The following is a 223,245-nucleotide window of genomic DNA, read 5'->3' on the forward strand; positions in this document are numbered from 1 at the left end:
TCGACGTCCCGCTCGTCGAGGCCGCCTCCCGGTATTTCCAGGAAGAACCTGCCCGCCGCATGCCGATATTGGCGAACGAGCAGAAGGCGATCGTCCGGGGTGATCGCAACGATATTGACCCAATCGGGATAGGACATCACGTAATAGGGCGAAATCGTCACTCCGTCCGGCGTCAGGCAGTCGTCGGCACGTAAATTCAGCCACCGATCCTGAAGGATCGTCCTGGTTTCGAGCACCTTCCAGCCGTCGTCCATGCAAGATTCCCCTGTTTTCGATCTCTTGGATCCCGGACAATAGCGTATGTCCGTTTTTTTTGAGTAGCGGAAATGCTGCAGCCGTGTGAGACGTCGATTTCATGAACCGTCTCTGCTATCGATCGGCTTTTGCCGAGCCCCCCGCATCGATGGTCCGTCTTCTCGTCACCTATATGGAACAGCTTGTGCCCCCGTCCGGCGTTGCGTTGTCATCTCCCGTCGCGGCCGCCGGCATCGCCAGGGAGCGTCCCGATGCGGAGGGCTATCTTCAGCTTTATCGATCCGTCGGGATGCCGCTGCAATGGAACGAGCGTCTGCGGATGACAAGGGAAGGCCTGTTGGCGTTCCTGCGCAGCAGTTCCACCGCTCTCTACATTCTGCGGCATGACGGACGATCCGTCGGGCTGTGCGAGTTTACGGGCGTCGGCGAAAGGGAGGTGGAGCTGAAGCACTTTGGCCTCATTCCCGAGGTCCAGGGCCGTCGTCTCGGGCCTTATCTTCTGGATTGGTCGCTGCGGGCTATATGGGCTTATCTGCCTGACCGCGTGTGGCTCCGCACCGACACCTGGGATCACCCGAAAGCCAAAGCCACCTACGAGCGCATCGGCTTCAGGGCCTATGCCGAAGTCTGGGAAGAGTTTGCGGACTGATCCTGCGTCGCAAGCCATCGCCTGCCACGGCAAGCCGGGGCAGGGTGCGTGCCCCCTGAAAGAGCACGCACACCATCAATTGACGATCAGCGAAAGCCGCCGGCGGCGGTCAGTCGCTCGCCGGTCAGCCAGCCGGCGTCGTCGGAGGCGAGGAAGACCGCGATCCTGGCGATATCGTCGGGCTGGCCGATGCGCCCGAGCGGGGTCTGGGCCACGGTGGTGTGCTCCAAATCGGAGCCGATGACGCCTATGCTATGCGTGCCTTCGGTCTCGATAATGCCGGGCAGGATGGCGTTGACGCGGATCTTGCGCGGGCCGAGTTCATTGGCAAGCACGCTGTTGATGGCGTCCACCGCTCCCTTGGTCCCGGCATAGACGGCGGTGGCTGGCGGAGCCATGCTGGTCACCACGGAGGAAATGTTGATGATGCTGCCGCCCTCGCCAATGTGTTTGACGGCGGCCTGGGTGGTCAGCAGGAGGCCGAGTACGTTCACGTTGAACTGGCGGTGATAGTGTTCCTCGGTAATCTCGTCGATCGCCCCGAATTCGTAAACGCCGGAATTGTTGACCAGCACGTCGAGACGGCCGAATTCCTTGATCGCAGCGTCGATCAATCCCTGTGCCTGCTCGGCCTTCGAAACATCGCCCTGTACCGCGATGGCCTTGCCGCCGGCGGCCGTGATCGTCTCGACGACGGCGTCTGCACCCGCCTTGCTCGAGGCGTAGTTCACCACCACTTTTGCACCCTCTGCGGCGAGCGCCCTGGCAATCGCAGCGCCGATCCCCTTGGAGGCTCCTGTCACGACGGCGACTTTTCCAGCAAGCTTAGACATATCAGTTCCTTTCGACCCGGAGTGCCGCCGGGAGTGACGGCTTTCGTTCCGTAGTTCAGAAATTCGGAACTGTTGATCATGATATCAAGTGGCCCTATATAAAAAATCATGAGACCGCTCTTTCACCCAGCCATCGAGGACTTGAAGCCGGAAGCGATCCTCTATGCGCTCTCCGATCCCGAGCGCGTGGCGATCTTCGCACAGATCGCGGGCGTCGGCTCCAGCGGCACGTGCACTGCGCTTGCCAATCTGGGCGGGCGTGTCATCCCCAAATCATCGCTGTCGCAGCATATGAAAGTGCTGCGTGAGGCCGGCCTCATCCGGGGCGAGCGTCATGGCGTGGAGATGCGCAACCATTCGCGCTGCCAGGAAGTGGATCAGCGCTTCCCCGGTCTTATCGCGGCCATCCTCAGCGCTTACGGGCGGCGGCCGGAGGAGACGAACGCAGGGTGAGCCAGACGGTCAAGGTATGACGTGCGCGCCTGAGAAAGTCTCAGGCACCAGACCGCCCGCCATGTCTAAAGGTGTGCGAATGAGGCGAGCAGGTCGGCCGCGACGACAAGATCGTGCGTTTCGAACCCTTCCGTGAAGTCATCATAGACGGGCTGCAGCATCTTGCGTGCATCATGCGCCCGCGACGAGACATGCCGGAGCCTTGCGAGATCGCAGGCCGATCGCAATCGCCACGACAAGGCGCCGATTTCCTGGGCCAGCGCGATCGACTCGATGAGAAGCGTCTCCGCCTCATCAGGCCGGACCTCGGCCATTAGAATCGAGGCCCGGATGCGCAGAAGCTCGGGAACGCACCACTGCTCGTTCTGCGCATGGGCGCAATCGAGCGCTTCCTGGATGGTGGCGGCGGCCTCCACCAGGCGGCCGCACTTGGCCAATGCGTCCGCAAAGCCGCCGAGATAAAAAGGGAACCGTGCCAGATGCCGGATGGCGCGGAACTCCCCGACAGCTTGCTCGAGCAGACCCAGTCCTTCGGCCGACGTGTCGCCCTGAGCGCATACCACGACACCGCGACAGAAGATGGCGACCGGTCGCCAGATGACGATGCCATGCCGTACGATCTGCTCGTCGAGCATCGCGGCAATACGGCCGCAGTCCTGGAAACGTCTGCTCATGAGGAAGGTAAGGCTCGCCCATGCGAGCGCATTGCTCAGAGAAAGCTCATGCCCGGTCTTTCGCGCGAGCGCGATCGTCACTTCCGTCGTCTGCACGGCCGTGTCGGCGAAACCCGTAAGCCACTGTATGTGCGACAGGATGTTCCCGACGTCGACATTTCTGTCATACAGGAAACGCGCGAACCGCGGGTCGTTGGAGTCCTTCAAATAGTTTCCGTAAAAGCGTTCGATGCGTTGCCGGGCGCCTTCAAACCTGCCTATGAACAGGTCGGCTACGGCCAGATGCGTCTCGCCGGCCGGCAATGCGGAAGGGTCCGCCGCGGCGGCGACTGAAACGAAGGTTTCAAGCGTTGCGATGCCGGCATCGTGTTCGCCGCCGAACAGTTGATATGTTCCGATCATCCGCAGGCAACGGAGTTGATGGTCGACATCGCCGATCCGAACGGCAATTTCCAGCGCCCGTCGCATGGCGTCCATTGCCTCGGGTATGGCGCCGCGCATGAACATCGTGGCGCCTGCGAACGACACCTGAAGCTGCATCTCGGCCGCCGTTCCGACAAGTCCGGCTGCATCCAGTTCCTCAAGCGCCCGCGCTACGCGAATGCGGCATTCTTCGGTAAGAGAGAAGTGGTTCCAGAGCAGGCATCCCGCGACAGAGAGCCGGATGTGCAGCGATCTATCCGCGGCAGCCCCTCCGGTCCAGTCCAGCGCCGAGCGCAGGTCGTCGAGCGTGCCTCCATAGGCGCGTGCCCAATCCGGGGCAGGGCGGATGGCCCACTCGCTCGCTGCGCGCTCCAGAACCGCACAAATATGCTCCGCATGCCGGCGGCGGACGATCTCCTCCTCGCCGCTCGATTGCAGTCGTTCGAGACAGTAGGCGCGCGTCGTATCCAGCAGGCGATAGACAAGCTTGTCGGCAACGACATCCACGGAAAGCAGAGACTTTGCGACGAGGTTGGCCACGTCATCGATCACCCGCACCCGTTCGACATCCTCACCGGCAACGGCGCAGGCCGAATCGAGATCGAACGAACCGGCAAGGACCGACAGTCGGCGCATGACCGCGCATTCGCCCTGCGAGAGAAGATCATAGCTCCAGTCGATCACTGCCGCCAGTGTGCGATGGCGCTCGGGTCCGGCGCGATGCCCGCTCAGCAGCCGAAATCGATCGTCCAGATGCGCGAGCAGTCCGTCCGTGCCGAAGGAATCCACGCGCGTCGCCGCAAGTTCGATCGCCAATGCAAGACCATCGAGCCGCCGGCAAATCTCCGCGACCGTCACTGCATTGGCGTCGCTCAGTTCGAACGACTCGAGCCTGTCGGTCGCGCGATCCACGAAGAGCTGAATGGCGGGATACGTGAGCGCTTCGGCTGCTTTCAAGTCGGACGACGCGGGCGGCGCGTCCAGCCCCGACAGCCTGCGGACGCGTTCGCCTCTCACGCGGAGCGGCTCCCGGCTGGTGGCGAGAATCCTGATGCGTGGCGCTTCGGCCAGTATCCGATCCGCACAGAAGGCCGCCGCTTCGATGATATGTTCGCAACTATCGAACAGGAGGAGCATCTCGCAATCGCGGAGATAGCTGCCTAAGGCAGCCAGCATATCCGCTGAGTGCGTTGCCAGACCGATTGCACTCGCAATGGCAAAGGGCACAAGCGAGGGATCCTTCAACGGCGCCAGATCGATCAGCCAAACGCCGTCTCCGAACGACCCGATCTTCTGCTCGGCGACGGCCAGCGCAACCGTCGTTTTTCCAATGCCGCCGGCACCGACGACCGAAACCAGCCGGGATGCGTGCAAATCGCGCCTGACGCCTTCGATCGCATCAGCCCGCCCGAAGACTCTCGTGGTGGCGATCGGCAAATTGTGTCTCCGTATTGCCGCGGCCGTCGAGGATGGCGCGAAGCCAGACAATCCATTGACTGCGACTGGCGCGATGAACCGGTAGCCCCGGCCCGTAACGGTGGCTATGTATTGCGCGGCCCCAATGCCATCGCCGAGGGCTCGTCTCAAGGCAGCCATGTTGACCTTGAGGTTGCCATCATCGACGACAACGTTCGGCCAGACGCGCGCCATCAACTCGCTCTTGTTCACGAGTTCGCCCGGGCGCTCAACCATGACCGTCAGGATGTCAAGCGCGCGGCCTCCTATCCGAACCGGGGCATCGCCTTGCAAGAGCAGCTGGCGGTCTGGAATGAGCACGAAAGGCCCAAAGGAGAAGGATCGGGAAGGCCGCTCGTCAAGGTCGCTCGTCACAATCTTTTTCCTTCGATGAAGGCCACGAGATCAGAGAAAAGTCTCGCCGTCCGCATCGTCGAAGCTGGCGTGGGTCGGAGCGGCGGAGCTCATAACCAAATTTTACCAAAATTAACGAGCGGCAGATGGCATACACATGTAGATTGGCTGCGTAAGCATAAATCCGGTGCCCCCGAGCATTGATAGTCTTGCGTAAAGGGCGTGGCCCTGATTGCACGGTAGAACACTGCGGTCGCCCAGGCGGCCAACTATTCAGCATGTCAGTGATACAATCCGACGGCACAGATGTCTTTGGCGCAGTCTAAGATGCCAAGCTCCCGCCGGCTGTCAATATAGTATTAAAACGCGATCAGGGGGCACGGACCAAGTGTCCTGCATTGCCAGGCGGTGACGAGTTGGCGGATCGAGACCGGATGCCCCCGGCCATGTCACTCGTCGCTGCCCAAAGACCGCACGTAAGCGAGTGACCTCGAACGCGCGAGGTCGCCTTTATGGGAACTGCGATGGGGATTGCGGGCACCCTTGGCCGGAATCCGCCCTTAGCCGGAATCTCCGGCAGCATCGTCATTCAATCGGGGAAAGCCATGACAAAACACGTCTTGTTCATCGTCACCAACGCATCCGTGATCGGCCCGCACAGTCGCAAGACCGGCTTCTTTTTCGCCGAGGTCGCTCATCCCTACGATGTGCTCGACAAGGCCGGGATCGCAATCGAGTTTGCCTCACCCGCCGGGGGATGGACGCCGTATGACGCGTATGACGAGAAGGACCCTGCTCAGAAGGGATTTCTCGAGAGCAAGGCCTTTCGTCGCCTCAATCACAGCCGCAAGTTAGCCGAGGTGGACGCCGCGGATTACGACGCCATCCTGATCCCCGGCGGCCTCGGGCCGATGGTGGATATCCAGCGCAACGCGGACGTCCAGAGGGCTGTCGTGCGCGCCTGGACAACGGGCAAGCTCGTGAGTGCTGTTTGTCACGGTCCGTGCTCATTGCTCGGCGTGGACCTCGGTGACGGCACGCCGTTCGTGCGCGGCAAGAAGCTCACATCCTTCTCGAAAAAGGAGGAATATGACTATGCACGAGATGACGTGCCCTATGAACTCGAGGACGCATTGAGGGCGGAAGGCGCCGAGTACTCGTCTGCGTCCAACTGGGAACCTCACGTTGTCGTCGATGGCCGCCTCATCACCGGCCAGAATCCCGCTTCGGCGGGACCGCTCGCACAACGGCTGCTCGCCGCTCTGAAGGAGCGGGCGTAAGTCTCTCGGCACCGCGGGGCATGTCGCCGCGACCGGCCCTCTTGCCGGCAGGAGCCGACATTGCGCGGCTCGCGTCTCAGATAGGAATGAACCATGTCCACTCGCATGAAGATCGTGGGTATCCTGACCGCGCGCCCTGGCAAGGCATCCGAACTCGGAGCGTTTCTTTCGGCAATGCGAATCCGAAGCCGGGCCGAGCCCGGAAATCTGCGGTGGGATATCTGGCGAGACAAGGCCAATCCTGACCGCTTCGTGCTCGATGAGCTTTATGCCGACAAAGCGGCCGTCGCTGCGCATCGCGATGCTGCGCACTTCAAGGACTATGCCGCCAAGATCGGCGATCTCGCCGACCGGACACCGATCACTCTCGACCCGGTCGAGGTCGATTAACCCAGGGGAGAAAATGCGATGAAAAACGCGATAACAGGATTGCTCACCGTCATGATCACAACCGCTTCCGCCGTCGTCGGCCACGCAGCCGACAAGCCTGTGTCCATCGTGCTGGTGCACGGCGCGTTCGTCGATGCCTCGGGCTGGCAGCAGGTCCACGACATCCTTTCCGCCGAGGGCTACGAGGTACTGGCCGTCCAGAATCCCACGATTACCCTGCAGGGTGACGTCGATGCCACCAGGCAGGTCATCGCCCGGGCCAGCAAGCCGGTGGTCCTTGTCGGCCATTCCTATGGCGGGGCCGTCATTACCGAGGCCGGCAGCCTGCCAAAGGTCAAGAGCCTGGTTTATCTCGCTGCATACGCGCTTCAAGCCGGCGAGTCGGTCTACGACATCGGCACGGCGCCGACGCCGGGCGAAGACAAGGCGCCGCTGCTTCCGCCAAGCGACGGATTTCTGTTGGTAGACTTTGCGAAGTTCCCGACATCCTTTGCAGCCGACGTCGATCCCGCCAAGACGAAGTTCATGGCCGAGTCTCAGGTTCCCTGGGGGCTCGGCGCTGTGCAGACAAAAATCACCACGCCGGCGTGGAAGGAAAAGCCCACCTACTTCATGGTGACAAAGAACGACCACATGATCCCGCCCAGCCAGCAGCGTTCCATGGCAGCGCGTGCCGGCGCCAAGGTCGTTGAAATCGCCTCCAGCCACGCCGTGATGCTTTCGCATCCGCAGGAGGTGGCGGACTTTATCACCAGCGCGGCCGCGCCGACGAACTAAGGCACGCCCATACCGTCTTAACGCCCTTGCGAAGAGTGCCGGAGGATTGAGCAGGCAGCCGTCGACGAAGCCAAGGTTATCGAGGAGAGGAGAAACGCATGAGAGCCGCGCGCATACTCCAATATCACAAGCCGCTCGTCCTGGAAGACATAGCGGTTCCCGATATCAACGCGGACGAAGTTCTGGTCAAGGTTGCGGCATGCGGGATGTGCCGCTCCGACGTTCTTTTGGTCGACGGATTTTTCCAGAACTACGGCGATATTCCCCCGCCGGTTATCCCGGGCCATGAAATCACCGGCACGATCGAGAAGATTGGCGACGTCGTATCGAAGGCCGCGGGGCTGGAAGAGGGTGATCACGTCGTGGTCGCGCCCGGATGGGGCGATGGCGTATGTCGCCATTGCCAGGTCGGCAACACGCATATCTGCGCCAATGTGCGTTGGCCCGGCTTCGGCACCTATGGTGGCTTTGCGGAATATATTCCCGTTCCGGCACGCTACGTTATCAAGGTCGCGAAGCATTTGAAATTTGAAGAGCTTGCTCCGCTGACCGATGCCGGATTGACGCCCTATCGCGGCATCAAGAAGATCCGCGATGCCGGTGGCCTCGGACCTGATCGGGTGATCGGCGTGTTAGGCATCGGCGGGCTCGGTGCCTATGCGGTCCAATATGCCAAGCTGCTTGGCGCTGGTGCGGCCGTCGTTGCATTCGCCCGCAATCCGGACAAGCTGGCCATCGCAAAGAGCTATGGCGCCGACCACATCATCGATATCAAGGGCAAGTCCGCTGGCGATATCGGCAAGGAGCTCAAGAAGGCCACCGGGCAGGACAAGCTCGATGCGATCATCGATTGCGCCGGCGCGCGGGAGATGATGCAACTGGGGTTCGCCTTGTTGGCGATCAGTGGCCACTATGCGGATGTCGGCTTCATCGCCGATCGCATCGACATTCCGTTGTTCCCGCGAGTCTCCGGCGAGCAGACATTTCATGGGTCTTTCTGGGGTAATAACGCCGACCTCAGCGAGGTGATGGCGCTCGCCGCCGCAGGCAAAATCCAACACACTATCAAGACAATCAGTTTCGATGAGATCAACGAATATCTCGATCTCCAGCGGGACAATAAAGTCGTCGGGCGGGCGGTCGTGAAGTTCTGATGCCGTCAAGGCCCAATGCAGCCGCCGAGCAATGCACAGGAGTTTGAACATGTTCCAAAAGGCCTTCGAACCGCAATGCAAGGCAGTGGCAACCCATTGCACAGATGCGGCGCAACACCGGCGTCGCGGTTTGACGCTGTTTGCACTGGCGCTTGGAAGCTTCTGCATCGGGACGTCCGAATTCGCCAGCATGGGCGTTCTGCAGCTCTTTGCCGAAAGCCTCGATATCAGCATACCGGTGGCAACAAATGCGATCACGGCCTATGCGTTCGGGGTCGTGATCGGTGCCCCTCTCGTCACGCTCGCTGCCGCGCGATTTAACCGGAAGAGCCTGCTTCTGGTTTTGCTCGGCCTTTTCATCGTCGGCAATATGCTCTCCGCGCTTGCCGCCAATCTCGGCATGTTCGCGCTCGCCCGCTTCATCAGCGGTATGCCCCAAGGCGCTTATTTCGGTGCCGGCGCCGTCGTCGCCTCCTATATCGTGGGGCCTGGACATGGCGGCAAGGCCTTTGCCCTCGTCATGACGGGATTGACGGTTGCGACCATCATAGGCTCGCCGCTCGCTACCTTTCTCGGCCAGAACCTCGGCTGGCGGAACACCTATTTCGCCGTTGCCGGCGCGGGTGTGCTGGCGCTTCTGGCCCTTTGGGCATGGGTGCCGCGAACCGAGGCGCTGGACGGCGGGCCGATCGCACAGGAACTGAGTTCGCTCCGCCGAGGCTCCGTCTGGATCATGATGCTGGTCGCCGCCTTGGGCGTGGCGAGTATCTTCGCCGTCTACACGTTCATCGGACCGTTCGTGACCGATGTCGCTGTCATCGACAGGGCATGGATCCCGGTGGCGCTGGCCCTCTTCGGTATCGGCATGACGGCAGGGAACCTTATCGGCGGACGGATCGCCGACAGCCACCCTTCGTGGGGGCTCGTCGTTGGCTTCGGCAGTGCGCTCATCGTACTGGCGGTCCTCGCATCATCAGGGGGAAATGTCGCGCTGCTGATGATCGGCCTCTTCGGTGTCGGCACGACGATGATGATTGCTATCCCTACGATCCAAGTAAGATTGACGAGCTTTGCGCCGGAAGCACCAACTTTGATGGGCGCCATGAATCTGGCGGCCCTCAACGTTGCCAACGCCATCGGCGCCTGGGCCGGCGGAGCGGCGATCGCGGCCGGATTCGGCCTTCTCTCGGCGGTCTGGGCCGGGTTCCTCTTGACGCTTCTTGGCCTGGTCGTCTTTGCAATCACGCTGCCGCGCGCGCCTCAACTCGCTGCTGCCTGAGGCGATAGCGTACCGTTTAGGGTGTCGATGGAGATCGAAGCGTGGCGATGATATCAAGTATGATCTCCCGCCGATGAAGAAAGAAAGCCGGTCCTTTAGCGATATCTGCGCCGGAATTGACAAATAATATTTCCGGCCGTGTCTCTATCAAAGATAAAGGCGCATTCGATACTGTTTATTTACCATGCAATATTAAGTTCCGAGAACGTGCTCGCTCAGGAGGTGGATCGAGCGCGTAAACGGCGGTTTGCCGCATCTTGGGGATCGATCATGAAGCTCACCATTGCCAGAAATCTCGCCATCGTGGGCATTGCCGTTTCCGTCGGCATGTTCGCTTCCTTCGGGCTGCAGCAGGCCGCACTCGAACGGCTCAAGGTCAACGGGCCGATCTACGAGCAGATCGTCTATGGCAAGGACCTGATCGCCGATATCCTGCCGCCGCCGCTCTTCGTGGTCGAATCCTACATGCTGTCGCATGAGGCCAACGATTTTCCCGACCTTGTTGATGCCAACCTCGCCAAGATCGCGACGCTGAAGGCAGCCTATGAGGATCGACGCGCCTATTGGCAGACGACCCGCCTGCCGCAGCCGCTCAAGGACGAGCTCAACAGGCAAGTGCTGGCCAAGGGCGACAACTTCTGGAAGGTGATGGAAGAGGATGTCATCCCGGCACTCAAGACCGGGAAAGGCGGTGCTGCGGCCGAACCGATGGTCAAGCTGAGAACCGCCTTCCACGAACATCAGGATGCGGTCGAAAAGCTGGTGGTCAATTCCGATACCTATCTCAAGGGGCAGGAGAAGAATGCTGCCGATGAGATCATGACCTGGACCTCGGCCGCCGCAGCGGCTTCGCTCGCATCCTTCCTGCTGCTGCTTGCCGGCCTCTATTTCTTCCGCCGCCGCGCCATCCTGCCGATCGATGGCATGAAGCGTTATATGAGCGGCCTTGCCAATGGCGATTTCTCGCAGGACGTGCCCTTTGCCGAGCGCAGCGACGAGATCGGCCAGATGGCGCAGGCCGTCGTCGTCTTCCGCAACAATTCGCTCGAGCGCCGCGAAGCGCACCTGCGCGAGGCGGGGGCCAAGGAAGCCGAAGTGACCCGCGAACGCCAGCTGGCCCTGGAGCGCGCTTCCGAGGAAGCCGCGCGTGACGAGGTGATCCAGTCGCTCACCCGGGCGCTCGAGGAACTGTCGCGCGGCAATCTCGGCTTCCGCATCGATACCAGGTTCTCATCCGCCTACGAAGAGCTCCGCGCCGCCTTCAATTCCAGTGTCGATACGCTGTCCAGCTCGATCGACGCCGTCTCCGGCGCGACCAGCACGCTGCGCCATTCGTCGCATGATATCGCCGGCGCCATGGAGGCGCTGTCGAAGCGGACCGAGCAGCAGGCCGCGACCATCGAAGAGACATCGGCCGCACTCACCGAAATCACCTCTGCCGTCGGCAGTTCCTCGTCGCAATCGGCCGAGGCAAGCCGGATGACTGATGAGACCAGCAAGGCCGCGCTGCAATGCGCCGAGTTGATGCGCGAGGCAATCGCGGCAATGCAGCGGATCGAGAGTTCGTCCGACCAGATCGGCTCGATCATCAACGTCATCGACGACATCGCCTTCCAGACCAACCTTCTGGCGCTGAATGCCGGCGTCGAGGCGGCCCGCGCGGGCGAAGCCGGCAAGGGTTTTGCCGTCGTGGCACAGGAAGTGCGCGAACTTGCCTCCCGCTCCGCCAATGCCGCCAAGGAGATCAAGGTTCTGGTCTCGACATCTTCGGACCAGGTCGGCTCGGGCGTGGCGCTCGTCAACCGCACGGGCGAAGCGCTCTCCCACATCGAGACCAGGGTCCAGCATGTTGGCCGACTGATCGATGCCGTGGTCACGTCCTTGAACGTGCAGTCCTCGGCGATCGGCGACATCAACAGCTCGGTTCATGCGATGGACGAAGTGACCCAGCGCAACTCCGCCATGGCGGCGCAAACCAATTCGGCCTGCAAGGGGCTCAACGAGCAGGTCCTGGCGCTGGAAGAGATCGTTTCGCGCTTCCGGATCGCCGCTGCACGGCCCGTTGTTGCGGCAACTCGCGCCGCCTGAGCCGAATTGCTCCAGCTACTTTTTGGGCGGCTCGAACAATTCGATGGCGTTGCCGGCGGGGTCTTCGACGAGGACCTGCTTGCCGCCCATTCCGGCGACGATCTCGTTGCGAAACCGTGTGCCTGATCTGCGCAGGCGTGCGACCTCGTCTTCGATATTGTCGACCTCCAGCTGGATGCGGTTCCATCCGCCGGGTTCGGGCCGGCGTCCATCCGGCATGGGCTGGGACGCGCCGCCTGGTCCCGTCGTTGCGTTTACGAGCAGGCGAAGATCGCCTCGGGTGAGCATGGCGAAGCTCGGCGCCGGATGCATGGTGAGCGTAAAGCCGAGCGATTGCGTATAGAAGGCAATCGCCGCATCGACATCGTCGACGATATAACGAACGCTGACAGTGGCCATATCAATTCCTCCTTCGGATAAGGTAGGGGCGTGCAGCATCGGATATATGGCGTTCGGGTCGAGATCTTGTAGCCGTGTGGGAAAGATCGGGAACCGCGACCGGAGGGCAAGAGTTTGGCCCGCAGCCGCCAGACGGATCGGCGGTTCCTCGAAACGCGAACCAAGGGAGAATACCGATGGTCAATGCAGCCGATCGAGATCCGCGTCACCATACGCAGAAAATGCAGGTGCGCCTTCAGGAGATGATGGACCATCTGCGGGAAGATATCGTTGATGTCGACGAGCCACAGCTGAAGGCCATGTTCGAGACCGCAGCCGAAGTGCTGGGCGGGCTGAAGAAGGCATTCGGCGATTACGAGAAGAAAAACGAGCCTGCGTGGAAATAGGGTGGGCGAGCAGATATCATCGCCGGCAACAAGGTTAATTTCGACGTTGGCGGGACGCGCGCTGAATACGATGCGATCGACGTGAAAGAACTCTGAGGTGAGGGGAGATCGATATGTTGGATTTGAAAGCTCTTCGAACGCTTCAGGGTGAGGACGAATACAATGCGGCGTTGAAGGAAGTCCGGCCGTATTTCGAGAACGAACCCGGCGAAGGGTCCGATGACGCTGCGCATTTCGACGCGCTCGTCCTTCTGATCTTACAGTATGAGACCAGGCACTATCGGATCCCGGCTGCGAGCCCCCGGTTGAGGTGATCAAGTCGGCGATGGCGGCGAGGTTTCGTCCAGCTAACGCAGAAATAATTCTCGTTCAGGTTTTCAAGTTTTATGGAAAAGTGAGATGTGGAGGAGACGGGATGCATTTCCTTGGAGTTTTCGCGATCGGAAGTCTCATAGGGGCGGGGATTTTCCACGTCGGCATGCTCATCGCTTTCGAACGCTTGGCAAATGAGGTGAATAAATACGGACCCAATTTGGTGACCAAAATCGGGAAGGGCCTCCCGGAAATTGATCTGCGTAGTCAAGCCATCCCATCAGAATTAAAGAGCAAATTCGTCCTTTACAGGCGGGCGTGGGCGGTTGTCATTTCGATTTTTATGATGCCGGTCGCAGTCTACTTGTTCACCAAGGCATTTGTTGCGGCAGTTTAAGCCCCTCCCACCTGTGGGGAGGGGTTGGGGAGGGGCCTTTTCTTACGGTCGGAGATCAAGCCCCTCGCGCCAACCCATGCTCCACCAGCCGGTCGATGACCTCGGCATAGGCCACACCGCTGGCGGCCATCGCCTTGGAATACATGCTGATATCGGTGAAGCCAGGAATGGTGTTCACCTCGTTGACGACGAAGCGCATGTCCTCCATCAGGAAGAAATCGACGCGGGCCATGCCGTCGCAGCCGAGTGCGCGGAAGGCGCGGGCGGCCATGTCGCGGATTTTGGTTTCGACATCGGCGGGAAGCTCGGCCGGCACCTTCAGGGCGGCGCCGTTCTCGTCGAGATATTTGGCGGTGTAGCTGTAGAAGCCGTGGCTTTCGGCGGGCGCGATCTCGCCGGGGCGGGAGACGAAGAGGCCGCCCTTCGTGTCTTCGAGCACGCTGCATTCGATCTCGCGCCCGGCAATGAATTCCTCGGCGATGAGCTTGCGATCATGGCTGAAGGCTTCTGTCAGGGCGGGGGCGAATTCCTGGCTGCCGGAGACTTTTCGCACGCCAACGGAAGAGCCCTGGCGGGCCGGCTTGATGAAGAGCGGCAGGCCGAGCGCGCCTTCCAGCGTTTCCAATGCCGGGGGCGTGGCCTGATCGAGCGTCACCGAACGGGCCACCGGCAGGCCGGCGGCTTTCAGGAGCTGCTTGGCGATATCCTTGTCGAGCGCCGTTGCCGAGCCGAGGATGCCGCAGCCGGCAAGCGGCACGCGCGCCACCTGGCAGAGCCCCTGAACGGCACCGTCCTCCCCATGCAGGCCATGCAGGACCGGGAAGAGGATGTCGATCCTGCCGGCCTCAGTGGCCTTGCCATCGGGGCCGATCGCCAGCATTCGGCCATGGCCGCCGGGCACGAGGCAGAGTTCGGTGCCGGAGGAGGGCTTGTCGAGTTCGCCATCGATGAAGCGGCTCTGCAGCCAGTGGCCGTCCTTGCTCACGAAGACGGGCAGGGCGTCATATCGTTCGGGATCGAGCGCACGCATGACATTGGTGGCCGACATCACGGAGACGTCGTGTTCGCTGGAACGGCCGCCGAAAAGCACGGCGATGCGCAGCCTGGATTGGGAAGGGCTCATGAAAATCTCCTTGAAAAGAATTGCGCGGAAACAAAGCCTCTAAAGGCCGACCGCAATGCCTCTGTTGGCGAAGAAGCGGTCGAAGGTGGCGAGCGGCAGGGTGACATCGGCCTGGGTGGCGCGCTCGTGGCCGGACGGGTTGTGGAAGCGCACGCTGCCTTCATCGGCCGCCGTCACCAGCACCAGATGGCCGCCTTTGCCTGGCGGTTCGCGCTCCGGCCAGCGGATCGCGCTGCTGACCGAGGCGATGAAGAAGCGATGGGAGGAGAGGATTTCAGGAATTGTTTCCACCGGCATCTGTGTCCTCACATCCGCCGAAAGCCCGAAGCGCTCGCGCACGAAGGTGACGAAGGGCGCATAGATCAGCCCCTTGATCGAGGCATCGGCCTCATTGACGACATAGCCGCCATAGGTGGTGCAGGCTCTTGCGAGCGACAGGATCGGATGCGCCTCGCCGCGGGCGGCCAGGATCATCTTCAGACAGGCCATGCCGCAGACATTGACCGCCCAGCGCGCATATTCCTCGATCGTCTCGGCGCCGGAATTTTTCCAGTTGACATCGCGGTGCAGGGCGCTCGCACCTTCGGCCAGCACGGGCAGGGTCATTTCAGGTGACTCCCACTGGCTGAAATAGGGCACGTCGAGCTTTGCTTGATTCATGTCGTCTCCTGGGCATTGCGATGCGAATCCCGCTTGAAAGTGGCTCAATCTAAATGCATTCTGACAAGACTTTGAAGGTCCACTTTGCTCATCGTGCGTGAGCCACTTGTACCGGCTATTGGGGGTGGGGAGCTTTCATGACGCTGACGAGAAGACGCGAAGCGCCATCGGCTTCTTTCCGGCCTGATCTCGATCCGTCGTCATCGGCACCTTTGCCGCGGCAGCTTTACCTCTCGTTACGGAATGCCGTAGCGGAAGGGCGGCTAGCCGCCGGACAGCGACTGCTCTCGACGCGGCTTGCCTCAGCGGAATGGGGCATTTCGCGCGGCGTCATTGCGGAAGCCTATGAAATCCTGATTTCGGAGGGTTTTGCGGTCGCCCGTCACGGCTCAGGCACCTATATCGCCTCTTCTGTTCCCGAAGGTGCGACGCGGATCGATCCCTCGGATGCCGCCAGCGCGCAAACCATCCGCCGCAGCGTGTCGGCCGCCGCCATCAATATCCTGACGCGCGGGCCGAGCCTGGAGCCGCAGAAGGCCCTGCCATTCGTCACCGGCCGCATCGCCCATGACGAGCGCACGGCGCGGCTTTTGAACCGCATCGCCGCAGGGCATATGAACTATGCTTTCGAAGGCTATGGCGACATCCAGGGCGACTTGCGGCTGAGAGCAGCGATCAGCGCCCATCTTGCTGTCTCGCGCGGGGTGCGCTGCAGCCCCGACCAGATCTTCATCACGGCGGGTACGCAGCAGGCGCTCGACCTTGCCTTCCGCGTGCTGATGACGCCAGGCGATACGGCCGTCGTCGAAGATCCCTGTTATCCGCCGGCGCGGCAATGCCTCGTCCTGAACGGCATCGATGTCGTCGGCCTGCCGGTCGACGCTGACGGCATCGATATCTCCCGTCTGCTGGGCGGAACGCTGCCGCCGCCAGCCGCCTTCTACGTCACGCCCTCCAACCAGTATCCGGTCGGCTCGGTGCTGTCGCTCTCGCGCCGTCTCGGGCTGCTTTCCTATGCCGAGGAGAACGATTGCTGGATCATCGAGGACGATTACGACAGCGAATTCCGCTATCAAGGCCACCCGATCGCCTCGCTGCACGGCCTCGACAAGGCAAACCGCGTTCTCTACACCGGCACCTTCAGCAAGGCGCTGCTGCCGAGCCTGCGCATCGGCTATCTCGTGGTCCCCGCCGATCTCGTGCCTGCCTTCCGCGCCGTGCGCCCCGCCGTCGACCGTTGCCCGCCGAGCTTCCAGCAGCGGGTGATCGCCGATTTTCTGGAGGAGGGCTATTTTCCGGCGCATCTGCGGCGGCTCAGGGAGCGGCTTCGGGCCTCGCGCGACATGCTGGCGGGGTTTCTGGGGGAACGGTTGGCGGAGCATCTGGCGGTGCTGCTGCCGGATCAGGGCATCAATCTCACTGTCAGGAGCACCGGCGGCTGGGACGACGACACGGTGGTTTCCGCTGCGGCGCTGAGGAAGGGCGTGGTGGTGATGCCGCTGTCGCGCATGAATGTGGTCTCGATGGATCGGTCGCGGTTGCTGCTCGGGTTTTCCGGGCTTTCGGAGGAGGAGGCGGATATGGGGACGCGGGTGCTTGCAGAGGTGTTTGCGGGTGGGACGTTTTTGACGGTAAGGTGAGGGGGCTGCAGAACCGAGCATTTATTAAGGCGGCGGGCTCCAACCTTCCTCCAAAGCGAACCTTCGGAACTTTTCTGATTCGGGAGTATCGGCATCGCTACCCCCGCAGGATCTTCTCCATCGCTTTTCCCTTGGCCAGTTCGTCGATCAGCTTGTCGAGGGTGCGGATCTCCCTCATGGTCGGCTCCTCGATGTCTTCGACGCGCACGCCGCAGACGATACCGGTAATCAGCGATCGGGAAGGGTTCATCGCAGGCGCCTGCGCAAAGAAATCCTCAAAGCTGGTCTTCTGCGTCAGCTGATCGTCCAGGCTTTCCGGGCTGTGCCCCGTCAGCCAGCAAATGATCTCATCGACCTCCGCCTTGGTGCGTCCCTTCTTTTCGGCCTTGGCGACATAGTGGGGGTAAACGCTCGCAACGCTGACGGAATAGATACGATGCTTCGTCATGCCTCCTCCCAAGGGTTTCAGATCTTCCTTGGTGGAAGATAGCCGAGAGCCGCGTCGTGTCACCCTTTGCGGCGCGATTCCGCCGGATCTTTGTGTGGGACACGTGCTGATGCCGCCTTGGACAGGCCGAGTACGCACGTCTTCGGGGCGGCCCGAAGCGGTCGTCAGGACTGGCCGCAGCATTTCGCAGCGGTCGCCGATCCGCAGCAGGCGGCGGCCTGCGCCTGCTCGGCGAGCCACCGGTCACGCGGTTTGCAGCTTGCGGGTCGCGGGGAGAGCTCGACATGCACTGCGCCGGCGTGCAGCGTTGGCATCGCCGCGCAATAGAGCTGCATCGGCTGCACACCGTCGCTGACTTCGAAGGTCAGCCTGGCGGTGTCGTCGAGCCTGACGTGCTCGGTAACCTTGCGGATGATGGCGTGGAACTTGCCGGCGGGCATGTGGGTGCGGTCATCCTCGTCGATGTCCCAGAGCTGAATGAAAATCTCCGTCCAGGCCTCCGGGTTGGCGCCGCAGTCGAGCGCCGAGAACTGGCCTGCCTTGACCTCGGTGACGTGATAGCCCGGCTTCACCGGCCGTCCGTCGTAATAGAAAACCAGCTGACAATCCCTGGCTGCCGAAAGCACTCCCATGAGATCGCCGAGGCAGATATCGTCCTTGCGCATTTTGCTGTTGTCGATGGCGTTCATTTGCGCTAATCCTCGTTTCAATGATTCAAGGATTATTGAAATATGGATCAGCGTCAAGCTCTCATTTCCTTCGGCGCCCTGTCGCAGGAGACCCGACTCCAGATCGTGCGAATGCTGGTGATTGCAGGCCCTGGCGGCCTGTCGGCAGGCGCGATCGCCGAAAAGGCTGACGTGTCGCCCTCGAATGTTTCTTTCCATCTGAAAGAGCTGGAACGTGCCGGCCTCATCAACCAACAGCGTGAGTCCCGATCGATCATCTATTCGGCCAACTATGATGCGCTCGGCGGTCTCGTGCGCTTCCTGATGGAAGACTGCTGTGCCGGGCATCCGGAAATCTGCGCACCGGCAGCGGAGGTTGCTGCCTGCTGCACACCAAAAATGGAGGAGAAGCTGCAATGACCGCTGACCGTATCTATAACGTGCTGTTCTTGTGCACGGGCAATTCCGCCCGCTCGATCCTGGCGGAGTCCATCCTCAATATCGAGGGGAGGGGCCGTTTCAAGGCCTATTCGGCCGGCAGCCAGCCGAAGGGTGAGGTCAATCCGCTGGCGCTGAAGGAACTTGCCGCCCTCGGTTATCCGACGGAGGGCTTCCGCTCGAAAAGCTGGGACGAGTTTGCCGAACCCGGCGCACCGGAAATGGATTTCATCTTCACGGTTTGCGACAGCGCTGCCGGCGAGGCCTGCCCCGTCTGGATCGGTCATCCGATGACGGCCCATTGGGGCGTGGAAGACCCTGCTTCCGTCGATGGCAGCGATGTGGAGAAAGGCCGCGCTTTCGCGCAGGCGGCACGCTTCCTCAAGAACCGCATCATGGCCTTCGTCAGCCTGCCGCTCGCCTCGATCGACAAGCTCGCACTGGAAGCCCACCTGCGCCAGATCGGCGCGATGGACGGCTCAACCTCGCGGAAGCCGGGCGTCGCATGACCATCGAGCTGAACCAACAAGCCGTCGAAGGGCAAGACGATGACCTGCGCGCGGCGCTCGCAGGTGCCGGGCTTCCGGTCGATGACCTCACAGATGCCGGCCGACGCTTCTACCGGTTTTCGCATGATCGCGAGACTGTCGGCTTCGGCGGACTGGAGCTCTACGGAGAGTGCGCGCTTCTGCGTTCCATCGTCGTGATATCCGATCGTCGAGGCCTCGGCTTCGGCCAGGCGATCACCTTGAGCCTACTCGATGAGGCGCATATGAAAGGCGCCGACGCCGCCTATCTGTTGACCGATACCGTCGCTCCCTTCTTTCAGGCGCTCGGGTTTCGTTCCATTGCCCGCGATGAAGCGCCGGCGGCCATCCTGACGACGCGGCAGGCGGCAAGCCTGTGCCCGGCATCCGCCGCCCTGATGGTCCGGAGCCTGCCGGCATGAGCGCGCAGATATTTCCGCTGTCACGGCGGCTGGCCGCCGAAGCTCTGGGCACGCTGTTGCTGGTGGCAACCGTCGTCGGCTCGGGCATCATGGCCGACGGTCTGACGGATGATACGGCGCTGGCGCTGCTTGCCAATACGCTGGCGACCGGTGCGATCCTCGTCGTGCTGATTACTGTTCTCGGTCCGATATCGGGCGCGCATTTCAATCCGGTCGTCTCGCTGGTCTTTGCGCTGCGCCGCGAATTGCCGGCCGCTTCGGTTCCGGCCTACATCGCCGCGCAGATCCTTGGCGGCATTGCCGGCACGATGCTGGCGCATGGCATGTTCGCCCTGCCTTTGCTGCAGGCTTCGGACACGATACGGTCAGGCGGCGCGCAATGGCTGGCGGAGGTGACGGCGACCTTTGGCCTCGTCTTCGTGATCCTCTCGGGCATCCGCTTCCGCGCCGATGCCGTGGCATGGCTGGTCGGCCTCTATATCACCGCCGCCTACTGGTTCACGGCATCCACGTCCTTTGCCAATCCGGCCGTCGCGATTGCCCGATCGCTGACGCACACATTCTCCGGCATCCGCCCGATCGATCTGCCGGGCTTCATCGTCGCGGAAGTCGTCGGCGCCTTGCTGGCGATGATGCTCGTCGGCTGGCTGCTGATGGACGCCCGCAATCCCCAAACCCTCACAGAGACGGAACCCACCCCATGACAACAGACGTTACGATCTACCACAACCCCGACTGCGGCACGTCGCGCAACACGCTGGCGATGATCCGGAACGCCGGCATCGAACCCACCGTGATCGAATACCTGAAAAATCCGCCGTCGCGCGAAGAACTGGTGAAGATGATTGCCGATGCCGGCCTGACGGTGCGGCAGGCGATCCGCGAAAAGGGCACGCCCTACATGGAACTCGGCCTCGACAATCCATCCCTGACGGACGAGCAATTGCTCGACGCCATGCTCAAAGATCCTATCCTGATCAACCGGCCCTTCGTCATCACGCCTTCCGGCACGCGCCTCTCGCGTCCTTCGGAGGTGGTTCTGGATATCCTGCCGGATACACATAAGGGCGCTTTCACCAAGGAAGACGGCGAGAAGGTGCTCGACGCCGAGGGCAAGCGCATTGTCTGATCTGCCTGCTGCTTCGCCGGCACATCTGCGCCAGGTCGATTTCGGGGCGCTGCGGCCTCCATTCTCGACGCACAAGCCGCGCATCCTGATCCTCTATGGCTCGCTTCGCGCCGTTTCCTATAGCCGCCTGCTTGCGCAGGAGGCGGGGCGGCTGCTCGAACATTTCGGCTGCGAAGTGCGCATATACGATCCGCAAGGCCTGCCGCTGCCGGACGATGCTCCCGTGTCGCATCCCAAGGTGCAGGAGTTGCGCGAACTGTCGCAATGGTCCGAAGGTCAGGTCTGGGTGAGCCCCGAGCGCCACGGCGCAATGACCGGCATCATGAAGGCGCAGATCGACTGGATTCCGCTATCGGTCGGTTCCATCAGGCCGACGCAGGGCAAGACGCTTGCCGTCATGCAGGTCTCCGGGGGTTCGCAGTCTTTCAATGCGGTTGGGCAGTTGCGCATCCTCGGCCGCTGGATGCGGATGATCACCATCCCGAACCAGTCGTCGGTGGCGAAGGCATTCCAGGAATTCGACGCCGACGGCCGCATGAAACCTTCGTCCTATTACGATCGCGTCGTCGATGTCTGCGAAGAACTGGTGAAGTTCACCTGGCTGACGCGCGACGCGTCCGGCTACCTCACAGATCGCTACAGCGAGCGGAAGGAGGAAGCTCAGAAACTGGAGCAACGCGTGAGCCTGAAATCCATATGAGTGAACGCGTTCCGCTTGCTGCCGTCGCCGCGCTCGGCGTCACGCAGATCATCGGCTACGGCACGCTTTATTACAGCTTCAGCATCCTCGCACCCGACATGGCCGCGCAGTTTTTGTGGTCGAGCGAATGGGTGTTCGGCGCGCTGTCTGCCGCTCTTCTGGTCGGCGGCCTCACGGCGCCGTGGCTGGGCGTGCTGTTCGACAGGATCGGCGCGGGCAGGGTGATGACAGCAGGCTCTCTTGCGGCGGCCGTTGCGCTGACCGCCTGCGCTTTCGCCCCCAACAAGGCCGCCTATGTTGCCGCGCTGATCGCCATCGAGGTCTCCGCCAATCTCGTTCAATACGGCGCCGCCTTTGCGCTGCTCGTGCAGATCCGCCCGCAGGTCGCTTCCCGCAGCATCACCTATCTGACGCTGATTGCCGGCTTCGCCTCGACAATCTTCTGGCCGATCACCACGGCGCTGCATGCACATCTCAGCTGGCAGAACGTCTATCTTGTCTTCGCCTTCCTCAACCTTGCCATCTGCCTGCCTGTTCACGCGTGGCTGTCGCGCAGCGGAACCGCGCGCCGGGCCGTCGCATCGGCCGCTGCCCCGCCGGTGGTGGGACGTTTGCCGCCGCAACGCCGCCGGCTCGGCTTTGCGATCATGGTTGCGGGTTTCTCGCTGATGTCGCTGTCGAGCTCTGCCATGCTGGTGCACCTGGTGCCGCTGCTCTCGGGACTTGGGCTTGGCGCCACAGCCGCGCTTGTCGGCACGCTGTTCGGGCCGTCGCAGGTCGGTAGCCGGCTGATCAACATGATCTTCGGCAAGAACCTGCCGCCGCTCCATCTGGCCGTCATCGCGGCGATGCTCATTCCAGGCGGCGTGCTGGTTCTGCTGTTCTCGGCCCCATCCGTACCGGGCGCCATGGTTTTCGCCATCATTTTCGGCATGGGCAACGGCCTGCTCAGCATCGTCACCGGCACCTTGCCGCTCCATCTTTTCGGCAGCGAGGGCTACGGCAAGCTGCAGGGCAAGATGATGGCGGCGCGGCTGATCCTGTCAGCGCTCGCGCCCTTCGTGCTGGCCTTCGCGATGGAGAATCTGGGCATCGCAACGTCGCTCGGCATCGTGGCCGCGCTCGGCGGGCTTTCCATCATCGCTTTATCTTCTCTCGCGCTGTTGCAATGACCGCAGCCCCGCCGGAAGTGCTTCCGGCAAAGGGAAGGTCCCTCCGCCGGATTTCTGTCGGCCGGGTGCATTCCATTGCAGGTGGCCGATTGATGACCTGAACTTGAAACCGGAGGCAAAAAGTAATACCTGATTGTGGAGCGGTATTACAGGATTGCGATCATGAGCACGACGGTAACGGCGAAAGGGCAGGTGACGATCCCGAAAGCGGTTCGCGAATTCCTGGGGATCACGCCTGGAAGCAAGGTCGACTTTCACAGGGCTGCAGATGGCAGCGTGGTGCTGACGCGGGCTGACAGGAAAAAGCCGGCGAGCCGCTTCGAGCAGCTTCGCGGACATGCCGGGAAGGGCCTCACCACGGATGCGATCATGGCGCTCACCCGCGGTGATGCGTGACGCTTGTCGATACCAATGTGCTGCTCGACCTCGTAACGAACGACCCGGTCTGGGCCGACTGGTCGATAGACCAGCTCGAAGCGGCCAGTCTCGTGGGTCCATTGCTCATCAACGATATCATCTATGCGGAGCTCGCCGTCCGCTACGAGCGCATCGAGGAGCTGGATGCCTTTATCGACGAAGCGGGACTGATCCTGGCGCCTTTTCCGCGTGCCGCGTTGTTTCTGGCAGGAAAGGCGTTCACGCAGTATCGCCGCGCTGGCGGGTCCCGTACCGGTGTCCTGCCGGATTTTCTCATCGGCGCGCATGCTGCGGTTCAGAGATTGCCGGTCCTGACGCGCGATGTCGGCCGGTACCGCTCCTATTTCCCGACCGTCGAGTTGATATCACCAGCGTGATGATTGAAGGGCGTGCGGTTTACCGAACGAGAGCGAAATGGGCATCAGGAATTATTTGATCGAAGGCGTTTCCGGGACCGGCAAGACCTCGGTCGCGACCGAACTGCAGCTGCGCGGTTACCACGTCATCCATGGCGACCGTGAACTGGCTTATCAAGGCGATCCCCGGACGGGCGAGGCGCTTGTCAGCTCTGAGCATGCGCAGAATAGTCTGGATATAAATTTTCGGCATAGGCACCACATTTGGCATCTCGACAAAGTCAAATCGCTCGTGGCGGATAAAAGCCACCCGATTTCCTTCTTCTGCGGCGGCTCGCGGAATTTCCATCGCTTCATCGATCTCTTCGATGGGGTTTTCGTTCTCGACGTCGATCCGGAGACGCTGAAGAGGCGGCTTGCCGGCAGGGCTGACGACGAGTTCGGCGGAAAACCGGACGAACGAGACCTGGTCTTACGGGTGCATGCAACGAAAGAAGACACTCCCAAGGACGCGACGACCATCGACGCTACGCGGCCGCTCGCCTCCGTCGTCGACGATATCCTGTCGAAATGCGGAGCGGCCGGCTGAGGGGAGGCGGGCTGTCGTCCGGTTCGATCGCGGCGGCGGAGCTTTGCTGCTTTCGGCCCGAAGCAATGATTCGACGGTCCGATCGTAAAAGGCGGCTTCGCGCCCCCGTGGTTGCGCATTCCGGACATCAATCAGGCTTCTTCGAAGCGGACCTTCGCGCAGGCGACGTCGACGCCGATGCGGCCAGCCGCGCTGATAGCTTAGCTCTCGATCCTGTAGCAACGATCCAACGAAGCTGCAGCCTACACCGCGCCAATCACGGACTCTTGGGCCAGTTCCGCTTGCGCCATGCGCTCGGCGGCGCGCCTGACCACCTCGTGAAGGCCCGTGTAAAGGAGCTTTGGTCGGGGTAGCCCAAGGCAAACGCAATGTCGGCGATGGGCGCATCCCCCGCTTCGAGAAGATGGCGGGCGCGGGAGAATTTCACATCGTCGATGACCTCTTGACAGGTCGTGCCCTCCACCGCCAGGCGCCGGAATAGATGGCGACGGGACATGCCGAGCTCCTTCGCAATGATCTGGGCATCCATTGGGCCGAACCCCAAACCGATCGCAACCTGCCGTCTGACGAATTCGGAGAAAGGCGCGGCCGCGATTTCGGGAGAATTCGATTTCCGGCGGTGTTCTTCGCGAACAACCGGGCTGGCAAGCCAGTCGGCGGAGAAGAGCACGGCATCCTCAGTGGCGGAGAATCGGATGGGTGCGCCGAAAAAGTCCTGAAACGGTCGCGGGTTCGTTGGCGTGCGCCGGCTGAGATGGACTTCTTCGGGCGACCAGAACGGACCACAGAGCCATTGCATCAAATGGAAGATGATGCCAATCGCGCCGTCAAGGATGAAGTTCGCTCCGGCAAAATCGGAATGCCTCAGATCGAATCCGCAGGCGGCCGTCCTTCCGCTCACCGAAACCGTCGGATACCCGGCCAAGGTGTTGTGCTGGAGCAGGCGAACGAGGTTATTGAGAGCCGTCCTGACATCCGGCCCCTCCGAGGCAAGAACGCCAACCAATCCAAGACCGAGCGGGCGAAAGTCTTCCGCAATCAGCAGTCCGATGTCGGGACGCCCGGTAGCTTGCGACGAGCACGCAAAGAGCTTGCCAAGATCTTCGACGGCAATCCGGTTCTCAGGGTGGTCGTAGAGCGCGAGATCAACACCAGCGGCTTCGAAGACAGCCTCAGGGGAATGTCCCAGCGATCGGATGAGCTGGGGCAGCAAAAAAGACGAGCCGACCCTGAAGCTCGCCGAATGGTCAGTAATTCCCCCGTCCATAGTGCCCCCGTCCGGAAGCATGTGACCGAATTAAAGCTGTCGATGGCACGAATTGTCAAGACGGAAGTAAAGGTTGCATTCTATACGATATCGTCCAAGTAAATCTGACCCTGACGCCCGATGATATTGGCAGAGCCAGCGGGCACGGGGCATTGCTGCCATGCAGTCTCACCCCACGCACTCGGGTGCAAGGGTGCGGCTAATCCAAATCCTATGCGCTGCTGCGACTCGAAGAGGAGAGGTCGGATGTCGAGGTCGAAACCCAAGCACTACTTGCTGGCGACAGCACTCGGTGCTGCCTTCGCGCTCAGCGCGGCGGCGGCATTGGCCCAGGAGGCACCCGGAACGGCGGGCTCGCCGCATGCGACGACGACCGTCGACGGCCGATATCTGCCGAATCCGCCGCAGGCGTTCAAAGGCGACATTCAAACCAACGCCGCGCAGTCGACGCCGTCCTGGCCGGCTCTGATCGTCCCGCCCAAGGGCGCCCCTAACATTCTCCTGATCATGACCGACGACGTCGGGTTCTCGGCCCCGTCCACCTTCGGCGGCGTGATCCCGACGCCCGCCCTCGACCGCATCGCCAACGAAGGCCTTCGCTACACCAGGATGCACACCACGGCGCTGTGCTCGCCGACGCGGGCCGCGCTGCTCACCGGCCGCAACCACCACTCGGTGGCCACCGGCGTCGTCGTCGACCAGGCGACGGGCTATCCCGGCTATGACAGCGTCATACCGCGCGACGCCGTTGCCATCGGCGAGATCCTGAGGCAGAACGGCTATGATACCTCCTGGTACGGCAAGGACCACAACGTACCGCAATGGGAGGGCACCCAGGCCGGCCCGTTCCATAACTGGCCGACCGGACCGGTCAAGGGGTTTGACAACTACTACGGCTTCATCGGCGACGACACGAGCCAATGGCAGCCGAACAACCTGTTCCGCAACACCACGCCGATCGAACCTTATGTCGGCAACCCCGGCTGGAACCTGATTACTGCCATGGCAGACGAGGCGATCGGGCACGTCAACATGCTGCACGACGTTCAGCCCGACCGTCCGTTCATGATCTATTACGCGCCCGGCGGCACGCACGCGCCGCACCATCCGACCAAGGAATGGGTGGACAAGATCAGCGCAATGCACCTCTTCGATGAGGGCTGGAACAAGCTTAGGGACACGATCTTCGCCAATCAGAAGAAGCTTGGCGTGATCCCCGAGAGCGCCGAGCTCACGGCCTGGCCGGACACCATCCCGCAGTGGGATTCGCAGTCGGCCGATGCAAAGAAGCTCTTCATCCGCCAGGCCGAGATATACGCGGCGTATCTGGCCTACACCGACCACGAGATCGGCCGCGTGATCCAGGCAATCGACGACGTCGGCAAGCTCGACAATACGCTTGTCATCTACATCAGCGGCGACAACGGCGCGAGCCCCGAGGGCACGCTCAACGGCCTGTTCAACGAATACGCCGTCGCCAATGCCGTGAACCCGACCGTCGAACAGAACATGAAGTTCTACGACGCCTGGGGCACCGACCAGACGTACCCGCACTACGCTGTGGGCTGGGCCTGGGCCTGGGACACTCCCTATCAGTGGACCAAGGAGGTTGCCTCTCACTTTGGCGGAACACGTAACGGCATGGCCATATCCTGGCCTGCGCGCATCAAGGACGCCGGCGGCATACGCAACCAGTTCCATCACGTGATCGATGTCGTGCCGACGATCCTTGAGGCAGCGGGCCTACCTGAGCCGGTTTCGGTGAACGGTGTTGCGCAGCGGCCGATCGAAGGGGTGAGCATGGCCTATACATGGGATGACGCGAACGCTCCCGATCGCCGGACGACCCAGTATTTCGAGATGTTTGGCTCCCGCGCCATCTATCACGACGGCTGGATGGCTTCGGCGCCGCCGACAGGGGCACCCTGGATTCTCACCCTGGAGCAGCTTTCGCCGGATGTAATGAACAGCTTCAAGTGGGAGCTGTATGACACCAACAACGACTGGACGCAGAACCACGACCTGGCCGCCGCAGAGCCCGACAAGCTGCGCGACATGCAGCAGCTGTTCATGATGGAAGCGGCGAAGTACCATGTCTTCCCGCTCGACGATACGCGCCTTCAAAGGTTCATCTCGGAGAAGCCCAGCTACGCTCCTGGTCGCACCGAGTTCACCTATACGGGCCGGGTGATGAACGTGCCTTTCCCCGATACAGGCTCGGCGCCGAGCCTGCTCAACAAGTCCTACACGGTCACCGCCGAGATCGACGTGCCGGAGGGCGGGGAAGGCGTGCTGATGACCGATGGCGGCCGGTTCGCCGGCTACGGCTTCTACCTGCTGAAGGGCAGGCCGGTGTTCACATGGAACCTGGTGGACCTGGAGCGGGTCAAGTGGCAGGGCAAGGAGCCGCTCGCAGCCGGCAAGCACATGCTTGAGTTCGACTGGAAGTACGACGGTCCGGGCCTCGGCAAAGGCGGCACCGGCACTTTGAAGGTGGACGGCGTGGTCATCGACAGCCATCCCATGCCGAAGAGCCTGCCGATTACGACGGCCTGGGACGAGACGTTCAACGTGGGCATCGACACCGGAACGTCGGTCGACGACGAGGACTATCAGGTGCCGTTCCCATTCACCGGCAAGATCGACAAGCTGACGGTCAATCTTGGATCGTCCGGGAAGTAGGAAGCCGACGGTGCCGGCAAGGAGTTTTGACGGCTGTCGAAAACCAACAGACGCTGTTGTTCCTTGTTTAAAGGTCAAGACGGCATCAGGAGCTGAATGTCAGCTCCCGATGGCAAATCGGGCTCGAACGTCGGCATTGTGTCAGGTGGCGACGATGCCCACGCCACCTTGATGTCTGCTCTCGAAGTTTCGCAGCCCGAAGCCGCCCACTTGGCCGTGGCGGCTTCAATCGAAGCTTCGCAGCGGCACCAGCGACAGCAGCGCGAAAGTCGAGATCACGGCGCCGGTGATCGCCAGCGGCCAGAGACCGACGGAGATATAGGGAGCGACGGCGGTCGTTCCGAGCGCCGCTATGCCGAGGATCGCTGCGATGACGATGGCCGCGGCACGCGAATGATCGCCGCGGGCAGCCGATATGGCCCGATGGAAACCGATCGGTCCGCGGATGCCGAAGCCGAAATTCAAGACCGCCCAGAGCGGGACGAGAGCGTAAAGGCTGCTTGCGCCCGTGAGTGCATAGGCGAGGATTGCCAGAAAGGCGCAGGGCATGATCGCCGTACCCGCGCGGATCGTCCTCAGCGTGCCGAATTTGGCCGCGAGCCACGCGGAAGAATTCGCTGATAGAATGAAGATGGCGATGCCGCAGACCTGCAGGATGACGAAATCCTCGATCCCCTTGTCGAGCGGGCCGGTCAGGACGGCAGGCAGGCCGAAGACGAAAACGAGGAGCGCACCGAGCGACAGGGCCTGGCTCGACGCATAGCTCAGAAATTCCAGATTCTTCAGGATGGCTAGATAGCTGTGATGATCTTCCATCTGCTGCGGGCGCGGGAAATGGGCGCGCTGAAAGAAAACGGCTGCCGATATCAGCGCCGCAGCGGCCGCCAGCAGCACGAAGGAAATCTCCCAGCCTCCGAATTCCAGCAGCCAGGCTCCGGCAATCGGGGCCAGCGCCGGCGCCAGGGACTCGACGGAACCGAGCCGTCCCATGGCGGCTGCCGCCTTGTCGTGCGGATAGAGGCCGTGGATGAAACCGGGCGCAAAGACGGCTGGGCCGGAGCCGAATGCACCCTGGGCGAAGCGCAGGGCAATCAGCCATTCGATCGAAGGAGATTCCGCTGATGCGAGCGAGGCAATCCCGAACAGGGCAAGCGACCAGATCAGCAGCTTGCGCGGATCGAACCGCGCGCCCAGTTCGCCGAAGGTGAGCAGCCCGACCAGCGTGCCGAAGGCGTAAGCCGCCAGTACGAGCTGGGCGAGCTCGATGCTTCCTCCAAGCTGCCCCGGCAGGCTCGGGACGGCCGGGAGCACCAGATCGGTCCCGGCAATACCGAGAACGGTTCCGCTGGCGATCAGGATGAACAGGAGCGAGGTTTTCGGGCGTGCGGTCATCGGCTCCTTGGTATCAGAGCCAGACCGTGCGACCAATTGCGTCCCGTTGATTTCTGCTATTCAAATGTTTGATCTTTTTGAGGTGTTTTATCAGCGACGTTGGCAAATCTGTCATATACGCTGGCTAGAAGCTGCTGATGGCGCGCACATTGTCGGGTGACTCGACTGCCGCGCCTTCTTTTTTCCTGGAATGAGACCCATGCAGAACAATCCGGCAGTGATCATCGAGGGCGCCACCGTTGTATTCGGCGACCGTCTGGAGACGGCCTCTGTGCGTATCGAAGACGGCCGGATCACCAGTATCGACGGTCGGCGCGACGGAGCCGACATTGTCGACGGGCGCGGCCATCTGCTCGGCCCCGCTTTCGTGGATATTCATGGCGATGCCTTCGAGCGGCAGGTCATGCCGCGGCCGGGCACGATGCTGCCGGTCGCTGCCGCGCTGCTCGAAACCGACCGCCAGCTTGCCGCCAACGGTATTGCGACCGCCTATCATGCGCTGACGCTGAGCTGGGAGCCGGGGCTGCGCTCGGTCGAGACCGGCTATGCCATCGTGCGGGCGCTCGACGCGCTCACGCCCCGGCTGACGGTGGACAATCGCGTGCAGCTGCGCTGGGAGACCTTCTGCTTCGAGGCGATCGACCTCATCCGCGAGGCGCTTGCCGGCCCGCGCCTGCCGTCGATTGCCTTCAACGACCACACGTCGATGGCGATGCTGCATCCGTCGACGCCGCTGCAGGAGCGGCCCTTCGATCTGGATCCGGCTTTCCCCGTCGTCGATCCCGAAACGCCTGCCTTCGCCGAGAAGATGACGGAACGCGCCAAGCGGGCAAAAATTCCGGTGGCGGACATGGTGGCGCTGGTGCGCAGCATGTGGGCGCGCCGTCCGCAGGTGCCCGATGCGATCGAGCAGGTGGCAACCCTCGGAAAGGCCTCGGGTGCACCGATGCTCTCGCATGACGACAGCCAGATCGAGACGCGCGATTTCTTCCGCGCCCGCGGCGCGCGGATCTGCGAATTCCCGATGAACAGAAGGGTGGCGCGGGCTGCCCGCGATGCCGGCGACTTCATCGTCTTCGGCGCACCGAACGCCACGCGCGGCGGCAGCCATCTCGCCTCGATCGGCGCAGCCGACATGATCCGCGAAGGGCTCTGCGACATCCTCGCCTCCGACTATTATTACCCGGCGATGCTGCTCGGTCTCGCAAGGCTGAAGGCCGATGACGTGGCGCCGCTGCATGCGCTCTGGCCGCTCGTCTCAGGCAATCCGGCGCGCGCCTCCGGTCTTACCGATCGCGGCGTCATCGAAACCGGCAAGCGGGCGGACCTCGTGCTGGTCGACTGGCCTGAATGTGCTGCACCCGCCGTGCGGAGCACCTGGGTCGGCGGTCGCGAAGCCTATCGCGCCGCACCCGCCGGCGAGCTGGCAATGGCCTGACAGCGGCCTAATCGCCGGACGCTGTCCAAATCATCCGTGCGCGCTACATCGCAGATATGGAAACGCTCTATGTCCTGCTCATCTTCGCGGCGGCCATAACGATCATCTATCTGGCCGGCAAATGGAACACGTCGGACGCCGACCATTATATGGGCTTCGACAATCTTCGTTCGCCCAGTAAGCCGAAAGCGGCTGATGGTGAGAAGGACGCGAAGAAGGAATGAGGCCGCAAGCGGCGAGGTGGCTCCGCAGGATCAACTGCGATGCCGCAGCGCTTCGACGACAACCGCCATTGCAGGAGACATCTGACGCCGGCTGGGGTAATAGAGGTGGTAACCGGCGAAGGGTTCGCTCCAGTCGTCGAGGGCCGCCTGCAGCCGCCCCTTGGCGATGTGCTCTTCGACCAGATCCTCCGGGAGATACGCTATCCCGTATCCCTGGACAGCCGCGTCGATCTGGGAAATCGAGGAGTTGAAGCTGAGCTGTCCGTCCACCCTGACCCGCAGCTCCCGCCCGTCCTTTTCGAATTCCCAGGCATAGAACCCGCCCCATGTCACCTGGCGCATGTTGATGCAGACATGCCCAACCAGATCCTGTGGCGTTTGGGGAATGCCGTGCCGGGAGAAGTAGCCCGGCGAGGCGACGGCACGCAGACGCCAATCCGGGCCGATCCGCACGGCGATCATATCCTTGTCGACGCTCTCGCCCAGCCTTACGCCGGCATCGAAGCGCTCCTCGACGATGTTGCGCATGCCGTTGTCGCTGTAGAGTTCCACGCGGATGTCCGGATAGTCGGACAGCACACGGCTCAGTTTCGGCCATACCGTCATCTGCAGGGCATGGTCGGATAGTGTCAGGCGCACGGTGCCGGAGGGTTTGTCGCGGAATGCGACCAGACTTGCCAGATCCGCCTCGATCTCCTGAAAGCGCGGTGCAAGGGATTGAAACAGGCGTTCGCCCGCCTCCGTCGTCGAGACACTGCGCGTGGTCCTCGTCAGAAGCCGCACACCGAGCCGGGCTTCCAACTGCTTGATCGTGTAGCTCAGGGTCGACTGGGAGGTGCCGAGCGTCGCGGCCGCCTTGGTGAAGCTCTGCTCCTTCGCCACCTCCAGGAACCAGAGCAGATCCTTCATGTCCTCGCGCAGCATTGTCGGCGCCTCGATTGATATTGGATTTAGATAAGTCCATGCGGATTAGCATGGATTGTCCGAAAAGTCCCCCGGCAATATCTTCCGCCCCAACAAGCAGAAACCGAAGTTCTGATCGGGATTGACGCAGATGACCCTGACCTACGACGATGATATTGACGGCAGCCGCGCGGCGTGGGGCGCCGTCTTTTCGATGACCTTGTGCGTCTTCGTGCTGATCGCCTCGGAATTCATGCCCGTGAGCCTGCTGACGCCGATCGCTGCCGATCTCGGCGTTTCCGAAGGACATACGGGGCAGGCGATTTCGATCTCGGGCATATCAGCTGTCTTGACCAGCCTGTTCATCGCCACGCTCACACGCCGGTTGGATCGGCGCGTGGTCGTGCTCGGCCTGACGATGCTTCTGGTGGTTTCAGGCCTCGCGGTCACATTCGCGCCGTCCTATCCCATCCTGATGCTCGGGCGCGCGCTGCTCGGCATCTCCATCGGCGGCTTCTGGTCGATGTCGACGGCGATCGTGATGCGTCTGGTCTCTCTCGACCAGGTGCCGAAGGCGCTCGCCCTGCTGAACGCGGGGAACGCGATCGCTGCCACCGTCTCGGCTCCGCTCGGAAGCCTGCTCGGCGCCTATATCGGCTGGCGCGGCGCCTTCTTCCTCGTCGTTCCCGTGGGACTGCTCGCATTCCTCTGGCAGTGGATCAGCCTGCCTGCGCTTCCATCCCGGAGCCGCCTGAAATCCCAGAACGTTTTCCGGCTGCTGGGGCGTCCGCCGGTCGCCGCGGGCATGGCTGCGATCCTGTTGCTCTTCATGGGGCAGTTCGCGCTGTTCACCTATGTCAGGCCGTTCCTGGAGCAGGTCACCCATGTCGGCATCGGCACTCTTTCCTTCGTCCTTCTCGTCATGGGACTGGCCGGGGCAGTGGGGACCTGGTTCATCGGCCGGCTGCTGGAACATCGCCTGTTCAGCATTCTGATCGCGATCCCCTTCCTCATGGCCTGCCTCGCTCTCTCCATGGTCGCGCTGGGAGACATGCAAGCGCCGGTCTTTGCGGCTCTCGTCGGCTGGGGCTTTCTCGGCACTGCCGCACCCGTCGGCTGGGGCACCTGGCTCAGCCGTGTTCTTGCCGACGAGGCCGAAGCCGGCGGCGGACTTCAGGTCGCCGTGATCCAGCTCGCCATCACGGCGGGAGCCTCGGTCGGCGGGTTGCTTTTCGACGCTCTCGGCTGGTGGTCCACTTTCACGCTCAGCGCCGTGCTTCTCTGCGGCTCCTCGCTGGCAGCCTTTGCGGCTTGGCGTGTGACGCGGAGACCCTCATGAGCTCGCGATATCAGCTTCCGGGTCGGCGTCGGCTGCTGGCGGCGGCACTGGCCGCCTTCATCCTCCCCGGTCGCGGCTTCGGCCAGGGCGGTCCCAACGATCAGGAGAAGACCGACATGCGGATCAGGCTGACATTTGCAGAACACAGGATGACGGCGACACTCTACGACAATCCATCGGCCCGCGACTTTGCGTCGATGCTGCCGCTCGATCTCGAGATCGACGACTACGGGTCCAACGAGAAGATTGCCTATCTCCCTCGCAAACTCACCGTCGAAGGCCACGGCCCATTCGGCAACGAGCGGGCTTACGACCTCTGTTACTACATGCCCTGGGGCAACCTCGCGATGTTTTATGCCGACTACAAGCACCCGGGGCTCGTGCGCCTGGGACGCGTCGACGACGGCTACGAGGCGCTTCGTGTTCCCGGGCAATTTCCACTGCGCATCGAACGCATCCAATGAACCACGACGTCAATGACACAGGAGATCCTGCCATGAGCAAGCAAATCGATACTGCCGAGACCTTCAACCCGACCAGGCGGAGCCTGATGAAGGCGACCGGCGCCGCCGTCGCGGCGATGAGCATGCTGCCGGCTGCGGCGGCGACCCCGGTGCTGGCGCAGGCCGCCGCCTGGGACAAGACCTTCCCGGAAAGCGACAAGGTCGATCACCAGACGGTATCGTTCAGGAACCGCTATGGCATCACCTTGGCTGGCGACCTGTACCTGCCGAAGGACCGCGGCAGCGAACCGCTGGCGGCTCTCGTCGTCAGCGGCCCCTTCGGCGCCGTGAAGGAGCAGTCTTCGGGCCTATATGCGCAGACGATGGCTGAGCGCGGCTTCGCGACACTGGCCTTCGATCCGTCCTACACCGGCGAAAGCGGCGGCGAGCCGCGCAATATCGCTTCGCCCGACATCAACACCGAAGACTTCAGTGCGGCGGTGGATTTCATCGGTCTGCGGCCCGAAATCGACCGCGAGCGGATCGGCGTCATCGGCATCTGCGGCTTTGGCGGCATGGCGCTGAATGCGGTTGCCGGGGACAAGCGCGTCAAGGCGGTCGTCGCCAGCACCATGTACGATATGACCCGCGTCATGTCCAAAGGCTATAACGACAGCGTGACACCCGAGCAGCGCGCGCAGACGCTCGAAAAACTGAGCCGCCAGCGCTGGGCGGATGCGGAAAACGGCAGTCCCGCCTACCAGCCGCCCTACAACGAACTCAAGGGTGGCGAAGCGCAGTTCCTGGTCGATTACCACGACTATTACATGACGCCGCGTGGCTACCATAAGCGCGCGGTCAACTCGGGCAATGCCTGGTCGCAGACGACACCGCTGTCCTTCATGAACATGCCGATCCTGACCTACATCGCCGAGATCTCGCCGCGCCCGGTCCTGTTCATCCACGGCGAAAAGGCCCATTCGCGCTACTTCAGCGAAACCGCCTTCGCCGCCGCGGCGGAGCCAAAGGAACTGATGATCATTCCGGGCGCCAGCCATGTCGATCTCTACGACCGCATGGACATCATTCCGTTCGACCGGATCGCGGCGTTCTTCGGTCAGCATCTGGCTTAGGCGATCATTGGGTAGGACCGCGCTTGACGTGGCCCTGCCATCTCCGATGCATGCTGCGACGAAGAACATCGCTCAAGCCTATCGCGCAGCAGACCGGTTGCTCCTAACCTGTGCCCGATCTCTTCGAAAGCGGGTGCACCAAAACCTTGCTGCCGCTCGGGAGCAGCGCAGTCGGGCACGTGCGGCTCGCATTCCCCGGCCTTTTCCACCATCGACCTTTTTGGCAGCGATAATCGGCGCTGCGGCCCTGTCGGATATATCTGATGCAAGCTATACCTTGCATAACAAGGTAGCTTGCTATATCTTCGACCCAAATCAGGGGCTGATATGACCGATTCAATCCAGATCCAATTGCGGAAGGGCGTGCTCGATCTCTGCGTCCTTGCCGTGCTTTCGCGAGGCGAGAGCTATGGCTACGAGATCGCGAGCACCCTCGTTACCGCCGTGGGCATGGGTGAGGGCACGATCTATCCCCTGATGCGCCGAATGCAGACGGAGGGGCTGGTTGCCACGCGCATCGTCGAGTCCAGCAGCGGGCCGCCCCGCAAATATTACCGGCTGACGCCGCTCGGCCAGACGGTTTTCGAGGCGCATCGCAGCGACTGGCGCTCCTTTGCTGCCGGCGTGGATAAACTTCTTGAGGATTTATCATGAGCAAGGACAAGTTTCTGCAGGAGCTGAGACGCGGGCTCGCCGGTCTTCCGCCGCAGGAGGTCGAGGAGATCGTCGGCGACTATGCGGCCCATTTCGCCGAATCCGCCGCCCGCAACCGCAATGAAGCGGAGGTCATCGCCGCGCTCGGCGATCCCGCCAGGATTGCCCGGGAGCTCAGGGCCGATATCGGGCTGCGGCGTTTCGAGGACAATTGGACCCTGTCCAATCTCCTTGCGGCAACGATGTCGCTCGCGGGTCTCGCCGTGGTCGATCTTCTTCTGCTGCTGCCATTGCTCATTCTGACGGTCCTGCTGGCGGCCGGGCTTGCCATCGGCCTCGTTGGCGTCGGTGCCGTCGGTTTGAAAATCATCGTCACCGCCTTGCTGTTCCAGCCGATGGTAGCCGTGACGGATTTCCTGGGGCGCCTGTTCATCGGCGCCGGGCTCGTCTGCGTGCTCATTGGCGGGGGCGCTTTGCTTCTGATGGGATTGGGGGCGGGCATCCGTGCGCTCGGCCACTATGCCCGCCTGCATTTCCGCCTGTCCCAGCTGGGCCGGCAGGAAGTCTGAAACGTTCGAAACACCTCATGGAGGGTACTGGGCGATGGCTCGAAAACTGGCATTCTTTGCAACGACCGGATTGATCGGCGCTGCCGCTTTTCTGGCGCTGGGCGTGGCTCTCTCGGGGCCGGGCTGGACAGACGCCTTGCATGCGTGGAGCGGAAAAGCCTCCTGCGTGGCGAGCGCCTCCGACCGCCAGCAGGTCACGCTGCCCTTCACGGCAAGCGACAGCCTGGTCATCAACCTGCCGGCCGCCTCGGTCCATTACCAGCCGGGCGATAAGGCGCAGGCCGTCATCAGCGGTAACCCCGCCTTGCTCGAGCATGTGCGCATCGAAGGTGACGAGCTGAGCCTGGATTGCGAGCCCGGCTGGTTCGCATCTCCGCTCGATGTCAAACTGTCGGGACCGGCGATCACCAAGTGGGAATTGCTCGGCAACGGCGATCTGACCCTGTCGCAGATCGACCAACCGAGGCTGCAGTTGAGCATCGAAGGCAGCGGCAACTCTTCCGCATCGGGAACCGCCGACGCGGTCGATCTGACCATTTCGGGCTCCGGCTCGGCACGGATGCAGGATCTGACTGCAAAATCCGTGCAGGTGAATATTTACGGCAGCGGCGATGCCAGGATGACGGCACAGGCCGACGCGGATGTTTCTATTTCCGGCAGCGGCAATGTCGAGCTGTTCGGGAACCCGGTTCTGCGCCGCTCGGAGATCAGGGGCAGCGGCCGCATCCAGCAAATGCCGTAGGTCTGCGGCGGCTCGTCACCTCTCCGCTGCGGTGAGCGGGCGGGTATGAACCGTTTCAGCCGAAACCTCTCGCCTTCAAGCCCGCGATGACTTCGTCCGAGACCTGGCGCAATTCCTGTCGGGAGGCGCCGTCGCGTGCCTGGATGGACAGGCCTTGCAGGACCGCGACAAGATAGCGGGCGAGGGAGAGGGCGCGTTCAGGATCGAGCCAGTGCCCGAGCGTTTCTGCGATCATCTCCCGCATTGTGTTTCGCCGCTCGGCCAGTTCGCGCGCCAGTTCCGTATGGTCAGGCCCGCACTGGATCATGCCGCTCGAGATCATGCAGCCCCGCTCTCCGGCGGGGTCGATGACGGCATCGATTGCCTTGTGAAGCAGCGTTTCGATTGTCTCGTGAAGGGTCGTGGTGGGTTTGATATCCCACACCGGCCCCCGCAGGCCGAAATAGCGTTCGAGCGCCTCGCGGTAGAGCCCCGCCTTGCTGCCGAAAGCCGAATAGAGACTTGGGGGTGCGATGCCGATTGCGGCCGTTAGGTCGTTCAGCGAGACACCTTCGTATCCATGCCTCCAGAAGAGCCGCATGGCGATGTCGATCGCCTGATCCCGGTCGAATGTTCGCGGGCCGCCGCGGCGTGTTTTCACAACCTTATCCATAGCGATCACTAAAGACTGCTTGACAGCAAAAGGCAAGCCGTTAGTTTGTAGTGATCACTAAACATAAGGATTTTGGCATGGTAAGAATGTTGCGCGGAATTTGGGTGGTGGTCCTGCTGATGGGCCTGTCTTCCATGGCGATGGCCGCGGAGAAAAATTACACGGTGAGGGCGCCTGATGGCCTCGAGATCGCGGTTCAGGAATCTGGTGATCCCACCGGTCCGGCGATCGTTTTCATCCACGGCCTGCTCGGCAGCCATCTGAACTGGGACATGCAGGTCGGCAGCGACAAGCTGCAGAGATATCGGCTGATCACCTACGATCTGCGCGGCCACGGTCTGTCCGGCAAGCCTGATGATGTGGAGGCATATCGCGACGGGCGCCGCTGGGCCGACGATCTCTCGGCGGTCCTCAAGGCGACAGGCGCGAAAAATCCTGTTCTGGTCGGCTGGTCGCTCGGCGGCGTGGTTATCTCCAACTATCTCGCCGCCTATGGGGACGGCGACCTTGGCGGCGTCGTCTATGTCGACGGCGTCATCGAGCTCAACGCTGCGCTGATCACCTCGCATCCCGAGGTCTATGCGGGCATGGCGTCGGATGACTTGCGGGTGCATCTCGATGCGGTGAAAACCTTCCTGGGCCTGTGTTTCGAAATCAAGCCCGACACGGCGACCTTCGAGCGCTTGCTGTCAAACGCCGCGATGGCTTCGTGGACCATGACTCGGACCGTCCCTTCGATGACCGTTTCCGCCGGTTTGCCTAGGGCGAGCGTGCCGGTTCTGCTGCTCTATGGCGGCAAGGACGTTCTGGTCAATGTCGAGCCGAGTATTGCGCGAGCTCGGACGCTCAATCCGGCAATTCAGACGAAGATCTATGCGAAGTCGGGGCATGCGCCATTCCTGGAAGAAGCGCCGCGCTTCAACCGTGATCTGGCAGAGTTCAGGGACGCGGTTGCCGGCAACTGAATTTGGAGAGAGGGGGCGGGCAGGGTGCTCGCTCCCTTTGCGCCTTGTCCGCCTACGGCGCAAAGCAACCGTCAGGTTGCAGCCCCGCGCCCGAGTGCTGCCGATTGCTGCAGGGTGATGGCATGGCGGAGGGGGTCGGCGTGGCGGTGCGCAAGCCGCCACTCGCCGCTCTCGCGCTGGTAGACGAGCGTTACCCGCAAGGCCCAATCCTGTGCGGGCAGGCCGCCGACTTCGACATTCGCGCGCTCGACGACGACAAGCACGATCATGTCGGTGCCGGCATAGGTCTGGATAACCTCCTGTTTCAGCGTGCCGTTCTTGAAGAAGCGGCTCATGCCGTCCCAGGTCTTTTCGGTAATGTCGGCCTCGCGCGAAGGCGGGCCACCGAAGGGTGACATCAGGGTGAAATCCTGCGTGCGCGGCACAAGCGCCCGGTAGGCGGCGACATCGCCCCGCATCAGTGCAGCATTGGCTTCCTCCGATATCAGGGCAAGATCAGCCGCCTGCAGAGATGCCCGGCTGCTGACTGGACCGGCGACCAGGGAAGCGAGACCGGCCGGGCCGGCGACGAGGAGGGATCGACGAGACGGTGACATGGCATGTCCTTTCCAGGTCTGGAGTTCAAAATCGCGGCTGCGAAGCCCGCGCTTCAGACATGCCCGTTTCCCGATGCTGAAGCCAATGATATGATTTCAGCGATATGCTGAATGAAACTGATCTCTCGCGCGCCGATCTCAATCTCCTCGTGCTTTTCGAAGCCGTCATCGAGGAGCGCCATGTCGGGCGTGCCGCCGACCGGCTGAACATCTCACCGTCAGCTGTCAGCCACGGGCTTGCACGCCTGCGGCGCATGCTCAACGATCCGCTGTTCGTGAAGACGCCCAGAGGCGTGGTGGCGACGGCCCGGGCGATGGAGCTTGCCACACCTGTTGCCGAGATTCTTGCCAGGGTGCGAAGCGTGATTGCGACGGCCGAGCCCTTCGATCCGGCAAGGTCGCGCCGCCGGTTCACGCTCGGGGCGCCGGATGGCGTTTCTGCGGTCTTCCTGTCCTCGCTGCTCTCGGGATTGGAAAAAGCGGCGCCTGAGGTCGATATCAGCATACGCCAGCTGCTGCCGGAGCAGGGCGAAAGCGCGCCTGCGCGGGCCTGGCGTGGTGCGTTTGCCGATCTGGAGGCCCGCGCCATGGATATCGCTGTTGTGCCTGCCGATGATATCCCGGCGCGCTTTCATAGTCTCACGCTCTATGAAGAGGATTTCGTCATCGCCATGCGCGCCGGCCATCCCTTCGCGCAGGAACCGACGCTCGATCGGTATGTCGGGATGCGGCACCTGGTCGTGTCGCTTGGTGGCGATCCGCACGGTTTCGTCGACACGGCGCTCGAACAGCGGGGCTTGAACAGGCGGATGGCGCTGACGGTGCCGAACTTCATGTTCGCGCTCGCCATCGCCGGCGAGAGCGACATGCTCGTCGCCGTTCCCCGGCGCTTCGCCGCAATTTACGCCTCGCGCTTCGGCCTGACGACGGTCGACGCGCCTTTGCCGCTGCCGCGTTTCCGACTGAGCGCGATCGCCCCGCGCGCCGCGATGATGGATGCCGGGCTGAGCTGGCTGTTCGGGATGCTGCTGTCGGCGTGTGGGGAGGGGGCGGACTTGGGTTCTGTCTGATCCGGCATTTCGGTGTCTTCTTGCGAGTTATTTTGTTGCGAGGTTTCTGGGTGGTGCGGCCCACCCCAACCTCCCTCATTCCTGTGCTTGTCACAGGAATCCAGCAGCCGCGTGTCCACGCGGCGGAAGACTCGTATGCGACAACGAAAAAGCCTCTCCTGCCCAAGAACTTGGGCAGACTGGATTCCTGTGACATCCCTCGTGCCAGCACGAGGAGGGAATGAGGGGAGGTGGTGGCGCCGACCGCTGGAACAGGGACGTTGTAGTCTCCGCTGCTGCCTCAAGAGAGATCGTCGTCAGCCGCAAAAACTTGGCCGATCCCCGGCATTTGTTGGCAGCTTCGCGAAATCCGGCCCCCGCCCGGAATGCTAGTCTCTCCCCACTTGCTTCCATTTCGAAAGGCCGCTGCCATGCTTCTGGATCGTTCCCGTCTGCCCGTCGTCTTCATCCGCACCGATGCCGATGAAGAAACCTCCATCAACGATCAGATCGAGGCGCTGCTGGAGGAGCGGCGGCCGTTCGTGCTGGTCACGGATCACGCGCCTGACGATCACGAGAACGAGACGCAGGAGGAGCGCAAGGAGCGGGCGCTGTTTTTCAAGAAGATCAAGGACCGGATGAGGGCCTATTGCCGCGGCATGATCGTCATCGACGGCGGCAGGCCGATGTCGCCCGCGGTCAAGATCGCGGCTGTCACGGCAGGAAAGGCGTTTGGCTTCGCGATCGTCTTTGCGGCAGATGAGGAGGAGGCGGAGCGGAAGGGGCGGAGCCTCATCGGCAGCCGGGACGATGCGTGGTTACTCTGACCTCCGGCTTCTGTGATAGAGCAATACGCCATCGGTTGAGTTTGCCTGCGAGGATCGGCAATGAATATTCAGGATAGATTTGACCCCTCCGTGATCGACGAGGTGTCGCGCCCGGCCTTCAGTTTCATCACCGAGACGAGTTTCGTCGGCGAGTCCGAACCGCATCGCCATGGCAAGGCGCAGCTGCTTTACGTGATGAGCGGCGTGCTGACGATGAGGGCGGCCGGCGGTGTCTGGACGGTGCCGCCGAATTGCGCGCTGTGGATTCCGGGCGGCGTCCCCCATAGCGGTCGCATGGCCGGCCATATCAAGATCGGCAATCTCTATATCGACGCAAAACTGACCGGTGGCCTGAAGGACGAATGCGGCATTCTCTTCGTCCAGCCCTTCCTGCGCGAGCTGATCTTCCGTCTGGAGCCGCGTCACGACAGTCCTGACATGGCGCCCGAACGGCTTCACCGTCTGGTCGGCGTTCTCCTGGATGAGCTCAGCGCAGCACCGCTCGAGCCGATCCACCTGCCGATGCCCACTGATCGCAGGCTGCAGCGGCTCACCGAGGCGATGGTCGCCGAACCGGGCCTGCGCTTCACCATAGACGAATGGGGTGCGCGGGTCGGCGCGAGCAACCGGACGCTCAGCCGGCTGTTCCAGCGGGAGACGGGCATGTCCTTCGTGCGCTGGCGACAGCAGCTGCATATCGGCGTCGCGCTGCAGCGCCTTGCGGCGGGGCAGCTCGTGACCGTCATTGCCGGCGATCTCGGCTATGAGAGCGTCAGCGCCTTCATCGCCATGTTCCGCCGCATGCTTGGAACGACGCCCACGCGTTATTTCAGCGATCAGATTCTGGCAAGCTCCCACAGGCTGGAAATCACGGCGGATTGGCGTGAGGAACCGGGCGATGATGGCCCTGATCATTCGAAGTGTCCGGCGTCCAATCTGGTGCCGTTCAGACGAGAGCCGAATTGATCCTGCTCGCGCCGCCCTTGTCGCTCTGGCCAATTCTAGAAAAGCATGGCCGCATTGTCATGAGACCGCTTGAGGGGCCTGCCTTCCTGAAAACGGCACGGACCCGGGCGGACTTGCGTTGCCTGCAGCACCGCGACATCGCCTGAAGGGCTGATGTGAAGCGCCGACAGGATATTTGTCGCGAAGGCGCCGGTATCGATGGCAATCCGGTTCGGGAAGATCTCGACGCGTTCGCTTGCGGTGATCGTGTGCCCATGAACGACGATCTTGCCGAAGGAGACGCTGGCGTTCAGGAACTCGTCGCGAATCCACATCAGCGTATGCGCGTCCTGCTTGGCCAGGGGAATGCCGGGTTTCAGGCCGGCATGGACGAGGATGTGGTGGTCGAGTTCGACATAGCGCTCGGCAGCGCGCAGGCATTGCAGGCGCTCGTCTCCAAACCTGCGGCGGATCTCGTCTGCGGTGATGGCTGCCTCAAGCGGCAGGCCATAGGACAGCATCGTCTCGCTGCCTCCGAGGTCCCGCCAGTGGTTCACGAGATCTGCCTGGACGGCCGGGTCCGTCTCGCCGAGAATACGAAGAGGCAGGGCGTCGTGGTTGCCGCGTATCAACTTCGAGCCCGGTCTGTCGCGCAGCGTCCGGATGACGAGATCCATCGCTTTGCGGCTCTCCGGCCCACGGTCCATGATATCGCCGAGGAAGACGATCCGGTAGTCGATCGTCTCGTCACGCGCCTTGCCGTCAATGCCGGACAGCAGCGCCTCCAGCAGGTCGGCACGCCCGTGGACATCGCCGATGGCGAATGTGTGCAGAGAAGCGTTCCCGGTCATCGATGGCTCCGTTGTGGCCTTCGGTATGACATTGTTTATGCGCTGCGCCAAGCGGGAGAAGACGGAGACCGTGACGAAGATGGATGTGATGCGGGCGTAGCGGCCCAAATGGCTTCGCGTCGTTTCTTAAGGGCGATTGTGCCGGGGGAAAACCCCTCCCCAACCCCTCCCCACAAGGGGGAGGGACTAACTCGAGGCGCCCGCATCGCTCCTTCCTAAACGTCGAAGAAGTGGAAAGCGAGTGCGGCAGTTTAAGCCCCTCCCCCTTGTGGGGAGGGGTTTTTCTGATGGGCAGAAAGCTCCGCCTGCCGGCCGCGCCCGCACGCTGACTCCAGGTTCAAAACCCAGACGGGACAGGTGAGCAGGCTCATGCGCGCTGCCTTCACCGACAGCCGATGCGTCGTTTCAAAAGCTCAGAGCGTATTCCTGATAACGCCGACCCAGGCGTGACGGGGATCGGCGATCTTGCCGTTGTTCGTGACATAGGTCGTCTTGGTCACGGAGTCCGACACATTGCCGCCGATGACGTCGACTTCGCCGGGCCGGATCGCGACGACGATATCGGCATGGCTGCAGAAGAAGCCGTCCCTCTTTCGAAGCGCCGTCAGCGCCCCGTCGAAGGTTTGCGGTGGCGTGCCGCATCCCGTGCCCGATCGGCCGGCCCAGATCAGGTCTCCGAGCTTCAGATCGGTCCCGGCCGGTTTCTCGATCGTGATCTTGGGATTTCCGGCTCTCATTCCCTTCAGGATCTTCTGGCAATAGCCGTAGTGACCTTCGCTGTAGGGAAAGTCGTCTCCGGCATTGGCCGCCTTGAAGCAGAATGAGATGAAAGCGGCAGACCATGGCTTGTTCGTCAGGCCGTTGCGCTCGGGCCGGTCCACCACCACCCAGTAGTCGTGCACAAATCCCACAAAGGGCTGGTTTCTCTCCAGCCCCGCTATTGCCTTCGGCCTGTGAAGGGGCGCTGCGGAAAATCCCCATCTTTCCCATTCGTCAGACGCGACTTTGACAAGTTCCTCGTTAAACGACATGGCGCTCTCCCTCACACAAAATCCTGTTTCGATGCGCTCCAATGCTTGCCGGTCAGGACCGCTCCCGCTTTATCCAGAGCGGCCTTCAAGGTCTTGATGCGGTCGGGATAGGCAATCGAGCCGAGTGCCAGCAGGGCATCCCGCGTCCCCGTCCCAAGCGCCTGGCGGATCGCCGGATATTTTGCCCGTCCCTGGTGCAGAATGTCACAGACGATGGCGCATCGATCCGCGGCTCGCCCGTCAAGCCCGAGGTTTCGGTCGGCTGCTGCCATCTTGTCCTTGAAGGTCCCGATCATATGAAAGGCCTGCAGTGCCTGGGCGGCCTGATGGTTGGCGGTCCAGTGTATGAACTTGGCGGCTGCGATGACTTCGTCATCCTCGATATGCGTGGTCGTGGGATTGAGATAATTCATCAGGGGCTTCGTCGAGCTCGCGTTTTCGAGCTGAACTTCCCCTGTCGTCGAGAGCCTGACGATCCGGCCGCCTTTGACCATCAGGTCCGGAAAATAATCCCTGGCCTCGGGTCGCCCCAGCATGTCGCGGAAGTAGACGACAAAATCGCCATCCGGCACATGCGCTGCGAATTGGCCGAAGCCGAAGGTGAATTTGGCGCGATCGTAGGTATTGAGCGTCAGGTAATTGCCGCCCTCGCATTTCGACGTCGGCTCGATGAAATCGGCCCAAAATCCGAATGCGGGTCTCTGATCTGCGGCGGAATAGAGCAGCTTCGGAAGACCGTTCGTCGGAACGTTGAAAAGCCCTTGGAAATCCTCGCCCGAGCTCCTGTCCCGGAAATGGGTCGACAGCCCGATGAAAAACGCTGCCGCGCCGTCGGCTTTTGCCTTGTAGGTCCTGCCATTGCGTTCGATTACGAATTCGATTGCCATCGACGCCCCCTCTGATCGAGACACGTGGAAGATTGGATGTTTCGTCGTCCTAGAGCATTTCCATTCTTCTTCGAATCACGGAAGCGCTCTATCTCTTTGTTTTTTTGCGCAATTCCTGACGCGAAACCGCTGTGCACTTTTGCTGGAGTTGCTCTAAGTCTGCAATTTCGGAATTTCGCAGGTTGCGGCAGGTCCGCTGCTGCTCACCCGCTTCTCCCGGCTTTCTTGACGATCCGCCACCTGCCTTGCCCGATCGCCTGGCGATTGGCGATCTTTTCGGGCGCAGTACCGGTGAGAACAGCCTTTATGTCGTCGCGCATCTGCGGGAAGACGCGGTAATATTGGTGGTTTTCCGGCTCCGACGGCGCGAGGATGGCGCTGACGTCGACGGCCGACACCTTGTCGCTGATGGTGCCCATATTGTCGGGGCCGTCTGCGCCGAGGCGCGGCCCGTTGAATTTCGTGCCGTTGCTGAGCGTGTTGAGGATCCAGTCCTTCTCGGAATAATAGACGGTGATCGACCGGCAGATCCGCGGCAGGAACTTGAGCTTTTGGGGATCGTCGAAGGCGTCGGCATCCTCGTCGGCTGCGGCCAGGATCACCTTGTCGAAATAGCGGCGCAGGGGAGATGACGAGGTGCCGTCGAGCGAGGTCATGGCATTGACGGCCGACAGCGTCGGGGAGATGGGGTCAGGCAGTTTCATCAGCGCCTGCAGCGCGTTTCGCATCACGTAATTGCCCATGCTGTGACAGATCAGGTGAATGGCCTGGTCGCAGCGATCTTCCTCTTTGAGCTTGTCGACGAAATCGCTCAGACGCCGCAGGGTTCTGGCGATCGCGATGCCCGATGCCGCCGCGATCCTGCGGTCATGGGCGTAATCGCCGAACGGCGTGGGTATGGGCAGGAGCGAGGCGAGCGACGGCCAGGAGAAAACGAATATGTTGACGTCGAGCCCGTAAAAGGCGCTCAGCCAGCCGGCGCGCTCGATGGAATCGACGAAACTGTTGCTGAATCCATGGATGAAGGCGATCGTCGGCTTGTTGTCGGTCTTCATCGAAGCGCGGATGGCGTCGAAGATCGTGTCGCTGCCGAGCGTGGGCGCCTCTCCCTCAGCGAAGAGGAGCTGCTGGTTGGCGACGGCGAGCGAGCCCGGCACGAGCACGTTGGTCTTCTTCGACAGATTGACGTCGACCTTGGCGCTGCCGTAGCGCACATCGATGCCGCTGGTCGGCCCGAGTTCCGTGCCGAAACCGATGATGCGCTGATGCTGCGGATCGGCTGGATCGAGCAGCGGCTGGCGATTGGTTGCAAAGTAGACCGTCTTAATCATGATCCTCTCCGCCCCTGATGGCGCGGCCGCCGACAGCATAATGATCCAGCCACGCTCCCGTTGCACGATGAGCGCGATAGCAAGCAGGTAGTAAATTGCGTCAGGCCGGGCGTATTAATCGCGCCAGATCCGGTGGATTTTACAGTCTGCAAGTTTTATTTGAATATTTCCTCAAGAATTAGCTAATGCAATTTTGTGGCGATTGCAACAGGAATCGGGTTCTCTCAGGGGCGCCCACGAAAGACGTGCCCCACTACCGGCCGCCCTGGTTATCGCGAAGGCTTTCAACGGCCGACCTCATGCCGTTCCGGCGCCTGACCGCGTGTACTCAGCGAGATTTATGTCGGATATTTTTCGATGCAGGCAACGACAATAACCTCGCCGGGCCATTCTATGTCAATTACTTCACGCTGAAGAAAAGCGCGTGAGGATCGGGAGTCTTAGAAAGTTGCGTTAAGTCCATTCTCGCCCTATAAAATAAATCGGCGGTGCAAATTGAATTGATCGGAGTGGGGGCAGAATTGATGCGCACCGACCTTGCCTATGAAGTGGCGGTGGAGTGCGTGGAACCTGGTAACCCTAAATACTTCACTGGTAGATGCGTGTCCCTGTTGATTCAGGAATTCGCCTTTATCGGCGGGGTACGTTGGGCACCAAAGCAGCTCGTGGGCGAAACACCGCCAGTTGATAATCCGATACCAATTGGTTTGCAATTCGGAGAGCTCCCCCCCGCCGAACTGTTGCCTGGAAGCGAGCTCGTCCTGCAGCAATGAAAGCGGTGACCGGTCTTCAGAAGCTCATTGAAGAGATTGTCGAAGGACTAATCGTCTTCATCTACAATACTCTCAAGACGTTTGTTTGGTTGTGGTTCAGGCCTCTGAAAAACGCAGCCCGCCTCAATGCCCTTTCTTCCATACGAAAAGGCCAGCAAATTTCTTCGTCGACTGCTTTATTTGTTTCAAGCGCGCTTGCCGTCTCCGGCCCCATCTTTACGTTGGAAACCGCGTATCAACGCATTCTGCAGATATATAGTGCGACTTGGTACGAGTGGTCTCTCGCTGTTTTAGCAGTCTACGTGTTTCTCGATATAACTGCGATGCTTATCGGAATTCTCGTTTCCTCTAAGCGCCGGCAAGCGCGATCGATCCACCTGGTTCGTTACGGAATCGCTGCCTCAACATGCTTGTTCTGGCTGATGAGCGGTCTAGTCTTGATCAAATGGGGCAATGCATACGCATCGTCATCGTCGATCTTTCCCGATGCGATATTTTACATCTTGCTCCTAATGGTCCCAACTGCATATCCGTTATTCATCATCTCAGGCCACTTGTTAAGGCAACGGGTCAACGGATCCGCAATCGTATTAGGCGCGTTCGCCCTATTGTCGGTGCCGATTGTATTTGGTGTTCAAATTGCGGCGATAGCCATTGGATTCATAATAGTGGGGCAAATTCAGGCACTAACGGCCAAGCCGCGACCGGCCACCATTGAGGTTAAGGATGCGGCATGCGTTGTCGCGAGTGACGGGAGTGTCGCGGTCACGGCCTTCATTGATAACAATCTGGCTTCCCCCGTATTCCTAGCACATGACCAATTTGATGCCATTATCGGGTCCTTCACAAAAGATTTAACCGAGTATTTCACACCTCTGACGGTTATTGCAGACCAATCCGGCACCCCCCTATTGCCTGTTGCAATTGGCGCCAGCAGCTCCGCGACTGTAAAGTACTCTGGTAGGATCAACGTGGCGACGCTTGAGTGGCCACTTGCCAAAATCGACTACTGCCGATTGCGCGATGTGGAAGCTAGACGAGTTGAACACTACGGCGGTGGCTTCGGCCTGGGTGAGAAAGACATCATCAGCTTCACAGAATTCCGGTTCCTAGGGTCGCGCTGAGGACGATCTTGGCATGCCCCAAGGGAGTGATCCGCGTTTCATGTGAATGAATTGTGGGCTTCCCCGGTACAGTTGACGTTGAAGTCTGGCCGTTTCTGCGAACCGTCGCGTCTGGTGCCGAAGTTGCATTGCGCAGGGCGGGCAGTGCTGGCATCCATCTTGTGGAGTTCGCCCGGGAATTCACGAGTTTCGGCTGAGCGATGCGAGTTCAACGATTCACCGAGAGAGTATTCTCCAGCTCTCCTGGCTGTCACGAAGGCTTTCAACGGCCGATCTCATGCCGTTCCAGCCCGTCAATTCAGGCCGGCACGGGCAAGTCCCTCGATCAGGCGCGCCCGATCCTCGGCGCGGACGAAAGACGATGTTGCTTCGACCGCGTCCCGTGAGATGTCAGGAACGAGTGACTTGAGCCGTCCGAGCAAGTCCGTGGCAGCCTCCCGGTTGTCCAGAAGTCCGGCACAGGCGGTGCCGATGATCAGCGGAACCGCATGGCCGGACCGCAAGCGATGCGCTTCCTGTGCATAACTCAATCCAAGCTCATAATTCGCGCCCTGGAAGTAAGCCATGGCGTAGTAGAACTGAAAGTCGCCGAGAAAAGCCTCGCGCGGGCTCAGTCTGAGGGCGTAGTCGATGCAAGGAATGGCGTCCGCCGCGCGGCCGGCGTTGGCATGCGCAAGTCCCAACTGGCCGTGAGCGAACGCGGAGTTGGGGTTGATCGCGACAGCCTGGCTGATCGCTGCCATCGCCAGGACATTGTCACGCGTCGCAAAGGCTATCATCGCCTGCGCAAGGTAAGCCCACGGTTCCTTATCGTCCGCGGCAATGGCTTGTTGGACGATATCCCTGGCAAGGGCCAGGGCGTATCCCATGTCTTCCCACCCCTGGAACGCGCGCCACATCATAATCCAACCTTTCATGGCGAGCGCCTGGGCATAACCGGGAGCCAGTTCGATTGCCCGATCAAGCAGGGGGAGCATCTTCCGACTGCTCTCCTCAGACAGTTGGGAACACAGGAACACCGCCCGCACGACACATTCCCAGGCATCAAGGCCATGATGCGGCTTGGGGCTTTCGCGGGCATGCTCTGCCGCCAGGAGTTCCGGCCCGATGCGGCCGACGACGCTTGCGGTGATCTCGTCCTGAATGCCGAAGATGTCGCCGAGGTCGCCGTCGTACCTCTCGGCCCAGAGATGGACTTCGGAGGCCGCATCGATGAGCTGCGCGGTCACCCTAATCCGGTTGCCGGACTTGCGGACACTGCCCTCGAGAATATAGCGGACCCCGAGTTCGCGCCCGATCGCGCGCACATCCACGGGCTTTCCATTGTAGGTGAACATCGTGTTGCGGGCGATCACGAAGAAGCCTTTGAGCTTGGATAGCGCGGTGGTGATGTCCTCGGTGAGCCCGTCGCTGAAGAAGTCCTGCTCCGGGTCGGCGCTCATGGCGTTGAACGGCAGCACGGCAATGGATGGTCGGTCCGGAAGTGCGGGCCTGGGCGATGCCGTTCGTGCGGTCGTCCCTTCCGGAAGGGGGCGGTACAGTCGCACCGGCCGCTCCATGTTCTTGAGCGCGCGTTCGCCGAGGTACTCGTAGTCGCAGTCAAGCTTGCCCTGGAGGTGATCGTACGCCGTGCCGGAAATGCAAATGCCGCCTGGATCCGCCAAGGTCTGGAGGCGGGCCGCGATATTGACGCCATCGCCGTAGAGATCCCCATCAACCTCGTGGATCACATCACCGAGATTGACGCCGATCCGGAAGATGATGCGTCGCTCCGTTGGGATATCGGCCTGGTTCTCGGCAACGCCCTTCTGGACGGCGACCGCGCACGCGACGGCATCGACGACCGAGCCGAACTCCACGAGCGCACCGTCGCCCATTAGCTTGACTATACGGCCCTGATACTCGGCCAGCAGCGGATCAATCACCTCCCGGCGCAGAACCTTCAGGGCCGACAAAGTCCCAGCCTCGTCATGTTCGACGAGGCGGGAATAGCCGACGACGTCAGCGGCCAGGATCGCGGCCAGCCGCCGCTCCGCTCTTGCAGTTGCCATGGCTGTCTCTCCCTCAGGAGATCCGCCGGATGAAGCCCAGGCGATTGACGCGACATGCACGATCCGGCTGCCCGACACCGCGAACGTGCTGGTTCATGATACCACTGAGACGGTCATGTGGCGACGCTTCACGAGAGTGCCGCCTTCAACAGGAACGGGATCCGCGAAGCGGTCACTGCAAAGGTCTGTTGCGGTCCAATGGAAGGGCGGCGTCATCAGAAGGAGGTCCGTTTTCGGGACCTCGAACCCACGTCACCCTCACACCAGCGACCGCCTCGCCACCTCGATCACCTTCTGCGTCAGCCCCGTCAGCCGGTCGGCGGCAAGGCGGCTGATCTGCCAGTAGAGTACGACATCGAGAGGCGTGCCCGATATCAGCTCGACGAGGCGGCCGGCCTTGATGTGGGGTTCGGTCAGGTGGATCGGGTTCATGCCCCAGCCCATGCCGAGCAAGGCGGCATCGAGAAAGCCCTGTGTGGCCGGCAGCCAGTGCGTCGGTGCGTTGACATCTGTCGCGAACGTGCGGCGGATCCAGTCTGCCTGCAGGCGGTCCTTCTGGTTGAAGGTGAGGGATGGGGCGCGGGCAAGCGCCTGCGGGGTGACGCCGTCGGGGAAATAGCGGCGGACGAATTCGGGGCTTGCGGTCGCGTGGTAGCGCAGCGCGCCGAGCGAGTAGCGGCGGCAGCCGGCGACCGGCTTTTCCATGCTCGTGACGGCGGCGATGACGCGGCCGCGTTCCAGCCATTCGGCCGTATGGTCCTGATCGTCGACGGAAATGTTCAGGAGGTAGCTGGAGCTTTTCGAGAAATCCGCCATCGCCTCCAGAAACCAGGTGCCGAGGCTGTCGGCGCTGGTGGCGATCCGCAGCGTGACGTGCTGTTCGGGACTGTCGCGGTCGCTGAGATCAGGCAGGTGCTCCAGCAATTCGCTTTCCAGCATGCCGACATTTTCCATGTGCCGGCAGAGCCAGTCGCCCTTTTCCGTTGCCGTGCACGGCGTGCCGCGCACGACGAGGGCGGTGCCCAGGCGCTCTTCCAGCTGCTTGATGCGCTGCGAGACGGCCGATGGCGTGACGTTCAGGATGGCGGCAGCCTTTTCGAAGCTGCCGGTCTGGACCACGGCAAGCAGCACGCGAAGGGCGGGATAATCGATCATGGGTAAGCTGTGCTTAATTGACGTTAGGAGGATTAACTAGCCTAATCCGATCGATCCGTCTACGGAACGTCTCAACAACGCGACGGAAACCTCTGATATCATGAATTTTACCACCTATTTCACCGGTTTGGCCGCCGGGCTCAGCCTGATCGTCGCGATCGGTGCGCAGAACGCTTTCATCCTGCGGCAGGGGCTGCGCAACGAACATGTGTTTGCCGTCTGCCTGGCCTGCGCTCTCTCGGATGCGATCCTGATTATCGTCGGCGTCACCAGCCTGCAGCAGGTGGTAAACCTCATGCCCTGGCTCGATCCGGTCATGCGCTATGGCGGGGCGGCATTCCTCGTCTGGTATGGGGCGAAAAGCCTCTATTCGGCGGTGCGGTCGTCGGGCGCGCTGCAGGTCGCAAATGGGGCGGGGGCGAGTTTCGGCAAGACCATGGCCATGTGCCTGGCGCTCACCTGGCTCAACCCGCATGTCTATCTCGATACGGTCATACTGCTCGGCACGATCTCGACGCGTTTTGCCGGTCATCAGGCAGCGTTTGCCGCAGGCGCTGTGACCGGCTCCTTCGTGTTCTTTTTTTCATTGGGATATGGTGCGGCCTGGCTTCGCCCCATCTTTTCACGACCGGTGTCCTGGCGCATTCTCGAAACCATCATCGCCTGCGTGATGTGGCTGATCTCGTTCAGGCTCCTGAACGGCATGTAACGGCAGCATGCGCCTCAAGCCCATTCGACCCCAGGGAATTCAGAATGTCATTCGATCCGCATCACCTTGCCCTCGTCTTCACCGCCTATATCATCGCCGCAGCCAGCCCCGGTCCCAGCAATATGCGCATCATGGGTGTGGCCATGCATCAGGGTCGCCAGTCGGCGCTGATGATTGCCGCCGGTGTCGTCAGCGGCTCGCTCTTCTGGGGCTCGATGGCGGCGACCGGGGTTTCGGCCATTCTGGCGCAATATGCGCAGGCGCTGATCATCCTGAAAATCTTCGGGGGTCTCTACCTGCTGTTCCTCGCCTACAAGGCCGGCAAATCGGCGATGACCTCCGATGAGAAGCAGGGCAGGGCGATCGATGCCATCAGGCCGGCCTCCGGCTTCAGCCTCTATCGTCGCGGGTTGCTGATGCATCTGACGAACCCGAAGGCGCTGCTCGGCTGGATCGCGACCATGACGCTCGGTCTCGGCCCGGGCGCGACGCCGGCGACCGTTGCCGTCATCCTGGCGGGCTGCGCTATTCTGAGCGTCACCATTTTCGGCGGTTATGCCTTGGTCTTCTCCACTGCGCCGATGATCCGTATGTATCGCCATGCGCGGCGCTGGATCGAGGGCACGCTGGCGCTCGTTTTCGGGGCGGCGGGCATGAAGCTCCTGCTGTCACGCGCATAAGAAGGACGTTCCCGATGCCGCTTTTCCATGGCCTTTCCGCCTTTCCGATCACGCCGGCCGATGCCTCCGGCATCGTTGATACCGGCGCGCTCGCCACAGTGCTTGGCCGTATCCAGGTCGCGGGCGCCGATTCCATCGGCCTGCTCGGCAGCACCGGCGCTTACGCTTTCCTGTCGCGCGGAGAGCGGCGCCGGGCGGTGGATACGGCGATGTCTGCTGTCGGCGGCAAGATCCCCGTCATCGTCGGCGTCGGGGCGCTCAGGACGGACGAGGCGCAGGCGCTCGCCAGAGATGCGCGGGAGCTCGGGGCGGACGGTCTTCTTCTGGCGCCGGTCTCCTACACGCCACTCACCGATGACGAGGTCTACGAGCATTTCGCCGCCGTGGCCGATGCCGGTCAGTTGCCGCTCTGCATCTACAACAATCCGGGCACGACGAAATTCACCTTCAGCGCCGACCTGATCGCCCGGCTTTCCAAGCTCGGCACTGTCAAGGCGGTGAAAATGCCGCTGCCTGCCAATGGCGATTTCGCCGAGGAGATCGCAAGTCTCCGGGCAGTGACGCCGGCGGATTTTGCGGGCGGCTACAGCGGCGACTGGGGTGCTGCAGATGCGCTGCTGGCGGGTGCCGACGGCTGGTACAGCGTGGTTGCGGGCTTGCTGCCCGCCGAAGCGTTAAAGTTGACGCGGGCCGCGCAGGCGGGTGACACCAAGGAGGCGGGACGCATCAACGACGCCTTCGCGCCGCTCTGGGCGCTGTTCAGGGAATTCGGCAGTTTCCGCGTCATGTACACCATTGCCGATCTCCTCGGCCTTGGCCGGTTTGCGCCGCCGCGCCCGGTGCTCGGCCTTCCGGAACAGGCGCGCGGGCGGGTGCGCGAGGCGCTGGAGAGCCTGGGGGCGGCGGTCGGCCAGTAGAGCATTTCCGCTGCCGGAATTGCTCCGGTCAGCGCAGGGCTCGACTAAAGCCGCCGGCTAAGCCCGCAGGATCTTCTCCATCGCCTTTCCCCTGGCCAGTTCGTCGATCAGCTTGTCGAGGGTGCGGATCTCCCGCATGGTCGGCTCCTCGATCTCTTCGACGCGCACGCCACAGACGACACCAGATATCAGCGACCGGGAAGGGTTCATCGCCGGCGCCTGCGCGAAGAAATCCTCGAAACTGGTTTCCTGCGTCAGCTCATCGTCCAGACTCTCCGGGCTGTGCCCCGTCAGCCAGCAGATGATCTCGTGGAACTCCGCTTTGGTGCGGCCCTTCTTCTCGGCCTTGGCGATATAATGGGGGTAAACGCTTGCGACGCTGATCGAATAGATACGATGCTTCGTCATGCCTCCTCCTGACGTCGCGCATCTCGCGACGGCGCGGACAGCTTTCCCGTTGCGCGATCTTTTCAGACGCCATGATAGACGAGGCGCGTGAACAATTCAGGGGTGACGAGGAACTGCCCCCATTTCGCATCGAACTCGGCTGTCGGCTTTGCGGCAATGATCTCGTCGATCGGCTTTCCGGCTGCTTTCAGTTTGGCGACGTTCCCGCGGATATCGACCAGCATCGTCCTGTATTCGGAGAGTTCCGATTTGTTGCTGACGGGATGGCCGTGACCGGGGATGACGATCGTGTCGTTGGCGACATTGGCCAGGATGTCCTCGACCGCCTTGATCAGTCCGTCGATCCCGCCGCCGGTCGAATAGTCGATGAACGGATAGATGCCGTACCAATAGAGGTCTCCGGCGTGGACGATGTTCGCTTCACCGAAGGTGACGGAGATGTCGCCATCGGTGTGAGCATTCGGATGATGCTTCAGCATCAGGGTGGATTTGTCGAGCTTTAGGGACATCTCGTCACCGACGGTTTCCGACGGCACGGCGGCGAGCGGCGGTCGCGGGAATTCGTAATCCCAGTCTTCGACCCTCACGACCGACATCAGGTGTTTGCTGGTGTTTTCATGCGCCAGAATGGCCGCGCCCTCGGCGTTCAGCCATGCGTTTCCATCCGTATGATCGAAATGCCAGTGGGTGTTGATGAGATGACTGATCGGCTGTTTGCCAAGTCGGGCCAGGGCTTCGAGTATCCGCGGCCGGGACGCGGTGATGCCGCCATCGATGAGAACCTTTCCGTCCGCCCCCGTCAGGACGGCGATGTTTCCGCCCGATCCTTCAAGGACCGATACGCCGGCCCTTGCCTTATGGACCTTGATCGGGTCCTTGGCGGCAGCGTCGCGGATCAGGTCGACGATGCCCTGCGCCTTCGCGAATACCTGTCTCGGGGTAAGCCAGCCTCCCGATACGGCGAATGTCGAGGCGGCCATGCAGCAGAGACAAAACCCGCGACGGGAAAGTCTGAAATCCTGGGTCATTTGGCAGGTCCTTTCCGGAATGGCGGCGGGGCTGCAGGGGTCAGGATGAAGACGCTTCCCCGCCTGGGGTGATGATTTCGGGATGCGTGGAGCACATGCCGTAGAGCAGGCGATTGCACGGTTTGAGCGTGCTGTTTTTCTTGATCAGCTTGATAGACGAAAAAGCGGAGCCGGCGATGGGAACGATCTGGCCGTCATCGTCGCGCCTGGGGGCCGCAGATGCCCCATCAGATCGTTGTTCCCCTCGCATGATAAACCCCGGACGGAAGCTCTCAATGCAGTTGCGCGAATGTACAATATCAGAAAATTGCGCGCAATCATCCGCGCCTTCGCGGATGCCGTTGTTTCGGGAGAGCGCAGAAGCCGGATTTGGCGACACGGCGGTCGTGGCGAGGCCAAGCAAGAAAACAAGCTTCGATGCGTAGGTCATTCTTCGTGGCCTCCCTTACGGGTCTACGACCTAATACGAAATTTTCCCATCGACGATCGGCTGCAGCCCCGAGGAAAGTTGCTGTTTCAACACCTGTTTCGCATCATTGCTGATGATCGACATCGGAGCGACGACGGCGATCCTTGCTGCCGATCCCGCGAGGTCGGCCGTTCGAACGGCTGCCATGCCCACCTGATCTGCAAGCGAGGCCTTTCCGGTGTCCATGGATTGTCCCGCCAGCCGCCGCCCGAGCAACTGAACCATGTCCCTGTTATCGGCAAAGGTATTGTGGCCCAGCGCGTCGTCCGCTTTGACGGCGCTCGTATCGATGACCGTCACTCCGAGCTTATCCAGGTCCGCGGCGTAAGGTGTCGAATCGAAGCCGCCGACGCGCGTGACGCCGCCGGAGAGCCATTGCGAAACCTGCAGCGCCTTATCCCTTGTCGACGAGAAGATCGTGAAATGCGGGCGTTGCGGCCCCATCTCGATCATCTGCCGGCGAAAGACATCGATATCGATGTCGGGCGAGGCCAGGATAACGTTCTTTACTTTGGCCGGGATCGTCTTGTTGCGCATGGCAACACCACGCAATGCCTCGGCGGTCAGCCAGGATCCCATGGAATGAGCGAGAATCGTCACTTCGCCGACGTCAGGGCTCTTGGCAGCCTGCAGGATCAGATCCTCCAGCGCCCGCCGTGAGAAATTCGTACTCTCCTTGTCGTAGAGATAGTCGAAGACATTGGCGCGCGAGGGCCAGGTGAAGAGGATCGGCGTAGCATCCGTTCCGGAATCATGGGTGATCTGCGCGAAGCGAAAGACCGCATCGGCGTAGGTGTTGTTGAAGCCGTGCACGAAAATGACGACCTGCCGCCTGGCGTTGCGGTTCTTGTTGAACCATTCAAAGATTCTGCGTTCCGATGCCATCTCGCCGACGTCAAGGACGGCGAACTCCTTTTCGGGATCGGCCGGCACATGCGAAGGCCATTGCACCTCGCCGACTTTGCGGTTTCGATCCGGAGGAATGGAAACGACGATATCGTTGAGGGAAATCGCCGTGCCCCGCTCGCCGGAGTAAAGTTCGCCCGGCTTGTCGGTCGGCTGGCGCGTCGTTGCCACCAGCATGTCCACCGTGCTCGTGCCTGGACCGGCGGTCGCGAGTGGCTGGAGAACATTCTCCAGCCGTCCCGCACATCCTCCCAATACCGAGAGAGCCATCAGGACTGAAAGGCACGATCGCTTGACAGCGAAGGAGGTCGATTCGCGCGGCAAGCTGGCAATCAGACAGCGACTGTCGGCAAAGGCTGTTCGTCGAACCTGTGGCATTCGTTCATCTCGTCAGTGGGACATGGCCCGCCCGGAATGATCCGGGCGGGCCTGATGTTGTCAGGCCTCGCGGGGTATTCGAAACCAGGCAACATAGAGAGCCGGCAGGAAGAGCAGCGTCAGGACCGTACCGACGACAATGCCGCCCATCATCGCGTAGGCCATCGGCCCCCAGAAGATTTCCCTGGAGATCGGGATCAGCGCGAGGGTCGCTGCAGCCGCCGTCAGCATGATCGGGCGCATTCGGTGCTCCGTCGCTTCGATGACGGCCTGCCAGGGTGGCACGCCCTCGCTTCGAAGGTGCTCGATCTGGACGATGAGGATCACCGAGTTGCGGATCAGGATGCCGATCAGCGCCAGGACGCCGAGGATTGCGACGAAGCCCATGGGCGAATTGCTGAAGAGCAGCGCCGCGACAACGCCGATCAGCGCGGTGGGGGCAACGGCGAAGACCAGGAAGAGCCTGCTGAAACTCTGCAGCTGGATCATCAGGATCGTCGCCATGGTAAACAGCATCAGCGGTGCGACTGCCACGATCGGCCCCTGCGCCTTGGCGCTTTCCTCGACCGAACCGCCATCGACGATCTTGTAGCCGGTCGGAAGGCCCTTGCGGAACTCGTCGACTTTCGGCTTCAACTCGGTGACGATCGTCGCCGGCTGGGTCGGTCCCACCACCGCAGCCTTGATGGTGACGGTCGGTATGCGTGTGCGCCGCCAGATCGTCGGCTGCTCCAGTTCGTAGTGGAAATTCGCAACCGCCGACAGAGGAACCGAGTTGCCGTTGGAGCCGGCAAGCAGAAGGTTCTGCAGCGTCTCGATCGAGCCTCGCTCCGAGGTCTCAGCCCGGCCGATCACGTCGACGAGATAGATGTCGTCGCGGATCTGCGTGGCCGCCGATCCCTCGACGATGCTGTTGAGCGCCGTGGCAATATCCTGCGACGAGACGCCCAGCTGCCGTGCTTTGTCCTGAAGCACATCCACCTTGACCACGCGCGAAGGCTCGTTCCAGTCGTAGGTCATGTTTGACAGCAGCGGATGCTCTCCGACGATGCCGGCAAGCTGGTGGGAGAGATCACGGACCTTCTTGATGTCAGGCCCGCTGACGCGATATTGCACGGGCTTGCCGACCGGCGGGCCGATGTCGAGCAGCTTCACGAAGGCGTCGGTGCCGGGGAAAGTCTTCGTCAGATAGGCCTGCAGTTCTTCCTTGACCTTGTCGCGGACGTCGAGCCCCTTGGTGACGATCACGGTCTGGCCGAAGGAGACGTCGGGCGTCTGCACGTCGAAGGACAGGATGAAGCGGGGAGCGCCCTGGCCGACATAGGTCGTCCAGTGGTCGATATCCTTGTTGCCGGCCAGCATCTCGCTTTCGAACTTCGCCATCTGCTTGTTCGTCTCGGAAATCGAGCTGTTCTGCGGCAGGTTCCAGTCCACGATCAGTTCGGGCCGGTCGGAGGAGGGGAAGAACTGCTGCTGCACCAGGCTCATGCCGCCGATGGAGACGGCAAACACCGCCACCGTCGCGCCGATGGTAATCCAGCGCCAGCGCAAGGCCAGGCCGAGGAGCCAGGCGAAGATCCGCGCGAAGCGACCCTTCTGCTCGTGATGCGATTTCATGGTCTTCGGCAGGATGGACACGCCGAGCAGCGGTGTGAACAGGACCGCAACGACCCATGACACCAGGAGCGAGACGGCAATGACCACGAAAAGGGTGAAGGTGAACTCGCCGGCGGCGCTGGAGTTGAGGCCGACTGGGATGAAGCCCGCGACCGTCACCAGCGTACCCGTCAGCATCGGGAAGGCGGTCGAGGTATAGACGTATGTCGCAGCCTTCCGGAGATCGTCGCCGACCTCCAGGCGGGCCACCATCATTTCCACGGCAATCATCGCGTCATCGACCAGAAGGCCAAGGGCTATGATCAGTGCGCCCAACGAGATACGCTGCATCGAAATGCCGGTATAGGCCATGACGAGGAAGGTGATCGCCAGCACCAGCGGAATGGAGATGGCAACCACGAGCCCTGCGCGGACGCCGAGACTGATGAAGCTGATCGCAAGCACGATGACGATCGCCTCGAACAGTGCTCGCGTGAAGCCCGACACGGCCTCATCCACGACGGCGGGCTGATCGGAAACACGCTCGACGTCGACGCCAACAGGAAGGTCTGCCGTGACCTGCTCGATCTCCTTGTCGAGCGCTTCGCCGAATTCCAGCAGATTTGCGCCGGTCTTCATGCCGATCGCAAGCCCGATCGCCGGCTGGCCGTTATAGCGGAACAGCGCCGAGGGCGGATCGACATAGCCGCGCTTGATCGTGGCGATATCGGTCAGCGGAAAGAAGCGGTCGTTGACGCGAAGATTGATCGATTTCAGGCTCTCCTCCGACGTGAACTGGCCGCTCACCCGCAAGGCGATGCGCTCGGGACCGGCATCGACGAAGCCCGATTGCGTGACGGCATTCTGCGCCTGCAGCGTTTCGATCACGGATTGCTGGTTGAGCCCTAGGGCGGCGATCTTGCGCGTCGAGAATTCGAGATAGATGGCCTCGTCCTGCGCGCCGATAATGTCCACCTTGCCGACATTTGGAACCGTCAGCACTTTGGCGCGCGCGTCCTCGACGAGATCGCGAAGCTGGCGCTGCGTGAGCCCGTCGCTCGTAAAGGCGTAGATATTGCCGAAGACGTCGCCGAAACGATCGTTGAAGAACGGCCCGATGACGCCGCTCGGGAAATCGCCCTTGATGTCGCCGATCATGTTGCGCACGCGCATCCAGATGGCGTTGACATCCCTAGCCTTGGTCGTCGGCAGGAGTTCGACGAAGATCGTCGTCTGGCCGGCAACCGTCTCGCTCTTGGTGTAATCGAGCGATTCAAGCTCTTCGAGTTTCTTTTCGACGCGGTCGGTGACCTGCTTCGTCACTTCCTCGGCGGATGCTCCAGGCCACTGCACCTGGATGATCATGGTCTTGATGGTGAAGTTCGGGTCTTCCTCGCGGCCGAGGCTGATATAGGAAAAGGCGCCGGCCAGAATGAAGACGATCATGAAGTACCAGACGAGCGAACGGTGTTCGAGCGCCCAGTCGGACAAGTTGAATTTTTTCACGGAGACTATTCCTCAGTCTATTCTGACGGCCTGGCCATCGACGAGTTTGTGAACGCCGGCAACGACGATCCGATCGCCCGGGCTGACGCCCTCGGCGATGCGAACGGAGCCTCCCTCGACGATCTCTCCGTCGATCCTGATCGGGCGGATGGAAACCTTGGCGGCGGCGGTATCGACCACCCAGACATTGGGCTTTCCGTCCTTCGTCAGGATGGAGGAGGAGGGCAGCAGGATCGTCGGCTGCGCGTTAACGGTTGCGGTTGCCGTTACGACCGAGCCCAGGCGAAAGGCTGGCGGGGGATCGATGAGCGTAATCTTTGTGCGTCGCGTGCGCGTCGTGGCTTCTGCTTCCGGCGCAATTTCCCTGACCGTACCGCTGGTGCGGATGGTCGGGTCGAGTTGGAGGGCGACGTCGAAGGGCGAGCCCACCTTGAGGCCGTCGAAGCTTGCGACGGGGATGTCGATCACCGCATCGCTCTGTTCGGGGCGGGCGATGGTGACGATGCTCTGGCCGGCGGCCACGACCTGGCCCACTTCGGCCGAAGTCGCCGTCACGACGCCGTCGAATTCCGCCCGGAGCTGGGCATATCCGAGCTGCTCTTCGGCCTTGTCGAGATTGGCCTGCGCCTTGGCGACCGCGGCGATGGCGCTCTTGCGCCCGAGCTCGGCCTCTTCGTAGGCCGCTTCGGTTCCCGACCGGCTCTGGAGCAGGGATCGCTGACGTTCTTCGGTGGAGGCGGCATTCGTCAACTGCGCCTGGGCGTTCGAAAGTTCGGACTGCGAACTCTTGACTGCAAGCTCCAGCGCCAGCGGATCGATGGCGGCAACGACATCGCCCTTCTTGACGACATCGCCGACGCTGACCTTGCGCGCGATGATCCGTCCGAGGACGCGGAACGCAAGCTGCGTCTCGATCCTGGCCTCGACCGTGCCCGGCAGGGTCAGCGCGGAGGCTGCGGTCGATTTGACGACGACGGAAAGGACGGGACGCGGCGGCTCGTTATGGGCTTCCGCCTGCTTCTGGCAGGAGGTCAGCAGCAATGATCCGAGGATCGCAAGGCCGGCTGTGATACGGATATTCATTCTGCGGCTTCCTTGTCATAGGTGACGACCTCGCCCGGTCGCAGGAACTTCGTGCCGTCGACGACGACGATATCTCCGGGAGAGACGCCCGCGCGCACCGCAAAACGGCCGGTTTCATAATCGGAGACATCGACCGGGTGGAGCGACACGCTCGACGAGGCGGGGTCGACGATCCAGACGGCCGGCTGGCCGCTCTTGGAGGCCATGGCCGACCACGGCAATTCGATGGCGTCCTGCGCCGTGGAGCGGAAAGAGCCGACGACGGGAGCGCCGAGCTGCATGTCCGGCGTTGCTTCGAGACCCACCTTGACCCTGATCGTTCCGGTCGACGGATCGATCGTCGGCGAGATCTCGCGCACGGAAGCTTCTATCTTGCGGGACGGCGCCGAAAGGGGGCTGACGGCGACCGTGTTTTCGAGGTTGCGGCCGAGGTAAAGCGACTCGAAGACATTGAAGACGGCGTCACGCGGCCCGTCATGCGCAAGCGTGAAGATGAGCTGCGCCGCCTGGGCGACCTGGCCGACTTCGGCGTTTCTGGCGGTGATGACGCCATCGGCATCGGCGCGCAGTTCCGTGTAGGAGAGGGCGTCCTGCGCCGTATCCAATTGCGCCTGCGCCAGTTTCACGCTGCCCTGAGCCGTCTGCAGCGTTTCCTGGGCCTGATCGAGTGCGGCGCGGGTCGCAACCTGCGTCCTGAAGAGGTTCTGCTGCCGGTCGAAGGCGAGCTGCGCCTGCGTCTGCTGGGCAATGGCCGACTGCAGGTTTGCCGTGGCGACGCCGAGATCGGCCTTCTGCTCTTCGGCGTCCATGCGCGCAAGCACCTGTCCGGCCTTCACCGACGAGCCGACATCGACGAAACGCTCGACGATGCGCCCGCTGACCCTGAAGGACAGGTCGCTTTCGACGCGGGCGCTGACCTCGCCGGTGATGGCGTTGTTTTCGACTGTTGGCGTGACCTTGGCCACGACGGCTTCGACATTTTTCGGCTTTGCCTCACTCGCGCTCTGCTTTTCGCATGAGGCAAGCGCGACTGCGCTGACGCCCAGCCAGGCGGCAACAAGGACAGTTTTCATGATTTACCTCTTGCATCGGTTCGGCTGACGAATAATGTTGACTAACCCATCAGTCAATGAAAATTTCTTGACGACTGACAACAAAAAACGCTCAAGGTGAGGCATGCCCGATACGAAGAAACTGACACGCGCCGAGCAGAAGGCCCGCCGGCCCGTAGAGATCCTGGATGCGGCCTTTGAAGAGTTCGTAGAGCGCGGCTATGTCGCGACGCGTGTCGAGGATATTGCGAGCAGGGTCGGGGTCACGAAGGGAACCGTCTATGTCTACTTCGAGACCAAGGAGCAGCTTTTCGAAGCGATGATCGGGCATATTTCGGAGCCGCTGGAAGGTCTGCTGGCGAGCGGGAGTGAGTTGAAAGGAACCGCCACGGAGCGGCTTCAGAAGAGGATCGAGCTGATCTACGATCTCGTGACCAGGGACCGCAGATTGCGCGAACTGATGCGGTTCATCATCGCCGAAGGTTCGCGCTTCCCCCAGATCGTCGACAGACACCACCAGGCATTCATCGATCCTCTCAACTGGCAAATGCAGTCCCTCATCGATGACGGCGTAAGGCTCGGCGAATTCCGCTCGGCGCCGGCCGCGTTTTCCGAGGCAGTCGTGGCGCCCGCCATCACCTTCCTGTTCTTCAAGCTGCTCTTCGACGAGCGGCGGCCCCTGGACAGGGATGCCTATCTGAAGGCGCATATCGATCTCGTCCTACACGGGCTGCTGGCCTGATGGGCAGGGTGTTTTGGCTTGTGGTCAATACAGTGACTGACTGATGAAAAAGCGCTTTGATGGTAGGGATGGGGATAGATTCAAGCCGTGAGTGACGGTGTGTGTCGCCCCTCATCCGACCCTTCGGGCCACCTTCTCCCCGCTGGGGAGAAGGGAAACTGCCGCACCGTCTCCGCATTCTAAAAGGCGTCCTATGCCCCGTCCCCTCGCCCCAGCGGGGAGAGGGTTAGGGTGAGGGGGCTCCGGGCGCTACGAATCAGGTGACCTGATCTCATTCCACCGGCATGAGAACCGGTGCGTCCTTCTTCTTCAGCAGCACGACGATGAATTTCGCCGGTTTGGTCTTGCTCGCATTGCGGCTGACCAGGTGAATGTCAGTAGGGCTTTCGTAAAATGTCTCTCCCGGCGACACGGTGACTTCTTCTTTGCCCTTGAGCTGCATCACGATCGAGCCCTCGATAACGTAGACGAATGCATCTGCCTCATGCTTGTGAATGGGCGTGGACCCTCCCGGCTCATACTCGACCGATATCATCAGCCCTTCCTTGCCGGGATAATCCGGAAGGTCCTTTTTCATGATCGGGGTGACGGTTGCCGCTTCGGCGGCGGCGGCCGGCAAAGCGCCAAGGCAAATCGAAGCCGACAGGCATAGCGATAACAAAGCTGAATTCATTGTCGTAATCCCTCTGTTCGTTGAATGCGGATGTGAGTTGATGCTTGGATCTATTTCGGCTGCCGGGATTTATGTCGGCCGTTGGGACTGTCGAAACCAATCCTCGAAGCCGATCGAGCCGAGCCTCGCGCCCTCGCCGGGCACGAGAGAGCGATCGTCCAGTTCGGAGCCGAAATAGCGCGCATGGACGTCTGGCTCGACCGTCCTCGGATCATTGGCCGCTTTCAGATAGCGTGCGACGATCTCGTACATCGGACCGCGCTCGGGACCGGCAATCTCGATCGTGCTGTTCTGCGGTTTTGCAAGTGCTGCATCCGCCACCGCATCGGCAACGTCATCCGATGCGATCGGCTGGAAAGCCGCAGGAGAAAGACGCGCGACGGTGCCGACGGTGGCTTCGTCGGCGATGCCCTTCAGGAATTCGAAGAACTGGGTGGAATGGACGATCGTGTATGGAATAGGCGATGCCTTGATGAGTTTCTCCTGGGCGAGCTTGGCCCTGAAGTAGCCGTTCTCGGGCAGTCGCTCCGTTCCGACGATCGAGAGCGCAACATGGTGCTTTACGCCGGCCTTGGCTTCGGCGGCGAGCAGATTGCGGCCTGAGGTTTCGAAGAAATCGAGGACCGCCTTGTCTTCCCACGATGGTGAGTTTGCAAGGTCGACGACGACGTCGGCCCCATCAAGCGCGTTCGCCAGGCCTTCCCCTGATATCGTGTTGACGCCGGTGGTCGGCGAGACGGCCAGCACCTCGTGGCCCTTGCTGCGCAGACGCGCTGCGGTCTTGGACCCGATAAGCCCGGTGCCGCCGATAAGAACGATTTTCATGACGAACCTCCCTGTTGACGCCCTGCCGGGCGGAAGTCTCAAGTCTGGATTGCGCAAGCCGCTATGAGCCGCGAATGGATTTGAGGCTTGGGCAAGTCGAAGTCGCGTCGTCTATCGTTGTCACGGGGTGGGTTCAGGCCAGACCGAGCCTGAAATCGCGATAGCGGGCACAATCTTCCTCAACGAAATTAGGCGGCCCAGCCCAAATGGCGAGAGGCGCGAAGATTGAATATCACCGTCGAATTTCGGTCGAGTCGGAGCTTTTGACGCCGAAGTCCACAAATCACAGATGGCGATGACTCTTTTCACCTCCTTGGAACGTCGTTGTTGCGACCGTCGTCGAGCGGTCGGACCCGACCCGAATGAGGACCGAGAGATGGATCTGGAAGGAAAGCAAATTGTTGTTGTCGGCGGGAGCCGCGGCTTGGGGAGGGGGCTCGCCGAAGCATTCGTTGCCCGCGCGGCCGACGTTATCGTGGTCGCCCGAAACGCTGATGCCGTGCAGGGGCCAGGCGAGCAACCGGCCGTCACCGCCATATCGGCTGATGCAACCGATGCTGATGCGGCGTGGCGGATCATGGAGCAGACGCGCCCTGATGTCGTCATCATGAATGCCGGTGCGCAACCGCCCATGGAACGGATCGACCGGATCGGCTGGGGGGCCTTCACTGCCAACTGGAATGTGGACGTCAAGGCCGCGCTGCACTGGGTACAGGCGGCTCTGACCTTACCGATGGCGCCCGGCGGGCTTGTCGTGCTGGTCTCCAGCGGAGCCGCCGTGCAGGGGTCGCCGCTGTCGGGCGGTTATGCGGGCGCCAAGCGTGCACAGTGGTTCATTGCAAAATATGCCGAGGGCCTGTCGGCGCAACTCGGCCTGGGTCTGCGCTTCCGGGTCATCGTCCCCCGGCAGATGTTTGCCGGAACCGGTGTGGGCGATACCGGCATTACGGCCTATGCCGCGGCGGCGGGCCGGACATTTGCCGAACAGGCCGCCACCTGGCCGGACATGACGCCGCGGGCTTTTGGCGATATGGTCGCCGAGCTGATCGGCAGGACTGATCTCGCCGAGGCCATGGTCTACGGCGTGCGTGGGGATACGGGAGTGACGGTCATCGAATGACGGAAGACGCGGCTCTCGAAGGCGAAGAGAAGAAAACGCGGCTCGCAGCGCTCGCCAGCGAAGCGGACACGCTTCGCCCCGAACTGCACCGCTATGCGGCGCGTCTGGTGGGTTCTGTCATCGACGGCGAGGATGTGATTCAGGATGCGTTCGCCAGGGTATTTGCGACGGCGGGCTCGATCCCGCCGGACGCGCCGCTGCGCCCCTGGCTTTTTCGCATCGTCCATAACAGAGCCATCGATGCCCTACGCCAGCGCAGCATGCGCCGGGCAGAGCCGCTCGAGACTGCCTTTGATCTCGCCGATATCGGCGCCGCCGGCCCGGAGGACGCGCTGATCCGGCAGGACACGGTGCTGATAGCGCTTAGCCATTTTGCAGAATTGCCGGTGCCGCAACGGAGCGCTGTCATCCTCAAGGATGTGTTGGGAGAGTCGCTTGCGGATATCGCAGCGCTGCTGGACCTGAGCATCGATGCCGTCAAGGCGCATCTGTCGCGCGGTCGGGCGAGATTGCGCGCCGTCCCCGGCATGCGGTCTGAGGTTGCGCCACCGCCCAGTCCCGAGGTCCTGAACTTTGCAGCGCTCTTCAACGCCCGGGACTGGGACGCCTTGCGCCGCATGCTGGCCGACGACGTTCGGCTTCGTCAGGCGCGGCGGCCGGAAATCTCCGGTGCCGCCGATGTCGGTCGATTTTTCACCTATTATGCCGAATATCCGCCGGTCAGGCTCGAACCGGCCTGGCTGGAAGGCCGGGAAATATTGCTGGTATCGACCGAACCCGCTGATAGTCCTTCCTATTTCATGCTGCTCGAATGGCGGGGGCAAAAGATAAGCCTGATCCGCGACCATCGCTATGCGACCTATGTCATTGACGGTGCTGATGTCATGCCGGCCGCATAGGCTGATTGCGGAAGTGCCGTCACCTCTCGAAAGCGCCTCAGGTGTTCATTGCGCCCCTGGGGCCGTCCCTATAATCGTGGTACCGCGTGAGGAGGACTGCTGACTTGAAGCTGGTACGGGTATCGAGCCGATCTGAATGGGAGGCGTATCATCGAATTCGACGGCATGTGCTGTTCGATCTGCGCGGATTGTCCGGGTACGATGATCAACATCCCGACGACCGAAAGCCGGAGCATCTTCCGCTGATTTTTGTTGATGGAAATGGGCCTGTCGGTGCCGTCCGTCTTGATTTCACAGGGAACGGGAATGGCGTGGTTCGCATGGTTGCAATTACCGCAGATCGCCAGCGGCAAGGTCTCGGCCGAGCCATGATGATCGCCGTCGAGAGACTGGCCATGGCTCAGAATATAGTCAGGCTGGAAGCCCATGCAGCGCCCGATGCAGTGGGCTTCTACGACAAGCTTGGCTGGGAAATGGTCGATGCACATCGGCCTGATCCTCTCATGGCAAAGTTCTTGAAATGACCGCCCAGGGCCGCAAGCCGTCACTCAGTTAGGCCGGCTCTTCAAAATCCGGGCCTCGTGCGGGATCAGGCCCAGATACGGCCTGATCCGAATGCTTTCGCTGGGGCAAATCACTCGCCCGGGGCAAGCCGCTCCGGCAGCGGTTTCAACGGATAGGCACTCCAGAAAAAGCTATCGGCGGCGGCCTGGTCGAACGCGAAGTTGCGAGCCTCGGCGATCTTTCCGTTCTCGATGCGGAAGGCGAGAACCCAGACCGTATCGACATTCGGGCCGGCATCGCGGTTCGACCATCCGCGGTGCATGTCGATGACCCAGTTTTCATCGGCCATCAGCGCAATCAGGTCGGCGCGAAAATTCGATCGGCCGAGTTGCTGAAAGAGAGCGGCGACCTCCGCCTTTCCTTGCTTCGTGCCGGCCAGCGGGTGATGCCCGGGAATGTGCCACTTGATGTCGTCGGCGAAAAAGCTTTCGACCTTGCTCATGTCGCCGCTGCGATAGGCGGCATAGTAATCGGTGATGACCTTCCTGTTGTCTTCGGGGCTTGCGGCCATGGAGATGTTTCCTTGAAACATGGCGGCGGCCAATACGAGGCCGGCGAGCGGGGATCTGATGAACATGCTGCTCTCCTGTTCGATCTGTCGGTTCGTGATGGCTTGCGATTGCGACGCGCGTCAGTTGCGGGTCCTGGCGCGCTCTGCGGCGCGGGCGGCCATGCCGCGGTCGCCCCTTTCATCCGTGTAGGTCATGGTGAGGCCCGAGATCTTCCAGTCGCCGTCGACCTTGGTCAGTTCGTAGCGGTAGTGCCCCGCCAGAACCCAGAGATCCTTGTCGATCCGATGAGTCGCCTGGAAATCGGCCTTGGCGGTCGCGGTCGTTCCCGTCACAGCGGTGATCGCGCTGTTGGTGACGAGGTGAAGCGTTTCGTCAAAGCCCGGCAGGAAGGCGGACCAGTCGGCAATCACCTTGTCGGCCGGCTGCTTCGTGGCGCTCCCGCCCCACAGGCTGGTATAGTCGAGCGTCACCTCATCGGCGAAGGCGCGGCGCACACGGTCCCACTGATGCCGGTCGGCTCCGGCGGCGATATCGGTGATCCTGGCCACGATTTCCGCATGGTCTTCCATGGCAGGTGAGGCAGGCTCACTTGCCGTCTCGTTGAAATGCGCGGCGGCCGCATCGGCTGCGATCTTCACCGGTTTGGCCCCGTCATAGAAGTCGAACTGGCTGACGCCATCGAGCCAGATCTCCGACTTCTTACCGGGAACATCGGCAAAGAATGCATGTGCGCCGGCCGGGACCGCGGCATTTTCGGAGTGAACGATCAATGCCGGCTTGTCGAGCTTTGCCGCCAGCGACACGGCGTCATAGGTCAGCCAGGGTTCCCAGGTGGCGAGGTTGAACCGGTTGTCATATTCCCGGATCAGTCCGCGATTGGTCTCGGTATAATAGGGGATCTGGTACATCAGCGCGGACTGGTCCGTGCTGCTCGCGGCTGTGATCACCTGCGGGCGGCCCTGACGCTCGGCTTCCTCGGCCTTCCGGGACGTATCGATCAGCTTTGCGACGCCCTCGGCGCCACCATAGATTTCCTCGACCAACTGCCTGTTGTGAAGCCAGGGCGCCACCAGCGCAATCGATGCCAAGTTCGGATTTCCGGTCGCTGCGGCCGTCGTGTACCCGGCCGAAGCGCAGATGCCGAGGCCGTTGATCCTGCTCGCATCGACTTCCGGCAGGCTCGCCATGAAGGCTGCTGCGGCGGCGATGTCGGAGGTCTTGGCGGCCGGGTCTTCCTTGAAGCGGACCGCACCTGCGGATTGGCCCCAGCCGCGATAGTCAAAGGCCAGTGCGATAAACCCGCGCTCTGCCATTTCCCGGGCATAGCGGCCCGGCATCTGCTCCTTGATCGCGGTCCAGGCGCCGGTGACGATGACACCGGCACGCTTCTCGCCCTCACGGTGATCGGCAGGCAGGTAAAGCGCGCCTGCAAGCGTCGCGCCCTCGTTTTCAAAAGATACCCTGCGGATCTCGATTTCAGCGCCAAGGGCCGCGGACGACATCATGCCGGCACAGATGATTGAAAGGGCTGTGATACGCATCTGGTCTCTCCTTGTCCTGGTTGACGGACGGGAGGGTCGCGCTTTTCAGCCTGTTGCGCAGGCGTGAATCTTGGCAATGACTATGCGTTTCTTGCTGTCTTCAGCACTCGCTGCGAAAAGCGGCCGGCGTCGTTCCGACATGGCGGCGGAAATGCTGGCCGAACCGCGAGACGTCCTCATAGCCGCTTCTGTGAGCGACGGCGTGAATGGAGAGGTTTGTCGTCTGCAGCAGCACTCTTGCGAGCTTCATCCGTTCGCCGATCACATATTGCAGCGGCGAGGTGCCGAGCGCCCTGGTGAATGCTCGAACGAAATGAAAGCGGCTCATGGCAGCCTCGGACGCCATGTCATCAAGCGACAGATTATCGGCAAGGTTTGCGTGGATATAGTCCAGGACCCGGCGAAGGCGGCGGTCCTCGATACTGCCGCCGCCCGGCTGCACGAGTGCAAGCACCTTGGCCAGATGCGCGGCGAAAGCCAATTGCATGGTTTCGGCATAAAGCGACGCGTGTTCGCCGCTGGTGCCGGAGGCTTTCGCAAGCTGCACCAGAAGCGGATCCAGGGTGCCGACAAGCGGCCGGAATACGAGATCCCGATCGATCCCGACATCCTGCAAAAGTCCCTCCGATATCTCCACCATGAGAAAATCGAGCGGCGCGTCATATTCGCAGAAGCCGGAGGCACCAGCCGGCAGGATCCAGCCTTGCCCGGCGCTCAATGGGATCAGTTCGCGCCGGTCCGAGCCGATGCTGAAGCGGTGAAAGGCCTGATCCACCTGGAACAGTCCCATAGCCAGCCGCGGCAACGCAAACGCGCCGCCACCCGGCGGCATTTCATGCAGCGCAGCTGTCAGTTTCGGTTCGTGTCGTCCGTATTCCATGCCTGAAGGGTAGCGCGCAATGCGCCGAACTCAAGAAACAGAGGCGTGATGACGGATCTCGCTGATGTCACGGGGGCATCGTGAAACCTTTCGATTTGTAATCCGTTTTCGCTGGCATGACCGACGCAAAACGGAAGCCGAAATCGGTCGACGGCGCCAAGCCCGATGGTGCCGAGGAGACGCACCAGGGGAAGGCATCGACCGGTGAGGTCACGCCGCCGCCCGACGTCATCGAACCCGATCCGGACCTGACGCCCGAGGAGGCGGAGCAGGCGCGCAAGAGGTATTTGCTGAAGCGTTTCTGGATCAGCGCGCGCGGTTACTGGGGCCGCAGCGGCGACGGCTTCGCCTGGCCGTGCTCCATCGGGCTGCTGATCATGATCTGCATGAATGTCGGCTTCCAGTATGGGATCAACAGGTGGAACCGCGGCATATTCGATGCGATCGAGCGGCACGATGCCGGCACCGTCTATTATCTGAGCGCCGTCTTCCTGCCGCTCGTGGCCGGCAGTGTCGTTCTCGTGACGTCGCAGGTCTATGTCCGCATGATGATCCAGCGGCACTGGCGTCGCTGGCTGACGACCGCGCTGATTGCCCGCTGGCTTGCCAACGGCCGTTACTATCAGCTGAACCTCATCGGCGGCGATCACAAGAACCCCGAGGCGCGTATTTCAGAAGATCTGCGGATCGCGACGGAATCGCCTGTCGATTTCATCGCCGGCGTCATCTCGGCCTTTCTCTCGGCCTCGACCTTCATCGTGGTTCTCTGGACGATCGGCGGCGCCCTGACATTGCCGATCGGTGGAACGACCATCACCATTCCCGGCTTTCTCGTCGTGACAGCCGTGCTCTACGCTGCGATCACCTCGACCACGATTGCCGTCATCGGCCGGCACTTCGTCAAGGTCTCCGAGGTCAAGAACCAGGTGGAAGCCGAGTTTCGCTATACGCTCACGTATGTGCGCGAAAACGGCGAGAGCATCGCGCTTCTCGGCGGCGAGGAGGAGGAGCGCAGCGACCTCGACAAGACGTTTACCAATGTGCTGCGCCAATGGGCGCGGCTGTCCCGCCAGTATATGCGCACGACCTTCGTGTCGCATGGGTCGATGCTGGTTGCTCCCGTCGTGCCGGTGCTGCTCTGCGCGCCGAAATTCCTCGAAGGCAGCATGACGCTGGGCGAGGTGATGCAGGCGGCGTCAGCTTTCGCCATCGTCCAGACCGCCTTCGGATGGCTGGTCGACAACTACCCGCGCCTTGCCGACTGGAACGCCTGCGCGCGGCGCGTCGCCTCGCTGATGATGTCGCTCGACGGGCTGGAGCGCGCCGAACAGAGCGATGCGCTCGGACGCATCCAGCGTGGCGAAACGAAAGGCGAGGCAGTGCTTGTTCTCAACGATCTCGCCGTGTCGCTCGATGACGGCACCGCCGTGGTCAAGGAAACCCGGGTGGAGATCGAAGCGGGCGAGCGGGTGCTGGTGGCCGGCGAATCCGGTTCGGGCAAGAGCACGCTGGTGCGCGCCATTTCAGGCCTCTGGCCGTGGGGTCACGGGAGCGTCGATTTCCATGCCGACAGGCGGTTGTTCATGCTGCCGCAACGGCCCTATATCCCCTCGGGCACGCTGCGCCGCGCCGTCGCCTATCCCAATGCTGCCGATGGCTGGCCGCTGGATGAGATCAAGGAGGCCCTTCAGAAGGTCGGACTCGACTATCTCAACGAGAAGCTCGAGGAAGAGGCGCCATGGGACCAGATCCTGTCGGGCGGCGAAAAGCAGCGGCTCGCCTTCGCGCGCCTGCTGCTGCACAATCCTGACATCATCGTGCTCGATGAGGCAACCTCGGCGCTGGACGAGAAGAGCCAGGACAGGATGATGGAGATGGTGATCGAGGAACTGCCTGTCGTCACCATCGTCAGTGTCGCGCACCGCGCCGAGCTCGAAGCCTTCCACAGCCGCAAGATCACGCTGGAGCGGCGCGAAGGCGGCGCAAAGCTCGTGAGCGATATCGATCTCATCCCGCGCAAGAGGAAACGGACCGTGCTTTCGCGCCTTCTGGACAGCCGGCCGAAGGGCAGCACGCATTCCAGCGAGGCTTTGACCCCTCGGAATAAGTGAGGTCCGACGCTCGCTCGGCGCTGACCGCGGATGGCGCATTTCCGCCGTCCACACATTGATGCATAGCAATGTATTGAATGTAATTATTATCAAATGCTAATAATAAAGCATTCACCGATTTGCTCTATCAATAGAGATGAACGAAAGAGGGAGGGACCTCTGTTTATCGTATCGGTATTGGATGAGGGCGAAGAGAGAAACTTCGTTGCCGTCGCTTTAAACATCAGCGGCGGCGAGATTCATATCGATGTCGGCGGCGTCGAGCACCATTTCAAACTCGTCGACCTGATCGACATTCTCTCGGTCGAACATCGTCGCGCCCATGACATCGAAGGGTGCATGCGCGCACCGGCGCACTGCCATTGAGCCGACGGATTTCGCGACGTGACCGCGAACCTAGAATTCGCTCCTGACCCTGATGCCGACGGCGTGGTCCTGTCTTCCGCTGCCGACAGCCGCCCGGTATTCCACGCCGACCGCCCAGTTGTTCAGCAAGGCAGCATCGAGCGAGAGCCCGAGAGACGAATAGTCATCCCCCAATTCCTCCGCTTCAAGTTCGTACGGCAATGTGCCGATGTCGGAATATCCGAGCCGCAGCCGGCTGGAGCTCGCGAAATCATGGGTATATTCCGCCCGCACGCCTGGGGTCAGCGCTCCCCAGTCCATCAGCATGGTATAGCTCAGGCGAAGGCCGATAACGCCCGCGGCCGTATCGACCGTCTGATCGCCATAGGTCAGGCCGTAGATGCCCCCGCCGTTCTCGGTGAACCCGTCGAGCCATGACCTGGACAATTCGAACCGGCCGTATGGGGAGACAAGCCATGTCCTGTTCCGAAATTCGTAAGCCGCGGTGAGGGAGCCGAACATCTGCCGCCCATCCCTCTCTCCCGAGGCGAGATCCCCTGATGAGGCGACGTAACGGCTTGAATCGAAATCGAGCCGGCTTGCGCCTATCAGGCCGTCGAGGAACAGGTTCTCGGCGGCCTTGAAGGAGCCGTAGATCGCAGCGCTGTACGCCGCGCCACGGCTTTCCGTACCATCATCCCCGACATCGCTCTTGTCGTGGCCATATCCGAGGCCGAAGCCGCCGACAAAACGATCGGAGAAGCGGTAATCCACGCCTGCGCTCACGCCGACCGTGGTCGATCCGATGTCCAGGTCGCTGTTGCCCGTATCGGCGAAATCGACGAAGCCTCCGGACCAGACCGCAAACGGACCGATATCCGGCCCTTCTATCTCCGGGGTCGAGCCGTAGCCTTGCCTGCCGGATACCGAAGGGCCGGTGAGGTCGGGGGCGCTGCCGCCCGGCCAGCCGTACTGGCGCTCGGCATTGACAACCCCACCATTGCCATTGTCGGAGCGGCGAAGCCCGAGGCGGATATCGAGCGACCGGCGCCGGCGCTCGCCCTCATCATGCAATTGCTCCAGACGACTGTTGAAGTTGCGCGTCTGATATTGGGCAAAGTGCCTGGCGGCATCCGCCTGCGCATCGAGGAGGCCGACCACATCAGGATCGTCAGTCGGATCGGGACGGCCAGCAACGGCAAATGTGATCGTTGCCGGGGCCGATGTGCCTGACGCATTCGACAGCGTATAGCCGACCGCAGCCGCGCCTGCGAATGAAGGGCTCGCCGAAAAGGTAAGCCGCATCTGCGCTGCGTCGAGAGAGACGCTTCCCGCTTCCGGGCTCGGCAGGGCGGTGAGCGCGGCTGCGGTGAAAGGCGCCCCGGTCGCGCCTGCCGTCAGGTCGACTGCGACAGTCGTGCCCGCCATCACGTTGATGGTGCGGGACGTGGCTGTCGGCCCAGCCGAGGCGGCACGCGTCACGGTGACATTGTAGGTCTTCACCGTTGCGTCCTGCGCGGTGACGACGACGGGGATCGTCGTGGCGCCCACTGCAAGGCTGACGGAACTGCTGGCGCTGCCGGAGGTGACCGGAGAACCATTGACCGTGACCGTCGCGTTCGGCTCGGAGACAACAGGTGTGAGCGCGATCGCGGTGACATTGTTGGCCACCGAGATCGAATAGGTCAGCGTATTCGCATTGAAGACCGGGCTGAGGTTGCCCTGGCTGGGCTGCAACTGCGACAGATCGGCATTGGACGAGGCGCCGGCAGTCCAGGGCGCTCCGGTCCCTGCCAGGTTGCCGTTGCCTGCGATGTTCTGAACGGAATTTGCCGGGATATCGAGACGCAGGGTGCCCAAGCCCGAAATGTTCTGGGCAAGAACCGTATAAGTGATGTTGTCAGAGGTTTGAAGGTTGGCCAGCGTGGCGCTGGCGGTTCCTGTCGTGGTCAAGACCATGTCCCCCACCGACATGCCTGTCACCGCCTCGGAAAATGCGATCTGGAACGTCACCTGCGTGGCGTTGGACGGTGGATTGCCGACGACGGCGGTCACGACAGTTGGGCTCTGCGTATTGACGAAGACGCCGGCAGTCGAAGCGACATTGTTGAGAGTGGTGTCGGTCGCTTCACCTCCGGCGTTCTCGATGGTGCCGCCGTTCAGGCTCATCGCGGCGCCGAGCGTCACGCCGTCCATATCCATGTCTCCGGATTGGAGCGCGTATCGGAACAGAAGCGAACTCGTTCCGCTTCCTGAAAGATAGCTTGCCTGCCGCGACTGGCTGCCGACGATCACTGAAACATATGGCGTGCCGCTGACGATTACGCTCTCGCTGAATTGCACGGCAAAGGTCAGACTGTCTCCGTTCCCGTAATATCCATTCGCAGGGGCTGAAACGGAGGTAACGACAGGGGCGGATTGGGCGGAAGACGTTGCCGCGCCAAGCAGCACAATCATCGTAAGGAGAATCAGGGAAAGCGGGCCGAACACGAGCTGCCGCATGAAGGCCCTGCCGGGAAACGTCCGATCATGTCGGCTATTCCCACCGTTTTCCGGCATTCCGGACAGCTGTCGAACGGAGGAGGCTGGGCGGCGGGGCAGGGGGAATGCCATGAAAAAACTCGCAATGGTTTTAAATATCGCAATAGTATGAAAGATCTCTACACGCAAAGGGCGTCCAAGGAAATGTCTTGCTGATATCAGGACCCCGTAACGAGAGGTGAAAACTTATTCGTGATGAGCGGAACCTCGCGCCGAGCCCCAAGTTGTGCCTGATGACCAATGAAGCACCATGGAGGTTTTCATGCTTCAGAAGCTCATCACGGTATCCATCATCCTTTCCATCGGCCTCGCCACCTCTGCGATGGCGCAGTCGTCAGGCGTTGGCGGTGGTGCAGGCGGGGTAGGCGGCAGTACAGGTGGCGTGGGTGGCGCCTCCGGAGGCGGTCTGATCGGCTCCGGTTCCTCCGGCGGTATCGGGACAGGCACAGGCGCCGGCACCGGAAATACGTTGTTGCCGAACGCAAACGGCATCGACAACACCAATACCAACAGCACCGTGCCCAATCCCGATATGACGAATCCGGCGGTGCGCGGCCCGTCCGGCACCGGCAATGGGATGGGCAGGGGAACGCCTGACTGCAACGGCATGACGGGTACCGGCGCGTCGGCGGGACTTCCTGGAGCGGATTCGTCCGCACAGGTGCGCCCGAACTGCCAGTAAGAGGCTGACATAGCGCCGCTTTTCCGATCCGTCGCTTTTGGTCGGAGCCGCAGGCCTCGGCCTTTGGCGGCGGATCGTTGTTGACTAATGTCAAAGACCGCACCGGGCCGGATTGTTAGCTTTGTGATATCCATTCACGGAGGCAGCCATCATGGCCATTACGACAGTTCTGAGCATCCTCAAAGGCAACAAATACGAGCAGGATCTGAAAAGTGCGACGAGCTTTTGCGCCACCTATGGGGCACATCTGACCGCGCTTGCCGTTTCCATCGGGGCGGCCCCGTCGTTCGGGGAATATAATGCGATCTCGACCGCCTGGCTGGATGAGAGGCAGCGGCAGATCGACAAGCTCGCCTCGACGGTCGCGAAAATCAAGGAGACGCTTTCAACCAGCGACCTCTCGTTCGAGGTCCAGGATCTCTATACGGAATTTGCATGGGCCGACCAGGATATCGCCCAGCGTGCGCTTTATGCCGACATCGTGCTCCTGGGGGCCGATGCGGCTGGGGATGCCGACCTCAGGAAGCGGATCTTCGATGGCGCGCTTTTCCAGGCGCCGACGCCGATCCTGATCAACCGCGGCCGACATGCAATCACCACCTCGCCAAGAGCCGTGGTGCTGGCATGGGATTCCAGCAACGAGGCAGCGCGAGCCGCCCGCCAGTCGCTCGATTTCCTGGAAGGAGCCGAAATCGTTCATGTGACCATGGTCGACCCTGTGGCCCGCATGGGCGCGAACGGCGAGGAGCCGGGCGCCGATATCGCAGCCTTCCTTGCCCGCCATGGCGTCAAGGTCCAGATCGATCGCCTTTCGAGCGAAGGCAAGAGCGCCGACGAGATCATTACCCGGCATGCGGTGGATATGGGCGCGGACCTGATCGTCATGGGGGCTTACAACCACCCGAGATGGCAGCAGAGCCTGTTCGGCGGCGTGACCCGCAGGATGATCGAGGATTGCCAGCTGCCTCTGTTCCTCGTCCACTGAGCGAGAGGCCGATAGATATCGTCGCCGTCACCTACGATCCCGATGGGACGCAGGTGACGGCGACGTCGTCTGCTTCTGCCTGCCGCGATACGGATCGCCGATCTTGAATCTGATCTGCAGCCCTTGGAAATCCCCTCGATCCAAGGCAAGATCAGTCCGCTCTAACTGTGAGCTTGGGGGAGACTCTGATGGAAAATCACGAGCCGTTTTTACGCGAGGCGATTGCGCTCTCGAAATCCGCGATGGAACGCGGCGACGAACCGTTCGGCTCGCTGCTGGTGAAGGACGGGCAAGTCATCCTGCGCGCCGAAAACAGCGTCTTCACCGGCCACGATATGACGAACCACGCCGAGCTGAACCTGATCAAACTGGCCGCACAGCACTACGACACTGCATATCTTGCCGACTGCACGCTCTACACCAGCACGGAGCCGTGCGCGATGTGCTCCGGGGCGATTTACTGGTCGGGCATCGGGCGCATGGTGTTTGCGTGCTCGGAGGTGCGGCTTGGAGAGATCGCCGGGATTGGGCTGGACGTGCCGAGCCGGGCGGTGCTGCAGACCGGCGCGCGCATCGTCACCGTTTACGGGCCGACGAATCTCGAAGAGGAAGCTGCCGCAGTCCATCAGGAATTCTGGCCAAAACATCTGGGCAAAGCCTAAGGCTCGTTGTCTAGCGCAGCGCCCGCAGCGCGTTTAGGATCACGGCCACATCGATCACTTCCTGCAGCATGGCGCCCGTGACCGGCGGCAGGAAGCCGGCGCCGGCGAAGATCATGGCGACGAGCGACAGGCCGATGCCGGCGAAGATGCTCTGGACGGCGATGGCGCGGGAGCGTCTTGCTATGTCGATGGCCGAAGCGATCCTGTTCAGATCGTTGCGGATCAGGACGATGTCGGCGGCTTCGGCTGCTGCCGCAAGATTGGTGGCGCCGACGGCAATGCCGACATCGGCGGCTGCGAGTGCGGGAGCATCGTTGACGCCGTCGCCGACCATCAGAACCTTTCCTCCCATGCGTTTACCGGCCAGGCGTTCCCTGGCGATGACCTCGACCTTCTCGACGGGAGAGAGCCGCGCCTCGACGGCATCCAGCGACAGGGAGCCGGCAATGGCGGCCGCGACGCTGCGCTCATCGCCGCTCGCAAGCACGATCCGGCCGAAACCCAGTTTGCGAAGCTTGGCCACGAGGTCGACGGCATCGCCGCGCAACCGATCCTCGAAGCCGATTTCACCGGCAAGCCGGCCATCGATGAAGACCTTTGCCTGCATTCTGCCTTTCCCCTCTGTGGGGCGCGAGGGCCTGCCATCCGGCGTGAAGTAATTGTCGCCGCCAACGCTTACCCTGATACCGTCGACAAACCCGGAAATGCCGGCGCCGGGTCGCTCCGATACGTCCGTCGGGCGTGACAGCGCCAGCCGGCGTCTCTGGGCCTCCTTGACGATCGCCCGGCCGACGACATGCGACGATGCCTGGTCGAGCGAGGCTGCAAGACGCAGGATCCTGTCCGGGCCTTCGGGCGCATCGATCGATACGACTTCGGGATCGCCCGCCGTCAGCGTGCCGGTCTTGTCGAAGACCGCGACAGAGGCGTCCGCCAGGATCTCCAGGGGACCTGCGCCCTTCACCAGCACGCCCGCCTTTGCCGCTTTCGAGGTTCCGGCCGCCAGCGCCACGGGAACGGCGAGGATCAGCGGGCAGGGGGTTGCGACGACGAGAACAGCGACGATCCGCGCCATGTCGCCGGACAGGATGGCGGCGCCGGCTGCGATTGCGAGCGTCAGGAGAAGAAAGGCGATCGCATATCGATCGGCGAGCCGCGCTATCCGCGCCTTGGACCGCCGGGATGCCTCGACCAGTTTGACGATGGCGGAATAGGTGCTGTCCTCGGCACGGCGTTCCACCCTGATTTCGATCGCGTCCCCGGCATTGGTGGCGCCGCTTTCGATCCGCTCGCCGCTCGAGAGGCGAACCGGGAAAGCTTCGCCCGTCAGGACGGATTGATCGATCGATGCATTGTCCGATATCAGCGTGCCGTCCGCCGGGACGACATCGCCCCTGCGGATCATCAGGATATCGCCGACCGCAATGTCGGGAATGGGGACTTCCTCCAGGCCGTCTTCGAGCAGGCGAAGTGCGGTTCGCGGCACCTGCGCCAGGAGGGCCGACATACCTTCGTCGGCACGCCGATGCGCATAGGCTTCCAGAAACTGGCCGCCGGCATACATCAGCGCGACGATCGCTCCGGCCAGATATTCGCCGAACCAGAGGGTCGACCCCATGGCAAGGGCGGCGATCAGGTCGAGACCGAAATCGCCGTTTCTGAGCTTGGCAACGATGTCGATCAGCAGGAAGGCAAGGGCGGCACCGGTGCTTGCCGCAAGGGCCAGCCGGCTTGCCTCACCGAAGTCCAGCAGGAAGAGGACGAAGGCGCCCACCAGACCCAGCACCGCTGCCGCCGCCATGACCGTCGACCGCAGGCCGATATCGGGCATCCATGCGCGCAATTCGCCGAAACTGCCAATTCGGGGCTGAGCCTTCGGCTCGTCCAGAACGCTCATGGCCGCACGCCTCCCATTTTCCGCTTGGGCGTTTTCTGTTGGATGCGCAGGATCGATGCCTTGAATTCGTCGCCCGGCGCCCGTTATGCGCCCGGGAATGTGGCACAGTAACAGGATTTCTCCTTGATCTCACGCAAGTCGCGCCTGCCCGACAGGCATGGCGACTATGCGCCATGAGCCATGAGCGTCATTCGGCTCATCGAGAACGCTTATGGTCGCACGCCTCCGGGCTGACCTGTTTCTGGTGAACGTATACGACCATCACTTGTCTATCAGTTTTTACTGCGCTAAATAATGCAAGATTTAGTTGCATTCATTGCGCCAGATCGTAGGTCAATGGATGCTGAAGCGATACCTTCGGATGACACCATGATCTGGAACCATCGCATCACACGCATCACTGTCGGTCTGCTGCTGCTGGCAATCATCGCTGTCGTCTCATTGCCAGCGATCACCGGCTTTACGAGCCTTGATGGCACCGTCAACGCGCGGTTCGCTGTTGTTAATGCTCCTATCGACGGCACGATTGCAGATGAACCCCTCAAGGTCGGCAGCCCTGTCAGCGCGGGACAATCCCTCGCAGAAATCAGAAATACGCGCGTCAATCGCGCAATCCTCGCTTCGCTCGAGGCAGATCACAACACGGCGCTCGACCGCGTCGCGGCACTTAAAAAGGAGCGGGCGGAGCTTTCCGCGCTTCGCGAAGAATTATCTGCCAGATTGGAGGTCTACAGGCAGACTACCATTGCCAACCTCGAACGCGAAGTCGAAATCCTGCGGAAGAAAGTCGTGGTGTCGCAAGCGCAGGATCTGGTCGCGCAGGTCGACCTGAACCGTCGGATGGAGCTCGAGTCAAAAGGCATTCTTACGCAGAAACTGGTGGAGGCTGCGCGCGCTGCGGGAGTTGCGACCGGCGGCGAAGTCGAAATCAGCAATCTAACCGTCGATCAATTGCAACAAAGGCTCGATGCGGTTCGCCAGGGTATCTTTGTCTTCGGCGACGGACAGAATGATGTGCCTTATTCGCGACAACGCGAGGACGAAGTTATCGTTCGCATCAACGACCTGAACTCACGCATAGCGGAAAATGAGACACGCGCCGCCGAAGCCCAAAAGCAGCTGGTCGAAGAGGAAAATCGCGTCAGAAGCCTTGAATCCGCAACCGCAACAGCGCCGTTCGACGGCGTTGTCTGGAGCAGGAGTATCGTCAACGGTTCGAACGTCGTGCTGAACAACGAGCTGATGCGCCTCCTCGACTGTCGAGAGCTGTTTGTGGATATCCTTGTTCCAGAGATCAACTACGACGAGATCTACCCGGGACTTGTCGCGCAGGTGCGCTTGTTCGGGCGCAGTGATGTCTTCAAGGGCACGGTCATTTCTGTGAGAGGCAGCTCGGCGGCTGTCGAGATCGATTCCTTTGCAGCCAGTTTACCGCCATCGACACAGCGTAACGCTCGCATTCGGGTCCACCTCGATCCATCCTTCATGAACGAGGATTTTGCGAACTTCTGCCAAGTGGGGCGCACAGTGCAGGTACGGTTTTCCAAGCATCGCATCGACGTGTCCAACTGGGTCAAAAGCCTGTGGTTCAGTATCTTGTAGCGCTGCTTCCGACTTTTTTCGTTTTAGCCTTTTTTTTACTGGGGCCGTTCAATTGGTCGCGCCATCACACCTGGACGCGGGCGGTGACCTGCGCGTTTGTCGCAGCAGTCGCATTGCGATACATGTTCTGGCGCTTGACGGAGACAGTGCTTCCCTATCCCAACGACGGTGCGAATTTCTACTGGGTTTGGATCCTCTTCGTCGTGGAGATTCTGGCGTGCGTCGAGGTCATCCTTTTTCTGGTATTGATGAGCCGCTACGTCGACCGGAGCGCAGAAGCGGACAGGCTGGCTCGCGTTTTCTTTGCGCGAGGGCAGCGTGAACTTCCGACTGTCGATGTTTTCATTCCCACCTATAATGAGCCGCTCGACGTGCTCGAACGAACCATCATCGGCGCCCTCTCGCTGGATTATCCTTCGGACAAATTGAATGTGTATGTGCTTGACGATCAACGCCGGGATTGGCTGAAGGCCTATTGCGAAGAGAAGAACGCCATCCACGTCACGCGCGGCGACAACAAGCACGCCAAAGCGGGCAATATGAACAATGGGCTGAAGGTCAGCTCGGGTGAGTTTATCGCGGTCTTCGACGCCGATTTTGTCCCTTATCGACATTTCCTTCGCCGAACGCTGCCCTTCTTTTGTGACGACAGCATCGGCATCGTCCAGACACCTCAACATTTCTTCAATGTCGATCCGGTGCAATCGAACCTGGGCTTGGAGAATATCTGGCCGGACGAGCAGCGCTTGTTCTTCGACGAGATCGCGCCCAGCCGAGACGCCTGGGACGTCAGTTTCTGCTGCGGGTCATGCTCGATTGCCCGCCGCAAGGCCATTGACGCCATAGGAGGGTTTCCGACGGAGTCGATCACGGAAGACCTGCTGACAACTCTTTCGATGCTCAACAAAGGCTACAAGACGCGCTATCTGAACGAGCGGCTGTCGATGGGACTGGCTGCCGAAAACCTCACCGGTTATTTTGTGCAGCGCGAACGGTGGTGCCAGGGGGGTATTCAAACTCTTTACCTGTACAATGGCCCGTTGCGCGGCCCGGGATTGACGCTCTTTCAACGGATCATGTTCCTGCCGGCATCATGGCTCGTGCAGTACCTGGTCCGTTTCACGATATTACTCGTTCCCATCGTCTATCTCTGGCTCGGCCTGATCCCGCTTTATTTCACTGACATAGCCGATTATGTGGCGCACCAGGTGCCGCTGCTGGCGGCGTATTTTCTGCTTATGCTGTGGATTACCCCGACGCGCTATCTGCCTGTGGTTTCCAGTGCCGTCGGGACCTTTGCGGCATTCCGTATGTTGCCTACCGTGGTCTCCAGCCTGGTGCGACCATTTGGCAAGCCGTTCAGGGTGACGCCGAAGGGCAGCGGCAACGAGTCGAACCAGTTCGACCGCTACAGCTTCGTTTGGATCGCAAGCCTGATCGCGGCCACCGTCCTTGGTCTGCTGGTCAACATCGTACCGGAAACGTCGCATGTGCAAGGCCAGTTTTCACCGGTCGCGGCCTGGTGGTCAGGTATCAATATCGTCGTCTTGCTCATCGCGTCACTCATCTGCTTTGAGAAGCCCCGGCGCCTGTTTCATGCGTTCAAGCTCGATGAACCCGCTATAGTAGACGATGTCCGTGGCCAAATCGTAAGTTTGGCACTGGACAAGGCGGTCGTTGCAGTCCCGACCATGGCCCGATTTCAATCCAAATCCGTCGTGCTTAAACTGCCCGGCTTTGCTCCGTTCAAATCAGAGCTCAGACAGGTCACCCAACGGCGCAGGAGCATAAGTCGCAGCGGTGACAGGCAATCTTACTACCTGCATCTGTATTTCGAACTCAGTGGCTCTGCTCGCGACAGCATGATTGTGAAACTCTACACCGGTCGATATTCGCAGGACATTCCCGACATCGATAAAGTCGCGGTCTCTCTTAATCTTCTTCTGCGGTCGTTCGGACGGACGCGCACGTTGTAGTCGACCGTCAAAAAACATCCAGCCCCGCGAATGTGCTACATTGTGTAATCGCGTGCTTCTGTCGCGGGGAGGGATCGAGAATGCAGCGCAAGCTGGCTACGATCATGGTCGGGGATTTCGTCGGTTCCACCTCCGCGATGGAAACGGACGAGGAAGGAGCGATTACCCGGATCGACACCGTCCTCGAGACTGTTCGCATGATTGTCCAGCGCCATGACGGCCGTGTCTTCAGCACGGCGGGCGATGGCCTGCTCGCCGAGTTCGCCAGCCCCGTCAATGCGCTGAGGTCCGCCATCGAGGCGCGGGCGGAGATCGCTGCTCTTCCCGGATCGAGCGGCGGCGACATGCGGTTCGGCCTCCATCTTGCCGATGTCGTCGTCGTCGGCTCGGACCTGCGCGGCGACGGGGTGAATCTCGCCGCGCGCATCGAGGCGTCTGCGCCGCCTGGCGCAATCGAGGTTTCAGGCCTGCTTTACGACCAGGTCCGCCGGATCTCGCCTTGCGGATTCGAAGATCTCGGCGAACGGCGGCTGAAGGGAATTCTCGAGCCGATCCGGATTTACCGGGTCACCGAACTGGTGGACCGTCACGTCTTTCAGTTCGCCCCGACGCGATCCGCCCCCAGTGCCGCCCAATCTCCCCGGACCAACTCGATCGCAGTGGCGCGCTTCGACGTGGCGCCCGGCGCCGTCGCAGATCAGTGTTTCCTGGCGGAAGGCATTACCGATGACCTGACGCTCGAACTCAGCCGCCTCAGGGGTTTGTTCGTCAGTTCGCGTTCGGCGGCAACCGCGTTGACGACGAAAGACCCGGTCGAGATCGGCCGCCTTCTCGGCGTCGGCTACGTCATCAGCGGCTCGATCCGGCAGGTGGGCGACGACCTCAGGGTCAATATCGCGCTGACCGAGACATGCGAAGGCCTCGTCATCTGGTCGGACCGCATCAAGCGTCCGTTTGGCGAATTGCTCGATGTGCTGGACGAGATCATCGCCCGTGTTGCAGCAACCGTGTCCGGACGGATCGAGCAGTCGGAACTTGCCGCCGCACGGCTGAAGCGCCCGGAGAACATGACGGCCTATGAGTATTATCTGCGCGGTCTCGACCATCACCGCCTGATTGGCGTGTCGGATATTCACATACACGAAGCCATGGCCTGGTTCGAGCGGGCAATGGCGGCCGACCCGGGTTTCGGCCGTCCCTTCGCAATGCATGTCTGCTCATGGAGCAATCTGCCGAACTTCGACATGGACAAAGCCGAACAGCAGGTGGCACATGCGCTCGCCCTCGACCCGTCCGACCCGGAAGCCCATCGCATCATGGGCGCCATCAAGATGAAGTCAGGCGACTTCGTTTCGGCACGTTATCACCACATTCGTGCCCACGAACTCGCTCCGAACGACGCCTATATTCTTGGCCGCAGCGCGGCGTTCTATGTCTATGCCGGGGAGGCCGAGCATGCCCTCGACATGCTCGATCGTGCGGAGACGCTCGATCCGTTCCTGCCGGTCTGGATCACCGAAGAGCGGGTGGCGGCCCTCTACGCGCTCGGCCGTTTCGAAGACATGATGCGCGTCGCCCTGACGCTGCCCTTCCAGACCAGGCGCAAGTCGCTCTACCAGGTTGCCGCGAGCATGGCCTGCGGCGATGCTGGAAAGGCGGAATTCCTGGTTCGGCAGGCCCTTTCCCTCGATCCGAGCCTGTCGGCGGTCTACATCCGGATGCAGGAAACCTATGCGGACGAGTCCGTCACGGAAACCCTTGTTGTGCGCAATTGCGATGCAGGCCTGCCGTTGACGCCGCGCAAGGCCGCAGCCAGGAAGAAATCACTCTCGCTGAGATGATGATCGCCAGAGCGCAGATGCCATCAGGCTTTACGCATGTGGTCCATCGGGATGACGTGGCGGCTGCTTCTACGCCTTGAGTCTGGCGATCTGCGGGCCGACGATCGCGGCAAACAGGCTGGGGTCGCCGAGCGCGCGGGCGGACAGCATGGCGCCGTGGACGCAGGCCATGAGGATCTGGGCTTCCTCCTCGGGCGATCCGTTCAGGCGGAAGAGTTTCTGCTCCGCGCCGGCTTTCAGTACCGATGCCAGCCAGGCGGCCAGGTTCTCGAAATGCCGGCGCACGTGCGACGCGACAGTGTCGGGCAGCATCTGCATTTCGCAGGCGAGCATGGCGCAGACGCAGAAAGGCTCCGACGCGTCGAGAATGCAGGTCTGCCAGTAGTTCAGATAGGCCTGCAGCTGCTCGGCAGGGCCGGGGACGTGTTGGCCAAGCGAGGTCAGGCCGGCTTCGGCGTGCTGCGTGTAGCGGTCGACCAGGACCTGCACCAGTTCGGCCTTGGTGGGGAAATGGTGGTGGATGCTCGCCTTGCGGATGCCGATCGCATCGGAAATATCGGCATAGCTGAAGCCATTATAGCCTCCCGCCACGACGAGAGACTGCGCCACGTCCAGTATTCTTTCCGAGGTCGTCTGTTCCATGCTGCCTCCCTACCTTCTGGTAGGGAGGCTGTCAAGCTGGTGGGATTTGGCGCGATTTCACGAACCTGTGTTGGCGCCAATGCGAACGCGGATTGACTCTCTGATTATGCCTACCTACTAGTAGGATGGCAAACCAAGGAGCCTATCATGCAGAATCAATCTTCCCCGCAATCGAGCTGGTTGCGATCCTATTATTTCGTTCGCGCGCTGTTTTCGATCGGCTGGATCATCGCCGCCATTCTCGTCAGCGGGCAATCGGCGCTCGCCTCCGTACTGCTCGTCATCTATCCGGCCTGGGATGCGGTGGCGAACCTCGTGGATGCCAGGGTCAACGGCGGCCTGAAGGCCAATCCCGCCCAGTCTCTCAACGTCGCCGTCAGCACGATCACGACGCTTGCCGTCATCATCGCCGTCCTGAACAGCACCTATGCCGTGCTTGCCGTCTTCGGCGTCTGGGCGATCCTCTCCGGCCTCCTGCAGCTTTCGGCTGCCGTTCGCCGCTGGCGTATTTACGGCGCGCAATGGGTGATGGTGCTCAGCGGCGCACAATCGGCGCTCGCCGGCGGCTTCATGATCGGCAAGTCATTCGCAGCCACGCCGCCGAGCATTCTCGACATTGCGCCCTATGCGGGGTTCGGTGCCTTCTATTTCCTGCTGTCGGCTGTGTGGATGACGGTTGCGGCCTATCGGAAGGCGGCTGTGCAGGGGTGACGGGGCGCAGTCCCGCACCATGCAGGAACATTCCCCATCGAGATGCGTTCGACATGCAGCGCAAATCGTGGGGAGGGAATGCGGATGCCGGTCGCCAGGGCACAGATGACAATCCGAAAGCCGGTCACAGAGGTTTTCCGGTCGCTGATCGATCCTGCAATCACGTCTCATTTCTGGTTTTCCCGCGGTGCCGGACCGTTGGAAGCAGGGAAGAAAATCCGATGGGATTGGGAGATGTACGGCGTACATACAATCGCCGACGTAAAGGAAATCGAGCAGAACAAGCGAATCCTGATCGAGTGGAATGGGCCTGAGAACCCGAGTTTCGTCGAATGGACGTTTGAGGCCAAAGGCAACGGCCAAACCTTTGTAACCGTTAAAAACTGGGGTTTTTCCGGCGGAGTGGACGAGGCGATAAATTCCACCGAAGGGTTCACATATCTCCTGGCAGCCATGAAGTTCTACCTTGAGCACGGCATCGAGCCCAATCTCGTCATGGACTACGCGCCGGACGCGCGCGTGGTCCCGAAAGCTTAGCCGGGTTGCATTGCTCACTTCGGCAATGATCGTTGTTTCCTTGCGAAACGGGTGAAGCCGACGCGGTCAGGCAAGAAGCTGGTTATTGAAGTGGTGGATGCCTGACCGCTTGGATTCGTCCACCGGCGCTCGGCGAGCGGTTTTTGCGCATGGGCGTCGAGGGTGAGGAAAAACCCGCTGGGCTGCGCCATCGAGCATGCATTGCTCGGCAGCGTGGAGGCGGCGCTCGACGATGCCGAGGCCTTGCTCGTTTCCCGGCTGTCGAAGACGAACCTGGCCGATATTCTCAAGCGGATTCCGAAGCCGGTGCCGATCGCAGGGATCGGGATTTGAGTGATACCGGGTACTTTGGGCGATAACGCCGCAGGTTTGTCTCGCCTTGGATGCGGTCCAATGCTATCGCTACAGGAACAGGAAACAGGGCAAGACATCAATGGATCTGGCAATTCCCAGTGCAACCAATCTCAGCCTGTTCGTCAGCGCCACGCTGGTGCTGCTTCTCGTGCCGGGACCGGCCGTCCTTTACATCTTCGCGCGCTCGGTCGAGCAGGGCCGTTCTGCCGGCCTCGTGTCGATCCTCGGCATCCACACCGCTACACTTGTTCATGTCGTCGCCGCTGCCGTGGGGCTGTCGGCGCTCCTGGCGTCGTCCGCGCTCGCCTTCAGCGTCGTGAAGTATGCCGGCGCGGCCTACCTGATTTGGCTTGGCGTCAAGAAGCTCTTCGGCCCGTCGGACATGTCCGACGTCGAGAGTGATTTAGCAGCGTGGAGCCGCATGCGCCTCTTTCGTGAGGGCTTCATAGTCAACCTCCTCAATCCGAAGACAGCGCTGTTCTTTCTTGCCTTCCTGCCGCAGTTCGTTGAGATCGACCGTGGCCATGTGGCAGCGCAGGTCGCTTTTCTCGGGATTCTCTATACAGCGATTGGCGTTCTGACTGACGGCAGCTATGCACTTGTCGCGGGTACGGCCGGCAATTGGCTGAAGCGCAGTCCCGTCTATCTCAAGACTGAACGTTGGGTCAGCGGTTTCGTCTATATCGGCCTTGGCTTGACGGCCGCTTTTGCGGGCAATCAGAAGAAATAGGCCGGCATGACTTTCCCGGAAGTCGCCCTAAACGGCTCGCCGTTCGCCTTTATAGGCTCGCGGCCTAGTGTTGCGTCACCCATCCAGCCTTGTCGCGATCGTCCGCACCCGCCATCCATACGAGGATCCCATCATGAGCACTATCGAAGCCGTCGCCGAAGAGGCCAAGGGCTGGCGCCGTCATATTCATCAGAATCCGGAACTGCTCTTCGATCTGCCGGAGACGGCGGCTTTCGTGGCGGGCAAGCTTGCCGAATTCGGCTGCGAGAATATTACCACGGGGCTTGCCAAGACCGGCGTCGTTGCCGTCATCGAGGGCAGCAGAGGCCCCGGCAAGACGATTGCGCTTCGCTGCGACATGGATGCGCTGCCGATGTCGGAGCAGACCAATCTTCCCTATGCCTCCAGAAATGCCAACCGCATGCATGCCTGCGGCCATGACGGGCACACCGCCATGCTGCTTGCCACCGCCAGGTGCCTTGTCGAAGACAGGGATTTCGCCGGCAAGGTCGTGCTGATCTTCCAGCCTGCGGAGGAGGGCGGCGGCGGAGCGCGGGTTATGATCGAGGAGGGGCTGCTGGAGCGTTTCGGCATCGACGAGGTCTACGGCATGCATAACGAGCCGGGCCTGGAGATCGGTTCCTTTGCCACGCGCGCAGGCCCCTTCATGGCGGGCGCCGACCGTTTCGTCATCACCATCAACGGCAAGGGCGGGCATGCGGCCTCGCCGAACATGACGCGCGATCCTGTTCTCGTCAGCGCCCATATGGTCACGGCGCTGCAATCGATCGCATCGCGCTTCACCGATCCCTTTGACCCTGTCGTCGTCTCCGTCACCTTCTCGGAAGCCGGCAACGACAAAGCGCTGAACGTCATTCCCGCCTCCGTGCGCCTCGGCGGCACGATCCGCACCATGCAGCCGGAAACGAGAAAGGCCGTCGAGCAGCGGTTCCGCGAGATCGTGCATGGCACGGCGAAGCTCTTTGAGACGGAAGCAGAGATCGACTGGCGGCCAGGCTATCCGGTCACGGTCAACGATGCCGGCAGGACGTCGGCGATCGTTGCGGCGGCTCGGCGCGTCGCCGGCGAGGGCCGGGTGGATGCGGCTTACGAGCCGTCGATGGGGGCGGAGGATTTCTCCTACATGCTGGAAAAGCGGCCCGGCGCGATGATCCTGATCGGCAACGGGGACAGTGCGGGTCTGCACCATCCGGCCTATGATTTCAACGACAAGGCGATTGCACATGGGGTGCGCTATTGGCTGTCGCTGGTCGGGCAGGAGCTTGGAGGGAAGTAGGGATGTTGGAGAGGTAGTGCCGTGGGGCACCCCCTCTGTCCTGCCGGACATCTCCCCCACAAGGGTGGAGATCGGCAAGCGGCTTGAGCTTCGCACATTGCTGACGTTGCGCAGTTTGCAACGCTGCTTGTTTGGGGAAGCCGGCGCTCCCAGCCAATCTCCACCCTTGTGGGGGAGATGCCCGGCAGGACAGAGGGGGGTACCGCACCCTCCAGCATCGATGGTTGCCACCACCCCTACGCAGCCTGAACGCTCTTCACCACGCCCGTCCTGTCGATGACGCAGGCGAACTTGCGGCCGGAGGCATCGAGATCGACGCTGAAGCCGCCGGCTTCGACCGGGCGCGAGCCTGTCGGCAGGACTTTTGCCCTGTCGAGGCCGGCCTGTTTGGCGGCGGCATCGGCGCAGAGCAGCTGCAGGTCGGCGGGGGCGGTCTCGACCGCCGTGCGCGACATCTGGTCTGGCGGCGGGGCGGACTGGCAGGCGGCGAGTGCTGCGATCGAGCAAAGGAGCAGGGCCGGAAGCGGCCGGCTCTTCAAGGACATGTGCATATCTTTCCCCCGTTTCAGACGCCCTTATAGAGGGCCGCGCCCTGCATCAGCACGATGACTTTCGCGCCGACCTTTATGCGCGAGTGCAGGTCGATGATGTCGTCATTGTTCAAGCGAATGCAGCCCGAGGACACGTCGAGGCCGATCGACCAGGATTCCGGCGTGCCATGGATGCGGTAGATCGTGTCGGCATCGCCCGCATAGAGATAGAGCGCGCGGGCGCCGAGCGGATTGTCGGGGCCACCGGGCTGTCCGGCCGCCCATTTGGCGGCATTCGGGTCGCGGGCCACCATTTCGGCGGGCGGGGTCCAGGTCGGCCATTCGGCCGTGCGCCCCACGCGCACGATGCCGGCCCAGCCGAAGCCTTCGCGTCCGACCCCGATGCCGTAGCGGATCGCCTGGCCGCCGGGCTGCACCAGATAGAGGAAATGCTGGTTGCCGTCGATGATGATCGTGCCCGGCTCTTCCGCCGTGCGGAAGGTCACGACCTGCCGGCGGAAGGCATCCGGAACCTGCTTGTTGCGGGCGAAATATTTGCGTGCCGTGTTCTTGTCGTAATCGACCCACTTCCTGGTCTTCGGATCGTAGATCTGCGTGCCGGCCGCAAGGGCGACATAGGCGGCGAGGGTCAGCACCAAGGTGGCGAGGGCGGCTTTCTGTAGGATCCGGCTCATGGCTTTGCCCACCCTTCAATGCGGGCGGCGTTCCCGGCCACCCATTTTTCCGCATAGTCGGCAGGCGGTTGGCGCTCCACCTGCAGCGCGTAGGTCATGGCAGTCACTTCCTCGGGCGTCAGATCGACCTTCTCCAGAAAGGCGGCGATGTCAGCATGTTTCTGACCGAAGGAGGCCGACCAGGCGATGTGGAATTCGGAGGGCGGCCAGGCGGTATCCGCCTTCGAATGCTCGATCCACAGGGGATCGCTGCCGGGCGCGATCTTCCATTTTGCGGGATCGTAGGCCGGCTCCTTCAGCCGCGTCACCTTGTGCAGTTCGAAGACATTGTGCGGCGCGTAGCAGGCAAAGACCATCGGCCGGCTGGTGGCGACGGCCGCATCGACGGCGGCCATGCCGACATCCTCTTCCGTCTCCACGAGGGCCAGATTTTTGGCGTAGCCGTAGCTCAAGGCGCGGATGCGCTCGACGCTCGCCGAGGTCCAGGTGGCAGCGCCGATCCAGAGCTCGCCGCGGCCATCGCCATCGGTGTCGAGCAGCGCACCTTTTTGCGGGTCGGACAGGTCCTTGATGCTCTTGATGCCGGCCTTTTCCGCGTCTTCGGTGGCGCAGAGGCCCTGCCAGGCGGGAACGGCGCGTTTTGCCAGCACCACCGCCTTCTTCGCATCGACATATTTTTCGATCGCCGCATCGAGGTTCGGCCGCCAGACCTCCGGATGGATATCGAGTTCACCGGTTTCGAGCGCGGCGAAGGCATTGAGTTCTCCCATTTCGCGCAGGCCGGCCTCGAGGCCGAATGTCTTGCCGATCGCGACCTTGAGGATATTGGCGGTTGCCTGGCCGGACGGCCAGTTCGGCACGGCGATGACGAGATCGGCGGCCTGGACGCCATGTGCGGCGCCCGACAGGATAAAGGTCATCGCGGCAAGCATGGCCGCGGCATGAAGGCGATGTGGTTGCGGATTCTCTTCCTGACGATGTCTCACAGAAACTCCTCCCGCTCCCCAGCTGGTTGAAGTCCTAAACACATCACGCCCATGGCGGGGAAGTACGTTACCGTAAACTTCGGCGTAAATTCGTGGGGCGAAGTGGAATGGGAGGGCGCAAGCTGCCGCAGTGCTTTGTGGCACCCCCTCTGGCCTGAGAGGGGGTGTCCACACGGCACACCCTTTCCTCAGTTATTCCCGCTTTACCTCAAAACCACACTTGCCCCGAATCCCCAATTAGGTTTTCGTGGCCGCGTTTCAGCAGGACCCCAGCATGCCGATGTTTGTCTTCGCCAAGATTTTCTGGATCGTTTCCCAGCCGGTGACGATCTGCTTCCTTCTGATGGCGCTCAGCGTGCTCCTGATGCTCTTTTCCTTCCGGCGGCTCGCCATCGCCGCCGGGCTGGTGTCGCTCGCGCTCGTCTTCGTGAGCTTCTACACCACATCGGGCGCGCTGATCGTGCAGGAGCTCGAAGACCGCTTTCCGCGGCCGGCCGCACCCGCCGATGCCGCCTGCGTCATCGTGCTCGGCGGTGGCATCCCGACGTTGGTCGATGGGGCGCGGGGCGGTTACGATCTCGATGACGGCGGCGACCGCTATATCGAGACGGTGCGGCTTGCGGGCCTCTTTCCCAATGCGAAGATCATCATGTCCGGCGGCGATGGCAGCCTCGAAGGTGTCGCCATGACGGAGGCGGATGTCATCCGCCGGATGTTCAATGATTTCCATATCGATCCAAACAGGGTCGAATATGACGCGGAGTCGCGCGATACCTATGAAAACGCCACAAATGTCCGGGCGATCCTGCAGCGGCTGAACCTCACCCACTGCCTGCTCGTGACCTCGGGTTTCCATATGCCGCGGGCCGTGGCGATCTTCCGCAATCTCGGCATGGACGTCACCCCCTGGGTCGCCGATTACCGCACGACCGGGGAGGAGGGCCTGAAGGTGACGGTCGCCTATCCGCTCATCAATGCCGGGCTTCTGAGCACTGGCGTGCGGGAATGGATCGGCATCGTCGCCTATTATTTCGCCGGGCGCGTTGCGACCCTTTATCCGCAGTGAGCATGCAGGCTGAAGGGATCCTGAAAAACTTGTGCCGCCCGCCGGCGGTCCGCTTTTGCTCGCATCGGAACATAGCTATATGTTTGCGCTGACACAGCAGGTTTTCGGTGCCGGGGAGTTCGATTGAGAATATTGATCATCAGCCGCAAGGCGGAAGAGGTCCGGCGGAGCTTCCAGACCCGTCAACTGGCGGCACTCGGCCTGTCCTTCGAATTTCTCGATGCGTTCGAAGCTGCCGATCTCACGGCCGAGGAATGCCAGACGGCTGCCAGCAACTGGCCGAGCCCGACCCGCCGGCAGGACATTGCCTGCTTCCTGTCGCACCGCAAGGCCTGGCAGGCGGTGATCGCGCATGGCGCCAAAATGCTCATCCTCGAAGATGATGCGGTGCTGTCTGACGATATCACGCTGGTTCTCGACAATATCGAAGCCCGCAACGATGCCTGGAACAGTGTCTACGACCTCGAATTCGCCCCGCGCCGCCATATCCTCAATCGCAGGCCCGCCTGGCGGGACGCGGCGGGCGGTTTTGGCGCGACCCGCGTCTATCAGAACCGGGTGGGGCTCGCGGGCTATATCATCGGCCCCGAGGCTGCAAAACGCATGCTTGCGGAAACCACGACCTATTCGCTGATCGATGCGCATTTCTGGCATCGCTCCTGGCTTGCCGCCTACCAGATCGAGCCGGCGCCGGTCATCCAGCAGCGGTTTCTGGAGGATGAGGCCGAAAGCGCCGACTTCGTGCGCCCGGAAAAGGATCTGGTCTTCCTGCCGCTCAGCAAAATGCGCAAGCTCGCGCGGCGACTGGAGCTCGAAAGCATCAAGGCGAGAAACCTCGTTGTCGGCCTGTTCGTGGGGCAGAAGAGGGATGTTCGCGTCGATCGGTCGAGGTTCAAGGCCGGGGTGGTGAAATCCGTTTGACGCTGTGCCGTCTCCAATCTTTACCGTCGCCTTCTCTCAGATATCCCGCGAGCAGGGAGCGACCCTCTATCGCTCCTATCCTCATGGTTGTATAATTCCGCGGATAAACGAGTGTGATGTGTTCGAAACCCGTTATCCAAGGGGAGGATGCCTTGTCCAGATCATCGTTGTTTCTGTCACTGGCGCTGGCTGTCGGCCTGTCGGTCCCATCAATATCCGTGCCGACCGAAGCAAGCGCGCAGGCCCAGATCTCCATCAGCGTCGGCACCAATCTCAACAGCGGCAGAGGGATTACCTGCAGTCAGGGCGAGAGGCTGATCCGCAGCCGTGGTTTCAGGGACGTCAGGCGGATCGACTGCCGTGGTCGTTTCTTCGTTTATCACGCCCGGAGAGGCAACCGCCAGTTTGAGATTTCCATACGGCAGCGTGATGGCCGCGTTGTGGATATGCGCCGCATCGGCGGAAGGCGATAGTGCCGGGAAGGGGCCGAAGGACGGCCGAGACCCTTGCCCCGCTCCGGTAACGACCCATCTCCTGACGGTCACAACCGGGAACGCGATCCATGCCAACACAGATCCTCTTCATCCAGGGCGCCGGCGAAACCACCCACGACGAGTGGGATAACAAGCTCGTCGACAGTCTCGCCCGCGAACTCGGCGAGGCCTATGCCATCCGGTACCCCCGCATGCCCGATGAAGCGGACCCGCATTATCAGGCGTGGAAAGCCGCTTTGCTGAAGGAGTTCGAAACCCTCGAAGACGGCGCGATCCTGATTGGCCATTCCTTCGGCGGCACGGTGCTTCTCCACACGCTTGCCGAGGCGTGGCCGGCATTCGAGCCCGGCGCCGTCATCCTCATCGCGCCGCCCTTCATGGGCGAGGGCGGATGGGAGAGCGACGAGATTGCCGGGCACGACGACTTTTCAGAGAGCCTGCCGGAGGGGCTGCCCGTGCTCATCTATCACGGCAGCGATGATGACACCGTGCCCTTTGCGCATATCGAGGCTTACGCCAGGGCGATCCCGGATGCCGTCCTCTGCTCGCTGCCGGGGCGCGATCACCAGCTTGACAATGATCTCGCCGACATCGCCAAGGATATACGTTCGCTTGCCGTATAGGCCGGCAGGCCCGCCCATTCCATCACTCAACCATTGGCATCGCATCCTCCTGCATCCTCATCCGCGAGGAGCGCATCCATCAGGAGGTCATCGGCCGATGAACATCTTCAGCCTGCGGTTCGATTTCGACGAGCTCGTCATCCCCATCCTTGGCCGGAACGACAATGGCCTGCTGCTCTATGGCTCAGCCGAGCTCTCGGGCGATCATGAAGGGTTCAGCGTCGAGGCCATCCAGCTTGCCGAGGGCACCATGCTGCGCCCGGCCGGCAATGCCGAATCCGGGCGGCCGGCGCCCTTTGTCGACGAACTCTTCCGCCGCATCGCCGCCGTCATCGAAAACGACAAGACGGTGCCCGGACGCCACGCAGCGATGGAATGGGCCGAACTCGTGGAGCGCCACGGCGAGGCGGCCTGAGCGTTGTGTGCCGGTGCTAAGGTTCCTGAAAAAGTCTCGCCGATATGGATCGTGATCGAAGATAGGAATAATTTCCTTGATTGTTGTCGGCGTTGGCAGATACAACCTTATGACGGCAGCGATATCCAGAGAGGGAGTTTTGCATGCAGGCCTGCCCGCTCCAACGGAGCGACGATACGGAACTCGTCCTGCTCTGCAGCGAGCTGCACGAAGCGGCAATGTTTGCGGAACTGCGGCTGAAAGCGATGCCCGACTATGCCGATACCGTGGAGGAAACGGCTGCCATCGAGGCGATCCTGCAGCCGGGTGAGGTGATCGCCGACCAGATGCTGTCTCTGCAGGCGGCGACATCGGATGGGGTGGAAGCCCGGCTGCGTGCGACGCTCTGGAAGCGTGGCGAATATATCGGAACCTATCTGGGTGAAGGATGAGTCCGGAATCCCGGTCAGGTTAGGGTGAGGGGACCAACACTCTCGAACCCCCAAAACAAAAACGGCGCCCCTTGCGGAGCGCCGTCGCCTGCTTAACGCAGAAAGACCTGAATCAGATCAGAAGGCCTGGATATTGACGGCCTTCGGGCCTTTGCCCATGCGATCCGGCTCGGTGTCGAAAGAAACCTGCTGGCCTTCGCGCAGCGACTGGATGCCGGAAGCCTGGAGAGCGGAGATGTGGACGAAAACGTCCTTGGCGCCGCCTTCCGGCGTGATGAAACCAAAACCCTTGTCCTGGTTGAAGAATTTTACGGTGCCCTTGGTGGCCATAGGGATAGTCCTTTTTCCCATGTCTGGTTAGTTTATCCGCACCCCCGGCGGTGGGGAGGCGGACGGCTTTAGCTTTCGCGTATCGGCCCTGGAAGCCGGACGCGAAGGGTCAGTCGAGACGTCACGTACGGGGAAAGAACATCTACGCGCATGGGTGTCACCCATGCCGCCTTGCCGGAATTGGCGCTCCGGCGCGGCATTACCACTTCAGTCCAGTCACCGGCATGCGAAATGCCCGAGTGTCGCAGTTCGTGCCAGCATTTCGGGCAAAAAGCAAGCGGCAATATTGTGGCATGGTTTTTTGCGTTGCGGGAAATGATGACGATTCAAATGGTTGGCGGAGCGTTAGCATATGCTGATGCACGTGTTTCATTGTGGGATGCGACCGGATTGCAACCTGAGGGCGGTTGGCTGCCAACTTCCGGGTGACGGGCTTTCCAGGCAAGTGCATTTTACCGCGAGCCGCAATGCACAAGGCCGAGGACGAGCAACGGAAATCGAACCCGTTAACTCTTCACCTGTGGGAAAATCTGCCGCGTTCCACAATTTCGTCCCGAGCGGCCGCAATTATGGCAGGGTGTTTCGGGGCTTGATGCGGTGGCCGCCTGCGGTTAGGTCTCGGAGGGACGAAGCAGTGAATGAAGGAAGTGCCGGCGTGATCGATCCCTATGCCATGCTCGGACTGGAGCGAGACGCCACCGGCGAGGCGATCAAGCTTGCCTGGCGCAAGGCCGCCAAGGGCGCGCATCCGGATGCCGGCGGCGATACCGATCATTTCAACCGGCTGCAGATCGCCTATGAACTGTTGCAGGATCCCGTGCGCCGGCGCGTCTACGACGATACCGGCTACGATCCGCAGCTTGCCGACCCCAAAGATCTAGAAGGCGTGCTGATGCTGGAATCGCTGGTCAACGAGGTGATCCTCGACGAGCGCGAACCCGGCAGCTTCGACCCTGTCGCCGCCATGCGCCGCAAACTTTCCGACGATATCGTCAAGAGCCGCTTCCATATCCTGGAGCTCGAACGCCACCGCGCCCGCGTGCGCAAACACATAGACCGCCTCGGCCGGCGGCCGGAAACCGACGTGCTCGGCTCCATGATGCGTGCCCGCAGCGAAGCCATCGCCGACGCCATCCGCAAGACGGAAAAGCAGATCGCGACGATCGAGCATACCTATACGATGCTCGAAGGGTATTCGTATGAGGTAGAGATTCTGGGGCCGGTGGAAGAGGTGGAACTGGTGGATGTGGCGGAGCCGCAGCGCGGGGAGGCTGCGGAGTAGGGGGTGGCCCTCGTTCCATGTCCTCGTGCAAGATAGGGTGACGTTGTGCTCGTGGCTCCCTCATCCGGCCCCGGCAATCCGTCAGTAAAGCGTCCTCTTATACGCATCCTCAAGATCGGCATCCATCCTGCGCTGCTCATCCTTGTCATCAGGCGCGCCCGATGTTTCGTCCAGAATGATCTTCACAAGTGACGGCATCTCGGTGCGATCCTGGCGATGTTCGGGGCTCCACAGGTGAGAGCGCCGGAATGCCTTGGCGCAATGCATGAAGACCTCGTCCACCGTGACCACGACAGCGAGTTTGGGACGGCGATCGTTGACGCTCATGCTCTCCAGAAGGTCAGGATCCCTTGTCAGAACGGCGCGTCCATTCACGCGCAACGTGTCGTCGAAACCCGGAATCATGAACAGTAGCCCGACACTCGGATTGGCGAGAATATTGACCAATGTATCGAGACGGTTGTTGCCGGGCCGGTCCGGTATCGCCAGCGTGCGCTCATCGAGAATTTTGACGAAGCCGACAGGGTCGCCACGCGGGCTGACATCGGCCTTGCCGTCAGGATTCTGCGTGCCGATGCACAGAAAGGGCGAGCGCCGGATGAACTCCTGCGCGTGTATGCCGAGGGTGCCCCGACACTTCTGTATGGCCAGGGCATGCGTCGCCTCGAACAGGCTTCGAAGAGATTGCTCATCGGCTATGGCAAATTCCGGATTGAACTCGAACGCCATCGTTATATTCCCCCCTCGAAATTAAAATGATGTACGTACATCAGATTTGATATCGTAAATTGTCGTTGCAATCAAGTTGGATCGACCTTGCGGAGGTTGGCCGCTCGCGGCGGGTGGCCGAAGCATGAAGTGGAGTTCCGGGCTGGCTCCCAAAGAAAAAAGCCCGGTGGGGTTTCCGGGCTTGAGATCAGGTGATGGGCGTGGCGGCTCGTTTCCGCCCCACGTCCTTACGCGACCTTCTCCTCCTCCGACGCGTGCAATTTCGCTAATATAGCTTGATTGAAACCCGTCGCACAGTTCGCGCAGGAACTGATCAGGGAAAGACCTGTGGAAATTGGCAGGGAACAATCACCATCATCAGCGGTTCCCTAGTCATAGACCACTGGTTACTTGGGAGAATACCAATGCGTATGAAAATTGTCGCAGCCTCTTTGCTCGCCCTCGGCATGGCCACACCCGCCTTTGCCCAATCCAACCCGGCCCCGACCGGCACCACGATCGACAAGAGCACCGTCGATTCCGGTGGCGGCGCGGGCGTCAAAGCCAAGAAGCCGATGGCGATGGACAAGACCACGACCGGCAGCACGAAGGCCGGCAGCGCCATGAAGACGAACAGGCCCGACTGCCCCGACCACGCCAGCAGCAGCGGCACCGGCAAGCTGCAGACCCAGGGCGGCACCAGCAACGCCACCCCGATGGACGAAGCCTGCGCTTCCCACAATAACTGATCTCCCGAAGCCTGATACGGCGCGGGTCGAGGATGCCTGGTCATCATGAGGTGGCCGGGCGTTTTGTGCGGGCAAGTGCAGCGGGCTCGGCGGATGAGTAAGCGCGGGCGCTTCCCTATCCTCCCTCATTCCTGTGCTTGTCACAGGAATCCAGCAGCCGCGTGTCCACGCGGCGGAAGACTCCTATCCTCCCGACGGCCTCACAACCCCATTGGATGCCAGGAAATATCCTCCCATTCGGGATTATTCTCCTCGATGAGATTGAGCTTCCATTGCCGCGGCCATTTCTTGATCGTTTTCTCGCGAGTAATCGCCGTCGTCAGCAGGTCATGTTCCTCGAACCAGACTAGTGTCTTCACCCCGTAACGAGAGGTGAAACCCGGCGTCAACTCGTTCTGGTGTTCGAAGAGGCGACCCGCGATGTCGCGCGTCACTCTTTGACGCGAGGATGTAGACGTAACCCTTCATGGTTGAAGGATGGCTTATTCCGCTACTGTTTTTCAAGAGTCTTTTCGGCTTGCGGACGCAAGCCGGCTGGATTCCTGTGACAAGCACAGGAATGAGGGAGGAGAGGGGCAGCCGGGCGTACTATCTTTCGACTCAGTACCGACGCTAAACCCGCATAACAACTCAGCCCCCATGGCAACCCACAAATATCCAGCTATGCTCATCCCCGACACCAAAACAGCCCCGGGGAGCACACCACGCGTGCCGCATATCTACATCGTCACCGATTGCGAATTCGACGGCCCCATACCGGGTACCCACTCGATGCTGTCCTTCGGCTCCGTCGCCGTTTCCGAGACCGGCCAGATGCTCGGCGAGTTCGAGGCCGTGCTGCAGCCGCTGGAGGGGGCCGGGCGGGACCCCGTGACCATGGCCTTCTGGCAGGCCCATCCGCAGGCCTTCGCGGCGGCGACCGCCGATCCCGAGCCCGCTGCCGAGGTCATGGCGCGCTTCACCGCCTGGGTGAAATCCTTCGGCGCCGAGCCGATCTTCGCCGCCCATCCCGTCGCGCTCGACGGCCCGTGGATCGATCACTACCTGAAGCGCTTCACCGGCCGGCCGCTGTTCCAAGGGCCGTGGATTGCCGATCGGCTGTTCCGGCATCCGCCGCTCTGCATCCTGTCGATGGTGGCGGGTGTGACGGGCCGCAGCCCGTGGGAATGCGATATCGCCCATTATCCGCGCGAATGGCTCGGCAATATCGAGCACACGCACCGCGCCATCGATGATGCGCGCGGCTATGCCAATCTCCTGCATTTCCTGCTGACGAGACGCGAACCCGGCGGCGGCTACCGGCCGCTTCTGTCGTAAGGTAAGGGTGAGGGCATTTCGGTTTTTCCGCTGATAGAAAATTGCTCTATCTATTTGTTTTCACGCAATTCCGGACGCAAAGCCACTGTGCACTTTTGCTGGAATTGCTCTAGCCAAGCCGTATCAGCCCCGCCTCGGTCGGCCTGAAGCCGCAGGCACGGTAAAAGCCCTCAAGATGCGGCTCGAAATCGACATGCAACCATTCCGCCCCGCGCTCACGGGCGATCCGCACCGCCTCCTTCACCAGTTCAGTCGCAATGCCCTGCCGGCGCAGATCCGGATGCACTGAGGTATCGAGGATGAAGGCATGGATGCCGCCATCCCAGGCGACATTGACGAAGCCGATCAGCCGCCCCTCGTGATAGGCGCCGAGATGGGCAAGGCTGCGCGGCAGGATGCGGGCGAAATCCGGCGGCTCGGATGTGCCCCAGGCGGCGGCCCAGAGCGCGGCGAATTCGTCAGGCGAGGGGAAGGGGTCGATGCGGATGTCTGGCATGGAGCGGTGTCCGGTCTGGTCGGGCGTTTCTGTCCATGCAAAGTGACAGAAAATGCAGCCGCGGGCACGCTCTGCAAAATACGATGCGATGAGCTGCTTGTGCTGGAGGACGTATTCTTGTTCCAAATCGCGCCTGTTGTCTTGCCGCAGCCTTTCAGGGAGAAAGGCAGCGGCAAGAGTGCAGAGATCACGTCAGGCTCGCCCGAGGGCCGGTTTCCGGTTTGGGCCAGTCACCGGCTCGCTGGCAAGACCTTCGGCTTCGGTCAGTAGCAGACTTCGCCTCTGATTGTATGCCCGTCAGGCGCTGCCATCCACTGCCACTGGCAGCGGTCGTAGTCGTCATTGCTGCCGAACAGAAGGGCTCCACGATCTCTGAACCGTCCATCGAAGTGGTCGCGGCCGAAGTGGTCGTGACCGAAGAACCCCCCGCCGCGATTTTCGGCGAAGTGGCCCATTCCCATTCCTCCAAAGTGCTCGCCTCCCATGTGCTCGCCTCCTCCGCCATGGCTCTCGCCCCCGTGACCTCCTCCGCCATGCGCCAGCGCGGGCGTTACTGTTGCAATGGAGCCAACTGCGAGGGTCAGAGAGACAAGACCCGTTACTGCGATCTTACGAAGCATAGACATGGTCGTTTTCCTATAAGACGGCTCTGTGTAGCCGCCATCAGGATATGTTCATCGAATCTGGTGAATGCCTGCCACAATTCAGAGTTTTTGCTCACTTCTTGTCACAACTTCTCACGACAGTCTTCAGCACCTGTGATTGCCGGCGCGTAGCGGCCGATAATGCGGGGCGGGAGCTTGGTTCCATTCCCGGCAAGGCGCGTCGTCACTCCAGGTTCTGATGCTGCGCCCGCTAACGCCGGCGCCAGCAGAAGCCAGGGCGGGCAGGTAGGGCTTTAATGACGGGCGGGCGGGTTTGGCGGGGGCGGTGCGACACCCCCTTCTCCCCGGCGGGGAGAAGGTGCCGGCAGGCGGATGAGGGGGCGACCCGGCAAAACCCTTACCGAGCATCCCCCAGCAAGGCACTCAAACTCCACGGCTGCTCGCCCTGCTGGTCGGCGATATCCTCCACCTTCCAGCCGCCATGTTCCTTCACCAGCGTATAATAGAGCGTCACCTCTTCGCCGTTGCGGAACTGCACCTCCAGCTCGGCCCTGTTATCCAGCAGGATCGGCTGACCGATCCTGAGATCGCTCGCCTCGCCATCCTGCCCGGCAATGACGAGATCGAAATCGATCGCCCCGACTTCGCCATCCGGCGTGTTGTCGATATCGGCCTGCAACAGCGCGTTCAGGTGGTCGGAGAAGAAGGCCGAATAGGGCGAAGGGGCGTCGTCAGAGGCGGTCTCGGCGTTGAAGTTGTAGAGGGCTTGGAGGAGGGCCTTTGGGGTTCTGTAGGTGGCGGCGAAAATGGGAGAGGCGATCAAGGTGGACAGGGCGAGGCCGAGGATGAAGGTGGGGAGGCGCATACAGGCTCCTTTTGGTGGTGGGGATGTGTAGCAGGAGTCGCGGGCGGGGTAGAGGGCATTCTAAGGTGGTAGAATGGTAGGAGAGACCAACAACCATTCCAGACGTTAGTTGGGCGCAGAAATGAAGGATTTTCAGGATGCAAGATTCACCCGGATAACTACTTTCGAAACTTGCTGTTAAACCCACGCGTGTTTACATGCTATGCTAGCATGTGGGGATTCGAGAGGGGGACAATGGCGGGTGAATTACAGACCGCAGTGTCAACAGGCACTGCGCAAGCGTCTCAGATTACGTATCTGCTTAAGAAACTCGATGAAGAGATCTGCAATAACGTAAAAACTAATAGTTTCATCGATGACCTTCAGATGTTTGAGAACAATCGAGCCGGAGAAACCGTTGTCGGTCTCAAGGCTAAGCTTGAGAAAGTTGGGAGAGGTGACGAGGTTGCTTTCGCGGAATTGAAGAAAGAGCATTTTTCCAAGCTCCTCGTGAAGTTTGAACACTTTCCTTCTGCGCAAAAGCTGTTCGCATACTTCCTCTCTCGGATTCACGAGGTTTTTGAGACGCACATTGTCCCCCACGCATCATCATTGAGCCGTCAGGATGTGGAAAAAATAGTCGAAGAAAAAATCGTAGTTCCAACGATCGCCGATATGGGAATGGGATTTGAGCACTTTACTCTGAACCATTCGCATATAAGGGGAATGATTTTTTGGCTCGCGGATCGCTGCTATATTAGGTGGCATTGATGTTTTCTATCTCTTACTCAGCGGCCTACGATCCATTTCATACCGTATTTCGTTTTGCTTCGTTGTTGTTGAATTCGCAAGATAATAGTCAGCGGTTTGGTGTATTGCAGATATCTGATTTCTATCTTTGTTTTCCGTGGCTTATGAGCGATTTAACAGCCCCAAGGTCGGTCTCGGGTTTTCAGAAGAAACGTAACGAACTCTTACGAAGATACAAAGCAAGCTCGTACGATATCACCCCCACCGCCTCTACTTTGTTTGAGCGAATGGAACCGATCCAGTTAGCGGCTTTAAGCGCGATGCTTTCCAAAAAGCTTGTCGTCGAAACTGATCTGCCTGGGGTCGTGCAAATTCAGCTGGATATGTTTTCTCAGCGGCTCCTTGAGAGCGTCCAGCGTTATGTCAAAGAAAACAATGAACTCATTTTGTTCCTTTCAGAAGAGTTGCCTAAAATTCCTCTGGCTGGGAAGGCCGGTCTTAAGGATAGATCGGGTTTGAAAGAGTATCGTTATGACTATGTTTAAGCCAAATCTCGCTGTTGAAGATATGCGAGTTTTCAGCAAGGGACGACCTGTTTTCTCTGAAAAGTTTCACGCAGGTCTGAATATTATCCGCGGGCAAAATAGCTCGGGAAAATCAACAATTATGGATTTTCTTTTTTTTGGGCTGGGTGGTGACCTTCTGGAAACCCAGTGGAGGGAAAGCGCACTGCACTGCGATAGTGTTATTTTGGGCGCGCGTTTAAACGGTCGTTCCGTAACTCTGGCCCGTGACATCGAGCCTAAAGCTTCTCGTCCGATGCGCATCTTCTTCGGCCCCATAGATGAGGCGCTCTCCTCGGCTGCTGAAGGATGGGAGCGATACCCATTTAGTCGTGGCTCAGCAGAAAGCTTTTCGCAGGTGATGTTTCGCCATCTCGGGCTCCCGGAGGTTCAGTACGGTGAGAGCAATACCAAGATCACCATGAATCAAATATTGCGCTTGCTTTACTCGGATCAATTAAGCGCAGTTGATAAGATCTTTCGGCCTCAGAGATTTGATGACGCGATCACTCGCCAGACGGTCGGCGATCTTTTGTGCGGTGCTTACAGCAACTCTTACTACAATGCTCGCATAAGGAAAAAGGACGCTGAAGCCGAACTTAAAGAGGTGGTTTCGCGCATTGGCTTTCTTATTCGTACCCATGGCCGGGAAGGGCATCCACTCACACTTGAGTGGCTTAACGCGGAGCGAGAGCGTTTAGAAGGTGACCTGAACCGACTAAATCAACGCATTGGCGAACTTGAAGAGCAGATATTCAAGACACAGTTCGACGACCGATTAACCCTGAATGATCAGAACGAAACGTACGATAGGGTTGTCCAACTGCAGACCGAGCTTGGCAAATTGAAGCAGGAGCTCGATGAGGCGGAGCTGGAACGACTGGATTCGATCGATTTCATTGCTTCGTTGGACAAAAAGCTGAAAGAATTAGAGCAGTCACAAGACGTAATTGCTCAAATGGATGCGATCGCATTTGAGTTTTGCCCTTCATGCTTCGCGCCAGTGGAGCACAATCATGTAGAGGGAAGTTGTAGCCTCTGTAAATCACCGTACGATCATTCCCGGACACAGCAGCGCGTTCTTAAATTGATAAACGAGTACTCGCGTCAACGTGATAATTCGGCCACAATCCAGCATGGTCGGGAAGATTTGATTTCTCATCTGAAGTCAAAAATCGAATCTACAACCGAGTTGTGGAGACAGGCAGCTCGTCACTATACTGTTGCAGTTCGCACACCGACAACAGAGCTTCGTCTCGAGTTGCGGCAGTTGAATAGAGAGGCGGGATATGCCCATCGGCAACTGGAGGAGTTAGCTTCAAAAAAGGCAATTATTACGGAATTGGCGGAGCTGTCCGAGAGCAGGGACGTGCTCGAAAGAGAGATTGATCAGTTAAAGGTCATAATTGAAAATGAGGAGCGCCGTAATCACTTGCAGAAAGCTAGGGCGGCGGAGCGGATCGAGAAAGAGGTCTTGGACTTCTTGAAAAAAGATCTAGAGCGCCAGTCGACTTTTGTTTCTGCTGACAGAATAAATTTCGAATTTGATGGCGATCGCTTGGCCGTGAATGATGAATCTTTCTTTTCGGCCAGTTCAATGGTCTATCTTCGCAACAGCTTTCTAGCTGGCTTTATGTACGCTGCGGCCAATGACTCGACATTTTCCCATCCGCGCTTTCTTCTTATGGATACTGTAGAGGACAAGGGTATGGAACCTGAGCGGAGCAAGAATTTTCAAAGGCTCCTTTATAGCAAGTCACAAAGTGCGATATCTGATCACCAGATAATTATTGCTACGTCAATGATAGCTGATGAGTTGAACAATCCGTCAATTACTGTTGGTGAATTCTATACTCATGATAATAGAACTTTGAAACTTTAGACATTAGTGGATTGCCATGATACATACACCTGATGGCTGGCAACATAAGAACATAAATTGGGAAGTGTTGTCTGGGTTCGGAAGATCTAGTGTCGCAACCTTGACTATGGCCGCGCCGTTTCTAGGTTATATTGTCCTGTATCATTCAAGCTTATCAATGTATCTTGGCGGACTTGGAGGCTTGATTGATGGTCAGTCACAGGCAAATGCGTGCCACCCTTGGCTGACCGTCGAGCAGAAAATCAATCTACTCTACCTCGGGCTACTGAGTTTAGGTTGGGGTTCGATATTGTTTCGCGTCTTGGCGCCCTCTGTGGTGAAGCGGAGCTCCGGGATAGCGGACTATGTAGATCAAGAGCTTCCAAGGGCGACGGCCAGAAACATGCGTTCCATGTTCGTTACGATTAGGTCTCGACGTCCTTCATTGGAGGAAGACTTCATTGAAAGAGCCCCGTGGCTCGATAGAACTCGCGCATCGCTTAAAGTCGCGGCCGATAGTCTTCACCAAGTAAAGGACGATCAGCTGCAGATCGACATTTTAAGTAGTTATTACAATGTTTTAAGCAGGCATACGGCGCGATTGGCGGTTTATATAACCGTCGCTCTTTACGCTGTAGGCTTTTTGCTGGTCTCTATTCCCGGCTTTACCACCACCATACGTGTTTTGTGTGTGATGCGGTTTTAAGACCAATTTGATTCCCCTTGAGCCGCTACCGTCCCGGCCGCCCAGTCTTGCCCTTCGTTCGGCTCTTGCGCTTCTGCTCGCCCGGATCCTCATAGCTCCCGACACCCGTCTTCCCGCGCACCAGAGGCCGTACATCATCGCGCTCCGGCTGGCCCTCCAGCAGCGGTGAAAACCTTTGCGTGCCCTTCGCCGCATCCGGCTTTTCCGGCACATGCCCCGTCACCGGCTTTTCCGTCCGGCCCACGGTCATCTCATCCAGCGTGTTGCGGCGGAAGAGGCTCTTGCCGTTGGCGTTGCGGCCGCCCATGTCGTCGAGTTCGGGTTTGGCGAAGTAGGAGGGTGTGGCCCCCTCATCCGCCCTGCCGGGCACCTTCCCCCCGCTGGGGGGAAGGGACTCGCTGGTGGCCTTGGCGTTTCGCCGGATGCCTTCCATCGATTTGGCTTCCTCGCGGGCGAGCGGGTCGTCCATGGCGGCGAGTTCGACGGCCTTGAGGCGTTTGATTTCGTCGCGCAGGCGGGCGGCCTTTTCGAAGTCGAGGTCGGCGGCGGCGTCGCGCATGGACTTTTCCAGCGCGTTGAGATGGGCCTGCAGGTTGTTGCCCACGAGGTTGCCGCCATCCGCAAAACCCTTGCCGGAGGCCCCGGAGATATCGGCGCGGACGTGGTCGCGCTCGTAGACCGAGTCGAGGATATCGGAGATCTTGGCCTTGACGCTTTCGGGCGTGATGCCGTGCTCGGTGTTATAGGCCATCTGCTTTTCGCGGCGGCGGGCCGTCTCGTCCATGGCGCGCTGCATGGAGCCGGTGATGTTGTCGGCATAGAGGATGACCTTGCCGTCGACGTTTCGCGCCGCGCGGCCGATCGTCTGGATCAGCGAGGTCTCCGAGCGCAGGAAGCCTTCCTTGTCGGCATCGAGAATGGCGACGAAGCCGCATTCGGGAATATCCAGGCCCTCGCGCAGGAGGTTGATGCCGACGAGCACGTCGAAGGCGCCGAGGCGCAGGTCGCGGATGATCTCGATGCGCTCCAGCGTGTCGATATCCGAGTGCATGTAGCGCACGCGCACGCCCTGTTCATGCAGATATTCGGTCAGGTCCTCGGCCATGCGCTTGGTCAGCACGGTGCAGAGGGTGCGATAGCCCTTGGCGGCCGTCTCGCGGATTTCGCCGAGCACGTCGTCCACCTGGCTGCGGGCGGAGCGCACCTCGACGGGCGGATCGATGAGGCCGGTGGGCCGGATGACCTGTTCGGCGAAGACGCCGCCAGCCTGTTCCATTTCCCAGCCGCCGGGGGTCGCGGACACGGCGATCGTATCCGGGCGCATGGCGTCCCATTCCTCGAAGCGCAGCGGGCGGTTATCCATGCAGGAGGGCAGGCGGAAGCCATATTCGGCCAGCGTCGCCTTGCGCCGGAAGTCGCCCCGGTACATGCCGCCGATCTGCGGAATGGTGACATGGCTTTCGTCGATGAAGACGATGGCATTGTCGGGCACGTATTCGAAGAGCGTCGGCGGCGGGTCGCCGGGGTCGCGGCCGGTGAGATAGCGCGAATAGTTTTCGATGCCCTGGCAGGAGCCGGTCGCTTCCAGCATCTCGATATCGTAGCGGGTGCGCTGCTCCAGGCGCTGGGCTTCCAGCAGGCGGCCGGCCTTTTCCAGCTCCACGAGGCGGCCCTTCAGCTCTTCCTTGATGGATTTGATCGCGGCGTTCAGTGTCGGGCGCGGGGTCACATAGTGCGAGTTGGCGTAGATCTTCACCGATTTCAGGTCGCCGGTTTTCTGGCCGGTCAGCGGGTCGAATTCGGTGATGGCGTCGATCTCGTCGCCGAACATCGAGATGCGCCAGGCGGCATCCTCAAGGTGGGCCGGGAAGATTTCGATCGTGTCGCCGCGCACACGAAAGGAGCCGCGCGTGAAATCCATGTCGCGGCGCTTGTATTGCTGCGCCACGAGATCGGCCAGCAGCTGGCGCTGGTCCAGCCTGTCGCCGACATTCATCTGGAAGGTCATGGCCGTATAGGTTTCGACCGAGCCGATACCGTAGATGCAGGAGACGGAGGCGACGATGATGCAATCGTCGCGTTCCAGCAGCGAGCGCGTCGCCGAGTGGCGCATGCGGTCGATCTGCTCGTTGATGGAGCTTTCCTTCTCGATATAGGTGTCGGAACGCGGCACATAGGCTTCCGGCTGGTAATAATCGTAGTAGGAAACGAAATATTCCACCGCGTTATCGGGGAAGAAATTCTTGAATTCGGAATAGAGCTGGGCGGCCAGCGTCTTGTTCGGCGCGAGAATGAGGGCCGGACGCTGCGTTTCCTCGATCACCTTGGCCATGGTGAAGGTCTTGCCCGAACCGGTGACGCCGAGCAGGACCTGGCTGCGCTCGCCGGTCTCCAGCCCGCCCACGAGATCGCGGATCGCCGTCGGCTGGTCGCCGGCCGGCTGGTATTCGGAGTTCATGCGGATGGTGATGCCGCCTTCGGATTTATCCGGCCGGGCAGGGCGGTGCGGCGTCCAGATCTTGCCGTTCTTGTGCAGCGGGTTGCCGCTTTCGATCAGCTTGGAGAGTGCTTCGACGGTAGCGGTGACGCCACCGGGAGAGATCCTGTCGGCATCCTCAAGCGAGATATCAAGACCGGCGACGGGGTTGAGGCCGGCGGCCGCGCGCGTCTTCGGGTCGCTGGACCCGCCGATGGAGACGCCGCGCGCCGTCTTGCTCACCGTGGCCTTCTTGTTGACGCTCACAGCTTCGGTGTGCTTGCGCGCCTCGTTCTCCACCTTCTTGCGGTGCTTGCCCGCCTTGGAGGCGATTTCGCGCTGGCTCTCGACGCCGGCATTCTCGGCATCCGCCTCGAGCTGCTTCACCCAGTCGGCCACCGAGCCGGACAGGGGAGCGCCTTCGAAAGACGATTGGGGAGCTTCCTCGAAGCCGGTCGAGGCGGGGGATTTCTTCGGAGATTTTGCCATGGGCGGAATATGGCGGGAGTCACCGCGAATTGGAAGGGGTGGAGAGTACAAAAGGGAAACGAATGAATCGTTCGGATTTTTGGATAATTGGGGGCGTCTCCTAAGGGCGCCAAGCTTGCTTTCGGCACTGGCGCTGACCCCAACCTCCCCCATTCCTGTGACAAGCACAGGAATGGGGGAGGTTGGGGTTGGCGCCGGTGCTCAAAGCGAAGTCGTCGCGCCTACAGCTTCACCGATGGTTCCCGCGCCCAGACGCGCAGCTTGCCGAGTTCGGCCGCGAAGGCCTTTGCATTATTGGCCGAGGCGAGTTCGATCGTGCCTTCATCGAGGTCTTCCACGCCGGCCTTCTTCATCAGGGCGAGGGCCGCAGCCGTGTATGCGATGAACTTGCAATGGGCGAAGGCATCGGCAAGGAAATCGCGGGCGGCGGCTTCCTTGATGAGGTCGGCCAGCGCCTCCTCACCGGGAAGAACGGCGACGGCATCGTAGAGCACGGAGGGGCCGCCATCGATCATCTGCTGCGCCTCGAGGAAGGAGCCGTCGGACAGCGTCACGCCGCCCACTTTCGGAGCGATGACCTCGACAAGGCCCAGTTCCCCGGTGATGGCGGTGCTGACAGCCTTCACCAGCGCCGCATCCGAACCATCGGTGACCAGCAGACCGAGCTTGCGGCCCTCGAAGCGCTTCGGCCCGCGCTCGATAATGCTGAGAGCCGGTGAGGGCGGCAGATCCTGCCGAGTCGGCATGGCGGCATCGGCCGGCTTGGGCATCTCCGCGATGCCGAGCGCAGCAGCCACCTTTCTCGCCAGCGTCTCGTCGATGTTGATGAGATGGGAGATCATCCGCTCGCGGATGACGGGCGTTTCCACCTTGCTGAGTTCGAAGGTCAGGGCCATGGCGATGTGGCGCTGCTCCGGCGGCGTCTGGCTGATGAAGAACTGGCGGGCCTGGCTGTAGTGATCGGCGAAGCTTTCGGGGCGCAGGCGCACCTTCTGACCGTGCTCCTCCGAAGCGAAGCTGCGAAAGCCGGCGTCCGGCGCTTCCCGCGGCCCCAGTCCCCAGGAGTTCGGTTCGTAATTGGCGCGGCCGGCTGGATTGCGCATCGCCATATGCCCGTCCTGCTGAAAATGATGGAAGGGACACTTCGGCGCGTTGATCGGCAGATGCGTGAAGTTCGGGCTGCCGAGGCGCTTGAGCTGGGTGTCGAGGTAGGAGAAGTTGCGTCCCTGAAGCAGCGGATCGTTGGAAAAATCGATCCCGGGCGGCACGTTCTGCGTCATGAAGGCAACCTGCTCGGTCTCGGCGAAGAAGTTCTCCGGCATACGGTCCAGCACCAGGCGGCCGATGGGCTGCACGGGCAGGACTTCCTCGGGAATGATCTTTGTCGGGTCGAGCACGTCGAAATCGAACTCGTCTGCGAAATTCTGATCGAAGAGCTGAACGCAAAGCTCCCATTCCGGGAAGTTGCCGGACTGGATGGATTGCCAGAGATCGCGGCGGTGGAAATCCGGATCGGCGCCGTTGATCTTGACGGCTTCATTCCAGACGACGGACTGCAGCCCGAGCTTGGGCTTCCAGTGGAACTTGACGAAGGTGGACTGGCCGTCGGCATTGACGAAGCGGAAGGTATGGACCCCGAAGCCTTCCATGAAACGGAAGGAGCGCGGGATGGCGCGGTCGGACATGACCCACATGATCATGTGCATGCTTTCCGGCGTCAGCGAGATGAAATCCCAGAAATTGTCATGGGCCGACTGGGCCTGCGGAAAGGCGCGGTCGGGCTCCGGTTTGACGGAGTGGATGATGTCGGGAAACTTGATGGCATCCTGGATGAAGAAGACCGGGATGTTGTTGCCGACGAGATCCCAATTGCCTTCCTTCGTATAGATCTTCACGGCGAAGCCGCGCACGTCGCGCGCGAGGTCGAAGGAGCCCTTGCTGCCCGCCACGGTGGAGAAGCGCACGAAGGCAGGCGTCTTCTCGCCGGGCCGCTGGAAGAGATCGGCCCTCGTGTATTTTGACAGGGATTCGTAGGTCTCGAAGAAACCATGCGCGCCGTAGCCGCGGGCATGGACGACGCGTTCGGGAATGCGCTCATGGTCGAAGTGGAAGATCTTTTCACGGAAATGAAAATCCTCCACGAGGGCCGGCCCGCGGGCTCCGACCCTCAGCGTGTTCTGATCGTCGGAGACGGGTGCGCCCTGAGCCGTGGTCAGGATGTCGGCGCCATCTGCCGCGGTCTGGTGAAGTTCGCCGCCATTGCCCCTGTGAAGCTGCTGGTCGTGAATGGTTACGCCATCAGGCGCGGCCGTTTTGGCGGTCTTGCGTGCCATGAGTTCCTCCCGTTGCTGGACGGGACTCAATGCCCCCGGCTGCTGATGGTTCCCGTCCGCAAGGGCCTGAATGTCACGGTTGCACAAGCATGGTCTCCACGATCATGCCGAGCGCTGATCCGCCGGCCCTTCCGCGCGCGCCAGGTTCAACGCGCTGTTGATCAGTCCGATATGGCTGAAGGCCTGGGGGAAATTGCCGAGCATTCGCTTTGCGGCGGGATCGTATTCCTCCGCCAACAGCCCGACATCGTTGCAGATCGAAAGCAGCCGCTCGAAGAGGGTGAGCGCATCGTCGCGCCGTCCGATCATATAGTAGGCGTCGACGAGCCAGAAGCTGCAGGCGAGGAAGGCGCCTTCGCCCGCTGGCAGGCCGTCATCCACTTCCTGCGTCTCGTAGCGCAGGAGCAGGCCGTCGCGCATCAGCTTGCGTTCCACCATCTCGACGGTCGCCACATAGCGCGGATCGTCAGGCGCAATGAAGCCGACCATGCCGAGATGCAGCAGGCTGGCATCCATCGCGCTCGAGCCATAGGCCTGGGTAAAGCAGCCAAGCTCCGCGTTGAACGCCTTTTCGCAGACTTCGGCATGGATGCGATCGGCGAGTGCGCGCCAGCGGGCGGCGGCTTCGGGTTCGCCGTCGGCCTCGGCGATCTGAACGGCGCGGTCGAAGGCCACCCAGGCCATGACCTTGGAATAGGTGAAATGCTGGCGCTGGCCGCGCACCTCCCATATGCCCTCGTCGGGCTCGACCCAGACCTTTTTCAGAAAGGGCAGGATGGCCCTTGCCAGTTCGCGTTCGCGCGGATGCGCCGGCAGCCCGCCTTTGCGGGCCTGCAGGATGGCGTCCGCCACCTCGCCATAGACATCGAGCTGAACCTGCTCGGCGGCGGCATTGCCGATGCGCACGGGTGCGGAGCCTTCATAGCCTTTCAGCCAGGGCACCTGCCATTCCAGCAGGTTGCGCTCGCCGGCCACGCCATACATGATCTGCATCTGTGCCGGCGCGCCGGCGACCGCGCGCAGCAGCCATCTGCGCCAGGCTGTGGCCTCCTCGTAATAGCCGAGCTTCATCAGGGCGAGCAGGGTCAGCGTCGCGTCTCGCAGCCAGCAATAGCGATAGTCCCAGTTGCGCGGGCCGCCGATCTTTTCGGGCAGGGAGGTCGTCGCCGCCGCGACGATGCCGCCGGTCGGCATGTAGGTCAGCGCCTTCAGCGTGATGAGCGAGCGCTTCACCTGATCCGTCCACTTGCCCACCTTGGGGCATTTTTCGGCGAAGGATAGCCAGAATTCCTCCGTATCCGGCAGCGCATATTCCACCTGCCGCGGCGCGGGCTGCGGCAGATGCGAGGGCGACCAGGTGAGGGTGAAGATCTGCTGTTCGCCGGCCGCGACCTGGAAGGCGCCGACCGTGCTCAGCCCGCGGCCTTCGAGCGGCACGGCGCAATTCAAGGTCAGCCTGTCCGGGCCGGCAATGGCGGTGATGCCGCCGTCTTCGCCATGCGTGACCCAGGGAACGGTCCGGCCGTAATCGAAGCGAAGGTTGAGCTCCATATCGAAGCCGACAGTGCCGCTCTTGCCCTCGACGATGCGCATCAGGTCGCTGGCGCCATCGCGCAGCGGCATGAAGTCGGTCAGGACGGCGGTGCCGGTCTCGGTCTGGAATTCGGTTTCGAGAATGAGCGTGTCGTCGCGGTAGCGGCGTGTGGCGCTGTATTTGCCGCCGGAGGGCGAGAGCGACCAGAAACCATTCTCCCTTGTGCCGAGCAGGGCGGCAAAGCAGGCGGGAGAATCGAAGCGCGGAAAGCACAGCCAGTCGATCGAGCCGTTTCTGGACACGAGTGCTGCTGTTTCGCAATCGCCGATCAGCGCGTAATCCTCGATAGGTGCCGTCACGATAGCCTCCTTCGCATGCCGCCGGGCTTTAGGTAGGGCTCGTGCGTGGAGGTCAACTGCAGACGTGGTAAGCTGTGGCGGGGAAGGCGGCTCGGCAGTTTCCGATCGGCCATCCGTGCGGCGCGTGAGGACGCTTTGATAGGGCGGCGCGGCCACAGGGAGAGGAGGAGCGCTCGCTGCCCAAAGCCAATCAGCGTTACCGGCACAACATGCCGACCATGCTCACGCCTTTGGCGACTATACCAAAAGAAACCACCCCGCCTACAGCAACAACCGCTCCAAACTCCCCTGGTCTTTCACCCCGTGCTGGTAGAAATGCAGGATCTGGATCGCCAGTTCCTCGCGTTCGCGGGCAGTGGAGATATGTCTTGCCACGCAGATATGGTCGTAGACGTTTTGGCAGATCGCTACGTCCTCTTCCTGCATCGGCGTCTGGCTCGCCGACATCTTTTCTCTGATCATCGAAATTCCCTCACGCGTCCCCACGGGTGAGGTTCTAGGGCGCAGATCGCGTTCTTCAACAAAAAGGAGATCACGTCGTCGTGCAGCCCCCGCATCGCCCAGGGGATTTTTTCAATGCCTGTTCACGATGTTACGCACGTAATAGCAACAGATCGGCGCTTGCTGTATGGAGGGAGAAGGGCAGCCTGCGATTTACAGATTTGGGCAACCCTTCTCCACTGGGTTTGCAGCATCCAGCGTGGAGCATTGTAAGCCGGAATAATGGAACCGCAATTTCACTTTTTAAATCGCGGCGAAATTATTTCAGGAAGTGCTTAATAAGTGCCCGGCGGTGCTTTCCGCCGGGCATTTGTATCATTTTTGCACAGTAAAAACGGGGATTTTGCTGGATTCCCCTGGGGTTAATACAGTCGCAATCCATCTGCGCCTCGCACATCGTACCCGACTGCAAGGCCGGGATACCAAGATTAGGTGAGGGCGGATCCGCTGCCCGCTTCTTCCGCTTTTCCCGGCGCAAAGATATTATCGGCGCAGACGTCCCGATGCAGTTCGCGCCGCAGGCCATGTTCAAGCCGGCAGTGCCAGAAGGCAATGGAGTGGACAGATGATTTTCCGACAGCTTTTCGACAGTGTTTCCGGCACCTATACCTATCTCATCGCCTCCAGGCGCGGCGGCGAGGCGCTGATCATCGATCCCGTGCTGGAAAAGGTGGACCGCTACATGCAGCTCATTCGTGAGCTGGACCTGAAGCTGGTCAAGGCTGTCGATACCCATCTGCATGCCGACCACATTACCGGGCTCGGCGCGCTGCGCGACCAGACGCATTGCATCACCGTGATGGGCGAGCAGACGAAGGCGGACGTCGTCGCCATGCGCGTTGCCGAAGGCGACCGCGTCGGCATCGAGGGTCTCAGCCTCGACGTGCTTTATACGCCCGGCCATACGGACGATTCCTATTCCTACCTGATGGGCGACCGCATCTTCACCGGCGACACGCTGCTCATCCGCGGCACCGGCCGCACCGATTTCCAGAACGGCGACCCGCGCGCCCAATATGACTCGATCTTCAACAAGCTTTTGCGCCTGCCCGAGGAAACGCTGCTCTTCCCCGCCCATGACTACAAGGGCGACACGGTCTCGACCATCGGCGAGGAAAAACGCTTCAACCCGCGCCTGCAGGTCAAATCCATCGACGAATATGTCGTCCTGATGAACAACCTGCACCTGCCCAACCCCAAAATGATGGACGTCGCCGTCCCCGCCAACATCCACATCGGTCTGCATCAGGAGGAGATTGCGCGCAAGGGCTGGGCGGTGAGCGCGAAGGAGGCGCTTGATATGCGGGGGCGGGCGGATGTGGTGATCGTGGACCTACGGGAGAAGAACGAGCGGGAACGGCATGGGGTGATCCCCGGCGCGCTGCATGCGCCCTATGCGGATCTGCAGGAGAACCTGTCAGCGGGCGGGATGCTGCATGAGCTGGCGGTGGCGACGGGGAAACGGGTGGTGTTTTACTGTGCATTCGGGGAGCGGTCGGCGATGGCTGTGCAGGCGGCGCAGGATGCGGGGGTGGGGAGTGCGTGTCATATTGAGGGTGGGATTGATGCTTGGAAGAAGGCTGGAGGGGTGGTGGGGGATTGAGGTGCGGTGCTATTTCGAATTTCGCAAATGGATGGCCGATGGCGATTTAGTCGACCGGGTCTGAGGCCAAGGGGCAATGATGTAAAGGGTGTCTGCAACCCGATTATGCCATCACAGGTTGACAGATCTCGATCACATGTGGACTGCTATTTCGACTAGTGCATCTCATTACGTTTGACGGATACTGAAGATAAATGCAGTTCGTAAAAAATGGGCCAGATGTGCCTGAATCGTTGCTACAGGCGCACGAGGATGGCCGGGTAGTGTTTTTTTGCGGTGCGGGGATATCTTATCCCGCGGGACTCCCGGGATTTTACGGACTTGTCAGCAAGGTTTATGCTGAGCTTGGCGAGGTTCCTAATGGCATCGAACACGCTGCTTTCGAAGGGGGGCAATATGACACGACCATTGGGCTTCTTGAGAGCCGCGTCGTAGATGGTCGTCATGCAGTGCGTCGAGCATTGGCGAAGATTCTCACACCGGATCTGAGCTTGCCCAGCGCAACAAAAACGCATGAAGCGTTGCTGACCCTTGCGAAGAATAGAACCGGCCGATCACGTCTGATCACGACTAACTTTGACCGCTTGTTTGAAGTGGCCATTAAGTTCGGCTTGAGCTTGGATAATTTCGCGGCACCACTTTTACCAGTTCCGAAAAAACGTTGGGACGGCGTTGTTTATCTTCATGGTCGTTTGTCTGACACCCCGAGCCAAGCCGATTTAGATCGCCTCGTGATATCGAGTGGGGATTTTGGTTTGGCCTACCTTACCGAGCGTTGGGCCGCGCGTTTCGTGAGTGAGCTTTTCCGAAACCATACGGTTTGTTTCGTAGGTTATAGTATCAATGACCCCGTAATGAGATATATGATGGATGCTCTCGCTGCCGACCGGCTGTTGGGCGAAGCGCCAATCGAAGTGTTTGCGTTTGGGAATCATGCCCGCGGGAGGGAAGACGAGGCGAAAGCAGAATGGGCGGCCAAAAATGTAACGCCTATCCTTTACAGGAATCATAATCGCCACGCGCTGTTACACCAAAGCCTACAGGCATGGGCGGAGACTTATCGAGATGGAGTCCGCGGTAAGGAGGCTATAGTTTCCCGCTATGCTGCATTGAAGCCTATAGGCAGCACCCGCCAGGACAACTTTGTCGGGAGAATGCTTTGGGCTCTATGCGACGAGAGTGGTCTGCCAGCAAAAGTGATGGCTGAACATAATCCCCTCCCGTCAATCGATTGGCTTACGGCATTGGCCGAAGAACGATTCTTTCATGGCGATCTTGTTAGATTTGGTATTCGTCCGGACTACGTCGAAGACAAAACGCTTGCCTATAGCCTAGTTGCCCGTCCCGCGCCCTACACGAGGTCGCCTTGGATGCGATTAGTCCATCGCACCGACCAAGTGTTCCCCCGCTGGGACAAAGTGATGCCGTACATCGCTCGTTGGCTTGCCCGCCACATGGACAAACCAGAGTTGGTGACCTGGGTTGCCAGTCAAGGCGGGCGTATCGATGATAATTTCCGATTCTTTCTCGATAACCAGCTCGATGATGCGCCACCATCCTCTGCGATGGAGGCATTGTGGCGAATTATCCTTTCCGGGCGTCTCAGCCGCGGGGCTACCCAATTCGATCCCTATTCCTGGTTCGAGCGCCTGAAACAGAAAGGTTTAACTCCTCTCTTACGAATGCAGCTTCGTGAAATGCTCTCGTCTCGGGTCCGTATTCGGCCTGCATTCCAGTTGTTCGAGGAAGATACCGAAGGCGAGGATGGGAACGAAGACACCGGCAGCTCCGATCCTCGTCCGGATCAACTTGTGGATTGGGAACTCGTACTCGCGGCGGACCATGTTCATGTAGCATTTCAGCATTTTGGCCAGGACATTGAATGGAGAACGGCCCTTCCAGCGCTACTCACCGATGCAACCGACTTGCTGTTTGAGGCAATGGAGATCACGCGTGAACTGCAAGCCGCAGATGCAAAATCGGATCGGTCATACTGGCAACAGCCATCGATTAGCGAGCACCCGCAGAATCAAAAATTCCGCGACTGGACAGCGCTCATCGAATTAGCTCGTGATGCATGGATAGCCGCAGCACAATCAAGACCAGCAAGTGCGATCCGTGAGGCGCATCGCTGGTTTGAGCTTCCTTATCCGATTTTTAAGCGTCTGGCTTTCTTTGCGCTGGCGGACCGACGCGACCTATTCCCCGAAGGGCTAGCGATAGAATGGTTGCTGTCCGAAGACGCGTGGTGGCTTTGGTCAATCGAGACGCACCGTGAATCTATGCGTCTCTTGGTGTTGCGCGCACCGCACTTGATGGGAAAGGACTCCGAAAAGCTCCAGCGGGCCATCATGATGGGGCCGCCTGGTGGCATGTTCGCGCTGGACCGCGATCCGGCTACTTTGCGTCGTATCATTGATCGTGAGACTTGGGTCCGCCTGACGGCAATTAGAGAGGCGGGCGGCAGTTTAGGCCAGTCTGCTACCGAGCGGTTGCGAGAGCTAGGTATGCTCTATCCGCAGTGGAAGCCTGCCGGGGAGCGTGACGAATTTCCTGTCTGGATGGGAAATGATGGTTCCTGGTGGACACACACCACAGTTCCCAAAACGGTGAAAGAGATCATTGCATGGTTGCGGGACCATCGCGAAAGCGATGATTTTCGCGAAGAAGACGATTGGCGCGAACGGTGTCGGAAGGACTTTAGAAGGACCGTGGTCGCGTTGCTGCATCTCGCCAAACGCGGTGAATGGATCACTAACCGATGGCGACAAGCTCTTCAAGCATGGTCTGAGCCGGAGATTGTTGCGCGGTCATGGGGTTGGGTGGCGGTGCCTTTAGCTGGTGCACCAGGTGACGTAATTGAGAGCCTCGATCACTCGATAGCTTGGTGGTTGAAAGCAGCTGTTAAATCAATTGGCTCACAGCGCGATCCGTTTTTTACATTGGTACGGGGAATACTCGAAAGTCCCCGTCAGAATGAGGCAGATGATGAAAGTGATGCCATTTTCGTCGCCATCAATCATCCAGTTGGGATGGCAGTCGAAGCTGTGTTGCAACTCTGGTATTCAGGTGGGCTTGAAGACAATCAGGGGCTCGAAAAGGAATTCGCTGAAATCGTGACGCGCGTCTGTGATCCTTCTGTTCGTGCTTTCCGGCACGGTCGCGTCTTGTTGTGCCGAAACACCATAACGCTGTTTCGCGTGGATAGAACTTGGACCACAACTTTCCTGCTTCCTCAATTTGATTGGCAGCAATCGCATCAAACAGCTCTGCTCGCATGGAAGGGATTCCTCCAGTCGCCGCGTTTCTACAGGCCTCTTATCGAGGCCATAAAGGACGAGTTCCTCGAAGCAGCAGGTCACTATGGCGAACTAGGTGAGTTTGGTGAGCAATATGCGGGACTTCTCACATTCATCGCACTTGAAGGCGGCGCCCCATTTACGAAAATGCAGCTTCGTACAGCTACTGCCGCGCTTCCAGAAAACGGTTTGGTACGCGTCGCACAGACACTTGTCGACGGATTGCAAGGCGCCGCTGATCGCCGTGTCGAATATTGGCAAAATAGGGCCAGGCCGTACTTTGCCGACATTTGGCCGAAGTCCAAAGACTTCAGAACGCCGCAGGTCTCCGGGAAATTAGCGGAACTTGTCGTGGCAGCGGGAAGTGTATTTCCTGATGCGCTCGCGACCTTACGTGGTTGGCTTCTGCCGATACAACACTCTCCATACACGCTCCGGTTACTATCAACAGCAGGTCATTGCGAGACTTATCCCCACGATGCCCTTGCGTTTCTTGACCTCATTATATCTGGCGAACAGATGTGGGCTGCGAACGAGCTTCGAAAATGTCTTATCGATATTCGAAAAGTGTGGCCGGAGGCTGTTGAAGATCAGCGATACCGAAGGTTGGAAATTCTAGTGCGACAAGCAGGTAAGAGCTTGTAATATAAATTTGGTTCCTTGGTGGACCGTGGCATTTTTGCGTTCAAGCAGGCGTGCACCGTTTTACCTTCGGCTCGATGCTATCGAGCCACACCCCGCACCGCCCAGGCGACACTCTCAAACCCACGCGGCCCATCCTCTGACCTGCCATCCAGATACGCCGCCTTCAGCGCCTCCCGCAGCCGCTCCCGTCTCGCCTCGGGCAACGCCTCGAAAAACGCCGAAAACCGTCCCTGGCCGTATACCTTCGGCAGATAGAAATCGTCGAAATCCGCATAGTCCATCATGATCGTCAGCCTTGCCTCGGTGACATCGGCAAAGCCGGCATTCACAAACAGCGCCCGCAATTCACCCTCCGCCGTCATCGGCCGCGGGCCTGATGGTATGCCGTTGCCTTCGGCTTCCGGCTCGACGGCGCGGATCGTGTTCCAGAAGAGGCGCCAGCTCGGCATGCCGTCATGCGACCAGACGGCGGCGGCTGCAGTGGCGCCGGGTTTGAGGACGCGGCGCATTTCGGTGATGGCCTCTTCGGCATTCGAGACGAAGTGCAGGACGAGCAGGGAATAGGCGGCGTCGAAGCTCTTGTCGTCATAGGGCAGGGCGCAGACGTCGCCCTGGCGGGCGGATATCCTCGGGTCGTCGGTGCGGGCGCGTAGTGCCGCGACGAAGTTTTCCTCGAAATCCAGGGCTTCGATGGCGGTGAGTTCGGGGTGGGTTGATAGCGCCAATGTCAGGCTGCCGGTGCCGCAGCCGGCGTCCAGTACGCGGCCGTGGGGCGGTATGCCGGCGAAGGCGAGGAAGGGGTCGGCGAGGCGGCGGCTCCAGCGGCCCATGCTGGCTTCATAGGCGTCGGCGCCCCTGGCGATGAAGGTGGAGGGCATGTCGATTATCTCTCTATCTGGCGGTGAAAAGATATTTTCACTCCCGCGCTCCAGATGCTTTTCTCATTGTATTTTCTCTTTATAAGCGAACATAGCGATGGGCTGCAATTGAGGGAAATATGGCTGAGAATGATCCGCAAGGCCTGTATAGCGCCTTGGGTGTGCAGCCGTCAGCCACGGCAGAACAGATAAGGGCTGCCTACAGAAAGCTAGCCAAGGAAACTCATCCTGATACGTCCGGCAATAGTTCCGCCGAAAGATTTCATCGAATTTCTGCTGCCTATGAAATTCTCAGCGATCCCATTCGTAGGGCCAGATATGACGGCTCCGCACGTGAGGCCCAAAGACAGGAGACCCCGAGACAGGAGGCTCCGAAACAGGAAGCGAAGGCACGCAAGCAGCAGGCGAAGGCCCCTACGATTGAGCCGATTTGCTGCTCTCGCTGCGGCCAGGTCACCGCCCAGCCCAGGTCTGTGACCTTCTTCCGGCTGTACAGCTTTCTCATCGACTACTTTCGCCAGCCCATTCAAGGTATCTTTTGCGCGCGATGCGCACGCAGAGAAGGTCTGAAGTCGTCATTTATCACCCTGCTTGTTGGCTGGTGGAGCCGTCGCGGCCTAATCCATTCGGTGGGGGCGATATTGACAAACGGGTTCGGCGGAAAGCGCGAGCCAGCTGTCGATCAAGGCTTGCTGTGGCACAACGCGCAAGCATTCCTCTCGCGGGGCAATTTGCAGCTCGCCTATGCGCTTGCCGTGCAGGCCAGCGTCGGAAGCGACAGGTACGTGGCCAAAGATGCGGCTGAACTGGTGGCCAAGCTGGAAAAGGCTGGCGCCGATTCCTGGCAGGGTCGGTTGAAAGATCCGTGGCGTGTTTCGGTCCTCAGCGCCGCCGGGCACATACTCATGGCCTTTTCGGTTCCTGGCATCGTCGTCGCTTTTATGTACGCGGCAATCATCGATGACCGTGCCAATAACCGCCACTCGCATGCGGCCGCATCTCAAACGAGTGTCGTAACCGAGGCGTTGCCTTCATCCGTGAATACCTGTGCATCTCCACCATCCAACGGGGAATTACTGGGCCGGAGTCGATTGGCGACAGCGGTTGGTCACATACTGTTGATAAACAACGGCTCCAGCGATGATGCGATCGTCAAGGTAAAAGACGTATCCACGGGAGAAGTTGCGGCTGCCGCTTTTGTTTCGGGCAAAAAAACAGCGTCAATCAGCGGGATCTGGGATGGCATTTATAAGATACAATATGCGTTTGGGGACCGCTTAGATTCGACTTGCAGAAATTTCATCGAGATCAAGGACGCTAGGCAGTTTCCGGGAACCGCGAGCCTGCGGGTGGAATTTACCCCGAAGGGGATCGTCTCACAGAGCCTCTCACAGACCCTCTCATACAGCATCGGGGTCCTTCCCGCTTCCAGTGTCGCCCATGAACATATTTCAGCGCTGGAGTTCGGGCGTCAATAACGCAGGCCGCGGCGTTCGCTCGGAAATGTAAGATGTCGATAGCCGAGATCACTGGTTCGCCAACTCTCCCAAAAAAACAGAAACTCCCGGGCTCCTTTCGAAGCCCGAGAGGGATGGCGCACCGGTCACCAGGTCAAGGGTGGATCGCCGGTGCGGTTGGCGGGGTTTCTGTGGCCGGCATCGTTTCCTCTTCGGCCACCGGGCGTCTCGTGCGCATCAGCTTCAGCACGAAGACGAAAAACGCCGGAACGAAGAAGATGGCCAGCACCGTCGCTGATATCATTCCGCCGAGGACGCCGGTGCCGATGGCGTTTTGGCTGGCGGCGCTTGGGCCTGTCGCGATCGCCAGCGGCACGACGCCGAGGGTGAAGGCCAGCGAGGTCATGATGATCGGGCGGAAGCGGACGCGGGCGGCTTCTATCGCGGAATCCAGCAGGGATTTGCCTTCGGCGTAATAATCCTTGGCGAATTCCACGATCAGGATGGCGTTCTTGGCCGAGAGGCCGATGATGGCGATGAGGCCCACCTTGAAGTAGATGTCGTTGGGCATATCGCGCAGCATCACCGCCGCGACCGAGCCGATGACGCCCAAGGGCACCACGAGCATGACCGAGAGCGGGATCGACCAGCTTTCGTAGAGACCTGCCAGAAGCAGGAAGATGAAGAGGATCGACAGGCCGAAGAGGAAGGGCGCCTGGCTGCCTGACGTGATTTCTTCCGCCGACTGGCCGGACCATTCGAAGCCGAATCCATCCGGAAGCTGTGACGCTAGTCGTTCCATTTCGGCGATTGCCGCACCCGAGGATTGGCCGGGCGCCGGGGCGCCGGAGATGCGCACAGTCGGATAGCCGTTATAGCCGACGATCTGCGGGGCGCCCTTCTGCCATTGGGCAATGGCGAAGGAGGACAGCGGCACCATGCCGCCGCTCGCATTGCGCACGTTGATCTTCATCACGTCGTCGATCTGCAGGCGGGCGCGGTCATCCGCCTGGACGATGACGCGCTGCATGCGGCCGGTATTCGGATAGTCGTTGATATAGGACGAACCGAGATTGGCGGTGATGGCGTTGTTGATATCGGCAAAGGAGATGCCGAAAGTGTTGGCCTTTTCGCGGTCGATCACCATCAGCACCTGGGCGGCATCCGGCATGCCTTCGACGCGCATGCCCGTCAGAACCGGGCTCTTGCCTGCCATCTGCATCAGCTGGCCGGCCGCCTCGACAAGTGCTGTCTGGCCCTTGCCGCCGCGGTCCTGCAGGCGGAAGGAGAAGCCGCCTGTGGCGCCGAAGCCTTCGATCGGCGGCGGTGAGAGCGCAAATGTGGTGGCGTCTTTCAGGGCGAAGAGCTGGCCGTTCACGCGGTTGGCGATTTCCTGCACGGTGTTGCCGGGGCCGCGGTCCGCCCAGTCCTTCAGCGTCACGAAGGCGAGTGCGGCATTGGCGCCGTTGCCCGAGAAGGAGAAGCCCTGGATCGCGACGATATTTTCGACGGCCGGTTCGGAGCGGAAGATCGCCTCCACCTGCTTGATGGATTCGATCGTGCGATTGGCGCTCGCCTCCGGCGGCCCCTGGATATCGACGATCATGTAGCCCTGGTCTTCATCCGGCACGAAGGCTGTCGGCAGGTTGATGAAGAGATAGCCGAGGCCGATGACGAGGGCGAGATAGACGATCATCATGCGGCCGGCGCGGCGCGCCATGCCGGTGACCGTCTTCGAGTAGCCGGACGTGATGCGCTCGAAATTGCGGTTGAACCAGCCGCCGATGCCGCGTTTGTGGTGGTGGCCCTGCTTGATGGGCTTGAGGAAGGTAGCGCAGAGCGCCGGCGTCAGCGACAGCGCCAGGAAGGCCGAAAACAAGATCGAGACGACCATGGTCAGGGAGAACTGGCGGTAGATGATGCCGGTCGAGCCGGGGAAGAAGGCCATGGGAATGAAGACGCAGGAGAGAACCAGCGTGATGCCCATGATGGCGCCGGTGATCTGGCTCATCGCCTTCTGGGCGGCCGCCTTGGGTGACAGCCCTTCCTCGGCCATGATGCGCTCGACGTTTTCGACGACGACGATCGCGTCGTCGACGAGGATGCCGATCGCCAGGACCATGGCGAACATGGTCAGCACATTGATGGAAAATCCGGTCGCATACATGACCGCGCAGGTTCCGAGCAACGCCACGGGTACGACGAGGGTCGGGATGACCGTGTAGCGGAAATTCTGCAGGAAGATGAACATGACCACGAAGACGAGGGCGACGGCCTCGACCAGCGTATGGATGACCTTCTCGATCGAGGCCGAGACGAAGGGGCTGGTATCGTAGGGAACGGAATATTCGATGCCGGACGGGAAGAAGCGGGACAGATCCTTCATCTTCGCGTTGACAGCGTTGGAGACGGCAACGGCGTTACCGGTGGACGAGAGCTGGATGGCGATGGCCGCGCTCGGCTGGCCGTTCAGGCGGCTCGTGAAGTTATAGGATTCCGCGCCCTGTTCGACGCGGGCGACATCCTTGAGGCGCACGGTGGAGCCATCGGCATTGGCGCGCAGGATGATCTCGCCGAATTGCTGCGGCGTCTGCAACTGACCCTGCACGAGAACGGTGGCCGTCAGGTCCTGGGTGATCGGGTTCGGCGCAGCGCCGATCTGGCCGGCGGCGACCTGGGCATTCTGGGCGGTGATGGCGGCGTTGATATCGTCGGTCGTCAGGTTGAGGCCGACCATCTTGTCCGGGTCGATCCAGACGCGCAGCGCCCGCTGGGCGGCAAAGAGCTGGGCGCGGCCGACGCCATCGATGCGGCGCAGCTCGCCGATGATGTTGCGGGTGATGTAGTCGCCGAGCGCCACTTCATCGCGGGTGCCGTCCGTCGAGGTCAGCGCGATGAACATCAGGAAGCCGGAGCTTGCTTCCTCGACATTGATGCCCTGGGAACGAACGGTCGCGGGCAGGCGGGCTTCGACGCGGCGGATGGCGTTCTGCACGTCGACCGAGGCCTGGTCGATATCGGTGCCGGCGCGGAAGGTGGCGTTGATGCTGACCGAGCCGGAATTGTCGGAGGTGGACTCGAAATACATCAGGCCTTCGACGCCGTTAAGCTCATCCTCGATCTGGCGGGTGACGCCCTGATAGATTTCCTGTGGGGAGGCGCCCGGATAGGAAGTGGAGATGGAGAGCTGCGGCGGGGCGACCTTCGGATATTGCGAGACCGGCAGGAAGGGGATCGCCAGGATACCGGCAATCGAAATGAACAGAGCGAAGACCCAGGCCAGGATCGGCCTGCGAATGAAGAATTGTGCCATGAGACCTTACTCCGCCTTCTTGGTGTCGGCGGCGGGAGCCTGCGCTCCCGCATCGGCCGTCGCGTCCGGCTTCCAGGGTTCCGGCGCCACCGTCGCACCCGGCTGCACCTTCTGCACGCCATCGGCAATCACGGTTTCGCCGGGCTTCAGGCCCGTCTCGACAACCCATTCGGAGCCGAGAACCTGGCCGAGCGTGACGGGGCGAAGCTCCGCCTTGTTGCCTTCGGCGAGCACATAGACCTGCGCCTGGCCGGCCTCGTTGCGGGTCACAGCCCGCTGCGGCACGGTCAGCGCATCCTGGCGCACGGCCTGTTCGATGCGCACGCGCACATACATGCCGGGCAGGAGATCGCCGTGCTTGTTGGGGAATTCGGCGCGCAGCGTTACCTGTCCGGTATTGGGGTCGACATTGGCGCTGGCAAACAGCAGCCGGCCGGGCTCGGCATAGAGGCTGCCATCGTCGAAGACGAGCTCGACTCGGGCTTCGCCGGGTGCGGCACTCTCCAGCTTGCCTTCGGCCACTGCGCGTTTCAGGTTCAGGAGATCCTGGGCCGACTGGGTGAAGTCGGCATAGACGGGGTCGATCTGCTGGATCAGCGCCAGGTTGGAGGTGCCGTCGGCGGTCACCAGCGCGCCTTCGGTGACCAGCGCGCCGCCGATGATGCCGGTAATGGGCGCGCGGACGTCGGTATAGTCGAGATTGATCTTGGCTTCGTCGAGACCGGCCTCGGCGCTCGCCACATCAGCATCGGCCTGGGCGACGGCGACGGCCGCCGTATCGTAATCGATGCCGGTCGCGATATTGCGTTCCTTCAAGCTCTCTTGGCGCTGCAGCTGCAGGCGGGCATTCTGCTGCGTGGCCTTGGCGCGCTGCAGCGTGGCTTCGGCAGAGGCGACCCGGACGCGGAAGAGGCGCGGATCGATGCGGTAGAGCACGTCGCCCTGCTTGACGAGCGTGCCCTGTTCGAAGACGCGCTCCTGCAGGATGCCGGACACGCGGGCGCGCACTTCCGAAACGCGGGTTGCGGCAATGCGGCCCGGCAATTCGTTGACCACGGGCACGGCATGGGCCTTCATCTCAACCACGCCGACGGCGGCCGGCGGCATCTGCATGCCCTCCTGGGCGAGCGTCTGCCCGGCGGTGAGTGCGAGAAGGGTGGTGGCTGCCATCATCGCCTTCAGGCGCGGCAGTCTGGTATTGCGCAACATCGATCCTATCCCTTTTTGGCCGCCCCGGCGGCTTGCTAGGTTATTGCTTTGGTTTCTTCATCTTCACGCAATTCCGGACGGAAAGCCGTTTCATGCTTTTCCTGGAACTGCTTAAGTTATTGTCGTTTAGAGCTTTTCAAGTCTTCGTTTGTGGAGGCTCGGTGAAGGTCGTGTAGACCTTGCGAATATCCTCGAGCAGTTCCTGCCGTTCCGGGCCGCTCCAGCGGTGGAAATCGAAGAGTTCGGTACAGTAGAAGCCGGTCAGCGCCAGATAGGCCATCAGCGCTGCCCGCGGTTTCGGCCCGGCGGCCATGGCCGCCAGATCGTCGAGCACCCATTTGCGGATGATCTGCTGCAGATTTTCCTCGCTCGACATGGAAGCGCTGATCGCCATCGCGACGGCGCGGTCGGTATCGTCGAGCGTCTTGTCGGCGGCGGCGATGCGGCCGTAAAGCTCCGGGTGAGGGGTGTCCGCACTCGCCTTCACGCACTCTTCCATATGGGCAATATCGGCCCCGACGCGGCGGTCCACCAGCGCTTCCAGAAGGGCGCTCTTGGTCTTGTGGTCATAGACGACGCGCGACTTGCTGACGCCCGCTTCCCTGGCGACGGCATCGATCGAAAGCCCCGTCGCACCTGATCGTACGACGACGCGCTCGGCAGCGTCGAGAATATCGTCAGTGGTGATCTTGCGCGTTCGTGTCACGAATGGGTTTCCAGTTTTCGCGCATAAAAATACGAACGTTCGGATTTAAATGCAAGCGCTTTTGTTTTTGAGGCTAGGACATCGTTCCGGAGGGTCACTAAAAGGCTCGAGAATAAGGCGAGCGGGCTCACAGGACCCGCAAAATCCGCGCCTCCACCGGCTGCCCGATGCCCTTGAGCGAGAGCATCCGCGCTTCGCTCTCGGCCATCAGTTCCGGCGCCTGACGGGCGGCTTCGGCGGAGATCACGATCTCGCCCGGCCGGGCCTGCGATTCCAGTCTCGCGGCCTGGTTCACCACGCCGCCGATCGCGGTGAAATCGCTGTGGAAGCTGGAGAATTCGCCGATCTGCACATCGCCTGTGTGTATGCCGACGCCGACGCCGAGCGGTTCGCCGACGTCGATTTTGCGCAACGCTTCGGCGCAGGCGCGCTGGATTTCAAGTGCGGCCATGATGGCGGCTGCGGCATGGTCCTTGCGGGTGATCGGGAAATTGAAGATCGCCATCAGCCCGTCGCCCATCTGCTTGTTGACGATGCCGTCATTGGCCCAGATTGCGCCTGCCGAACGGTCCTGGAACAGGCTGACGATATGGCTGAGTTCGACGGCGCCGATGCGTTCCGACAGGCCGGTATAGTTCCTGATATCGGCAAAGAGGATGGTGGCGCCTGACGTGATGTGGCGCTGCTTCTTCACATATTGGAAGGAACGCTCGCAGATCGTGCAGATATCGGGGTTCATCTTGCTTCTGGTGATGCCGAAGGCGCGTAGCGGCAGCGAGAGCGGGCCGCCGATCGGGATCGGCATATGCATCTGGTCCCAGCAGCCGCGGCAGATGCCCGCGGTGCCTGGCCTTGCCTGATGCCTGATCGCTGTTGTCGCTGTCATGGTCGCAGTTCCCCTGGTGAAGGCAGCTTCCGCCAGTCCGGCAGGTTTGGCAACAGGCAATGCCGCCGGTCAGGCGTCGTCAGGCAGGACGTTGCGCGCATCGGCCTCGTGCAGCCGCTTTTCGGCAAGCGCGATGAAGGCGCGCACCAGCGGCGAGAGGTGTTTGCTGCTGGGATAGACGACATGCAGCCCGCCCGCAGGCGTCGTATAGTTTTCCAGCACGCGCTGCAGCCTGCCATCGGCGATCCCGGCGAAGGCGATGCCGTAGGGCAGTTGAGCGATACCGTAGCCGGCGAGGGCTGCGGCCATGACGGCCTGCATTTCGTTGGCGGCAAAACGGCCCGAGACAGCGACGGATTCTTCGCCCTTTTCTCCCCGCAGCACCCAGAGTGCATGAGCGGCTGACGGACCGGCGATGACGCATTGATGGGTGGCGAGATCGGCCGGGGTTGACGGCATGCCTGCACGGGCGAGATAGGCGGGGCTGGCGCAGAGCAGGCGATAGGTGGGGCCGAGCCTGCGGGCAATCAGGGTGGAATCCTCCAGCGTTCCGGTGCGGAAGGCGAGATCGATGCCGTTGTCGATCAGGTTCAGTTTCTCGTCGGTCAGCCGCAGCTCGACCCTGGATTTCTCGTAGGTCGCCATGAACTCGAAGATCGTATCGGCCAGGAAGTGGCTGACGAAGCCGACGGGGGCGGAAATGCGGATGGTGCCCGCGGGCTCGGCGCGGGCTTCGGCCAGCCGGATATTGGCCTCCTCGATGCGCCGCAGCGCCTGGCTCGCCTCCTCGTAATAGAGGCGCCCGGCATCCGTCATGCTGAGGCTGCGGGTGGTGCGCTGCAGAAGCCGCACGCCGAGTTCGCGCTCCAGAGCGGCGATACGGCGGCTGACCGTCGTCTTCGGCGTGCCGATCAGCCTCGCGGCGGCGGTGAAGCTGCCGGCTTCGATGACGCGGGCGAAGATCGCGATATCGTTGAGATCGATCATTGGTGCCTGAGATGGTACGATGTTTTGCATTTGTAGGTTATTATGGCCCAATGCGACAGTCCCTACTTTGGCTTATCAGCAACGATCCCGGGGGATTACATCCCCCCAACGAAAGGGAGTATTGAGATGAGCACTACCAGAACCGTTCTCGTAACAGGCGCAACCGGCCAGCAGGGCGGCGGCGTCGCCCGCGCTCTCGCCTCGCGCGGCCATCACGTCAAGGCGCTGACCCGCAGGCCCGACGGCGATGCCGCCAGGCGGCTTGCCGCCACAGGTGTCGAAGTCGTCGCCGGCGATCTCGATGACAAGGCCTCCATCGTTCAGGCGGCAAAGGGTGTCGAGACCATGTTTCTCATGGGCAACAGCTATGAGGCAGGCGTGGAGGCGGAGACGCGCCAGGGCATCGCGGCGGCCGATGCGGCAAAGGAGGCAGGGATCGGCCATCTGATCTATTCCTCGGTATCCGATGCCGACCGGAAGACCGGTATCGGGCATTTCGAGAGCAAATATCTGGTCGAACAGCATATTGCCGGGCTCGGCATTCCCTATACGATATCGGCCCCGGTCGCCTTCATGGAAAATACCGTTGCGCCTTGGACGATCGCTGGCCTGAAACAGGGCTTTTACGCCGCGGCTCTGCCGCCGGCCCGCGTGCTGCAGCAGATCGCCACCGACGATATCGGCCATTTCGTCGCAGCGCTTGCGGAGCGCCGCGAGCAGGTCTTCGGCAAGCGGTTCGACATTGCCGGCGACGAGCTTTCGGGCGAGGCGCAGGCGAAGATCCTCTCGGACGCCATCGGCCGGCCGATCCGTTTCCAAGAGCTGCCGATCTCCGTACTTCGCCAGCAGAACGAGGATCTGGCGCTGATGTATGAATGGTTCGACCGCACCGGCTACTCCGCCGATATCGCAGCGCTCCGCCGGGATTTCCCCGAGGTCGCCTGGCACAGCTATGCCGACTGGGCGAAGGGCTTTGACTGGAGTGTCCTCGACAAAGCGTGATGTCAGTCATCACCGGATGGTGACAGGAGTGCGGGCCGGACTTTGCGGCTGGTCCGCATGATCCAGCCACTCCCTTGACGGCGGGCCGCCGGGCACCACTTCACCCATCACTGAAGCGGAGGGTCCCGGTGCACCGGTTTGATCATTATCTGGTTTTCATGCTGTTGGCGCTCGGCGGCGGGCTTCTCATCGGCCTCATGACTCCGTCGGGCGAGTGGTATGCGTCACTTGCCAAACCCTGGTTCACGCCGCCGAGCTGGCTGTTCGGCCCTGCCTGGACGATTCTCTACTTCCTGATCGGCATCGCCGGCGCGCGGACCTTCGAGCACGGCAGGCATTCACCCGTCATGATCATCTGGATCGCCCAGCTCGTCTTGAACTTTGCCTGGTCGCCGGCCTTTTTCGGCCTGCAGCTTCCCGCACTCGGCCTTGTCATCATCATAGTCCTGCTGGTGTTGATAACAGTCTTCATCGGGTTGTCGTGGCGACGCGATCGGCTGGCATCGGTGCTGTTCGTTCCCTACGGCTTGTGGGTGGCATACGCCACTGTTCTCAATGCTGCGGTCGTCGCGTTGAATTAGGGTTCCTGCCGCTTGCCGCAGTGCCCGCGAGCCCTAAAAATAAAGGGTGGGCATTGTCCCGTTTATCTGTCGCTTTTGGGGGAGGCTGCGATGGCGTCGAGTTTCAATGTCGAAAGTGCCGATGGTTACGAACGCCTGATGGGGCGCTGGAGCAAGCGGCTCGCGCCCGGGTTCATCGATTTCGCCGCGCTTGCGGATGGGGAAAGCATTCTCGATGTCGGCTGCGGCACGGGAAGCCTCACTTTCGCGCTGGCGGAAAGGCCCGGTCTCAAATCGATCACGGCCATCGATTTTTCGCCCGTCTTCGTGGAAGCCGCCACCCAACGCAACACGGACCCGCGCATCACCATTCAACAGGCGGATGCCTGCGCGCTGCCCTTCGAGGATGACAGCTTCGACCGAGCGCTGTCGCTGCTTGTGCTGCATTTCGTGCCGGAGGCCGGCAAGGCGGTGGCCGAAATGCGCCGCGTCGTGCGGCCGGGCGGCGTGGTCGCCGCCGCCGTCTGGGATCATTATGGCGGCATGTCCGGCATGCGCATGGTGTGGGATACGGTCGCCATGATCGACGCCAATGCGCGGGCGATGCGGCATCGCTATTCTTTCCAGCCGATGATGCGGCCGGGGGAGATGAAGGCGAGCTTTGTCGATAACGGCCTCGTCGATGTCGAGGAGACGTCGCTGACCATCCGCATGGATTACAGTTCCTTCGATGATTTATGGGCGCCGATCGCCGCCGGCGAAGGCCCGCTCGGCAAATATGTGGCGGGGCTGGACGCCTATACGCGCACGAGGGTCGATATCGCTGTCAGGGATGCCTATGAGGCCGGGGAGCCGGACGGGCCGCGGTCGTTTGCGTCGGTTGCCTGGGCCTGCCGCGGCAGGGTGGCGGCGTGAGATTGATTCGGGAGCGACATCAATCCCCTGCCTCACCTCGGCCGGCGGATCGCCCGCACCTTGCCGCTGCCGCCGCCGCCGGCATAAAAGACATCGGCTCCATCGGATTCCAGCCCGGAAACGCCGGTGCCCTCGGGCATGTCAAGCCGCTCGAGAACATCCCCCGTCCTGGGGTCGATGCGCCTGATGTCGCTCTTGTCGTCCTGCCAGGTGGCGTGCCACAGTTCGCCATCCACCCAGGTCACACCCGTCACATGGCGCTTGGATTCGATCGTGCGCAGGATCTTGCCGGTCTCCGGGTCGATCTCGTGAATGCAATTGTCGCGGTACTGGCCGACCCAGAGGCTGCCCTCGCACCAGGCCATGCCGGAATCGGCCCCCTTACCGGGCGCGGGGATGGTGGCGACGACGGTGCCGGTCTCGGGATCGATCTTGCGGATCTTGTCTTCGGCGATCTGGAAGATGTAGCGCCCGTCAAAGGCGGTGCCGGCATGGGCGGCGACGTCGATGGTAGTGAGTTCGGCGCCGCTTTCGGGGTCCAGCGCCCGAAGGTTTTCGCCGGCGGCAAACCACACCCGGCTGCCGTCGAAGGTAACGCCGCCGATATTGCGAGTGCCCTCGAAGGGGCCGTATTCCCTGATGATTTCTGCCTGTGATGTCTTCATGGTGCTCCATCCTCTCTCTCTCACCAATGATGTTATTCGCTCGGCAACGGCCCCGGGAGTAACAATGTTGTCGGGAAGCCGACGACCGGCGGCATCATCCAGCGCCGCGCGCGGCCATTGCCGAAACACTGCACCTTGCCGGCCGCTCCGAGCGCATCGAGCGCCCGCTGCACCGTGCGCGGGCTGAGGCTGAGCGCAATCGCCAGCGCCGTGCTGGACCAGGCTTCGCCGTCGGCGAGCAGCGCCAGCAGGAAGGCGTGCTCTTCCTCGACCGGAGGGGCGAGGACGACGACGTTTCTCCCGCCGTGCGGCTGAAGCGTAAAACCGTGGCTTGTCGCCTTGATTTCAGCAAGATCGGCAAGAGCGGCGCGCAGCCGGCCGATCTCGACGCGCAGCCGAGCCCGATGGGATTCATCGGCATGGCGGGCGCGGAAGGTGCGGGCAAGCAGAGCGGAGCGGGAGACATCCGAAGGTGCCGCTTCGGCAAGCGCGCGGGCGAGGGTGAATAGCACCTGGCGGCTCGCCAGCGGCACGATCTGGGCACCTGCGCGCACAACATTGCGGCAGGCATCGACGACCAGCGTATCGGAGGCAAGCAGCGCCTCGACTTCCTGAAGCTGCAGCAGGTGCTCCGTGCCGCCATCGATCAGCCGGGCGGCGGGCGCTTCCAGAACTCTCGCCGCATCCCGCACCTCGATGGCGAGCGCAGGGATATCGGCCCTCAATGCGGCCTGTGCTGCCCTTGCCAGCGCGCCGCGCGCCGGTTCCGTGCGCAACCGGCGGATCGCCACGCCGGCAACGGCGAGCTCATGGCCGGCGCGGGCGGCCGGCGGCAGCGGCGAGGGGTCGAGATCGGCCAGCAGCTTTTCGGCCGCATCCAGGCGGCCGATCAACAGCAGGCGGCGGATCTGCAGGTTGCGGGCGTGGGCTGCATTGACGCGGTCGCCACGCTTTTCGAGCGTGGCGCGCGCCGCCTCCAGCGCCTTTTCCGGCCAGGTCAGGTCGCGCGAGACCAGGGCGATCTCGGCTTCGGCGACGATGCAGCGCGCACGCGCCACCGCTTCCCGCGGGCCGAAGGCGCGGGCGGCACTTTTCAGGAGTGTCTTGGCGCGGGTGAGATCGCCGAGCTGGGCCATGGCAATGCCGCGCAGGGCAAGCGCCGGCGGGTCGTCGCGCAGCGCCACGCGCTTCATCGCGCCCAGCGCATCGCCCACGGCCAGCGCCTGTGCGGCAGCTGTTATCAGCGAGTCCATCGGAATCCCGTCACACTTGTAACTCCCACCCCTCGGGCATCCAGACCTAGTTTATTCCCCATCGGCAGGCAACGGCCCGCCGTCACACACGTATCAACGCAAGTGAGGAGAAGAACCATGATGACGCACAAGACCGGAACACGGGCGGAATGGCTGCAGGCGCGGCTGGCGCTCCTGGAAGAAGAAAAGGCGCTGACGCGCCGCAGCGACGAGATCGCCGCCAAGCGCCGGGACCTGCCCTGGGTGAAGATCGAGAAGGAATACAGGCTGGAGACGGAAAAGGGCGTCAAGCCGCTTTCGGCGCTCTTCAAGGGCCGTTCGCAGCTTCTCGTCTACCATTTCATGTTCGGCCCGGATTATACGGCAGGCTGCCCGTCCTGCTCGTCGATCGCCGACGGTTTCAACGGTGTGACCGTGCATCTGGAAAACCACGATGTCGCCTTCAGCGCCGTTTCTCGCGCGCCGTTGGAGAAGCTTCTGGCGTTCAAGCGTCGCATGGGCTGGACCTTCGACTGGGCCTCGTCATCGCCAAGTGATTTCAACCGTGACTTCAATGTCTGGTTCACGCCGGAGGAACAGCAGAGCGGCGGCATCGAATATAACTTCCGCCGCGAACCGCCTGTCCCCGCCGTGCTGCAGAAGCAGGAACCGAATGCCGAACGGAGCCCGGCCGATCTGATTGCCTCGATGACCGGCACCGATCTCAACACCTTCGCCCGCGAGAGACCAGGTCTCAGCGCCTTCGTCATGCAGGGCGGCGATATCTACCATACCTACTCCTCCTACGCCCGCGGGCTGGACGGCGTCTGGGGCATGTACCAGTGGCTCGACCGCGCGCCGTTCGGCCGCAACGAGGAGGGCGTCTGGTGGCGCCACCACGATCGCTACGAGGCAGCCTGATGCGCCCGTCAGCATCCACACCAGGGGCCGGCAGTTCTGCCGGCTCCCACCTGCCATCAGACATTGCGCGGGGTCTGTCCCTTGCGGCGGCACCGACCTTTGCCACCATGGCGGCACTTTCGGCGAGCGAGCCGGCGGCCGACATGATCTGCTCGATGAGCGGCATGTCGATGCATGGGGCGTCGGTGTTCAGCGGCATGGTGCCGATGTATGTGCTGATGAGCCTGTTCCATGTCGGGCCGTGGTTGCGGCTGATGGGAGGCGAGGAACGCGTCCGTGGCTCGTGAGGCATGGATTTTGAAGCTCGTTACAGAGATGAAGATGTGAAGGTTTGTCGTGTGGCACCCCTCTCTGGCCTGCCGGCCAGAGAGGGGTGCCACACGCGACCGGGCAAAGATGTAAGCATCCCCAATCGCGGCGATGTGATGGAACCCAGTCAGCAACACTGACGTTTCCGCACCGCTGTCAACCGACAGCATGCCCACGCTGACACCCCTTCCGACGGCATCCGGAATTGCCCGCCTCGCCGCCGCTTTCGGACGGAGGAAATGCTTATGTCCGCACTGGCAAGCCTGCGCGCGCTCACGCCGCAGCAGCGTAACGCTGTCATCGCCAGCTATCTCGGCTGGACGCTCGACGCCTTCGATTTCTTCATTCTCGTCTTCGTTCTCAAATATATAGCCGAAGAGTTCCATACCGACGTTCCCGCGGTCTCGGTGGCGATCTTTCTCACCCTTGCCATGCGGGCGCTCGGCGCCCTGATCTTCGGCCTTGCGGCGGACCGTTACGGGCGACGTATCACGCTGATGGTGGATGTGCTGCTCTATTCGCTCTTCGATTTTCTGACCGGTTTTTCCACCGGGCTCACCATGTTCCTCGTGCTGCGCTCGCTCTATGGCATCGCCATGGGCGGGGAGTGGGGTGTCGGAGCCTCGCTCGTCATGGAGACCGTGCCGGAGGAAAGCCGCGGCATCGTCTCGGGCATTCTGCAGGCGGGGTACCCCTCCGGCTATCTGCTTGCCTCGCTGCTGTTCTTCCTGCTCTTTCCTGTGATCGGCTGGCGCGGCATGTTCTTCGTCGGCGTGGCTCCGGCGCTGCTCGTGTTCTACATCCGCCGCAATGTTCAGGAGAGCCCGGTCTTCGTGAAACGCCAGCAGCAGGGGCGCCGGCCGTTCCTCGCCGTGCTGCGCGAAAACATTCCGCTCTTCATCTGGGCGGTGCTCTTGATGACCGCCTTCAACTTCTTCAGCCATGGCACGCAGGATATCTACCCGACCTTCCTCGAAACGCAGCGCAACTATTCGAGCTATACGGTCGGCGCGATTGCCATCGTCTACAATATCGGCGCGATAGCAGGCGGGCTGTTCTTCGGGGCGCTCTCGCAGCGCATCGGCCGCAAGCGGGCGATCGTCATCGCCGCACTGATCGCCGTACCCGTGGCACCGCTCTGGGCCTATGCGCCGGGGCCGGTGCTGCTTGCGATCGGCGCCTTCATGATGCAGTTTTTCGTGCAGGGTGCCTGGGGCATCGTGCCGGTTCATCTCAACGAACTTTCTCCCGACGAGGTGCGCGGCACATTTCCGGGCTTTGCCTACCAGATCGGCAATCTGCTGGCGTCCGGCAATGCGACGATGCAGGCAGGTCTCGCAGCCCATTGGAACGGTGACTACGCGGCCGCGTTGGTAATCGTAGCCGTCGTCGTCGCCATCGCGGTCGCGGTGCTGTCGGGCCTCGGGTACGAGAAGAAGGATGTGCTCTTCGGCACGGAGGAGGCTGAAGCGCCCAGTGGCGCGATGCATCGCGCCTGACTTCTTCTCGATGGAGGGCTCGCACTACAGCGCCGCGCGTCTTTTAAGACGCGCAAAGGACGCTGTAGTGCGCGGCCTTCTCTATTTATAGTTCCTGCAATTATGACGGTTATTTCGCTTTTCTTTTTTGGGACTGCGGTTAAACTTTAACTTGCAAACCTGGGGAGGGAGAAATGGTTGCTTACTGGAAATTGCGTTACGCATTTCGACGTTATCCGGCAGACAAACAGAAGGCATTGCGAGATCAGACGATCGACGGATTGAAACGGCTCAAGACGCAGATCGCTGCCGCCATGCCGATCCGGACTGCCGGACAGACCTTGCTGCTGGGCACCTGGAACATCCGCAATTTCGATGACAACCGCTTCGGCGACGGCCCGCGGCTCGATGAGAGTTTCTTCTATCTCGCAGAGGTGGTTTCGGCCTTCGATATCATCGCGGTGCAGGAGATTTGCGAAGATATGGCGCCCTTCGAGCGGCTGATGGAAACGGTCGGGCCGGAATATGATTACATCATGACCGACGTGACGCTGGGGGAATCCGGCAACAAAGAGCGACTGGGCTTCATCTACAACAAGAACAAAGTTCATTTCACCGGGGTTGCCGGTGAACTGGTGCTGCCTTTCGAGCAGCAGATTTCCGACGTGACCAAGGCCAGACAATTTGCCCGCACTCCTTTTTCCTGCAGTTTCCAGTCGGGCTGGTTCAAGTTCAATTTCGCGACCGTCCACATCTATTACGGCAAGGACAAGCTGACGGCGCCGGAATTCAAAAGGCGCGTGAATGAAATCGATGCGGTTGCAAAATTCGTCGCCGATCGCGCCAAGGAGGACAAGACGACCGCACATATCCTCGTCGGCGATTTCAATATTGACGCTTTCGATGCGCCGACCTTCGATGCACTGGATAGACACGGCTTCCAGGTCTTCAAGAATAATATAGGCAGCAACTCCACCCAGACGAAGTTCTATGACCAGATTTCCTTCATGCCGGAGGCGGGCGAGGTGAGCCTCGCCAATCCTGGCAGCGGCAAGGCGCATGGTGTGCTGAACGTGTTCGAGTCCGTTTTCCGGAAGGATGATTTGAAGCTTCACCGCGATGCCGTGATCGCCTCCATCGACAGCAAGATCGCAGCCGCCGACGAAGAGATCGCTCGTCAGCAGAGGGCCGCTGACAAACCGGGCGCCACGACTGAAAGAATAGCGACCGCACAGAGGAAGATCACCAAGCAGAGGGCTTTCATCGCCGAGCAGACGGTCCTGAAGACCGACGAGCCGAAGCTGCAGGCATTCTACGAAGAATGGCGCACCTACCAGATCAGCGATCATTTCCCGCTTTTCGTGGAGTTGAATATCGATTTTGCCGCAGGTTATCTCGACAAGCTGAAGAACGACGAGACGATCATCACCTGAGGGGAAACACTATCGCTTCGGACGCTCGGGACGGCTGCATCGGGGCCGTCCCGTTCCGGCCCTGGCAGAGATTTCCGCATAGGGCTTTCTTAACCCGCTGGGTCTAACGTCCTCCATGCGCCGGTTCTGTATCGCGTCCCGCCGCGAGGGTTCATGGATAGTAATTTCGCCTTCCTGCTGCCGGTCATGATGCTGATTTTCGGCTGCACTTTCCTGATCGTGAGCCGTTTCGGGTCGCGGGAAGCGAAGTTGTGGGGGCCGGGTTATCTGTTTGCCGCGGCCGCTTTCTCCGTTCCGCTGATCGACAGCCTGGTTGCCGAGCGCACCGCATCGCTGATTGCCGATGCGCTGTTCCTGATCTCGTTCATTTTCTATTCGGGCGCGCTGCTCGCCCGTTTCGGGTTGCCTTCCTGGCTGGCGCAGCGTTTCGGCTTTTCAGGGGCGATCTATGCTGGGATCCTCTATGCCGTGCTGGTCCTGCAGAGCATTCCGGTGGAGTTTCTGCTGGATGATCTCGGCTGCGCGGCGCTGCTCGCCTTTGCGATCGCCACCAGCCTGCGGCGCGTGCGCCATGCGGCGGACAGAGTGCTGCTGGCGGTCTCCGGCCTTGTGGTTGCCGATACGGTTATCCGCAATATCGTTTTCGTCTTCATCATCCCGTCCTATGGCGGCCACGACGATTTCATCTCGTCGAAATATGCCTTCTATATGCAGGCCTCGGCATCCATCCTGGCGCTGATATTTGCGCTCGCGGCACTTGCGGCAGCCACGTTCGATACCATCACCGCGCACCGTGATGCCGCCGAGCGCGATCCGCTGACCGGCATGTTCAACCGGCGCGGTTTCGATCGTATGGTCGGCGAGCGCGGCCGAGTGCAGGGCGCCGTCATCATCTGCGACATCGACAATTTCAAATGGGTGAACGATACGTTCGGTCATGGCGCCGGCGACGAGGTGATCCGCGCCTTTGCTAGGATCTTGCAGGTGCGGCTGCCGGAAGGCGGTTTTGCGGCGCGTTTCGGCGGCGAGGAATTCGTGATCTTCCTGCCTGAAACGCCGCTGGTAGCGGGTGCCGATTTCGCCAACCGGGCACGGCTTGCCTTTGCGGCGATTGACCGCAAGGCGATCGGGTCCGATGGCGTGCCGATCGGGTCCGACGGCGGGATCACTGCAAGCTTCGGCGTTGCGGGCGCCAATCCCGCCGATCACTCCCTCTACGAGCAGATCGCCCGCGCCGACAAGGCGCTCTATGGAGCCAAGGAGGCCGGGCGCAACAAGGTGATGGTCGAGGGCGAACCGCCCAGCGACATGTCCGGGCCGCGGGTGGTCTCGGTGGCCTGAAAGGCATTGCCGACGACGGCTGTGCCCCGGAAAGGCACAGTTCGTCCTTTCGTCAATTGATGGCGGGCAGCAGGAAGACCACGAACTTGGATTTCAGAGCGCCGTTGCCGTCCCGTTCTTCCAGCGGGAAGCTGGTTTCTTTGACAGTGTCCGACTGGTTGCCGCCGAGCAATGTCACGCTGCTGCCGGTCGAGGAGGTGACGAAGCCGACATGACCTGCGCCCGTGCTCCATTTATTATCGTTAAAGGGTGCGTAGCGGCGCACCGCGATGCAGCCAGGGAGCGGCGAAGGAATGACGGCAAACTGCCCGTCCTTATTCCAGAAAAAGGAGCGTGCACCGGGGTGATCGGTACCCATGTGGCCGCTGGTGACGAGGCAATAGTTGACGAAGGCCGCGCACCAGTCGACTTCATCGCCGCCGACCGCCTCGAACCAGGGCGAGCAGACCTTGAAATAGTTGATGATGCGCGGGTTCTCTTCAGGATCGGCCCAGCTGCTGCGCTCGTGCGCCGGCAGAGCTGCTTCGCGTCTGGCGACGGTCATCCAGTCCGTCGTGGCCGATCCGGCTGCCGAGGCAACACCTGTAACGTTATCGACGAGCGGTGAAAGCGGCGCGCTATCGCGGATCGTGCCTTTTTCCCAGCCCTCGACGACCCGAATGAATTTGGCGATCTTCTGAAAGTCTTGCGCTTTAAGCGTGTTGAGCGGCGTTGCGACCGCAATCCCGGTACTGGTGTGGATAAAATCCAGATAGGCAGCCGAGTTGTTCTCACTTGGCGGCGCATACCGAAAGATCGCATCCTTGAGCGAGAGGTTGATATAGGCCTGCGATTTGAACAGCGTGATGATCGCCTTCATACCGATATCTTCATCGGGGAAGATCGCGAAACTTCCATCGTCGCCGATCGCGCCGCAATTGATCGAGAAATCGCCCTTGCGAATATTGCCGGGGTTGCAGTTGCGCCAGGCGCGCGAGCCGCCTTCGCGGATCTGCTTGCGGCCCTCGGCGTCGGTGTAGACGATCGTCTTCGGCATCGTCATGCGCGCATGGACGAATTGCGTCGGGGGGCCGGGCGGTGGTGCGTCCGGTTCGTCCATATTTTCAACCGGGGGCTTGTCCGGCATGACGTTGTCGATTGTCGTGTGGCTTGTACTGCTGGTACCGTTATTCGAGACAGCACTTTCGGCGGCCGGGCCGGCTATGATGGTCCAGGTGCCGTCGGGCGCCTTGAATTTTGTAATCAGCTTCAGTTTATCGAATTTCAGATCTTCGATGACCTGTTCGAGGTCGGCTTCAAGTATTCCGCTCAGCTGCTGCATGCCTCATCCCTCCCTTCAGATTATCTATTTCAACTCCTGTACAAACTCGTCGCGTAAGGTTGCGAATTGCCCGCCATTCAGGAACAGAAAGCTGCTCACATGCACATTCCTGGCCTTCAGCCATTGCTGCAGCCTGTTCTGTGCTGCCGCTCCGCCGTTCTCCAGATAGGCGCGGATGATCGCGGTGGATTGATTTGGGCCATAGACGGCAGAGGTGATCTCGGTGACCTTGGCCGCTTCGCTGGCCGCCAGCGCTGCGGAGGCTTGTTCGTCGATCCCGATCAGTCCGGCTGTCAGGGTGCCGGCGGCGGCATAGTCCTCGACATCCATCATCGCGAGCTCAAGCGGATAGCGGTCGATGCCAAGGCCGAGCTTGACGATGATCGCGCTCTTGATCTGATTGCGGTTGGTGCGCATCTGCTTCTGCAGGAACTGCACCGTCTTTCGCGCAAGGATGTCGCTGTCATAGGCGGATTTGGCGCCCTTCAGCCCGGTATCGACGGCAGCCAGCGCGGTCTTCGCGGCGGTTGATCCCGTTAACGTCCCGGCGCCGCTCAGCGACAGGCTTACAACGTCTGCAACGAACGGCACCTGCTGGCCCTCGCGTGTCAGGTCCTGCTCATAAGCGGCATATTTGACATCGATGGAACCTATGGCGCTCAGTACTATTCCGTTACGCGCAGCCTTTTTACTTATCGTATCCGAGGCGCCGTAATAGCCTTTCACACGCGGCGCGCTGTAGCCGGCCCTGAAATAATCGCTCGAAAAGCTGCGATATTCCGTAAGATCCGGACCGCCGGCGATAGAAGGCGAGCAACCGGAAGACGATAACATCATCGCGGTGACGGAAATAAAACAAAGTACAGAATCTCCCCTTATCCGCATTGTCCCTCTCAAGCAGATTGGTGATTTCTTTATTTAGGCATGATATTACATGGAATTTTTACATCTTAGGAGCGAGCGGCGGAAAAAGTCAACGGCATCTCCAGTTTTACTTTCACTTGCTCTAATTCTTCGGCGGCTGCTGAAAAAACGCCTTCTGATGCGGCCATTGCGGGGGCCGGCAAACCGCATCGGCTCGACGGTCTATTCGACGGCGCAGCTGAAGACATTGCAGGAGGTGATCACGCTGATCGTCTTTGCCGGCTTCTCGATTTTCTGGCTCGGCGAGGACCTGACATGGAACCATGCGATCGGCTTCGCCCTGATTGCAGTTGGCGCTTCGTTCATCTTTCGCGGGTGATAGGGATGTGATAATCAGAGCAGGCGGTCAGCGGCCAGGGAGAGGGATGTGATGGCCACGGGGGTGAAAGTCGGGACGCCGCCTGACGGAGAGCAACTGCTCGGCCTCTATAAACTCGAAGTCGATATGGCCGACAAAAGTCTTGAGGTTGAGCGCGAAATTACGGTCAAGAATTTCACCGCATTCGGCGCGGTTCTTCTGGTGCAGAACGGCTTTTTTCTCATTTCGCTGAAGCTGCATGTGGCGCTGGCCGTGAGTGGCGTCGTGCTGTGCATGATTTCCGCTGCGGCCCGAGTGATGGCAATCCTATACAGCAAATATTCGGATCGCCTTTACATGCTCGCAGCGATCACGCTCACCGTTTACCTCAAGGGGGCGGACGGATTGGATATCCGCAAAAGGAGACTTGCCGCCCGGAATGGTCCCAGTGCCAAGGACGAGGTCGCCCCGAGTGCAAAGGGTAACCTGGAAGAAAGGGCGCTCCCAAATGCTGACACGATCTCTTGGCGCGAATTTTGTACGTATGGCGGCGCGCTGGCCTTCATCAATTTGATCCCGGGAGCTATTGGTCTTTTGATGGTTTGTGTGGCACCATTCTTATGGTATTTCGACCCTGCTCCATGGTGGCAATTGACAAATCCGCCGGCTGCCAATGCGGTGTCAGCGACACGCTGAATCCAACGATTTCAATAGATTACAAATCGTCCATGTCGGAAAATTGCCGCAATTCCTACACCCTGCCGTCGCAATTGGCTGAGACCTTGTCACTATCCGGTGATGAGGAGGTGAACGGTCATGAGCCTGTCTTTTCCGACGATGGCGGCGATCCGTTTCGGCTACGGGCTGCGGCCGGGCGAGAGCCCGCCGCAGACGAAGGATGATCTGATCGGGCAGGTGACGCGCGGCGCCGATATCGTGCCGGGCTTTCCCGTCGGCGGCATCGAGGCGCGGCATACGCAGATCCTCGATCTGCAGGACAGGCTCAAGCAGATCCGGCAGGCCGATGACGACGATCTTGCCCGGCGGCAGCAGCGGCGGCTTCTCCAGCGCCGGGCGCAGGTGCTCTTCCAGATGGATGCCAATGCGCGGCTGATGCAAGCCGTGCTTTCGCCCGATGGTTTCAACGAGCGGCTGGCGACGTTCTGGACCAATCATTTTTCCACGAGTGCCGCCAAGAGCCTGCCAATGCGGCTGATCGTGCCGCTCTATGAGGCCGAGGCGATCCGACCCCATATGGGCACCAAGTTTTCGACGCTGCTGCGCAGCGCCACCGAGCATCCCTCCATGCTGATCTATCTCGACCAGGCGCAGTCGCTGGGACCGGATTCGAAGGGCGGCATGCGGCGCAACAAGGGGCTGAACGAAAATCTCGGCCGCGAGCTTCTGGAGCTGCACACGCTCGGCGCCGGCAGCGGCTATACGCAGGCCGATGTGCGCTCGGCGGCCATGGTGCTGACCGGGCTGACCGTCGACCAGCAGGAAATGGACACCGCCTTCCGGCCGCAGATTTCCGAACCCGGAAAACATGAGGTGCTCGGCGTCAGCTATGGCGGGGCGAAGCGTACGCGCAAGGATTACCTTGCCATGCTCGACGATCTCTCGGTCAATCCAAAGACGGCGGAACATATCAGCCGCAAGCTCGCTCTGCATTTCATCTCCGACCAGCCGCCGCAGGAGATGATCGCGGCCATGAGCGAGGCGTGGAAGAAGACGGATGGCGAGTTGTCCGCCGTCTACCGCGCCATGCTGGACCATCCGGCCGCTTGGGCGAACGAAGGCGCCAAGGCGCGCCAACCTTTCGATTATATCGTTACCGGCTTGAGGGCGCTGAACAGCGGTTCTGGTACCGGCGACGTCGCAGCCTTTATGCAGGCCTATCAGGGGGACGATGCCGATAGCGACGAGATGATGGCAATGCAGCCGAAGAAGCAGGATGGGGCGCCTGACGGGCAGGCGATGATGCAGGCGCCACCGAGCCCTGATGACGAGGCGCGCATCAAGCGCCGCAAGGCCTTCCAGATGGCACGCGCGCTCGGGCAGGGGGCTCTTCGCCGCATGGGTCAGCCCACATGGCTGCCGCCGAGCCCGGCCGGCTTCGAGGAGAGTTTTTCCGCCTGGATTACCGCAAGCCAGTTGTCCGAGCGGCTGTCATGGGCGCGCCGCGCCAGCGTCCAGTTCGGTAGGGATGTCGATCCACGCGAATTCCTGAAGGCAACGCTTGCAGATGCTGCCCGCGACGAGACGATCCGCGTCGTTTCGCAGGCGCCGAACAGGGTGAGCGGTTTGACGCTGGTTCTCGCTTCGCCTGAATTCAACCGTCGATAGACGCAAGACGCTCAAACGCTTTTGCTGGAATTGCTTTAGGAGCCCGTCATGACAGAGTTTACGCTTTCCCGCCGCGGTTTTCTCACCTCCGCCTGCTGCCTTGCCGCCGCACCTGTCTTCACGCCGGTGACCTTTGCGGCCATGCCCGGCGACAACCGTTTCGTGACGATCGTGCTGCGCGGGGCGATGGACGGGCTCGATCTGGTGCAGCCCTATGGCGATGCCGGTTTTGCGGCGCTGAGGCCCACGCTGGCGCTGATGCCGGACAAGGGGCTCATCGATCTCGACGGGCATTTCGGGCTGAACCCGGCGGCGGCCGATCTCATGCCGCTGTGGAAGGCTAGAGAGATTGCTTTCGTCCATGCCGTCTCCACGCCTTATCGCGATCAGCGCAGCCATTTCGACGGGCAGGACATGCTGGAATCCGGCGGCGAACATGTGGCCGAGGAAAAGACCGGCTGGCTGAACCGGGCACTTGCCGTCATCCCGCGTTCGGATGCGCGAAAAGCGATCGACGTCAACACGTCAACCGAGCTGATCCTGACCGGGCCGAACAATGTCGATGTCTGGGCCTCGGATTCCAATCTCGGACCGGCCAAGGACGAGATGCAGTTCCTGATGCGGCTCTATGCCGGCGATCCGGCTTTCGCCAAGGCGATGAACGAGGCGATGCGGGCCAACAGCGCCTCCATGATGGCGGAACCATCCGGCCAGCGCGGCGAGAAGATCACTGATGTGGCGGCCCTTGCCGGCAGTATGCTGAAGGGCGATTACCGCATCGCCAGCTTCTCGATCACCGGCTGGGATACGCATGTCGGCCAGCTCGGCCAGTTCAAGCGGCCGGTGCAGGATCTGGCGGAGGCGATCACCACGCTGAAGGCGACGATGGGAGCCGATCTCTGGGCGAAGACGGTGGTGCTGGCGATGACGGAATTCGGTCGCACCGTGCGGGAGAATGGTTCCGCCGGGACGGACCATGGCACGGGCGGTTGTGCAGTGCTGGCCGGTGGCGCTGTCAATGGCGGGCGGATTCTCGGCAAATGGCCGGGGCTTGGCGATGGGGCGCTGCTCGATGACCGCGACCTGATGCCGACGGCGGATGTGCGCGAGCTGGCGGCGGCGATGCTCTACCGGCAGTTCGATGTGTCGGTCGAGGATCTGACGGGGAAGATCTTTCCGGGGTTGAGTTTTGACAAGGGATCGCAGTTCTTGCGGGCTTGAGGCATCCTCACCTCCCTCATCTCAGCATAATGGCACAGGAGGAGAGAGGCTTCAGATCAAATCGTAAAGCCTGAAAATCCAGGTGATCTGATACAGCAACCCCGCGCCGACGAACACCGCATGAAACCGCCTGTTCGCCGTCCAGGCCGCAACCACACACAACACGATATAAACGGCATTGCGCAGCGGATATTCCCACCCGAGCGCCGCCAGATACGCCTTGCCCTTCAGCAATGTATCCAGAAAATCCACCACATAGGTCACCGCCAGCATGCCGAAGAACCAGCGGCGGCGCGAGATGAAATATTCCTCGTAGCCGCCGTAATCCTCCAGCGTCGTCGGGAAGATCAGCACGCAGAGGAAGAAGAACAGGCAGGAGAAGCTGATGAGGAACAGGTAGACGCCGAAGGAAATGACGGCGAGCGACTGAAGGCGATATTCCCACCACCAGAAATGGATGATGAACAGGAACATCGAGGCGACCCAGCCGAGATGCACCCAGTAGACGCGGTGCTTACCGGGCGTCTGGACGATGCCGCCGAGGCCGGTCAGCAGGCGGGCGAGCGAGAGGCCGATCACCATCGACATGACAGTGCGGATGTAGACATAAACCTCCGGTGTCGCCGCCGCCTGCATTATGTCACTCCTGCGGGACCACCTTGGGTTTGCCGTCTTCGTCCAGCGCCACCATGATGAAGGTGCCGGCGGTGACCTTTTCCTGCTCATTATACCGCGAGCGATGCGCCCAGGCTTCGACGCGCAACGTGATCGAGGTGCGGCCGACGCGCTCCACATGCGTATAGATGGACAGCGTATCGCCGATCTTGACCGGCAGTTCGAAGGCCATTTCCTTGACCGCCGCCGTCACGACACGGCCCCTGGCGCGCTCGGCGGCGCGGATGCCGCTTGCAAGGTCCATCTGCGCCATGACCCAGCCGCCGAAGATATCGCCGGCGGGATTGGCATCTCCGGGCATGGCAAGCGTACGCAGCGTCAGTTCGCCTGTCGGCTTGGCGGCATCGGTCATCAAGGGCTCCTCATCTGGCCGGTGATTCATCTGGAATCACCGTAATGCAAAGGCCAAGCGGTGCGAAAGCCCGTAAAAGTGACATTTACAGCGGCATTGTCGCAAAACAGGTATGGACTGCGTAAAATTTCCATCGATTAAAATTTAGTTCAGATTCAATTACTTGATCTTAAGGTAGACGCTGCGTCCGATTGCCTCACGTTACGTTATTTCAAAATATTCTAATCAAGTTTTACCGTCCGGTAAGCGGCTCATATCAGTATCTGATGATTGTCACACATGAGAGCTGCCGGAACCCCATGCGCAACATCAGGATTTCAACCCGCCTCTACAGCCTCGTCGCTTTCGCGCTCGCCGTGCTTGCCGCGACGATGATCTTCTTCCTCAACTATTCCTATCGGGAGCTGGAAGCCGAGCGCAAAGCCGGCCTTGCGCAGATGGATGCGACGGCGCTTGCCATCTTCGACAAATATTACAAGCTGGAGCAGGCGGGCACGATGACCCGCGAACAGGCGCAGTCTGCCGCCAAGGACGTGATCGCCTCCATGCGCTATGGCGGCGGCACCGGCTATTTCTGGATCAACGACATGCATCCGACCATGGTGATGCATCCGGTCAAGCCGGAGTTGAACGGCACGGACCTGTCACAGAACAAGGACCCGAACGGCAAGTTCCTGTTCATCGAATTCGTCAATACGGTGAAGGCGAGCGGGCAGGGCTTCGTCGATTACTACTGGCCGAAGCCGGGCGCCGATCAGCCGGTGCTGAAATATTCGCATGTGGCGGGTTTTGCGCCCTGGGGCTGGATCGTCGGTACCGGCGTCTATGCAGACGATCTTGCGGCGCTCTATCGTCAGAATGCGATCTGGGCTGCGGCGCTCTGCCTGCTGGGCGCCATCGCCACGCTCGCCATCGCCTATGCCATCGTGCACAGCGTGACCTCGCCGATTGCCCGGCTGAAGGCGGCGATGAACGCGATTGCGGATGAGGACGCGAGCGTTCAGATATCCGATGCCGACCGGCGCGACGAGATCGGCCAGATGGCGAAATCGCTGATCGTACTGCGCGATTCCGTTGCTGAGCGCGCGGAACTGCGGGTGCGCGAGGACGAGCGCCAGCGCGAGATCGAAGGCGAGCGGCGCGGCAACGAGGCGAGCCTGCGCTCCGCCTCCGAACGCCAGACTGCGGCAATGATGGCGCTTGGCGCCGGACTGGAACGGCTTGCGGCCGGCGACCTGACGGTTGCGATCGACGATATCGGCCAGGATTATGCGAAGCTTCGCTCCGATTTCAACGCTGCCGTCGATGCGTTGAACAGCGTCATCCATGCGATCGCGGAATCGAGCCATATCGTCAACGACAGCGCCCGAGATATCAGCGAGGCGACCAACAATCTCTCCAAGCGCACCGAACAGCAGGCGGCTGCGCTCGAAGAGACGGCCGCCGCTCTCGACGAGATCACCGCAACGGTTCGCACCGCCTCCGAGCGCGCCAACGAGGCGCGTACCATGGTGGCGGAAACGAAGACCAGCGCCGGCAAATCCGGCGAGATCGTCCGCAACGCCGTCTCGGCCATGAGCCGCATCGAGGACAGTTCGAGCCGCATCAACCAGATCATCGGCGTGATCGACGAGATCGCCTTCCAGACGAACCTGCTGGCACTGAATGCCGGTGTGGAAGCGGCACGCGCCGGTGAAGCCGGTCGCGGTTTTGCCGTCGTGGCGCAGGAAGTGCGCGAGCTTGCGCAGCGTTCGGCGAATGCGGCGAAGGAGATCAAGACGCTGATTTCGAGCTCGGCATCCGAGGTCGAAGGCGGCGTGGCGCTGGTACGCTCCACCGGCGATGCGCTGGTCGAGATCGAGGCGCTGGTCAACCGGGTCAACGCCCATGTCGATTCCATCGCGACGGCTGCCCGCGAACAGGCGACGGGCCTTCACGAGATCAACACCTCGGTCAACCACATGGACCAGATGACCCAGCAAAACGCCGCCATGGTCGAGGAGACGACGGCTGCCAGCCAGACGCTCGCGGAAGAGAGCCAGCAGCTGCGGGCGCTGCTGTCTAAGTTCCGCCTGCGGGGCGAGACGGGGCAGGGTGCGCGGTACGGGCGGGCTGCGTGACAGGCTGCTACAGCATCGGCCGGAAAATCGGAATCGATTTTCGGAAAGCCTGATGCGTAGATTCAAAGAGTTAGAGCCTCCTTTGTGCGTCCGAATGGACGCACGGCGCTCTAATGAGACGACAAAGGGCCGCGGCATTGCCGTCGCGGTCCTTTGTTTTTCCTCAGAAGGCAGATCAGCCGGCAGCAAGTCAGCCGATACCGTGCTGCTTCAAAAGCGCCTGCTCGTCGCCTGAAACCCAGCCGAAGACCTTCGCACCTCCGTCCAGAACCTGCACAAGGTAATGGACCTCGAAGTCGATGTCGGTGTCCGGTTGGTCCTTGCGGGCATAAGCTGCCCTCCAGGCGACATGGGCCACACAGTGGCTCTCATCGATTGGCGAGAGGCGGACATGCCGAAGCAGCATCTCCTTCGTGCCGATGGAGCGATAGTGCTCATAACCCTGCGCCATCATCCGCTTGAGCTCATCGTCATTCTTGCCGGACATGACGCCGGCAGGCGAGGCGGCGATGACATCGGAAGCATAGAGGGATGCGATCTCATCCATATCGGCTTTGCCTGCGAGAGCCTGCCGGAAAAGGCGCTCATAGCGCTCGAACAATTTTTCTACTACGGCTTCCATCGGCTGCTTTCCTGAGTATGGACCGAGCTTATGGCGCGGTAGCTATGGCGCTGGCTGAGGATGCCAATAGGTCCCAAGGCAATGACCGGCATCTGCGGGGTCTCCAGAGCTCATCCGCCAGTTCCCAGGCGCATTGGATAGGCTTCAATTCCCGCGGTGTGGAGATACCTCTCTGACGAGTGCGAACGCTCCCGATTAGTGAATCTCCACACGTAAAGCTTTCATTCACCGTTTTTAATTAAATTTGAATCGAGGTTTTCCGATCACAGACCGCATGCGGAAGCGATAAGTATGGCGTTTCTTTCCCTTCTTCGGCGTTCCGTCCTGCCGGCCCTGCTTTCTACGGCACTGACGACCTGTTCGATCAGCGATGGGCTGGTGCCACCTGAGAATGTCGACAGCAGCACGCGCGTCAGCTCCATCTCGCCGATGCGCGGCGGGGCCGTGCGCATGGCGCCGGTCCAGAGCCAGCAACCCTATCCTGGCGCCAGCGCGCCTGTCGGCAATACGCAGGGGCAGATCGACTATCTCGATACGCCGAACCTTGCCGGAACGGGCCGGCAGATGCGCGCGCCGGCACGGCAATCGGCATCCATGGCCGTGCCGCAGCAGGGGCAGAGGCGCCTGCCGATGATCGACAGCGATGAAGCCCTGGCGCAACAGAGCCCGCAACCGGCATCCAACGGCAACTGGGGTGGCGTGCAGCCGCTCGCCATTCCCCATGATGGCGTCAACATGGACGAGGAGCTCGGTGCCGGGACTGGCAATCAGCCGGTCGTCGGCCTGGCGCAAGAGCAACAGCAGCAGATCGCCGAAGGCAACGCCACCGAACCTGTCGTCGATGGCATCGGCACGGAAAATCCCAGGCAGATCAATCAGCGGAACATGCCGCAACCGGTCGCGGCCGCGCAGATGAGCCGCGCGCCGGTGCGTGCCGCTCGGGGCAACGATGCCCAGACCTGGAGCGACGGCAGCCCGGTTCTAGCGCCGACGCGCGTGCCCGAGGAGGACGAGCCGGAAGAGGTTGCGATGCTGCGGCCTAACAATCCCATGATGAGCGAGCCGGCGGCCCCCGTCGATCCCGGTGTCATGCCGGCTTCCGAGCTTTCCTGCCGGCGCGAATTGAAGCGCATGGGCGTGATCTTCGAGGATCGCCCGCCGATCTCCAACGGGCCGGCCTGCCAGGTGCCTTATCCGGTGTCGCTGAAGGGCCTCTCCGGCAATATCGGCGTCAAGCCGGCGGTGGTCCTGAACTGCCAGGTGACGCTAGCCTTTGCCAAATGGGTGAAGAACGAGCTCGCGCCGTCGGCCCGCTTCCGTTACTGGACCGGCATTCAGACCATCGAGCCGCTTGGCGGCTATTCCTGCCGGCGCATGAACAACAGCCGCCAGAGATACAATCCGATTTCTGAACATGCGAAGGGCAATGCCATCGATGTCGGCAAGTTCGTGCTGAAGAACGGCCACAAGATCGACGTGCGCAAGAAAGGGCTGTTCTCCTTCCGCGAAGGGCGCCTCCTGAAGGCCGTGCGCAGCGACAGCTGCAATTATTTCACGACGGTGCTTGGCCCGGGCTACAATCCCGAGCACTGGAATCATTTCCACTTCGATCTCATGTCGCGCAGGAGCGGCAGAGCCGTCTGCAAATAGGCTGACATTGCGGGAATGTCTGCGTTATCTCGATGGTGTCGACGATAGCAGCGATAGCTTCCACACCCTCAACATCTAACAATATTTGTTAGACCTTGATATGCGCACTCTCACCATATCCCTCACGCCGCATCAGGCGGCCATGTTGGAGAACGCTGTCGAAAATGGCGGCTATGCCTCCAACAGCGAAATCGTGCGCGATGCGCTGCGCCTATGGGAGCAGCGCGAGGACGTCCGGCAGATGGAGCTGGCACGCCTCAAGAAAGCTTACGATGAAGGCATGGCGAGTGGTGAAGGTCGCAGCGTCACTGCAGACACGCTTCTCGCTGAACTGAAGGCAGAAGCGCGCAAGCGTGGCTAAGTACATTCTCAGCCCGCGCGCGGAAGAAGATTTGCGCGACATCTGGCGCGCCATTGCGCCAGACAATGAGCGTGCTGCGGATTCTAGACAAGGCCGAGTTGGCAGCCGAGCATCCGCATATGGGGCCGCTACGTCCCGATTTGAGCCCCACGGCACGGATTCTGATAGAGGGGCGTTACATCGTCATTTATGAGCCGATGTCTTACGGCATCTTCGTGGTGGCGGTGGTCTACGGCCCACGCGACGTCGAAAACTGGCTCGACTGATACAAACCCTCATCGTGACGATATGATGTATCGGCCAGTTGAAATCGAAGGCCGCTGCACAGCCTGTTGCGGCCAGCGCGGCAGGCGGTCAGATTGCCGGCATTCCGGTGTCGGCCATCTCGTTGGTGGTCGCCGAGCAGCCGCACGGGGCTGAAGCCGAAATGGGTTTCGCAGAATGCGTCCGCCTCCTCGACATTGTGCGCGTAAATCACCCATCGGTTCAATGGCGCGACAGCCTCCGGTGCGTCATGTTCGATGCGCCTGTATCGGCACGCGCGGCGGCGTTTGCCACGGGCAGTCCTGCCGGAACAGACCGCTTTTGTTCGCCTTGCCGCAGGCCGGCCGGATGTCCCGACTTTGCGCGGAAACCTTTACCGCTATGAGCGGTTAGGGACACTCTGCCTGATCTCGGGGGCCTGTTCTCGAGGCCTGATTCCGGGGATGAAGCGATTGCGGGGATGGATGGAGATCGACGATCTCAGGCTCCTGGCGGGTAAGCATCTGCTCATTGTCGAAAGCGGTGACTTGGTCGCCGACGCGGTGCGGCTTGCGCTGGAAAAGGCCGGGGTCGTCATCGTCGGACCTGCGTCATCAGCCGAGATCGGCCTGGCGCTGCTCGATATTGCCAGGATCGACGGCGCCATTCTGGATATACGCATCGAGGGCGACGTGGTGTTTCCGCTCGCCGAGCGGCTGCAGGATGCCCAGATACCCTTTGTTTTCGCGATGTCTGTTTTTGCGATGCCTCATGCCGATGCGGATATTGCCGCAAGATATGGCGGCTATCTGCTCAGTGAGAACCCCTCCGCACTTGCCGAGATCGCCAAGGCGCTCTTTGCGTCGCGCGAAAACGGCGGCTGAGTCCGGCCTTTCAGACGCCGGCAGCATACCTATTGTGCGTTATCGTACCAAGATGCCCATTTATGGAACGAACAGGAGGCTGCCCCTTTTCTCTGAGTAGCGGAGACGTCGATTTCCGAGGGATCCACATCAAGAGCCCTCCATATGAACGGCTACGGCATCGGCCCGAAATTCGGAATCGATTTTCAGAAAGCTTGATGCGTAGTTTCAAAGAGTTAGTGCGTCCAAGTGGACGCACGGCGCTCCAGGGAGCAGGGACATGAAACATTCCCGCGACGTTCTTCAAGAGGAAGTGGTCACGCTCATTCCGGCGCTCAGGGCATTCGCCCGCACCTTTTACCGGTCGTCCGTGGATGCGGACGATCTCGTGCAGGAAACGCTCGTCAGGGCACTCGGCAATATCGAGCAGTTCAAACAGGGCACGAGGATGAAATCCTGGCTGTTCACGATCATGCGCAATGCCTTCTGCACGCGCTTCCGCCTCAGGCAGCGCGAGACGCTCGGTTCGGAGGAATGTGTTTCGTCGCAGGGCAGCGTGCCGGCCGATCAGGAATGGCATCTGCGCGGCCATGAATTGGAGGCTGCCTGCGGACACCTGCCGGAGCCTTACCGCGCCGCCTTCGCCTTCATCTTCGTGGACGGGCGCTCCTATGAGGAAGCGGCAGACCATTTCCATTGCCCGATCGGCACCATCAAGAGCCGGGTGAACCGCGCCCGCCACCGCATTGCGCACGATATCGGCTATTATCATTAGAGCGCCGTGCGTCCATTCGGACGCACAAAGGACGCTCTAACTCTTTGAATCTACGCATCAGGCTTTCCGTCGATTACGATTTTCGGGCCGATGCTGTAGCCCGAATTGTCGCTAGACGGTGTCCGGCTCCTTGAGTTCGCCGATCAGCCGGCGATATTCCCGCTCGGCACGACCATAGGAATCGCCGGCGAATTCTTCGAGGCCCGCCCGGTTGCGGACGGTGACCATGCTGCGCTCCGACCAGATGAGCAGCCTGCCTTCCAGATCATGCAGCGCGTTGGTGATGCTGGCCCGCCTGACCGACAGCATGAGGGCCAGGAACTCGTGCGTCAGGCCGATCTGGTCGCCGTCGATGCGGTCATGGCACATCAGGATCCAGCGCGCCAGCCGCGGCTCGATGGAATGATTGGCATTGGCAAGCGAGGTGAAAGCCGCCTGGACGATGAACGTCTGGACATAGCGGTTCAGGAGCCGGCGCAGTGACGGTGCGGCCTTCAGCGCTTCCTGCAGCGGCTCCACGGCGATGCGCGAACCACGCCCTTCCACCTGCATGAAAATGTCGAAGGTCGCGTGCGTGCTGTCGAGAATCGGCGTCAGCGGCGCGATGCCTTCGCGCCCGACGATGCCGACCTCGCTCGATCGGTCGGCCGCCGATCTCGCGATGATCGAGGCGATGCCATCCTGGATGAAATAACAATGTTTCACCTGATGGCCTGATGTCGACAGCGCAAAGCCCCGCGGCAGGGCAAGCGGCTCCAGGTGAGGGGCCAGATGCGGTCTCGCCTCATCGTCCATCCTTGCGAGCAATATATTGTCGCCCGCCGCGTAAAGCGCCTTGTCCATGGCTTTCCTCTTCGTGAAACCATCAGACTCGAGACAACGGCCGAGGTTCCCGCTTGCGGTCGATTTGCCGGCAACTCCTGCGGCCCTTACATTGTCACCAAATGGTGATCTTATTTGGGATATTCAGAGCGCCCCCGTGGGAACTTTGTTCCGGCCGTCGCGTTTGAAGGGCCGAAACGATCAATCGGGGGCAGGCAGCGGCGCTATTCATCATGTCAGATTGGACCATACCCTTGCATATCCGGCTTCCAGGGCAGGAGAGCCTCATTACCGTGCGTGGAACAGGCCACGCGGCAGCACTTCTCGCCGAAAAGTGGCCTGTCACCTACGGTCTGGCCTTCGAGAATGCGCTGGCCTCCTTTGCGGCCGTCTCGGAAGGCGAGCTTCTGCCAGACGAGGCGCGGGAAGCCTTCATCGATGCGGCCGATGCCGCCGGCGTCCGCTGCATCGATGACGAAGCCTGATATCGCCGTCATGCGCCGGTGCGAGCTTCATGTAAAGACATAGAGCACCAGCCCCAGCAGGACGCAGCCGGCAAGGCCGGCGAAGAAGATCACGCGCCGTGTTCTTGTCCGCAGAATGATTTCGCCGCCGCGCGCGTCCTGCGCGGAAAAGACCCTCTCTTCGGTGTCGCCGCTATCGGCGGCTCCGGATTTTTCCTCTGTCATGGTCGTGCCTTTCCTTCCCCGCTCAGTGCCGAACCTCCGGGGTGGCGGCAGGTTCCCAGGCGCGGAGGGGGCTGGGTGAGAGCAGGTGTTTTGGCCGGCCATAAGATCAATGGGTAATTTAGCAGGGGATTGTTAACCTTGCGCCCGATAAGTTTTTCATCCTCGGGTGCATGAAGCATCGATTCTCCTGTCCAATGATCACTTTCTCGTTGAATAACAGAGCCTTTGATGTCGTCGATCATCACGAACAATTCCGCCATGGCCGCACTTCAGACACTTCGCAACGTGAACGGCAGCCTTCAGGATACGCAGCAGCGCGTCTCCTCGGGTTACCGGATCGACAAGGCAGCCGACAACGCCGCCTATTGGTCGATCGCCACGACCATGCGTTCGGACAACAAGGCGCTCTCGGCGGTTTCGGATGCGTTGGGCCTTGGTGCGGCAAAGGTGGACACGGCCTATACCGCGATGTCGAGCGCCATCGACGTGGTGAGCGAGATCAAGGCGAAGCTCGTCGCCGCTTCGGAGAAGGGCGTCGACAGGGCCAAGGTGCAGGAAGAGATTGATCAGCTGCAGGATCAGTTGCTGAGCATTGCCCGGTCGGCCTCATTCTCCGGCGAGAACTGGATGATCGCCATCGACCTGACGACCCGCTCGGTCGTGTCCTCCTTCGTGCGCGACGGCAGCGGCAATGTGAAGGTCACGATGACGGATTATGTCGCCAGGAGCAGCAATCCCCTTGATTTGAATACCCTGTTCGGTGCCTGGGCGACCGGCGGCAGCCTCGAAAATCTCGATGAGGGCATCCTCGGCACGAACGTGGGAAAGTTATCTGGTCAGTCGGTCTACGCACTCGACATCACGACGCTCACCACGTCGGGCGGCATCGGCAACGCGCTGCAGGATGTGGAGCAGGCGTTGGGCCTGATGGTCGCCACGGCTTCCGAGCTCGGCTCGCTGCAGAAGCGCATCGCCATGCAGGAGGATTTCGTCTCCACGCTCAGCGATTCCACCGACAGCGGCGTCGGGCGGCTGGTCGATGCCGATATGGAGGCGGAGTCCTCGCGATTATCGGCGCTGCAGACGCAGCAGCAACTGGCAGTGCAATCGCTCTCCATCGCCAACAGCGCGCCGCAGAACATTCTGTCGCTCTTCCGGAGCTGAAGGAGAGCGCCGTAGCGAGCGCCGTCTTCAGGATGTTTCCAAACAAAGGAGAAACGCAAAAGTTTCAAACGCGCATATTTTTCCCTTCAGCGCGGCTGCAGGGTCGCTTGCAGGCCTTGAAGCGGGGCATGCGGCGCGGCTCGATAGAAAATTTTTGCGTTCTGCATTTTGTATGGAACTCTCTGCTCCCTTATGCGTTTGGCAGCATCTTCAAGGAGCGATCGGGAGGAAATCATGCAACCGAATATCAGAACGGATGCGCCTGACCGCTGGATCGGTGCCGTGGAGCTTGCGATCGTGCAGAAGGCCTTCAACAGGCTTTGCGCAGAGCGGGGTCTGTCGCGCGACTGCAAGGAAGCGCGTGAACTCGCTCGTATGACAATCGACCTTTACCAGCAGGGCGCCGACAGCGAGTACAAGCTGCACACCATGCTGTCGGGTTCCGATTTCAAGACACCGGCCCTGTGAGGGGCGCATGGGCAACATCGTAACATTCCCGCGCCGAAATCTCCGGCCGCCGCGACCATCCTATGTCGGCTCGGCAAGGCAGGTGGAAGGAAGGATCGCCATTCTGGAGACGATCGCGAAGATCACCGTTCGCGACAGCGCGTTTACACCCTATGAACAGGCGGCGCTGCTGGCAAAGCTGAGGACCGCCATGCGGGCGGAATGCGTTGCACATAAGCTCGCGCCGGAAGAACAGCTCGAAACGATGCGCTATGCCGAGCGGCTTCTCCACGATATCCTCGACAGCCTCAACGGCTGACGCAGCTCCCTTCACATCTTCTTGCGTCTCAGCCCCTTCCGGCCGCCATGTCGCGGTTGCGGAGCGCCATCTGCTCGTGCGAACATGCGTCCATGCTGATCCGACCTGCCAGAGCGGAAGACCGCAGCGCCATCTGGACGATCCTGGAACCTGTCATCCGGGCGGGCGAGACCTATACGCTCGACGGCGACATGAGCGAAGCCGATGCGCTCGACTACTGGCTCGGCTCCGACAAGGAAACATTCGTCGCCGATGACGGCGGCAGCATCGTCGGCACCTATTATATCAAGGCCAATCAGGCTGGCGGCGGCAATCACGTCTGCAATTGCGGTTATATGACCGCGCCGCCGGCGGCGGGCCAGGGTGTGGCGCGCATCATGCACCAGCATTCGCTTGCCCATGCGCGCCAGCGCGGCTTCCGGGCCATGCAGTTCAATTTCGTCGTCAGTTCCAACGAGCGGGCAGTGCGGCTGTGGCAGTCGCTCGATTTTCAGGTGGTCGGCCGGCTTCCCGGGGCGTTCAATCATCCTGATCTCGGCTATGTCGATGCGCTCGTGATGTATCGGGATCTTTGATGTTGGAGGGCGTAGTTTACAAGGACCTCGCCTCAAACTGAGACCAACCTATTTTAACACACCAGAAAAAAGAAAGCCGGCCTAGGGCCGGCTTAGACGAACGCGGCTGAACAGGGGATACTGGCCGGTTCCTGGCATTTCGTGACTGACAATAATTTTCACTACAATGCCGAGGCCAGCAGAGAAGGCGTAACGAGATCGCCGAGAGGGCGGCTCCGCAAAGGGGTGGGCGGCGGGCGGGAGCCGGTGCTGTCCTCGCGTGTTCTTATGCGGGATGAACATCACCGATTGATGACATCGGGAGCCGGGAAATGATTTTCTTTTCATTGGCCGATTTTCGCTGTGGATGGGCATCCGATGCCTGACATTGTCGGCGGCTGGAATGATGGTGTGAATTCACTGTTCAGGCTCTTCGGGATGTCAAAGCTTCACAAAGGGGCTATATAGCGGGCGAATTCGACCTGATATCCGCAAAGAGCCCCATGGCACCGATCATTTCCGTCCAAGATCTCACCAAGACCTATGCAAATGGCTTCCAGGCGCTGAAGGGCATCAACCTCGAAATCGAGCGCGGTGAAATCCTGGCGCTGCTCGGGCCGAACGGGGCGGGCAAGACGACACTGATCTCGATCATCTGCGGCATCGCCAATCCGAGTGGCGGCGCGGTTGTGGTCGACGGGCATGACGTGGTGAAGGATTTCCGCGCCACGCGCACGCTGATCGGCCTGGTGCCGCAGGAACTGACCACCGACCAGTTCGAGACGGTGTGGAATACGGTGAGTTTTTCGCGCGGCCTGCACGGCAAGAAGGCCAATCCCGCCCATATCGAGAAGGTGCTGCGCGACCTGTCGCTGTGGGACAAGAAGGACAATATGCTGCGCCAGCTCTCCGGCGGCATGAAGCGGCGCGTGTTGATCGCCAAGGCGCTGTCGCACGAGCCCTCGATCCTCTTCCTCGACGAGCCGACGGCGGGCGTGGACGTGACGCTGCGCAAGGACATGTGGCACGTGGTCGAGCGGCTGCGCGCCGAAGGCGTCACCATCATCCTGACGACGCATTACATCGAAGAGGCCGAAGAGATTGCCGATCGCGTCGGCGTCATCAATGGCGGCGAGTTGCTGCTCGTCGAAGACAAGCAGGCGCTGATGGCCAAGCTCGGCCGCAAGCAGCTGATCCTCGAACTCAATGAACCGCTGGATAAGCTTCCGGATTGCTTTGCCGGCAACGGCCTGTCGATCGAGGCCGAGGGTAACAGGCTCGTCTATGAATTCGACACGCACAACGAGCACGAAAGCGTCGCATCGCTTTTGACCCGGCTTGGGGAAAACAACGTCAATTTCCGGGATCTCTCGACGCGCCAGAGCTCGCTCGAAGATATCTTCGTATCGCTGGTAGGAGCCGCAAAGTGAACTTCGAGGCGATCAAGTCGATCTATTATTTCGAGATGGCGCGCACGCGGCGCACGCTCTTGCAGAGCGTCATTTCGCCCGTCATTTCCACCTCGCTCTATTTCATCGTCTTCGGCGCTGCCATCGGCTCGCGCATCCAGGAAGTGGAGGGCGTGTCCTACGGCGCCTTCATCACGCCCGGCCTCATCATGCTGACGCTGCTCGGCCAGTGCATCGGCAACGGTTCCTTCGGCATCTATTTCCCGAAATTCACCGGCACGATCTACGAGATCCTGTCGGCCCCCGTCGCCATGACGGAAATCCTGATCGGCTATGTGGGAGCGGCGGCCACCAAGGGCCTGATCATCGGCGTCATCATTCTGCTGACGGCCAATCTCTTCGTCGATGTCCGCATCGAACATCCCTTCATGATGGTGTTGTTCTTCCTGCTGACTGCGATCAGCTTCAGCCTGTTCGGCTTCATGATCGGCATATGGGCCACGAATTTCGAGCAGCTCAACCTCATCCCCATGCTGGTCGTGCCACCGCTGACCTTCCTCGGCGGCAGCTTCTACTCGATCAACATGCTGCCGCCCTTCTGGCAGGCCGTCAGCCATTTCAACCCGGTGCTCTACCTCGTCAGCGGCTTCCGCTGGAGCTTCTTCGGGATTGCAGACGTCAACCCGCTGGTCAGCCTCGGGATGATCTCGCTGTTTCTGGTGATTTGCCTGAGCACGCTCGGCTGGATTTTCAAGACGGGGTATAGGCTGCGCAATTGAGCGGGCGGACCGCCGCCACGACCAAATCCGCTTAGGCGACATATATTCGTTCACATTTTGTTCGCAACTGCTAGTCTGGCCTTGCTGTCATTTACGAAGGAGAGAGTCGTGGAGGAGCAACAGACCAAATTCGAGCGGTTGAAGGCGCTGCATCAAAGGGATGAGGCATTCGTCATTCCTAATCCCTGGGATGCCGGTTCGGCCCGAATCCTGACGAGTCTCGGTTTCGAGGCCTTGGCGACGACCAGCGCCGGTTATGCCTTTTCCAAGGGCAAGCGGGATTCCTTTGCGAGCCTCCAGCGCGGCGAAATTCTCGACAATGCCGCCGAGATCGTCGGCGCCACCGATCTTCCCGTATCGGCCGATCTCGAAGATGGGTTCGGTGCCGCACCGGAGATCTGCGCCGAAACGATCCGGCTGGCCTGCGAGGTCGGGCTGGTCGGCGGATCGATCGAGGATGCCAGCGGCGAACCGGCCCGCCCGATCTATGATCTGTCGCATTCTGTCGAGCGTGTGCAGGCTGCAGCCGAGGCCGCGCGGACACTGCCTTTCCTGTTGACGGCAAGGGCGGAGAATTTTCTGTGGGAGCGGCCTGATCTCGATGACACGATCAGGCGGCTGCAGGCTTTTTCGGCGGCCGGCGCCGACGTGCTCTATGCGCCCGGCCTGCCTGACATCGACGCCATCCGGACGGTCTGCGCCGCCGTCGACAAGCCCGTCAATGTGGTGATGGGGCTGAAGGGGCCGCGCTACAGCGTTGCCGAACTCTCGGCTGCCGGCGTGCGCCGCGTGAGTGTCGGCGGCTCCTTTGCGCGTGCGGCACTCGGCGCGTTATTGCGGGCGGCCGAGGAAGTGAAATCATCGGGCACCTTTACCTATGCCGCCGATGCGATCCCGGCGGCCACGCTCAGCCAGCTCATGTCGCAGGAGAAGCGAGGCGACCGGGAGTAGGGCTCTATTGATGATCTCTCATTGCGGATTGGTGATGAGGTCGGGAAATTTGTGGTAGATGCAGTCGCTCATTACGAAGAACGACATGCCGGTATCGCCGATCTCGTAAGATGAAAGCTCCCACTCGAAGGTGTCATGACCATCATACCCAGCCAGTAATGCCATGAGGCTCAACTCCCGGTACGGTCCTGGCGGAAACATTGCGCCATAGACCGTCACCTCCTTTCCGGCGAATTCGCCCTTGATGACTCTCCTGATCTCCAGATCCGCCCGGATCATCCGGGTCGGGAATTCGTTCGTCACGATCAAACCGGATTCGCCGATGAAAAGCGATTTCACGCTGGCCTCGACCACCACCTTCGCCTTTGCCAGCAGCTCATTCTGCGGAGGACATCGCGGCATCCCGACTGCTGGTCGCAGGCAGAGAACCAACAGGATGAAAATCGCGTGAAAGCCTGTCTGCATGCGCGCGCTCGATGCTCCGGGCATCGGTGTTTCCCCATTCGGGCAGGCCAATTCCTGCCAGTTGCGCGAAGCTGAACTCGAATTGCGGCTTATCCGCCGCCTAATGATGGCGGCGCGGCGTCAAACAGGTGATGGTTGTAAGTGCGAAATGACGGGACGCGGATGTCTGCCAATCAGCTCTTCTTCTTACGCCGCCCCTTGCCATCCCGAGGGCGGAAATCGACGAGCAGGGATTTCAGTTCGAGTTCGCGCACGCGCCTTGCCGCTTCGTCCGGGCTGACCCAGTCCAGCACGCGCTGGCCGACTTCCCTGAATTCGTTTTGTGCGGCCTCCACTTCGATCTGGAAGATATCGACGATGCAGGGCACGACGTCGCCGTCGTCCAGTTCCTTCAGATAGGTATAGCGGCCAACGGGGTGCTTGCTGACCGTTCCGCGCACGCCGGCTTCCTCCCACGCCTCGATGGCGGCCGCTTCGTGCGGCTTCTTCTTTTTCATCGGCCAGCCCTTGGGAATGATCCAGCGGCCGCTGTCGCGCGTGGTGACGACGAGGATATCGATCTCGGGACCCTTGCTTGCGGGGGGCTTGCTATCGGGATCGGCACTGCGGCGACGGAAGCAGAGCGCGCCATATTGCTGGCGAAAGGCGCCGGAGAAAAGCTTCTCGGGCCTCGCGGCAAGCTGCTTCAACAGTGGCTGGGATGTGCCGGCACGGGATTTCGCGCCTTTTTTATTGGATTTCATGACATCCAGCATTGTCAAAATTTACTTTTTCGATCAATTGCCTGCGACGCTTTATGACAGATTTATGACAGTCTCCTACGACAGTCGTCCAAAAAGGGAAGGATCGCCCGAGATGATGAGCGTGTTTCGCAAGATGATGCCGCGGGAGGACCGCTTCTTCGAGATGTTCTGCAGGCATGCGAAAACCGTGGTGGCAGCAGCCGAGGCAATGGAGAAGCTGCTGAAGGGCGAAAATGTCGAGGAGAATTGCGACCGTATCGTCGCGCTGGAGGACGATGCCGACCAGATCACCCGCGAGGTGCTGCTCGCCATCCGCCGCAGCTTCATCACGCCTTTCGACCGCGGCGACATCAAGGACCTGATCCAGTCCATGGATGACGCGATCGACATGATGCACAAGACGGTGAAGATCATCCGCCTGTTCGAGCAATCGAGCTTCGATCCGCTGATGCAGGAAATGGGCGGCGAGATCGTCAAGGCGGCGGCCCTGATGCAGAAGGCGATCGGATTGCTCGACAAGATCGGCGCCAATGCCCATCAACTGTCGTCGATCGCCGAGGAGATCACGCGGGTGGAAGGCCGCTCCGACGAACTGCATGACGAGGGGCTGAAGGAGCTCTATCGCCGGCATGGCGCCAACGGCAATGCCATGGCCTACATGATCGGCAGCGAGATCTACTCCAACCTGGAAAAGATCGTCGACCGGTTCGAAGACGTGGCCAACGAAATCAGCGGCGTCGTCATCGAGAACGTCTGATGGAAGCCTCTCTCTCCCTTCCGCTGCTGGTCGGTCTGATCGGCGTGGCGCTGTTCTTCGATTTTCTGAACGGGCTGCATGATGCGGCAAACTCGATCGCGACGATCGTCTCCACCCGGGTGCTGAGGCCGCAATATGCCGTCGCCTGGGCCGCCTTCTTCAATTTCATCGCCTTCCTGTTCTTCGGCCTGCATGTCGCCGAGACGCTGGGTACCGGCATCATCGACCCGGCCATCGTTTCGCCGCAGGTGATCTTTGCGGCGCTGATGGGGGCGATCGTCTGGAACATCGTCACCTGGCTGTTCGGAATCCCGTCTTCGTCGTCGCATGCGCTCATCGGCGGGCTTGTCGGAGCGGGGCTTGCGAAGGTCGGCGTCAGCTCGATCGTCTGGAGCGGGTTGCTGAAGACTGTCGGCGCGATCGTCATATCGCCGGCGATCGGTTTCCTGCTGGCGTTGTTCTTCGTGCTCATGGTCTCCTGGATGTTCGTGCGCCAGACGCCCTTTGCCGTCGACAACACCTTCCGTTTCATGCAGTTCATCTCCGCTTCGCTCTATTCGCTCGGCCACGGCGGCAACGACGCGCAGAAGACCATGGGCATCATCGCCGTGCTTCTCTTCAGCCAGGGCCATCTCGGCGGCAGCTTCCATGTGCCGCTCTGGGTAGTCATTTCCTGCCAGTCGGCGATGGCGCTCGGCACGCTTTTCGGCGGCTGGCGGATCGTTCATACGATGGGCTCGAAGATCACCCGGCTCAATCCGATGCAGGGCTTTTGCGCGGAAACCGGCGGGGCGCTGACGCTGTTCGGCGCGACGTGGCTTGGCATTCCCGTGTCGACGACGCATACGATCACCGGCGCGATCATCGGCGTCGGCGCCGCACGGCGTCTTTCGGCCGTGCGGTGGGGCATTGCCGGCAATATCGTGATTGCCTGGGTCATCACGATGCCTGCTGCCGCTGCCATTGCTGCCGCCTGCTATGGGATTGCGAGCCTGTTTGCCTGAGGGCAGGGGCCGTTCGACGCGCCGATACCTTATTTTAGGGAGTGCTATTTTCGATCATCTGTTGCGCTCTATTTCCCATGCAAGGAAAGGGCGACAACGAGCGGACAATGGATCCATTTGACGATCTGCCTGAATCGAATGCGAAAATGCCGGCAGGCCCACGCAGCCGCAAGGTCGACCAGAGCGGTGCCATCTGCTGTCGGCTCGAGAGGGGCGGAAGGGTGAGCGTTCTGCTCGTCACCAGCCGGGATACCGGACGATGGGTAATCCCGAAGGGCTATCTGCAGAGGAAGGAAAAACCCTATCGCTGCGCCCAGCGCGAAGCGCTCGAGGAAGCTGGTATCATCGGCAAAGTCAGGAAGAGGCCCCTCGGCTGCTACACCTATGTGAAGGATCGCGAGACACCGCTGACGGTTTCGGTCCATCTGTTGCGGTTCAAAGCGGAGGGCGATCAATTTCCGGAGCGCACTCAGAGGCAGAAGATGTGGATTGCGCCGGCAGAGGCGGCTGAGCTTGTCGAGGAGCCCGAGCTGCAGGCACTCTTCCGGTCTATCGACGCCGACAATCCCCTGACATCCCAGGATCGGCTGAAGCCGCGCAGGATCGAGGACCGGCAATCTGTGGCCGACGTGGTGGTGTCGCTCGCTACCTTGCAGACCTCGCGCTGAACGCGTTCAACTGATGCGGGATCGGACCGGAGTGACGAAGGCCCGGAATATGGGCCTTCGCGCTGAGTTACCGCGGACTGCCGGTCGCCAGAGGTCCCCAGGAGAGTTCGCGATCCGCTGTCGCCGCGAGGTCGATCATCACTTCGATACCGGTCTTGATCCGCCGCCGCAGGATGTCGGCGCGATCCGGATGCGTCCGGAGCAGACCCTTCTCGTGGAGCGCCTGGAGCCGCGTGCGCGAAAGCTCAAGCTCAGATGCCAGCAGACGGTCGAGGCGTGTGCCCGCGGGCAACGGCACCGCCAGTTCGATCTCCAGCCGCGTCCAGCCGGCAGCCTCGCACAACACCTCCCTGGCGATGTCGAATTCCGGGAATTCGTCGATGCGCTGCGACCTGCGTTTCAATGCGTCGAGGTTGAAGCTCTCCGTCCGGATCCAATTGATATCGTTTGACTGCAGCGCTTCCAGAATGGCCGGATCGATATCGCGCACGTTCTGGCGCTCGAAGAGCGGCCGGTTCCAGGTCTTGTCGCAGGTGAGGCATTTATAGATCAGCCAGGCATCCAGCCTGCGGCCATTTGCGTTGAGCCGGATCTTGCCGCTGGATTGAAAGGCTCTCAATCCGCCGCATCCACCGCAGGCAATCCAGGGCTGGGGAGCGGTTTTGGGTGTGATGGTCCATCGGACTCGAAGTGATCTGCACATAGTATCTTGGTCTTCCGTTCGGAAGTTCACCAAGATGGCGCGAGAGAAATGCCGTGAGGGCGCGGTGTGGCGATGCTTTGGGGTGACTGAAGAGCAGAGACAGCGGAGCTGCACTGGCGATCGGAACAATGCCAAACCGGTCTCTTGCCGCCACCCGATGAACATATTCATACGCCGATAGCCCGCGGCTATCCGGCAGTACGGGTGAAACTGGATTGAGACCGGTGATTACTTAGGCAAAGTCTACCTCGATGCGCCCATGCTCTTCGACAGCAGGGATAGCAAATGATCTGGCCGAACGGGAGTGGCATACCGCAGTCCCCGCGAGGGAACTGCGGTATGCGGCATTTATGCAACTTTGTGCTGAGGGCCTGATGATGCGAGCAGACTGAGATATGTAGGTGGTAATTGCAAACCACGCGGGAACGGACCGGGTAAGGGGCCAGCGGCGCAGTGCCGATCAGCTATCCTGATCGAATCGTCGTTTCGCGCGACCTTCACCGCCGCGACTGCGCAATCTGCCACCCGCAGAAGGCGATGCCAGTAAGGCCCAAAACCGTCGCTTCTCTCAGGTAGCTGCTCGCGGAGCAGTCCAAAAAGAAATCATCTTATGCGAGAGTAATTGTATTGAAACCAATTTGTGGATTGGCGGGTGCGACGGTCAGGCATGGCTCTTAAGGCAGTTTTAAATACCTGCAAACACAGCGCTATTTTATGTTGCTCCTCCATCACACCTGAAATCATTCGTGCTCATTGATAAATCGAGAATTGCATAAATTGACGAATACTAAGAATTTGGCGCCGACAGGCGTAAACGTTTCCAGGAGATGAAGGTGGTGCGAGCAATACCGGCTGCGGCGGGCAAGCGATTCATGACGAAGCGAATGTCAGTCCAGAGTTCGTCGGTCTCCATGATCGCCCTGGCTTTCGCGCTGCTGACAGGGGTGCAGGATGCCGCTGACGCGGCCAACGAGTGTGGCGGACCGGTCGGTGGCGTGGTCATTTGCTCTGGCGCGAGCTATCCTTCACCCGGCATCGTCTATCAGAGCGCACCCGGCCTGACGCTAACACTCAACAATCCCAATCTGGTTGCCCAAAGGACCGCCGTCAGCGTGGGCGCTGTCACCGTCACCAGTTCGGCGGCCAATGTCAACGACATCGTCATCAATGCGCTCCTGTTCCAATCGGTTCAGTCGACCGCGCTTTTGTCGAACGGCCTTCACGCCTCCAATCTCGGGACCGCCGGCAATGCCATTATCCGCATGGACACCGGCACCGTGACGACGCGCTCCAACGCGGGCTCGCTCCTGGCGGGAATCAACAACACCTCCGGCAATATCGGCTCGGGCAATGCCCTGATCACACTCAACGGCGGGCAGGTCATCAATACGGGGGCGGGCAATGGCGTCTATGCCCTGAACCAGGGCACAGGCAATGCCACCATCACCATGGCCGGCGGATCGGTCAGCACCGTCGGCGCCGCCGGCGCCAGCTTGCGCGCCATCATCACGAATACTGCCTCTTCCGGCGCGGCCAGCGTCAGCATCAGCGGCGGGACGGTCACAGCAAATCCGGGCACGGGTGTCCTGAGCCAGTCGGAGCTCGGCAGCGCCGGCATCACCATGACCGGCGGCGCGGTCACAGTTCAAAGCGGCACTAACCCCGCTCTCAACGCGGTGGTCAACAACGCCGCCGGCACTGGCACGGCCAGCATCGCCATGAGCGGCGGCACCGTCACGAACAGCGGCAGCGGCGACAGCCTCTTTGCCGACAACAGGGGTACGGGGACTTATGATATCAACCTGACCGGCGGCACGGTGACCGGCGGTTCGGGCACGGGCGCCGCCATCCATGCCGCCGCTGCCTCGGGAGGCACGATTACCATCGGCTCCGGTGCCGTCGTCAACGCCGGAGCTTCGGGCATCGCCCTCAGCCAGACGGGCGGTGCGGCCACTATCGCCACCGCCGGCACAGTGAACGGAAACGTCAACCTCAGCGCCGCCGGCAATACCCTTTCCATCACGGGCGGCACCATCGCCGGCAACATCAGCGGCGGGGGCAATACGGCGCTGAGCTTTGATCTGGGCACCGGCAGCTTCACCTACGACTCCGCCTACGTGATTAGCGGTATGGGCAGCATCGGCATGAATTCGGGCTCGGCCGAGATCGATGGCAGCCTCACCACCAACACGCTTGCCGTCAACGGCGGCAGACTGACCCTCAATGGCGCCGCGTCGGTGTCGAGCGGCACGACAATTTCGGCCGGCACTCTGCAGCTTGGCAATGGCGGCAGCTCCGGCTCGATCACCGGCAACGTGACCAACAACGGCACGCTCGCCTTCAACCGGTCGGACTCCTATATCTTTGATGGCATCGTTTCCGGCTCGGGTACTATCCGACAAATCGGCTCCGGTCTGACAAGGCTCACCGGCGACAGCTCAGGGTTCACCGGAACGACCTCGGTCGAAGCCGGCACACTTTCGGTCAATGGCAACCTGTGCGGCGACATGAACGTGCTTTCTGGCGGTCGTTTGCAGGGCGTCGGCACGGTGTGCGACACCGGCAACGCCGGCATCATCGCCCCCGGCAACTCGATCGGCACGCTGACTGTGAGCGGCAACTATACCGGCAATGGCGGCACGCTGGAGATCGAAACGGTGCTGGGCAACGATGCCTCGGCCACCGACCGGCTGGTCGTTACCGGCAATACTTCGGGCAGCACCAACCTCAAGGTCATCAATGTCGGCGGCGGCGGCGCGCAGACGGTCGAAGGCATCAAGATCGTCGACATCGGCGGAGCCTCCAACGGGAGTTTTTCGCTTTTGGGCGACTATGTCTTCCAGGGCGACCAGGCGGTAGTGGGCGGCGCCTATGCCTATCGGCTCTACAAGAACGGCGTCAGCACGCCCGGCGATGGCGACTGGTATCTTCGGTCAAATCTGATCAACGACTCGGGTACCGGCTCATCACCGCTTTATGCGCCGGGCGTGCCACTCTACGAGGCTTATACGGGGGTTCTGCAAAGCTTCAACCAGCTCGGCACTCTCCAGCAGCGCACCGGCGGCCGCTCCTGGGTTGGCGGCGTTTCGGCCGATACCAACGACGAGGGTGCGAGGGCGCGCGGCATCTGGGGACGGATCGAGGCTGCGCACAACCATCTGGAGCCGGTGACATCGACGACCGGCACCGACTACGAGGCGAACGTCTGGAAGCTGCAGACGGGCGTGGACGGGGCGTTGACTGAAAGCGCGGCCGGTACGCTGATCGGTGGTGTCAGCCTGCAATATGGTACGGTTTCCGCAGATATATCCTCGCTGTTCGGCAGAGGGGACATCGACACGACAGGCTATGGTCTCGGCGGCACGCTGACCTGGTACGGCAATAGCGGCCTCTACATCGATGCCCAGGGGCAGCTGATCTGGTATGACAGCGATCTTCGTTCCGACACCCTGAACAGGACGCTGGCAAATGGCAACGGCGGCTTCGGTTACGCATTCAGCATTGAGGCAGGACAGAAGATCGGCCTCGGTCCGCGATGGTCGCTGACGCCGCAGGCCCAGCTCTCCTACTCCTCCGTGCGTTTCGACGACTTTACAGATCCCTACAGCGCCGCGGTGTCGCCGAGCGACGGCGATGCTCTGGTCGGCCGCCTCGGACTCTCAGCCGATTACGACGATGAATGGAAGGATGCCGCAGGCCGGACAAGCCGCTCAGGCGTTTATGGCATGGCCAATCTCTACTACGACTTCCTCGACGGATCGGATGTCGACGTCTCGGGAACGAGGCTCGTCAGCGAGAACCGGCCGCTATGGGGCGGATTGGGCCTGGGCGGCTCCTACAGCTGGTCGGACGAGCGCTATTCCATCAACGGCGAAGCATTCGCCCGCACCAGCCTTCAGAACTTTGGCGACAGCTACTCGATCGGCGGCAAGCTCAGCTTCAATATGAAGTGGTGATCGCGCAACGTCTCGTCGGATCGTACCGCAAAGTCGACGACCGAAGGCCATTCAACGCAGGCGGCTGGTCGCTCGTTTTATCGTGCATTCATTGTATTGTGGATGGCCGGCGCCCGACCGGCGCCGACCCCCGCCTTACGATTTAGGCGACGTGCTGAAGCTGGACTTCGCGATCGTGCAGGAAGCAGGCCTTGGTGAAGAGCCTGAGATCGAGCTGGTTGGGCAGGCGGATATTGGTCAGATCCGGCAGGCCCTTGCTGTCGGCCTCGAAGGATCGGTCGATCTGCGAGATGAAGGCCATGATGATGCCGGTTTCGCGGGCAAAGCTGCTGATGGCGGTCACCTGTTCCGAAAGGCTCGGCTTGATGCGCTGCTGGTCGAGGATCTGCAGATAGTCGACGACGGCGACCGTTCCCCGCGGGGCACCGGCGAGATGGCGCATGATGTAATCGGCGCTGATCTCGTCCGAGGTGACGATCTCCACCTTATCGCCAAGCGCTTCCCCTTCGGGCAGGGCATGGATGCGCTGCAGGGTCTGCTTTTCGGTATATTCGAGCGTGAAGAAGGTCGCCCTTCGCTCCTTTGCGACGGCATCGAGGAGAAGCTGCAGGCCAAGCAGGGTTTTGCCGTGGCCCGGACGGGCGGCGATCAGCAACAGGTCGCCATCCGCAAGCTGTGACAGCATGGATGTTGTCGATCCCTCGGTTTCATGGCGCGAGGCAAGCAGGCTCCAGGCCGGAAAACCTTCTTCCTCGGCGATACGGTCCAGCGCCTGATGGAGCGGAATCGTATCGGTCCGCGCCAGCACTTTCGCCCGACGCTTCAATTGATAGATGGGTGCAGACAATTTCATTCAAACCTCCATTGCGAGCCGGAAACGCAACCCCTCCTTATGCGGTGCTCGAACAGATGGTTCTGTTGTGGATTACCCCGCATGGACGATGCTTCCCGGATGGAGGGAGGAGGCTTGGGTAGAGCCTTGCCGCAAGAGGTAACGGGATCAGCGATTCGCGACAAGCGGGAAACGATGGGCCAGTTGGGCTCAGAACCGGCATCAATCCGTTACACCTGCAATATCCTCCTGAATGAACTTGATCAGCATCAGGCTTGCGCATTGGCTGAGCAGGCGGTCCCGCTCATCGGCAAGATCGTCATCGAAGCGCCGGCAGAGCCGCTCATAGCTCTGCCGGAACGGCGAGCCGGGGAGATATTTCGCCTCCATGCGCAGCCGCGTTTCGTGCAATTCCCTCAGATCCGGCAATGTGTGCATGGTTTGCGCCTCCTGATAGGCTATATGCAGACATGGGAGGAATTTCCTTGAAGTCGACCATGCCCGTCACCTGCGAGGTGCGCTACCGCCTCGATCCCAGAAAACGCACGGAATTCGAAGCCTATGCCGAGGTCTGGGTCCGGCTGATCGAGCGCTATGGCGGAACCCATCATGGCTATTTTATGCCGCGCGAAAAGCCTGAGGGTGCCGGTTTGAGCTTTCCCGGTGCCGGGGCGGATGGGGAGGGCGATATTGCCGTCGCTCTCTTCACCTTCCCGGATGAGGAGACCTATCGCGGCTACCGCGCCAGCGTCTCCGCCGATCCGGACAGTATTGCGGCCAATGCGCGCTTCGGGGCCGATCCGCCGTTCAAGAGTTACGAGCGCCTGTTTCTGCGACCGCTGCCGCGCGGCGATTAGCATGTATGTCCGCCGACTACCGCTCATTCTAGGGGGCAAAACAAGAACTGTGCGTAATCGTAGGCTAAGGCCGAACGGATAGTGAACCTTCATCGCCGACGCGCATAATGGTCTGCCGACTGGTCACAAACTTATAAAAAGGGGGCGCTTATGTCAGCGCCCCCGAAGCCGTGTCGAGAGACGACCGCTTAGCCGATCATGGCATTGTCGTTGCGCTTGATCGCAATGATCGTCGAGCGCGGCAGTTTGCCTTCGCCGTCCGGGAAGGGCGCGTCAGGATGCTGGATGCCGACGAAGTGGGTTCGCTTGTCGGCGGACCAGGTCTGACCGGTGACTTCAGCGCCCTTCGGGCTGGTCAGGAAACGCTCGATGCGGCCGGTCGCCGGGTCGCCGGCGAGCATCTGGTTGTTGCCCTGGCCGAGAAAGTCGCCTTCGTTGGTGTCTTCGCCATCCGTCTGGATCCACAAGAGACCCGTCGAGTCGAACATCATACCGTCCGGCGAGTTGAACATATTGCCGGAGTTGATGTTGGACGAGCCGGCATAGGCGTCCTTGTGAACGTCCGGATTACCGGCCATGACAAACAGGTCCCATCTGAACTTGCCGTCGGCGTGGTCGTCGTTTTCCGGATACCAGCGGACGATCTGGCCATAAGCGTTCTTCTCGCGTGGGTTCGCGCCGCCGACCGGCATGTCGTCGCCGCCGGCATTCTTCTTCACGCCACGATTGGTGTTGTTGGTGAGGGCACAATAGGCTTCGATCGCGACCGGGTTGATGGCAACCCACTCCGGACGGTCCATTGTCGTGGCGCCGACCTTGGAGGCGGCCTGGCGGGTGAAGACGCAAACCTCGTCCATCTTCATGCCGGTCGATTCCGGTGTCAGGGCCAGCCACTCGCCATTGCCGTCATCGACGAACTTGGCGACGTAGAGCGTGCCTTCATCCAGCAGTTTGGAGGTGTCGCCGCCCGGCACGTAGATGTCGTTCGAAACGTACTTGTAGAGGAACTCGCCGCGTTCGTCGTCACCCATGTAGACGACGACACGGCCATCGCGGGCAATCACGACGGCGGCGTTCTCGTGCTTGATGCGGCCAAGCGCGGTACGCTTGATCGGCGTCGAGGAGGCGTCCGAGGGGTCGATTTCCACAACATAGCCGGCGCGGCGCGGCTCGTTCGGGTTCTTCGACACGTCGAAACGGGGATCGAAGGCTTCGTAGCCGTATCGGGTTTCGGCCGCGATGCCGTAGCGCTTGAAGTCGTTGGGCATGGCAAAGTTCGGATCGGTCGAGCCGAAGTAGCCGTTGAAGTTCTCCTCGCAGGTGAGATAGGTGCCCCACGGCGTCTTGCCGGCGCCGCAGTTGTTGAAGGTCCCGAGACAGTCGGTGCCGTTCGGATCGGCCTCGGTCTTGACGAGGTCGGAGCCCGCAGCCGGGCCGGAGATCTTCATGGGCGTCAGATGGGTAATGCGGCGGTTGAACGGGCTGTCGAGCACGATTTCCCAGCCGTTTTCGCCTTCGGCGACTTCCATGACAGTAACACCCTGAAGGTTTTGCAGGATCTTCACGTCGTCGGCGGTCTTCGGCATGCCTTTTTCGTTGTGCGGAAGATTGGTTTCGTTGTTCACGTATTCATGGTTGACGGCGATGACCTGACGGCCGCCGATCACGAACAACTCCATGCCGTCGGTGTTTTCGCCGAAGACCTTGTCGGAATGTTCGACGCTGACGCCGTTGACGGGATCGATATCCGGGACGTCGGAGAACAGCGGCTGCCCCCATTTGGCGAGCGGCTTCCATGCATAGCCGTCAGGAACGTGCACGGTGTTGTCGGTGAAGACCGGGATCGGCTTGAAGGAGAAGCGCGACGACGCTTCCTGCGCCTGGGCCGAGGTGGAGTTCATCAGGTTGCCAAGCGTCCCCATGGCGGCTGCGGCTGAGCCGAAGGCCAGGATACCGCCAAGGAAGCTGCGGCGTGAGACGGCCGATTCGACGACGCGGTCGAAATCGGTTTCTGCCGGCGGCGGATTTTGCAGTTCGTCCCATTCGTCCCAGGACAATTTGTTGGTGTCGATATGAGCCATGCTGGTTCTCCGTTGTTGCTTCGTGGAACAGTTCCAACAAGGGCTTTAGCTCTGCAGGATCACATCCAGATGACGAACAAGCACTGTTGGCATGAGAGAGAGGGCGCTCGGACTGTTTAGATCCACGCATCGGGCTTTCCAAAAATCAGAATCGCTCCTCGTGCCGATGCTGTGGGCGGAAGCCTGTCTGCGATCCCCGACAGCAAACGGACAGCTTCGCCGCGCTACCCCTCTGCCCGTCGCCCGCAAGGGGCAGCAGCAAAAGGGTCAAATCATGAAGCTGAAACTGATCGCCGCTCTTACCATCCTGTCGCTCTCGCCAGCCCTGGCGCTTGCAAGTCCAAGCTGCACGAAGGAGCCGAAATCGAAGTGGATGCCGGAGGCCGCCATGAAGGCGAAGATCGATGCGATGGGCTACAAGGTCAAGACTTTCGAAATCACCGGCAACTGCTACGAGATCTACGGCAAGGACAAGGACGGCGAACGCGCCGAGGTCTATTTCAATCCCGTCTCCGGCGACATCGTTCAGAAGGGCGATTGAGCGATGACGGGTATCTCGTTGAAGAAGAAGGAGGAGGAGGGCCAGGAGCCCTCCGACACCGCCACGGAGACGATCAGGGTCTGGGACCCGGTCGTCAGGCTGTTTCACTGGACGATCGTAGCGGCCTGCACGCTCAACCTCTTCATTCTCGAGGAGGGCAAATACTGGCACCGCATCACGGGTTATGTCGTGGCTGCGGCAATCGTCATTCGCATCCTCTGGGGTTTCGTCGGTACAAAACACGCTCGCTTTTCCGATTTCCTGCCGACGCCAAGCAGGGTGATGGAGCAGATACTCGATATGATCGACGGCAGCGAGAAACGTTACCTGGGGCATAATCCGCTGGCATCGGTTATGATGCTCATCCTGATGGCATTGCTGGCGGCAACGGCGCTGACCGGCTGGATGACGACGCTCGACGCCTTCTGGGGCGAGAAGTGGCTGGAGAAGCTGCATGGCACCATCGCAAACGGCATCATGGTGCTTGCCTTCGCCCATGCGGGTGCGGCCATCGTTGAGAGCTGGAGGCACAGGGAAAATCTCGTCTGGTCGATGGTCACAGGTCGAAAGAAGGCATGAGGATACTGCTGATCGAGGATAGTTCCCGGCTTCGCGAGCTGCTTTGCGAGGCCATCCGCGATGCCGGCTGGAAGATCGATGCCTTCGCGCTGGCGCAAGAGGGGCGGCTTGCCCTTGAGGGAACGGACTACGATCTCATGCTTCTCGACCTCGGCCTGCCCGATGAGGACGGGATCGCGTTTCTGCGCTCGCTCAGGGCCTCCAAGGTGCAGATGCCGGTTCTGGTGCTGACGGCGCGCGGCGCGGTCGACGAACGCATTGCCGGGCTCGATGCCGGCGCCGACGACTATCTCGTCAAACCCTTTCACAATGGCGAGCTGATCGCCCGCATCCGCGCGCTGACGCGGCGTGCGCCGGTCACTGCCATGCCGGTTCTGGAATTTGCAGCCCTGCAATATGATGTCGCTTCGCGGCGGGTCACCTGCGGCGACGACGAGATCGCGCTCGCCCCCTCGGAGAAGGGCCTGCTCGAATTGCTGATGCGCAATGGCGGCCAGGTGGTGCCTAAGCCGAAGATCGAGCATGCCTTCTCGGAATTCGGCGACGAGCGCAGCAGCAATGCCGTGGAGCTCGCCGTTTCGAGACTGCGCAAGAAGCTCGACGGACATCCGACCAAGGCGCTGATCGAGACCGTGCGGGGCGTCGGCTACATGATGCGGGAGGCGCGCGGGTGAGCCTGAAATCGCCGACACTAGGCACCATCCTGGCGCGGCGCATCGCCTTCTTTGCGGTGCTGGCCATGGTGGTGCAGCTCGCGGTGATCTTTTCGGACTATTACTGGAATGTCGGCGAGCTTTCGCGCCTCTTCGTGGAGCAGGAGACCGAGCGGCTCGCCTCCGGCATCACAGCGGAGGAGAATGACACCGTCCGCTACCGGCTTCCTGAAAGCGTCGAGGGGCGGTACGGGCAGGCGCAGACCGGCTATGTGGCGCGTATCCGCGGGGCCGATGGCGAGCTGGTCTTCCAGTCATGCGATTCTGCCTGCGAAAGCCGCTTCCTGCCGCCCGATGTGAACCCGCCGGATTTCTGGCTGCGGTCGCTTTCACCGGGCAAGCCGCTGACGCTGGTTGGAGGGCGGGCCTTCACCGTCGGCGGGCAGCGTTTCGTCATCGATGTCGCGACAATGGGCGATCCCCAGGATGTCATATCGGATGTCCTCTGGAATGAGGTGATCGCCCATATGATCGTGCCGATGAGCATTCTCCTGGTGCTGGTGCTCGGCGCCACCTTGCTTTCCGTGCGCCAGGCGCTGAAGCCAGTGCGGATTGCGGCCGAGGCGGCTGAGCGGATCGACCCGATGGACTCGCGCTCGCATCTGCAATTCCAGGACATGCCGCGGGAAGTCGCCCATCTCGCCGAGGCCGTCAACCGGGCCTTCGAGCGTGTCGGCGAGCTGATGAAATCCCAGAAGATCCTGACATCGGGCATCGCGCATGAGGTGCGCACGCCGCTTGCGGCGATCAAGCTGGAGCTTGGCCATATCGACCATCCACGGGCGCGCAAGGCGGAGGCGGATCTCGACGACCTCGTGCGCTTCGTCAGCCAGATCACCGCGCTTGCCAGGCTGGATACGTTCGATCACGGCATGTTCGAGGAGGTCGACCTCGTCGAGCTTTCATCCAGCGTCGTGGAACAGCTTGCCCCCTGGGTCTACGAGAACGATCACTCGCTGGAACTTTCCGCGCAGGTCGATGCCGCCATCGTGCAGGGCGTGCCGGCCCTGCTGAGAGATGCCGTGCGCAACCTGATCGAAAATGCCGTTCGCCATACGCCTATCCGTACCGCCATTATCGTGCGTGTTGCCAATGGCCGTATTCGAGTCGAGGATCAGCATCCCGCCGCCGTCAACACCTTTGCCACGCAAAGCGACGGCCTCGGAATCGGCCTCAAGATCGTCGAGCGCATCGCCGCGATCCATCGGGGTTCACTGCGCTGCTCCAGCTCCCAGCGCGGCCACGCCTTCGATCTGGAAATCGGTTCCTGATTTTCGAAACGGGTGGCGTGTCCTCATCTTGTGGCCGGTCATCGCGCTTGCTATCTTCCGGTTCGGAGAGCCTGTCCGAACCTGCTGCCGGGTTGAAGGGCTATAGCGCCACGGAAGACGACCATGTTCAACGGTCGATGCGTAATCGGCAGCCATCGACCTGAACAGTGGATCGTCCGATGCTCCAACCGACCGTCAAATTTTCGGCCGCCAATATTGCCGCCTTCAAGAAAGCGCTCAGAAAACAGCATGACATGCTGCGTTCCGGCCATGTCGATGAGGCGCTGGCCAGCGCCTTCGGCTTCAAATCACACGCGGCCATGCTGCATATCCTGAACCAGCTCGGGGGATCGACGCGGGTCGTTATCCAGATCGATCCCTGCCTTTTGATCGTGCGTCTCGAAGAATTCGGCTATCATGGCCTAAGCCTCGACGCTGTACGGCGGCTCGCTTGGGATTTGCCTTTTCCCGATGCCTGGCGCAGCGATGAGACCGAGGGGGCGATACGCGGGCGCTTCCTGCCCGTGGCGGCCAATTCCCGCTAGGCGGTTCGGCCCCGCAATCCCAATCCCCAGCCCTCAATACTCAAGCGCCGGTGGAGTGACGGCCTCGTGTCGCTCCAGGCCGGCATTTCATCCTTGTCACTGATTGGAGATATCCATGACCAAACTGGTCGTCATATCCGGCTGCTCCGGCGGCGGGAAATCCACTCTGCTCGAAGAGCTTTCCCGGCGCGGTTATGCAACCGTCGAAGAGCCCGGACGCCGGATCGTGAAAGAAGAGCTGGCCGGGCAGGGCGCAGCCTTGCCCTGGGTCGATCCGGCTGCCTTTGCCCGGCGGGCAATCGCGATGGCGCTCGAGGATCAGAAGCTGGCGGAGGCGCAGGCGGGCTGGACGTTTTTCGACCGCGGCCTGATCGATGCGGCCTCGGCGCTGCAGGCCACGACCGGAGAAGCGGTGCTGCAGACGCTGCGGGACCAGCATCGTTATCACCAGACGGTGTTCCTGACGCCGCCCTGGCCGGAGATCTATATCAACGACCCCGAGCGGCGGCATGGTTTCGAGGAAGCGATTTCCGAATATGAGCGGCTGACCTCAGCCTATCCTGAGATCGGCTATCAGATCGTCACGCTGCCGAAAGTCGATGTCGCAGCACGGGCGGATTTTCTGCTGAGCCGGCTGCCGGGCTGAAGTTTCAGCGCCCGTTGACTGTCAGCATAAAGACATGAACCTCCCGAAGCTTGACATAAAAAACGACGGCGCGCATAAAAACCATATGGGGTTGCGATCACCCCACGAGGCGACATGCCGAAGAATCGCGTCCATGAAACCGAACAACGGAGGGACGCGTCATGCCGTCATTTCTCGAAATATCTTCAGACAAACTCGCCCGCATCGTCGGCATACCGAGTGCGCCTGTCATCGTCGATGTACGCACCGACGAGGATTTTGCTCACGATCCGAGGCTCGTGCCGGGCTCGATCCGCAAATCTCACACCGATGTCACCGAATGGGCGGGCAGCTTCACCGGCCCGGCGGTCGTCGTCTGCCAGGCAGGCGGCAAGCTCAGCCATGGAGTGGCCGCCCATATCCGGCATGCCGGCGGCAACGCGGAAGTGCTGGAAGGCGGATTTGAAGCCTGGATCGGCGCGGGCGGCGTGGCTGTGCCCGTCAACCGGCTGCCGCCGCGCGACCGGCAGGGACGGACCGTCTGGGTCACGCGTGCGCGCCCGAAGATCGACCGTATCGCTTGCCCATGGCTTATCCGGCGCTTCGTCGATCCCTCGGCCGTCTTTCTCTTCGTGCCGACATCCGATGTCTTGATGGTTGCCGACCGCTTCGGCGCCGTACCCTTTGATATCGAGGAGGTCTTCTGGAGCCATCGCGGCGAGCTCTGCACCTTCGATGTGATGATCGAGGAATTCGGCCTTGTTTCGGGGCCGATGTCGAGGCTTGCAACGATCGTTCGCGGCGCCGATACCGCCCGGCCGGATCTTGCCCCCGAAGCGGCCGGGCTGTTGGCCGCTTCGCTCGGCCTGTCGCGCATGTTCGTTGACGACCTCAAGCAGCTGGATGCCGGCATGCTGCTCTACGATGCCTTCTATCGCTGGTGCCGCGACGCCACGGACGAAACGCACAACTGGCCTTCCGCGAAAAAGGGAGGCTGACGTGAACAGTGCCGTTACCCATGCGACGCCCGACACCGGCGCGTCGCCAAACCCTCATGGCGTCACCTTCGGTGAAGCCTTTCGCGTCTGGCTGCGCGTCGCGGCGCTCAGCTTCGGAGGGCCGGCCGGGCAGATCGCCGTCATGCACCGCATCGTCGTCGACGAGAAGAGGTGGATCGGCGAGCAGCGCTTCCTGCATGCGCTGAACTATTGCATGCTGCTACCGGGACCGGAGGCACAGCAGCTTGCCATCTATATCGGCTGGCTGATGCACCGAACCGCCGGCGGCCTGGTCGCAGGCATCCTGTTCGTTCTTCCCGGCTTCCTGTCCATCCTGGCGCTCAGCTATCTCTACGTGACCCTCGGCAGCGTCGATGTCGTCGAGGGCCTGTTCTTCGGCCTGAAGGCCGCCGTGCTTGCCGTCGTCATTCAGGCGGTCGTCAGGGTCGGTGGCCGCGCGTTGAAGAACAAGGCGATGATCGGGATCGCGGCAGCCGCCTTCCTGGCGATCTTTCTCTTCCACGTGCCTTTTCCCGTCATCATCCTGGCAGCCGCCATGACAGGCTTTCTGGGATCGAAGTCGGGCTCCCGCCTGTTTCAGGGCGGTGGCGGGCACAAGGCAGCCGTCGGCGCGGTGCTGTCCGATGCCGACGCGCTGCTCGGGGAAGATATACCTGATCATGCGCGACCGAATCTTCGCTGGTCGCTGAGGATCTCGTCGGTGCTGCTGGTGCTCTGGCTGCTGCCGCTGCTGCTGCTCCATCTCTTCCTCGGACCCGGCGATATCTTCACGCAGATCGGCGTGTTCTTCAGCAAGATGGCGCTGGTGACTTTCGGCGGCGCTTACGCCGTGCTCGCCTATGTCGCGCAGGAAGCTGTCCAGCATTTCGGATGGCTGAAACCCACCGAAATGCTCGATGGTCTCGGCATGGCGGAGACGACGCCCGGCCCGCTGATCATGGTTCTCCAGTTCGTCGGCTTCATGGGCGCCTATCGCGATCCCGGCAGCCTCTCTCCGATCACTGCAGCCACGCTCGCCGCCATCCTGACGACATGGGTGACCTTCGTTCCCTGCTTTCTCTGGATCTTCCTCGGCGCACCCTTCATCGAGAAGCTGCGCGGCAATGCCGCCTTGGCTGGCGCGATGTCGGCCATCACGGCGGCCGTGGTCGGCGTCATCCTCAATCTCGCGATCTGGTTCGGCCTGCACTTCCTGTTCCGGAGCGCCGAAGTGCACAGCCTTGGACCCTTCTCGATCGAGCTGCCTGTCTGGACGTCGCTGTCGCTGCCATCGCTGCTCTTGAGCCTTGCGGCAGCCATCGCGATCTTCCGGTTCAAGCTGGCGGTCATTCCGGTCCTGCTGGGCTGCGCAGCCGCCGGGATGGTCTGGCCGGTCTGAGGCATCGCCGGCAGCCGTATCATCGGAAAAACCGATGGCATCATCGGTTTCTTCCGTTTTTCTTCCGGCCCGGCGCAAGGCATCTGCTCTCCCAACCAAGAAGGAGACGGCAGATGACCGAAATCAGGATCGAAGGCGCCGATATCATCATTATCGGCGGCAGTTCCGGCATGGGGTTGGTGCTGGCGCGGCGACTGCTGGCCGAAGGGGCTGGCGTGACGATTGCAGGGCGCAGCGCGGAGAGGCTTGCGGCGGCACGGCGACAGCTCGGCGATCCCTCTGGTCTTAAGACCGCCGTCCTCGACCTTGCGCGGGAGGAGGAGATTGCTGCCTTCTTCCGCGATTGCGGGCCGGTCGATCATATCGTCAGCACGGCGGCGGACATTGAGGGAGCTTACCACCTTCTGCCGGATATCCAGCTTTCGGCGGCGCAGCGGGTGGTCGAGAGCAAGTTCTACGGGCCGCTGCTGCTTGCCAAATACGGCGCACCCCGCCTGCCGCCGTCGGGCTCGATCACCTATACGTCGGGCGTGGCAGCCTATCGGCCGGCGGCGCGGGGTTCGGTCGTTGCTGCCGTCAATGCAGCGCTGGAAGGGCTGGTGCGGGCGCTGGCGGTGGAGCTTGCGCCTCTTCGCATCAATGCGGTATCGCCGGGATGGGTGGACACGCCGATCTGGAGTTTCGTTGCCGGTGACGCCAAGCAGGCGACGCTGGAGGCGATGGCCAAACGCCTGCCGGTAGGCCGCGTCGGTAGGCCCGAGGATATTGCCGATGCAATCTGCTTCCTGATCGGTAACGGCTTTGCGACAGGCACTATCCTGCACGTCGAAGGCGGGCATCGGCTGGTCTGAATGGCCGGAAAGCCTCAGCGGCCGAGCCAAGCAGCAGCGAAAGCGCCGGCGGCTGTAGGCGCCGGCGGCGCCACAGCATGACCAGCGAAGCCGTTGGAGTATCGCCCGGCCAGGACAGCTCCACGACGTCGCCGCGCTCGGCAGCCGGGGCGGCGGCGAGACGCGGAACAAGACCGTAACCGGCGCCGGATGCAACGAGGCGGATGATCGTCTGGATGCTGTCGGCCTGGGTGACGATATCGGGTGCGGCAATGCCTACTTCGGTGAAGGCCGCATCGAAGAGCCGGCGGTAGACGCAGCCGGTTTCCGTGGCGATGAAGGGCAGATGGCTCAGGTCCGCGAGGCTTTCGGGCGATGTGGCTCCGTTATTGCGGCTGGCGATGAGTACCAGCGGCTCCCGCGAGACGAGGCGGGTCATGAAACGCTCGTCCCGTTCTCCGCGATCAAAGGTGAAGGCGATATCGATCGAACCATCTTCCAGCCGTCGCTGCAATTCACCGCTGCCGCCGATCTTCAGCGTCAGGCCGATATCGGCATGCGTCTCGCGAAGGCGTGACAGGAAGGGTGCGAGTTTCTCCGCCGCAATGGTTTCGAGCGTGCCGATCGTAAGCGATTGGCCGCCAAGGCCGGCGGCTGCACGGATCGCTGCCTTCGCCTCGTCGTTCAGCGCCAGGATCTCCTCGGCATAGGCTTTCAGCGTGTCACCGGCCGATGTCAGGGTCACACGCTGTCGGGAGCGCTCGAAAAGCTGCACGCCCAATTCCTCTTCGAGCACCTGTATCTGGTCGCTGAGGCTCGACTGGGCGAGGTTCGCCTCGCTTGCCGCGCGGGTGAAGTTGCAGTGCCTTGCGACCGCAAGAAAGGTTTTCAATTGTCGTGGGTTCATCCTGGGCTCCGTGCTCCATGGCAAGAATGGGCACTCCCTGCCTATATCAGGCGGCGGAGCGAAGAGGGAGTCTCTCCGCTTGGGCGTCACCGCCGCGCCGGGTCCAGTGATGTTGACGGCAGCCGTCGGTTTGGCCAAGCTGCGTTGGTATTTGCAAGCAAAAAGGAGCCTTGCCGATGCCGCCCTCAGAGACATCCGTGATCGATTGGCTGCTTGCCTCCGACCCGGCCATCCGCTGGCAGGTGCTGCGTGATCTCTTCGATGCGCCGGAGCCTGTCTGGTCCGCCGAGCGGCAGAAGGTAGAGCGGGAAGGGTGGGGTGCCGAGCTGCTGTCCTATCAGGATGCGGACGGGCAATGGGCGGGCGGCTCCTTCGTGCCCAGCGATTTCACGCGCGAGGAATGGCAGGCGACCGGCCAGCCATGGACGGCGACGAATTTCTCGCTGACGCAGCTTCGCGAGTTCGGGCTCGATCCGGGCTCCGAGAGCGCAAGGAGAACGGTCGCGCTCATCGGCGCCAATTGCCGCTGGGACGAGGGCGGGCAGCCCTTCTGGGAGGGCGAGGTGGAGGAATGCATCAATGGCCGTACGGTCGGCGACGGCGCCTATTTCGGCGTCGATGTCTCGCCCATCGTCGAGAGGCTGCTCGGCGAGCGACAGGCCGATGGCGGCTGGAACTGCGAGCGGGCGAATGGCTCGGCGCGCTCGTCCTTCCACACGACGATCAATGTGCTGGAGGGACTGCTGGAATATGAGCGGGCGACCGGCGGCACGGTGCAATCGCGCGAGGCAAGACGGTCGGGCGAGGATTATCTGCTGGCGCGGCATCTCATGCGCCGGCTCAGCAATGGCGAGCCCGTCGATGATAAATTCATGCAGTTCCTGCATCCGAACCGCTGGCGCTTCGATGTGCTGCGGGCGCTCGATTACTTTCGTGCGTCAAGCCTGCTGACAGGGGCTGCACCTGATATGCGGCTGAAGGAGGCAATTGAATACCTCCGCTCGCGGCGCCTCGAAGATGGGAGCTGGCCGCTCGACTGGCGCTTGTCCGGCAGGGCCTGGTTCGTGATGGATGACGGCGAGGGAGAGCCTTCCCGCTGGGTGACGCTCAGGGCGCTGCGCGTCTTGAAATGGTGGGATGGCTGGATGGCTTCCCTAACGTAATGCCACCAAGGAATTCCGCATTATCACATTAAAACCGTGGCTTAAGCCGGTGTGCTGAAAGCCTGGAGCCTGGTCTCCAACTCTTCCATCGTATCGAGAAACCAGCAATCCGTGCCGCGATTGGTCTCATGAACGAAGCTTCGCAGCGCCTGGCTGCCGGCAAGCTCGGCGTCGATATTGCCGATGACGGCGAGGCGCAGCCGGTAATTCACGAATTTCTGGATCGCGGCGCCGGCAATGCCTGAGCGGAGGTTCAGAAAACCTTCGGGCAGGCGTTCGACCGGCAGCACCACCCAATCGACGGCTTCGCCGAGGGCATGGCCGATCAGGTCGTCAAAGCCACTGTCGGCAGTCAGCCGCGCGCCATCCGGATTGCGGAGGAGCAGGCGAAAGCCGTGGAGAAGCCTGATGTCGGGGTGCACGGAATATCCCTCTCGTTTCGACGGACGGCCTGTCGATCAGCACGAACGTCTGTCCGGTTGGGACATGGGTCTTCCGTTGATATGCGTCAATGCCTGATGTGGGCCATGGAGACAGGCTTGCTTCGTCATCAACGGAATGGAGGCATCCATGGACGAGACGATCAGAAAGACGATTCAGGCGATATTGGACGGTCAGCGCATCATGAGCGTTGCGACGCTGCGGCCGGATGGCTGGCCGCAGGCGACGACGGTCGGTTACGTCAATGACGGGCTGACGCTCTATTTCCTCTGCGGCCCAGACAGCCAGAAGGCCGCCAACATCGCGCGCGACAACAGGGTGTCGCTGACAATCAATCCGGATGCCGGCCAGCTGATGGAAATCACCGGCCTGTCGATGGCGGCGCATGCGGAGAAGGTGAAAGACCCTGACGAGGCGGACAGGGTGGTGCGGCTCATGCCGGCGAAATATCCGGCTCAGGAAGGTCTGTCGATCTCAATGCCGACGCGGGATCAGATCTGCATCTTCCGTGTCGTGCCGAAGGTGATTTCCGTGCTCGATTATTCCAAAGGGTTCGGGCACGCCGATCTCGTCACGGTCTGATACGGCATGCCGCGCAAATGCCCGGCAGCCGCCGAGACGGTCGACCGTAGCGAGATGACCCGCCAGCCGCTCGAGACATTCAAGCAGGTGGTCTTTGACACATTGCTGCACGGCAGGGCACAGCGAAGCCTATTTACCTCGGTTAAGGAGAAATTTCCGTTCGGGATCGAGCATTTACCATCTTTGCCGGCACCACAGATCGGCAACAGTTTCAGCTTAATTCCGACATGTTCTGCCTGAAATTTCCGGCATCTACACCGGGCGGGGAATCAGATGCCGGGCATTCTCATTGCCACCTTGTTGGCGACTGTTGCGGCCAAGGCGCCGATGGAATTTGCAAGCGGTGATCTTCTCTTTTCGGATTGCGGCGGCTCACGCCAGTTCGTGACCGGTTATGTCTCCGGCTGGCTCGACAAATGGAACCGGGATGAGTTTCTTGCGCGGCGCGCGCTTGCCGATGCAGTTCCCAGTTCGAGGGCGATGGTCGACTACGCCTATTTCGGCAAGTCGGTCGGCGTGAATATCTGCCTGCCGGCTGGCACGACGGCGATCGCCATCGGCGACATGCTCTGCCGCTTCCTGCAGGACAATCCCGATATCCGCGGATCTCAAGGCAACGACCTGCTTATGACCGTCATCGCCAGCCGCTACACCTGCCCGGTGGAATAAGCGTCAGGCATTGCTGACCAGGATGGCGCCGCCGATGATGAGCAGGGTGCCGGGGACAAGTTTCCAGAGATCGACCTGCGATGCCTCGCCGAGGAAGATCGCGCCGACGGCAAGCGTCACCAGCACGTTGCAGCTCCAGATCGGTGCGAGTTTCGAGACCGGAACGCCATAGGTGAAGAGCGCGTAGCTGATGAGACCGGTGCCGAACGCAAAGCAGATGCCGGCAAGGAGGGCGAAGCCGATACCGGTCGGGGTCCAGGGCGCGGGGCGCCAAATGACGGCGGCAATTGCGCCCGTGATGGCCAGCGTCAGCCCGAACGTGATGAGATAGGCGGATGAGCCGGCGCCGGCTGTCGCACTCTGCTTCTGGAAGATGGCTGTGATGCCCCAGAAGACGGCGGGGGCCACGCCGCCGACGAACAAGGGCCAGAATGCACTCATCGCAAAACTCCTGTCGCACCTGATACGCTAGAGCGCCGTGCGTCCAATCGGACGCACAAAGGACGCTCTATCCCTTTGAATCTACGCATCAGGTTTTCCGAAAATCGATTCCGATTTTCGGGCCGATGCTGTAGGGCTTTCGGAAAAGCCGATCGGGATTGGGTGCCACCAGACTACAGCGCCGCGCGTCTTTTCAGACGCGCAAAGGACGCTGTAGCACTTTGAATTTCTGCATAATTTCATCCCTAAATCGATTCCGATTTCGGGAATTATGCAGTAGGAGTTTCTTCTTGTTCTTTGTGGTCTTGTTGTTGTGTCGAAGCTTGGCAGATTTGGCCGGTCTCGTCCAGCAGCCTCGTCGATGCGTCAGCCGGTCTTGCCGGCTTTGGCCGATGCCATGGCGATCTCGCCGATTTCGGCGAGTGTCACCTTCCGGAATTCCCGCTCCAGCGTCTGTTCGGCACTTTCGAAGGCGCGCTGCAGTTTGGCATTGGCGGCGCGCTCGACAGGGCAGGACGGGTGATCGTTGGAAAGTGGCGCATCAAGGATGGTTTCGCCCTGCAGGGCGCGTTGCACATCGAGAACGGTGATGTCTTTGAGCGGCCTTGTCAGCGACCAGCCGCCGCCGCGGCCGCCTTCGGATTCGACAATGCCGTATTGGCGCAGCGATGCCATGGTGCGGCGAACGACGACAGGATTGGTGTTGAGCATCTGGGCGATGCGCTCGCTCGTTTCCCGGCCGCCCAGCAATCCCATATGGACGAGAACATGGATCATCCGCGCCAGTCTTCCGTCTTGTCGCATCTGTGCTTCTCCATAGTGTAACAAATAGTGTTACGGTCTATTGACTCCTGTTTTCTGTAACGTAAAAAGATACGGAATAGAAGGTTCAACACCGTCCGGATGCGATTTTTCCGGGGGCGGCAGCCCTGATATCGAGGAGGCAGAGATGCAGCAGCGCATGATTGAAACCGCAACCTTGAGGATGAACATCTGCGAGGCCGGCCAGGGGCCGCTGGTGCTGCTCTGCCATGGGTTTCCTGAGACCTCATATGCCTGGCGCCATCAGCTCAGCGCACTTGCCGAGGCGGGTTTCCATGCCGTGGCGCCCGATATGCGCGGTTATGGCCGGACGGAAAGCCCCGATACGATCGGCGCCTACACGGTCTTCGATCTCGTGGCCGACGTGGTGTCACTTGTCGATGCGCTTGGCGAGGAAAAGGCCGTTATTGTCGGCAATGACTGGGGTGCAACGGTTGCCTGGCAGGCGGCGCTGATGCGCCCGGACCGGTTTCGCGGCGTTGTCGCCATGAGCGTGCCTCTCATGGGCCAGCCGCCCGTGCCGCCGACGAGGATCTTTCCGGCGACGCCGGATCACCTGCTTTATGTGCTCTACTTTCAGGAACCGGGAGTGGCGGAGGCCGAGTTCGAACGGGATGTGGAGTCTACACTGCGCAAGATCTACGCCGCCGCCAGCGGCGAGGCCGGTGCGCGGCTGCCGGGCGACGGAACGCCCAATCCCTTCGGCATGGTGTCTCGCGCCTCCGGCCTACTTGCCGATCTGCCGGAAAGCGAAACACTTCCCGGCTGGCTGCCGCAATCCGATCTCCAAATTTTTGTCGATGCATTCAAGGCATCGGGCTTTCGCGGCGGCCTGAACTATTACCGCAACCTCGACCGGAACTGGGAATTGCAGAAGGCTCTGACGGGGTTGAAGGTCGAGATCCCCTCGCTTTTCATGGCCGGCGAACGCGATACGGGCCTTGCAATCCCCGGCATGCGGGAGATTATCGCTACGATGCCGGCGCTCGCGCGTCGCCAGAGAACGACACAGTTCGTGCCCGGTGCGGGCCATTGGCTGCCGCAGGAGCAGCCGGACATCGTCAGCAGCGCAATGATCGATTTCGTGCGGGGTTTGTGACGGGCTCTCTTTTTTGAATCTACGCATCAGGCTTTCCGAAAATCGATTCGATTTTCGGGCAGATGCTTAGCGCCTGTCTTCCAGCATCGGGTCGAGAACGGCGATCAGTTCCTGGCTGCCGACTCGGCCGTCGGCGATTGTCTGGAAGATGCCGGGGCCGATGCTGCAAGGCAGATGCGGTTGTTAATCCCGCATCCGCAGCTCATCCGTCTGCATCTGCAGGGAACCCAGCGTTTCCAGAAAACTCATGCCGAGCAGGCTCTGGTCGAGCCTGCCATCTTCGGCAACCGTTGCTGCGACATTGCTGCGCACGATCGGGCCGATCGCCACCTGATCGAGGGTAACCGGGGCGGCGCGGGTGCGGCCGTTGGCGGTCATCACGGTCATGGAATAGGTGAGCTGTTTCGGATCTATGCCGATGCGCAGCGCATCCTCATGCGAGAGCGCCACCATGCTGGCGCCGGTATCGACCAGCATCGGCACGGACTGGCCGTTGACCGAGACCTCGGCTTCGAAATGGCCGTTCAGCATCTTGTGGACGATGACTTCCTGGCCGCCCTCGCTGGTCGTGACGACGACGGCGCGGCCTGGCACGAGGCCGGCTAGCAGACGGTTGCCGACACCGAGCGCATCCTGCCGGTAGAGATAGGCGGTGGCCAGCGCCAGGATGATGACGAGCCAGATCATGAATTGCCGCAGGGTCTGGCCTATGTTTCGACGGCTGCCCCAAATGCCGGCTGCCAGCATGAGGGCGATCGGCAACAGGTAGACGAAGCGGCCGAAATCGTCATTTGCCAGCCCGAAAATGCGGCTCTGGTCGCTGTTGAAGAGCAGGACGGCAAGGCCGATGCCGATGACGGCGAGCAGGAGGATGAGGCGCATCAGCCTGTCGTCTCCAGGATTTTCGTCGATTCGGAAGCAGGGGCGGCGAGGCGGGCGGGCAGATTTTCCATGATGGCTTCGCGCTCCTCGTCGGAAAAGCGCATCCAGCCGGCAATTTCATCCGTTGTGCGGCCGCATCCGGCGCAGAGACGAGTGAGAGGATCCAGAGAGCATACGCGGATGCAGGGTGTTCGCATGGGCGATATATCGGGATTTCAGAGGGCCATGGCAAGGGCGCAGAAGGCTGCGACCTCGCAAATCTGCTGGGTGGCGCCGAGCGTGTCGCCGGTGTGGCCGCCAAGCCTGCGGCGGATGAACCAGGTGAAGGCGAGAGCGGAAAGGCCTGCGCCTAGGAGGACTGAGACGAGCGGTTGAAGACCGAGCGCCGGCCAGATGAGGATTGCCGTCGCAAAACCTGCCGTGACGAGGGCGATCTGCATCGTCACCTCGGCGGGGCTTCCTGCGGAAGCCGCGAGCCCGTCCGGCTTCGCGGCGGGAAGGCGCTGCCAGTGCCAGGCGATCGCTCCACGGCTGAGGGCTGCAACGGCGGGAATGGCAAGCGCTGCGGCAAGGGGCGATGCTTCACGGGCAATCGCTGCAAGGGCCGACGCCCTGAGTGCGAAAGAGAGGATGAGGGCAATGGCTCCATAGCTGCCGATGCGGCTGTCCTTCATGATGATAAGGCTCTGCTCGCGCGATTTACCGCCGCCGATACCATCGGCCGTATCGGCAAGCCCGTCCTCATGCAGCGCGCCGGTCAGGATCGTCTGCACGGCGAGTGCCACGAAAGCCGCCATCAGCCGGTCGGTGCGAAACGCCAGCATCACGAGGAAAACGAGGGCGGGCAGGGCGCCGATGACGAGACCGGCAAGCGGGAAGACGCGGACCAGCCGGCCAAGCTTGCCGTCATAGCCGGCAAACAGCCATGGCGGTACGGGAATGCGGCTCAGGAAAGCCACGGCGCGCGCGGCATCGACCACGATGGCTTTTATCATTCCTGGGATCATTCTCCGCGGTCCCCCGTCTCTCCCCAGCGCCTATGTCTCCCTGCTGCTTTTGGCGTTGTTTGCTTTTTCACATTGTTCGCCTGAGCCGCTCGCTTTAAGAGAGTCGCCACGCTAACAACCCGATTTGCCGGGAAAAGACAAGAATACAAGGAAAGCCATTCAGATGAGCGTTTCAGGCCTGCCGTTCGACGATTTTCGCGCCCTTCTTCGCGACCTGCCGGGACCGGACGCCCGCGCATTGGTCGCCGCCCGCGAACGCGACGCGCAGCTGACGAAGCCGCCGGGTGCGCTTGGCCGACTGGAAGAGATCGCTTTCTGGCTCGCCGCCTGGACGGGCAAGCCGCCCGCCGTCAACCGACCGCTGGTCGCGATCTTCGCCGGCAATCATGGTGTCGTGCGGCAGGGCATCACGCCTTTCCCGCCGGAAGTCACGCAGCAGATGGTGGAGAATTTTGCGGCCGGCGGGGCGGCGATCAACCAGATCTGCGTCGCCTATGATCTCGGCCTGAAAGTCTTCGACCTGGCCCTCGATTACCCGACCGGCGACATCACCCAGGAAGCAGCACTGACCGAGCGCGACTGCGCCGCGACCATGGCCTTCGGCATGGAAGCGATTGCCGGCGGCACGGACCTGCTCTGCATCGGCGAAATGGGCATCGGCAACACGACGATTGCGGCTGCGATCAACTATGCGCTTTATGGCGGCACGGCGCGTGACTGGGTCGGTCCGGGCACTGGTTCGGAAGGCGAGATGCTGGAGCGCAAGATCGATGCCGTCGAGCGCGCCGTGGAGCTGCACAGCGATCACCTCGACGATCCCCTTGAGATCATGCGCCGGCTCGGCGGGCGCGAGATTGCTGCCATGGCGGGCGCTATTCTTGCGGCGCGCATGGAGCGTATTCCGGTGCTGATCGACGGTTATACGGCAACCGCTGCCGGCGCGATCCTGCGGGCGGCCAACCCGTCTGCGCTCGACCATTGCCTGATCGGCCATGTTTCTGCCGAACCCGGCCATCTGCGGGCCATCGAACAGCTCGGCAAGACGCCGCTCCTGGCGCTCGGCATGCGGCTTGGCGAAGGCACGGGTGCGGCGCTTGCCGCCGGTATCGTCAAGGCGGCTGCCGCCTGTCATTCCGGCATGGCAACTTTCAGCCAGGCCGGCGTTTCCGGCAAACACTAAGGCTTGAACTTCAGCTCACGGAAGCGGGGGCGAACTGTGGCAGGCCGGCTCCCGCCACCGGGGAAGGTGAAGTCCGCTTAGCGCACTGATCCATGGTCGACGCGGATCGGGATTGCGCCAACAACATATTCTGGGCCGGGTACGCGGGTGAAACGTCACCGTGCTCGACGCCCCGTGGCGCGTTTTCAGACGCCTTGACGTAAGATGCCCGGTATTGTCAGGATTTATTGACTTGGATCAAGGATCATCGGCGCGAAAAGCTCCAACATCCAACATATCGTCATAGCTTCATGGACAGTTCCATCGGAGGGCTATCATGGCAAATACGATCCTTCACCCCGGTCCCGAGGCATCGTCGTCGGCGCTCGTGCGCGTCTCTGTACCGGTGCTTGGCGCGACCCTTGCCGCTTTCGCAACCATCTCGTTCGTTCTATGCATGCTCCTCGGCTTCGTCGTTCCTGAATGGGGCCTGCACAGGCCGTGGCTGCAATTCTACCAGGGGCTGACCGGCTTCGATCTTCGCAGCCTGCTGCTGGGCATCCTTCAAAGCGTCATCTTCGGCGGCTATGCGGGTGCATTGATCGCCGCTATCTTCAATTTCGTCAGCCGTCGCTTCGGCTGATCACGGGAACGGAGCCGCACACATGGCCGCCGACCGCCGCAGGTTCGCTTTGATGAACGCAGCGCTGACCGTCCTGGTCGCGCTCGCGCTTCTGTTCGCGCCAACGGCAGGGGCGACGGCGATGCAGTGCCGCGAACGCCCTATTCACGTTCACTACGGCGTCGAGCAAAGCTTTGTGCAGAAAGACGTCAAAGCCTCGCTCCCGGGCAGTTTTCACACTCCCGATCATAAGAGCTGCTGCACCGTTTCGTGCGGCTTCTGCGTCGTCCTGATGACTATCGACAGAACGGAAGCCCCAGCAGCCAGGGGCTCCGTCCTCCATTTCGCATGGGGTGACCAAACCGGCAGCGGCCTGTCGCCCCCGCCCACGCTCGGTCCTCCTCGTCTTTCGGTCTGAGATGCCGAAGGCCGCTTTGTCGCGGCGCTCGGCCAGTTCCGCGGGCGCCGCAGGCAGCCCCAGACCAATGGTCGGCTTGCCGACCTGGAAGCTAGGATCAAATAGAATGAAACGCCGTGATTTTCTAAACGGCCTGACAGTCGGCGCAGCAGCGCTCGGCATGTCGGCTGCGCTCCGTCCTGTCAGCAGCTTTGCACTGGACGGCAAGTCTTCACCCGCACAGGAAGCGACACCCCGCATCCTCTCCATCGGCTACCGGACCATCGATGTCAAAGGCAGGTCCGCGCGCGTCTTCGGCCTCGTCCAGCCTGACGGCAGGCAGGGACTGGCGCTTGACGCCGGAACCGATTTCGACGTTGCCCTGTCGAGCGCCATCGACGAGCCGACCCTGATCCATTGGCACGGATTGACGCCGCCTTGGGACGCCGACGGCGTACCCGACAATCCGGCCGCACTCATCAAGCCGTCCGAAACCCGCCGCTACACATTCCCGGTCGGCACAGGCGGCACGCACTGGATGCATGCCCATACGCTGCAGGAGCAGAACCTGCTTGCCGCGCCGCTGATCGTGCGGACCGCCGAAGATTTGAAGCGTGATGAGCAGGAGGTCGTCGTCCTGCTCCACGACTTCTCCTTCCTGTCGGCGGAGGAACTGCTGACGAAGCTCAAGGGGAATGCCACACATGGCGCCATGGCCATGGGCCACGGCGCGATGCAGGGAATGGCCGGCATGCAGCACATGATGTCAGGCAATACCATGGCGGGCATGGCCATGCCGGGAATGGCGGCCATGGACATCAACGATATCGATTACGATGCCTATCTTGCGAACGACCGCACGCTCGACGATCCCGAGGTCGTCACCGTCGAGAAGAGCGGACGTGTTCGCCTGCGCATCATCAACGGTGCCACGGCGACAGCCTTTACCATCGATACCGGCGGCCTTGCCGGAGAGCTGGTCGCCGTCGACGGGCAGGGCGTGCAGCCGGTCGTCGGCACGGCTTTCCCGGTCTCTATGGGCCAGCGCCTCGATATCCGCCTTAGCCTTCCGAAGGACGGCGGGGCCTTTCCAATCCTTGCCCTGCGCGAGGGAGCCGCGGAACGGACGGGCGTCATCCTCGCCAGCGCGGGCGCTGATATCAGCAGGATTGCGGTCAAGGGCGAGGGGAAGGGGCCGCTTCTCGGACTGGATCTGGAACGGCGGCTGCGTCCCGTCGGCCCGCTGGTGATCCGCGCGGCAGACCGCCGCTTCGAACTCTCGCTGACGGGCGACATGGCGGCCTACACCTGGGGCATTGACGGGGCGGACGGTCTCGTCGTCAAGCGCGGCGAGCGGATCGAAGTCGGGATCACCAACATGTCGATGATGGCGCATCCGATGCACCTGCACGGCCACCATTTCCAGGTGATCGGTATCAACGGAACGCCAGTCGCCGGCGCGGTCAGGGATACGGTCCTGCTGCCGCCGATGACGAGCGTGGTCCTCGCCTTCGATGCCGACAATCCCGGTCGCTGGCCGCTCCATTGCCATCACCTCTATCACATGGCGACGGGCATGATGGCCTATGTCACCTATGACGGCGTCGGCTGACGCGGTCCCCCGGACCGCGAGGCCTTTCCCGAACTCCCTCGAACGAGGCATCCTCATGAACGACAACCATTCCTCACCGGCCTGGAGTACCTATAGCAGGACCGTTTTCATTGCCTTCGCTGTGATCGCCCTAGGACTCGTTGCCTATGAGCATCGCGTGCACCTCCTTGGCATCCTGCCCTGGCTCCTCATCCTGGCCTGTCCGCTGATGCATCTGTTCATGCATCACGGTCACGGTGGTCATTCCGGACACTCCGGTCACGGCCATGCCGGCCATGGGACCGGCACCGTACGGCAGAAGGGAAGGGAGGCAGGCGATGTCTGACACCTCAGCCTATGGACTCTGGAGTTTGGTGATCATCAATTCCGTGGTGTTCATCATCTTTGCCGCCAGCTTCACGAGGCTCGAAACCAAGCTGGACTGGCGTTCGCTCGGCGCCTTCTCCGCTTTCATCGTCGCGCTCTTCACGGAGATGTACGGCTTCCCGCTGACCATATACCTGCTGTCCGGCTGGCTCGGGCGGTATTTCCCCGGCGTCGACTTCTGGTCGCATGATGCCGGTCACCTGCTGGAGATGATGTTCGGCTGGCGGGTCAATCCGCATTTCGGGCCGTTCCATCTTGCGAGCAACATCCTGATCATCGCCGGCTTCTGGCTGCTCGCTTCGAGCTGGCATGTGCTCTACGCCGCACAGCAAGAGCATCGCCTGGCGACCACTGGACCATATGCCCGCGTCCGGCATCCGCAATATGACGCCTTCATCGTGATCATGACGGGATTTCTGCTGCAGTGGCCGACGCTTGTGACGCTCGCCATGTTCCCGGTTCTGGTCTGGGTCTATGTGCGGCTTGCGAAGCGGGAAGAGGAGGCCTCCAGGGCGGAGTTCGGAACGGCGTGGGATGTGTACGCCAGAACCGTTCCGCGCTTTATCCCAAGGCTTGGCCACGGCGCAGGCGCCGCCGGAAGCCATCGGGGAGGGGCGATTCATGACTGATCACCACGCTCATGAGGGTCATGCCCATGGTCATCACCATCACGATGAAGAGAAGCCCGCGGCAAAGGCGGGTGTCGGGGCGACGCCTGGGGAAGGTGTGATCTACACCTGTCCGATGCATCCGCAGATCAGGCAGATCGGCCCCGGCACCTGCCCGATCTGCGGCATGACGCTGGAGCCGGAGGTCGCTATGGCCGAGACGGGGCCAAGCGCCGAGCTCGTCGACATGACGCGCCGGTTCTGGATCGGCCTCGTCCTGACGCTGCCGGTCCTCGCACTGGAGATGGGCGGTCATCTCACGAACCTGCATATGCTGCTCGGCGCGCAGCTTTCGAACTGGATTCAGCTTGTCCTGGCAACACCGGTCGTGCTCTGGGCGGGATGGCCGTTCTTCGAACGAGCCTGGGCCTCACTCGTCAACCGTAGCCTCAACATGTTCACGCTGATCGCGATGGGAACGGGCGTGGCCTGGATCTACAGCGTCGTCGCAACGGCCGTGCCCGGCATCTTTCCGGACACTTTCCGCGCCGCCGATGGCTCCGTCGCGATCTACTTCGAGGCGGCCTCCGTCATCACTGTCCTCGTGCTGTTGGGGCAGGTGCTGGAACTCAGGGCGCGGGAGCAGACCGGCGGCGCCATCCGGGCGCTGCTCGATCTTGCGCCGAAGACCGCCCGCCGCATCAGGGACGACGGTTCGGATGAGGACGTCGGGCTCGACGTGGTTGTCGTCGGCGACCGCCTGCGGGTGCGGCCGGGCGAGAAAGTGCCGGTCGACGGTGAGCTCATCGAAGGCCGAAGTTCCGTTGACGAATCCATGATCACAGGCGAATCCATGCCGGTCACCAAGGAGGTCGGCGCCAAGCTGATCGGCGGCACGCTCAACCAGAGCGGTGGCTTCGTCATGAGGGCTGGCAAGGTCGGGCGCGATACCATGCTCTCCCAGATCGTGCGCATGGTTGCCGACGCCCAACGCTCCCGCGCACCGATCCAGCGCCTGGCCGACCAGGTCTCGGGCTGGTTCGTTCCGGTGGTGATCCTCATCGCCGTTGCCGCCTTTATCGCCTGGGGCATCTGGGGGCCGGAACCGCGCTTCGCCTATGGCCTCGTCGCGGCTGTCGCCGTGCTGATCATCGCCTGCCCCTGCGCCCTCGGCCTCGCCACGCCGATGTCGATCATGGTCGGCGTCGGGCGCGGCGCCAGCATGGGCGTCCTCATCAAGAACGCCGAGGCGCTGGAGCGCTTCGAGAAGATCGACACGCTGGTGGTGGACAAGACCGGCACGCTGACGGAGGGCAGACCGAAGGTCACGGCGCTGAAGACCGTCGGCGGCTTCGACGAGGTTGAATTTCTGAGGCTGGCCGCCAGCCTTGAGCGCGCCAGCGAACATCCTCTTGCCGCGGCCATTGTCGCCGCGGCCAAGGAAAGGAATCTTGCGCTGGGCGAGGCTCGCGAGTTCGACAGTCCCGTCGGCAAGGGGGTTACCGGCACGGTCGACGGCAAAAGGCTCGTCATCGGCAGCCACCGGATCATGAGGGAAGCGAGTGTCGACCTCTCGGCCCTCATGGCGGAGGCCGAGACGCTGCGCGGCGAGGGGGCGACGGTGATCTACGTCGCCATCGACGGCAAGGCAGGCGGCCTGATTGCGATCGCCGACCCTGTCAAGGCGACCACGCCCGAGGCGCTGCGCTCGCTGAAGGAGGAGAACATTCGCGTCGTCATGCTGACGGGAGATAACAAGACGACAGCGCAGGCGGTGGCGAGAAGGCTCGGCATCGAGGAGGTCGAGGCGGAGATCCTGCCGGAGGACAAGGGCAAGGTGGTCTCACGGCTTCGACGCGAAGGACGCGTCGTCGCCATGGCCGGCGATGGGGTCAACGACGCCCCCGCACTTGCCGCCGCTGACGTCGGCATCGCCATGGGGACAGGCACCGACGTTGCGATCGAGAGCGCCGGCGTCACCCTGCTGAAGGGCGACCTGCAGGGCATCGCCCGGGCGCGCAAGCTCAGCCACGCGACCATGAGCAACATTCGCCAGAACCTGTTCTTCGCCTTCATCTATAACGCCGCCGGCGTGCCCGTTGCCGCCGGCGTGCTTTATCCAGCCTTCGGGCTGCTGCTCTCGCCGATCATCGCGGCGGCCGCCATGGCGCTCTCTTCGGTCAGCGTCATTGGCAACTCGCTGCGACTTCGGCGCACGTCGATCGACTATAGCATCGGCCCGAAAATCGGAATCGATTTTCGGAAAGCCTGATGCGTCGATTCAAAGAGTTAGAGCGTCCTTAGTGCGTCCGAATGGACGCACGGCGCTCTAGGTGTCTGGCGGCGCGTCCGCCTGCCACTGCCACGACATTCGAATCCGTCCTGCTCCGCTTCAGGAAGCAGGCGTGGGTACTGACCAAGCCAAAGGAGAAACGACATGAGAATGACGAGCATTCCAAACGCGGTCCTGCTGGCCGCGCTGATCGCGATCGGCGGACCCGGTTCCGCCTTCGCGCAGACGAACGAGACGGATTCCCATCATCCCTTGAACGTATCACAGGCGGCCCCGCAATCGGGAATGGGGGGCATGATGGGACAAGGCCAGGGAGGAATGTCGGAAGGACAGGGCATGATGCCTGGCGCAATGATGGGCGGGAACATGATGCAACGCGGCATGATGGGCGGCGGGATGCCGATGATGCGCGGGTTCATGATGAAGGTCATGTTCGCGATTGCCGATACCGATGATGACGGCTCGCTGTCCTTCGAGGAAGTGACGGCCATCCATAAGCGGATATTCGACGCCGTGGACGCGAACAATGACGGCAAGGTCACGCCGGAAGAGATACGGGCGTTCTGGCTGCCATAGGCTCCGGTTTGGATTATCCGATGCTTGAACAGGAAGAGCGGCGGAGGCTACCTGCCGCTCTCGGGCGGACACCTATGTCCGGCCGGTGCATTGCTTGCGCTTGGACCGGGGACACGATATCTGCGTATGCGCTCATGAATGAAAGCGCCGGCGCAAGGATCGGCGCGGAAGAATCGAGGCGCCGTTGACGCAACCTGGGACGAAACCTGCCGTGACCAAGGAGACGGGCTTTCGCCATTTCATGGCTGCGGCCGGCTATTCCTGGGCCGGATTCCTGCGGGTATTCCGGGAAGCGGCCTTCCGGCAGGAGCTCGGCTTCTTTGTCGCGGCGATGATCATGCTTCTCCTCGTCGGCGCCGATGCCACGGAATTCGTCGTCACGACCCTGCTCTTCCTCGGGCTTTTTTCCATCGAGGCGATGAATACGGCCGTCGAGGAAGTGATCGACCGGATTTCACCGGAGATTTCCATCGTCGGCAAACATGCAAAGGATCTCGGCTCCTTCGCCGTGACCTGCATGATCGCCGCCTGCTGCCTTTACCTCGGCTTCGTCATCTGCAGGCACTTATTCTTCTAAAAGCATTAGATCGCGAAAGATGCTGCTTCGAGCACCGCACTTTCGATTGTCCAAGGCATGGCCTTCAACAAGGCAGATATCGCGCCGGAGATATCTACCGAGATGCCTCCAGGTGGCGGTCGTCAAGCAAAATGCTCAGCCATGCCTGGGACGCTTTGTCTGCTCCTGAGCCGCCGATATGGCAGTCGTCATAACGGTCATCTTCGGTGAGGAGGGCGTCGGTATTGACACCCTGGCGAAGACCATTGCCGCTCTTGGACAGAGCCCGTTGCGCATGGACAATTGGGTTTTCCGGTATGTGGACCTTAAACCCGCCGTTGCTCGGCTCCAGGCATTTCGAGGCGATGGTGATGTAAACGGGCGCATTGACGTCCTGTCCGCGCAGGGTATCGACCATTGAAAGAAATCTATCCTCATAATCCGGCGCGCTTGTACCCATGACCAAATCGGCTTCCCCCTGCACCCAGATGACATCAGTGGGGCGATATCCCACTCGTTTTAGTCGTTTTAAGGTATCGACCAGCTCGCCATTGAGGTCACCCCCTTTTGCCCATCGCGCGACCTCGGATCCAGAATAGGCCAGCGGTGCGATGACGACTTTGTCGTATCGACCAGACGCAATCAAAGAGTTGCCAAGCGATGTCCAGTATTCACCTTTTGTATCGGTCGCTCCAAGTAACGGTGATGCTGCAATAAAGCAGCGGCTGTCAAAGGCGTTGATAACTCTGTCACCGTAAGCCGATCTATGCCGTTGGCCGCCGTCATTTGCAGCGTTGGATTGTCCGAGAACCAGCAAAACTGCAGTGCGATCGGTCTGTATCGGACATGGTACGGCAGTCTTTGTCTCATCAGCGATGAGGCGATGATTGTCGTCGAACCCGTAGCGACTTGGTGATGGGGGTTCGGTTCCAACGACCTGTTGCTTCACCGCCGAGAGTTGCGGCCATGGAAAGATGTCGTGCCTCGCACTCATGCCGCCAAGGACGTACAAGGCAAGCAGAGCCATCAAGCCCAAAACTACTCGCTTAACCATAGCGCTACCCTTTACTCAATGACAACAAACATTCGTGGCCCAGGGACGTACTGGCGACCGTGCCTTTCCTCGACTTGAAATAGATTTGGCGCTCAAGTGGTAGTCACAGTGACCGCACAAACCAAAGCCTTCGCGCGCGCCAGAATCGAAAGCGCGCTATTCGCCGTTCCTTGCAAATGCTGAAGCGCACGATGTCGCCGCTCTGGATAGGTTTTCAAAAAACAAATCCAGCCAATTCATGTCGTGCGTGAGTCTTGCCAGACTATAGACGCGACTGAGGATTACAATTACGCCGATAGTATTAGTAGTCACACTTATGGATGACAGGGAGTGTGAATACATAAAATGGCGCGGGCAGGTGTGATCGAGAGTTTTCTCACGTGATAGACGAAGAGGATGTCGTGACTACGATGGCTTGTCGACAATGAACCTGTATCTCAATTCATGGTCACCGCATGCCGTGCTAATGTCTGGCGCTCTGTGAGCGCCGCCGCATCGTCTTTCGAAGAAAAACGGAAATGCTCCAGAGAAGGAAGAGCATCAGGCGAAGCTCTTGCGCTTCTTGGCGACCGGCTGGGCTTCTTCCACGGCCGGGATGCTCTGCAATACGCGTTTGGCCGGCAGGATGGCGATGACTTCGGTGCCTTCGCGCAGCTTGGATTTCAGGATGAACTGGCCGTCATGCTTGGCAAGGATCGCCTGGACGATCGGCAGGCCGAGGCCGGTGCCCTGTTCGGCGCTCTTGATGGCGATCGAGCCCTGACCGAAAGCCGACAGCACGACCGGGATTTCGTCTTCGGGAATGCCGGGGCCGTTGTCCCTGATCGAGATGTACTGGCCGCCGCCGGCCGTCCAGCCGACCTTGACGTTGATTTCTCCACCCTGGGGCGTGAATTTAACGGCGTTGGAAAGAAGATTGAGCACGACCTGGCGCATGGATTTCTCATCCGCCCAGATTGCCGGTAGCTGGCGCTCGACCTGATCGTGGATGGTGATGTTCTTGGCGCGTGCCCGAAGTTGCACCATGCCGATGCAGTCTTCGGTGATATCGAGCAGCGAGATCGCCTCTTCACTCAACTCGTACTTGCCGGCTTCGATGCGCGAGAGATCGAGGATTTCGTTGATGAGATCGAGCAGATGCTGGCCGGAGCGATGGATATCGCCGGCATATTCCTTATAGGTCGGATTTGCGAGCGGCCCCATGACCTCCGCCGACATGACTTCGGAGAAGCCGAGGATGGCATTCAGCGGCGTGCGCAGCTCATGCGACATGGAGGCGAGGAAGCGCGACTTGGCGAGGTTTGCTTCCTCGGCGCGGCGGCGGGCCTCGTCGGACATGGATTTCGCCACTTCCAGCTCAGCGATCAGATCATCCTTTTCCGACTGGAAGGAGAGGATCCTCAGGCTGAACTGGAAGAGCCGGTCGCTGATGTAATTGAAGAAGACCACCGTCGTGGTGAAAACCGCGGCCAGGCAGAGTTCCAGGATATCGCCTGACAGGCCGCTTTTTGCGGCAAGCGCCACGACGGCAGGCGCGAAGCCGACGAGTACGGCGGGCGTCAGCATGAAATTCGACATGGTCGTGACCGACAGTGCGATCAACAGGCTAGCGCCCTTGTAGAGCGTGAAGCTCGAAGGTTCGCAGGCCGAACAGCTCTGCAGGGCAAAGATCGCCCAGCAGCAGCCGATCAGGAACTGGCCGCCCAGCAACAGGTTGCGCCAGCGGCGCACAGTCTCTGCGGTAATTTCCCGCTTCCGGGCGCGGCGGGCCAGAAGAATATTGACGGCGTGACAGGTCAGCGTCAGCAACGCCCAGAAGAACAGGCTCGCATCCTCGGTGAAATAGGTGCCGAGTGCTGCGACGATGATGATGAAGAGCGGCATGATCGCCGCGCCCTGCAGCACTGCAGTAATATACATCTGCAGCACGTCACGGTCGAAAGCGGAGCTGGAGGCATGGCCGGACTGCAGGCGTTCGCGCGTCTGCCGCACGGCCTTGGAAACCGCCTTGTTGCGGTGGCCGCGCGATTTGTCGACAATGATCTTGTCGGTCGATGTGCTGACGCCGGTACTCATGTGCACGTTGAAATTTGTCCCGCAGATGAATAAGAGCTTAACCGGAAAGTCTTAAGAAGATGTTTGCCATCTTTGCCAAGGGTTTGTTTTGCAAGGAGGCAAAAGCGTGGCACGGCTTCTTGTGTTGACCCGAGACGGTGCAACCGCGCTGGCTTTTCTTGCTCTCGTTGCATTAATTGCGGCCAAGCTTAATGACAGGCCCGACATCCGGCACCGGGGCGCTTTTCACGCCGCCGATGGCGACAGCCTCGTTCTCGATGGCGAGCGCATGCGGCTCGATGGCATCGATGCCCCGGAACTGTCGCAGACTTGCGAGCGGGCCGGGCAGGACTGGGCGTGCGGCAGGCAGGCCCAACACACGCTGCAGCAGCTGGTTTCCGACAACAGTACGCAATGCGGCGGAAACGAGCGCGATCGCTACGACCGGCTGCTGGTCACGTGCCAGAACAATGCCGGCAATATCAATGCGCGCATGGTGGCCTCCGGGATGGCGGTTTCCTATGGCAGCTACCGGCAGGAGGAAGGGCAGGCGAGGGCGCAAAAGCTCGGGCTCTGGGCCGGCCGTTTCGAAATGCCGCGCGATGTCAGGGATCAGGCCCGGCATGAAAGCTCGGGTTTGCAACGGCTGATCGGCGAATGGACGGGATGGTAGTGAACGCTGCATCGAACGAGGAGCGGCTGGACGGGCTGCGGGCCGAGATTGCTGCCTGCCGGATCTGTCGCGATGCGCCGCTGCGCGGGATCGAGGACCGGTTGCCGCACGAGCCGCGGCCGGTTGCCGTCCTCTCGTCGCGCGCCCTTGTGCTGATCGCGGGTCAGGCGCCGGGGTTGCGCGTGCATGAAAGCGGGCTGCCATTCGACGATGCTTCCGGCGACCGGCTGCGGCAATGGTTGCAGGTGGACCGGCCGACTTTTTACGACCAGGATCGATTCGCGATCGTGCCGATGGGCTTCTGTTTCCCGGGTTATGATGCCAAGGGCAGCGACCTGCCGCCGCGGCGTGAATGCGCGCCAATCTGGCGGGAGCGCGTGCTTTCGGCCATGCCGCAGATCGAGCTGGTGCTTGCCGTCGGTGGTTATGCCCAGGCTTGGCACATGGGCGCAGCGAGGCGCGAAAAAATGACCGAGACGGTGCAGGCCTGGCGCAGCACTCTCACCGTACCGGGCAAGCCTGCCATTCTTCCGCTGCCACATCCGAGCTGGCGCAATACGGGCTGGCTGAAGCGGCATCCTTGGTTCGAAGAAGAGCTGTTGCCGGAACTGCGCCGGCGAATCAAAATGCTTGTCTTCTGAAACAAAATTCTTTTCGTCAGCCGGAATCGCGCTATACAGAGAAAATAAATTCGAAAGGGACTTCGTTTCGCATGGACCGCCTCGACCGGAAGATACTGCGCCTGCTCCAGGAAGATTCGACGCTCGCCGTTGCCGACCTTGCCAAGAAGGTCGGGCTTTCGACGACGCCATGTTGGCGGCGTATCCAGAAGATGGAGGAAGACGGCGTCATCAAGCGCCGCGTGGCGATCCTCGATCCGGAAAAGGTCAACACCAAGGTGACGGTCTTCGTGTCGATCCGCACCGCGACCCATTCGATCGAGTGGCTGCGCCGCTTCTCCGAGGTCGTGGCGGAATTCCCCGAAGTGGTCGAATTCTACCGCATGAGCGGCGACGTGGATTATCTGCTGCGCGTCGTCGTGCCCGATATCGCCGCCTATGACGCCTTCTACAAGCGGATGATTGCCAAGATCGAGATTCGCGATGTCTCGTCTGCCTTCGCGATGGAGCAGATCAAGTATTCGACGCAGCTGCCGCTCGACTACATGCTTCTCGAAAACGCCAAGTCCAACGAGGACTGAACAGGGCAGGCGCCTTGATACAGCGCACGTGATTTCGGGCAGGCGCGAGCGAATCGCGTCGCTCCGGCGAGAGAGCGGAATCTCACGGTAGACAATCTGCGCAGGGGGACTCAGGAATTCATCCGTGAGTTCCAAGAGTGCTCATGAAGCACAAGCAACTTGACGGCGGCGCGAAACCTTTCCAAATTGTAATCTTCCTGTCATGGAACTATGCGAATTCCACGCGTGTCATGAACTGGCCCTGACGTTGGGAGGCGCAGATGGTGGTTCAGGAGGGTGGTCCGGGGGGTATCTGGGACACTTTTTATAATGTCGGTGCAGCGCAATATCTCGCGGTACACGATTTTTTTGCGCCCTTGGCGAAACGTTTAAGCAACGCAAAAACGCGTGCCTGTGGTTGTTTATACAACACAAAGTAGGTCCCAAATCGATTGATGGTCGCTATCTGCACCATTAGGTTCGATTTCAGGACACCATGTCCTAATCTCCGATCTTTATATGGTCCTTAGCCGGCGCTATAGCTCGGTTGCTTCGCGAAATTGTTCGAGCTTTGCTCCATTTTTGCGGTGCTTTGGGAGGATCAGTTCGGCCGCTTGCGAGAACCACCGGTTATCGCGGCGGCATTCGTGCGTTAACTATCCAGCTCCTTGAAATTGTTGTATAAAAACCACGCTTGGCGCAGAAAGCATGCTCCGGCTGTGGGTTGGTACGGTTCACGAATTGCTACAGTCAGATGTCTGTGGGATGAACGTTCGGCGGTTCGATCGATCCGCACGCCGTGAGGCTGTTCAAACGGGTCGGCTTTGGATCTTCGGAGACAGAGTGAAAGTCCCGATCGACAAAGGAGTGGAATTCTACAATGAACATCAAGATGGTATTGCTTGCGTCGGCAGCAGCATTTGCTGCATCGACCCCGGTACTCGCAGCAGACGCAATCGTTGCTGCCGAGCCGGAGCCGGTTGAGTACGTTCGCGTCTGCGACGCTTACGGCACCGGCTACTTCTACATCCCGGGCACGGAAACCTGCCTGAAGATCGAAGGCTACATCCGTTTCCAGGTTAACGTCGGCCCGAACGCCGGCGGCGACAAAACCACCAACGACTCCAGCTGGGATGCTGTAACCCGCGGTCAGGTTCAGTTCACGGCCAAGAGCGACACCGAATACGGCCCGCTCACCGGCGTGATCGTTCTCCAGGCCAATGCGGACAACGCGTCGTCGCAGTCGACGATCCTTGACTCCGCTTACCTTGACGTCGCGGGCTTCCGCGCTGGTCTCTTCTACTCCTGGTGGGACGATGGTCTCTCCGGCGAAACGGACGACATCGGCTCCAACGTAACGCTGCATAACTCGATCCGTTATCAGTACGAAACCGGTTCCTTCTACGCTGGCCTCAGCGTCGACGAACTGGAAGACGGCGTCTACCAGGGCACCTTTGCTACCGCCGCCGATGGCACCACCGTCTTCACTGCGGACGATGGTCCGAACAACGTCGGCGTTGCCTTCGGCATCGGCGGCACGGCTGGCGTCTTCAGCTACCAGGTCACCGGCGGCTGGGACTTCGACAACGAAGACGGCGCAATCCGCGCTATGGGTACGGCTGAACTCGGCCCGGGCACGCTCGGCCTCGCTGTTGTCTACTCCAGCGGCCCGAACTCCTACTACTCGGCGGCTGAATGGGCAGTTGCTGGCGAATACGCCATCAAGGCAACGGACAAGCTGAAGATCACCCCCGGCGTTCAGTACTACGGCAACTACTTCGGCGGCAGCTCGAATGTTCCGGAGAACTTCGACGGTCTCGGCGATGCCTGGAAGGCTGGTCTGACGGTTGATTACCAGATCGTCGAAAACTTCTACGCCAAGGCTTCGGTCCAGTACCTGGATCCGGAAGATGGCGACGACGTAACCACCGGTTACTTCCGTCTGCAGCGTGCGTTCTAATCTGAGCGACGGATCCCCCGGCTTCATGCCGGGGGTCTCCCAACCCATGAGTTTCTGATCAGAATGACCTCCGATCAGCAACGAGGGACTGGTCCGGTTTTCCCTGCTGGGCCAGTCCTTTGCAGTTGAAAACCGCTGAGAAGCCAGGAGCGCCGCCACGCTCGCCGGTTTTATTCTGTCAGCAGGTTTTCCTCCGGAATTTTCCCTGATATCGAGCACATTTAAAAGCTATCAGCGTATTCGTTCCCTCCGACTAATTGCGCCAATTTTATTGCGCGATACCCACGCTGTCGTTGCGCAGTCATCATCCTGAAAAGCGCACCTCTGGATCGGTTTCATTTTCCCGGAATCAGTGCCGATAATGTGACTGTAACGTGACAGATGACACGATATAAGCCTTTGGAGAGCTTGGCATTCATTACTACTCTCGGGTAGGTTTCGATTATGGACGATCTTAATGATTACTTCTATTTTGCAGCCGTCGTCTCTAGTGGTGGGTTTGCCGCCGCAAGTAGAACCCTGAAGATACCCCGTTCCAAACTCAGCAGGCGCGTCGGCCGGCTGGAGGATAGCCTTGGCACAAGGCTGATCGAACGATCCACGCGTCACTTCCGGGTGACGGAGATCGGCCAGGCCTTCTACGAGCAGTGCCAGACGATTCTGAGGGAAGCCGATCGCGCCAAATCGATCGTGACGGAAGCCCAGTCCGATCCGCAGGGGATCGTGCGCATGGGTTGCCCGCTTGGTCTCGTCGATATTTCGCTCGGCGCCGTCCTGCCCGAGTTTCTGGAGCGTTACCCCAAGATCAAGCTGCAGATCATCGGCTCCGACCGGCGTACCGACCTTATCAACGAGCGTATCGATGTCGAAGTGCGGGCGGCCAACGAGCCGGAAACGCAGACGAGCCTGACGATGCGCAAGCTCGACCGGGCGCGGCGCATTCTTGTCGCCAGTCCCTCGCTTGTCGAGCGCATGGGCGAACTCGGCTGCGTTGACGATCTCGGCAATGCGCCGACACTCGCCATGACCACCTGGATGTCCTTCCATACCTGGGAACTGGTCGGTCCAGGCGGCGAGAAGAAGGTGGTGCGCCACCAGCCGCGGCTCACCTGCCGCAGCATGACGGCGATCCTCGATGCCGCACGCGCCGGTGTGGGCTACGGGCTCATTCTCGAACATGCCTGCGCGGCGGATATCCAGTCCGGCCGGCTGGTTCGCGTGCTGCCGGAGTGGCAGACGGTGGAGAGCCAGTTCTATCTCGTCTTCACCACGACCAAGGGCATGCCGCCGGCGGTGCGGGCGCTGATCGATTTTCTGGTCGAGAAATCCAAGCTGCATCAGATCGTCACGACAAATGCGGCGATTGCAGCGCAGTAGGTTTAAAGCGCAGCGCGCAAAAGTGTGCGCGGTTTTGCCATAACGACACGCGTAAAAACAAGGACCCAAAGCACGGCGAGCGAATCTTGGAGATCGCGACGTGCTTTAGAGGCGGGCGAGCAACTTTTCGCCCGTCAATTCCCTGACAGCATCCTTGCCGATCCAGCGGGCAGTCTTGTCAGTACTTGCGGCAAGGCGTTCGGCAAGGGCCAGCGCCGGAGCGTGGCAGGCACGGTTGCGCTTGCCGATATTGCGGAGCGCCCAGTTGACCGCCTTGCGGACGAAGTTGCGCGGGTCTGTCGCCTGGGCTTCGATCAGCGGCAGGTAGGCAAGCAGGCTTTCGTCTGAGTCCGTCTTTCGGTGCACGGCGGTACCGGCGATCATGGCGAAGGCGGTTCGCCTGACGAATTCCCGCTCGTCGGCGGCAAAGTCCGGGATGAGTGAGTAAAGCTTCGCCTCGACGAAGAGGTCGGCGGCGCAATCGACGATTTCCCAGGAATTGAAGTCGGCGGCGAGGGCGCTGGCTTCGGTGGCCGTCAGCCTCTTCGGCTCAAACGTATAGAGTGCCAGCATGCGCGCTTCGCGGATGCCGCTTACCCAGAGCTCTTTTGCCCTGATGTGATCCTTCTTTGCCAACCGGGCGATCTTCTGCAGATCGGGATTGGAAATGCCGATGGCGGTGTCAGTGACGATGCCGAAACGCGCCATGCCGGCGATATTGTTCTCGGAGCGCAGCGTCTGCAGATGCGCGATCAGTTCCGCTGCGCTCGAAGAAGAACCAATCATCTTTTGGAGCCGGTCATTTTTCGAGGCGGGCCAGCAACGAGGACGTATCCCACCTGTTGCCGCCAAGCGCCTGGACATCGCCGTAGAACTGGTCGACGAGGGCCGTCAGCGGCAGCCTGGCGCCGTTGCTGCGGGCTTCCGCCAGCACGATGCCGAGATCCTTGCGCATCCAGTCGACGGCGAAGCCGAAATCATATTTGCCCTGGTTCATGGTCTTGTGGCGGTTTTCCATCTGCCAGGAGCCAGCCGCGCCCTTGGAGATGACGTCGACCACCTTTTCGATGTCGAGGCCGGCGCGCTTGCCGAAATGCACGGCTTCGGCGAGACCCTGGACGATGCCGGCAATGCAGATCTGGTTCATCATCTTGGTGAGCTGGCCGGACCCTGCCGGCCCCATGAGGCCGACCATGCGGGCATAGGCGTCGATGACGGGTCTTGCCTTTTCGAACGCGGCTTCATCGCCGCCGCACATGACGGTCAGCACGCCGTTTTCAGCGCCCGCCTGGCCGCCGGAGACGGGAGCGTCGACGAAATCGACACCCTTTGCCTTGGCAGCCTCATGGAGTTCGCGGGCGACTTCGGCGCTTGCCGTGGTGTTGTCGATCAGCACGGAACCGGGCTTCATCGTCTTCAGCACGCCGTTTTCGCCCGTCGTTACCGAACGTAGATCGTCGTCATTACCGACGCAGACGAAGACGAAATCGCAGCTGGCAGCGGCTTCAGCCGGAGTGGGGGCGGACTTGCCGGAGAATTTTTCGGCCCAGGCGGCGGCTTTTTCGGCCGTGCGGTTATAGACGGTGACGTCGTGGCCGCCCTTTGTCTTCAGATGGCCTGCCATCGGGAAACCCATGACGCCGAGACCGATGAAAGCGACTTTCGCCATATGCTGTTCTCCATGACCGCTTGCAAACAGGCTCCGAGGATTAGCGGAAACGGCTGATGACGGAAAGCCACCGACCAAGGAGAAGCGACCTGTCTTGGAACAAAATTTCTCCGAGCCTGACAAAACGGGTCGGGAAAGTTTCGGATATCGCGAATATGACAATTTTAGTTGTCGATCTAATTTATAGACTAAATCATCATCACTCCATCGAAACAGGCGGGCCAGCGCAGCAGGAGCGCGAATTCGCCAGAAAAGGGGATAGAGATGATCACACGTCGACAAACGTTGGGGCTTTTTGCGGCGGCAGGCGCCACCGCCATTCTGCCGTCTGTTCGGCCGGCGCATGCCGCGGCAACGGAGTTCCGCATCGGCTGGCAGAAGAATGGCGTGCTGGCGCTCGCCAAGCGTCGCGGCGCCTTGGAAAAGCGGCTTGCCGATCAGGGGATTACGGTGAGCTGGTCGGAATTCACGTCAGGCCCACCGCTGCTCGAAGCGCTCGGCGCCGGTGCGCTCGATTTCGGGGCGACGGGCGACGTGCCCCCGCTCTTTGCACAGGCGGCGGGTGGAGCGCTCTATTATGTCGGCATCTACCGGGGCAGTCCGGCGGGCTCCGCCATTCTCGTGCGCAAGGATTCGCCGATCAAGACGCTGGAGGATCTGAGGGGCAAGAAAGTCGCCTTCAAGCGAGGCTCCAGCGCCCATAACGTAACGGTCAAGGTCTTGCGTAAGGCGGGGCTGAAACCCGAGGATGTGCAGCAGGTCGATCTTGCACCGCCGGATGCCGCGGCTGCCTTCAAGAACGGCAGCATCGATGCCTGGTCGATCTGGGATCCCTATCTCGCCATCGCCGAGGCGGATCCGGATACACGCATCCTGACGACGGCGGAAGGCATCGTCGATTCCTACAGCTTCTTCCTCGCCAACAAGGATTTCACCGACCAGAACGGCACCGTCATCGTCAACGTGCTCGATGAGCTCGCCAAAGTCGGCCGCTCGGCGCAGGACAATCTCGATGCGACGGTCAAGGAGCTCTCGGAGATCACAGGCGTGCCTGCCGAGATCACCAGGGTGGTGCTGCAGCGCCGCGGCGCCGATCTCGGCAGCGTGACGACCGTGACCGAAGCGGCGGCGGCCTATCAGCAGGCGCTTGCCGACGAGTTCTACAATCTCGGTATCGTGCCGAAGAAGCTCACGACCGGCGATATCGTCTGGCGCCCGAAGGCGAGCTGACTCTCCTACAGCTTGGGGCGGGGGTCCCTGCCGGCCGCGGTATGGGAGCGTACCCATGCCGCGGAACGGGGCAAAATTATTCCCCAGACCAAGTCAGAATAGAAAATTGATATTGTCGATATAATTTGTTGTCTATGTCACGATATCGGCTGACATCAAATGCTGCTGATTTCAGATATCCATAACAAGGAACGCGCTCATGACCGCTTCATCCGACCCGATCAATTTCCTCTGGTTCATCCCGACATCCGGTGACGGCACCTATCTCGGCTCCACCGACCTCAACCGCGCCCCTGAAATCGGCTATCTGACGCAGATCGCCCAGGCAGTCGACCGTCTCGGCTATTCCGGCGTCCTGCTGCCGACCGGTGTCGCCTGCGAGGAATCCTTCGTGATGGCATCGGCGCTGGCCGCCAAGACCGAGAGGCTGCAGTTCCTCGTGGCGATCCGTCCGGGCACGGCGTCGCCCGCCTATTATGCGCGCCTCGCCACCACGCTCGACCGCATCTCCAACGGCCGTCTGCTGCTCAACATCGTCGTCGGCGGCAGCCCGGCCGAGCTTGCCGGCGACGGCATCCATCTGCAGCATGACGAGCGTTACGCCCATGCCGACGAGTTCTTCCACGTCTTCGAAGAGCTGCTGGAAAAGGGTGTCGCGAGCTACGATGGCAAGTATATCAAGGCGACCGAAGCCCGGCTCGGCTTCCCCTCGGTGCAGTCGCCGCGCCCGCCGCTCTATTTCGGCGGCTCCTCGGATGCCGGCATCGATTTCGCCGTCGGCCGCGTCGACAAGTACCTGACCTGGGGCGAGCCGCCGGCACAGGTTGCCGAGAAGGTGCAGAAGGTGCGCGCCGCAGCAGCCGGCAAAGGTCGCGACGTCTCCTTCGGCATTCGCCTGCATTTCATCGTGCGCGAGACGGACGAGGAGGCTTGGGAAGCCGCTGATCGCCTAATCCGTCACCTCGATGACGAGACGATCGCCGAAGCGCAGGAACGTTTCGTCAAGGAGTCCGACTCCGTCGGCCAAAAGCGCATGGCGGCCCTTCATGGCGGCCGCCGCGACAAGCTTGAAGTCTCTCCGAACCTCTGGGCCGGCATCGGCCTGGTGCGCGCCGGTGCCGGCACTGCACTGGTCGGCTCGCCGAAAACGGTGGCCGCACGCCTGAGGGAATATCAGGAAGTCGGCATCGATACGGTCATCGGCTCCGGTTATCCGCACCTCGAGGAAGCCTATCGCGTCGCCGAACTGCTCTTCCCGGAACTCGGCATCGAGAGGAGCGAACAACGGCTCAGCTTCAACAACGAGTTCGGCCGCAAGAAGGTCTTCGCCGGCGGCAGCCATGGGGGCAACCTGAAGGTCGTTTCCGGCTCCTGATCGAGCCGGATTTTTGAACCGAAGCGCGAGGATATCATCCATGTCGACTTTCGATACGCCGTTTGCGCGGGCTGGCGCTGAAGCCGGCAAGGGCAGGGCAGGTGGGGCCAGATCAGGTGGGACGAGGGCGGGCTTTCGCCTGCCGCTGCCCGGCCGCGACAGGCTGCTGCCTTATCTGGTGCCGGTTGCAATCTTGGCACTCTGGCAGCTCGGCTGTTCCGTCGGCTGGATTTCCTCGCGCATCATGCCGTCGCCGGCCGATGTCGCGAGCGCCTTCTGGACCACGACGATCTCGGGGCAATTGCCTGAAGATGTGCTTGTCAGTGCCGGGCGCGCTTTCGCCGGCCTTGTCGTCGGCGGCTCCATAGGCTTCCTGCTCGGCATCGCCAATGGCGTGTCGAAGCTTTCGGAACAGTTGACGGATACGACGCTGCAGATGCTGCGCACCATTCCGCATCTGGCGATGATCCCGCTCGTCATCCTCTGGTTCGGGATCGGCGAGGAATCGAAGCTGTTTCTCACTTCGCTCGGCGTGCTCTTCCCCGTCTATCTCAACACCTATCATGGCGTGCGCAATGTCGACCGCGACCTGATCGAGATGGGCAAGGTCTATGGCATGAGCGGCTGGACCTTGTTCCGCAAGGTGATCTTCCCCGGCGCGCTGCCCTCGATCTTCGTCGGGTTGCGTTATGCGCTCGGCATCATGTGGCTGACGCTGATCGTTTCGGAATCGATCGCCGCTTCCTCGGGCATCGGCCATATGGCCAACAATGCCCGCGAATTCATGATGACCGATGTCGTGGTGCTGGCGCTCGTCATCTATGCCGTGCTCGGCAAGCTCGCCGATGTCGTCGCCCGCGCGCTGGAGCGTCGGACGCTCAAGTGGAACCCGGCTTACGCGAAATAGAGCAATTCCCGCAAAAGTGTGCAGCGGTTCTGCGTTCGGAATTGCGCGAAAATAGAGAGACAAATCATGACCGTCATTGCGCATGAGCGTTTCCATCCTTCCGAAGCGGTGGAATTCAGTGAGCCCGCTGTTGTTGCGGGCGCAGGTGCCGCCGCAATTACCCTTTCCGGCCTCGAAAAGAGCTTTGGTGCCAACCGGGTGCTGCGCGGCATCAACCTGCATATTCCGGCCGGCGAGTTCGTTGCCGTCATCGGTAAGAGCGGCTGCGGCAAGAGCACGCTGCTGCGCATCCTGATGGGCCTCGACGAGCCGACATCAGGCGAACTGCATTTCGAAGGCGCCGACGGCGCCGAGATACAGCCGAATGCCCGCATCGTCTTCCAGGAGCCGCGGCTGCTGCCTTGGCTCAGCGTCGCCGACAACGTCGTCGTCGGTCTCGGCGAAGGTGTCGAGAAGAAGCGGGCGCGCGAGGAAGCGAAAGCCGTTCTCTATGAAGTGCAGCTTGCCGAAAAGGCCGGCGAATGGCCGGCGCGTCTTTCCGGCGGCCAGCGCCAGCGCGTGGCGCTTGCCCGCGCGCTCGTCAGCAAGCCCGGCATTCTGGCGCTTGACGAGCCGCTCGGTGCGCTGGATGCTCTGACGCGCATCAGCATGCAGCAATTGCTGAACCGCGTCTGGCGCGAACTCGGCTGCACCACTGTTCTTGTCACCCATGATGTCAGCGAGGCCGTGCATCTCGCCGACCGGGTGATCGTGCTGGAGGAGGGACGCATCGCGCTCGATCTCGCCATTCCCTATCCGCACCCACGCCGCCACGGCAATCCGGCGCTGGCGGAACTGGAAGGCAGGTTGCTGTCGGCCATCCTCGGCAGCGATGGTGGGCATTGAGCCGCCGTCTGTTCCTCCTCAACAAATCACTTGATTTCCGTAGGTCGATTGTCCTAGAAATGTTTTAGGACAATTGCCCTAGAAATGAGACTGTTGATGACCGCCGAGGGTACACGCAGGCAGATCGTGCAGGCTGCTGATCAGCTCTTTTACGAGCGCGGATTCGAGGCGACGTCATTTGCCCATATTGCCGGGGCCGTCGGCCTGTCGCGAGGTAATTTCTACTATCATTTCAAAACCAAGGACGAGATTCTTGATGCGGTGATCGCGCTCAGGATGGCGAATACGCGGGCCATGCTTGACGCGTGGGAAGCCGAAGACGATGCGCCTGTCGACCGTATCCGCAGCTTCTTCAATATCCTCATCGTGAACCGCACCAAGATCATGGCCTATGGCTGCCCCGTGGGCACGCTTTGCAATGAGCTTGCGAAGCTCGATCACGTGGCCAAGGCCGATGCCGCCGAGCTTTTTACACTGTTTCGCGATTGGCTGAGGCGCCAGTTTGCAGCGCTCGGCAGGGGCGCAGATGCCGATGCGCTTTCCATGCATGTGCTGATGCGGAGCCAGGGTGTCGCTTCGCTTGCCACAGCCTTCCGCGATGAGGGTTTTATCCGCCGTGAGGTGGAAGACATGAGCGCCTGGCTGGACGCGGAAATTGCCGGTGGCACACGCGCCGCCTGATCTTTTCATCACCAAGTGAACTGAGGGATATCGAATGTTTATCGTCACACTGAAATTTGCCGACAAGAGCAAGGCACCGCAGCACATGGAAGGGCACAATGCCTGGATCAAGCGCGGTTTCGATGATGGCGTCTTCCAGCTGGTCGGCAGTCTTCAGCCCAATGCCGGCGGCGCCATTCTCGTTCACGGTATTGCGCGTGAGGATCTGGAAATACGGGTGAAGGAGGATCCGTTCGTTGCTGAAGGTGTCGTCAGCGCCGACATCCTGGAGATTTCGCCGGGCCGCGTCGATGAGCGGCTGTCCTTTCTGAAGGCTTAGCGCGCAGGAGATTTCGTCGCGCACTGGAAAGCCTGCAAGGTGACATTGCGTCGCTGCAATGGCGCGAAGCGAGACGCGATGGCAGATCATCTGCTAGACAGGGCAGGTTCGCGTCATCGCGAGACTTGGCATTCAATGGAAAGCGGATCACTCCCATGAGCATTCAACTCTACGGCTTCTGGCGCTCCAACGCGGCGTTTCGCGTCCGCGTCGCGCTTGCCTTGAAAAAATTGCCTTTCGAGGAAATCGAGATCGACATTCTCTCCGGGCATCAGTTCGATGCTGCCTATGCGGAAGTAAATGCCGAGCGTGTCGTGCCAACGCTGGTTCAAGACGATCACCGGGTCTTCCAATCGCTGGCGATCATGGAATATCTGGACGACATCCATCCCGAGCCAAGGCTGATGCCCGTTGAAGCAAGAGAGAAAGCCTATGCCCGGTCGCTGGCGCTGGTTGCCGTCGCCGATGCCCATCCGCTGATCGTGCCGCGTGTGCGCAAACATCTCGGCCAGGCCTTCGGCGCCGATGCATCCGCGATAGAGGCATGGTGCCGGCATTGGACGACGGAGGGACTTGCGACCTACGAGCGCCTGCTCACCCGGCGCCCGCCCACACCCTTTGCGCTGGGCGAGACCCCCGGCATTGCCGATATCTGCATCGCCGGCCAGATCGTCCTGGCCGAGTTCAACAAGATTGACCTCTCGGCCTTTCCGGCCGTGGCCGCGCTTGGGAAGCGCTGCTTCGACATGCGCGAGTTTGCGCAGGCGCATCCGTCCAGGCAGCCCGGCTACTCGACTGCTCACTAGCAAGGCGGGCGCCCGCTATTCCTGGGGCCGAAACTCATCCGGCAGATCTTCCTTATAGGGATAGAATTTGAAATAGGGCAGCGCCTCTTTCAGTACGCGGGCGAAGGAGGGGCGTTCCAGCAGACGGCGGTAATAGGCTTCCAGCTCCGGTCGTTTCTCTGTGAGGGGCACGAGCGTGCGCGCATAGAAGAGGGCGGGAGCGGCGGCGCAATCGGCCATGGTGAAGGCGTCGCCGGTGATCCAGGCTTTGCCGTCGATCTGCTTTTCCACCATGTCATAGGCAAGCGACAGCATTCCGCGCGCTTCGTTGACACCATGCGGATCGGCGGAGCCTTCCGGGCGCAGCCGGTCTATGACGATCTTCTGCATCGGCACCTGCACATAGAGATCGAAGAAACGATCCCAGAGGCGCACCTGCAGGCCGGCATTGGTTTCCTCCGGCACGAGGGACACAGGGCCGGGATAATGCCGGTCCAGATATTCGATGATGACGCTGGTTTCGGGAACCGTGCTGTCGCGCGTCTCGTCGCGCAGGATCGGGATCTTGCCGACGGGCCAGAAGCGCAGGAGATCGGCGCTTGACTGTTCGTCGGCGAGATCGACGAAGCGGTTTTCGAAGGGCGTCGCGTTTTCGTAAAGCGCGATCAGCACCTTGTGGCAGAAGGAGGCAAGCGGATGCTGGTAGAGAACGAGCGCCATGCGTTGACCTTTCCTGAAGAGATCAGGTCAGGAAATTAGCAAGGCGCCCGCAAAATGCCAGATGGCGCGTTCAGCCCGTATAGCGCGCCGTCACCAGATGGCCGGGGCTCGGCTGTCCCTCCTGCATGCGCACGTTGATCTCCATGATCTCGAGGAGCTCGAAGCCTGTGGCGGCCAATCGCTCGCGGATATAGGTCTCGGTGTGGATGAAGCGCTGGTGCGGGCCAACCATATAGGGGCGGCCGTCCGCCAGCCTTTCGGGCAGGGTTTCCGAGGAGAAGATGAAGATGCCGCCGCTGTTCATATTCTCGGCAGCGCCGAAGAAGAGCGGTTCGAGCGCGCCGAGATAGGGCAGCACGTCGGTGGCGGTGATGAGGTCGAAGGGGTCCTCGTCATTGTCGTCGAGGAAATCCTCGACCTCGGCGACGAAGAGCGTCTCATAGACTTCCTTTTCGTCGGCGATGATGACCATGTTTTCGGAGATATCGATGCCGATCATCTCCTCGCAGAGATCGTTCAGCGCAGTGCCGGTGAGGCCCGTGCCGCAGCCGAGATCGAGCATGCGCTTGAAAGGGCCGAGTTTCAAATCCTGCAGGCGCTGGCGCACGAGCATCGGCACGTGATAGCCGAGCTGTTCCACCAGCACGTCCTCGAAGACTTCGGCATGCTGGTCGAAGAGGGTTTCGACATAGGCGTCGGGTGCGCGAACCGGTGTTTCGCCGCGGCCCATGGAGGCGATACGGACGGCCGCGCCGCCGTGATCGTCGGGATCGATTGCCAGGACTTCCTGATAGGCGTCCACGGCAGCATCGATATCACCCGCCTTTTCAAGCGCAAGAGCGCGGTTATAGGCTTCCGCGAGAGCCTCTTCGTCGATCTTCTTTTTGTTCATGCGGGCGTTTTAGAGCCCGCAGCTTACCATCGCAACTGCAATTTCAATGCAATATGAATTCGCCCTTAAGGGAGCGCCACTCCGTTGCCGAAATGAGCCTGCGGTGGATATAGCGCACCGAATGCAGCGGCCCGTCCAGCTTCTCCTGCCAGAACTTCAGGAAACCGCGCATCTCCGGAAAGTCCGGGGCGAGGTCATAGTCCTGCCAGATATAGGTCTGGAGAAAGGCCGGGTGATCCGGCATGCGATAAAGGATCTGGGCCGTCGTCAGCCCATAGCCCTCAAGCTGTTTTTCCATGTCCTTGTGCATTTTGTCTCGCTTCTTCTTGTTCCCACTCAGCGCCTATTAGCGCCACATGAAATGAAATCATGCGGTGGTTAACCGAAGCTTGACAGATACAGGGCGAAAGAGCTATTTGTTTTTGATTTCAAAGACTTGGCAGCAATGTCAGGCGAGTGCTGCCAAATCTCTCAGCGCTTCAGGTGGCGCGTCAGGCGACGCTCGATCCAGTTCCAGAGGTGGCGCAGTGCCTCCACGATGGCGAGATAGAAGATCGCCGCCCACAGATAGGTCTGGTAATCGAACGTGCGTGAGAAGGCGTAGCGCGTCTCGCCCATCAGGTCGAGCACGGTGATGATGGCGACGACCGCCGAACCCTTGATCAGCAGGATGATCTCGTTGCCATAGGGGCGCAGTGCCACAATGAGGGCCTGCGGCAGGATGATCTTGCGGAAGGCGATGGCCTTGTGGATGCCGAGGGCGGCGGCCGCCTCTCGCTGGCCATGCGGCACGCTCTCGATTGCGCCACGCAGGATTTCCGCCTGATAGGCTGCGGTATTGATGGTCATGGCGAAGACGCCGCAAAACCAGGCATCGCGGAAGAACCACCAGACACCGATCGTTTCCAGCTGCGGCCGGAACGCGCCGAGGCCGTAATAGACGAGGAAGAGCTGGGCGAGCAGCGGCGTGCCGCGGAAGAAATAGATGTAGCAATAGGCCAGCCAGTTCAGTACCCGGTTGTTCGACAGGCGGGCCATGGCGAGCGGCAGCGACAGAACGGCGCCGAAGAAGACGGAGAGGGCGACGATGCTCAGCGTCACCCAAAGGCCGTGCAGATAACGCGGCCCGTAGCGGGTGAACTTCTCCGGATCCCAGCCATTGATGACGGTGAAGATCAGCAGCGCCGCGAGCAGCGCCCAGAACGCGACAAGGATATAGCCGCCGAGACGGGTGGCCGTCATCGGCTTTGCCACCGCGCGAGGTGCCGGCTGCGGCGGAATCAATGTTTCAGCGTAGCTCATCGGCGGACCTCCGAGCGCTTGGCCCAGCGGTCGATATAGACGAGCAGGAAGGAGGAGAGGATGGCGAGTACCAGATAGAGACAGCAGGCAATGCCATAGAAGAAGAAGGGTTCCTTGGTCACGCGCACGGCGACACTCGTCTGGCGGAGAATATCGGCAAGGCTGATGATCGAGACGTAGGACGTGTCCTTCAGCAGCACCATCCAGAGGTTCGTGAGGCCCGGTAGGGCAATGCGCACGAGCTGGGGCAGAACGATGAGGCGCAGCGTGCGGCCGCGATGCAGGCCGAGCGCATCTCCTGCCTCGTATTGACCCTTGGGAATGGCGCGGAAGGCCGACAGCAGCACTTCCGAGCAATAGGCGGAAAAGACGACCGACAGCGCGATCACGCCGGCGAAGAAGGCGTTGATTTCGACCGGCGGCCCCTCATAGCCGGCGAGATCCAGCAGATACTGGATGAGGATCTGCATGCCGTAATAGATGATGAAGAGCGTCAGAAGTTCGGGCAGACCGCGGAAGATCGTCGTGTAGACGCCGGCCGCAAGCCGAAGCGACTTTTCTTCCGATTGCTGGCCGAGCGCCACGAGGAAGCCGATGATCAGGCCGATCGGCAGGGTGACGACAGCCACGGAAACGGTGACCTGCAGGCCGAGCGCGATCTCATCGCCCCAGCCGGTATCGCCACAGGCAAGGATCGTCGATGGCGCCAGCCAGGTGAAGATGCCGACGGGTCCGCACAGCGGATCGAAAATATGCACAAGCAAGCTCCAGAAGGAGCCGAGCGCGGAAAACAATCCGCCCATGCCAGAAGTCCCCTCACGGCTTTTGCCGTTTTGATCTTGCCACCTTTGTCAAACAAAAATGGCGGAAGAGCAAGCCTTCCGCCATTTCCTTCATCGGGCAGATAGCGAATTTATCATTCGCCGTAAACGTCGAAATCGAAGTACTTTTCCTGGATCTTCTTGTACTCGCCGCTGGCGCGGATTGCAGCGATCGCAGTGTTGAGCTTTTCCTTCAGCGGATCGCCCTTGCGGATGGCGATACCAGCGCCTTCGCCGTTGATTTCCTTGTCGACCGGCAGGGTCGTCAGGATCTTGCAGCAGGTGCCGGCGTCGGACTTGACCCATTCGGAGAGAACGACGACATCGTCGATGACGGCATCGACACGGCCGGCGGCAACGTCGAGCTTGTATTCGTCAGCCGTCGGGTAGAGCTTCAGCTCGGTGTCGGCGAGGTGCTTCTCGGCATAGTTGGCGTGCGTCGTGGAGGTCTGCGCGCCGATCACCTTGCCCTTGAGGCCGGCGACGTCAGTGATCGTCGAATCCTTCGGCACGGCGATTGCCGGCGGGGTGTTGTAATACTTGTTGGAGAAGTCGACGAGCTTGAGGCGCTCGGGGGTGATCGACATGGACGAGACGATCATATCGAACTTCTTGGCGTTGAGAGCCGGGATGATGCCGTCCCAATCGGTCGAGACGAAGGAGCATTCGGCCTTCATTTCGGCGCAGAGTGCCTTGGCGATATCGATGTCGAAGCCCTGAATGGTGCCACTGGCGTCGACGAATTCGAATGGCGGGTAGGTCGAGTCCGTGCCGATCACGTATTTTTCACCGTCGGCGAGAGCCGCGCCGGCGAAGAGAGACATTGCTGCGAGCGATGCTGCAGCAAGGAGCTTGGTGGAAATGCGCATGAGGATCCTCTCTGTTGGTGGCGCCGGGTCTTTTTGTTGTTCGCCGGCGGCCGCACACTCCGACGGTGCCACCACCGTCTTGCGGCGATAATCAAACCTTTTTTCACAAAATTGCAACAGGAATCCCGCCGCAATTGTGCGGTGCAACCGATGGCCGGGCTGAGAGCCGATATGAATGCCACCCGACTGTGATGTTCAGGGAAGGTTAATCGCGCTCTTCCTAGCCTTCGGAACAAATCGGCATTTTAGCAAGTTGGGCTTTGCCCGGTGCACAAAAAGCCGTGATTGCCGGGCAGTCAGCCCCGGTCGAAATCAAAACAAGGACGAGGAAATCCCTGATGGGCATGAAATCCAGACTGTTTGCCAGCGCAGCCTTTCCGCTGCTTTCCCTTGCCTTTGCGGTGCCGCCGGTGGGCGCTTACGCCGCAGTGAGCGGTGGGGCGCAAGGCGCAGTTCACCCCGTTGTCGAAGGAAGCTACGAGATGGCGCAGGATGCGCCTTCGGAAGAGGAGCTTCTCAAAAAGAAGAAGAAGCTGGAAGAGGAGCAGCAACGACAGCAGGAACCGGCCGAAAAGCCCAGGCAGAGCGAAGCACCGGCCGAGCGCGCTCCGGAGCCGGAACAGAAGCCGAAGCGTCAGCGCGAACCCGAACCTCAGGCCGCGCCGGAAGCCCAGGCACCGGCCGCTGAAGAACCCGCCCGTCCGCGCCGCCAGCGCGAGGCCCAGCCTGAACAGGCAGCTCCCGAACAGCAGGCGCCAGCCGCCGAGGAACCGCAGCGTCCACGCCGCCAGCGACAGGCACAGCCGGAACAGCCGGCCGAGCAGCCCAAGCGCCAGCGCGACCGCAACAAGCCGAGCAGCGAGCAGGCCGCACCGGATGTCCAGCAGCCAGCCGAACAGGCCCCGGCGGCCGGCGAGGCTCAGCAGCCTGCCGAAAAGCCGCGCCAGCGCCCGAAACCCAAAGCCGCCGAACAGCCGGCAGAGCAGACTACGGAACGGCCTGCAGAGCCGCAGCAGGGTGACAAGAAGCCTGCTGCGGCCGAGCAGGCGGCACCATCAGGCGAGGCACCTGCGCCGATCAAGAAACCCGCAGCGGCTGAACAGCCCGCGCCGGTGGAGAAGCCTGCGACAGCCGAAAAACCCGCAGCAACGGAAACGCCGGCGACCGCCGAAAAACCTGCCGCGGGCGAGCAGCCAGCCAATAGCCAGACCGCCCAGCCCGTACCCGGCCAGCAGCCTGAACAGCCTGCCGCCATCGCGCCGCAGCCCGGCGAACAGCCGGCGGCCGGGGCACCGCAACAGACCGAACAGGCGATCCCCGCACCTGAAAAGGTCACGCCGCAGGAGCTGGAGCGCCGCAAGGAAATCGCCCAGGATCCGGCCAAGAGCACCGAAACCATCGTCCTGCCGGTCGAGAACGGTGCCGCCGTTCTCGATAGCGACAAGGATGCCGATCGCAGCCAGGGCCGCCAGGGTCGTCGCGATCGCGACCGCCAGCGCGCCGACAGCCAGGATTTCAAGCTGCCGACCTCGGATGCCGAGGCCCAGTCGCTCAGCGCTACGCGACAGAGTGCGCCGGTGCAGATGGAAGCCATCACCCGGGAACAAGGCCGCCGCATGGACCGCCGCCCGCAGTTCGACCGGCCGGAGGGTGCAAACTACGGCGAGCGCACGGATGACAGCCGCATCATCATCCAGTTCGGCGACCGCACCGTCGTTCGCAGCGACGACGACCGCCGCTTCCTGCGTGACGGCGAACGGCCGAGCTATGAGGAGCTTTCCGGCGACCGCTACCGCGAAACGATCATGCGGCCCGAAGGCTATCGCATCGTGACGATCCGCAACCGCTATGGCGACATCATCCAGCGCTCGCGTGTCGATGCCCGCGGCCGGGAGGACGTGCTCTATTATTCACCGGAACTCTATGAGGATCCGGATCGCGACTACTTCGAGGATCCGGGCGCCGACCTGCCGCCGATGCGCCTGCGCGTGCCGCTGGACGACTATATCATCGACACCAGCACCGATCCGGACCGAGACTATTACGAGTTCCTGAGCGAGCCGCCGGTCGAACCCGTCGAGCGCGTCTATTCGCTGAACGAGGTGAAATATTCCGCCCGTATCCGCGACAAGGTACGCCGCATCGACCTCGACACGGTAACCTTCGCAACGGGCAGCGCGGAAATCCCGATGAGCCAGGCCCGCACGCTGCGCAAGGTTGCCGATGCGATCAACGAAGTGCTCGACAAGAACAAGAGCGAGACCTTCCTGATCGAAGGCCATACCGATGCGGTGGGTTCGGACCAGAGCAACCTGATCCTGTCCGACCAGCGCGCGGAGTCGGTCGCCAATGTGCTGACGGATGTCTACGGCATTCCGCCGGAGAACCTTGCGACGCAGGGCTATGGCGAGCGGTATCTGAAGGTGAATACCTTGGGACCGAATCAGGAAAACCGGCGTGTGACTATCAGGCGTGTGACACCGCTGGTGCGGCCGGTGGCGCAGAGGTAGTTTTTTGCCGGTATGATTGAGGAGGGCGGGGTCGCGAGGCCTCGCCCTTTATATTCTGTGACGAGCCTTCTGCCGAATTATCCCTTCGGCTAAGCAGGTTTCCTATTGTTCAGGATGCGATCGAGCGCGATTGTCCGGGATCTGGGTAGACCCGCCTGCTCGGCAAATTGTGGCCAATGGCTGATCGACATTCGAACCTGTTCGATCACATTCTTCGCCTCCAGATCGGGAATCGAGGCTTCTCTGGAGACGGTCAGCAGGTGCTGCATAGCCGGCTCTCTTCCTTCTCCCGCAATATCGGCGCTGTGCTCCCCTCCCGGGCCGGAAGAGAAAGTGAGGTCATAAGCCGGGGAGAGGGTCCATCGACCGTTTCCGCCCATGAGGAATGCGTGGTTCTTCGCGTGATCGTCCCGATTGCGGGCATAGACGTTGAAGACCATGCGTCGAAACATCCTGAGAACTTCGGAACTGTCGCGCGTCATCATCAGCGTCAACCTGTGGAGCTGCCCGTAATTCAGGGACGCCTCGCGATGACTGGCATTCAGGACGCCGCTCGCAGTATGCATGTGCAGTCGGCCGGCGGGCGTCCGGTCGAAGCGCTTCGTGGCGAAGAGACGGCTGCCCTTCTTCGTGTCGAATATTCGCGTCTCGGCCATCTCCAGCCCTGCCGAACCGGCCATTAAAGCATACGCCTTCTCTTCGGCGCCAATGTCGGCCGGGTCGCCGGCACCGCGTGCCTTCACCATCCATCGGTCGAAGCCGGACTTCATGTCCTGCCCGTAGTCCAGGATGAAGCTATTCTTGGCCTCGTTGAAGCCGATCATGATTTTTGGACGCGCGCCCGCGGAGCCGCCCTGTGCGCCTTGCAGCGTGTCGATGTCGGCAATATCCATCTCGGCCTGGACGAGCTCGATCTGCTCGACAAACCAATCCAGATCGATGTTATCGGTGAGTTTCCTGTTATCGTCAGGCAGTTCGGGAATATAGGCCAGTGCACCCATTCCCGTCTTCCCGATTGCCGAGAGGCGATCCAGCGGGGTGAGGAGGCGATAGTCGATGCCAGCCCTCTGAAGCCGGCGATCGAGCAGCAGCTTGCCCCATCCGTCCGGCAGGCTGTCGTTGAACAAACCGTGGAGGCCATCGAACGGATCGCGCGGCGCGGCGTTCAGGCCCGGATTTGTCTTCAGATTGAAGGGGGATACCGGCAAAGGTGCTGCGAGAAAGTCGGCCGCGTATTCAAAATAGGCTCTGCGCTCGCTGCCGCTCCATGCAAGGGTTCCCAGATTTCTGGAGCTTCCCTCGATATCGAGGATAACGCTCATTTTCTGCACCGGCTGGAACTTCATTTCCGGCGCACCCTCTGCCGCGCAGGGCGGTCAATGACGTCTTCGATCGTTTTCGGCGGGCGCGGCGGAAACAACTGCTCGAACTCCGCTTCCGCTTCCAGGACAAAGGCAATTTTCGCCAGCGCCTCCAGCGAGATCTTTCCCGTCTCCTCGAACAGTCTCAGGGATCCGTAGGACACACCCGCCCTTGCGGCAAGTTCCCTCTGGGTGATGCCGGCGTCGATACGTCGACGCTTCGCTCTTTGCGACAGGTCTCTGATGACATCGGCAGGAGATGTCATGCTAAATGCCATCATAATAGCACTTATCTCCATAATGGCAGGTAATTGCTATTATAATCGCATTCAGTTAGATTTCAATCAGCCTGCGCCGGAGCATCAAGCCCAACCGTCCGCACGATGAAATCCGCCAACCCCACGGTATCATCGAGATCGAACACCGCGAGCCCGGCGGCATCCTCCACCGCATGATCCGCCGCAATCGCCACGATATGCGGATCCTCCGGCGCCAGCGGATCGCGCCTGGCCGCCTCCAGACGCCGTGCCTCGATCTTCGGGATCGGCTCGCGCTTGTAGCCCTCGATCAGCACGAGATCGCAAGGCGCCAGCCGCGCCAATATTTCCTCGAAGCTCGGTTCCGGCTCCCCGCGCAGCTCGTGCATAATGGCGTAGCGGGTGCCGGAGACGATCGTCACCTCGTGGGCGCCGGCCTGGCGGTGGCGGTAGCTGTCTGCGCCGACCTTGTCGATATCGAAATCGTGGTGGGCGTGCTTGACGGTGGAAATGCGGTAACCACGCCGCGTGAATTCCTCGACGAGGCGGACCGCAAGTCCGGTCTTGCCGGAATTCTTCCAGCCGGCGATGCCGAAGATTTTCTGTGTCATCCCACCATCTTCCTTCATGCCCTAAGGGCCTCCAGCCAGCGTTCGGCCTCCATTAGATCATCTGATGTGTTGATGTTAAAGAAAGGATCGAGAACGCTGGCGCGGGTGGGATGCAGCGGGAAGGGCACTTCCCTAACGTCATGACGCAGGAGGAAGTCACGGACGCGGCGCTTCTCGTCGGTCTTCACCCACATTTCGAGATCGGCCGCCAATGCGGTCGGCCAGAGCCCGAAGACCGGATGGCTGCGGCCTTGCGAGGCGGCGATGGCGATGCGATCCGGATGGTCGATCGCGTTCGCAAGCCGGCTGACGAGATCGGCCGGGAAAAAGGGGCAATCGACCGAGACGGTGACGACATGGGTGGCGGGCAGGCCGGCGCCATAGACCATCGCCGCATGGATGCCGGCCATCGGTCCCGCCTTGCCTTCTATACGGTCGGAGACGACCGGCAGGGCGTGGCCGGCAGCGTCATCGGCATTGATGGCGATCTGCGTGACCTGCGGCGAAAGGCGAGACAGCATGTGGTCGAGCAGGCTGCGGCCGCCCAGCGTCACGCCCGCCTTGTCGCGGCCCATGCGCGAGGAGCGCCCGCCGGCCAGCACGACGCCCGGAATGGTCGATTGGTCGAGCACGAAATCAGTCATGGCGATACCTCAGACACTGTCTCAGCCGGGCGAGCCCTTACACGGGTGAACGGGGCGCCGATTCCTGGGCGACCGGCGGCACGTGGCGCTTGGCTTCACGATAGAACGTATAGAGGCCCGACGCGATGACGATGGCGGCACCCACCAGCGTCCAGAAATCGGGCACTTCGGCGAAGAAGAAGAAGCCGAGCAGGGAGGAGAAGATCAGGCTCGTATAGCGAAAGGGCGCCACGAAGGAGATTTCGCCTGTGCGCATGGCGACGATAACCGATTGGTAACCGACGAGCACGAGCACGGAGGCGAGCAGCAGATGCGAGAGCGAGGTGACACCGACCGGCTCCCATCCGCCGAGGAAGGGGATCATCAGCGCGCCGAAGATCGCAACCGAGATCGCCGTCACCGTCGTGATCATCAGCGAGGGGATATCCTTGCTGATGCTGCGGGTGGCAAGATCGCGGCCGGCCGTGACGGCGACGCTGGCGACGCAGAGCAGCGCGGCGGCGGTAAAACCTTCCGGGCCGGGGCGGATGATGATCATGACGCCGACGAGGCCGACGAGGATCGCCATCCAGCGCCGCCAGCCGACCGGCTCATGGAAGAACAGCGCCGCGCCAAAGGTGACGACCAGCGGCAGCGACTGCAGGATCGCCGAGGCATTGGCGATCGGCATCATGCCGAGCGCGGTGATGTAAGTGACGGCAGCGATGATCTCGCAGGTGATGCGCAGCGCGATGACGGGTTTGAGCATGACGCGCCAAGGCCGCAGCGCACCGAACTTCCAGGCGATCAGATAGACCAGGATGCTGGTGAAGAGGCCCCGCAGGAACATGATCTCGCCGGCATTCATATAGGCTATGACGGATTTGGAGAGTGCGTCGCTTGCGGAAAAGCCCGCCATCGCCATACTCATATAGATGGCGCCTTCGGTATTGCGTGATCGCGGCATGCTGGAGATTCCCTTACCTTGCAGGCTCTTTTAGAAGGGAAAGGCCGGCATGGGAATCGAAGGAATGTCACACCCCAGATAATTCGATGCTGCGATGCGGTACAACTTGCTGTTAAGGAAGCAAATCCTTGTGCAGGTGCGGCAAATATTAGAAATATAAGGATAATTCCCAAATCTTTCGGTTGCGGATTAAGGTTGTATCAACCGATTCAGCGAAAGATGCGGCCACTCTCCATGATGGAGGATGCCGCCGAACCATCCGGAATGATTGCGGAGTGGACGGTACCATTAGTTTCAAGGCGCCGCTCCCCATGCACTTCATCGACCGACTTCTGCAAAGCCGTCGTATCGTCACCAAGGTCCTGCTGTTCGTCATCCCGCTCGTGGTGCTAATCGCCGGTGTCGGCATCCTCGGCTACCACACGGCCAATATCCTGAACGGCCATATGACGGTGACGCGTGCGACGATCGAAAACATTTCCGATTTCGAGAACCTCCAGGCGGCGCTGCAGGAATTCGTCTCCGACCCCACGGATGCGAGCAAGGTCGATCTCGGCAAGGCGATCGATGCGCAGGAAAGCGGTGTCGTGCGGCTGAACGGTTTGTTGAAGACCGACGACCAGCACAGCCAGCTCATCGAAGTCAGCGGCCTTGCCGCCGCCATGCGCAAGCAGCAGCAGACACTGTGGGGACTGCGTCAGACCGAGGATGCAAGCGTTGCCGCCATCAACAAGACAGTGCAGGCGATCTCGGCTGCGGCTGACGAAGCCGGCGGCCAGACCGATCTCGTGCGCAAGGATTTCACCGACAAGGAAGTCTTCGCCAAGGCACTGCTTTACAATTCTGCCGCCTTCAAGTCGCTGACCGATATCATGGGCGCGATGCGCGTCGACATCCAGATGGGTTTTACGCCTGAGGAACAGATCGAGGCCGCCCAGCAGCATATAGCCCAGATCTTGAAACAGCTCGACGTCGCCAAGGCGATGGTCTCCAAGGACGGCCAGCCGCTGATCGGGCAGGTCGCAGAGACAGCCGGCAAGCTGGATGCGCTCCTGAAGGGCAGCGGCACGCCGGATGAGAAAGCCTCCGGCATGGCGCCGCTCTTGACCGGCTTCGTCAATACCGAGGGCCAGATGACGCTGCAGTCGGCCAAGAACAGCGACACGGCATCCGCCCGTTTCGTCAGCCTCGACAAGAGCATTGCCGAACAGCGCGAGCTTTTGACCTCGGTCGACCAGGTGCGCGACGGCGCCGACCGGTTGCAGGTGCATGTGAGCCAGATGTTGAGCGCCCGTGATGCAGCTTCACGTGACGTGGTTCTCGCCGACCTCAAGGCGCTGACCGAAACCGCGAAAAAGATCTCCGCGCTCGGCGCCAACGATGCCGTGATGAAAGCTTTTTCGGACAAGGTCGCCCCGGCTGCCGCATCGCTGACGTCAGGATCTGCCGACATGCTGAAGGCGGCTGCGGACTGGAAGGCTGCCCGCCAGCAGTCTTCGGAAATCCTTTCCGGCGCCATGGCCTCGCTCCGCCAGTTCGTCAGCCAGGCGCAGGAGCTCGGCAAGGAGGACAGCGAGCGTTCGGCGAATGTCTCCGTCTTCGCGATGATCCTCGGCACGCTGCTGGCGATCATCGGCGGGTTGATGCTGGTCGAGACGCTGCGCGGCCCGCTGAAGCGCGTTTCCGATATCATGACCCGGCTTGCCGATGGCGATCTCGAAGTGGCGATCGAAGGTCGCAACCGCGGCGATGAAATCGGCGATATGGTGCGCTCGGTCGCGGTCTTCCGTGATGCGGCCGTTGAGAATGTCCGCCTGGAAAAGGAAGCCGAAAGCGCACGCGCACTCTCTGCCGAGGAAGCCGGCCGCCGCGCCAGCGAACGCGCTCGCATCGAAGCCGAACAGAAGCAGGCGCTGAACGCGCTATCCGACGTGCTGCGGCAGCTCGCGGAAGGCAATCTGGAAGTCGGCATGCGCCGCGATCTCGCGACTGATTTCATCGACATGGCCGATACCTACAACCACGCCGTCGAGGCACTGCGCCAGACGCTGGCCGATGTGCGCGGCGCCACTGTCGAGATCAAGGGCGGCACGGGCAATCTTGCATCGTCTGCCGACGATCTCGCCCGCCGTACTGAACAGCAGGCGGCGGCGCTTGAAGAAAGCTCGCGGGCGCTGCGGCACCTGAGCGACGTCGTGCGCTCTACCGCCGACCGCGCCAAGCAGACGGCGCAATCCGTAGACCAGACGCAGGTTTTCGCCAGCCGCTCCGGCGAGGTCGTGGCCAAGGCAGTCGATGCGATGGGCGAAATCAA

At 61.2% G+C, this 223,245-nt stretch carries 229 protein-coding genes and 2 pseudogenes (1 of these 231 only partly in view); 140 read left to right on the forward strand and 91 right to left on the reverse strand.

Going from position 1 to position 223,245, the window contains the following annotated elements; genetic code table 11:
* Window positions 1–254, reverse strand: a 254-nt coding sequence (locus FHT87_RS18760) for an NUDIX hydrolase (RefSeq protein ID WP_183804053.1), incomplete at its 3' end; no start/stop codon positions are given.
* Window positions 255–355: 101 nt separating this feature from the next.
* On the opposite strand from FHT87_RS18760, the gene FHT87_RS18765 reads away from it, so the two are divergent.
* Window positions 356–904, forward strand: a complete 549-nt coding sequence (locus FHT87_RS18765) for a GNAT family N-acetyltransferase (protein WP_246698236.1) — start codon at window positions 356–358, stop codon at window positions 902–904.
* Window positions 905–990: 86 nt separating this feature from the next.
* On the opposite strand, the gene FHT87_RS18770 is transcribed toward FHT87_RS18765, so the two are convergent.
* Window positions 991–1,737, reverse strand: coding sequence for a glucose 1-dehydrogenase (locus FHT87_RS18770; RefSeq protein ID WP_183735918.1), 747 nt, complete (start codon window positions 1,735–1,737; stop codon window positions 991–993).
* 108 nt (window positions 1,738–1,845) lie between these two features.
* Here FHT87_RS18770 and FHT87_RS18775 point away from each other — a divergent pair, with 108 nt between their 5' ends.
* Entirely contained in the window at window positions 1,846–2,190 is a 345-nt protein-coding gene (locus FHT87_RS18775) for a helix-turn-helix domain-containing protein (protein WP_183735919.1), read from the forward strand.
* 65 nt (window positions 2,191–2,255) lie between these two features.
* On the opposite strand, the gene FHT87_RS18780 is transcribed toward FHT87_RS18775, so the two are convergent.
* Window positions 2,256–5,117, reverse strand: a complete 2,862-nt coding sequence (locus FHT87_RS18780) for a winged helix-turn-helix domain-containing protein (RefSeq protein ID WP_183804086.1) — start codon at window positions 5,115–5,117, stop codon at window positions 2,256–2,258.
* Between the two features lie 584 nt (window positions 5,118–5,701).
* Between FHT87_RS18780 and FHT87_RS18785 the strand changes: the two genes are divergently transcribed.
* The 6 genes from FHT87_RS18785 to FHT87_RS18810 all read left to right on the forward strand — a co-directional run bounded on the left by FHT87_RS18785 (window position 5,702) and on the right by FHT87_RS18810 (window position 12,064).
* Window positions 5,702–6,376 (forward strand): type 1 glutamine amidotransferase domain-containing protein, encoded by a 675-nt coding sequence (locus FHT87_RS18785; protein ID WP_183805029.1) that lies wholly within the window; start codon window positions 5,702–5,704, stop codon window positions 6,374–6,376.
* Between the two features lie 93 nt (window positions 6,377–6,469).
* Window positions 6,470–6,766 carry an antibiotic biosynthesis monooxygenase gene (locus FHT87_RS18790; RefSeq protein ID WP_183804088.1) on the forward strand — a complete coding sequence of 99 codons (297 nt, stop codon included), beginning with the start codon at window positions 6,470–6,472 and terminating at the stop codon, window positions 6,764–6,766.
* A 51-nt stretch (window positions 6,767–6,817) separates the two neighbouring features.
* Window positions 6,818–7,543 carry an alpha/beta hydrolase gene (locus FHT87_RS18795; RefSeq protein WP_183805031.1) on the forward strand — a complete coding sequence of 242 codons (726 nt, stop codon included), beginning with the start codon at window positions 6,818–6,820 and terminating at the stop codon, window positions 7,541–7,543.
* Window positions 7,544–7,641: 98 nt separating this feature from the next.
* Window positions 7,642–8,697 (forward strand): NAD(P)-dependent alcohol dehydrogenase, encoded by a 1,056-nt coding sequence (locus FHT87_RS18800; protein WP_183735923.1) that lies wholly within the window; start codon window positions 7,642–7,644, stop codon window positions 8,695–8,697.
* Between the two features lie 49 nt (window positions 8,698–8,746).
* A complete protein-coding gene (locus FHT87_RS18805) occupies window positions 8,747–9,976 on the forward strand; it encodes an MFS transporter (protein ID WP_183804090.1) in 1,230 nt (409 codons plus the stop codon).
* A gap of 270 nt (window positions 9,977–10,246) precedes the next feature.
* Window positions 10,247–12,064, forward strand: a complete 1,818-nt coding sequence (locus FHT87_RS18810; protein WP_183804092.1) for a methyl-accepting chemotaxis protein — start codon at window positions 10,247–10,249, stop codon at window positions 12,062–12,064.
* Window positions 12,065–12,079: 15 nt separating this feature from the next.
* On the opposite strand, the gene FHT87_RS18815 is transcribed toward FHT87_RS18810, so the two are convergent.
* Window positions 12,080–12,463, reverse strand: a complete 384-nt coding sequence (locus FHT87_RS18815) for a VOC family protein (protein ID WP_183804095.1) — start codon at window positions 12,461–12,463, stop codon at window positions 12,080–12,082.
* A gap of 176 nt (window positions 12,464–12,639) precedes the next feature.
* On the opposite strand from FHT87_RS18815, the gene FHT87_RS18820 reads away from it, so the two are divergent.
* From FHT87_RS18820 to FHT87_RS18830, 3 genes are all read left to right on the forward strand, one after another.
* On the forward strand, window positions 12,640–12,849 hold the full coding sequence (locus tag FHT87_RS18820) for a hypothetical protein (protein WP_183804098.1): 210 nt from the start codon (window positions 12,640–12,642) through the stop codon (window positions 12,847–12,849).
* A gap of 113 nt (window positions 12,850–12,962) precedes the next feature.
* The gene (locus FHT87_RS18825; RefSeq protein WP_246698237.1) at window positions 12,963–13,163 is read left to right on the forward strand and encodes a transcriptional regulator; all 201 of its coding nucleotides are present in this window, start codon (window positions 12,963–12,965) and stop codon (window positions 13,161–13,163) included.
* Window positions 13,164–13,264: 101 nt separating this feature from the next.
* On the forward strand, window positions 13,265–13,558 hold the full coding sequence (locus tag FHT87_RS18830) for a hypothetical protein (protein WP_183735972.1): 294 nt from the start codon (window positions 13,265–13,267) through the stop codon (window positions 13,556–13,558).
* A gap of 55 nt (window positions 13,559–13,613) precedes the next feature.
* Here FHT87_RS18830 and FHT87_RS18835 read toward each other — a convergent pair whose 3' ends face one another.
* Both FHT87_RS18835 and FHT87_RS18840 read right to left on the reverse strand, forming a co-directional pair.
* Window positions 13,614–14,681: a D-alanine--D-alanine ligase family protein gene (locus FHT87_RS18835; protein ID WP_183804102.1), complete on the reverse strand. Its 1,068-nt coding sequence runs from the start codon at window positions 14,679–14,681 to the stop codon at window positions 13,614–13,616.
* A gap of 39 nt (window positions 14,682–14,720) precedes the next feature.
* Entirely contained in the window at window positions 14,721–15,341 is a 621-nt protein-coding gene (locus FHT87_RS18840) for a C39 family peptidase (RefSeq protein WP_183804105.1), read from the reverse strand.
* Window positions 15,342–15,478: 137 nt separating this feature from the next.
* On the opposite strand from FHT87_RS18840, the gene FHT87_RS18845 reads away from it, so the two are divergent.
* Window positions 15,479–16,981, forward strand: coding sequence for a PLP-dependent aminotransferase family protein (locus FHT87_RS18845; protein WP_183804108.1), 1,503 nt, complete (start codon window positions 15,479–15,481; stop codon window positions 16,979–16,981).
* Between the two features lie 97 nt (window positions 16,982–17,078).
* Here FHT87_RS18845 and FHT87_RS18850 read toward each other — a convergent pair whose 3' ends face one another.
* Window positions 17,079–17,429: a DUF2200 domain-containing protein gene (locus tag FHT87_RS18850; RefSeq protein WP_183735931.1), complete on the reverse strand. Its 351-nt coding sequence runs from the start codon at window positions 17,427–17,429 to the stop codon at window positions 17,079–17,081.
* A 164-nt stretch (window positions 17,430–17,593) separates the two neighbouring features.
* Complete coding sequence (locus tag FHT87_RS18855) at window positions 17,594–18,118, reverse strand: DUF6428 family protein (protein ID WP_183804111.1); 525 nt, start codon at window positions 18,116–18,118, stop codon at window positions 17,594–17,596.
* A 42-nt stretch (window positions 18,119–18,160) separates the two neighbouring features.
* On the opposite strand from FHT87_RS18855, the gene FHT87_RS18860 reads away from it, so the two are divergent.
* The 10 genes from FHT87_RS18860 (at window position 18,161) to FHT87_RS18905 (ending at window position 23,847) form a co-directional block, all read left to right on the forward strand.
* Window positions 18,161–18,517, forward strand: a complete 357-nt coding sequence (locus FHT87_RS18860) for a metalloregulator ArsR/SmtB family transcription factor (RefSeq protein ID WP_183804114.1) — start codon at window positions 18,161–18,163, stop codon at window positions 18,515–18,517.
* Window positions 18,514–19,044, forward strand: a complete 531-nt coding sequence (locus tag FHT87_RS18865) for an arsenate reductase ArsC (RefSeq protein ID WP_183804117.1) — start codon at window positions 18,514–18,516, stop codon at window positions 19,042–19,044. Before FHT87_RS18860 ends, FHT87_RS18865 begins: the two co-directional genes overlap by 4 nt.
* Window positions 19,041–19,484: an arsenic resistance N-acetyltransferase ArsN2 gene (gene arsN2 / locus FHT87_RS18870; protein ID WP_183804120.1), complete on the forward strand. Its 444-nt coding sequence runs from the start codon at window positions 19,041–19,043 to the stop codon at window positions 19,482–19,484. Before FHT87_RS18865 ends, arsN2 begins: the two co-directional genes overlap by 4 nt.
* Complete coding sequence (locus FHT87_RS18875; protein WP_183804123.1) at window positions 19,481–20,188, forward strand: MIP/aquaporin family protein; 708 nt, start codon at window positions 19,481–19,483, stop codon at window positions 20,186–20,188. The genes arsN2 and FHT87_RS18875 overlap by 4 nt, the downstream gene beginning before the upstream one ends.
* Complete coding sequence (arsC, locus tag FHT87_RS18880) at window positions 20,185–20,613, forward strand: arsenate reductase (glutaredoxin) (RefSeq protein ID WP_183804126.1); 429 nt, start codon at window positions 20,185–20,187, stop codon at window positions 20,611–20,613. The genes FHT87_RS18875 and arsC overlap by 4 nt, the downstream gene beginning before the upstream one ends.
* Window positions 20,606–21,313: an arsenical resistance protein ArsH gene (arsH, locus tag FHT87_RS18885; RefSeq protein ID WP_183804140.1), complete on the forward strand. Its 708-nt coding sequence runs from the start codon at window positions 20,606–20,608 to the stop codon at window positions 21,311–21,313. The genes arsC and arsH overlap by 8 nt, the downstream gene beginning before the upstream one ends.
* Window positions 21,310–22,485: an arsenite efflux MFS transporter ArsK gene (arsK, locus tag FHT87_RS18890; protein WP_183735939.1), complete on the forward strand. Its 1,176-nt coding sequence runs from the start codon at window positions 21,310–21,312 to the stop codon at window positions 22,483–22,485. Before arsH ends, arsK begins: the two co-directional genes overlap by 4 nt.
* A 162-nt stretch (window positions 22,486–22,647) precedes the next feature.
* Complete coding sequence (locus tag FHT87_RS18895) at window positions 22,648–22,881, forward strand: AbrB/MazE/SpoVT family DNA-binding domain-containing protein (protein WP_183735940.1); 234 nt, start codon at window positions 22,648–22,650, stop codon at window positions 22,879–22,881.
* A complete protein-coding gene (locus FHT87_RS18900) occupies window positions 22,878–23,279 on the forward strand; it encodes a type II toxin-antitoxin system VapC family toxin (RefSeq protein ID WP_183735941.1) in 402 nt (133 codons plus the stop codon). Before FHT87_RS18895 ends, FHT87_RS18900 begins: the two co-directional genes overlap by 4 nt.
* 37 nt (window positions 23,280–23,316) lie before the next feature.
* Window positions 23,317–23,847: an AAA family ATPase gene (locus FHT87_RS18905; protein WP_183804143.1), complete on the forward strand. Its 531-nt coding sequence runs from the start codon at window positions 23,317–23,319 to the stop codon at window positions 23,845–23,847.
* A gap of 256 nt (window positions 23,848–24,103) precedes the next feature.
* On the opposite strand, the gene FHT87_RS18910 is transcribed toward FHT87_RS18905, so the two are convergent.
* Entirely contained in the window at window positions 24,104–25,114 is a 1,011-nt protein-coding gene (locus FHT87_RS18910; RefSeq protein ID WP_183804146.1) for an AraC family transcriptional regulator, read from the reverse strand.
* Window positions 25,115–25,360: 246 nt separating this feature from the next.
* Here FHT87_RS18910 and FHT87_RS18915 point away from each other — a divergent pair, with 246 nt between their 5' ends.
* Window positions 25,361–27,796, forward strand: coding sequence for an arylsulfatase (locus tag FHT87_RS18915; RefSeq protein WP_183804149.1), 2,436 nt, complete (start codon window positions 25,361–25,363; stop codon window positions 27,794–27,796).
* A 225-nt stretch (window positions 27,797–28,021) separates the two neighbouring features.
* Here the strand turns inward: FHT87_RS18915 and FHT87_RS18920 are convergent, their stop codons facing one another.
* Window positions 28,022–29,188 carry an MFS transporter gene (locus tag FHT87_RS18920; protein WP_183804152.1) on the reverse strand — a complete coding sequence of 389 codons (1,167 nt, stop codon included), beginning with the start codon at window positions 29,186–29,188 and terminating at the stop codon, window positions 28,022–28,024.
* A gap of 199 nt (window positions 29,189–29,387) precedes the next feature.
* On the opposite strand from FHT87_RS18920, the gene FHT87_RS18925 reads away from it, so the two are divergent.
* The gene (locus FHT87_RS18925) at window positions 29,388–30,626 is read left to right on the forward strand and encodes an alpha-D-ribose 1-methylphosphonate 5-triphosphate diphosphatase (protein WP_183804155.1); all 1,239 of its coding nucleotides are present in this window, start codon (window positions 29,388–29,390) and stop codon (window positions 30,624–30,626) included.
* Between the two features lie 56 nt (window positions 30,627–30,682).
* Window positions 30,683–30,850: a hypothetical protein gene (locus FHT87_RS18930; protein ID WP_183804158.1), complete on the forward strand. Its 168-nt coding sequence runs from the start codon at window positions 30,683–30,685 to the stop codon at window positions 30,848–30,850.
* A 30-nt stretch (window positions 30,851–30,880) separates the two neighbouring features.
* On the opposite strand, the gene FHT87_RS18935 is transcribed toward FHT87_RS18930, so the two are convergent.
* Window positions 30,881–31,774: a LysR family transcriptional regulator gene (locus tag FHT87_RS18935; RefSeq protein ID WP_183804161.1), complete on the reverse strand. Its 894-nt coding sequence runs from the start codon at window positions 31,772–31,774 to the stop codon at window positions 30,881–30,883.
* Window positions 31,775–31,904: 130 nt separating this feature from the next.
* On the opposite strand from FHT87_RS18935, the gene FHT87_RS18940 reads away from it, so the two are divergent.
* From FHT87_RS18940 to FHT87_RS18965, 6 genes are all read left to right on the forward strand, one after another.
* The gene (locus FHT87_RS18940; RefSeq protein ID WP_183804163.1) at window positions 31,905–33,092 is read left to right on the forward strand and encodes an MFS transporter; all 1,188 of its coding nucleotides are present in this window, start codon (window positions 31,905–31,907) and stop codon (window positions 33,090–33,092) included.
* The gene (locus tag FHT87_RS18945) at window positions 33,089–33,556 is read left to right on the forward strand and encodes a cyclophilin-like fold protein (RefSeq protein ID WP_183804165.1); all 468 of its coding nucleotides are present in this window, start codon (window positions 33,089–33,091) and stop codon (window positions 33,554–33,556) included. Before FHT87_RS18940 ends, FHT87_RS18945 begins: the two co-directional genes overlap by 4 nt.
* A gap of 32 nt (window positions 33,557–33,588) precedes the next feature.
* Complete coding sequence (locus tag FHT87_RS18950; protein ID WP_183804167.1) at window positions 33,589–34,668, forward strand: alpha/beta hydrolase; 1,080 nt, start codon at window positions 33,589–33,591, stop codon at window positions 34,666–34,668.
* A gap of 327 nt (window positions 34,669–34,995) precedes the next feature.
* Window positions 34,996–35,322: a PadR family transcriptional regulator gene (locus FHT87_RS18955; RefSeq protein WP_183735949.1), complete on the forward strand. Its 327-nt coding sequence runs from the start codon at window positions 34,996–34,998 to the stop codon at window positions 35,320–35,322.
* Window positions 35,319–35,891 (forward strand): DUF1700 domain-containing protein, encoded by a 573-nt coding sequence (locus tag FHT87_RS18960; protein WP_183735950.1) that lies wholly within the window; start codon window positions 35,319–35,321, stop codon window positions 35,889–35,891. Before FHT87_RS18955 ends, FHT87_RS18960 begins: the two co-directional genes overlap by 4 nt.
* A gap of 34 nt (window positions 35,892–35,925) precedes the next feature.
* Window positions 35,926–36,633, forward strand: coding sequence for a DUF2807 domain-containing protein (locus FHT87_RS18965; RefSeq protein ID WP_183804169.1), 708 nt, complete (start codon window positions 35,926–35,928; stop codon window positions 36,631–36,633).
* A 55-nt stretch (window positions 36,634–36,688) separates the two neighbouring features.
* On the opposite strand, the gene FHT87_RS18970 is transcribed toward FHT87_RS18965, so the two are convergent.
* Window positions 36,689–37,285, reverse strand: coding sequence for a TetR/AcrR family transcriptional regulator (locus FHT87_RS18970; RefSeq protein WP_183804171.1), 597 nt, complete (start codon window positions 37,283–37,285; stop codon window positions 36,689–36,691).
* A gap of 77 nt (window positions 37,286–37,362) precedes the next feature.
* On the opposite strand from FHT87_RS18970, the gene FHT87_RS18975 reads away from it, so the two are divergent.
* Window positions 37,363–38,250, forward strand: coding sequence for an alpha/beta hydrolase (locus tag FHT87_RS18975; protein WP_183804173.1), 888 nt, complete (start codon window positions 37,363–37,365; stop codon window positions 38,248–38,250).
* Window positions 38,251–38,321: 71 nt separating this feature from the next.
* Here FHT87_RS18975 and FHT87_RS18980 read toward each other — a convergent pair whose 3' ends face one another.
* Complete coding sequence (locus tag FHT87_RS18980; protein ID WP_183735954.1) at window positions 38,322–38,846, reverse strand: DUF4440 domain-containing protein; 525 nt, start codon at window positions 38,844–38,846, stop codon at window positions 38,322–38,324.
* A gap of 104 nt (window positions 38,847–38,950) precedes the next feature.
* Here FHT87_RS18980 and FHT87_RS18985 point away from each other — a divergent pair, with 104 nt between their 5' ends.
* The 3 genes from FHT87_RS18985 to FHT87_RS18995 all read left to right on the forward strand — a co-directional run bounded on the left by FHT87_RS18985 (window position 38,951) and on the right by FHT87_RS18995 (window position 41,688).
* Window positions 38,951–39,916, forward strand: a complete 966-nt coding sequence (locus FHT87_RS18985) for a LysR family transcriptional regulator (RefSeq protein WP_183804175.1) — start codon at window positions 38,951–38,953, stop codon at window positions 39,914–39,916.
* A gap of 410 nt (window positions 39,917–40,326) precedes the next feature.
* A complete protein-coding gene (locus FHT87_RS18990; protein WP_183735956.1) occupies window positions 40,327–40,722 on the forward strand; it encodes a hypothetical protein in 396 nt (131 codons plus the stop codon).
* A gap of 60 nt (window positions 40,723–40,782) precedes the next feature.
* The gene (locus FHT87_RS18995; RefSeq protein ID WP_183804178.1) at window positions 40,783–41,688 is read left to right on the forward strand and encodes a helix-turn-helix transcriptional regulator; all 906 of its coding nucleotides are present in this window, start codon (window positions 40,783–40,785) and stop codon (window positions 41,686–41,688) included.
* Window positions 41,689–41,723: 35 nt separating this feature from the next.
* Here the strand turns inward: FHT87_RS18995 and FHT87_RS19000 are convergent, their stop codons facing one another.
* From FHT87_RS19000 to FHT87_RS19015, 4 genes are all read right to left on the reverse strand, one after another.
* A complete protein-coding gene (locus FHT87_RS19000) occupies window positions 41,724–42,518 on the reverse strand; it encodes a metallophosphoesterase (protein ID WP_183804180.1) in 795 nt (264 codons plus the stop codon).
* Window positions 42,519–42,931: 413 nt separating this feature from the next.
* Complete coding sequence (locus FHT87_RS19005; RefSeq protein WP_183735959.1) at window positions 42,932–43,549, reverse strand: DUF2272 domain-containing protein; 618 nt, start codon at window positions 43,547–43,549, stop codon at window positions 42,932–42,934.
* An 11-nt stretch (window positions 43,550–43,560) separates the two neighbouring features.
* A complete protein-coding gene (locus FHT87_RS19010) occupies window positions 43,561–44,436 on the reverse strand; it encodes a hypothetical protein (protein ID WP_183804182.1) in 876 nt (291 codons plus the stop codon).
* A gap of 203 nt (window positions 44,437–44,639) precedes the next feature.
* Complete coding sequence (locus tag FHT87_RS19015) at window positions 44,640–45,767, reverse strand: alpha/beta hydrolase (protein ID WP_183804184.1); 1,128 nt, start codon at window positions 45,765–45,767, stop codon at window positions 44,640–44,642.
* A gap of 524 nt (window positions 45,768–46,291) precedes the next feature.
* On the opposite strand from FHT87_RS19015, the gene FHT87_RS19020 reads away from it, so the two are divergent.
* Together FHT87_RS19020 and FHT87_RS19025 are read left to right on the forward strand one after the other, a co-directional pair.
* Entirely contained in the window at window positions 46,292–46,540 is a 249-nt protein-coding gene (locus FHT87_RS19020) for a hypothetical protein (RefSeq protein ID WP_183804186.1), read from the forward strand.
* Window positions 46,537–47,664, forward strand: a complete 1,128-nt coding sequence (locus tag FHT87_RS19025) for a hypothetical protein (RefSeq protein WP_183804188.1) — start codon at window positions 46,537–46,539, stop codon at window positions 47,662–47,664. The genes FHT87_RS19020 and FHT87_RS19025 overlap by 4 nt, the downstream gene beginning before the upstream one ends.
* Before the next feature lie 293 nt (window positions 47,665–47,957).
* On the opposite strand, the gene FHT87_RS19030 is transcribed toward FHT87_RS19025, so the two are convergent.
* Both FHT87_RS19030 and FHT87_RS19035 read right to left on the reverse strand, forming a co-directional pair.
* Window positions 47,958–49,715: an adenylate/guanylate cyclase domain-containing protein gene (locus tag FHT87_RS19030; protein ID WP_183804189.1), complete on the reverse strand. Its 1,758-nt coding sequence runs from the start codon at window positions 49,713–49,715 to the stop codon at window positions 47,958–47,960.
* Window positions 49,716–49,973: 258 nt separating this feature from the next.
* The gene (locus FHT87_RS19035; RefSeq protein ID WP_183804191.1) at window positions 49,974–50,870 is read right to left on the reverse strand and encodes a LysR family transcriptional regulator ArgP; all 897 of its coding nucleotides are present in this window, start codon (window positions 50,868–50,870) and stop codon (window positions 49,974–49,976) included.
* A gap of 100 nt (window positions 50,871–50,970) precedes the next feature.
* Between FHT87_RS19035 and FHT87_RS19040 the strand changes: the two genes are divergently transcribed.
* Genes FHT87_RS19040 through FHT87_RS19050 form a run of 3 tightly spaced genes read left to right on the forward strand, consistent with a single transcriptional unit; the run spans window position 50,971 to window position 53,176 of the window.
* Window positions 50,971–51,579, forward strand: a complete 609-nt coding sequence (locus tag FHT87_RS19040) for a LysE/ArgO family amino acid transporter (protein WP_183804193.1) — start codon at window positions 50,971–50,973, stop codon at window positions 51,577–51,579.
* Window positions 51,580–51,623: 44 nt separating this feature from the next.
* On the forward strand, window positions 51,624–52,259 hold the full coding sequence (locus FHT87_RS19045) for a LysE family translocator (RefSeq protein WP_183804196.1): 636 nt from the start codon (window positions 51,624–51,626) through the stop codon (window positions 52,257–52,259).
* Between the two features lie 14 nt (window positions 52,260–52,273).
* Window positions 52,274–53,176, forward strand: coding sequence for a dihydrodipicolinate synthase family protein (locus tag FHT87_RS19050; RefSeq protein WP_183804199.1), 903 nt, complete (start codon window positions 52,274–52,276; stop codon window positions 53,174–53,176).
* Between the two features lie 57 nt (window positions 53,177–53,233).
* On the opposite strand, the gene FHT87_RS19055 is transcribed toward FHT87_RS19050, so the two are convergent.
* The 7 genes from FHT87_RS19055 to FHT87_RS19085 form a co-directional block, all read right to left on the reverse strand.
* Complete coding sequence (locus FHT87_RS19055) at window positions 53,234–53,584, reverse strand: DUF2200 domain-containing protein (protein WP_183804202.1); 351 nt, start codon at window positions 53,582–53,584, stop codon at window positions 53,234–53,236.
* Window positions 53,585–53,646: 62 nt separating this feature from the next.
* Window positions 53,647–54,612, reverse strand: coding sequence for an MBL fold metallo-hydrolase (locus FHT87_RS19060; RefSeq protein ID WP_246699638.1), 966 nt, complete (start codon window positions 54,610–54,612; stop codon window positions 53,647–53,649).
* A gap of 40 nt (window positions 54,613–54,652) precedes the next feature.
* A complete protein-coding gene (locus tag FHT87_RS19065; RefSeq protein WP_183804205.1) occupies window positions 54,653–55,042 on the reverse strand; it encodes a hypothetical protein in 390 nt (129 codons plus the stop codon).
* A 30-nt stretch (window positions 55,043–55,072) separates the two neighbouring features.
* Window positions 55,073–56,257: an alpha/beta hydrolase gene (locus FHT87_RS19070; RefSeq protein ID WP_246699658.1), complete on the reverse strand. Its 1,185-nt coding sequence runs from the start codon at window positions 56,255–56,257 to the stop codon at window positions 55,073–55,075.
* A 168-nt stretch (window positions 56,258–56,425) separates the two neighbouring features.
* Window positions 56,426–59,467: an efflux RND transporter permease subunit gene (locus FHT87_RS19075; RefSeq protein ID WP_183804208.1), complete on the reverse strand. Its 3,042-nt coding sequence runs from the start codon at window positions 59,465–59,467 to the stop codon at window positions 56,426–56,428.
* 12 nt (window positions 59,468–59,479) lie between these two features.
* Window positions 59,480–60,550: an efflux RND transporter periplasmic adaptor subunit gene (locus FHT87_RS19080; protein ID WP_183804211.1), complete on the reverse strand. Its 1,071-nt coding sequence runs from the start codon at window positions 60,548–60,550 to the stop codon at window positions 59,480–59,482.
* On the reverse strand, window positions 60,547–61,623 hold the full coding sequence (locus FHT87_RS19085; RefSeq protein ID WP_183734670.1) for an efflux RND transporter periplasmic adaptor subunit: 1,077 nt from the start codon (window positions 61,621–61,623) through the stop codon (window positions 60,547–60,549). Before FHT87_RS19085 ends, FHT87_RS19080 begins: the two co-directional genes overlap by 4 nt.
* A 103-nt stretch (window positions 61,624–61,726) precedes the next feature.
* Here FHT87_RS19085 and FHT87_RS19090 point away from each other — a divergent pair, with 103 nt between their 5' ends.
* Window positions 61,727–62,344, forward strand: a complete 618-nt coding sequence (locus tag FHT87_RS19090) for a TetR/AcrR family transcriptional regulator (protein ID WP_183734671.1) — start codon at window positions 61,727–61,729, stop codon at window positions 62,342–62,344.
* A 271-nt stretch (window positions 62,345–62,615) separates the two neighbouring features.
* Here FHT87_RS19090 and FHT87_RS19095 read toward each other — a convergent pair whose 3' ends face one another.
* Window positions 62,616–63,017: a cupin domain-containing protein gene (locus FHT87_RS19095; protein WP_183804214.1), complete on the reverse strand. Its 402-nt coding sequence runs from the start codon at window positions 63,015–63,017 to the stop codon at window positions 62,616–62,618.
* Between the two features lie 69 nt (window positions 63,018–63,086).
* A complete protein-coding gene (locus tag FHT87_RS19100) occupies window positions 63,087–63,842 on the reverse strand; it encodes an SDR family oxidoreductase (RefSeq protein ID WP_183804217.1) in 756 nt (251 codons plus the stop codon).
* A 376-nt stretch (window positions 63,843–64,218) separates the two neighbouring features.
* On the opposite strand from FHT87_RS19100, the gene FHT87_RS19105 reads away from it, so the two are divergent.
* The 3 genes from FHT87_RS19105 (at window position 64,219) to FHT87_RS19115 (ending at window position 66,385) form a co-directional block, all read left to right on the forward strand.
* Window positions 64,219–64,962 carry an SDR family NAD(P)-dependent oxidoreductase gene (locus FHT87_RS19105; protein ID WP_183804220.1) on the forward strand — a complete coding sequence of 248 codons (744 nt, stop codon included), beginning with the start codon at window positions 64,219–64,221 and terminating at the stop codon, window positions 64,960–64,962.
* On the forward strand, window positions 64,959–65,861 hold the full coding sequence (locus tag FHT87_RS19110) for a sigma-70 family RNA polymerase sigma factor (RefSeq protein WP_183804223.1): 903 nt from the start codon (window positions 64,959–64,961) through the stop codon (window positions 65,859–65,861). Before FHT87_RS19105 ends, FHT87_RS19110 begins: the two co-directional genes overlap by 4 nt.
* A 104-nt stretch (window positions 65,862–65,965) precedes the next feature.
* A complete protein-coding gene (locus FHT87_RS19115; RefSeq protein WP_183734676.1) occupies window positions 65,966–66,385 on the forward strand; it encodes a GNAT family N-acetyltransferase in 420 nt (139 codons plus the stop codon).
* 110 nt (window positions 66,386–66,495) lie between these two features.
* Here the strand turns inward: FHT87_RS19115 and FHT87_RS19120 are convergent, their stop codons facing one another.
* The 3 genes from FHT87_RS19120 to FHT87_RS19135 form a co-directional block, all read right to left on the reverse strand.
* The gene (locus tag FHT87_RS19120; RefSeq protein WP_246699639.1) at window positions 66,496–67,002 is read right to left on the reverse strand and encodes a nuclear transport factor 2 family protein; all 507 of its coding nucleotides are present in this window, start codon (window positions 67,000–67,002) and stop codon (window positions 66,496–66,498) included.
* 54 nt (window positions 67,003–67,056) lie between these two features.
* Complete coding sequence (locus FHT87_RS19130) at window positions 67,057–68,478, reverse strand: nuclear transport factor 2 family protein (RefSeq protein ID WP_246699640.1); 1,422 nt, start codon at window positions 68,476–68,478, stop codon at window positions 67,057–67,059.
* 100 nt (window positions 68,479–68,578) lie between these two features.
* Window positions 68,579–69,358, reverse strand: coding sequence for an AraC family transcriptional regulator (locus FHT87_RS19135; protein WP_246699641.1), 780 nt, complete (start codon window positions 69,356–69,358; stop codon window positions 68,579–68,581).
* 116 nt (window positions 69,359–69,474) lie between these two features.
* Here FHT87_RS19135 and FHT87_RS19140 point away from each other — a divergent pair, with 116 nt between their 5' ends.
* Complete coding sequence (locus FHT87_RS19140; RefSeq protein ID WP_183804226.1) at window positions 69,475–71,469, forward strand: ABC transporter ATP-binding protein/permease; 1,995 nt, start codon at window positions 69,475–69,477, stop codon at window positions 71,467–71,469.
* Window positions 71,470–71,685: 216 nt separating this feature from the next.
* Here FHT87_RS19140 and FHT87_RS19145 read toward each other — a convergent pair whose 3' ends face one another.
* Window positions 71,686–71,832: a hypothetical protein gene (locus FHT87_RS19145; protein ID WP_183804229.1), complete on the reverse strand. Its 147-nt coding sequence runs from the start codon at window positions 71,830–71,832 to the stop codon at window positions 71,686–71,688.
* Window positions 71,833–71,865: 33 nt separating this feature from the next.
* Window positions 71,866–74,316: an autotransporter domain-containing protein gene (locus tag FHT87_RS19150; RefSeq protein WP_183804244.1), complete on the reverse strand. Its 2,451-nt coding sequence runs from the start codon at window positions 74,314–74,316 to the stop codon at window positions 71,866–71,868.
* Window positions 74,317–74,617: 301 nt separating this feature from the next.
* On the opposite strand from FHT87_RS19150, the gene FHT87_RS19155 reads away from it, so the two are divergent.
* From FHT87_RS19155 to FHT87_RS19165, 3 genes are all read left to right on the forward strand, one after another.
* Window positions 74,618–75,037, forward strand: a complete 420-nt coding sequence (locus FHT87_RS19155; RefSeq protein ID WP_183804247.1) for a hypothetical protein — start codon at window positions 74,618–74,620, stop codon at window positions 75,035–75,037.
* 151 nt (window positions 75,038–75,188) lie between these two features.
* Entirely contained in the window at window positions 75,189–76,022 is an 834-nt protein-coding gene (locus FHT87_RS19160) for a universal stress protein (RefSeq protein ID WP_183734682.1), read from the forward strand.
* 188 nt (window positions 76,023–76,210) lie between these two features.
* Complete coding sequence (locus tag FHT87_RS19165) at window positions 76,211–76,684, forward strand: nucleoside deaminase (protein ID WP_183804250.1); 474 nt, start codon at window positions 76,211–76,213, stop codon at window positions 76,682–76,684.
* Window positions 76,685–76,694: 10 nt separating this feature from the next.
* Here the strand turns inward: FHT87_RS19165 and FHT87_RS19170 are convergent, their stop codons facing one another.
* Complete coding sequence (locus tag FHT87_RS19170) at window positions 76,695–78,515, reverse strand: heavy metal translocating P-type ATPase (RefSeq protein WP_246699660.1); 1,821 nt, start codon at window positions 78,513–78,515, stop codon at window positions 76,695–76,697.
* A 435-nt stretch (window positions 78,516–78,950) separates the two neighbouring features.
* On the opposite strand from FHT87_RS19170, the gene FHT87_RS19175 reads away from it, so the two are divergent.
* The 3 genes from FHT87_RS19175 to FHT87_RS19185 all read left to right on the forward strand — a co-directional run bounded on the left by FHT87_RS19175 (window position 78,951) and on the right by FHT87_RS19185 (window position 84,000).
* The gene (locus FHT87_RS19175; RefSeq protein WP_183804256.1) at window positions 78,951–80,183 is read left to right on the forward strand and encodes an HlyD family efflux transporter periplasmic adaptor subunit; all 1,233 of its coding nucleotides are present in this window, start codon (window positions 78,951–78,953) and stop codon (window positions 80,181–80,183) included.
* Window positions 80,165–82,159, forward strand: coding sequence for a glycosyltransferase (locus FHT87_RS19180; protein WP_183804259.1), 1,995 nt, complete (start codon window positions 80,165–80,167; stop codon window positions 82,157–82,159). The genes FHT87_RS19175 and FHT87_RS19180 overlap by 19 nt, the downstream gene beginning before the upstream one ends.
* A gap of 80 nt (window positions 82,160–82,239) precedes the next feature.
* The gene (locus FHT87_RS19185; RefSeq protein WP_183804262.1) at window positions 82,240–84,000 is read left to right on the forward strand and encodes an adenylate/guanylate cyclase domain-containing protein; all 1,761 of its coding nucleotides are present in this window, start codon (window positions 82,240–82,242) and stop codon (window positions 83,998–84,000) included.
* 69 nt (window positions 84,001–84,069) lie between these two features.
* Here FHT87_RS19185 and FHT87_RS19190 read toward each other — a convergent pair whose 3' ends face one another.
* The gene (locus FHT87_RS19190) at window positions 84,070–84,642 is read right to left on the reverse strand and encodes a TetR/AcrR family transcriptional regulator (RefSeq protein ID WP_183804265.1); all 573 of its coding nucleotides are present in this window, start codon (window positions 84,640–84,642) and stop codon (window positions 84,070–84,072) included.
* Between the two features lie 147 nt (window positions 84,643–84,789).
* On the opposite strand from FHT87_RS19190, the gene FHT87_RS19195 reads away from it, so the two are divergent.
* The 5 genes from FHT87_RS19195 (at window position 84,790) to FHT87_RS19215 (ending at window position 88,271) form a co-directional block, all read left to right on the forward strand.
* Complete coding sequence (locus tag FHT87_RS19195; RefSeq protein ID WP_183804268.1) at window positions 84,790–85,353, forward strand: DUF308 domain-containing protein; 564 nt, start codon at window positions 84,790–84,792, stop codon at window positions 85,351–85,353.
* Window positions 85,354–85,437: 84 nt separating this feature from the next.
* Window positions 85,438–85,890, forward strand: coding sequence for an SRPBCC family protein (locus FHT87_RS19200; RefSeq protein ID WP_246699642.1), 453 nt, complete (start codon window positions 85,438–85,440; stop codon window positions 85,888–85,890).
* Window positions 85,891–86,052: 162 nt separating this feature from the next.
* Entirely contained in the window at window positions 86,053–86,223 is a 171-nt protein-coding gene (locus tag FHT87_RS19205) for a hypothetical protein (protein WP_183734691.1), read from the forward strand.
* A 100-nt stretch (window positions 86,224–86,323) separates the two neighbouring features.
* A complete protein-coding gene (locus FHT87_RS19210) occupies window positions 86,324–86,974 on the forward strand; it encodes a LysE family translocator (RefSeq protein WP_183804274.1) in 651 nt (216 codons plus the stop codon).
* A 133-nt stretch (window positions 86,975–87,107) separates the two neighbouring features.
* Window positions 87,108–88,271 (forward strand): M20 aminoacylase family protein, encoded by a 1,164-nt coding sequence (locus tag FHT87_RS19215; protein WP_183804276.1) that lies wholly within the window; start codon window positions 87,108–87,110, stop codon window positions 88,269–88,271.
* 236 nt (window positions 88,272–88,507) lie between these two features.
* Here the strand turns inward: FHT87_RS19215 and FHT87_RS19220 are convergent, their stop codons facing one another.
* The 3 genes from FHT87_RS19220 to FHT87_RS19230 are packed head-to-tail and all read right to left on the reverse strand — an operon-like array spanning window position 88,508 to window position 90,428.
* On the reverse strand, window positions 88,508–88,816 hold the full coding sequence (locus FHT87_RS19220; protein ID WP_348647641.1) for a hypothetical protein: 309 nt from the start codon (window positions 88,814–88,816) through the stop codon (window positions 88,508–88,510).
* Between the two features lie 20 nt (window positions 88,817–88,836).
* A complete protein-coding gene (locus FHT87_RS19225; RefSeq protein ID WP_183734695.1) occupies window positions 88,837–89,496 on the reverse strand; it encodes a L,D-transpeptidase in 660 nt (219 codons plus the stop codon).
* Window positions 89,493–90,428 carry a glycine betaine ABC transporter substrate-binding protein gene (locus FHT87_RS19230; RefSeq protein WP_183805040.1) on the reverse strand — a complete coding sequence of 312 codons (936 nt, stop codon included), beginning with the start codon at window positions 90,426–90,428 and terminating at the stop codon, window positions 89,493–89,495. The genes FHT87_RS19225 and FHT87_RS19230 overlap by 4 nt, the downstream gene beginning before the upstream one ends.
* Before the next feature lie 328 nt (window positions 90,429–90,756).
* Here FHT87_RS19230 and FHT87_RS19235 point away from each other — a divergent pair, with 328 nt between their 5' ends.
* The 6 genes from FHT87_RS19235 to FHT87_RS19260 all read left to right on the forward strand — a co-directional run bounded on the left by FHT87_RS19235 (window position 90,757) and on the right by FHT87_RS19260 (window position 94,432).
* Window positions 90,757–91,548 carry a YdcF family protein gene (locus FHT87_RS19235; RefSeq protein WP_246699643.1) on the forward strand — a complete coding sequence of 264 codons (792 nt, stop codon included), beginning with the start codon at window positions 90,757–90,759 and terminating at the stop codon, window positions 91,546–91,548.
* Between the two features lie 123 nt (window positions 91,549–91,671).
* Window positions 91,672–92,469 carry a glycosyltransferase family 25 protein gene (locus FHT87_RS19240; protein WP_183804278.1) on the forward strand — a complete coding sequence of 266 codons (798 nt, stop codon included), beginning with the start codon at window positions 91,672–91,674 and terminating at the stop codon, window positions 92,467–92,469.
* A 152-nt stretch (window positions 92,470–92,621) separates the two neighbouring features.
* Window positions 92,622–92,942, forward strand: coding sequence for a hypothetical protein (locus tag FHT87_RS19245; RefSeq protein WP_183734699.1), 321 nt, complete (start codon window positions 92,622–92,624; stop codon window positions 92,940–92,942).
* Between the two features lie 89 nt (window positions 92,943–93,031).
* On the forward strand, window positions 93,032–93,586 hold the full coding sequence (locus FHT87_RS19250; RefSeq protein WP_183804282.1) for an alpha/beta fold hydrolase: 555 nt from the start codon (window positions 93,032–93,034) through the stop codon (window positions 93,584–93,586).
* A gap of 97 nt (window positions 93,587–93,683) precedes the next feature.
* The gene (locus tag FHT87_RS19255; RefSeq protein WP_183804284.1) at window positions 93,684–94,001 is read left to right on the forward strand and encodes a hypothetical protein; all 318 of its coding nucleotides are present in this window, start codon (window positions 93,684–93,686) and stop codon (window positions 93,999–94,001) included.
* A 143-nt stretch (window positions 94,002–94,144) separates the two neighbouring features.
* Window positions 94,145–94,432, forward strand: a complete 288-nt coding sequence (locus FHT87_RS19260; protein WP_183734702.1) for a hypothetical protein — start codon at window positions 94,145–94,147, stop codon at window positions 94,430–94,432.
* A 117-nt stretch (window positions 94,433–94,549) separates the two neighbouring features.
* On the opposite strand, the gene FHT87_RS19265 is transcribed toward FHT87_RS19260, so the two are convergent.
* Complete coding sequence (locus FHT87_RS19265) at window positions 94,550–94,762, reverse strand: cold-shock protein (protein WP_007818490.1); 213 nt, start codon at window positions 94,760–94,762, stop codon at window positions 94,550–94,552.
* Window positions 94,763–94,912: 150 nt separating this feature from the next.
* On the opposite strand from FHT87_RS19265, the gene FHT87_RS19270 reads away from it, so the two are divergent.
* Both FHT87_RS19270 and FHT87_RS19275 read left to right on the forward strand, forming a co-directional pair.
* Window positions 94,913–95,191, forward strand: a complete 279-nt coding sequence (locus FHT87_RS19270; protein ID WP_183804286.1) for a hypothetical protein — start codon at window positions 94,913–94,915, stop codon at window positions 95,189–95,191.
* A 244-nt stretch (window positions 95,192–95,435) separates the two neighbouring features.
* Window positions 95,436–96,044, forward strand: coding sequence for a J domain-containing protein (locus FHT87_RS19275; protein ID WP_210277895.1), 609 nt, complete (start codon window positions 95,436–95,438; stop codon window positions 96,042–96,044).
* Window positions 96,045–96,125: 81 nt separating this feature from the next.
* Here the strand turns inward: FHT87_RS19275 and FHT87_RS19280 are convergent, their stop codons facing one another.
* The gene (locus FHT87_RS19280) at window positions 96,126–96,773 is read right to left on the reverse strand and encodes a pyridoxamine 5'-phosphate oxidase family protein (protein WP_183804288.1); all 648 of its coding nucleotides are present in this window, start codon (window positions 96,771–96,773) and stop codon (window positions 96,126–96,128) included.
* A gap of 404 nt (window positions 96,774–97,177) precedes the next feature.
* On the opposite strand from FHT87_RS19280, the gene FHT87_RS19285 reads away from it, so the two are divergent.
* Entirely contained in the window at window positions 97,178–97,501 is a 324-nt protein-coding gene (locus FHT87_RS19285; protein WP_183804291.1) for a hypothetical protein, read from the forward strand.
* Between the two features lie 200 nt (window positions 97,502–97,701).
* Here FHT87_RS19285 and FHT87_RS19290 read toward each other — a convergent pair.
* Window positions 97,702–97,969, reverse strand: a pseudogene (locus FHT87_RS19290) (GIY-YIG nuclease family protein).
* A gap of 240 nt (window positions 97,970–98,209) precedes the next feature.
* On the opposite strand from FHT87_RS19290, the gene FHT87_RS19295 reads away from it, so the two are divergent.
* Window positions 98,210–98,818, forward strand: coding sequence for a DNA polymerase III subunit epsilon (locus tag FHT87_RS19295; protein ID WP_183804294.1), 609 nt, complete (start codon window positions 98,210–98,212; stop codon window positions 98,816–98,818).
* A gap of 109 nt (window positions 98,819–98,927) precedes the next feature.
* On the opposite strand, the gene FHT87_RS19300 is transcribed toward FHT87_RS19295, so the two are convergent.
* The 3 genes from FHT87_RS19300 to FHT87_RS19310 form a co-directional block, all read right to left on the reverse strand.
* Window positions 98,928–99,314, reverse strand: a complete 387-nt coding sequence (locus FHT87_RS19300) for a GNAT family N-acetyltransferase (RefSeq protein ID WP_183804297.1) — start codon at window positions 99,312–99,314, stop codon at window positions 98,928–98,930.
* 263 nt (window positions 99,315–99,577) lie between these two features.
* Entirely contained in the window at window positions 99,578–99,940 is a 363-nt protein-coding gene (locus FHT87_RS19305) for a hypothetical protein (RefSeq protein WP_183804300.1), read from the reverse strand.
* A gap of 376 nt (window positions 99,941–100,316) precedes the next feature.
* The gene (locus tag FHT87_RS19310) at window positions 100,317–100,784 is read right to left on the reverse strand and encodes a DUF3828 domain-containing protein (RefSeq protein ID WP_183804304.1); all 468 of its coding nucleotides are present in this window, start codon (window positions 100,782–100,784) and stop codon (window positions 100,317–100,319) included.
* Window positions 100,785–101,018: 234 nt separating this feature from the next.
* On the opposite strand from FHT87_RS19310, the gene FHT87_RS19315 reads away from it, so the two are divergent.
* Genes FHT87_RS19315 through FHT87_RS19330 form a run of 4 tightly spaced genes read left to right on the forward strand, consistent with a single transcriptional unit; the run spans window position 101,019 to window position 104,643 of the window.
* Window positions 101,019–101,534: an ABC-three component system protein gene (locus FHT87_RS19315; RefSeq protein ID WP_183804307.1), complete on the forward strand. Its 516-nt coding sequence runs from the start codon at window positions 101,019–101,021 to the stop codon at window positions 101,532–101,534.
* Window positions 101,534–102,058, forward strand: coding sequence for an ABC-three component system middle component 5 (locus tag FHT87_RS19320; RefSeq protein ID WP_183804310.1), 525 nt, complete (start codon window positions 101,534–101,536; stop codon window positions 102,056–102,058). Before FHT87_RS19315 ends, FHT87_RS19320 begins: the two co-directional genes overlap by 1 nt.
* The gene (locus FHT87_RS19325) at window positions 102,045–103,958 is read left to right on the forward strand and encodes an AAA family ATPase (RefSeq protein WP_183804313.1); all 1,914 of its coding nucleotides are present in this window, start codon (window positions 102,045–102,047) and stop codon (window positions 103,956–103,958) included. The genes FHT87_RS19320 and FHT87_RS19325 overlap by 14 nt, the downstream gene beginning before the upstream one ends.
* Before the next feature lie 16 nt (window positions 103,959–103,974).
* A complete protein-coding gene (locus tag FHT87_RS19330) occupies window positions 103,975–104,643 on the forward strand; it encodes a hypothetical protein (RefSeq protein WP_183804316.1) in 669 nt (222 codons plus the stop codon).
* Window positions 104,644–104,668: 25 nt separating this feature from the next.
* Here FHT87_RS19330 and uvrB read toward each other — a convergent pair whose 3' ends face one another.
* The 4 genes from uvrB to FHT87_RS19350 all read right to left on the reverse strand — a co-directional run bounded on the left by uvrB (window position 104,669) and on the right by FHT87_RS19350 (window position 112,296).
* A complete protein-coding gene (uvrB, locus tag FHT87_RS19335) occupies window positions 104,669–107,608 on the reverse strand; it encodes an excinuclease ABC subunit UvrB (protein ID WP_183804318.1) in 2,940 nt (979 codons plus the stop codon).
* 221 nt (window positions 107,609–107,829) lie between these two features.
* Complete coding sequence (locus FHT87_RS19340) at window positions 107,830–109,941, reverse strand: catalase (protein WP_183804320.1); 2,112 nt, start codon at window positions 109,939–109,941, stop codon at window positions 107,830–107,832.
* Between the two features lie 102 nt (window positions 109,942–110,043).
* Window positions 110,044–111,834: a glycoside hydrolase family 15 protein gene (locus FHT87_RS19345; RefSeq protein WP_183804322.1), complete on the reverse strand. Its 1,791-nt coding sequence runs from the start codon at window positions 111,832–111,834 to the stop codon at window positions 110,044–110,046.
* A gap of 261 nt (window positions 111,835–112,095) precedes the next feature.
* Complete coding sequence (locus FHT87_RS19350; protein ID WP_183734715.1) at window positions 112,096–112,296, reverse strand: hypothetical protein; 201 nt, start codon at window positions 112,294–112,296, stop codon at window positions 112,096–112,098.
* A 604-nt stretch (window positions 112,297–112,900) separates the two neighbouring features.
* On the opposite strand from FHT87_RS19350, the gene FHT87_RS19355 reads away from it, so the two are divergent.
* Both FHT87_RS19355 and dsr1 read left to right on the forward strand, forming a co-directional pair.
* Window positions 112,901–113,938 (forward strand): MBL fold metallo-hydrolase, encoded by a 1,038-nt coding sequence (locus FHT87_RS19355; protein ID WP_183804325.1) that lies wholly within the window; start codon window positions 112,901–112,903, stop codon window positions 113,936–113,938.
* 194 nt (window positions 113,939–114,132) lie between these two features.
* Window positions 114,133–117,882 (forward strand): anti-phage defense-associated sirtuin Dsr1, encoded by a 3,750-nt coding sequence (gene dsr1, locus FHT87_RS19360; RefSeq protein ID WP_183804328.1) that lies wholly within the window; start codon window positions 114,133–114,135, stop codon window positions 117,880–117,882.
* A gap of 77 nt (window positions 117,883–117,959) precedes the next feature.
* Here the strand turns inward: dsr1 and FHT87_RS19365 are convergent, their stop codons facing one another.
* A complete protein-coding gene (locus FHT87_RS19365) occupies window positions 117,960–118,760 on the reverse strand; it encodes a class I SAM-dependent methyltransferase (protein WP_183804331.1) in 801 nt (266 codons plus the stop codon).
* Window positions 118,761–118,879: 119 nt separating this feature from the next.
* Here FHT87_RS19365 and FHT87_RS19370 point away from each other — a divergent pair, with 119 nt between their 5' ends.
* Entirely contained in the window at window positions 118,880–120,238 is a 1,359-nt protein-coding gene (locus FHT87_RS19370) for a J domain-containing protein (RefSeq protein ID WP_183804334.1), read from the forward strand.
* A gap of 133 nt (window positions 120,239–120,371) precedes the next feature.
* On the opposite strand, the gene FHT87_RS19375 is transcribed toward FHT87_RS19370, so the two are convergent.
* The 5 genes from FHT87_RS19375 to FHT87_RS19395 form a co-directional block, all read right to left on the reverse strand.
* Window positions 120,372–123,530: an efflux RND transporter permease subunit gene (locus tag FHT87_RS19375; RefSeq protein ID WP_183804337.1), complete on the reverse strand. Its 3,159-nt coding sequence runs from the start codon at window positions 123,528–123,530 to the stop codon at window positions 120,372–120,374.
* Between the two features lie 6 nt (window positions 123,531–123,536).
* Entirely contained in the window at window positions 123,537–124,703 is a 1,167-nt protein-coding gene (locus FHT87_RS19380; protein ID WP_246699662.1) for an efflux RND transporter periplasmic adaptor subunit, read from the reverse strand.
* A 172-nt stretch (window positions 124,704–124,875) separates the two neighbouring features.
* Window positions 124,876–125,445, reverse strand: a complete 570-nt coding sequence (locus FHT87_RS31550) for a TetR/AcrR family transcriptional regulator (protein WP_183734722.1) — start codon at window positions 125,443–125,445, stop codon at window positions 124,876–124,878.
* 127 nt (window positions 125,446–125,572) lie between these two features.
* Window positions 125,573–126,331: an adenylate/guanylate cyclase domain-containing protein gene (locus tag FHT87_RS19390; RefSeq protein WP_183804343.1), complete on the reverse strand. Its 759-nt coding sequence runs from the start codon at window positions 126,329–126,331 to the stop codon at window positions 125,573–125,575.
* A 69-nt stretch (window positions 126,332–126,400) separates the two neighbouring features.
* Entirely contained in the window at window positions 126,401–127,318 is a 918-nt protein-coding gene (locus FHT87_RS19395) for a LysR family transcriptional regulator (protein WP_183804346.1), read from the reverse strand.
* A 126-nt stretch (window positions 127,319–127,444) separates the two neighbouring features.
* On the opposite strand from FHT87_RS19395, the gene FHT87_RS19400 reads away from it, so the two are divergent.
* The 3 genes from FHT87_RS19400 to FHT87_RS19410 all read left to right on the forward strand — a co-directional run bounded on the left by FHT87_RS19400 (window position 127,445) and on the right by FHT87_RS19410 (window position 129,795).
* The gene (locus tag FHT87_RS19400; protein ID WP_183734725.1) at window positions 127,445–128,320 is read left to right on the forward strand and encodes an NmrA/HSCARG family protein; all 876 of its coding nucleotides are present in this window, start codon (window positions 127,445–127,447) and stop codon (window positions 128,318–128,320) included.
* A gap of 128 nt (window positions 128,321–128,448) precedes the next feature.
* A complete protein-coding gene (locus tag FHT87_RS19405) occupies window positions 128,449–128,901 on the forward strand; it encodes a TspO/MBR family protein (RefSeq protein ID WP_348647645.1) in 453 nt (150 codons plus the stop codon).
* A gap of 90 nt (window positions 128,902–128,991) precedes the next feature.
* A complete protein-coding gene (locus tag FHT87_RS19410; protein ID WP_183734726.1) occupies window positions 128,992–129,795 on the forward strand; it encodes a class I SAM-dependent methyltransferase in 804 nt (267 codons plus the stop codon).
* 32 nt (window positions 129,796–129,827) lie between these two features.
* Here the strand turns inward: FHT87_RS19410 and FHT87_RS19415 are convergent, their stop codons facing one another.
* Together FHT87_RS19415 and FHT87_RS19420 are read right to left on the reverse strand one after the other, a co-directional pair.
* Window positions 129,828–130,460, reverse strand: coding sequence for a PQQ-binding-like beta-propeller repeat protein (locus tag FHT87_RS19415; protein ID WP_183734727.1), 633 nt, complete (start codon window positions 130,458–130,460; stop codon window positions 129,828–129,830).
* Window positions 130,461–130,492: 32 nt separating this feature from the next.
* Entirely contained in the window at window positions 130,493–131,713 is a 1,221-nt protein-coding gene (locus FHT87_RS19420) for a helix-turn-helix domain-containing protein (protein ID WP_183804349.1), read from the reverse strand.
* Window positions 131,714–131,830: 117 nt separating this feature from the next.
* On the opposite strand from FHT87_RS19420, the gene FHT87_RS19425 reads away from it, so the two are divergent.
* From FHT87_RS19425 to FHT87_RS19445, 5 genes are all read left to right on the forward strand, one after another.
* Window positions 131,831–132,613, forward strand: coding sequence for a thioredoxin family protein (locus FHT87_RS19425; RefSeq protein ID WP_183804352.1), 783 nt, complete (start codon window positions 131,831–131,833; stop codon window positions 132,611–132,613).
* Window positions 132,613–132,900: a hypothetical protein gene (locus tag FHT87_RS19430; RefSeq protein ID WP_183804355.1), complete on the forward strand. Its 288-nt coding sequence runs from the start codon at window positions 132,613–132,615 to the stop codon at window positions 132,898–132,900. Before FHT87_RS19425 ends, FHT87_RS19430 begins: the two co-directional genes overlap by 1 nt.
* Window positions 132,901–133,167: 267 nt before the next feature.
* Window positions 133,168–134,421, forward strand: coding sequence for an MFS transporter (locus tag FHT87_RS19435; protein ID WP_183734731.1), 1,254 nt, complete (start codon window positions 133,168–133,170; stop codon window positions 134,419–134,421).
* A 173-nt stretch (window positions 134,422–134,594) separates the two neighbouring features.
* Complete coding sequence (locus FHT87_RS19440) at window positions 134,595–135,833, forward strand: endonuclease/exonuclease/phosphatase family protein (protein ID WP_183804358.1); 1,239 nt, start codon at window positions 134,595–134,597, stop codon at window positions 135,831–135,833.
* A 153-nt stretch (window positions 135,834–135,986) separates the two neighbouring features.
* Window positions 135,987–137,174: a GGDEF domain-containing protein gene (locus tag FHT87_RS19445; protein ID WP_183804376.1), complete on the forward strand. Its 1,188-nt coding sequence runs from the start codon at window positions 135,987–135,989 to the stop codon at window positions 137,172–137,174.
* 52 nt (window positions 137,175–137,226) lie between these two features.
* Here FHT87_RS19445 and FHT87_RS19450 read toward each other — a convergent pair whose 3' ends face one another.
* Both FHT87_RS19450 and FHT87_RS19455 read right to left on the reverse strand, forming a co-directional pair.
* On the reverse strand, window positions 137,227–138,495 hold the full coding sequence (locus tag FHT87_RS19450; RefSeq protein WP_246698193.1) for a CHAP domain-containing protein: 1,269 nt from the start codon (window positions 138,493–138,495) through the stop codon (window positions 137,227–137,229).
* Window positions 138,496–138,519: 24 nt separating this feature from the next.
* Complete coding sequence (locus tag FHT87_RS19455) at window positions 138,520–139,332, reverse strand: hypothetical protein (protein ID WP_183734734.1); 813 nt, start codon at window positions 139,330–139,332, stop codon at window positions 138,520–138,522.
* A 223-nt stretch (window positions 139,333–139,555) separates the two neighbouring features.
* Here FHT87_RS19455 and FHT87_RS19460 point away from each other — a divergent pair.
* From FHT87_RS19460 to FHT87_RS19475, 4 genes and pseudogenes are all read left to right on the forward strand, one after another.
* A pseudogene (locus FHT87_RS19460) lies at window positions 139,556–139,738 on the forward strand (DMT family protein); the annotation flags it as partial.
* 51 nt (window positions 139,739–139,789) lie between these two features.
* A complete protein-coding gene (locus FHT87_RS19465) occupies window positions 139,790–140,413 on the forward strand; it encodes a hypothetical protein (RefSeq protein ID WP_183804379.1) in 624 nt (207 codons plus the stop codon).
* 120 nt (window positions 140,414–140,533) lie between these two features.
* Window positions 140,534–142,063, forward strand: a complete 1,530-nt coding sequence (locus tag FHT87_RS19470; protein WP_183804382.1) for a DUF1800 domain-containing protein — start codon at window positions 140,534–140,536, stop codon at window positions 142,061–142,063.
* A 48-nt stretch (window positions 142,064–142,111) separates the two neighbouring features.
* A complete protein-coding gene (locus FHT87_RS19475; RefSeq protein ID WP_183804385.1) occupies window positions 142,112–143,284 on the forward strand; it encodes a DUF1501 domain-containing protein in 1,173 nt (390 codons plus the stop codon).
* A gap of 51 nt (window positions 143,285–143,335) precedes the next feature.
* Here the strand turns inward: FHT87_RS19475 and FHT87_RS19480 are convergent, their stop codons facing one another.
* Both FHT87_RS19480 and FHT87_RS19485 read right to left on the reverse strand, forming a co-directional pair.
* Window positions 143,336–143,920, reverse strand: a complete 585-nt coding sequence (locus FHT87_RS19480) for a hypothetical protein (RefSeq protein ID WP_183804388.1) — start codon at window positions 143,918–143,920, stop codon at window positions 143,336–143,338.
* 4 nt (window positions 143,921–143,924) lie between these two features.
* Window positions 143,925–144,311: an acyl-CoA thioesterase gene (locus FHT87_RS19485; protein ID WP_113430227.1), complete on the reverse strand. Its 387-nt coding sequence runs from the start codon at window positions 144,309–144,311 to the stop codon at window positions 143,925–143,927.
* Window positions 144,312–144,610: 299 nt separating this feature from the next.
* Here FHT87_RS19485 and FHT87_RS19490 point away from each other — a divergent pair, with 299 nt between their 5' ends.
* The gene (locus tag FHT87_RS19490; RefSeq protein WP_183804391.1) at window positions 144,611–146,431 is read left to right on the forward strand and encodes a methyl-accepting chemotaxis protein; all 1,821 of its coding nucleotides are present in this window, start codon (window positions 144,611–144,613) and stop codon (window positions 146,429–146,431) included.
* Between the two features lie 190 nt (window positions 146,432–146,621).
* On the opposite strand, the gene FHT87_RS19495 is transcribed toward FHT87_RS19490, so the two are convergent.
* Entirely contained in the window at window positions 146,622–147,053 is a 432-nt protein-coding gene (locus tag FHT87_RS19495) for a nuclear transport factor 2 family protein (RefSeq protein WP_183734738.1), read from the reverse strand.
* Window positions 147,054–147,344: 291 nt separating this feature from the next.
* Here FHT87_RS19495 and FHT87_RS19500 point away from each other — a divergent pair, with 291 nt between their 5' ends.
* The 5 genes from FHT87_RS19500 to FHT87_RS19520 all read left to right on the forward strand — a co-directional run bounded on the left by FHT87_RS19500 (window position 147,345) and on the right by FHT87_RS19520 (window position 150,945).
* A complete protein-coding gene (locus FHT87_RS19500; RefSeq protein ID WP_183734739.1) occupies window positions 147,345–148,703 on the forward strand; it encodes an extensin family protein in 1,359 nt (452 codons plus the stop codon).
* A gap of 100 nt (window positions 148,704–148,803) precedes the next feature.
* Window positions 148,804–149,064 carry a type II toxin-antitoxin system ParD family antitoxin gene (locus FHT87_RS19505; protein WP_183734740.1) on the forward strand — a complete coding sequence of 87 codons (261 nt, stop codon included), beginning with the start codon at window positions 148,804–148,806 and terminating at the stop codon, window positions 149,062–149,064.
* Window positions 149,065–149,135: 71 nt separating this feature from the next.
* Entirely contained in the window at window positions 149,136–149,330 is a 195-nt protein-coding gene (locus FHT87_RS19510) for a type II toxin-antitoxin system RelE/ParE family toxin (RefSeq protein ID WP_348647646.1), read from the forward strand.
* A gap of 441 nt (window positions 149,331–149,771) precedes the next feature.
* Entirely contained in the window at window positions 149,772–150,191 is a 420-nt protein-coding gene (locus tag FHT87_RS19515; RefSeq protein WP_246698194.1) for a response regulator, read from the forward strand.
* Window positions 150,192–150,450: 259 nt separating this feature from the next.
* Window positions 150,451–150,945 carry a sigma-70 family RNA polymerase sigma factor gene (locus tag FHT87_RS19520; RefSeq protein ID WP_183734741.1) on the forward strand — a complete coding sequence of 165 codons (495 nt, stop codon included), beginning with the start codon at window positions 150,451–150,453 and terminating at the stop codon, window positions 150,943–150,945.
* 111 nt (window positions 150,946–151,056) lie between these two features.
* On the opposite strand, the gene FHT87_RS19525 is transcribed toward FHT87_RS19520, so the two are convergent.
* Window positions 151,057–151,788 carry a Crp/Fnr family transcriptional regulator gene (locus FHT87_RS19525; protein WP_183734742.1) on the reverse strand — a complete coding sequence of 244 codons (732 nt, stop codon included), beginning with the start codon at window positions 151,786–151,788 and terminating at the stop codon, window positions 151,057–151,059.
* Window positions 151,789–152,000: 212 nt separating this feature from the next.
* Between FHT87_RS19525 and FHT87_RS19530 the strand changes: the two genes are divergently transcribed.
* Window positions 152,001–152,252 carry a DUF982 domain-containing protein gene (locus tag FHT87_RS19530; RefSeq protein WP_183734743.1) on the forward strand — a complete coding sequence of 84 codons (252 nt, stop codon included), beginning with the start codon at window positions 152,001–152,003 and terminating at the stop codon, window positions 152,250–152,252.
* A gap of 27 nt (window positions 152,253–152,279) precedes the next feature.
* Here FHT87_RS19530 and FHT87_RS19535 read toward each other — a convergent pair whose 3' ends face one another.
* Entirely contained in the window at window positions 152,280–152,456 is a 177-nt protein-coding gene (locus tag FHT87_RS19535; protein ID WP_183734744.1) for a peptide ABC transporter permease, read from the reverse strand.
* 228 nt (window positions 152,457–152,684) lie between these two features.
* Between FHT87_RS19535 and FHT87_RS19540 the strand changes: the two genes are divergently transcribed.
* The 7 genes from FHT87_RS19540 (at window position 152,685) to FHT87_RS19570 (ending at window position 158,079) form a co-directional block, all read left to right on the forward strand.
* A complete protein-coding gene (locus FHT87_RS19540; RefSeq protein ID WP_183804394.1) occupies window positions 152,685–153,620 on the forward strand; it encodes a flagellin in 936 nt (311 codons plus the stop codon).
* A 234-nt stretch (window positions 153,621–153,854) separates the two neighbouring features.
* Window positions 153,855–154,088, forward strand: coding sequence for a hypothetical protein (locus FHT87_RS19545; RefSeq protein WP_183734746.1), 234 nt, complete (start codon window positions 153,855–153,857; stop codon window positions 154,086–154,088).
* 7 nt (window positions 154,089–154,095) lie between these two features.
* Window positions 154,096–154,386 (forward strand): hypothetical protein, encoded by a 291-nt coding sequence (locus FHT87_RS19550; RefSeq protein WP_183734747.1) that lies wholly within the window; start codon window positions 154,096–154,098, stop codon window positions 154,384–154,386.
* A 92-nt stretch (window positions 154,387–154,478) separates the two neighbouring features.
* Window positions 154,479–154,961, forward strand: coding sequence for an N-acetyltransferase (locus tag FHT87_RS19555; RefSeq protein WP_183734748.1), 483 nt, complete (start codon window positions 154,479–154,481; stop codon window positions 154,959–154,961).
* 482 nt (window positions 154,962–155,443) lie between these two features.
* Window positions 155,444–156,370: an ABC transporter ATP-binding protein gene (locus tag FHT87_RS19560; protein WP_183734749.1), complete on the forward strand. Its 927-nt coding sequence runs from the start codon at window positions 155,444–155,446 to the stop codon at window positions 156,368–156,370.
* Window positions 156,367–157,128 carry an ABC transporter permease gene (locus FHT87_RS19565; protein ID WP_183734750.1) on the forward strand — a complete coding sequence of 254 codons (762 nt, stop codon included), beginning with the start codon at window positions 156,367–156,369 and terminating at the stop codon, window positions 157,126–157,128. The genes FHT87_RS19560 and FHT87_RS19565 overlap by 4 nt, the downstream gene beginning before the upstream one ends.
* Before the next feature lie 108 nt (window positions 157,129–157,236).
* On the forward strand, window positions 157,237–158,079 hold the full coding sequence (locus tag FHT87_RS19570) for an isocitrate lyase/phosphoenolpyruvate mutase family protein (protein WP_183734751.1): 843 nt from the start codon (window positions 157,237–157,239) through the stop codon (window positions 158,077–158,079).
* Window positions 158,080–158,097: 18 nt separating this feature from the next.
* Here the strand turns inward: FHT87_RS19570 and FHT87_RS19575 are convergent, their stop codons facing one another.
* Both FHT87_RS19575 and FHT87_RS19580 read right to left on the reverse strand, forming a co-directional pair.
* Complete coding sequence (locus tag FHT87_RS19575; protein ID WP_246699644.1) at window positions 158,098–158,568, reverse strand: hypothetical protein; 471 nt, start codon at window positions 158,566–158,568, stop codon at window positions 158,098–158,100.
* Between the two features lie 149 nt (window positions 158,569–158,717).
* A complete protein-coding gene (locus tag FHT87_RS19580) occupies window positions 158,718–159,287 on the reverse strand; it encodes an NUDIX hydrolase (protein ID WP_183734752.1) in 570 nt (189 codons plus the stop codon).
* Between the two features lie 112 nt (window positions 159,288–159,399).
* On the opposite strand from FHT87_RS19580, the gene FHT87_RS19585 reads away from it, so the two are divergent.
* From FHT87_RS19585 to FHT87_RS19595, 3 genes are all read left to right on the forward strand, one after another.
* Complete coding sequence (locus FHT87_RS19585; protein WP_183734753.1) at window positions 159,400–160,044, forward strand: DUF47 domain-containing protein; 645 nt, start codon at window positions 159,400–159,402, stop codon at window positions 160,042–160,044.
* The gene (locus FHT87_RS19590; protein WP_183804397.1) at window positions 160,044–161,048 is read left to right on the forward strand and encodes an inorganic phosphate transporter; all 1,005 of its coding nucleotides are present in this window, start codon (window positions 160,044–160,046) and stop codon (window positions 161,046–161,048) included. The genes FHT87_RS19585 and FHT87_RS19590 overlap by 1 nt, the downstream gene beginning before the upstream one ends.
* 107 nt (window positions 161,049–161,155) lie before the next feature.
* Window positions 161,156–161,716, forward strand: coding sequence for an NUDIX hydrolase (locus FHT87_RS19595; protein ID WP_183734755.1), 561 nt, complete (start codon window positions 161,156–161,158; stop codon window positions 161,714–161,716).
* A gap of 67 nt (window positions 161,717–161,783) precedes the next feature.
* Here FHT87_RS19595 and FHT87_RS19600 read toward each other — a convergent pair whose 3' ends face one another.
* A complete protein-coding gene (locus FHT87_RS19600) occupies window positions 161,784–162,419 on the reverse strand; it encodes a DUF1062 domain-containing protein (RefSeq protein WP_183804399.1) in 636 nt (211 codons plus the stop codon).
* A gap of 884 nt (window positions 162,420–163,303) precedes the next feature.
* On the opposite strand from FHT87_RS19600, the gene FHT87_RS19605 reads away from it, so the two are divergent.
* Window positions 163,304–166,375 (forward strand): autotransporter outer membrane beta-barrel domain-containing protein, encoded by a 3,072-nt coding sequence (locus tag FHT87_RS19605; protein ID WP_246699646.1) that lies wholly within the window; start codon window positions 163,304–163,306, stop codon window positions 166,373–166,375.
* Window positions 166,376–166,517: 142 nt separating this feature from the next.
* Here FHT87_RS19605 and FHT87_RS19610 read toward each other — a convergent pair whose 3' ends face one another.
* Together FHT87_RS19610 and FHT87_RS19615 are read right to left on the reverse strand one after the other, a co-directional pair.
* The gene (locus tag FHT87_RS19610) at window positions 166,518–167,228 is read right to left on the reverse strand and encodes a DNA helicase (RefSeq protein WP_183804401.1); all 711 of its coding nucleotides are present in this window, start codon (window positions 167,226–167,228) and stop codon (window positions 166,518–166,520) included.
* A gap of 201 nt (window positions 167,229–167,429) precedes the next feature.
* Window positions 167,430–167,645, reverse strand: coding sequence for a hypothetical protein (locus FHT87_RS19615; RefSeq protein ID WP_183734760.1), 216 nt, complete (start codon window positions 167,643–167,645; stop codon window positions 167,430–167,432).
* A gap of 47 nt (window positions 167,646–167,692) precedes the next feature.
* On the opposite strand from FHT87_RS19615, the gene FHT87_RS19620 reads away from it, so the two are divergent.
* Window positions 167,693–168,064, forward strand: a complete 372-nt coding sequence (locus FHT87_RS19620) for an NIPSNAP family protein (protein WP_183804403.1) — start codon at window positions 167,693–167,695, stop codon at window positions 168,062–168,064.
* A 188-nt stretch (window positions 168,065–168,252) separates the two neighbouring features.
* Here the strand turns inward: FHT87_RS19620 and FHT87_RS19625 are convergent, their stop codons facing one another.
* Window positions 168,253–170,145, reverse strand: a complete 1,893-nt coding sequence (locus tag FHT87_RS19625; RefSeq protein WP_183804405.1) for a PhoX family phosphatase — start codon at window positions 170,143–170,145, stop codon at window positions 168,253–168,255.
* Window positions 170,146–170,419: 274 nt separating this feature from the next.
* On the opposite strand from FHT87_RS19625, the gene FHT87_RS19630 reads away from it, so the two are divergent.
* The 9 genes from FHT87_RS19630 (at window position 170,420) to FHT87_RS19670 (ending at window position 177,667) form a co-directional block, all read left to right on the forward strand.
* Window positions 170,420–170,686 carry a PepSY domain-containing protein gene (locus tag FHT87_RS19630; protein WP_183804407.1) on the forward strand — a complete coding sequence of 89 codons (267 nt, stop codon included), beginning with the start codon at window positions 170,420–170,422 and terminating at the stop codon, window positions 170,684–170,686.
* A gap of 3 nt (window positions 170,687–170,689) precedes the next feature.
* On the forward strand, window positions 170,690–171,265 hold the full coding sequence (locus tag FHT87_RS19635) for a cytochrome b/b6 domain-containing protein (protein ID WP_183804409.1): 576 nt from the start codon (window positions 170,690–170,692) through the stop codon (window positions 171,263–171,265).
* Window positions 171,262–171,939, forward strand: a complete 678-nt coding sequence (locus tag FHT87_RS19640; RefSeq protein ID WP_183804412.1) for a response regulator transcription factor — start codon at window positions 171,262–171,264, stop codon at window positions 171,937–171,939. Before FHT87_RS19635 ends, FHT87_RS19640 begins: the two co-directional genes overlap by 4 nt.
* Window positions 171,936–173,249 (forward strand): ATP-binding protein, encoded by a 1,314-nt coding sequence (locus FHT87_RS19645; RefSeq protein ID WP_183804415.1) that lies wholly within the window; start codon window positions 171,936–171,938, stop codon window positions 173,247–173,249. Before FHT87_RS19640 ends, FHT87_RS19645 begins: the two co-directional genes overlap by 4 nt.
* Before the next feature lie 179 nt (window positions 173,250–173,428).
* A complete protein-coding gene (locus FHT87_RS19650; RefSeq protein WP_183804418.1) occupies window positions 173,429–173,794 on the forward strand; it encodes a hypothetical protein in 366 nt (121 codons plus the stop codon).
* Between the two features lie 115 nt (window positions 173,795–173,909).
* Window positions 173,910–174,440, forward strand: coding sequence for an AAA family ATPase (locus FHT87_RS19655; protein ID WP_183804421.1), 531 nt, complete (start codon window positions 173,910–173,912; stop codon window positions 174,438–174,440).
* A gap of 161 nt (window positions 174,441–174,601) precedes the next feature.
* A complete protein-coding gene (locus FHT87_RS19660) occupies window positions 174,602–175,417 on the forward strand; it encodes a sulfurtransferase/chromate resistance protein (protein ID WP_183804424.1) in 816 nt (271 codons plus the stop codon).
* Window position 175,418: 1 nt separating this feature from the next.
* Complete coding sequence (gene chrA / locus FHT87_RS19665; RefSeq protein ID WP_183804427.1) at window positions 175,419–176,816, forward strand: chromate efflux transporter; 1,398 nt, start codon at window positions 175,419–175,421, stop codon at window positions 176,814–176,816.
* 113 nt (window positions 176,817–176,929) lie between these two features.
* Window positions 176,930–177,667, forward strand: a complete 738-nt coding sequence (locus FHT87_RS19670; protein ID WP_183804430.1) for an SDR family oxidoreductase — start codon at window positions 176,930–176,932, stop codon at window positions 177,665–177,667.
* Here FHT87_RS19670 and FHT87_RS19675 read toward each other — a convergent pair.
* On the reverse strand, window positions 177,630–178,553 hold the full coding sequence (locus FHT87_RS19675) for a LysR family transcriptional regulator (RefSeq protein ID WP_183804433.1): 924 nt from the start codon (window positions 178,551–178,553) through the stop codon (window positions 177,630–177,632). The genes FHT87_RS19670 and FHT87_RS19675 overlap by 38 nt on opposite strands.
* A gap of 176 nt (window positions 178,554–178,729) precedes the next feature.
* Between FHT87_RS19675 and FHT87_RS19680 the strand changes: the two genes are divergently transcribed.
* On the forward strand, window positions 178,730–179,716 hold the full coding sequence (locus FHT87_RS19680; RefSeq protein WP_183804437.1) for a squalene cyclase: 987 nt from the start codon (window positions 178,730–178,732) through the stop codon (window positions 179,714–179,716).
* Between the two features lie 41 nt (window positions 179,717–179,757).
* Here FHT87_RS19680 and FHT87_RS19685 read toward each other — a convergent pair whose 3' ends face one another.
* Window positions 179,758–180,138 (reverse strand): DUF4180 domain-containing protein, encoded by a 381-nt coding sequence (locus FHT87_RS19685; RefSeq protein ID WP_183804440.1) that lies wholly within the window; start codon window positions 180,136–180,138, stop codon window positions 179,758–179,760.
* Between the two features lie 148 nt (window positions 180,139–180,286).
* On the opposite strand from FHT87_RS19685, the gene FHT87_RS19690 reads away from it, so the two are divergent.
* Both FHT87_RS19690 and FHT87_RS19695 read left to right on the forward strand, forming a co-directional pair.
* Window positions 180,287–180,739 (forward strand): pyridoxamine 5'-phosphate oxidase family protein, encoded by a 453-nt coding sequence (locus FHT87_RS19690; protein WP_183804443.1) that lies wholly within the window; start codon window positions 180,287–180,289, stop codon window positions 180,737–180,739.
* A 273-nt stretch (window positions 180,740–181,012) separates the two neighbouring features.
* Entirely contained in the window at window positions 181,013–181,408 is a 396-nt protein-coding gene (locus tag FHT87_RS19695; RefSeq protein WP_183734773.1) for a Rap1a/Tai family immunity protein, read from the forward strand.
* A gap of 3 nt (window positions 181,409–181,411) precedes the next feature.
* On the opposite strand, the gene FHT87_RS19700 is transcribed toward FHT87_RS19695, so the two are convergent.
* Both FHT87_RS19700 and FHT87_RS19705 read right to left on the reverse strand, forming a co-directional pair.
* Complete coding sequence (locus FHT87_RS19700; protein ID WP_183804445.1) at window positions 181,412–181,849, reverse strand: EamA family transporter; 438 nt, start codon at window positions 181,847–181,849, stop codon at window positions 181,412–181,414.
* 366 nt (window positions 181,850–182,215) lie between these two features.
* A complete protein-coding gene (locus FHT87_RS19705) occupies window positions 182,216–182,653 on the reverse strand; it encodes an Rrf2 family transcriptional regulator (RefSeq protein WP_183804447.1) in 438 nt (145 codons plus the stop codon).
* Between the two features lie 145 nt (window positions 182,654–182,798).
* Here FHT87_RS19705 and FHT87_RS19710 point away from each other — a divergent pair, with 145 nt between their 5' ends.
* Entirely contained in the window at window positions 182,799–183,770 is a 972-nt protein-coding gene (locus FHT87_RS19710) for an alpha/beta hydrolase (protein WP_183804449.1), read from the forward strand.
* A gap of 183 nt (window positions 183,771–183,953) precedes the next feature.
* Here FHT87_RS19710 and FHT87_RS19715 read toward each other — a convergent pair whose 3' ends face one another.
* Genes FHT87_RS19715 through FHT87_RS19725 form a run of 3 tightly spaced genes read right to left on the reverse strand, consistent with a single transcriptional unit; the run spans window position 183,954 to window position 185,647 of the window.
* Window positions 183,954–184,655, reverse strand: a complete 702-nt coding sequence (locus FHT87_RS19715) for a TIGR02281 family clan AA aspartic protease (RefSeq protein WP_183735089.1) — start codon at window positions 184,653–184,655, stop codon at window positions 183,954–183,956.
* A complete protein-coding gene (locus FHT87_RS19720; RefSeq protein ID WP_183734777.1) occupies window positions 184,652–184,849 on the reverse strand; it encodes a DUF1289 domain-containing protein in 198 nt (65 codons plus the stop codon). Before FHT87_RS19720 ends, FHT87_RS19715 begins: the two co-directional genes overlap by 4 nt.
* 18 nt (window positions 184,850–184,867) lie before the next feature.
* A complete protein-coding gene (locus FHT87_RS19725; RefSeq protein ID WP_183734778.1) occupies window positions 184,868–185,647 on the reverse strand; it encodes an adenosylcobinamide-GDP ribazoletransferase in 780 nt (259 codons plus the stop codon).
* A gap of 175 nt (window positions 185,648–185,822) precedes the next feature.
* Between FHT87_RS19725 and cobT the strand changes: the two genes are divergently transcribed.
* From cobT to FHT87_RS19770, 9 genes are all read left to right on the forward strand, one after another.
* Window positions 185,823–186,839, forward strand: a complete 1,017-nt coding sequence (gene cobT / locus FHT87_RS19730; protein WP_183734779.1) for a nicotinate-nucleotide--dimethylbenzimidazole phosphoribosyltransferase — start codon at window positions 185,823–185,825, stop codon at window positions 186,837–186,839.
* 316 nt (window positions 186,840–187,155) lie between these two features.
* Window positions 187,156–187,461, forward strand: coding sequence for a hypothetical protein (locus FHT87_RS19735; protein WP_183734780.1), 306 nt, complete (start codon window positions 187,156–187,158; stop codon window positions 187,459–187,461).
* Between the two features lie 22 nt (window positions 187,462–187,483).
* On the forward strand, window positions 187,484–187,858 hold the full coding sequence (locus FHT87_RS19740; RefSeq protein ID WP_183734781.1) for a hypothetical protein: 375 nt from the start codon (window positions 187,484–187,486) through the stop codon (window positions 187,856–187,858).
* Between the two features lie 106 nt (window positions 187,859–187,964).
* A complete protein-coding gene (locus FHT87_RS19745; protein ID WP_183734782.1) occupies window positions 187,965–189,449 on the forward strand; it encodes a multicopper oxidase family protein in 1,485 nt (494 codons plus the stop codon).
* Between the two features lie 55 nt (window positions 189,450–189,504).
* Window positions 189,505–189,774: a DUF2933 domain-containing protein gene (locus tag FHT87_RS19750; protein ID WP_183734783.1), complete on the forward strand. Its 270-nt coding sequence runs from the start codon at window positions 189,505–189,507 to the stop codon at window positions 189,772–189,774.
* A complete protein-coding gene (locus FHT87_RS19755; protein WP_183734784.1) occupies window positions 189,767–190,444 on the forward strand; it encodes an isoprenylcysteine carboxylmethyltransferase family protein in 678 nt (225 codons plus the stop codon). The genes FHT87_RS19750 and FHT87_RS19755 overlap by 8 nt, the downstream gene beginning before the upstream one ends.
* Window positions 190,437–192,695, forward strand: coding sequence for a copper-translocating P-type ATPase (locus FHT87_RS19760; protein ID WP_183734785.1), 2,259 nt, complete (start codon window positions 190,437–190,439; stop codon window positions 192,693–192,695). The genes FHT87_RS19755 and FHT87_RS19760 overlap by 8 nt, the downstream gene beginning before the upstream one ends.
* 165 nt (window positions 192,696–192,860) lie before the next feature.
* Window positions 192,861–193,292, forward strand: coding sequence for an EF-hand domain-containing protein (locus FHT87_RS19765; protein ID WP_183734786.1), 432 nt, complete (start codon window positions 192,861–192,863; stop codon window positions 193,290–193,292).
* A gap of 241 nt (window positions 193,293–193,533) precedes the next feature.
* Window positions 193,534–193,869 carry a diacylglycerol kinase gene (locus FHT87_RS19770; RefSeq protein WP_183805050.1) on the forward strand — a complete coding sequence of 112 codons (336 nt, stop codon included), beginning with the start codon at window positions 193,534–193,536 and terminating at the stop codon, window positions 193,867–193,869.
* Window positions 193,870–193,963: 94 nt separating this feature from the next.
* On the opposite strand, the gene FHT87_RS19775 is transcribed toward FHT87_RS19770, so the two are convergent.
* Both FHT87_RS19775 and FHT87_RS19780 read right to left on the reverse strand, forming a co-directional pair.
* Window positions 193,964–194,902, reverse strand: coding sequence for a sialate O-acetylesterase (locus tag FHT87_RS19775; RefSeq protein WP_183804451.1), 939 nt, complete (start codon window positions 194,900–194,902; stop codon window positions 193,964–193,966).
* Between the two features lie 540 nt (window positions 194,903–195,442).
* Window positions 195,443–196,978 carry a HAMP domain-containing sensor histidine kinase gene (locus tag FHT87_RS19780; protein WP_183805052.1) on the reverse strand — a complete coding sequence of 512 codons (1,536 nt, stop codon included), beginning with the start codon at window positions 196,976–196,978 and terminating at the stop codon, window positions 195,443–195,445.
* Between the two features lie 106 nt (window positions 196,979–197,084).
* On the opposite strand from FHT87_RS19780, the gene FHT87_RS19785 reads away from it, so the two are divergent.
* From FHT87_RS19785 to FHT87_RS19805, 5 genes are all read left to right on the forward strand, one after another.
* Window positions 197,085–197,630, forward strand: coding sequence for a thermonuclease family protein (locus FHT87_RS19785; RefSeq protein ID WP_183804453.1), 546 nt, complete (start codon window positions 197,085–197,087; stop codon window positions 197,628–197,630).
* On the forward strand, window positions 197,624–198,271 hold the full coding sequence (locus FHT87_RS19790; protein WP_183804455.1) for a uracil-DNA glycosylase family protein: 648 nt from the start codon (window positions 197,624–197,626) through the stop codon (window positions 198,269–198,271). Before FHT87_RS19785 ends, FHT87_RS19790 begins: the two co-directional genes overlap by 7 nt.
* A gap of 71 nt (window positions 198,272–198,342) precedes the next feature.
* Window positions 198,343–198,831, forward strand: a complete 489-nt coding sequence (locus FHT87_RS19795; RefSeq protein ID WP_007816294.1) for an Lrp/AsnC family transcriptional regulator — start codon at window positions 198,343–198,345, stop codon at window positions 198,829–198,831.
* Between the two features lie 859 nt (window positions 198,832–199,690).
* Entirely contained in the window at window positions 199,691–200,770 is a 1,080-nt protein-coding gene (locus FHT87_RS19800) for a porin (RefSeq protein WP_183734792.1), read from the forward strand.
* 444 nt (window positions 200,771–201,214) lie between these two features.
* Complete coding sequence (locus FHT87_RS19805; protein ID WP_183804457.1) at window positions 201,215–202,147, forward strand: LysR substrate-binding domain-containing protein; 933 nt, start codon at window positions 201,215–201,217, stop codon at window positions 202,145–202,147.
* 105 nt (window positions 202,148–202,252) lie between these two features.
* On the opposite strand, the gene FHT87_RS19810 is transcribed toward FHT87_RS19805, so the two are convergent.
* Window positions 202,253–202,933, reverse strand: coding sequence for a DNA alkylation repair protein (locus tag FHT87_RS19810; RefSeq protein WP_183804460.1), 681 nt, complete (start codon window positions 202,931–202,933; stop codon window positions 202,253–202,255).
* A gap of 13 nt (window positions 202,934–202,946) precedes the next feature.
* Entirely contained in the window at window positions 202,947–203,816 is an 870-nt protein-coding gene (locus tag FHT87_RS19815; RefSeq protein WP_183804463.1) for an NAD(P)-dependent oxidoreductase, read from the reverse strand.
* 264 nt (window positions 203,817–204,080) lie between these two features.
* On the opposite strand from FHT87_RS19815, the gene FHT87_RS19820 reads away from it, so the two are divergent.
* From FHT87_RS19820 to maiA, 7 genes are all read left to right on the forward strand, one after another.
* Window positions 204,081–205,046: an aliphatic sulfonate ABC transporter substrate-binding protein gene (locus FHT87_RS19820; protein ID WP_183804466.1), complete on the forward strand. Its 966-nt coding sequence runs from the start codon at window positions 204,081–204,083 to the stop codon at window positions 205,044–205,046.
* A 199-nt stretch (window positions 205,047–205,245) separates the two neighbouring features.
* A complete protein-coding gene (gene ssuD / locus FHT87_RS19825) occupies window positions 205,246–206,421 on the forward strand; it encodes an FMNH2-dependent alkanesulfonate monooxygenase (protein WP_183804469.1) in 1,176 nt (391 codons plus the stop codon).
* A 40-nt stretch (window positions 206,422–206,461) separates the two neighbouring features.
* Entirely contained in the window at window positions 206,462–207,328 is an 867-nt protein-coding gene (gene ssuC / locus FHT87_RS19830) for an aliphatic sulfonate ABC transporter permease SsuC (RefSeq protein WP_183734798.1), read from the forward strand.
* Window positions 207,329–207,394: 66 nt separating this feature from the next.
* Complete coding sequence (locus FHT87_RS19835; protein WP_183804472.1) at window positions 207,395–208,213, forward strand: ATP-binding cassette domain-containing protein; 819 nt, start codon at window positions 207,395–207,397, stop codon at window positions 208,211–208,213.
* 96 nt (window positions 208,214–208,309) lie between these two features.
* Window positions 208,310–208,894 carry a TetR/AcrR family transcriptional regulator gene (locus tag FHT87_RS19840; RefSeq protein WP_183734800.1) on the forward strand — a complete coding sequence of 195 codons (585 nt, stop codon included), beginning with the start codon at window positions 208,310–208,312 and terminating at the stop codon, window positions 208,892–208,894.
* Window positions 208,895–208,928: 34 nt separating this feature from the next.
* Window positions 208,929–209,213 (forward strand): hypothetical protein, encoded by a 285-nt coding sequence (locus tag FHT87_RS19845; RefSeq protein WP_183804475.1) that lies wholly within the window; start codon window positions 208,929–208,931, stop codon window positions 209,211–209,213.
* A gap of 155 nt (window positions 209,214–209,368) precedes the next feature.
* Window positions 209,369–210,019: a maleylacetoacetate isomerase gene (gene maiA, locus FHT87_RS19850; RefSeq protein ID WP_183804478.1), complete on the forward strand. Its 651-nt coding sequence runs from the start codon at window positions 209,369–209,371 to the stop codon at window positions 210,017–210,019.
* 15 nt (window positions 210,020–210,034) lie between these two features.
* Here maiA and FHT87_RS19855 read toward each other — a convergent pair whose 3' ends face one another.
* From FHT87_RS19855 to FHT87_RS19880, 6 genes are all read right to left on the reverse strand, one after another.
* A complete protein-coding gene (locus FHT87_RS19855) occupies window positions 210,035–210,718 on the reverse strand; it encodes a glutathione S-transferase family protein (protein WP_183804481.1) in 684 nt (227 codons plus the stop codon).
* A gap of 70 nt (window positions 210,719–210,788) precedes the next feature.
* Window positions 210,789–211,610 (reverse strand): class I SAM-dependent methyltransferase, encoded by an 822-nt coding sequence (locus FHT87_RS19860; protein ID WP_183734804.1) that lies wholly within the window; start codon window positions 211,608–211,610, stop codon window positions 210,789–210,791.
* Window positions 211,611–211,653: 43 nt separating this feature from the next.
* Entirely contained in the window at window positions 211,654–211,920 is a 267-nt protein-coding gene (locus tag FHT87_RS19865; protein ID WP_183734805.1) for an usg protein, read from the reverse strand.
* A 161-nt stretch (window positions 211,921–212,081) separates the two neighbouring features.
* Complete coding sequence (locus tag FHT87_RS19870) at window positions 212,082–212,912, reverse strand: ABC transporter permease (RefSeq protein WP_183804484.1); 831 nt, start codon at window positions 212,910–212,912, stop codon at window positions 212,082–212,084.
* Complete coding sequence (locus tag FHT87_RS19875) at window positions 212,909–213,715, reverse strand: ABC transporter permease (RefSeq protein WP_183734807.1); 807 nt, start codon at window positions 213,713–213,715, stop codon at window positions 212,909–212,911. Before FHT87_RS19875 ends, FHT87_RS19870 begins: the two co-directional genes overlap by 4 nt.
* Window positions 213,716–213,828: 113 nt before the next feature.
* The gene (locus tag FHT87_RS19880) at window positions 213,829–214,602 is read right to left on the reverse strand and encodes a transporter substrate-binding domain-containing protein (protein ID WP_183734808.1); all 774 of its coding nucleotides are present in this window, start codon (window positions 214,600–214,602) and stop codon (window positions 213,829–213,831) included.
* 338 nt (window positions 214,603–214,940) lie between these two features.
* On the opposite strand from FHT87_RS19880, the gene FHT87_RS19885 reads away from it, so the two are divergent.
* Window positions 214,941–217,112: an OmpA family protein gene (locus tag FHT87_RS19885; protein ID WP_183734809.1), complete on the forward strand. Its 2,172-nt coding sequence runs from the start codon at window positions 214,941–214,943 to the stop codon at window positions 217,110–217,112.
* 89 nt (window positions 217,113–217,201) lie between these two features.
* Here the strand turns inward: FHT87_RS19885 and FHT87_RS19890 are convergent, their stop codons facing one another.
* The 5 genes from FHT87_RS19890 to FHT87_RS19910 all read right to left on the reverse strand — a co-directional run bounded on the left by FHT87_RS19890 (window position 217,202) and on the right by FHT87_RS19910 (window position 220,931).
* Entirely contained in the window at window positions 217,202–218,458 is a 1,257-nt protein-coding gene (locus FHT87_RS19890) for a type II toxin-antitoxin system HipA family toxin (RefSeq protein ID WP_183734810.1), read from the reverse strand.
* The gene (locus FHT87_RS19895; RefSeq protein WP_246699647.1) at window positions 218,455–218,739 is read right to left on the reverse strand and encodes a helix-turn-helix transcriptional regulator; all 285 of its coding nucleotides are present in this window, start codon (window positions 218,737–218,739) and stop codon (window positions 218,455–218,457) included. Before FHT87_RS19895 ends, FHT87_RS19890 begins: the two co-directional genes overlap by 4 nt.
* Window positions 218,740–218,813: 74 nt before the next feature.
* Window positions 218,814–219,341: a molybdopterin-guanine dinucleotide biosynthesis protein B gene (gene mobB / locus FHT87_RS19900; RefSeq protein WP_183734812.1), complete on the reverse strand. Its 528-nt coding sequence runs from the start codon at window positions 219,339–219,341 to the stop codon at window positions 218,814–218,816.
* Window positions 219,342–219,355: 14 nt separating this feature from the next.
* Complete coding sequence (gene mobA / locus FHT87_RS19905) at window positions 219,356–219,985, reverse strand: molybdenum cofactor guanylyltransferase MobA (protein WP_183804490.1); 630 nt, start codon at window positions 219,983–219,985, stop codon at window positions 219,356–219,358.
* Window positions 219,986–220,022: 37 nt separating this feature from the next.
* Entirely contained in the window at window positions 220,023–220,931 is a 909-nt protein-coding gene (locus FHT87_RS19910) for a DMT family transporter (RefSeq protein ID WP_183734814.1), read from the reverse strand.
* 311 nt (window positions 220,932–221,242) lie between these two features.
* On the opposite strand from FHT87_RS19910, the gene FHT87_RS19915 reads away from it, so the two are divergent.
* On the forward strand, window positions 221,243–223,245 hold the 5' portion of the coding sequence (locus FHT87_RS19915) for a methyl-accepting chemotaxis protein (RefSeq protein WP_183805054.1). 553 nt of this gene lie beyond the right edge of the window; only the first 2,003 of its 2,556 coding nucleotides appear in the window; its start codon is at window positions 221,243–221,245; its stop codon lies off the right edge, out of view.

Origin of the sequence: Rhizobium sp. BK316 (genome assembly GCF_014193695.1) — a bacterium.
In the GTDB taxonomy this organism is placed as follows: domain Bacteria; phylum Pseudomonadota; class Alphaproteobacteria; order Rhizobiales; family Rhizobiaceae; genus Rhizobium.

Coding starts and splice junctions, on each gene's coding strand:
- FHT87_RS18765 (WP_246698236.1), top strand. CDS start 356: ATGAACCGTCTCTGCTATCGATCGGCTTTTGCCGAGCCCCCCGCATCG.
- FHT87_RS18770 (WP_183735918.1), bottom strand. CDS start 1,737: ATGTCTAAGCTTGCTGGAAAAGTCGCCGTCGTGACAGGAGCCTCCAAG.
- FHT87_RS18775 (WP_183735919.1), top strand. CDS start 1,846: ATGAGACCGCTCTTTCACCCAGCCATCGAGGACTTGAAGCCGGAAGCG.
- FHT87_RS18785 (WP_183805029.1), top strand. CDS start 5,702: ATGACAAAACACGTCTTGTTCATCGTCACCAACGCATCCGTGATCGGC.
- FHT87_RS18790 (WP_183804088.1), top strand. CDS start 6,470: ATGTCCACTCGCATGAAGATCGTGGGTATCCTGACCGCGCGCCCTGGC.
- FHT87_RS18795 (WP_183805031.1), top strand. CDS start 6,818: ATGATCACAACCGCTTCCGCCGTCGTCGGCCACGCAGCCGACAAGCCT.
- FHT87_RS18800 (WP_183735923.1), top strand. CDS start 7,642: ATGAGAGCCGCGCGCATACTCCAATATCACAAGCCGCTCGTCCTGGAA.
- FHT87_RS18805 (WP_183804090.1), top strand. CDS start 8,747: ATGTTCCAAAAGGCCTTCGAACCGCAATGCAAGGCAGTGGCAACCCAT.
- FHT87_RS18810 (WP_183804092.1), top strand. CDS start 10,247: ATGAAGCTCACCATTGCCAGAAATCTCGCCATCGTGGGCATTGCCGTT.
- FHT87_RS18815 (WP_183804095.1), bottom strand. CDS start 12,463: ATGGCCACTGTCAGCGTTCGTTATATCGTCGACGATGTCGATGCGGCG.
- FHT87_RS18820 (WP_183804098.1), top strand. CDS start 12,640: ATGGTCAATGCAGCCGATCGAGATCCGCGTCACCATACGCAGAAAATG.
- FHT87_RS18825 (WP_246698237.1), top strand. CDS start 12,963: ATGTTGGATTTGAAAGCTCTTCGAACGCTTCAGGGTGAGGACGAATAC.
- FHT87_RS18830 (WP_183735972.1), top strand. CDS start 13,265: ATGCATTTCCTTGGAGTTTTCGCGATCGGAAGTCTCATAGGGGCGGGG.
- FHT87_RS18835 (WP_183804102.1), bottom strand. CDS start 14,681: ATGAGCCCTTCCCAATCCAGGCTGCGCATCGCCGTGCTTTTCGGCGGC.
- FHT87_RS18840 (WP_183804105.1), bottom strand. CDS start 15,341: ATGAATCAAGCAAAGCTCGACGTGCCCTATTTCAGCCAGTGGGAGTCA.
- FHT87_RS18845 (WP_183804108.1), top strand. CDS start 15,479: ATGACGCTGACGAGAAGACGCGAAGCGCCATCGGCTTCTTTCCGGCCT.
- FHT87_RS18850 (WP_183735931.1), bottom strand. CDS start 17,429: ATGACGAAGCATCGTATCTATTCCGTCAGCGTTGCGAGCGTTTACCCC.
- FHT87_RS18855 (WP_183804111.1), bottom strand. CDS start 18,118: ATGAACGCCATCGACAACAGCAAAATGCGCAAGGACGATATCTGCCTC.
- FHT87_RS18860 (WP_183804114.1), top strand. CDS start 18,161: ATGGATCAGCGTCAAGCTCTCATTTCCTTCGGCGCCCTGTCGCAGGAG.
- FHT87_RS18865 (WP_183804117.1), top strand. CDS start 18,514: ATGACCGCTGACCGTATCTATAACGTGCTGTTCTTGTGCACGGGCAAT.
- arsN2 (WP_183804120.1), top strand. CDS start 19,041: ATGACCATCGAGCTGAACCAACAAGCCGTCGAAGGGCAAGACGATGAC.
- FHT87_RS18875 (WP_183804123.1), top strand. CDS start 19,481: ATGAGCGCGCAGATATTTCCGCTGTCACGGCGGCTGGCCGCCGAAGCT.
- arsC (WP_183804126.1), top strand. CDS start 20,185: ATGACAACAGACGTTACGATCTACCACAACCCCGACTGCGGCACGTCG.
- arsK (WP_183735939.1), top strand. CDS start 21,310: ATGAGTGAACGCGTTCCGCTTGCTGCCGTCGCCGCGCTCGGCGTCACG.
- FHT87_RS18895 (WP_183735940.1), top strand. CDS start 22,648: ATGAGCACGACGGTAACGGCGAAAGGGCAGGTGACGATCCCGAAAGCG.
- FHT87_RS18905 (WP_183804143.1), top strand. CDS start 23,317: ATGGGCATCAGGAATTATTTGATCGAAGGCGTTTCCGGGACCGGCAAG.
- FHT87_RS18910 (WP_183804146.1), bottom strand. CDS start 25,114: ATGGACGGGGGAATTACTGACCATTCGGCGAGCTTCAGGGTCGGCTCG.
- FHT87_RS18915 (WP_183804149.1), top strand. CDS start 25,361: ATGTCGAGGTCGAAACCCAAGCACTACTTGCTGGCGACAGCACTCGGT.
- FHT87_RS18920 (WP_183804152.1), bottom strand. CDS start 29,188: ATGACCGCACGCCCGAAAACCTCGCTCCTGTTCATCCTGATCGCCAGC.
- FHT87_RS18925 (WP_183804155.1), top strand. CDS start 29,388: ATGCAGAACAATCCGGCAGTGATCATCGAGGGCGCCACCGTTGTATTC.
- FHT87_RS18930 (WP_183804158.1), top strand. CDS start 30,683: ATGGAAACGCTCTATGTCCTGCTCATCTTCGCGGCGGCCATAACGATC.
- FHT87_RS18935 (WP_183804161.1), bottom strand. CDS start 31,774: ATGCTGCGCGAGGACATGAAGGATCTGCTCTGGTTCCTGGAGGTGGCG.
- FHT87_RS18940 (WP_183804163.1), top strand. CDS start 31,905: ATGACCCTGACCTACGACGATGATATTGACGGCAGCCGCGCGGCGTGG.
- FHT87_RS18945 (WP_183804165.1), top strand. CDS start 33,089: ATGAGCTCGCGATATCAGCTTCCGGGTCGGCGTCGGCTGCTGGCGGCG.
- FHT87_RS18950 (WP_183804167.1), top strand. CDS start 33,589: ATGAGCAAGCAAATCGATACTGCCGAGACCTTCAACCCGACCAGGCGG.
- FHT87_RS18955 (WP_183735949.1), top strand. CDS start 34,996: ATGACCGATTCAATCCAGATCCAATTGCGGAAGGGCGTGCTCGATCTC.
- FHT87_RS18960 (WP_183735950.1), top strand. CDS start 35,319: ATGAGCAAGGACAAGTTTCTGCAGGAGCTGAGACGCGGGCTCGCCGGT.
- FHT87_RS18965 (WP_183804169.1), top strand. CDS start 35,926: ATGGCTCGAAAACTGGCATTCTTTGCAACGACCGGATTGATCGGCGCT.
- FHT87_RS18970 (WP_183804171.1), bottom strand. CDS start 37,285: ATGGATAAGGTTGTGAAAACACGCCGCGGCGGCCCGCGAACATTCGAC.
- FHT87_RS18975 (WP_183804173.1), top strand. CDS start 37,363: ATGGTAAGAATGTTGCGCGGAATTTGGGTGGTGGTCCTGCTGATGGGC.
- FHT87_RS18980 (WP_183735954.1), bottom strand. CDS start 38,846: ATGTCACCGTCTCGTCGATCCCTCCTCGTCGCCGGCCCGGCCGGTCTC.
- FHT87_RS18985 (WP_183804175.1), top strand. CDS start 38,951: ATGCTGAATGAAACTGATCTCTCGCGCGCCGATCTCAATCTCCTCGTG.
- FHT87_RS18990 (WP_183735956.1), top strand. CDS start 40,327: ATGCTTCTGGATCGTTCCCGTCTGCCCGTCGTCTTCATCCGCACCGAT.
- FHT87_RS18995 (WP_183804178.1), top strand. CDS start 40,783: ATGAATATTCAGGATAGATTTGACCCCTCCGTGATCGACGAGGTGTCG.
- FHT87_RS19000 (WP_183804180.1), bottom strand. CDS start 42,518: ATGACCGGGAACGCTTCTCTGCACACATTCGCCATCGGCGATGTCCAC.
- FHT87_RS19005 (WP_183735959.1), bottom strand. CDS start 43,549: ATGTCGTTTAACGAGGAACTTGTCAAAGTCGCGTCTGACGAATGGGAA.
- FHT87_RS19010 (WP_183804182.1), bottom strand. CDS start 44,436: ATGGCAATCGAATTCGTAATCGAACGCAATGGCAGGACCTACAAGGCA.
- FHT87_RS19015 (WP_183804184.1), bottom strand. CDS start 45,767: ATGATTAAGACGGTCTACTTTGCAACCAATCGCCAGCCGCTGCTCGAT.
- FHT87_RS19020 (WP_183804186.1), top strand. CDS start 46,292: ATGCGCACCGACCTTGCCTATGAAGTGGCGGTGGAGTGCGTGGAACCT.
- FHT87_RS19025 (WP_183804188.1), top strand. CDS start 46,537: ATGAAAGCGGTGACCGGTCTTCAGAAGCTCATTGAAGAGATTGTCGAA.
- FHT87_RS19030 (WP_183804189.1), bottom strand. CDS start 49,715: ATGGCAACTGCAAGAGCGGAGCGGCGGCTGGCCGCGATCCTGGCCGCT.
- FHT87_RS19035 (WP_183804191.1), bottom strand. CDS start 50,870: ATGATCGATTATCCCGCCCTTCGCGTGCTGCTTGCCGTGGTCCAGACC.
- FHT87_RS19040 (WP_183804193.1), top strand. CDS start 50,971: ATGAATTTTACCACCTATTTCACCGGTTTGGCCGCCGGGCTCAGCCTG.
- FHT87_RS19045 (WP_183804196.1), top strand. CDS start 51,624: ATGTCATTCGATCCGCATCACCTTGCCCTCGTCTTCACCGCCTATATC.
- FHT87_RS19050 (WP_183804199.1), top strand. CDS start 52,274: ATGCCGCTTTTCCATGGCCTTTCCGCCTTTCCGATCACGCCGGCCGAT.
- FHT87_RS19055 (WP_183804202.1), bottom strand. CDS start 53,584: ATGACGAAGCATCGTATCTATTCGATCAGCGTCGCAAGCGTTTACCCC.
- FHT87_RS19060 (WP_246699638.1), bottom strand. CDS start 54,612: ATGACCCAGGATTTCAGACTTTCCCGTCGCGGGTTTTGTCTCTGCTGC.
- FHT87_RS19065 (WP_183804205.1), bottom strand. CDS start 55,042: ATGACCTACGCATCGAAGCTTGTTTTCTTGCTTGGCCTCGCCACGACC.
- FHT87_RS19070 (WP_246699658.1), bottom strand. CDS start 56,257: ATGGCTCTCTCGGTATTGGGAGGATGTGCGGGACGGCTGGAGAATGTT.
- FHT87_RS19080 (WP_183804211.1), bottom strand. CDS start 60,550: ATGAATATCCGTATCACAGCCGGCCTTGCGATCCTCGGATCATTGCTG.
- FHT87_RS19085 (WP_183734670.1), bottom strand. CDS start 61,623: ATGAAAACTGTCCTTGTTGCCGCCTGGCTGGGCGTCAGCGCAGTCGCG.
- FHT87_RS19090 (WP_183734671.1), top strand. CDS start 61,727: ATGCCCGATACGAAGAAACTGACACGCGCCGAGCAGAAGGCCCGCCGG.
- FHT87_RS19095 (WP_183804214.1), bottom strand. CDS start 63,017: ATGAATTCAGCTTTGTTATCGCTATGCCTGTCGGCTTCGATTTGCCTT.
- FHT87_RS19100 (WP_183804217.1), bottom strand. CDS start 63,842: ATGAAAATCGTTCTTATCGGCGGCACCGGGCTTATCGGGTCCAAGACC.
- FHT87_RS19105 (WP_183804220.1), top strand. CDS start 64,219: ATGGATCTGGAAGGAAAGCAAATTGTTGTTGTCGGCGGGAGCCGCGGC.
- FHT87_RS19110 (WP_183804223.1), top strand. CDS start 64,959: ATGACGGAAGACGCGGCTCTCGAAGGCGAAGAGAAGAAAACGCGGCTC.
- FHT87_RS19120 (WP_246699639.1), bottom strand. CDS start 67,002: ATGTTCATCAGATCCCCGCTCGCCGGCCTCGTATTGGCCGCCGCCATG.
- FHT87_RS19130 (WP_246699640.1), bottom strand. CDS start 68,478: ATGCGTATCACAGCCCTTTCAATCATCTGTGCCGGCATGATGTCGTCC.
- FHT87_RS19135 (WP_246699641.1), bottom strand. CDS start 69,358: ATGGAATACGGACGACACGAACCGAAACTGACAGCTGCGCTGCATGAA.
- FHT87_RS19140 (WP_183804226.1), top strand. CDS start 69,475: ATGACCGACGCAAAACGGAAGCCGAAATCGGTCGACGGCGCCAAGCCC.
- FHT87_RS19145 (WP_183804229.1), bottom strand. CDS start 71,832: ATGGCAGTGCGCCGGTGCGCGCATGCACCCTTCGATGTCATGGGCGCG.
- FHT87_RS19150 (WP_183804244.1), bottom strand. CDS start 74,316: ATGCGGCAGCTCGTGTTCGGCCCGCTTTCCCTGATTCTCCTTACGATG.
- FHT87_RS19155 (WP_183804247.1), top strand. CDS start 74,618: ATGCTTCAGAAGCTCATCACGGTATCCATCATCCTTTCCATCGGCCTC.
- FHT87_RS19160 (WP_183734682.1), top strand. CDS start 75,189: ATGGCCATTACGACAGTTCTGAGCATCCTCAAAGGCAACAAATACGAG.
- FHT87_RS19165 (WP_183804250.1), top strand. CDS start 76,211: ATGGAAAATCACGAGCCGTTTTTACGCGAGGCGATTGCGCTCTCGAAA.
- FHT87_RS19170 (WP_246699660.1), bottom strand. CDS start 78,515: ATGCCCGATATCGGCCTGCGGTCGACGGTCATGGCGGCGGCAGCGGTG.
- FHT87_RS19175 (WP_183804256.1), top strand. CDS start 78,951: ATGATCTGGAACCATCGCATCACACGCATCACTGTCGGTCTGCTGCTG.
- FHT87_RS19185 (WP_183804262.1), top strand. CDS start 82,240: ATGCAGCGCAAGCTGGCTACGATCATGGTCGGGGATTTCGTCGGTTCC.
- FHT87_RS19190 (WP_183804265.1), bottom strand. CDS start 84,642: ATGGAACAGACGACCTCGGAAAGAATACTGGACGTGGCGCAGTCTCTC.
- FHT87_RS19195 (WP_183804268.1), top strand. CDS start 84,790: ATGCAGAATCAATCTTCCCCGCAATCGAGCTGGTTGCGATCCTATTAT.
- FHT87_RS19200 (WP_246699642.1), top strand. CDS start 85,438: ATGCCGGTCGCCAGGGCACAGATGACAATCCGAAAGCCGGTCACAGAG.
- FHT87_RS19210 (WP_183804274.1), top strand. CDS start 86,324: ATGGATCTGGCAATTCCCAGTGCAACCAATCTCAGCCTGTTCGTCAGC.
- FHT87_RS19215 (WP_183804276.1), top strand. CDS start 87,108: ATGAGCACTATCGAAGCCGTCGCCGAAGAGGCCAAGGGCTGGCGCCGT.
- FHT87_RS19220 (WP_348647641.1), bottom strand. CDS start 88,816: ATGTCCTTGAAGAGCCGGCCGCTTCCGGCCCTGCTCCTTTGCTCGATC.
- FHT87_RS19225 (WP_183734695.1), bottom strand. CDS start 89,496: ATGAGCCGGATCCTACAGAAAGCCGCCCTCGCCACCTTGGTGCTGACC.
- FHT87_RS19230 (WP_183805040.1), bottom strand. CDS start 90,428: ATGCTTGCCGCGATGACCTTTATCCTGTCGGGCGCCGCACATGGCGTC.
- FHT87_RS19235 (WP_246699643.1), top strand. CDS start 90,757: ATGCCGATGTTTGTCTTCGCCAAGATTTTCTGGATCGTTTCCCAGCCG.
- FHT87_RS19250 (WP_183804282.1), top strand. CDS start 93,032: ATGCCAACACAGATCCTCTTCATCCAGGGCGCCGGCGAAACCACCCAC.
- FHT87_RS19255 (WP_183804284.1), top strand. CDS start 93,684: ATGAACATCTTCAGCCTGCGGTTCGATTTCGACGAGCTCGTCATCCCC.
- FHT87_RS19260 (WP_183734702.1), top strand. CDS start 94,145: ATGCAGGCCTGCCCGCTCCAACGGAGCGACGATACGGAACTCGTCCTG.
- FHT87_RS19265 (WP_007818490.1), bottom strand. CDS start 94,762: ATGGCCACCAAGGGCACCGTAAAATTCTTCAACCAGGACAAGGGTTTT.
- FHT87_RS19270 (WP_183804286.1), top strand. CDS start 94,913: ATGGGTGTCACCCATGCCGCCTTGCCGGAATTGGCGCTCCGGCGCGGC.
- FHT87_RS19275 (WP_210277895.1), top strand. CDS start 95,436: ATGCTCGGACTGGAGCGAGACGCCACCGGCGAGGCGATCAAGCTTGCC.
- FHT87_RS19280 (WP_183804288.1), bottom strand. CDS start 96,773: ATGGCGTTCGAGTTCAATCCGGAATTTGCCATAGCCGATGAGCAATCT.
- FHT87_RS19285 (WP_183804291.1), top strand. CDS start 97,178: ATGCGTATGAAAATTGTCGCAGCCTCTTTGCTCGCCCTCGGCATGGCC.
- FHT87_RS19300 (WP_183804297.1), bottom strand. CDS start 99,314: ATGCCAGACATCCGCATCGACCCCTTCCCCTCGCCTGACGAATTCGCC.
- FHT87_RS19305 (WP_183804300.1), bottom strand. CDS start 99,940: ATGTCTATGCTTCGTAAGATCGCAGTAACGGGTCTTGTCTCTCTGACC.
- FHT87_RS19310 (WP_183804304.1), bottom strand. CDS start 100,784: ATGCGCCTCCCCACCTTCATCCTCGGCCTCGCCCTGTCCACCTTGATC.
- FHT87_RS19315 (WP_183804307.1), top strand. CDS start 101,019: ATGGCGGGTGAATTACAGACCGCAGTGTCAACAGGCACTGCGCAAGCG.
- FHT87_RS19320 (WP_183804310.1), top strand. CDS start 101,534: ATGTTTTCTATCTCTTACTCAGCGGCCTACGATCCATTTCATACCGTA.
- FHT87_RS19325 (WP_183804313.1), top strand. CDS start 102,045: ATGACTATGTTTAAGCCAAATCTCGCTGTTGAAGATATGCGAGTTTTC.
- FHT87_RS19330 (WP_183804316.1), top strand. CDS start 103,975: ATGATACATACACCTGATGGCTGGCAACATAAGAACATAAATTGGGAA.
- uvrB (WP_183804318.1), bottom strand. CDS start 107,608: ATGGCAAAATCTCCGAAGAAATCCCCCGCCTCGACCGGCTTCGAGGAA.
- FHT87_RS19340 (WP_183804320.1), bottom strand. CDS start 109,941: ATGGCACGCAAGACCGCCAAAACGGCCGCGCCTGATGGCGTAACCATT.
- FHT87_RS19350 (WP_183734715.1), bottom strand. CDS start 112,296: ATGATCAGAGAAAAGATGTCGGCGAGCCAGACGCCGATGCAGGAAGAG.
- FHT87_RS19355 (WP_183804325.1), top strand. CDS start 112,901: ATGATTTTCCGACAGCTTTTCGACAGTGTTTCCGGCACCTATACCTAT.
- dsr1 (WP_183804328.1), top strand. CDS start 114,133: ATGCAGTTCGTAAAAAATGGGCCAGATGTGCCTGAATCGTTGCTACAG.
- FHT87_RS19365 (WP_183804331.1), bottom strand. CDS start 118,760: ATGCCCTCCACCTTCATCGCCAGGGGCGCCGACGCCTATGAAGCCAGC.
- FHT87_RS19370 (WP_183804334.1), top strand. CDS start 118,880: ATGGCTGAGAATGATCCGCAAGGCCTGTATAGCGCCTTGGGTGTGCAG.
- FHT87_RS19375 (WP_183804337.1), bottom strand. CDS start 123,530: ATGGCACAATTCTTCATTCGCAGGCCGATCCTGGCCTGGGTCTTCGCT.
- FHT87_RS19380 (WP_246699662.1), bottom strand. CDS start 124,703: ATGATGGCAGCCACCACCCTTCTCGCACTCACCGCCGGGCAGACGCTC.
- FHT87_RS19390 (WP_183804343.1), bottom strand. CDS start 126,331: ATGACAGCGACAACAGCGATCAGGCATCAGGCAAGGCCAGGCACCGCG.
- FHT87_RS19395 (WP_183804346.1), bottom strand. CDS start 127,318: ATGATCGATCTCAACGATATCGCGATCTTCGCCCGCGTCATCGAAGCC.
- FHT87_RS19400 (WP_183734725.1), top strand. CDS start 127,445: ATGAGCACTACCAGAACCGTTCTCGTAACAGGCGCAACCGGCCAGCAG.
- FHT87_RS19410 (WP_183734726.1), top strand. CDS start 128,992: ATGGCGTCGAGTTTCAATGTCGAAAGTGCCGATGGTTACGAACGCCTG.
- FHT87_RS19415 (WP_183734727.1), bottom strand. CDS start 130,460: ATGAAGACATCACAGGCAGAAATCATCAGGGAATACGGCCCCTTCGAG.
- FHT87_RS19420 (WP_183804349.1), bottom strand. CDS start 131,713: ATGGACTCGCTGATAACAGCTGCCGCACAGGCGCTGGCCGTGGGCGAT.
- FHT87_RS19425 (WP_183804352.1), top strand. CDS start 131,831: ATGATGACGCACAAGACCGGAACACGGGCGGAATGGCTGCAGGCGCGG.
- FHT87_RS19430 (WP_183804355.1), top strand. CDS start 132,613: ATGCGCCCGTCAGCATCCACACCAGGGGCCGGCAGTTCTGCCGGCTCC.
- FHT87_RS19435 (WP_183734731.1), top strand. CDS start 133,168: ATGTCCGCACTGGCAAGCCTGCGCGCGCTCACGCCGCAGCAGCGTAAC.
- FHT87_RS19440 (WP_183804358.1), top strand. CDS start 134,595: ATGGTTGCTTACTGGAAATTGCGTTACGCATTTCGACGTTATCCGGCA.
- FHT87_RS19445 (WP_183804376.1), top strand. CDS start 135,987: ATGGATAGTAATTTCGCCTTCCTGCTGCCGGTCATGATGCTGATTTTC.
- FHT87_RS19450 (WP_246698193.1), bottom strand. CDS start 138,495: ATGCAGCAGCTGAGCGGAATACTTGAAGCCGACCTCGAACAGGTCATC.
- FHT87_RS19455 (WP_183734734.1), bottom strand. CDS start 139,332: ATGATGTTATCGTCTTCCGGTTGCTCGCCTTCTATCGCCGGCGGTCCG.
- FHT87_RS19465 (WP_183804379.1), top strand. CDS start 139,790: ATGGCCACGGGGGTGAAAGTCGGGACGCCGCCTGACGGAGAGCAACTG.
- FHT87_RS19470 (WP_183804382.1), top strand. CDS start 140,534: ATGAGCCTGTCTTTTCCGACGATGGCGGCGATCCGTTTCGGCTACGGG.
- FHT87_RS19475 (WP_183804385.1), top strand. CDS start 142,112: ATGACAGAGTTTACGCTTTCCCGCCGCGGTTTTCTCACCTCCGCCTGC.
- FHT87_RS19480 (WP_183804388.1), bottom strand. CDS start 143,920: ATGCAGGCGGCGGCGACACCGGAGGTTTATGTCTACATCCGCACTGTC.
- FHT87_RS19485 (WP_113430227.1), bottom strand. CDS start 144,311: ATGACCGATGCCGCCAAGCCGACAGGCGAACTGACGCTGCGTACGCTT.
- FHT87_RS19490 (WP_183804391.1), top strand. CDS start 144,611: ATGCGCAACATCAGGATTTCAACCCGCCTCTACAGCCTCGTCGCTTTC.
- FHT87_RS19495 (WP_183734738.1), bottom strand. CDS start 147,053: ATGGAAGCCGTAGTAGAAAAATTGTTCGAGCGCTATGAGCGCCTTTTC.
- FHT87_RS19500 (WP_183734739.1), top strand. CDS start 147,345: ATGGCGTTTCTTTCCCTTCTTCGGCGTTCCGTCCTGCCGGCCCTGCTT.
- FHT87_RS19505 (WP_183734740.1), top strand. CDS start 148,804: ATGCGCACTCTCACCATATCCCTCACGCCGCATCAGGCGGCCATGTTG.
- FHT87_RS19515 (WP_246698194.1), top strand. CDS start 149,772: ATGAAGCGATTGCGGGGATGGATGGAGATCGACGATCTCAGGCTCCTG.
- FHT87_RS19520 (WP_183734741.1), top strand. CDS start 150,451: ATGAAACATTCCCGCGACGTTCTTCAAGAGGAAGTGGTCACGCTCATT.
- FHT87_RS19525 (WP_183734742.1), bottom strand. CDS start 151,788: ATGGACAAGGCGCTTTACGCGGCGGGCGACAATATATTGCTCGCAAGG.
- FHT87_RS19530 (WP_183734743.1), top strand. CDS start 152,001: ATGTCAGATTGGACCATACCCTTGCATATCCGGCTTCCAGGGCAGGAG.
- FHT87_RS19535 (WP_183734744.1), bottom strand. CDS start 152,456: ATGACAGAGGAAAAATCCGGAGCCGCCGATAGCGGCGACACCGAAGAG.
- FHT87_RS19540 (WP_183804394.1), top strand. CDS start 152,685: ATGTCGTCGATCATCACGAACAATTCCGCCATGGCCGCACTTCAGACA.
- FHT87_RS19545 (WP_183734746.1), top strand. CDS start 153,855: ATGCAACCGAATATCAGAACGGATGCGCCTGACCGCTGGATCGGTGCC.
- FHT87_RS19550 (WP_183734747.1), top strand. CDS start 154,096: ATGGGCAACATCGTAACATTCCCGCGCCGAAATCTCCGGCCGCCGCGA.
- FHT87_RS19555 (WP_183734748.1), top strand. CDS start 154,479: ATGCTGATCCGACCTGCCAGAGCGGAAGACCGCAGCGCCATCTGGACG.
- FHT87_RS19560 (WP_183734749.1), top strand. CDS start 155,444: ATGGCACCGATCATTTCCGTCCAAGATCTCACCAAGACCTATGCAAAT.
- FHT87_RS19575 (WP_246699644.1), bottom strand. CDS start 158,568: ATGCCCGGAGCATCGAGCGCGCGCATGCAGACAGGCTTTCACGCGATT.
- FHT87_RS19580 (WP_183734752.1), bottom strand. CDS start 159,287: ATGAAATCCAATAAAAAAGGCGCGAAATCCCGTGCCGGCACATCCCAG.
- FHT87_RS19585 (WP_183734753.1), top strand. CDS start 159,400: ATGATGAGCGTGTTTCGCAAGATGATGCCGCGGGAGGACCGCTTCTTC.
- FHT87_RS19590 (WP_183804397.1), top strand. CDS start 160,044: ATGGAAGCCTCTCTCTCCCTTCCGCTGCTGGTCGGTCTGATCGGCGTG.
- FHT87_RS19595 (WP_183734755.1), top strand. CDS start 161,156: ATGGATCCATTTGACGATCTGCCTGAATCGAATGCGAAAATGCCGGCA.
- FHT87_RS19600 (WP_183804399.1), bottom strand. CDS start 162,419: ATGTGCAGATCACTTCGAGTCCGATGGACCATCACACCCAAAACCGCT.
- FHT87_RS19605 (WP_246699646.1), top strand. CDS start 163,304: ATGTCAGTCCAGAGTTCGTCGGTCTCCATGATCGCCCTGGCTTTCGCG.
- FHT87_RS19610 (WP_183804401.1), bottom strand. CDS start 167,228: ATGAAATTGTCTGCACCCATCTATCAATTGAAGCGTCGGGCGAAAGTG.
- FHT87_RS19615 (WP_183734760.1), bottom strand. CDS start 167,645: ATGCACACATTGCCGGATCTGAGGGAATTGCACGAAACGCGGCTGCGC.
- FHT87_RS19625 (WP_183804405.1), bottom strand. CDS start 170,145: ATGGCTCATATCGACACCAACAAATTGTCCTGGGACGAATGGGACGAA.
- FHT87_RS19630 (WP_183804407.1), top strand. CDS start 170,420: ATGAAGCTGAAACTGATCGCCGCTCTTACCATCCTGTCGCTCTCGCCA.
- FHT87_RS19635 (WP_183804409.1), top strand. CDS start 170,690: ATGACGGGTATCTCGTTGAAGAAGAAGGAGGAGGAGGGCCAGGAGCCC.
- FHT87_RS19640 (WP_183804412.1), top strand. CDS start 171,262: ATGAGGATACTGCTGATCGAGGATAGTTCCCGGCTTCGCGAGCTGCTT.
- FHT87_RS19650 (WP_183804418.1), top strand. CDS start 173,429: ATGCTCCAACCGACCGTCAAATTTTCGGCCGCCAATATTGCCGCCTTC.
- FHT87_RS19655 (WP_183804421.1), top strand. CDS start 173,910: ATGACCAAACTGGTCGTCATATCCGGCTGCTCCGGCGGCGGGAAATCC.
- FHT87_RS19660 (WP_183804424.1), top strand. CDS start 174,602: ATGCCGTCATTTCTCGAAATATCTTCAGACAAACTCGCCCGCATCGTC.
- FHT87_RS19670 (WP_183804430.1), top strand. CDS start 176,930: ATGACCGAAATCAGGATCGAAGGCGCCGATATCATCATTATCGGCGGC.
- FHT87_RS19675 (WP_183804433.1), bottom strand. CDS start 178,553: ATGAACCCACGACAATTGAAAACCTTTCTTGCGGTCGCAAGGCACTGC.
- FHT87_RS19680 (WP_183804437.1), top strand. CDS start 178,730: ATGCCGCCCTCAGAGACATCCGTGATCGATTGGCTGCTTGCCTCCGAC.
- FHT87_RS19690 (WP_183804443.1), top strand. CDS start 180,287: ATGGACGAGACGATCAGAAAGACGATTCAGGCGATATTGGACGGTCAG.
- FHT87_RS19695 (WP_183734773.1), top strand. CDS start 181,013: ATGCCGGGCATTCTCATTGCCACCTTGTTGGCGACTGTTGCGGCCAAG.
- FHT87_RS19700 (WP_183804445.1), bottom strand. CDS start 181,849: ATGAGTGCATTCTGGCCCTTGTTCGTCGGCGGCGTGGCCCCCGCCGTC.
- FHT87_RS19705 (WP_183804447.1), bottom strand. CDS start 182,653: ATGCGACAAGACGGAAGACTGGCGCGGATGATCCATGTTCTCGTCCAT.
- FHT87_RS19710 (WP_183804449.1), top strand. CDS start 182,799: ATGCAGCAGCGCATGATTGAAACCGCAACCTTGAGGATGAACATCTGC.
- FHT87_RS19720 (WP_183734777.1), bottom strand. CDS start 184,849: ATGCGAACACCCTGCATCCGCGTATGCTCTCTGGATCCTCTCACTCGT.
- FHT87_RS19725 (WP_183734778.1), bottom strand. CDS start 185,647: ATGATAAAAGCCATCGTGGTCGATGCCGCGCGCGCCGTGGCTTTCCTG.
- cobT (WP_183734779.1), top strand. CDS start 185,823: ATGAGCGTTTCAGGCCTGCCGTTCGACGATTTTCGCGCCCTTCTTCGC.
- FHT87_RS19735 (WP_183734780.1), top strand. CDS start 187,156: ATGGCAAATACGATCCTTCACCCCGGTCCCGAGGCATCGTCGTCGGCG.
- FHT87_RS19740 (WP_183734781.1), top strand. CDS start 187,484: ATGGCCGCCGACCGCCGCAGGTTCGCTTTGATGAACGCAGCGCTGACC.
- FHT87_RS19745 (WP_183734782.1), top strand. CDS start 187,965: ATGAAACGCCGTGATTTTCTAAACGGCCTGACAGTCGGCGCAGCAGCG.
- FHT87_RS19750 (WP_183734783.1), top strand. CDS start 189,505: ATGAACGACAACCATTCCTCACCGGCCTGGAGTACCTATAGCAGGACC.
- FHT87_RS19755 (WP_183734784.1), top strand. CDS start 189,767: ATGTCTGACACCTCAGCCTATGGACTCTGGAGTTTGGTGATCATCAAT.
- FHT87_RS19760 (WP_183734785.1), top strand. CDS start 190,437: ATGACTGATCACCACGCTCATGAGGGTCATGCCCATGGTCATCACCAT.
- FHT87_RS19765 (WP_183734786.1), top strand. CDS start 192,861: ATGAGAATGACGAGCATTCCAAACGCGGTCCTGCTGGCCGCGCTGATC.
- FHT87_RS19770 (WP_183805050.1), top strand. CDS start 193,534: ATGGCTGCGGCCGGCTATTCCTGGGCCGGATTCCTGCGGGTATTCCGG.
- FHT87_RS19775 (WP_183804451.1), bottom strand. CDS start 194,902: ATGGTTAAGCGAGTAGTTTTGGGCTTGATGGCTCTGCTTGCCTTGTAC.
- FHT87_RS19780 (WP_183805052.1), bottom strand. CDS start 196,978: ATGAGTACCGGCGTCAGCACATCGACCGACAAGATCATTGTCGACAAA.
- FHT87_RS19790 (WP_183804455.1), top strand. CDS start 197,624: ATGGTAGTGAACGCTGCATCGAACGAGGAGCGGCTGGACGGGCTGCGG.
- FHT87_RS19795 (WP_007816294.1), top strand. CDS start 198,343: ATGGACCGCCTCGACCGGAAGATACTGCGCCTGCTCCAGGAAGATTCG.
- FHT87_RS19800 (WP_183734792.1), top strand. CDS start 199,691: ATGAACATCAAGATGGTATTGCTTGCGTCGGCAGCAGCATTTGCTGCA.
- FHT87_RS19805 (WP_183804457.1), top strand. CDS start 201,215: ATGGACGATCTTAATGATTACTTCTATTTTGCAGCCGTCGTCTCTAGT.
- FHT87_RS19810 (WP_183804460.1), bottom strand. CDS start 202,933: ATGATTGGTTCTTCTTCGAGCGCAGCGGAACTGATCGCGCATCTGCAG.
- FHT87_RS19815 (WP_183804463.1), bottom strand. CDS start 203,816: ATGGCGAAAGTCGCTTTCATCGGTCTCGGCGTCATGGGTTTCCCGATG.
- FHT87_RS19820 (WP_183804466.1), top strand. CDS start 204,081: ATGATCACACGTCGACAAACGTTGGGGCTTTTTGCGGCGGCAGGCGCC.
- ssuD (WP_183804469.1), top strand. CDS start 205,246: ATGACCGCTTCATCCGACCCGATCAATTTCCTCTGGTTCATCCCGACA.
- ssuC (WP_183734798.1), top strand. CDS start 206,462: ATGTCGACTTTCGATACGCCGTTTGCGCGGGCTGGCGCTGAAGCCGGC.
- FHT87_RS19835 (WP_183804472.1), top strand. CDS start 207,395: ATGACCGTCATTGCGCATGAGCGTTTCCATCCTTCCGAAGCGGTGGAA.
- FHT87_RS19840 (WP_183734800.1), top strand. CDS start 208,310: ATGACCGCCGAGGGTACACGCAGGCAGATCGTGCAGGCTGCTGATCAG.
- FHT87_RS19845 (WP_183804475.1), top strand. CDS start 208,929: ATGTTTATCGTCACACTGAAATTTGCCGACAAGAGCAAGGCACCGCAG.
- maiA (WP_183804478.1), top strand. CDS start 209,369: ATGAGCATTCAACTCTACGGCTTCTGGCGCTCCAACGCGGCGTTTCGC.
- FHT87_RS19855 (WP_183804481.1), bottom strand. CDS start 210,718: ATGGCGCTCGTTCTCTACCAGCATCCGCTTGCCTCCTTCTGCCACAAG.
- FHT87_RS19860 (WP_183734804.1), bottom strand. CDS start 211,610: ATGAACAAAAAGAAGATCGACGAAGAGGCTCTCGCGGAAGCCTATAAC.
- FHT87_RS19865 (WP_183734805.1), bottom strand. CDS start 211,920: ATGCACAAGGACATGGAAAAACAGCTTGAGGGCTATGGGCTGACGACG.
- FHT87_RS19870 (WP_183804484.1), bottom strand. CDS start 212,912: ATGAGCTACGCTGAAACATTGATTCCGCCGCAGCCGGCACCTCGCGCG.
- FHT87_RS19875 (WP_183734807.1), bottom strand. CDS start 213,715: ATGGGCGGATTGTTTTCCGCGCTCGGCTCCTTCTGGAGCTTGCTTGTG.
- FHT87_RS19880 (WP_183734808.1), bottom strand. CDS start 214,602: ATGCGCATTTCCACCAAGCTCCTTGCTGCAGCATCGCTCGCAGCAATG.
- FHT87_RS19885 (WP_183734809.1), top strand. CDS start 214,941: ATGGGCATGAAATCCAGACTGTTTGCCAGCGCAGCCTTTCCGCTGCTT.
- FHT87_RS19890 (WP_183734810.1), bottom strand. CDS start 218,458: ATGAAGTTCCAGCCGGTGCAGAAAATGAGCGTTATCCTCGATATCGAG.
- FHT87_RS19895 (WP_246699647.1), bottom strand. CDS start 218,739: ATGACATCTCCTGCCGATGTCATCAGAGACCTGTCGCAAAGAGCGAAG.
- mobB (WP_183734812.1), bottom strand. CDS start 219,341: ATGACACAGAAAATCTTCGGCATCGCCGGCTGGAAGAATTCCGGCAAG.
- mobA (WP_183804490.1), bottom strand. CDS start 219,985: ATGACTGATTTCGTGCTCGACCAATCGACCATTCCGGGCGTCGTGCTG.
- FHT87_RS19910 (WP_183734814.1), bottom strand. CDS start 220,931: ATGCCGCGATCACGCAATACCGAAGGCGCCATCTATATGAGTATGGCG.